This is a genomic window from Serratia sp. LTN-2, from assembly GCF_059740205.1.
Genome location: NZ_JCAXDO010000003.1, coordinates 232,122 through 459,628, shown reverse-complemented (window position 1 = coordinate 459,628; position 227,507 = coordinate 232,122). Strand labels below are relative to the sequence as shown.

The following is a 227,507-nucleotide window of genomic DNA, read 5'->3' as shown; positions in this document are numbered from 1 at the left end:
GTGCGCAGCAGGCAGACTCGAGTGGTGTCGCTTTGCGCCTGCAGCGCCAGCGCTTCCCAACGTTGGCACAATCGGTGGGTGAATTCGTCGTGCGGTGGTTCTTCTTCGGTCACCACCGCCTGCCCCTGATCGCCGTAGTAGCCGACGGCGGAACCAGAAATCAGCACGCCGGGCGGCGTGCTGCTTGCCTTGATAAGCTGCGCCAGGCGTTCGGTCAGATCCCAGCGGCTATGGCACAGCCGCTCCTTTTGCTGCGCGCTCCAGCGCTTGTCGGCAATCGGCTCGCCGGCCAGGTTGATCACCGCGTCGAAGCCATCCAGCGACTGCACGTCGTCCAGCGTTTGCCAATAGCTCGGCTGGTCGCCGAGCCGGGCCCGGGCCCGCCGTTCGTCTCGCGTCAGCACCGTAATGTGGTGAGAAAGCGCCAGCAGCCTGGCCGTCAGGCTGCTGCCTATCAATCCCGTTGCGCCGGTGATCAGGATCCGCATGGTCGACCTCCCTGAGTTAGTCCCGGCGGTAGCTCATGGTCATGGAAACCGAATCGGCATAGCGCAGGGCCAGAAGTTTATCTATCTCCACTTCAGCATAGGTCACCCAGGCGTGATCTTTTACGATATCGAGCACATCCTGCGTTAATTTTTCCAGCAGCGCGAAACGGTTATCTTCCACATGGCGGATGATCGCTTTGGTGATGGTACGGTAGTTGAGCGCATCGGCGATGTCTTCGCTGTTGCGCGCTTTGTCCGCCGGGTAGTGGATCACCACGTTGATCAGCACGTCCTGTCGGTTGTTGATTTCTTCTTCCTTGATACCGATGAACGTGCGCAGCCGCAGGTTTTTGATGCGAATAACGGCGTCGGGTTGACTGAAAGACATCAGAGATTCTCCATAGGTCTGATTATTGACGTTCAGAATACACGGAAAGTAGGGAAATGATAACGCAGGGACGATGCGACTCCCCGTTCGGCGGGGAGTCGGAAGAGCCGCTTAGGCCTGTTCGGCCAGCTTGTAGGCGCGTTCGGTCGCCGGACGGTTGCTGATGCGCTCGAACCAGTTGCGTACCGCCGGGTAATCCGCCAGATCGATGCGTTGGCGCGGATGCGACACCACCCATGGATAGGTGGCGATATCGGCAATGCTGTAGTTGTCGCCGCCCAGATACGGGTGTTTTTGCAGCTCGGCTTCCAGCACGCCATACAGCCGTTTGGTTTCCAACTGGTAACGCTCGATGGCGTAAGGCACCGGCTGCGGCGCGTAGTGATTGAAATGGTGATTCTGCCCGAGCATCGGCCCGAATCCGGCCACTTGCCAGAACAGCCACTGCAGAGTGGCGGCGCGTTCGCGCAGGCCTTTGCTCAGCAGCTTGCCGGTTTTCTCCGCCAGATACAGCAGAATTTCCCCGGACTCGAACAGGCTGATTGGCGCGCCGCCGTCCACCGGTTGCTGATCGACGATCGCCGGGATTTTGTTGTTGGGAGAAATGCTCAGAAAGTCCGGTTTGAACTGCTCGCCGGCGCTGATGTTTACGCGATGGATACGGTAGGGTAAGCCGACCTCTTCCAAAAACAAGGTGATCTTGTGACCATTGGGAGTAGGCGCGTAATACAGGTCAATCATGTTGCCTCCTGCGGTAAGGTGATCTGTAATTCATTACACGTTGCTGCGGTCTTCGCCGCGCACAAAGGTATATCAGAGATCCAACAATAGCAGCTAAGGATAGCAGGCTATGTGGGATTCGTCCGATGCTATCTGCGCGGTTGGATCACAATTATCCACCGGGGCGGGCGGCGGTTTGCCGCACGGCGCCGGCGCGGTAAAATGACGCTTATTTCCCTCTATAGGACAAGGTTATGAAGCTGATGTTCGCCTCGGATATTCACGGTTCGCTGCCTGCTGCCGAACGCGTGCTGGAATTGTTCGAACAAAACCGCGCCGACTGGCTGATTCTTCTGGGTGATTTGCTGAATCACGGCCCGCGCAACGCGCTGCCGGCCGGGTATCAGCCCGCTCAGGTTGCCGAACGATTGAACCGCTATAGCGACAAGATCATCGCCGTTCGCGGCAATTGCGACAGCGAGGTCGATCAGATGCTGCTGACGTTCCCCATCGAAGCGCCCTGGCAACAGGTTTTACTGCAAAAAAGACGATTGTTTTTGACCCACGGTCACCTTTATCATCCCTCGGCACTGCCGCCGTTATCCCGCGGAGACGTCCTGGCCTACGGCCATACGCATCTGCCGCAGGCGGAGCGGCAGGGGGAGATCTACTGCTTCAATCCAGGCTCGGTCAGCATCCCGAAAGGGGGCTTTCCCGCCAGCTACGGCATGTTGGATAGTGGCACTTTGAGCGTGCTGACGCTCGACGACGGCAAGGTCGTCGCGGAGGTGGCGTTAACACGCTAAACGCACTAATTTATACACACACAATAAAAATCTTTGAAAAACACTCATTGATTAACCAGCGCGCGGGATGCATCGCGCCAAAATAGAAGGTTTTAGAGGATGGCGGAACAGGGTCAGGCTGCAGATACCGAATGGGTTGATATCGTCGACGAACAAAACGAGGTGATTGCTCAATCCAGTCGTCAACAGATGCGGGCGGAGCGGCTGCGCCATCGTGCTACCTATATTGTGGTGCATGATGGGATGGGAAAAATTCTGGTGCAGCGTCGCACCGAGATCAAGGATTTCTACCCGGGCTGGCTGGACGCGACGGCGGGCGGCGTAGTGCAAAGCGGTGAAAACGTGCTGGATTCGGCGCGCCGCGAGGCGGAAGAGGAGCTGGGCATCGCCGGCGTGCCTTTCGCCGAGCACGGTCTGTTCTACTTTGAAGAAGAGCAGTGCCGGGTGTGGGGTGCGCTGTTCAGCTGCGTGTCGCACGGCCCGTTCGCGCTGCAGGAAGAAGAAGTGGCCGAAGTGTGCTGGTTGACGCCGGAAGAGATCACCGCGCGCTGCGACGAGTTTACCCCGGATTCGCTGAAGGCGCTGTCGCTGTGGCTGACGCGCAACAACGAGCAGGATTACGGCAAGCCGATCGATAACCACTGAGACGCCAACGCATGAAAGAGCCGGTCATCGACCGGCTTTTTTTATGGTGCGGATTCAGCAGCTGTCGCGGCGGCACAGCGTGGCGGGCAGGGAGCCTTCCGGCAGCCAGGGTTGCTGGTTCAGTCGCGCCAGCAGCGCCTGGCCGGCCTGAATGCCGATGTCGCGATGCGGAATGGTCATGGTGGTCAGCGGCGGCTGACACACCCGGCTGAACTCGCTGTTGCCGAACCCCACCACAGCCAGATTGTCCGGCACCTTGATGCGCCGCCGCTGGCATTCATACAGCGCGCCGCCCGCCAGTTCGTCCGATGCGCACACCAGCGCGTCCAGCTCCGGCCAGGCCAGCAAAAATTCCGGCAGCTGCTGTGCGCCGGTGCTGAAGCTGGCGGGCTGTGCGGCGTTAATCACCCGATGCGGCGACATATGGTTGCGCAGCAGCGCCTTGTGCCAGCCCTGCAGGTGCTGCTGGAAAATCCACTGCTCCTGGTTAGCGCACAGCAGCCCGATATTCTGATAGCCGCTGGCGATCACCGTTTGCGTCAGCTGATACATGGCCGCCACGTAATCGATGCCGATGCTCATGTCGATCGGATCGGCGCGCACGGCGCCGATCTCCACCACCGGGATGTTGGCAGCGATCAACGCGTTGCGGGCGTTCTGCGAATGCTCGACGCTGAGCAGCACCGCCGCTGCCAGGTTGTAAGAGAGCAGGGTCTCCAGCAGCTTCTCTTCGCGTTCGAGGTGATGCTGCGACTCCGCCAGCATGATGTGATAGCCGGCCGGCTGCAGCACTTTCTGCAGGCCGGCGAACATCTCGGCGCAGCCGGACTCGGACAGGCTGGGCACCACCATGGCGATGGTGTAGGACGAGGCCGACGCCAGCGAACTGGCGGCCAGATTGGGCAGATAGCCCAGTTCGCTCACCGCCGCATCGATCTTCTCGCGCAGTTTGTCCGAAACCTGCTCCGGTGTGCGCAGCGCGCGCGAAACCGTCATGGTGCCGACGCCCGCCAGCTGCGCCACGTCAGCCAACGTCACCCTGCCTGTGCTGCGTCGTTTTTTACCGATCGACATGCGTAATCCCGACTGAAATGCGCGCGCGGCGCATAAAAATGGTAGGGGTGGGAAGCCGACGAGGCGGCTTCGACGATCCCCGTATGCGGCACATTCTACCCCGTTAGCCGAAAGAGCGAGAAAAAATTGTGGTTAACGCCATGCCGCGGCGCGGTGTTTTGATAGCGCTATCACAGATCTGCATGATAGCGCTTTGGTAGCGCTATCTTTGTGATGCCAGTCACTGTGCAGCCGAGAGGGGTTGATTAAAGTTTTACCGTCGTCGGTGAATTAATCACCGGCCGAAACCATCAACGCTTGGGAGGGTAATGTGCTGAAAGAGTGGCTGACCGCCGATCATATACAGCTGTGCGAACGGGTGGAGGACTGGCGCCAGGCGGTAACGCTGAGCGCACAACCGCTGCTGGAAGGCGGCGTGATTACGCCGAATTACCTGACGGCCATCTTTCATCAGCAGGAGAAGCTCGGCCCTTACTTCGTCCTGGCGCCGGGCATTGCCATGCCGCACGCCCGGCCGGAGGAAGGCGCCAACGCGCTGGGGTTATCGCTGTTGAAGATCCATCAGGGGGTGAATTTCCACTCTGCGGATAACGATCCGGTTCAGGTGGTGGTGATGCTTTCTGCGCCCGACGGCGACAGCCACATCGAATTGATTTCGCAGCTGGCGGAATTATTTTCAGACAATCAGGCGATGGAGGCGTTATTTCACGCCAAAGATAAACGGCAAATTGAGGATATTATCGCCCGCTATTAACGCTTAATCACCAGGAACACTATTAATGCTAACAACGCCGGGAATATGACCGGCGGCGCTACCCTACACGCTAAATTCAACAGGTGGATATCATGAAAATCATGGCGATTTGCGGTTCCGGTCTCGGCAGCAGTTTTATGGTGGAAATGAACATTAAAAAGGTGCTGAAAAAGATGGGCGTGGAGGCCGAGGTCGAACACTCCGATCTGTCGTCGGCCACTCCCGGCGCGGCCGACGTGTTCGTGATGGCGAAAGACATCGCCGACAGCGCCAGCGTGCCGGCCGATCAGCTGGTGGTGATCAGTAACATCATCGACATCAATGAGCTGGAAGCCAAGCTGCGCGCTTACTTCGAAGCCCACTCAATCCTCTGAATAAAACGATTGGCGAGGTGGATATGTTTATCCAGGAAACGCTCAAGTTTGTGGTGGATATATTAAAGGTGCCTTCGGTGCTGGTCGGGCTTATTGCGCTGATCGGTTTGCTGGCGCAAAAGAAATCCTTTTCCGATGTGGTGAAAGGCACGGTAAAAACCATTCTCGGCTTTATCGTTTTGGGCGGCGGCGCCACGGTATTGGTCGGATCGCTCAATCCGCTGGGCGGCATGTTCGAGCACGCGTTTAATATTCAGGGCATCATTCCGAACAACGAAGCGATCGTCTCTATCGCGCTGGAGAAATACGGTGCCTCCACCGCGTTGATCATGGCGTTCGGCATGGTGGCGAACATCGTGGTGGCGCGCTTCACCCGGCTGAAATACATCTTCCTCACCGGCCACCACACGTTCTACATGGCCTGCATGATCGGCATCATCCTGACGGTGGCGGGCTTTGAGGGCGTGCAGCTGGTGTTCACCGGCGCGCTGACCCTGGGGCTGGTGATGGCGTTCTTCCCGGCGATCGCCCAGCGCTATATGCGGCGTATCACCGGCAACGACGACATCGCCTTCGGCCACTTCGGCACCCTGGGCTACGTGCTGTCCGGCTGGATCGGTTCGAAGGTGGGGAAACACTCGCGCTCGACCGAAGAGATGAACCTGCCGAAAAACCTCAGCTTCCTGCGCGACAGCTCCATTTCGATCTCGATGACCATGATCGTCATCTACCTGATCCTGGCGATCTGTGCCGGGCGGGCCTATGTGGAAAGCGAACTCAGCGGCGGCCAGAACTACCTGGTGTATTCGATAATCCAGGCCATTACCTTCGCCGCCGGGGTGTTCATCATCCTGCAGGGTGTGCGCTTGATTCTGGCGGAAATCGTGCCGGCGTTCACCGGCTTCTCGGAAAAGCTGGTGCCTAACGCGCGGCCGGCGCTGGATTGCCCGGTGGTGTATCCCTATGCCCCCAACGCGGTGCTGATTGGCTTCCTGTTCAGTTTCCTCGGCGGGTTGGCCGGGCTGTTTCTGTTGGGACAGCTGAAGATGGTGCTGATCCTGCCTGGCGTGGTGCCGCACTTCTTCACCGGTGCCACCGCCGGGGTGTTCGGCAATGCCACCGGCGGGCGGCGCGGCGCGATGCTGGGCGCTTTCGCCAACGGCCTGCTGATCACTTTCCTGCCGGTGCTGCTGTTGCCGGTGCTGGGAGCGCTGGGCTTCGCCAACACCACCTTCTCCGACGCCGACTTCGGCGTAGTCGGCATCCTGCTGGGCAATATGGCGCGCTTTATGTCGAAAGAGATGATCATGCTGGCGATCGTCGCCGTGTTCGCGCTGCTGGTGGCGCATAACTTCCTGGGAAAACGCAAAGGCGCACCGGCCGCTGACCGCGTCGAGAAATAACGAGGGCAGACTGATGAATGACACAACGAGCGAAACGGAAATGAGAGAGCTGCGCGCCCTGGCGCGTGCGATCCGTCTGGAAACCTTGAAGGCGCTGACCGGGCTGGGCTTCGGCCACTACGGCGGCTGCATGTCGGTGGTGGAGACGCTGGCGGTGCTGTACGGCGGCGTGATGCGCATCGATCCGGCGGATCCGGACTGGCCGGAGCGCGATGACTTCGTGCTGTCGAAAGGGCACGCCGGCCCGGCGCTGTACAGCACGCTGGCGATCAAGGGCTACTTCCCGCTGGCGGAGCTGAAGACCCTCAACCAGAACGGTACGCGTCTGCCGAGCCACCCGGACCGGCTGCGCACGCGCGGCGTGGACGCGACCACAGGTTCGCTGGGGCAGGGCGTGTCGATCGCCGCCGGCATGGCGTTGTCCCACCGGCTGGCGGGGCGGCGCAACCGGGTGTTCAGCATCCTCGGCGACGGGGAGCTGAACGAAGGGCAGTGCTGGGAGGCGTTCCAGTTTATCGCCCACCACAATCTGAACAACCTGACGCTGTTTATCGATTACAACAAACAGCAGCTGGACGGCGCGCTGGACGAGGTGATCCAACCGTTCGATCTGGCCGCCAAGTTCCGCGCCTTTGGTTTTGAGGTGCAGACCATCAAGGGCGACGACATCGCAGCGCTGCTGGCGGCGGTGGCGCCGGCGCGCGGCGGCGAACAGCGGCCGCTGGCGATCGTGCTCGACAGCATCAAGGGACAGGGCGTGAGCTATCTGGAAAACCTGTCCAACTCACACCATCTGCGCCTGACGCCGGACGTGCAGCTGGAGATCGAAAAAGCCATCGCCGAACTGGAGGCCGCCCATGTTTAACGTAGTGACGCAGTTGGAAAACGACGCCGTCGAAATGCGCAAAGTCTACGCCGGCGCGGTGCGGCGGCAGATTGAAGCGGGCGCGCCGATCATCGCGCTGGAGGCGGATCTGATGAGTTCGATGGCGATGGACGGCGTGCACAAGGATCACCCGCAGCACGTGATTAACTGCGGCATCATGGAGGCCAATGTGATCGGCGTCGCCGCCGGGCTGTCGCTCACCGGCCGGGTGCCGTTCGTGCATACCTTTACCGCCTTCGCCAGCCGCCGCTGCTTCGATCAGCTGTTCATGTCGCTGGATTACCAGCGTAACAACGTCAAGGTGATCGCCTCCGACGCCGGGGTGAGCGCCTGCCACAACGGCGGCACCCACATGTCGTTCGAAGACATGGGCATTGTGCGCGGGCTGGCGCATTCGGTGGTGCTGGAGGTGACTGATGCCACCATGTTCGCCGACATACTGCGTCAGCTGATGGACTTGCGCGGTTTCTACTGGGTGCGCACCATCCGCAAGCAGGCGACGCGCATCTATCAGGAGGGCTCGCGCTTTACCATCGGCAAGGGCAACCTGCTGCGCGACGGCGACGACGTCACGCTGATCGCCAACGGCATCATGGTGGCCGAAGCGCTGAAGGCGGCGCAGATGCTGGCGCAGCGGGGCGTCAGCGCGGCGGTAATCGATATGTTCACCCTCAAGCCTATCGACCGTGAACTGATCAAAACCTACGCGGCCAAGACCGGACGCATCGTCACCTGTGAAAACCACAGCATTCATAACGGGCTGGGGTCGGCGGTGGCGGAGGTGCTGGCGGAGGAGTGCCCGACGCCGATGCGGCGCGTGGGGGTGAAGGAGCGTTACGGCCAGGTGGGCACCCAGGCGTTTTTACAGCAGGAGTATGGCCTGACCGCAGAGCATATTCTGGAGGCCGCCAAGCAGCTGCTGGCGCAGCATTAGAAAAGGCCAAGACGCCGGTCAATGACCGGCGTTGCCTGATGGATAAGGCCATGAAACGTCGCCGAGGCAACGCGCGCCTTAACGCGGAGAATAGGTGTGTCGGTTGTTATATTCGGTATTGGGCGTGACAACGCCGAAAAACGCGTTGTGGACCCACATCTTGCAGTTATTGCAACACGGCGCGATCCTCCCATCCCCGTTGAAAGCAACGCAGTAGTAATGGCGCGGATGCAGGTTGCGAGCATAAAGCTCAAGCCATACATGGGCTTCGGCGCATGCGGTAAAAGGCCGCGCTTCAACTTCCTTTTTACCGCTCCACGGCAGAATCAGCCGCTGGCTTTTTTTCTCTTTCGCCTGCAGTTCTGCAATATATCGGTCAAATAGGGAGGCGTCATGCGTGATGCCTGCGCTGTGGCCCACGAAGCGGGTTAATCCCGATACCTCTCTTTTTCCCCTCGTCAGAGAGAAAGCCAGCGCCAGCATTCTGTTCGTTGTGGGGCCGAGCCGGTCGATCTTCCAGAGGTAGGAATCGTAATTAATGGCATTGTTAATGAGCGTTTTGGCTATTTTCTCAACGGACTGACCAGTGTGTGCCATAGGGTAAACCTTCAGGTTTTTTTATGAGTGTGCATAGTGTCTAGCACAAAACCCAGTCATCAGAATAAGGCGGGCCTTTAATTAAGAGTATTCTTATCTTGCGGCGGAACAGGAGTGTCTCGCTGGCGATATTGCGGCTATTTGTTTGTTTCTACGGAAATTGGTGCGCATTCAGCGTGGGGAAGGCAGCGAGCTTCGCCCGCTTGAGAGAGACATGACCTTCTCTTGAGAATAAAAAAGCACCGCTCAATATGCTTGAGCGGGGCTTTATTGTTTACGCCAATACTCATTATCCACCACCCCGTCCGGGACGGGGCGTTAATGGGCTATCAGGCCTTGGCGGCGGCAGCGTCAGCCTGGGAAGACTGGATCGCCGTCAGTGCGACGGTGTAGACGATATCGTCTACCAGCGCGCCGCGCGACAGGTCGTTCACCGGCTTGCGCATGCCTTGCAGCATCGGCCCGATGGAGACCAGGTCAGCGGAACGCTGCACCGCTTTGTAAGTGGTGTTGCCGGTGTTCAGATCCGGGAAGATGAACACGGTCGCCTGGCCGGCTACCGGTGAGTTCGGCGCCTTGGACTTGGCAACGTCGGCCATGATGGCGGCGTCGTACTGCAGCGGGCCATCGATGATCAGGTCCGGGCGTTTTTCCTGCGCCAGACGGGTCGCTTCGCGCACTTTCTCTACGTCGCTGCCCGCACCGGAGTTGCCGGTGGAGTAGGAGATCATCGCTACGCGCGGCTCGATACCGAAGGCGGCGGCGGAATCTGCAGACTGGATGGCGATTTCAGACAGCTGCTCGGCGGTCGGATCCGGGTTGATCGCGCAGTCGCCGTAGACCAGAACCTGGTCAGGCAGCAGCATGAAGAACACGGAGGACACCAGCGAGCTGCCCGGCGCGGTTTTGATCAGCTGCAACGGCGGACGGATGGTGTTGGCGGTGGTGTGAACCGCACCGGAAACCAGACCGTCGACTTCGCCTTGTTCCAGCATCAGGGTGCCGAGCACCACGTTGTCTTCCAACTGCTCGCGCGCGACCACTTCGGTCATGCCCTTGCTCTTGCGCAGTTCAACCAGACGCGGCACGTAGTTTTCACGCACGGCGACCGGATCGACGATTTCGATGCCTTTGCCCAGCTCAACGCCTTGCGCTGCCGCTACGCGCTGGATCTCGTCCGGGTTGCCGAGCAGCACGCATTCCGCAATACCGCGTTCGGCGCAGATGGCCGCCGCTTTCACGGTGCGCGGCTCGTCGCCTTCCGGCAGCACGATGCGCTTGCCGGCTTTACGCGCCAGCTCGGTCAGCTCGTAACGGAACGCCGGTGGAGACAGGCGGCGTGAACGCTCGGAGGTGGCGGTCAGCGAGTCGATCCACTCGGTGTTGATGTGGCTGGCCACGTAGTTCTGCACTTTCTCGATGCGCTGGTGGTCGTCCGCCGGCACTTCGAGGTTGAAGCTCTGCAGGCTCAGCGAGGTCTGCCAGGTATTGGTGTCGACCATGAACACCGGCAGGCCGGTCTGGAAGGCGCGTTCGCACAGCTTCTTGATCGGCTCGTCGATGGCGTAGCCGCCGGTCAGCAGAATGGCGCCGATTTCCACGCCGTTCATCGCCGCCAGGCAGGCGGAGACCAGCACGTCAGGGCGGTCTGCGGAGGTCACCAGCAGGGAGCCAGGGCGGAAGTGTTCCAGCATGTGCGGAATGCTGCGCGCACAGAAGGTCACGGACTTCACGCGGCGGGTCATGATGTCGCCTTCGTTGACCACGCGGGCCTTCAGGTGGCGAGCCATGTCGATGGCGCGGGTGGCGATCAGATCGAAGCTCCATGGCACGCAGCCCAGAACCGGCAGCGGGCTGTTGGCGAACAGCTGCGCAGGATCGACGTGGGCGATGCTGGCTTTGGTGGAGTCGTCGAAGATTTCGGACAGGTCAGGACGGGTGCGGCCCTGATCGTCGACCGGTGCGTTCAGCTTGTTGATGATAACGCCGGTGATGTTCTTGTTCTTGCTGCCGCCGAAGCTGGTGCGCGCCAGTTCGATGCGCTCTTTCAGCTGCGCCGGGGAGTCGTTGCCCAGCGCCAGCACGAAGACGATCTCGGCGTTCAGGGTTTTGGCGATCTCGTAGTTCAGCGCGTTGGCGAACTGGTGCTTGCGGGTCGGCACCAGGCCTTCGATCAGCACCACTTCCGCGTCTTTGGTGTTCTCGTGGTAGCGCGCCACGATCTCTTCCATCAGCACGTCTTGCTGGTTGGAGCTCAGCAGGCCCTCAACGTAGTCCATGCGCAGCGGTTCGGCCGCCGTAATGGTGGAGTTGCTGCTGCGGATGATGGTGGTGGTCTGGTCGAGCGCATTGTCGCCGGAGCGCGGTTGAGCGATAGGCTTGAACACGCTCAGACGAACGCCTTTTTGCTCCATGGAGCGGATGACACCCAGGCTGACGCTGGTCAGGCCGACGCTGGTGCCGGTGGGGATCAACATAATAGTACGTGACACAGAATAGTCCTCTTCACGATTAACATGAGGCTAAAACAACACCGTCAGCCTGGGCTGACGGTGTTTTGAGAGCATTACGCGGTCAGGCGGGATGCGTCCTGCGCGATGACCAACTCTTCGTTGGTCGGGATCACCAGCGCCAGGCGGCTGCCGTCTTTGGTGATGGCGCCGGATTTGCCGAAGCGAGCGGCCATGTTGCGGTCGTGGTCGATTTCGAAGCCCAGCAGGCCCAGTTTGTTCAGGGTCAGCTCGCGCACCATGCCGGCGTTCTCGCCGATGCCGCCGGTGAAGATCACCGCGTCCAGACGGCCTTCCATCAGCGCGCTGTAGGCGCCGACGTATTTGGCCAGACGGTGGCAGAACACGTCCATTGCACGTTTGGCGTCGGCTTTGCTGTCGTAGTTGTCTTCAACGTAACGGCAGTCGCTGGTGACTTCGGTCAGGCCCAGCAGGCCGGATTCTTTGGTCAGCATTTTGTTGATCTGGTCAACGCTCATGCCCAGAGAATCGTGCAGGTGGAAGATGATAGCCGGATCGATGTCGCCGCTGCGGGTGCCCATCACCAAGCCTTCCAGCGGGGTCAGACCCATGGAGGTGTCAACGCACTGGCCGTTGCGCACTGCGGTGACGGAACCTCCGTTGCCCAGGTGGCAGGTGATCACGTTCACTTCTTCCACCGGCTTGTTCAGCATCTTCGCGGCTTCCTGAGTCACGTAGAAGTGGCTGGTGCCGTGCGCGCCGTAGCGGCGAACGCCGTGGTCGCGGTACAGGCTGTACGGCAGGGCGTACAGGTAGGACTCTTCTGGCATGGTCTGGTGGAACGCGGTGTCGAACACGGCAACGTTCTTGTCAGCCAGGTGAGGGAAGGATTTCAGCGCTTCCGCGATGCCGATCAGGTGAGCCGGGTTGTGCAGTGGTGCAAACGGTACGGAATCTTTGATACCCTGCAGAACTTCGTCGTTGATCACGGCGGAGGCGGTGAACTTCTCGCCGCCGTGCACGATGCGGTGGCCGATAGCGGTCAACTGCGCGGAAAGCTCTGGTTTTTGTGCCAGAATAGTATTAACAATGAAGTTCAGCGCTTCGCTGTGTGCAGCGCCGGCCCCCAGGGCAGCTTCGTGTTTGGCGCCGTCCATTTTCCACTTGATGCGAGCTTCAGGCAGGTGGAAACACTCGGCCAAACCGGAGAGGAATTCGTCGCCGTTAACGGCATCGATGATGGCGAATTTCAGAGAAGAACTGCCGCAGTTAAGAACCAGTACTAGCTTACTCGACATGGAAGTACCTACTTAAATAGTCGTGTTGTTAAAAGAAAATCGAACACACGTGGTGAATTAATCGTCAATCAGACAACAAGCGTAGCGCATAGTGCCGATGACATTTATGATTAACATCATGTGAAGTGCACAAATCACAGGATGATGGAAAAACCGATGATTTCTCTGCGGTTTAAATAATCTTGATTTTTATAGGGCTAAAAGTTGACAAAATTTACGTCATCTTCTACCGGCCACAAGGCCGGCTTAGGATACCGATAGCCCGGTGCAAACACAAAATAAATTTAAAGCTTCAAATTTTTTAGTATTGTCTCTGGCAGCACGCTGTGAGTTTCTTTACGTGACGTTGAGGTACGCAATGACGAGCAAACCGTCCGGTTCCGTAAGCTGGTTTCAGGTCTTCCAGCGCGGGCAGCATTATATGAAAACCTGGCCGTCAGACAAACGTCTGGCACCGGTCTTTCCGGAGAACCGCGTTGCGCGTGCTACCCGTTTCGCCATCCGCTTCATGCCGCCGTTGGCGATTTTCACGCTGACCTGGCAGATCGCGCTCGGCGGCCAGCTCGGCCCAGCGATCGCCACCGCGCTGTTCGCCTGCAGCCTGCCGATGCAGGGGCTGTGGTGGCTGGGGCGCCGTTCGGTCACGCCGCTGCCGCCGACGCTGCTGCAATGGTTCCACGAGGTGCGCAACAAGCTGACGGAAGCGGGGCAGGCGGTGGCGCCGCTCGAAGGGACGCCGACTTATCAGACGTTGGCCGATCTGCTCAAGCGCGCGTTCAAGCAGCTGGACAAAACCTTCCTTGACGATCTGTAACTGAAAAAAGGCCGCGTTGATGCGGCCTTTTTCGTCTAAGCGCCAATAATCCCGGTTTAAATCAAAGAACGGTCGAGTTGTGATTTCCTGCGTTCTTGCGCTGTGCGATGCTCCCGCCATCACACAGAAATGAGGAAATCCTGATGGAAATGACCAACGCCCAGCGGCTGATCCTGTCGAACCAGTACAAGATGATGACCCTGCTCGATCCGGACAACAGCGATCGTTATCGCCGGTTGCAAACCATCGTCGAACGCGGCTTCGGTTTGCAAATGCGCGAGCTGGATCGCGACTTCGGCGAACTGAGCGAAGAGGTGTGCCGCACCATCATCAACGTGATGGAGATGCATCATGCGCTGCAGGTTTCCTGGGGCAACCTGAAAGAGAAACAGGATCTGGACGAACGCCGTCTGGCGTTTCTCGGTTTCGATGCCGCCACCGAGGCGCGCTACCTGAGCTACGTGCGTTTCCTGGTCAGCACCGAGGGGCGTTATACTCACTTCGATTCCGGCAGCCACGGTTTCAACGCCCAGACCAAAATGTGGGAGAAATACCAGCGTATGCTGGCGATCTGGCTGGCCTGCCCGCGCCAGTATCACTTGAGCGCCGTTGAGATAGCGCAAATCATCAATGCTTGATTAAAAAGAGGTTTTCTGTGGAGTGTAAGGGTTTTCTGTTCGATCTTGATGGCACCCTGGTGGATTCGCTGCCGGCGGTAGAGCGCGCCTGGACGCACTGGGCCGAGCGCCGCGGCGTCAACCCGCAAGCCGTGCTGGACTTCATTCACGGTAAACAGGCCATTACTTCTCTGCGCCACTTCATGCCGGGCGAAAGCGAAGCGGAAATTCAGCGCGAGTTCCAACTGCTGGAGCAGAGGGAAGCGCAGGATACCGACGGCGTTCGCGCACTGCCTGGCGCCATTGCATTGCTGGATCGCCTGAACGCGCTCGACATTCCCTGGGCGATCGTCACCTCCGGTTCGGTGCCGGTGGCGGGTGCCCGTCGCCAGGCCGGCGGTTTGCCGCAGCCGGCGGTGTTCATCACCGCCGAGCAGGTTAAACACGGTAAACCGCAGCCCGACGCCTATCTGCTGGGCGCCGAGCGTCTGGGCCTGGCGCCGCACGAGTGCGTGGTGGTCGAAGACGCACCGGCCGGCATTCTTTCCGGTCTGGCGGCGGGCTGCCAGGTGATCGCGGTCAACGCGCCGGCGGATGCGCCGAAGCTGGATCAAGTCGACCTGCGGCTGGGGTCGCTGGAACAGATTGCCGTCGAGAAAACGGCGCACGGGGCGATCGTTCGCCGGCTGGCCTGAGCGGCATTATCTTCACCCTAATTGATTAGACCCCGCCTCGGCGGGGTTTTTTTATGCTATTTTTTAACCCCTTGGACATTTGCCGGATGAGGCCGTTTTGAACAGCGAATTACTGTGGGTGCTGAGTTTACTGCTGATTGCCATTGTGCTGTTTACCACCAACAAGCTGCGCATGGACGTGGTGGCGCTGTTGGTGATCATCGCTTTCGTGCTGAGTGGCACGCTCAGCCTGCAGGAGGCGACGGTCGGTTTCAGCGATCCCAACGTGATTTTGATCGCCGCGCTGTTCGTGATCGGCGAAGGGCTGGTGCGCACCGGCGTGGCCTATCAGGTCGGCGACTGGCTGGTGAAAGTGGCCGGCAGCAGCGAAACCAAAATGTTGATGCTGCTGATGGTGACGGTCGCCGGGCTGGGAGCGTTCATGAGCTCGACCGGCGTGGTGGCGATTTTTATCCCGGTGGTGCTCAGCGTGACGGCCAGAATGAAGATCGCGCCGGGGCGGCTGATGATGCCGCTCAGCTTCGCCGGGCTCATCAGCGGCATGATGACGCTGGTGGCCACGCCGCCCAACATGGTGGTCAACAGCGAACTGGTGCGCGAAGGCATTCATGGTTTCGGCTTCTTCAGCGTGACGCCCATCGGCCTGGCGGTGCTGGCGCTGGGCGTCGGCTACATGCTGATCGCCCGCCGTTGGCTGGGCAGCGGTGAAACGGGCAAAGCCGGCGACGACTGGCGGCGGCGCACCTTCCGCGATCTGATCCGCGACTACAAACTGACCGGCCGCGCGCGGCGGCTGGCTGTCCGTAGCGCTTCGCCGCTGATCGGACGTTCTCTGGATGAGCTGCACCTGCGCGCGCGCTATGGCGCCAACGTGGTGGGCATCGAGCGTTGGAAACGCTTCCGGCGAGTGATGGTCAGCGCTTCCGGCAGCACCGAACTGCGCGAGGGCGATGTCCTGCTGATCGACATGTCGGACAGCCAGGTCGATCTGCGTGAATTCTGCGGCGAGCAGCAGCTGGAGCCGATGGTGCTGCGTGGTGATTATTTCTCTGAACAGTCGCGCAACGTCGGCATGGCGGAGGTCTCGCTGATCCCGGACTCGGCGCTGCTGGGCAAAAGCCTGCGCGAAGCGGCGTTCCGCAGCCGCTACGATCTGAACGTGGTGGGCATCCGGCGCCACGGCGAGACGCTGAGCGGCAAGCTGGTGGACGAACCGCTGGAGCTGGGCGACATTTTGCTGGTGATCGGCGACTGGAAGGCCATCCGTCAGCTGCAGGCCAAAACCCACGACTTTATCGTGCTCAATCTGCCGGCCGAAGTGGATGAAGTGGCGCCGGCCATCACCCAGGCGCCGCACGCGCTGTTTTGTCTGGCGTTGATGGTGGCGATGATGCTGACCGACGAAATCCCCAATCCGATCGCGGCGCTGATCGCCTGCCTGCTGATGGGCAAGTTCCGTTGCATCGACATGGAGAGCGCCTATAAATCGATCCACTGGCCGAGCATCATTTTGATCGTCGGCATGATGCCGTTCGCGCAGGCGCTGCAAAAGACCGGCGGGGTCGATCTGATCGTCCGCGGGCTGATGGACGTCGCCGGCGGCGCGGGGCCGCGCGTGATGCTGTTGTGCCTGTTCGTGCTGTGCGCCACCATCGGCCTGTTTATTTCCAATACCGCGACGGCGGTGCTGATGGCGCCGATCGCCATCGCCGCCGCGCGCGAAATGGGCGTCTCGCCGTACCCGTTCGCGATGATTATCGCTATCGCCGCGTCCGCCGCCTTTATGACGCCGGTCTCTTCGCCGGTCAACACGCTGGTGCTGGGACCGGGCAATTACAAGTTCGGCGATTTCGTGCGTCTTGGCGTGCCGTTCACCCTGTTGGTGATGGCGGTCAGCGTGTTGGTGGTGCCGTGGCTTTACGGATTTTAACGGCGCAGCCTTCGCTGCGCCGGCAGGTTACAGCGAGCTGTCGAGGCTGATTTCGTCCAGCGACAGGCTGAAGCTGGGAATGAACACCTCCATGAAGTAGTCCATTTCCGGGCTGCGGCGCTGCTCCAGCGTTTTATCCAGCCGCGCCTTGGCCAGGGTGAATTCGTTGTTGCCGGCGGACAGCTCCTCCAGGCATTTCAGGTAAGCGCACAGTGCGTCCGCCTGCTTCACCACCTGCTTTTCATCTTCGCTGTAGTAATGCTCATCGAGAATGGTGCGGAAGTCGTTGCGCAGCTCCGCCGGGATCATGTCCAGCAGCTTTTGTTGGGCGATCTTTTCGATCTTCTTGTACTCGTGGGCGATCTGCGGGTTGTAGTACTTGATCGGCGTCGGCATGTCGCCGGTGATCACTTCGCTGGCGTCGTGGTACATCGCCAGCAGCGCAACGCGGTCAGCGTTGAGGTTGCCGTTGAATTTGCGGTTCTTGATCACCGCCAACGCGTGGGCGACAAAAGCCACCTGCAGGCTGTGTTCGGAGACGTTCTCGGTACGCACGTTGCGCATCAGCGGCCAGCGGTTGATCAGTTTCAGGCGGGACAGATGGGCGAAGAAATGGCTCTGGCTCATGGTGCTCTCTTTAACGGCAAGTGAGGGCCCCATTGTGAAGCAGTGACGGCGAATTTTGCAACCGGCCTGTGAGGGAAGGGCGCAGCAAGCCGCTGCGCCCCAGGCGATTACTGGTGGTAGCCTTCCAGGAAGCGGCCCAGCTTGCCGACCGCCATTTCCAGCTCGTCTACGCGCGGCAGGGTGACGATGCGCACGTGATCCGGGTAAGGCCAGTTGAATGCGGAACCCTGCACCAGCAGCACTTTTTCCTGCAGCAACAGATCCAGCACCAGCTTCTGGTCGTCATGGATGTTGAAGCGCTTGGCGTCGATGCGTGGGAACATGTACAGCGCGCCCTGCGGTTTCACGCAAGAGACGCCCGGGATATCGTTGAGCAGTTCCCAGGTGCGGTTGCGCTGCTCATACAGACGCCCGCCGGGCTGAATGAATTCGCTGATGCTCTGATAACCGCCCAGCGCGGTCTGAATGGCGTGCTGCATCGGCACGTTGGCGCACAGGCGCATCGAAGCCAGCATCTCCAGCCCTTCGATATAGCCTTTGGCGTGCTTTTTCGGCCCGTTCAGCACCATCCAGCCCTGGCGGAAGCCGGCCACGCGGTAGGTCTTCGACAGGCCGTTGAAGGTCACTGTCAGCAGATCCGGCGCCAGTGCGGCGATCGAGTGGTGCTCGGCTTCGTCATACAGGATCTTGTCGTAGATCTCGTCGGCGAAGATGATCAGGTTGTGTTGACGGGCGATCTCGACGATCTGCTCCAGCAGCGCTTTGCTGTAAACCGCACCGGTCGGGTTGTTCGGGTTGATGATCACGATGCCGCGGGTGCGCGGAGTGATCTTGCTGATGATGTCGTCCAGATCCGGGAACCAGCCGGCCTGCTCATCGCACAGGTAGTGCACGGCCTTGCCGCCGGACAGCGAGACCGCGGCGGTCCACAGCGGGTAGTCCGGCGCCGGCACCAGCATTTCGTCGCCGCTGTTGAGCAGCGCCTGCATGGATTGGACGATCAGCTCCGAGACGCCGTTGCCAATGTAGATATCCTCAACGGTCACGTCACGCATGTTGCGCGCCTGATAGTGCTGCATGATCGCTTTACGCGCCGAGAAGAGGCCTTTGGAATCGGAGTAACCTTGCGCCGTGGGCAGATTGCGGATCACGTCGACCAGGATTTCGTCCGGGGCGTCGAAGCCGAACGGGGCGGGGTTGCCGATGTTCAGTTTCAGGACTTTGTTGCCTTCTTCTTCAAGACGTTTAGCTTCTTTAAGCACCGGGCCGCGAATGTCATAGCAGACGTTGTCCAGTTTGCTGGATTTCTCAATGGGGGACATAAAAAGTTGAGCCTTTTGCTGGGATAGGGGCGCTCCTACCGTGGAACGCCGCAACCCGCCCAATGTACTCCTGGCGTAGTTGCTTTTGAAGGGTTTTGCACGCCTTTGGTGCAAACGCATGTCGTAACGGGGGATTTTAGTTATGATAAGTAAAGGTAAAGTTATTTTGTGGTTCATAATGTCATGAACTATAATTTTAGTAGGGTTTTGTTCTGAAAAAAATGTGAGCCGGGAAACGCGATGCGCCGGCGAGCGCGGCCGGCGGCAGAGAACTGATAAGCGGGAAGGAAGAATGGGTGTCAATAAACTGTAAAGGAACGATAATACCGGACTTGTCTGATAGCCGGTTGTCGGATGGCGCACCACACTAAGAAAAAGGCATATTTACATTAGCTTTACTTTATATTTTGTCTTAAGCATTGTTAATGTGGGTATGAGATTATTATTTAAAGTAGAAATCTTACTGATTGAATTTATTAAATTCATTGAGTAGGGGTACGAAGCCGGCGCTGTTAATTATTTATCTTTTTTGCTCTGAAATGCTGTCTAAGCCCCCGTTGATAAGGGGTCTCAGTAGCACGAATGGAGTGGAAATCAGGCAGTATGAATGAGTAAAATCTTAGGTTCGGTGGGAATAAGCCCTTTCCATCGGTATTTAACTCCCTGCGTCCTATAAGCATTATCGATAGGTTGCATTTTAAAAAGCGATAGAGGTAACGAAACATAAGTAATTTTTTTGCCCTCCACTTATGAGTGGGGTACTGTCATAACAGGCGCCGCCCTTTTTCAACGGCGTCTGAGAAACACACCAGGGTAGTAGTTCGTAAATTAGAATTTAAAAAAGTGAAGAATACACTATGACAACTGCAAATCGTCCGATACTTAATCTCGACCTCGATCTGCTAAGAACTTTTGTTGCTGTTGCTGATTTGAATACCTTCGCGGCGGCGGCCGTCGCCGTTTGCCGTACTCAATCAGCCGTCAGCCAGCAAATGCAGCGATTAGAGCAACTGGTCGGCAAAGAACTGTTTGCCCGCCATGGGCGTAACAAACTCCTGACTGAGCATGGTATTCAGCTTCTCGGTTATGCCAGGAAGATCCTGCGCTTTAACGATGAAGCCTGTACCTCTCTGATGTACAACAATATTAAAGGTGTTCTGACCATCGGCGCTTCCGACGACACCGCCGATACCATTCTGCCTTTCCTGTTGAACCGCGTGACCGCCATCTATCCCAAGCTGGCTATTGACGTGCGCGTGAAGCGCAGCACGACGATGGTCGACCTGCTGGAAGAAGGGCAGATCGATCTGGCGGTGACCACGGCCGATCCCGAAGGGCATCCGCACATTGTGCTGCGCACGTCGCCGACGCTGTGGTACTGCGCCGCTGATTACCACTACCAGGCCGGCGAGCCGATCCCGTTGGTGGTGATGGACGAGCCAAGCCCGTTCCGCGCGCTGGCGATCAAACAGTTGGACGAAGCCGGTATTCCGTGGCGCATCGCCTACGTCGCCTCTACGCTGTCCGCAGTGCGGGCGGCCTGCAAGGCCGGTCTGGGCGTCACCGCGCGGCCTATCGAGATGATGAGCCCCGACCTGCGGGTGCTGGGCGCGGCGGAAGGGTTGCCGCCGTTGCCGGATACCCAGTATGCGCTGTGCAAAAACGCGCAGTGCAGCAGCGAGCTGGCGATGGCCATCTTCAGCGCGATGCAGGGCGGCAATGACAGCTATGGTTTCAACGGAACGGAAACCGGTCTCCAGGGCGATCAGGATGACGCCAGCCTGGTGGACGAAGAAGAGTAACGCCGCGGCGTGAAATCGGATGAAAAACCTCTGCTTCGGCGGAGGTTTTTTTTGCCTTAATTTTGATGAAAGTGACTGTTATAGGTGGTTAAGTGCAATTTTGTTATTAGATGGCTATTTTGTTGCATTTTAAGCGTCAATGAAAACAGAGTTTGGCCGGGTTTAAGACAGTGAGTTTGTTTTTTGAGCAATAAGATTGAATGGGTTAAAGGCATGGTAATGGTAAGGTTATTTTGTTAGCTTATAGCGGCCGTTTTTGCGGCTTAATTTGAGGAAAATTGTTAAAGGCCCACACTTTTTTTGAGGATTTATGCTGAAAACGTGTCCTGGATCAAAAAAATACCCCTAGGTAGTGAGTGGAAGAACAGGGAATTCCTGAGACAATGGTATAGTAAAACTGAAATGTGCATGTTGGTTTATATCTATCTGTTTCTACACAAAAATTAACTGACACGATTTAGCCTGTCCCTGGCGCATCAAATGTTAATCAAATGATACGTATGTAAACTAGTGTGTAGATACTTTTGTCAAAGTTGACAAAAGGTTATAGAAAGGAGTAAAAAGCCCACAGAAAAACGCTGCCTAACTCGCTGTAAAAGCAGTTTGTTTGTGTGGTTATTTATCCTTCCCTTAAATCGATGTGGCGCACTAACTGCCGGTGACAAGAGCAGTGCGATCGACGCCACTTTTGATGAGTAAGCATAGAGTATGTCAACAACCACTGAAGTTATCGCTCATCACTGGGCGCTCGCCGTATTTCTCGTTGTGGCTATCGGGCTCTGCGGCTTAATGCTGCTGGGTGCGTTCTTCTTGGGCGGGAGAGCCCGGGCGCGCGCCAAACACACCCCGTTTGAATCAGGTATCGACTCCGTCGGCACGGCGCGCATGCGTCTGTCCGCCAAGTTTTACCTGGTGGCCATGTTCTTCGTTATTTTCGACGTTGAAGCCTTATACCTGTACGCCTGGTCGGTCTCGATTCGCGAGAGCGGCTGGGTAGGCTTTATCGAAGCCGCCATTTTCATTTTGGTGCTATTGGCCGGTCTGGTTTATCTGGTGCGCATCGGCGCGTTGGATTGGACTCCGGCGCGTTCCCAACGCCGCAGCAAACCGAGCACGATCACTAACACCAACAGTCATCCGCAGTAACAGCGAGGCATTAAGATGGACTATACGCTCACCCGCATAGACCCGAACGGTGAGAACGACCGTTATCCCCTGCAAAAACAGGAGATCGTCGCCGATCCCCTGGAACAACAGGTCCACCGCACGGTTTACATGGGTAAACTCGAACATGCGCTGCATGACATGGTGAACTGGGGGCGTAAAAACTCTATTTGGCCGTATAACTTCGGCCTTTCGTGCTGTTACGTGGAGATGGTGACGTCGTTTACCGCCGTTCACGACGTGGCGCGTTTCGGTGCGGAAGTGTTGCGCGCCTCCCCGCGTCAGGCTGACCTGATGGTGGTAGCCGGTACCTGTTTCACCAAGATGGCTCCGGTCATCCAACGCCTGTACGAGCAGATGCTGGAACCGAAGTGGGTGATTTCGATGGGCGCCTGCGCCAACTCCGGCGGCATGTACGACATCTATTCCGTGGTGCAGGGTGTGGACAAGTTCCTGCCGGTCGACGTGTATATTCCCGGCTGCCCGCCGCGTCCGGAAGCCTACATGCAAGCGCTGATGCTGCTGCAGGAATCCATCGGCAAAGAACGTCGCCCGCTGTCGTGGGTTGTCGGCGATCAGGGCGTTTACCGCGCCAATATGCAGTCTGAAAGAGAGCGTAAACACGGCGAGCGCATCGCGGTGACCAACCTCCGGACGCCTGACGAGATTTAAGACGTTCATTTAACGTCCATCTTAGTGCGCTATTGGTTAACACAGCGAAAAGTGAAACTTGCGGCGAATAACCCTTTAGTGTGGTGAAAAAAAATTATGACAGATTTGACGACGCACGACGCCTTGCCTGCCTGGCAGACCCGAGATCACCTTGACGACCCGGTGATCGGCGAACTGCGCAACCGTTTTGGGCCGGAAGCCTTTACTGTTCAGGCCACCCGCACCGGCATGCCCGTGGTATGGGTTAAACCTGACCAGTTACTGGAAGTAATGACGTTCCTGAGAAAACAGCCGAAGCCGTATGTCATGCTGTTCGATCTGCATGGCGTAGACGAACGTCTTCGCACCCACCGCGACGGCCTGCCCGCTGCGGATTTCTCCGTTTTCTACCATCTGATTTCCATCGAACGCAACCGCGACATCATGCTGAAGGTAGCGCTGTCTGAAAAAGACCTGCACGTGCCGACGGCGACCAAGGTGTTCCCGAACGCCAACTGGTATGAGCGCGAGACCTGGGAAATGTTCGGCATCACCTTCGACGGCCACCCGCACCTGTCGCGCATCATGATGCCGCAGACCTGGGAAGGGCACCCGCTGCGTAAGGACTACCCGGCGCGCGCCACCGAATTCGATCCTTTCGTGTTGACCAAACAGAAAGAAGATCTGGAGATGGAAGCGCTGACCTTCAAGCCGGAAGACTGGGGCATGAAGCGCGGCACCGAGAACGAAGACTTCATGTTCCTCAACCTCGGCCCGAACCACCCGTCCGCGCACGGTGCGTTCCGCATCATTCTGCAGCTGGACGGCGAAGAGATCGTCGACTGCGTGCCGGATATCGGCTATCACCACCGCGGCGCCGAGAAGATGGGCGAGCGTCAATCCTGGCACAGCTACATTCCGTACACCGACCGCATCGAGTACCTCGGCGGCTGTGTGAACGAAATGCCTTACGTGCTGGCGGTTGAAAAGCTGGCCGGCATCAAGGTGCCGGAGCGCGTAGACACCATTCGCGTGATGCTGTCCGAACTGTTCCGCATCAACAGCCACCTGCTGTACATCTCCACCTTCATTCAGGACGTCGGCGCGATGACCCCGGTGTTCTTCGCCTTTACCGACCGTCAGAAGATCTACGATCTGGTGGAAGCGATTACCGGTTTCCGCATGCACCCGGCCTGGTTCCGCATCGGCGGCGTCGCGCACGATCTGCCGCGCGGTTGGGATCGCCTGCTGCGCGAATTCCTCGACTGGATGCCGAAGCGTCTGGATTCTTACGTGAAGGCGGCGCTGAAGAACAGCATCCTGAAAGGCCGTTCCATCGGCGTGGCGTCCTATAACGCCAAAGAAGCGCTGGAGTGGGGCGTGACCGGTGCCGGTCTGCGCGCGACCGGCGTCGAGTTCGACGTGCGTAAATGGCGTCCGTATTCCGGCTACGAGAACTTCGACTTCGAAGTGCCGGTCGGCGACGGCACCAGCGACTGCTACACCCGCGTGATGCTGAAGGTGGAAGAGCTGCGCCAGAGCCTGCGCATCCTCGAACAGTGCCTGAACAACATGCCGGAAGGCCCGTTCAAGGCCGATCACCCGCTGACCACGCCGCCGCCGAAAGAGCGCACGCTGCAGCACATTGAAACGCTGATCACCCACTTCCTGCAGGTTTCCTGGGGCCCGGTGATGCCAGCCAACGAATCATTCCAGATGATTGAAGCCACCAAAGGGATCAACAGCTACTACCTGACCAGCGACGGCAGCACCATGAGCTACCGCACCCGGGTACGTACGCCAAGCTTTGCGCACCTGCAGCAGATCCCATCGGTCATCCGAGGCAGCCTGGTTTCCGACCTGATCGTCTATCTGGGTAGTATCGATTTTGTAATGTCAGATGTGGACCGCTAACTATGCATGATCAAAAAGACAATCACGCAGTCAATGATGCGCTCGAGCCCATCAACGCAGCCGCTCCTCAGAGCGGCGTTGATGCATTTGTACTGAGCGCGGAAGAACGTGATGCGATCGAGCACGAAAAGCACCATTACGAGGATCCGCGCGCCGCTTCCATCGAAGCACTGAAAATTGTGCAGAAGCAGCGCGGCTGGGTTCCGGACGGTGCGATTTACGCCATCGCGGAAGTGCTGGGCATCCCCGCCAGCGACGTAGAAGGCGTGGCCACGTTCTACAGCCAGATTTTCCGTCAGCCAGTAGGACGTCACGTGATCCGTTATTGTGACAGCGTTGTTTGTCACATCACCGGTTACCAGGGCATTCAGGCCGCTATCGAGAAGAAGCTGAACATCAAACCGGGTCAAACCACCTTTGATGGCCGCTTCACGCTGTTGCCGACCTGCTGTCTGGGCAACTGCGATAAAGGGCCGACCATGATGATTGATGAGGACACTCACAGTCAGCTGAAGCCTGAAGATATCGAGACGCTACTGGAGCAGTATCAATGACCAAGCACATTGTACGCACTCCCGAAACGCATCCGCTGACCTGGCGTCTGCGCGATGACAAGCAGCCGCTGTGGCTGGACGAATACCGCAGCAAAAACGGCTATGCCGGTGCGGAAAAGGCCCTGAAGGGCCTGGCGCCCGACGAAATCGTCAGCCTGGTAAAAGATTCCGGGCTGAAGGGCCGCGGCGGCGCGGGCTTCTCCACCGGTTTGAAGTGGAGCCTGATGCCGAAGGACGAATCCATGAACATCCGTTACCTGCTGTGTAACGCCGATGAGATGGAGCCGGGCACCTATAAAGACCGCCTGCTGATGGAGCAGCTGCCGCACCTGCTGGTGGAAGGCATGCTGATCTCCGCGTTCGCGCTGAAAGCCTACCGTGGGTACATCTTCCTGCGCGGTGAGTACATCGAAGCGGCGGCGCACCTGCGTCGCGCCATCGCGGAAGCCACCGAAGCCGGCTATCTGGGCAAGAACATTCTCGGCACCGGGTTTGATTTCGAGCTGATCGTGCACACCGGCGCCGGCCGTTACATCTGCGGCGAAGAAACCGCGCTGATCAACTCGCTGGAAGGCCGCCGCGCCAACCCGCGCTCCAAGCCGCCATTCCCGGCCAGCGCCGGCGTATGGGGCAAGCCGACCTGCGTCAACAACGTCGAAACGCTGTGCAACGTGCCGGCCATTCTGGCGAACGGCGTGGAGTGGTACACCGGCATCTCCGGCAGTGAAGACAAAGGCACCAAGCTGATGGGCTTCTCCGGCCGGGTGAAAAATCCGGGCGTCTGGGAGCTGCCGTTCGGCACCACAGCGCGTGAAATCCTGGAAGACTACGCCGGCGGCATGCGCGACGGTCTGCGCTTCAAAGCCTGGCAGCCGGGCGGTGCGGGCACCGACTTCCTGACCGCCGATCACCTCGATCTGCCGATGGAATACGGCGCAATCGGCAAAGCCGGCAGCCGTCTCGGCACCGCGCTGGCAATGGCGGTAGACCACGAAATCGGTATGGTGCCGCTGGTGCGCAACCTGGAAGAGTTCTTCGCCCGCGAGTCCTGCGGCTGGTGTACGCCATGCCGTGACGGCCTGCCGTGGAGCGTGAAGATCCTGCGTGCGTTGGAAAACGGCGAAGGGCAGCCGGGGGATATCGAAACCCTCGAACAGCTGTGCCGTTCCCTCGGCCCGGGCAAAACCTTCTGCGCCCACGCGCCAGGTGCCGTAGAGCCACTGCAAAGCGCGATTAAATATTTCCGTGAAGAGTTCGAGGCGGGTATCGCCGTGCAGCACTTCGGCAACGCTCATGCGATTGGCGGCATTCAGCCGAACAACCTGCTGAAGCAGCGCTGGTAAGCCGACTCGCCCGAACACGGCCAGAATTTTTGATTAACGCCTGCCGCAAGGCAGGCCACTTGGAAGCATGCTGACTATGGCTACGATTCATGTAGACGGCAAAGAGTATGAGGTAGACGGAGCGGACAACCTGTTGCAGGCTTGTCTCTCCCTTGGCCTCGATATTCCTTACTTTTGCTGGCATCCGGCGCTGGGAAGCGTCGGCGCTTGCCGCCAATGTGCGGTAAAGCAATACCAAAACGCGGAAGATACGCGCGGCCGTTTGGTGATGTCCTGTATGACCCCGGCATCCGATGGCACCTTCATCTCTATCGATGACGGCGAAGCGAAGCAGTTCCGTGAAAGCGTGGTCGAGTGGTTGATGACCAACCACCCGCACGATTGCCCGGTGTGTGAAGAAGGCGGTAACTGTCACCTGCAGGATATGACGGTAATGACCGGCCACAGCTTCCGTCGCTACCGCTTCACCAAGCGCACCCACAACAACCAGGAACTGGGGCCGTTTATCTCGCACGAGATGAACCGCTGCATCGCCTGCTACCGCTGCGTGCGTTACTACAAAGACTATGCGGACGGCACCGATTTCGGCGTGTACGGCGCACACGACAACGTCTACTTCGGTCGCCCGGAAAGCGGCACGCTGGAAAGCGAGTTCTCCGGCAACCTGGTGGAAGTGTGCCCGACCGGCGTATTTACCGACAAGACGCACTCCGAGCGTTACAACCGTAAATGGGACATGCAGTTCGCGCCGAGCATTTGCCAGCAGTGCAGCATCGGCTGTAACACCAGCCCGGGCGAGCGCTATGGCGAGCTGCGTCGTATCGAAAACCGTTACAACGGCAGCGTGAACCACTACTTCCTGTGCGACCGCGGCCGTTTCGGCTACGGCTACGTCAACCAGAAAGATCGTCCGCGTCAACCGCAGCAGCTGCGCGGCGACGACTGGATCACCCTGAACGCCGAGCAGGCGATGCAGGGTGCGGCGGACATCCTGCGCCAGGCGAAGAAAACCATCGGCATCGGCTCCCCGCGCGCCAGCCTGGAAAGCAACTTCGCACTGCGCGAGCTGGTTGGCGCAGAGAACTACTACACCGGTATCGCTCAGGCGGAACAATCACGTCTGGCGCTGATGCTGAACGTGCTGAAGAACGGCGGCGTTCATACGCCGGCGCTGCGTGAGATCGAAGATTACGACGCGGTGCTGGTGCTGGGCGAAGATCTGACGCAAACCGGCGCGCGCATCGCGCTGTCCGTGCGTCAGGCCGTCAAGGGTAAAGCCCGCGCGATGGCAGCGGCGCAACGCGTGGCCGACTGGCAGATCGCGGCGGTGCAGAATATCGGCCAACACGCCAAGTATCCGTTATTCACCACCAACGTCGATAACACCCGTCTGGATGACATCGCTGCCTGGAACTACCGCGCACCGGTAGACGAGCAGGCGCGCTTCGGCTTCGCCATCGCTCACGCGCTGGATAACGCCGCGCCGGCGGTGAACGATCTGGCTGAAGGCCTGAACAAGAAAGTCGATATCATCGTGCAGGCGCTGACCGGCGCACGCAAACCGCTGATCGTGACCGGCAGCAACGCCGGCAGCGAAGCCATCATCGAAGCGGCGGCCAACATCGCCAAAGCGTTGAAGGGCCGCGGTTCAGATGTCGGCATCACCTTCGTGGCGGGCGCAGCCAACAGCATGGGCCTGGCGATGATCGGCGGCGGTTCGCTCGATCAGGCGCTGGAACAGCTGGCGAGCGGCGCAGCCGACACCGCCATCGTGATGGAAAACGATCTCTATCGCCATGCGCCGGCGGCGCAGGTGGACGCAGCGTTGGCCAAGGTCAATAACCTGATCGTCGCCGACCATCAGCGCACCGCGATCATGGACAAAGCCAACCTGATCCTCTCTTCGGCCAGCTTCGCCGAGAGCGACGGCACGCTGATCAACCAGGAAGGCCGCGCGCAGCGCTTCTTCCAGGTATACGATCCGGCTTACTACGACGACGCCAAGAAGAATCAGTTCACCGTGATGCTGGAAAGCTGGCGCTGGATGCACTCGCTGCACTCCACCTACACCAGCCGCCACGTGGACTGGACTCAGCTCGATGACGTGATCGCCGCTTGCGTCGCCGCGTTGCCGCAGCTGCAGGGCATCGTCGACGCCGCGCCAGACGCGACTTTCCGCATTCGCGGTCAGAAGCTGGCGCGTTCGCCGCACCGTTCCAGCGGCCGTACCGCCATGCGCGCCAACATCAGCGTGCACGAGCCGCGTCAGCCGCAGGATAAAGACACCATGTTCGCCTTCTCGATGGAAGGGAACAACAGCCCGCTGGCCGATCGTCAGCAGATCCCGTTCGCCTGGGCGCCAGGCTGGAACTCACCGCAGGCATGGAACAAATTCCAGGCCGAAGTGGGCGGCAAACTGCGCCACGGCGATCCGGGCGTGCGCCTGATCGAAGCGGGGGAGGGCAGCCTCGGTTACTTCGACCGCGTGCCTGCCGCGTTCAATCCAGTCGACGGCTGGCGTGTCGCGCCTTACTACCACCTGTTCGGCAGCGACGAAATGTCGCAGCGCTCTCACGTGATCCAGCAGCGCATGCCGGAAGCCTACGTGATGGTCAACCCGGCCGATGCGGCGACGCTTGGCGTCAACGCGGGCAGCCTGGTGGAGTTCAGCTGCGCGGGCCAGACTCTGCGTCTGCCGGTGCGTCTGAGTGAAACCCTGACCCAGGGCCAGGTTGGTTTGCCGCTCGGCTTGCCAGGGATCCCGCCGATCTTGGTGGGTGCTAAGGTAGACAATCTGCGGGAGGCGGCACGATGAGCTGGTTTACCCCTGAGGTGATCGACATTCTGATCGCCATTCTTAAAGCGGTCGTGATCCTGTTGGTGGTCGTGGCGTGCGGGGCATTCATGAGCTTCGGCGAACGCCGTCTGCTCGGCCTGTTCCAGAACCGCTACGGACCGAACCGCGTAGGCTGGGGCGGCTCGCTGCAGCTGGTCGCCGACATGATCAAAATGTTCTTCAAGGAAGACTGGGTGCCGAGATTCTCCGACCGGGTGATCTTCACCCTGGCGCCGATGATCGCCTTTACTTCCCTGTTGCTGGCATTTGCCATCGTTCCGGTCAGCCCGACCTGGGCGGTGTCCGATCTCAACATCGGTATTCTGTTCTTCCTGATGATGGCCGGCCTGGCGGTGTACGCCGTGCTGTTTGCCGGATGGTCGAGCAACAACAAATACTCGCTGTTGGGCGCGATGCGCGCCTCCGCGCAAACCCTGAGCTACGAAGTGTTCATCGGCCTGTCGCTGATGGGCGTGGTAATGCAGGCGGATTCGTTCAACATGCAGGCCATCGTTGAATCCCAGGCGCATGTCTGGAACGTCATTCCGCAGTTCTTCGGCTTCGTGACCTTCGCGATCGCCGGCGTGGCGGTGTGTCACCGTCACCCGTTTGACCAGCCGGAAGCCGAGCAGGAACTGGCCGACGGTTACCACATCGAATATTCCGGCATGAAGTTCGGTCTGTTCTTCGTGGGGGAATACATCGGTATCGTTACGGTGTCCGCCCTGATTGTGACGTTGTTCTTCGGCGGTTGGCAGGGTCCGTTCCTGCCGCCATTCATCTGGTTCGCGTTGAAAACGGCCTTCTTCATGATGATGTTCATCTTGATCCGCGCCGCGCTGCCGCGTCCGCGTTATGACCAGGTGATGTCCTTCGGCTGGAAAGTATGTCTGCCGCTGACGCTGCTGAACCTGCTGGCGACCGCCGCGGTCATTTTGTACAACGCTCAATAAGGGGTGAATAAACCATGACATTGAAAGAGTTAGTGGTTGGTTTCGGCACCCAGGTGCGCAGCATTTGGATGATTGGCATGCATGCCTTCGCCAAGCGCGAAACCCAGATGTATCCGGAAGAACCGGTTTACTTGCCGCCACGCTACCGCGGCCGCATCGTGCTGACGCGCGATCCGGACGGCGAAGAGCGCTGCGTTGCCTGTAACCTGTGTGCGGTTGCCTGCCCGGTCGGCTGTATCTCGCTGCAAAAAGCAGAACAGAAAGACGGCCGTTGGTATCCGGAGTTCTTCCGCATCAACTTCTCGCGCTGCATCTTCTGCGGCCTGTGCGAAGAGGCTTGCCCGACCACCGCTATCCAGCTGACGCCGGATTTCGAATTGGGTGAGTACAAGCGTCAGGATCTGGTGTACGAAAAAGAAGATCTGTTGATCTCGGGGCCGGGTAAATATCCGGAATATAACTTCTACCGGATGGCCGGTATGGCGATTGACGGCAAAGCCAAAGGCGAAGCCGAAAACGAAGCCAAACCGATCGACGTCAAAGGTCTGTTGCCCTAAGGAGCCAGCAAGCATGGAAATTGCATTTTACCTGGCAGGTTTGATTGCGGTGGCCGCGACGATTCGCGTGATCACCCATACCAACCCTGTGCATGCGCTGCTGTATCTGATCGTCTCGTTATTGGCGATCTCGGCAGTCTTCTTCTCGCTCGGCGCCTACTTTGCCGCCGCGTTGGAAATCATCGTTTATGCGGGCGCCATCATGGTGCTGTTCGTATTCGTGGTGATGATGCTGAACCTTGGCAACGTGCAGCAGCAAGAGCGCGACTGGATGAAGCCGACGGTGTGGATCGGGCCTGGCCTGTTGTCGCTGGCGTTGCTGGTGGTGCTGATTGTCGCTATTCGCAGCGTATCCGATCAGGGTATCAGCGGTGAGATGGTCGACGCGAAGGCGGTGGGCATCAGCCTGTTCGGTCCTTACGTATTGGCGGTTGAGCTGGCTTCAATGCTGCTGTTGGCGGGGCTGGTTGTCGCCTTCCATATCGGCCGTGAACACAAGCCTGGCGAGGTGCTGAGCAACGCGCCGGCGAGTGGCGAAATGGCGAGAAGAAAATCGGAGGAGCAAGCATGATCCCTCTTCAACACGGCCTGATCCTGGCGGCTATCCTGTTCGTGCTCGGGCTGACCGGGCTGCTGGTGCGCCGCAACCTGCTGTTTATGCTGATCAGCCTGGAAGTGATGATCAACGCTGCGGCGTTGGCGTTTATCGTGGCGGGAAGCTACTGGGGCCAGGCGGACGGGCAGGTGATGTACATCCTGGCGATCAGCCTGGCGGCAGCCGAGGCCAGTATCGGCCTGGCGCTGCTGCTGCAGCTCTACCGTCGTCGTCATACCCTGAATATTGATACTGTCAGTGAGATGCGCGGATGAACCTATTATATTTAACAATTCTGCTACCGCTGATCGGGTTCCTGCTGTTGGCATTTTCCCGCGGTCGTTGGTCTGAGAACACGGCGGCCACCGTCGGCGTGGGCTCTATCGGCCTGGCTGCGCTGGTCACGGTGTATGTGGCGATGGATTTCTTCGCCCAAAAAGCCGCCGGCGTGCAGCTGTTCGAACAAAGCCTGTGGACCTGGATGGCCGTCGGCAACTTCAATATCGGCGTGACCCTGGTGCTGGACGGCCTGTCGCTGACCATGCTGTCGGTGGTTACCGGCGTCGGCTTCTTCATCCACATGTTCGCTTCCTGGTACATGCGCGGTGAAGAGGGCTATTCGCGCTTCTTCGCCTACACCAACCTGTTTATCGCCAGCATGGTGGTCCTGGTGCTGGCGGACAACCTGTTGCTGATGTATCTGGGTTGGGAAGGTGTGGGCCTGTGCAGCTACCTGTTGATCGGTTTCTACTATAAAGATCCGGCCAACGGCGCGGCGGCGATGAAAGCCTTCATCGTCACCCGCGTGGGCGACGTGTTCCTGGCGTTCGCGCTGTTCATCCTCTACAACGAGCTGGGCACGCTGAACATCCGCGAGCTGATGATCCTGGCGCCGCAGAAACTGGCGGTGGGCGATACCGCCATCACCTGGGCGACGCTGATGCTGCTGGGCGGCGCGGTCGGTAAATCGGCGCAGCTGCCGTTGCAAACCTGGCTGGCGGACGCGATGGCGGGCCCAACCCCGGTTTCCGCACTGATCCACGCGGCGACCATGGTGACCGCGGGCGTCTACCTGATCGCCCGCACGCACGGCCTGTTCCTGATGGCGCCGGAAGTGCTGCACCTGGTGGGCATCGTCGGTGCGGTCACTCTGCTGCTGGCCGGCTTCGCTGCGCTGGTGCAGACCGACATCAAGCGCGTGCTCGCTTACTCCACCATGAGCCAAATCGGTTACATGTTCCTGGCGCTGGGTGTGCAGGCATGGGACGCGGCGATCTTCCACCTGATGACCCACGCGTTCTTCAAGGCGCTGCTGTTCCTGTCGTCAGGTTCGGTGATCCTGGCCTGCCACCACGAGCAAAACATCTTCAAGATGGGCGGCCTGCGCAAGAGCATCCCGCTGGTTTACGTCTGCTTCCTGGTGGGTGGCGCGGCGCTGTCTGCGTTGCCGCTGGTCACGGCCGGCTTCTTCAGTAAGGACGAGATCCTGGCGGGCGCGATGGCCAACGGCCACATCAACCTGATGGTTGCCGGCCTGGTCGGTGCGTTCATGACCTCGCTGTACACCTTCCGTATGATTTTCATCGTGTTCCATGGCGAAGAGAAAATCAAAGCGCATGCCGGTAAAGGCATCACTCACCACCTGCCGCTGTTGGTTCTGCTGGTGCTGTCCACCTTCGTCGGCGCGATGATCGTGCCGCCGTTGCAGGGCGTGCTGCCGGATACGACCGAACTGGCGCACGGCAGCGTGCTGACGCTGGAAATCACCTCCGGCGTGGTGGCTATCGTCGGCATTCTGCTGGCGGCCGCGCTGTGGCTGGGCAAACGCAGCCTGGTCAACAGCATCGCCAACAGCGCGCCGGGTCGTTTCTTCTCGACCTGGTGGTTCCATGCCTGGGGCTTCGACTGGCTGTATGACAAAGTGTTCGTCAAGCCGTACCTGGGCATTGCGAAGCTGCTGCAGCGCGATCCGCTGAACTCGCTGATGAACCTGCCGGCCGTCTTCTCCCGTTGGGGGAACCGCGGTCTGACGGTGAGCGAGAACGGCCAGGTGCGTTGGTATATAGCGTCTATGGGTGTGGGTGCAGTGGTCGTATTGGCTCTGTTGATTTTGGTTTAATTGAATAATTTAAACAGACGCATTTTTCGGGCGTAGCGCCGGGCAGGCGCTACGTACAAAGTTTGAAATTATTCGTATAAGGGACACAAAACGCCATGCTATTACCTTGGCTAATTCTTATCCCCTTTATCGGCGGTCTGCTGTGCTGGCAGCTTGAGCGCTTCGGTACTAAGGTGCCGCGCTGGATAGCGCTGATCGCAATGGGGCTGACGTTGGCGCTCTCTCTGCAGCTGTGGATGCAGGGCGGCTATACATTGACCACGCCGAAAGGCATTCCGCAGTGGCAGAGCGAATTCCTGCTGCCGTGGATCCCGCGCTTCGGCATCTCCATCCACCTGGCGCTGGACGGTCTGTCGCTGCTGATGGTGGTGTTGACCGGTCTGCTGGGCGTGCTGGCGATCCTCTGTTCCTGGCGTGAAATCCAGAAGTATCAGGGCTTCTTCCACCTCAACCTGCTGTGGATCCTGGGCGGCGTTATCGGCGTGTTCCTCGCCATCGACATGTTCCTGTTCTTCTTCTTCTGGGAAATGATGTTGGTGCCGATGTACTTCCTGATCGCACTGTGGGGTCACAAGGCGTCGGACGGTAAAACCCGTATCACCGCGGCGACCAAGTTCTTCATCTACACCCAGGCCAGCGGTCTGGTGATGCTGATTGCGATCCTGGGCCTGGTGTTCGTGCACTACAACGCCACCGGCGTGTGGACCTTCGATTACGAAGATCTGCTGCAAACGCCGATGTCCCACAATGTGCAGTATGTGTTGATGCTGGGCTTCTTCATCGCCTTCGCGGTGAAAATGCCGGTGGTGCCACTGCACGGCTGGTTGCCGGACGCGCACAGCCAGGCACCGACCGCAGGTTCCGTCGACCTGGCGGGCATCTTGCTGAAAACCGCGGCCTACGGCCTGCTGCGTTTCAGCCTGCCGCTGTTCCCTGAGGCTTCGCACGAGTTCGCGCCAATCGCCATGTGGCTGGGCGTGGTCGGCATCTTCTACGGTGCCTGGATGGCGTTCGCGCAGACCGACATCAAGCGTCTTATCGCCTACACCTCGGTTTCGCACATGGGCTTCGTGCTGATCGCCATCTACACCGGCAGCCAGCTGGCTTACCAGGGCGCCGTGATCCAGATGATCGCGCACGGTCTGTCTGCCGCCGGTATGTTTATCATCTGCGGCCAGCTGTATGAGCGCCTGCATACCCGTGACATGCGTCAGATGGGCGGCCTGTGGGGGCGTATCAAGTTCATCCCTGCGCTGTCGCTGTTCTTCGCCGTGGCTACGCTGGGGATGCCGGGCACCGGTAACTTCGTCGGCGAATTCATGATTCTGTTCGGCAGCTACCAGGTGGTGCCGGTGATCACCGTGATCTCCACCTTCGGTCTGGTGTTCGCTTCGGTTTACTCGCTGATCATGATGCAGCGCGCTTATTACGGTGCGCCTAAATCTGACCAGCCGCTGCAGGGCATGACCGCGCGCGAGCTGTTCATCATTCTGCTGCTGGTGGTGTTGCTGGTTCTGCTGGGGGTTTACCCGCAGCCGATTCTGGATACTTCCAACGCGGCGATGAGCAACGTGCAACACTGGTTTGGTTCGTCAGTTTCAGCAATTTCAACAACAAGGCCGTAATTCGCCATGACAATAACTCCTCAACAACTGATCGCACTGCTGCCGCTGTTGATCGTCGGATTGACGGTGGTGGTTGTGATGCTAGGCATTGCGTGGCGACGCGACCACTTTATCAACGCCACCCTGACCGTGATCGGTCTCAACCTGGCGCTGCTTTCGCTGTACTTTGTCGGCCAGGCAGGCCCAATGGACGTCACCCCGCTGCTGCGGGTTGACGGTTACTCGATGTTCTACACCGGGCTGGTGCTGCTGGCGAGTCTGGCGACCTGCACCTTCGCCTATCCGTGGCTGGTCGGCTATCCGGATAACCGCGAAGAGTTTTACCTGCTGGTGCTGATCGCCGCCCTGGGCGGCATCCTGCTGGCGAGCGCCAACCACCTGGCTTCGCTGTTCATCGGCATTGAGCTTATCTCACTGCCGCTGTTCGGCCTGGTGGGCTACGCCTATCGCCAGAAGCGCCCGTTGGAAGCCGCCATCAAGTACATGCTGCTGTCCGCCGCCGCGTCGTCGTTCCTGCTGTTCGGCATGGCGCTGCTGTATGCCGAGTCCGGCGATCTGTCGCTGGCCGGCCTCGGCAAGAGCCTGCAGGAAAACATGATGCACCAGCCGCTGATCCTGGCCGGTATGGGCATGATGATCGTCGGTCTGGGCTTCAAGCTGTCGCTGGTGCCGTTCCAACTGTGGACGCCGGACGTGTATCAGGGCGCGCCTGCGCCGGTCTCGACCTTCCTGGCGACCGCCAGCAAGATCGCGATCTTCGCGGTCGTGATGCGTCTGTTCCTGTATGCCCCGGCCGCCGACAACGAAGCGCTGCGCATGGTGCTGTCGATCATCGCGTTCTGCTCTATCTTGTTCGGTAACCTGATGGCTATCAGCCAGACCAACATCAAGCGTCTGCTGGGCTACTCGTCCATCGCTCACCTGGGCTACCTGCTGGTGGCGCTGATTGCGGTGCAAACCCACCAGCTGTCGCTGGAAACCGCCGGCGTTTACCTGGCCGGTTACCTGTTCAGCAGCCTGGGCGCCTTCGGCGTAGTCAGCCTGATGTCCAGCCCGTACCGCGGCCCGGATGCGGATTCGCTGTTCTCTTACCGTGGCCTGTTCTGGCATAAGCCAATCTTGTCCGCGGTGATGACGGTGATGATGCTGTCGCTGGCCGGTATCCCGATGACGCTGGGCTTTATCGGTAAGTTCTTCGTGATCGCGATGGGCGTCAGCGCGCACCTGTGGTGGCTGACCGGCGCAGTTGTGGTAGGCAGCGCCATCGGCCTGTATTACTACCTGCGCGTGACCGTCAGCCTGTTCCTCAGCGCGCCGGAATCACTGCAACGTGATACCCCGAACAACTGGGCGTTGACCGCCGGCGGCGTCGTGGTGCTGATCTCCGCCGCGCTGGTGCTGCTGCTGGGCGTCTACCCGCAGCCGCTGATTTCGCTGGTGCAGATGGCGCAGCCGACGTTCTGATAACGCTTCAGACGGTAAAAAGGTCGCTTCGGCGACCTTTTTTTATGGGGAAACGGCACTCAGCTGTAATGAGCGCTAAACGATGCTTCCAGCGCCTGCACCACCGCGCGCACGCGGGCGGCGCGCTGTATGTCGGGGTGCAGCACCAGCCAGATATCCACCCAGTCTTTGTTTTCCGGGAACAGGCGCACCAGCTCAGGGTCTTTGTCCGCCAGGAACGCGGAGAGCAGGCCGATGCCCAGCCCGCTGCGGGCGGCGGAACGCAACAGCAGCTGCGAATTGCATTGCAGCACCACGTTGGGAGCGTGCAGCGTTTCACCGCAGAAATCGCTCCAGTGGCGCGGCACCAGTTCACGCGGGAACATCAGCAGATCGTGCCCGCGCAGCTGCTCACCTTTGACCGGCATGCCGCGCTGCGCCAGGTAGCGCCGGCTGGCGTACAGCCCCATCTCGATGGTGGCCAGCCGCTTGATGATCAGCTCATCGTCATCGGGGCGGGCACCGCGGATCGCCAGGTCCGCGCCGTGATAAGAGATGTCGGCGATGTTCAGCGCCGTCAACAGCGTGATGGTGATGGCCGGATAGCGTTGCCGCAGATCTTGCAGCGCCGGCATCACGAAGGCTTCGGCCAGGGTATCGGTGGTGGCGATGCGCACGTTGCCGCACAGGCTTTCGTCGCCGCTGGCGGCTTTGCGGCCGATCGCCTGCACCGCATTTTCCATCTTCATCACGTCCGCCAGCATGGATTCGCCCAGCGGGCTGAGGGAGAAGGATTTCGGCGTGCGGATAAACAGCTTCGAACCCAGTGAACTTTCCAGCGCGGAGATGCGGCGGCCTACGGTCGCCTGATCCACCTGCAGCTGATTGGCGGCTTTGCGAAGCGTGCCACAGCGCGCGACGGCCAAAAAGAAGCGCGCGTCGTCCCAATTCATCATGCCATTTCCTTTTCGCGGGTTGGCCGGCGCTGTAAAGCACAGGCCGGGCGAACGATAGTGGTTTCCATCATAAAGCGTTGTCCAGCCTGTAGGGAGAGAAAGACGTTAACGGCTTGCCCATCGGCGGTTATTTCTCCAGTGATGCAAGAATGAATCACCCTGATGCATTCTTGACGATATTTCGGCTGCTGCTGTAACGCTATGATAAGCGCCGTTCCCGGGCTGACCGGGCGATGGCAGGTCGCCGCCTGCCGATTTTGGGAGTTGAAGCATGTCAGAAAATACCGCCCTTCAGGATGCGGCGCCGAAAAATATGCAGACGTCGCACACGGCCATTTTACTGTTCCTGGCGCTGGCGTTGATGTCGGCACTGCTGAACAGCAGCGCGCCAACGCCGCTTTACCCGTTGTATCAGCAGCAACTTGCGCTGAGTTCCGTCAGTCTGACGGTCGTTTACGGCGCCTATGCCGCCGGCGTGTTGATCTCGCTGTTCGGCGTCGGCAATCTGGCCGGCAAGGTGAAGGACTTGCGCAGCATGATCGTGCCGGCATTGCTGGTGGTGTTGAGCGGTGCGTTGCTGTTCGCCTGGGCCGATACCTTCGCCATGATGCTCATGGCGCGGCTGCTGGCCGGGGTAGGCACCGGGGCGCTGACCGGCGCGGCGAACATCGCGCTGGTGCGGTTTGGGCCGCGCGACGGCGGCAAAAACGCGGCTCTGATCGCCACGCTGTCGTTCACTACCGGGTTGGCGCTGGGGCCGATCTTCAGCGGCATCGCCTTGCAAACCGGTTTTCATCCCACGACGCTGCCGTTCGTTCTTATCATGGCCATTGCCGCCATTGCTACGCTGGGCGTAATGCTGTGGTGGCCGCGCGGTGTGGTCGCGGCGCCGGTTCGTTCTGCGTCGGCGGCGGCAGAAAAAGGCGCATTGCTCGCGGGGCTGCGCGCCACCGGCGCTAAATTCTTTGTTTGTGCCGGGGCGCTGTTTATCTGTTGGGCTCTGGCAGCCAGTATTTTAGCGATCGGCCCTGGCGTGGCGGAAACGCTGCTGGGGATGCACCAACGGGGCGTCTTTGGCTATGCGATTGCGGTTTATCTGCTGATTGCCGGCATTAGCCAGATCCTGAGCCGCCGCGTTAACGCTCGTCATTCGCTGCTGTTCGGTTGCCTGGCGCAGGTGCTGGCGGCAGCGGTGTTCGCTATGGCGATTCAGTGGCACTCTCTGGGGCTGGCGGCGGCGGGGCTGGTGGTGGCCGGCTATGCTTACGGCGCCATTTTCGTCGGCAGCGCGACGCTGGTGAACCTGATTTCGCCGCCGGCAAACCATGCGCGTTTGCTTTCTCTGTTTTACGTTATCGCTTATATCGCCAACTGGGTACCGATCTTGTTGGGCGTGGTGGTCGATCGCGTCGATCTGCGTCAGGCAACCCATTTGCTGTTCCTGGGGAGCTCTGTGGTGTGCCTGTTGCTGGCATGGAAGACGACTCGTGTCGGGTTCCCTCGTTAATTGTTTTGTGATTATTGTCTATTTTTAATAATTAACGACTCTTTAATTACATTTATGATGTGATTTATATCGCATAAATTGGCCTGTTTTCGGGTAAACTGCGCGCTTTCTTTTTGCCGCGGGTCACTTTATGAACGTTCTTTTCGCCATTGCCGTCACCACCGGGATCCTTTCCGGCGTGTGGGGATGGGTTGCCGTCAGTCTGGGCTTGATCAGCTGGGCCGGTTTTCTCGGCTGCACGGCGTATTTCGCCTGCCCGCAGGGCGGTCTGAAAGGGCTGTTGATCGGCGCGTTGACCTGCTGCAGCGGCGTCTTTTGGGCGATGATGATCATCCACGGCAGCGAACTGGCGCCGCAGTGGAGTCTGCTGGGGTATCTGCTGACCGGCGTCGTGGCGTTCCTGATGTGCATTCAGGCCAAACAGCAGTGGCTGGGGTTCGTGCCCGGTACCTTTATCGGCGCCTGTGCGACCTTCGCCGGCGGCGGCGATTGGCCGCTGGTGACGCTGTCCCTGCTGGTGGGCCTGCTGTTCGGCTATGCGATGAAAAACAGCGGCCTGTGGTGGGCGGCGCGCAGCGAAAAAGCCCGCGCCAAGCCGTCAATCAGCGCAAATGCCGGCTCAAACGGCGTCGCCGAGTGAGCGGCAGCCGCGCCGCTGTGCAACCGTATCCCCTGATAACAAGAGCGGTAATGTTGTTGAAAATTATCCATTTTCAATTGCACAGGTGTTGATTCCTCCCTCGCGGATTGCGTGAGATCACGTTAAGGGTAACAGGATTTCGTAACATGGTTTTCAGTGATTCCCATCACGTTTTTACCGGTAACAATCGGCTGAGATAGAGGCCTGTCCGATTGGAGGCCTGATGGCCGGGAATCATCATGAGCAATTTGTTTTCACTGGATACCAAGACCGTTTTGATCACCGGCGCTTCACGCGGCATCGGTTTTCTGTTGGCGCGTGGCCTGGCGCAGCAAGGCGCGCATATTCTGATCAACGCCACCACCGAAGCGCATGCCCGCCACGCGGCCGAACGCCTGCGAGACGAAGGGCTGCGCGCTGATGCGGCGGCGTTCGACGTCACCGATTCTCAGGCGGTGCATGCCGCTATCGACCGTATCGAAGCGGACATCGGCGCGATAGACGTATTGATCAACAACGCCGGCATCCAGCGCCGCCACCCATTCACCGAGTTCCCGGAGCAAGACTGGGACGACATCATCGCCGTCAACCAGAAAGCGGTGTTTATCGTGTCGCAGACCGTAGCGCGCTACATGGTGCCGCGTCGACGCGGCAAAATAATCAACATCGGCTCGATGCAGAGCGAACTGGGGCGGGACACCATTACGCCTTATGCGGCGTCCAAGGGCGCGGTGAAAATGCTGACGCGCGGCATGTGCGTGGAACTGGCGCGTTACAATATTCAGGTCAACGGTATCGCCCCCGGCTATTTCAAAACCGAGATGACGCAGGCGCTGGCCGACGATCCGGCCTTTACCGCCTGGCTGACCCAACGTACGCCCGCCGCGCGCTGGGGCGATCCGCAGGAGCTGATCGGCGCGGCGGTATTCCTGGCCGCTGACGCTTCCGCCTTCGTCAATGGGCAGCTGCTGTTTGTCGATGGCGGCATGTCCGCCGCGGTGTAACCTTGTTTCCGTGGAGCCTGAGATGAAAATTCAAACCCAGTCCTGCGTGGTGAACGGCAAACGCGACGTGGCGGTGATTGCGCAAGAGGTGGAGTACCAGGGGGTGGGGACGCTGGTGAAAATCCGTCGCGGCGGCATCTGCGGTTCGGATCTGCATTACTTCCAGGAAGGTAAGGTCGGCAATTTTCAGGTGCGTCAGCCAATGGTGCTGGGCCATGAGGCGATCGGCGAGGTGATCGCCAGCGATTCACCGCAGCTGCCGGTCGGTCAGAAGGTGGCGCTCAATCCCAGTAAGCCCTGCGGGCAGTGCAAATATTGTCTGGCGGAGCAGAGCAATCAATGCGTCGGGATGCGTTTTTTCGGCAGCGCGATGTATTTTCCGCACGTCGACGGCGCTTTTACCCAATATAAAGTGGTGAGCAGCGCGCAGTGCATTCCCTACGGCGCCGATCGCGATGACAGGGTGATGGTGTTCGCCGAACCGTTGGCGGTGGCGATCCACGCAGCGCAACAGCCTGGCGGCGTGGCCGGGAAAAAGGTCTTTGTGTCCGGCGTCGGCCCGATCGGCTGTCTGCTGGTGACGGCGCTGAAGGCGCTGGGCGCCGCCGAGATAGTCTGCGCCGATCTCAGCCCGCGTTGCCTGGCGATTGCCGCTCAAATGGGCGCGGATCGGTGCCTGCATGCCGCGGATGACGATTTCAGCGATTATCTGCGAGACAAAGGCTATTTCGACGTCGCCTTCGAAGTGGCGGGGCATCCGCAGTCGCTGCAGCGCTGCCTGGAGATCACGCGCGCTAAAGGCACCGTGGTGCAGGTGGGCATGGGTGGCAGCTTCCCTGATTTTCCATTGATGTTGTTGATCGCCAAGGAGTTGAACCTGCTCGGTTCGTTCCGTTTCGTGGCGGAGTTCGCGCAGGCGGTGGAGTGGCTGGCCGACGGCGTGGTCGATCCGCTGCCGCTGCTGTCGGCGGAATTCGCCAGCGGGCAGTTGGCGCAGGCGCTGGAGTTTGCCGGCGATAAACGCCAGGCCGCCAAGGTGCAATTGGTGTTTTAGGGTAAAAGTCCGATGGCCGCGTCCGGCGATCCTTGTCTATAGTGTAGGAACGCTTAATTTTTCAACCACGGAGATCTCACTATGGCAAGACATACGGATGCTGAGCAAACTACGCTGGATGACGATCTGAGAATGCTGACCGAGACGCTGGAAGAAGTGCTGCAATACACCGGCGATCGCGCGGATCAGGCTTACGTCGACATCAAGTCGCACGCCGAGCAGGCGCTGAGTGAGGTCAAGGCGCGCTGGGCGAACACCGGCGAATCCTACTATGCGCGGGCCAAAGAGGCGGTACACCGCACCGACGACTACGTGCGGGATAAACCCTGGCACAGCGTGGGCATCGGCGCCACCGTCGGGTTGGTGCTGGGGTTGCTGCTGGCGCGAAAATAAATCCTGTGTGCGGGGCGGCGGTAAGCCGCTTCGTTTTTTTCTTCAGACTGTGTTCTTTCACACGCTTCATCCCGCTGTTTCTCCAATAGCTTTTCCTTATCCCGCCTATACTTCCCGCTAGCCGCCAAAGAGAGGCTATTCCCCTGATTTTTGTATGGATGGATTGAGGCATTGTCGCTGCAAGTGTAAAGTGTCTGTGTCTTTATTGTTTGTTTTTTGTTCTTAATCAAATAATTATCTGATGTAAACACCCAGGGATATACGGCGTTCTTGCGCTGGCGCAAAAGCCGTGAAAATAACACCTCATATAATACAGAGCGTAACTACAGGCGCGGCACCCGTCGGCTGCGCCGGAGACGATCTCTGCTAACTGACTTGTGAGCGAACTATGTCGACAAGTGTTTTTAATCGCCGGTGGGCGGCTGTGCTGCTCGAGGCGTTGGCCCGCCATGGGGTGCGGCATGTTTGTATCGCTCCGGGATCGCGCTCCACGCCGCTGACGCTGGCCGCTGCGGCTAACCCCTCTTTTGTTTGCCACACCCATTTTGATGAGCGCGGGCTCGGCCATCTGGCGCTCGGGCTGGCGAAGGCCGCGCGTGAACCGGTGGCGGTGATCGTCACCTCCGGCACCGCGGCGGCTAACCTTTATCCGGCTTTGATCGAAGCCGGCCTGACCGGTGAGCGGCTGGTGTTTCTCACCGCCGATCGGCCGCCGGAACTGATCGATTGCGGCGCCAATCAGGCGATCCGTCAGAACGGCCTCTACAGCAGCCATCCGACGCTGGCGATTGATTTGCCGCGTCCTACGCCGGATATTCCGGCCGCCTGGCTGGCCTCCAGCGTCGACAGCGCGATGGCGCGCTTGCAGCACGGCGCTTTGCATATCAACTGTCCGTTCGCCGAGCCGCTGTACGGCGGCGATGAGCTTAACCACGCTGACTGGTCCGCCGCATTGGGCGACTGGTGGCAGAGCGATCGGCCATGGCTGCGGGAAAGCGAGGCGCATGCGGCGCCGGCACCGCAGCCGGACTGGTTCTTCTGGCGGCAAAAGCGCGGCGTGGTGTTGGCCGGGCGCATGAGCGCGGAAGAGGGCGCGCGATTGGCCGACTGGGCCGAGACGCTGGGCTGGCCGCTGATCGGCGACGCGTTGTCGCAGACTGGGCAACCGCTGCCCTGCGCCGACTTGTGGCTCGCTCATCCACAGGCCCAACGCATGCTGAAAGACGCGCAGCTGGTGGTGCAGTTCGGCGGCAGCCTGACCGGCAAGCGCGTGCTGCAGTGGCAGGCACAGTGCCGGCCGGAAGAGTATTGGGTGATCGACGAGTTGCCTGGGCGGCTCGATCCGGCCCAGCATCGCGGCCGTCGCCTGCGCGCCAGCGTGGCGCAATGGTTGGCGCAACATCCGGCGCAACCGCGCACGCCGTGGGCCGCCGGGCTGACCGCGTTGGCGAGCCAGGCGCTGGCGGCCGCGTCCGCGCGTTTGCACGATGGCTTTGGCGAGGCGCAACTGGCGCACCGGCTGCCGGAGCTGCTGCCGGAGAATGGCCAGCTGTTCCTCGGCAACAGCCTGGTGGTCCGGCTGATCGACGCGCTAACGCCATTGCCCGCCGCCTATCCGGTGTTCAGCAACCGCGGCGCCAGCGGCATCGATGGTCTGATCTCCACCGCCGCCGGCGTACAGCGCGCCACCGCCAAACCGACACTGGCGGTGGTGGGCGATCTTTCCGCCTTGTATGACCTCAATGCGCTGGCGCTGCTGCGTCAGTGCTCAGCGCCGACGGTGTTGATCGTCGTCAACAATAACGGTGGCCAAATTTTCTCGCTGCTGCCGACGCCGGAAGAGGAACGGCAGCGCTTTTACTGCATGCCGCAAAATGTCGAGTTCAGCCACGCGGCAGCGATGTTCCAGCTGGGGTACGCGCGGCCGGAGAACTGGAGCCAACTGCAACAGGCGGTTGAACAAGGCTGGCGGCGCGGCGGCGCAACGATTATCGAACTGCAGGTGCCGCCGAGCGATGGAGCCGAAAACCTGCAATATCTGGTGCAACAGATGGCGGTGCAATGATGCTGGCGACGCGGGTTTTACAACAGGGCGAAGCGGGCCGGCCTTGGCTGGTGTGGCTGCACGGCCTGCTCGGCAACAGCAATGAGTGGCGGGTGATCGCCGCGCGCTGCCCGGAATGGCCATCGCTGGCTATCGATCTGCCCGGTCACGGCGATTCCGTGGCGGTGAGCTGCCGCGGCTTCGACGACATCAGCGCTCAGATCGCCGCCACGCTGCAGCTGCGCAATATCGAACGCTATTGGCTGGTGGGCTACTCGCTCGGCGGGCGCATCGCCATGTATCACGCCTGCCATGGCCGCCACGACGGTCTGCAAGGCGTGCTGGTCGAGGGCGGCAATCCGGGGCTGGAGGACGTAGAACAGCGCCGCCATCGCTGCGAGCAGGATGCGCTGTGGGCGGCGCGCTTTCGCAGTGAGCCGATCGCCGAAGTTCTGGCGGACTGGTATCAACAGCCGGTGTTCAAAGAGCTTAGCCATGTGCATCGTCAGGCGCTGATCGGCGCGCGCTCGGTCAACAGCGGCCCGGCGATCGCCGATATGCTCGAAGCGACGTCGCTCGGGCGGCAACCTTACCTGGCGCCGCAGCTGAGCCAACTGACCGTACCGCTGCGGGTGCTGTGCGGTGAAAACGATCCCAAATTTCAACGGCTGGCGCGCGACGCCGGGTTGCCGTTGCGCATCGTGCCGCAGGCCGGCCACAACGCGCATCTGGCTAATCCGCAAGATTTCGTCGCCGAGCTGCAGACCTTTCTCGTTAACCCTGGTTAAAGGAACCGAACATGCTTTATCCGAATGAAGAACAGCTGTACGCCGCCATCGCCTGGCAGGATTGCACCGGCGATTTCGAAGACATCCTGTATCACAAGTCCGCCGACGGCATCGCCAAAATCACCATCAACCGGCCGCAGGTGCGCAATGCGTTTCGCCCGCAAACGGTCAAAGAGATGATCGACGCGCTGGCCAACGCCCGTTACGACGACGGCATCGGCGTGATTATTCTCACCGGCGCCGGCGATAAGGCCTTCTGCTCCGGCGGCGATCAGAAAGTGCGCGGCGACTACGGCGGCTATCGCGACGACAGCGGCGTACATCACCTCAACGTGCTGGACTTCCAGCGCCAGATCCGCACCTGCCCGAAACCGGTGGTGGCGATGGTGGCCGGCTACTCGATCGGCGGCGGCCATGTGCTGCACATGATGTGCGATCTGACCATTGCGGCGGATAACGCCATTTTCGGCCAGACCGGCCCGAAAGTCGGCTCGTTCGACGGCGGCTGGGGCGCGTCTTATATGGCGCGCATCGTCGGCCAGAAGAAGGCGCGCGAAATCTGGTTCCTGTGCCGTCAGTACGACGCCGCCGCCGCGCTGGACATGGGGCTGGTCAACACCGTGGTGCCGCTGGCCGAACTGGAGAAAGAGACGGTGCGCTGGTGCCGCGAAATGCTGCAGAACAGCCCGATGGCGCTGCGCTGCCTGAAGGCGGCGCTGAACGCCGACTGCGACGGCCAGGCCGGTTTGCAAGAGCTGGCGGGTAACGCCACCATGCTGTTCTACATGACCGACGAAGGGCAGGAAGGGCGCAACGCATTCAACGAGAAGCGTCAGCCGGACTTCAGCAAATTCAAGCGTAACCCGTAATGAACGGCGCGAACCGCAGCGCGGCGCTTTACCGTTACAGCCTGCCGATGGAGGCGGGCGTGGTGCTGCGCAATCAGCGGTTGAAAACGCGTGACGGATTGGTGGTGCAGCTGCGCCAGGGCGATCGTGAAGGCTGGGGAGAGATCGCGCCGCTGCCGGAGTTCAGCCGGGAAACGCTGGCGCAGGCCGAGCAGGCCGCATTGGAGTGGCTGCAGGCGTGGTTGGCGGGCAACGAACCGGATGACAGCGCGCTGCCCTCGGTGGCCTTTGGGCTCAGCTGCGCGAAGGCCGAGCTGGAACAGCGCTTGCCGACGCAGGCGGATTTCCGCAAGGCGCCGCTGTGCACCGGCGATCCGGACGAGCTGTTCGAAACCTTGAATGCCTTGCCGGGCGAGAAAGTCGCCAAGGTGAAAGTGGGGCTGTATGAGGCGGTGCGCGACGGCATGATCGTCAACGTGCTGCTGGAGGCGCTGCCGGATCTGCGGCTGCGGCTGGACGCCAACCGCAGCTGGAGCCGCGCCAAAGCCGACGGCTTCGCCAGGTACGTCAACCCGGCGTGGCGCGATCGCATCGCCTTCCTGGAGGAGCCCTGCAAGACCCGTGATGAATCGCGCGATTTCGCCCGGGCGACCGGCATCGCCATCGCCTGGGATGAGAGCGTGCGTGAGGCGGACTTTGTGGTGCAGGCCGAGCCGGGCGTGGCGGCCATCGTGATCAAGCCGACGCTGGTCGGCAGCCTGACGCGCTGCCAGACACTGGTGGCGCAGGCGCACGCGGCGGGGCTGACGGCGGTGATCAGTTCCAGCATCGAATCCAGCCTGGGGTTGACCCAGCTGGCGCGCATCGCCCGCTGGCTGACGCCGGACATCGTGCCGGGGTTGGACACGCTGGGGTTAATGCAGGCGCAGGTGCTGCGTCCGTGGCCGGACAGCGCGTTGCCGCTGCTGGAGGTTTCGGCGCTGGAGTGCCTATGGCGCCGTTAAGCGATTGGCCGTGGCGGCACTGGGCGCGCCTTCAGCCGCAGGCGACGGCGCTGCTGCTCGGCGAACGGCCACTGAGCTGGCTGGCGTTGCAAAGCCAGGTGGATGAGCTGGCGGCGGATTTTCAGCACCAGGGCGTGGAGCCGGGGTGCGGCGTGGCGCTGAGCGGCAAAAACAGCTATCCGCTGCTGCTGGCCTATCTGGCGCTGCTGCAATGCGGCGCCCGTCTGCTGCCGCTCAATCCCGCCTTGCCGACGCCGCTGTTGGCGCAGCTACTGCCTGAATTGGATATAACCTTTGCCTTCGGCCCGGATCCTTTGCCGGCGCTGCCGGAGGCGCTGATTCGGTTGACGCCGCCCTCGACCGAGCCGCGCTGGCCGAACCTGCCGGCGTGGGATGCGCAACGTCTGGCGACGCTGACGTTGACCTCCGGCTCCAGCGGTATGCCGAAGGCGGCCGTGCATAGCTACGCCAACCATCTGGCCAGCGCCGACGGGGTGTTGCGGCTGATGGATTTCCAGCGTGAGGATTGCTGGCTGTTGTCATTGCCGCTGTTTCACGTTTCCGGCCAGGGCATCGTCTGGCGCTGGCTGGCAGCGGGTGCCCGGTTGGCGGTGCGCGAGATGCACCCGCTGGCCGAGGCGCTGGCGGGATGTACGCATGCTTCGCTGGTACCGACGCAACTTTGGCGGCTGCTGGCGCAACCGCTGACGGGCGTGACGCTGAAGGCAGTGCTGCTCGGTGGCGCGATGATCCCGGTCGAACTGACCGAACGGGCGGAAGCGGCGGGGATACGCTGCTGGTGCGGTTATGGGTTGACCGAACTCGCCTCCACGGTGTGCGCCAAGCGCGCCGATGCGCGGCCGGGCGTCGGTCTGCCGCTGAGCGGCCGCGAGATCAAACTGGTGGACGAGGAGGTCTGGATCCGCGCCGACAGCCTGGCGCTCGGCTACTGGTGTCATGGCCATGTGCGGCCGCTGGCCGATGAGCAGGGCTGGTTCGCGACCCGCGATCGCGGCGTGATGGCCGAAGGGGAGCTGCGCATTCTCGGCCGGCTGGACAACCTGTTTTTCAGCGGCGGCGAAGGGGTGCAACCGGAAGATATCGAACGCGTGCTGGCGGCGCATCCGCAGATCACGCAGGCGTTTGTGGTGCCGGTGGCGGATGCCGAATTCGGCCAGCGGCCGGTGGCGGTGATCGACGGCGACCTGTCGTTGTCGCTGGCGGCATTGCTCGCCTGGTCGCAGGATAAGCTGGCTAATTTCCAGCGTCCGATGGCGCTGTTTGCCTTGCCCGACGAGCTGAAAAGCGGCGGCATCAAGATTTCGCGCCGTCAGCTGCAGCAGTGGGTAGCGCAGCGTTTCTCTCAGGCATAAAAAAGCCGCCCGACAGGGCGGCTGAGTTGATGACGGCAGGGGGTTACTTCAGCCCCAACGCCTTGGCGACGCCGGCGCCGTAGTCCGGGTGCACCTTGCTGAACAGCTCGACCTGCCGGCGCTGAATCTGTTCCGGCACCTGCGACAGCTCGCCGGCGATGCGGGTGAACATGCGCTGGTGCTCTTCGGCGCTCAGCAGGTTGAACAGCGCGCGCGGCTGGCTGTAGTAATCGTCGTCTTCACGATGATTCCAGTGGTCGGCCGCCCCTTCAATGCTCAACGGCGGTTCGCTGAAGTCCGGCTGCTCCTGGAACAGACCGAAGCTGTTCGGCTCGTAGGTGGCGCCGTTGCCGCTGTTGCCGTCCACGCGCATCGCACCGTCGCGATGATAGTTGTGGAACGGGCATTTGGCGCCGTTCACCGGGATCTGGTGGTGGTTGACGCCCAGGCGATAGCGGTGTGCATCCCCATACGAGAACAGGCGGCCCTGCAGCATTTTATCCGGTGAGAAGCTGATGCCCGGCACCACGTTGGCGGGGTTCATCGCCACCTGCTCGACCTCGGAGAAGTAGTTGTCGGGGTTGCGGTTGAGCTCGAAATAGCCGACGTCGATCAGCGGATAGTCGCCGTGCGGCCATACCTTGGTCAGATCGAACGGGTTATAGGGCGTCTGCGAGGCTTCATGTTCCGGCATGATCTGAATTTGCAGCTTCCAGCGCGGGAAGTCGCCGCGCTTGATCGCTTCGAACAGATCGCGCTGTGAGCTTTCGCGATCCTTGGCGATGATCGCTTCCGCCTCTTCATCCATCAGGTTTTCAATGCCTTGTTCGCAGCGGAAGTGGAATTTCACCCAGAAGCGCTCGTTGGCGGCATTGATAAAACTGAAGGTGTGGCTGCCGAAGCCGTGCATGTGGCGGTAGGACTTCGGAATGCCGCGATCGCTGAAGTCGATGGTCAGCTGATGCAGCGATTCAGGCAGGTGAGAGAAGAAGTCCCATTTGTACACCGGGTTGCGCAGGTTGGTATGCGGATCGCGTTTCACCACGTGGTTGAGATCGGGGAATTTCAGCGGATCGCGCAGATAGAACACCGGCGTATCGTTGCCCACCAAATCCCAGTTGCCTTCTTCGGTATAAAACTTCATGGCGAAGCCGCGAATATCGCGCTCGGCGTCGGCGGCGCCGCGTTCACCGGCGACGGTGGAGAAGCGGATAAACATGTCGGTCTGTTTGCCGACCTCGGAGAAGATCTTGGCGCGGGTGTAGCGGGTAATGTCGTGGGTGACGGTAAAGGTGCCGTAGGCGCCCGATCCCTTGGCGTGCATGCGGCGCTCGGGGATGACCTCGCGGTCGAAGTGGGCCAGTTTTTCCAGGAACCACACGTCCTGCAACAACATCGGGCCGCGTTTGCCTGCGGTGATCACGTTATTGTTATCGACAACCGGGGCGCCGGCTGCGGTGGTCAGTCCTTTCTTGCTCATCACTTGCTCCTTATCGTAGTGCATTTAAGTAAAGACTCGGGCGGTTTAAGCGTTCATCAGCATAGTCCTTTGGCGGGGCTTTTTCCCCTGACCTTGGTCAAAGCCACTACTAGTTGTAGCCCTATTGCCGAGCGGCGGCAAATAGGTCTCGGTTATCGTTGGCATCGCCTTGACGAATATAGAGTGTTGTTTGCAAATATTTACATTTATTTGATTAATGAAGAATTTTTTCGCTTTTATCCCTTAAATCCTCATTGTGCTTTGGTATAGACTCGTGACGTTATTATTATGCGTTGATTCGATCATTCGGTACGGATGACAAACCAGAGGGAAAGATGATGAAAAAGACTTGGGTCGCGTGCGCGGCAGGATTGCTGTTTGTGACCGGCGCAGCGAACGCCATCAGCGTGTCGGGTGAGGCCGGGCAGCACTATACCAACCTGGGCTTCGGCATGAGCACCGGCTCTTCAGGTCTGGGCCTGACCGGCAACTGGGCGCGCAGCGACCACGACGGCAACGTCGGCAGCCTGGGCTTGAACTTCGGCGTGCCGCTGGGGCCGTTGACGGCGACCGTGGGCGGCAAAGCGCTGTACCTCAGCCCGAAAGACGGCAAGAGCGGCGGCGCGTTGGCGCTGGGCGGCGGCCTGGAGTGGGAAATCAACCGTTACTTCAGCCTGCACGGCGAAGGTTACTTTGCTCCTGAATCCTTCACCAGCGGCGTGAAGGCCTATAACGAAGCCAGCGGCGGCCTGCGCTGGAAGTTCCGTCCGTTGAGCGTGGACGTAGGCTACCGCTACATGAAGATGGAAGGCAAAGACGGGCGTCGTGACAACACCCTGGCCGATGGCCCTTATGTCGGTGTTGGTCTGAGCTTCTGACGTTCAGCAAAAAGGGGCCGTTGCGGCCCCTTTCTCTATTATCGCTTTGCTTTTCGTCACTTACCCTACCGCCGGCAGCATGCCGCTGGCGATGCCCAATTGGATGGCGATCACCGTAATCCCGCAGATAAACACCAACGCCAAGGCCGGAGTGCCGCCCCAGACGCGATACTGCGCCTGATGTTTCTGCCGCGTTTTCCACACCAGCAGCGAAGGCAGCAGTAACGCCAGTACCGACAGGGCGATGGCGGCGAACCCCAGCGCCAGCACGAAGCCGCGCGGATAGAACAGCGCGAAGGCCAGCGGCGGCAGGAAGGTGATGGCGCCGGTTTGCAGACGGCCGCGCACGTTGTCTTGCCGTTTGAACAGGTCGGCCAGGAAATCGAACAGCCCGAGCGCCACACCGAGGAACGAGGTCGCCAATGCCAGATCGGCGAACAGGTGCACCGCCAGTTCAACGTGCGGCGAAGCGACCGCATCGCGCACCGCCTGTAACAGACCGTTCAACCCGGCTTGCTGCGCCAGAATGCCGACGAAAGTGTCGGAGCTGATGCTGCCCAGCGTCGCCAACTGCCAGAAGATATAGGCGATCAGCGGAATGGCGCTGCCGATGATGAACACCCAGCGCAGTTTGCGAATGTTGCCGCCCATGTAGTTGACGATGCTCGGCACGCTGCCGTGGAAGCCGAATGAGGTGAAGATCACCGGAATGGCCGACAGCGCCAGGCCTTGCTCCAGCGGCAACGTCAGCAGGTTGGTCTGGTGGATATTCGGCAACATCAGGCCGAGCATCACCACCAGGAACACCACCTTGGCGCTGAACAGGATGCGGTTGAACAAATCGACCGAGTGGGTGCCGATGCACACCACGCCGCCAGCCACCAGGGTGAACAGCAGGACGCCGAGCGACACCGGGAAGTCCTGCGACGTCCATTGACTGATGCTGGTGGCGAGCAGTTCGCCGGCGCCGCTGATATAGGCGGCGGTGAGCGCGTACATCAGGAACATCATGCTGAAGCTGGTCAGCCACTGGCCGCCGCCGCCGAGATAACGTTTGGCGAGCGTGCCGAGACCGGTATCCGCTTGCTCATGCTGGTAAACCTCCACCAGCAACAGCGCGGTGTAACACATCAACAGCCACAGCCCGACCAGTAAGGCCAGCGTGACGCCAAAGCCGACGCCGGCCGCCGCCAGCGGCATCGCCAGCATCCCGGCGCCAATGGTGGTGCCCGCCACGATAAAAACACTGCCAAGAGTGCGATTCTTCACGTTTTTTCTCTACCAGCCGAAAGATTTTGAAAATTATAGGTAACGATTTATGAGGATGGCAGGATAGTGGAAGCCCTAATTTGTGTCAAACCGGCGTTACGCGTGATGTAAATTAATATTTACATCAGGGAGGGCGGCACGGCGCATGAAGAACAGAACGATGGCTGAAATTATCCGCCGACGGTTAGTGAAAAGTTATTTACGGGCTTCTATAGTGGAATGACCAAAAAATGTGGGAGAGATCAATGTTAAGGGTGGAGATGCTCAGCACCGGCGATGAGGTGCTGCACGGGCAAATTATTGATACCAACGCCGCCTGGCTGGCGGACTACCTGTTCCAGCAGGGCGTGCCGATGAGCGGGCGTGAAACGGTAGGGGACAGCCTCTCTGCTTTGATCGAGATCCTGCAGGAACGGAGTCATATCGCCGATGTGCTGATCGTCAATGGTGGCCTGGGGCCGACCAGCGACGATCTCAGCGCGTTGGCCGCCGCGAAAGCCTGTGGCGTAGAACTGGTTGAACGGGCCGACTGGGTGGCGCGCATGGAGGCCTATTTCGCCGGGCGTGGGCGGCCAATGGCCCCTTCCAACCGCAAGCAGGCGCAGATCCCGGCCAATGCGGAAATGTTGGACAATCCGGTGGGTACTGCCTGCGGCTTTGCGCTGCAGCTCAACCAATGTCTGATGTTCTTCACGCCTGGCGTGCCGTCGGAATTCAAAGTGATGGTTGAACAGCAGATCGTGCCGCGCCTGCATCAGCGCTTTACCTTGCCGGCGCCGCCGCTGTGCCTGCGCCTGACCACCTTCGGCACCTCCGAAAGCGATCTGGCCGCCGAGCTGGACGGCATGCCGCTGCCGCCGGACGTGGTGTTGGGTTATCGTTCATCCAGCCCGATCATCGAGTTGAAGTTGACCGGGCCTGAAAGCCGGCGTGCGGAAATGGAACAGGCCTGGCGACGCGTGCGCGAGGTGGCGGGGGACAACTGCATTTTTGAAGGCACCGCCGGTTTGCCGGCGACGCTGACGCAGCGCCTGAATCAGCAAGGATTGACGCTGGCGTTGAGCGAGCAATTCAGCGGCGGGTTGATCAATCTGCAGCTGCAGAGCGAAGGTGCGCCGCTGGCGGGGGGAGAGCTGTTGCCGGCGCATTGCATCGAAACGTTGGAAACAACGCTGGCGCGCGCCCGCTCGCTGGCGGAGTTGACCGGCGCGCCGTTGGCGTTGGCGGTCAGCGCCATGCGCGATGAGCAGGTCAGCATTGCGCTGCACACGCCACGCGGCGGCATTGGCCAGACCGTGCGTTATCGCGCGTCGCGCCACGGCCTGCGGCTGCGTCAGGAGTCGGTGGCGATGTTGGCGTTGGATATGCTGCGTCGTTGGCTGAACGGAGGCCAGGCGTGCGGCCAAAACGCCTGGCTGGAGGTCGTGGAAATTATCGAGTGACGGTCACGGCGAGTTGCCGATTTCGCTGCTTTGCAGCAGCCGCTCGGACGCCAGACGTGACAGACGTATCGCCGCCGCGCCCCGCACTTGCAGCCCCTGGCTATAGTCCCTGAGCGCCTGCGCGGCGCTGTCGGCCTGCGCCAGATGCATCGCCAGGCTGGCGGCGTCCGCCAGCGCGCTGTTGGCGCCGAGCCCACCCGCCGGGCTCATGGCGTGCACGGCGTCGCCGAGAAAGGCGATGCGTTCGCTGTGCCACACCGGTATCGCCTTCGTGACCTGCACCGCCCGCACGCTGAGCGACTGGGGCTCCGTCAGCGCTAACGCCGTTTGCAAGGCGGGCGCCCATCCCTGCGAAATATGCCGTACGCGCGCCTGCAGCGCTGCGGCCCCCTCCGCCCGTGCCGGCCCGCCGAGCCGTTCAGCCGATCCGATACAGGCCCAATAAAGATAGTCGTCGACCGGCGTGAGGCGGCAATCGGGCGCGTAGCCGGCCGCCAGCTGCGCCATGGGTGCCTGAAAGCGCATCGGTTCAATCACCAGCGACAAGCCGTCGGCGAAGACAACCGACACGCCGCGCAACAATTCGGGGGCCAATTGGGCCCGGGTCGCCGCGTCGAGCGGCGTTTTGCCGTAGAGGGTGACCGCGCCGCTGTCTTCGGGCCCCGATTCGGGCAGGCAACGCCGCCGCACCAGCGAGTTGACGCCGTCGGCGGCGATCAGCACATCGACCCGCACTTGCTCGCCGTTGGCGAATTGAAGTTCCACACCCTGTGACGTTTGTGCAAACTCACGCAGGGTATAGCCGAAGCGCACTCGATCTTGCAGACCGGCGAGCAGGATTTCGCGCAGCGTTTGCCGATGAACGCCGAGATCGCCGTTTGGTTCTTGCATGGGCTGCTGGCTGGAAGGCAGCCAGTGTTTGGGGCGGCGATCGTTAAGCGGAGCAAGCTGCGGATCCCACAGATTGCTCTCGCCGCTGTTTTGCGCGCTGCTGGCGCAGAGCAACCGATAGTGCGCCGGCGGCAGGCAGGCGGCCAGCGCCTGCTGGCCCGAAGGATCGATACGCAGCCGGTACCCCTGATCGCGCGCCTGCGGTGTGGTGTCGCGTTCAAACACCGTGGCGTGGATGCCGTAGCGGCGCAGCCCCTGAGCCAGACACAGCCCGCCGGGCCCGGCGCCGATAATGCCAATGTTGAGTGTAGTCATCCTGTTCCCTCGTGAGTCAGTGGCCGTAGACGGTAGCGGCCGGAAGCATTTCATTATGTCGGTGCGGGAAAAGGTTGATATAACGGTATCTGGACTAAAAATAGTGATGAGTGGCCAATATGAACGATAACCCTCATTTTACCGACGCGGACTGCAGCGAATGGCCGGCGGGCCCCTGGCTGATCGCCCTTGGCGGCCGCGATGCGGCGGGCCGGGAGTATCGGTTGGGCACGCGTGAATACGACTGGCATCAGCATGTCCGCGGTCAGCTGCTGTGCGTTGAAAGCGGTTTGCTGCATGTGCGAACGGCGCAAGGCGATTGGGTGCTGCCGCCGGGGCGGGCGGGTTGGATCCCGCCGGCGACGGAGCACCGGGTGCAGGTCTGCGGTGCGCTGAGCGGCTGGAGCCTGTTGCTGGCGCCGGAGGCCTGCACCGATTTGGCGAATAAACCCTGCGTTATCGGCATCAGCGCCGTGCTGCAGGCGCTGGCTCAGCGGGCGGAAGGCTGGGACAAGCGCAGCCTGCTGACCCAGGAGCAGGATCGCATGGCGCAGGTGATGCGGGACGAGATACGTCTGGCGCCGACGGAGCCGCTGCATTTGCCGATGTCGTCTCATCCGCGCCTGGCCGGCGTTCTGCAGGCCTTGCTGGCGCAGCCGGGGAGCGAGCGCACGCTGGAGGCATGGGCCGAATGGGGCGCGATGTCGCCGCGCACCCTGCGGCGGCTGATGATCGGCGAAACGGGATTGAGTTTTGCCCAGTGGCGTCAGCAGGCCCGGTTGTCATATGCATTGGCGAAGCTGGCCGAAGGCGAAACGGTGTTGCAGATCGCGGAAGCGCTGGGGTATGCCTCGCCGAGCAACTTTATCGCCATGTTTCGCAAAGCCTTCGGCGACTCTCCGGCGCGTTATTTTTCCGCATCGGCAGGAAAGAGGCGCTTAGCGGACGCTAGAAGAACAGGAATACCTTGAGGATGGTTATATATCCCTGATTAATCATAATCTTATAGGGGATATTCGCGGTGAGGGAATGCTGTTACTCTCTTGGCGGGTGCTTGAGACTGTTCGTCTTGGGCATTGTGTGACAAGGCGGATAGATGAAAGCCCCAGACTGACTCTCAATCAGAATGGGGCTGCACATACCGCCTAGACACCGGTATGGTAGCCCCTTCGCAGCAAGGAGGCAAGCATGCGCTTAAGGCATATGTTTCACTCGCTAACCGTTGTATGTATTACGGTTTTGTTATTTATCTGGATGATAAGAGACTCGCTGTGCGAGCTGAAAATTTACCAGGAAAATATCACTATCCTGATCAGGTTGGCGTGTGAGGTGAAGCGGTAATCATAGGGCGGGGGCAACCCCGCCTTCTGGTCTCCAGGCGCGGTTTCCGGCACCCGACTTTAAATTTCCAGCTCAATATCCGTCAGCGGCATACAGCAGCAGGGCAGGATCTCGCCGGCGTTGATAAACGCCAACGGCTGCTGGCGGTAGGCCACTTCGCCTTTCACCAGTTTCAGGCGGCAGGCACCGCAATAACCGGAGCGGCATTGGTACTCCACCTGCACGTCGTGCAGTTCCAGCACGTCGAGCAGGCAGTTTTCACTGTTGGGGCAGGAAAGCTGCGTGCCGGCGGCGCGCAGCGTTACGGTTGGCGTCGCCATCGCTTACAGTTCGAAGTCGCTCAGGTCGTCGGCGTTGATCTCCGAGTCGATCTGGCCAACCAGGTAGGAGCTCACTTCCACTTCCTGCGGCGCTACCTGCACGTTGTCGGACACCAACCAGGCATTGATCCACGGGATCGGGTTGGAGCGGGTTTCGAACGGCAGGCCGAGGCCGACCGCCTGCATGCGGATATTGGTGATGTATTCCACATACTGGCACAGGATGTCTTTGTTCAGGCCGATCATCGAGCCGTCGCGGAACAGGTATTCCGCCCACTCTTTCTCCTGCTGGGCAGCCAGCACGAACAGATCGTAGCACTGTTGCTGACATTCCTCGGCGATCTCCGCCATTTCAGGATCGTCGGCGCCGGAACGCATCAGGTTCAGCATGTGCTGGGTGCCGGTCAGGTGCAGCGCTTCGTCGCGGGCGATCAGCTTGATGATTTTGGCGTTGCCTTCCATCAGTTCGCGCTCGGCGAAAGCGAAGGAGCAGGCGAAGCTGACGTAGAAGCGGATCGCTTCCAGCGCGTTCACGCTCATCAGGCACAGGTACAGCTGCTTCTTCAGCGCGCGCAGATTGACGGTGACGGTTTTACCGTTCACCTGATGGGTGCCTTCACCCAGCAGGTGATAGTAGCTGGTCATCTCGATCAGATCGTCGTAGTAACCGGAAATGTCTTTCGCGCGCTTCTTGATCTCTTCGTTGGTGACGATGTCGTCGAACACCAGCGCCGGATCGTTGACGATGTTGCGGATGATGTGAGTGTAGGAGCGCGAGTGGATGGTCTCGGAGAACGACCAGGTTTCCACCCAGGTTTCCAGCTCAGGGATCGAGATCAGCGGCAGCAGGGCGACGTTCGGGCTGCGGCCCTGAATGGAGTCCAGCAGGGTCTGATACTTCAGGTTGCTGATGAAGATGTGCTTCTCGTGCTCCGGCAGCGCCTGGTAATCGATGCGATCGCGCGAGACGTCAACCTCTTCCGGGCGCCAGAAGAAGGAGAGCTGTTTTTCGATCAGTTTTTCGAAGATTTCATGCTTTTGCTGGTCGAAACGCGCAACGTTTACCGACTGGCCGAAGAACATCGGCTCTTGCAGCTGGTCGTTTTTGGTCTGAGAAAAAGTGGTGTAAGCCATAAGCCTGAATCCATCGTAACGTGGCTAAATGAAGGGGCCGGAAAATTCCGGCCCGCTAGGTCAAACTTTAGATCTTGCAGGCGCCGCTTTCGCAGTCGTCATCGCCGGCCTTGGCAGGCTGCAAATCTTCCTGGGCGTCTTCCGCACCGTCGCGGGTGTTCTGGTAGTACAGCGTTTTCACACCGAACTTGTAGGTGGTGAGCAGGTCTTTCAACAGCTGCTTCATCGGCACCTTGCCGCCTGGGAAGCGGGTCGGATCGTAGTTGGTGTTGGCCGAAATCGACTGGTCGATGAATTTCTGCATCAGACCTACCAGCTGCAGGTAGCCGTCGTTGCTCGGCATTTCCCACAGCAGCTCATAGTTGTCTTTCAGACGCTCATACTCCGGCACCACCTGGCGCAGGATGCCGTCTTTCGAGGCCTTGATGCTGATGTGGCCGCGCGGCGGCTCGATGCCGTTGGTGGCGTTGGAAATCTGCGAAGAGGTTTCCGATGGCATCAGGGCGGACAGCGTCGAGTTGCGCAGGCCGGTTTCCTGGATCTCTTTACGCAGGGTTTCCCAGTCGTAATGCAGTGGCTCGTTGCAGACCGCATCCAGGTCTTTCTTGTAGGTGTCGATCGGCAGGATGCCCTGCGAATAGGTGGTCTCTTTGAACCACGGGCAAGCGCCTTGTTCCTGAGCCAGACGGTTGGAGGCTTTCAGCAGGTAGTACTGAATGGCTTCGAACGTTTTGTGGGTCAGGTTGTTGGCGCTGCCGTCGGAGTAGCGCACGCCGTTCTTCGCCAGATAATAGGCGAAGTTGATCACGCCGATGCCCAGGGTGCGGCGACCCATCGCGCCACGGTGCGCTGCCTTGATCGGATAATCCTGGTAATCCAGCAGGGCGTCGAGTGAACGCACCGCCAGGGTCGCCAGCTCTTCCAGATCGTCCAGGCTGTCGATCGCGCCCAGGTTGAAGGCGGACAGGGTGCACAGCGCAATTTCGCCGTTCTCGTCGTTGACGTCTTCCAGCGGCTTGGTCGGCAGGGCGATTTCCAGGCACAGGTTGGACTGACGCACCGGCGCGATCTGCGGATCGAACGGGCTGTGGGTGTTGCAGTGGTCGACGTTCTGAATGTAGATGCGGCCGGTAGAGGCGCGCTCTTGCATCATCAGCGAGAACAGCTCAACCGCTTTCACGCGCTTCTGGCGAATGCTGTCGTCTTTCTCGTACTGGGTGTACAGGCGCTCGAATTCGTCCTGATCGGCGAAGAACGCGTCATACAGCCCCGGCACGTCGGACGGGCTGAACAGGGTGATGTCTTCGCCCTTGATCAGACGCTGGTACATCAGGCGGTTCAGCTGCACGCCGTAGTCCATGTGACGCACGCGGTTGCCTTCAACGCCGCGGTTGTTTTTCAACACCAGCAGGCTTTCCACTTCCAGGTGCCACATCGGGTAGAACAGCGTTGCCGCGCCACCGCGCACGCCGCCCTGCGAGCAGGATTTAACGGCGGTCTGGAAATGTTTGTAGAACGGGATGCAGCCGGTATGGAAGGCTTCACCGCCACGGATCGGGCTACCCAGCGCGCGGATGCGGCCGGCGTTGATGCCGATGCCGGCGCGTTGCGAAACGTATTTCACAATGGCGCTGGAGGTGGCGTTGATGGAATCCAGGCTGTCGCCGCACTCGATCAGCACGCAGGAGCTGAACTGGCGGGTTGGGGTGCGCACGCCGGACATGATCGGCGTAGGCAGCGAAATCTTGAAGGTGGAAATCGCGTCGTAGAAACGTTTGACGTAATCCAGACGGGTTTCACGCGGGTAGTTGGAGAACAGGCAGGCGGACACCAGCATGTACAGGAACTGGGCGCTTTCGTAGATCTCGCCGCTGACGCGGTTCTGCACCAGATACTTGCCTTCCAGCTGCTTGACGGCGGCATAAGAGAAGTTCATGTCGCGCCAGTGATCGATAAAGGAGTCCATCTGCTCGAACTCTTCAGCGCTGTAGTCTTCCAGCAGATGTTTATCGTATTTGCCCATCTCAACCATGCGAATCACGTGAGCGTGCAGCTTCGGCGGCTCGAACTGGCCGTAAGCCTTTTTACGCAGGTGGAAGATCGCCAGGCGAGCGGCCAGATACTGATAGTCCGGCGCATCGCGGGAGATCAGGTCGGCAGCGGCTTTGATGATGGTTTCATGAATGTCGGCGGTTTTGATGCCGTCATAAAACTGAATGTGCGAACGCAACTCTACTTGAGAAACCGAGACGTTGTGCAATCCTTCTGCGGCCCAATCGATGACCCGGTGGATTTTGTCGAGGTTGATGCGCTCTTTACGGCCATCGCGTTTAGTTACAAGCAGACTTTGGTTCATGTGGTGTTTTACCTGTCCGTATGGTGCCCCTAAGCAGAAGTGTAGTCGCTCTGCTCAGTATGTAAACACTATATATAGGGGTTGTATGTCGGTGAGGTAACAAGATAGTGAGAAAAAACGGCCTTTGCAAGTGAACAAAATCGGCCTAATTTGTGGATAACTTGGGGGTGAAATGTAACTTGCCGCGCGAAGCGCGCGCCGTGACTGGCGCGACAAGCTTGTCAATAAGCGTGATCAGATTTTCCTTAAAAACTGAAAAAACCGATCGTTTGACGCTTTATTAAACGTTAGAAAAAAACGGCATATTGATCTGATTTAATATTCTAAAAACCTGTTTACAACGGCGATTTTGATCGAAGTCGTGGAAATTAGGTATTTTTCTTAATACGCCGCTGGCGCCGTACCCCGGTAACGCAGGGCCGGCGCGGCATACGGCGCTCAACCTTCGTGCTGGGTGTGCACCATGTAGTTCACGTCAACGTTGCGGCCAAGCTTGAAATGATCGGTGATCGGGTTGTAATGCAGGCCGATCATATGCTTTTCGCGCAGCGGCGTGCCGTCGACCCAACCGATCAGTTCGGAGGGGCGAATGAACTTCTTATGATCGTGGGTGCCCTGCGGCACCATCTTCAGCACGTACTCTGCGCCGATCACCGCCATCAGCCAGGCTTTGGTGTTGCGGTTGATCGTGGAGAAGAACACGTGGCCGCCCGGTTTCACCAACTGGGCGCAGGCCCGCACTACCGAGGCCGGATCCGGCACGTGCTCCAGCATCTCCATGCAGGTGACCACGTCGTAGCGCTGTGGGTTGACCTGAGCATGGCTTTCCACTGTCTCCTGCACGTAAGTCACGTTTACGCCGCTTTCCAGCGCATGCAGACGAGCGACCTGCAGCGGTTCCGCGCCCATGTCCAGGCCGGTCACCTGCGCGCCTTCGCGCGCCATGCTTTCCGCCAGAATGCCGCCGCCGCAGCCCACGTCGAGCACCTGCTTGTCAAAAATGCCGCCGGCGCGCTGCATGATGTAGTTCAGGCGCAGCGGGTTGATGCGGTGCAGCGGTTTGAACTCGCCTTCCAGATCCCACCAGCGGGAGGCGACGGCCTCGAACTTGGCGATTTCCTGGTGGTCAACGTTTTGCGCGTGGCTGGATGATTCTGCGTTCATGGGCTTGTCTGGCTCCTTGTTCTCGTTGCGCGGATTATACATGTTCCGACGCGGCATCGTCTGCGCCGATGCGTTTTTCGCGCACGAATCTGCACAATTTCCGTGAAACAGCGGCGGTTATTTTCCCGTAAAGCGCGCTTTGTGATATAGTTTTACACCTTTGCCACTATGGCAGCGGGCAGATGAATCATTAGTAGAGGGATAGCAGCTCCATGAGCGACCTTGCCAGAGAAATCACACCGGTAAACATCGAAGACGAGTTGAAAAACTCGTATCTGGACTACGCGATGTCCGTTATTGTCGGACGCGCGCTGCCAGATGTTCGTGATGGTCTGAAGCCGGTTCACCGCCGCGTTCTGTACGCGATGAGCGTACTGGGTAACGACTGGAATAAACCATACAAGAAATCGGCCCGTGTCGTCGGGGACGTGATCGGTAAATATCACCCACACGGTGACAGCGCGGTTTACGACACTATCGTGCGTATGGCTCAGCCGTTTTCACTGCGCTACATGCTGGTGGACGGTCAGGGTAACTTCGGTTCCGTCGACGGCGACTCCGCCGCGGCGATGCGTTATACCGAAGTGCGCATGTCCAAGATTGCTCACGAACTGTTGGCGGATCTGGAAAAAGAAACCGTCGACTTCGTGCCTAACTATGATGGCACCGAGCAGATCCCGGCCGTCATGCCGACCAAGATCCCGAACCTGCTGGTCAACGGCTCGTCGGGCATCGCCGTGGGTATGGCCACCAATATTCCACCGCACAACCTGACTGAAGTCGTCAACGGCTGCCTGGCCTATATCGATGATGAAAACATCAGCATCGAAGGGCTGATGGAACACATTCCGGGGCCGGACTTCCCGACGGCGGCGATTATCAACGGCCGTCGCGGCATTGAAGAGGCCTACCGCACCGGGCGCGGCAAAGTCTACCTGCGCGCGCGCGCGGAAGTGGAAGCCGACGCCAAGACCGGCCGCGAAACCATCATCGTTCATGAGATCCCGTATCAGGTGAACAAGGCGCGTCTGATCGAGAAGATCGCCGAGCTGGTGAAAGAGAAACGCGTCGAAGGCATCAGCGCGCTGCGCGACGAGTCCGATAAAGACGGCATGCGTATCGTGATCGAAGTCAAACGCGACGCGGTCGGCGAAGTGGTGCTGAACAACCTGTATGCGCTGACGCAACTGCAGGTTACCTTCGGCATCAACATGGTGGCATTGCATCAGGGCCAGCCTAAGCTGCTGAACCTGAAAGACATCCTCGAAGCCTTCGTGCGCCATCGCCGCGAAGTGGTCACCCGCCGCACCATCTTCGAACTGCGTAAGGCCCGCGACCGCGCCCATATCCTGGAAGCGCTGGCCATCGCGTTGGCCAACATCGATCCGATCATCGAGTTGATTCGCCGTGCGCCGACGCCGGCGGAAGCAAAAGCCGCGTTGGTGGCGCAGCCGTGGGATCTGGGCAACGTCAGCGCCATGCTGGAGCGCGCCGGTGACGACGCCGCCCGCCCTGAGTGGCTGGAGCCGGAGTTCGGTATCCGCGACGGCAAGTACTACCTGACCGAGCAGCAGGCTCAGGCGATTCTGGATCTGCGTCTGCAGAAACTGACCGGTCTGGAGCATGAAAAGCTGCTGGACGAATACAAAGAGCTGCTCAACTTTATCGCCGAGCTGATCTTCATTCTGGAAAGCCCAGAACGTCTGATGGAAGTGATCCGCGAAGAGCTGGTGGCGGTCAAAGAGCTGTACAACGACGGCCGTCGCACCGAGATCACCGCCAATACTTCCGACATCAACATCGAAGACCTGATCAACCAGGAAGATGTGGTGGTGACCCTGTCTCACCAGGGGTACGTGAAGTATCAGCCGCTGTCCGACTATGAAGCTCAGCGCCGCGGCGGCAAAGGCAAGTCCGCCGCGCGTATTAAAGAAGAAGACTTTATCGATCGCCTGCTGGTGGCCAACACCCACGATACGATCCTGTGCTTCTCCAGCCGTGGCCGCCTGTACTGGATGAAGGTGTATCAACTGCCTGAAGCCAGCCGTGGCGCGCGCGGTCGCCCAATCGTCAACCTGCTGCCGCTGGAAGCCGATGAGCGTATCACCGCCATCCTGCCGGTGCGCGAGTATGAAGAAGGGCGTCACGTGTTCATGGCTACCGCCAGCGGTACCGTGAAGAAAACCGCGCTGACCGAGTTCAGCCGTCCGCGCAGCGCCGGCATCATCGCCGTCAACCTCAACGAGGGCGACGAGCTGATCGGTGTCGATCTGACCGACGGCAGCAACGAAGTGATGCTGTTCTCCGCCAACGGTAAAGTGGTGCGCTTCCCGGAAACGCAGGTGCGTTCGATGGGCCGTACCGCCACCGGCGTGCGCGGCATCAACCTCGGCGAAGGCGACAGTGTGATCTCCCTGATCGTGCCGCGCGGCGAAGGCGATATCCTGACCGTCACGCAAAACGGCTTCGGTAAACGTACCGCCGTGACCGAATACCCGACCAAGTCACGCGCCACCCAGGGGGTTATCTCCATCAAGGTGAGCGAGCGTAATGGCCAGGTGGTCGGCGCCGTGCAGGTGGAAACCAGCGACCAGATCATGATGATCACCGATGCCGGCACGCTGGTGCGTACCCGCGTTTCGGAAGTCAGCGTGGTGGGCCGTAACACCCAGGGCGTGACGCTGATCCGCACGGCGGAAGACGAAAACGTCGTCGGCCTGCAGCGCGTGGCCGAGCCGGTGGAAGACGAAGAGCTGGACAGCCTGGAGCCGGGCGCGGAAGCGGTGGAAGAAGACAGCACGCCGCTGGACGATGGCGACGACGCGGCTGAGCCGATGGACGACGACAACGTTTAAGCAAGGTGAAGGCGTCGGCATGCCGACACCGTAATGCACTAAGACAAAAGGGCCTGGCAGCGATGCTAGGCCCTTTTTCAGTTATATGGTTTAATTGGGCACCGAGCCGCCGGCCGCCGCGCCGGCGACAACGCGCGCCCTCACTGACTTTCGTATGGTACCCGATTGAAATACTTAGCCTCTTTTCGAACTACGCTGAAGATATCCCGCTATCTGTTTCGGGTGCTGGCGATTTTGCTGTGGTCGTTGGGAGCGCTGCTCACCACCTTTTATATTCTGAATATTCTGCATCAGAAAGAGTCGGACATCCGGCAGGAATACAACCTCAATTTCGATCAGGCGCAGGGCTACATCCGCCATTCCGCCGATATCATCCGCGACATCAAGTATATGGCGGAGAACCGCCTCAACGGTTCGGTCAGCAGCCTGGACATGTTCAGCGGGGTGTTTCCCGGCAAGGGCAGCCCACCGCAATTCTTCCCGCTGTACCCGGAGTCCAACTGCGCGCTGAGCACCACCTACCGCAGTTCGCTCGATTCGCTGAGCGGCCTGATCCAGTATTGGAAAGAGAACTTCGTGGCGGCCTACGATCTTAACCGGGTGTTCTTCATCGGCGGCGACAGCCTGTGCATGGCGGAGTTCGGCGGCGGCAATGCGGTCGCCAACCGGGAAAACGTGCTCAAGTCGCTGCATGAGCGCATTCTAAAATACCGCAACGCCAAGAATCTGGACAAAGACAACAACCTGTATTGGATCAGCCCCAGCGCGCAGCGGCCGGACGTCGGTTATCTGTATGTGTTGACGCCGATTTATATCGGCAACAAGCTGGAAGCGCTGCTGGGCATCGAGCAAACCGTTCGACTGGAGGACTTCGTCACCGCCGGCAACCTGCCGATCGGCGTCACGCTGCTGGATGAGAACAACGAGCCGGTGCTGCGCCTGGCGGATGGCGATCGCTATGCCGCTTCGCTCAACAGCTATCCCGCAGAGCACGCCTACTTTGGCTATGTCGACAATTACCGCGACCTGATCCTGAAGAAAGCGCTGCCGCCTTCTTCGCTGAGCATCGTCTATGCGCTGCCGGTGAAAAGCGTGGTGGAACGCTTCAAGATGCTGATCCTCAACGCGTTGCTGCTGAACCTGCTGTCGGCCATCGTGCTGTTCACGCTGGCGTGGCTGTTTGAGCGCAAGATGTTCCTGCCGGCGGAGGACAACGCCTTCCGGTTGGAAGAACACGAACAGTTCAACCGTAAGATCGTCGCCTCAGCGCCGGTGGGCATCTGTATCCTGCGCATCAGCGATGGCACCAATATCCTGAGCAACGAGCTGGCGCACAACTACATCAATCTGTTGACCCACGAAGATCGCGATCGCATTACGCGCATCATTTGCGAACAGCAGGCGAATTTCGTCGATGTGATGACCAGCAACAACAACAACCTGCAGATCAGCTTTGTTCACTCGCGTTACCGTAATGAAGAGGTGGCGATCTGCGTGCTGGTGGACGTCAGCGCGCGCGTGAAGATGGAAGAGTCGCTGCAGGAGATGGCGGCGGCGGCGGAGCAGGCCAGCCAGTCGAAATCGATGTTCCTGGCCACCGTCAGCCATGAGCTGCGCACGCCGCTGTACGGCATTATCGGTAACCTCGATCTGTTGCAAACCAAGGCGTTGCCGCAAGGGGTAGACCGGCTGGTCAACGCGATGAACAATTCGTCCGGCCTGCTGCTGAAGATCATCAGCGATATCCTAGACTTCTCCAAGATCGAGTCCGAACAGCTGAAGATCGAGCCGCGCGAGTTCTCCTGTCTGGAGGTGATCACTCATATCGCCGGCAACTACTTGCCGCTGGTGGTGAAAAAACGTCTGGGGCTGTACTGCTTTATCGAACAGAACGTGCCGGAGCGCATCTTCGGCGATCCGGTGCGCTTGCAGCAGGTGCTGTCCAACCTGGTGAACAACGCCATCAAGTTCACCGATACCGGCTGCATCGTGCTGCAGGTCTGCACTCGCGGCAGCTATCTGGAGTTCAGCGTGCGCGATACCGGCGTCGGCATCCCGGAGAAGGAAATCTCGCGCTTGTTCGATCCGTTCTTCCAGGTCGGCACCGGCGTGCAGCGCCATTTCCAGGGAACCGGTCTGGGGTTGGCGATCTGTGAAAAACTGATCAACCTGATGGACGGCGATATCGCCGTCGAGTCCGAACCGGGGCTGGGCAGTCTGTTCAGCATCCGCATTCCGCTGTTCAACGCCCAGTTCCCCATCCCGCAGGCCAGTGATACCTGGCAAGGCCGTCGGCTGTGGCTGGATATCCGCAATCAGCGGCTGGAAAGCTACCTGATGGCGATCCTGGGCGGGTACGGCGCCGATATCCAGCGCTATGACGGCCAGGAGACCGCCGCCGGCGAGGTGATGCTCAGCGATCATCCGCTGATGCTGGATACACCGCTGCTGGCTCAGATCCAGTTCTCTACCGAGCATATCGGCCCATCGCTGGAAACCCGACCAGGCTATTGGATGCACAGTACGTCCACGCCGCGCGAAACGCTGACCTTGCTCAACCGGTTGTTCGGCGTCGGCGTCGGCGGCGGCGCGGCAGAGGGGCTGGTGCAGCTGCCGGTGCCCGCCAAGGCCAGCGCGGCGGACAACGGCGATATTCATCTGCTGGTGGTCGATGATCATCCGATCAACCGTCGCCTGCTGTCCGATCAGCTGGGATCGCTGGGATATCAGGTGGTGACCGCCAACGACGGCGTGGATGCGCTCGGCGTACTGAAACAGCACCGCGTCGATATTGTGCTGACCGACGTCAATATGCCGAATATGGACGGCTATCGCCTGACGCAAGAGCTACGGCAGATGCAGTTCAGCGCGCCGGTGATCGGCGTGACGGCGAACGCGCTGGCGGAAGAGAGGCAGCGCTGCCTCGAGGCGGGCATGGATAATTGCCTGTCGAAACCGGTCACGCTGGAGACGCTGGAGCAGACGCTGGCGTATTACAGCCAACAGGTACGCTACAACCGCAGCGAGGCCTGAAAAGCAAACAGGCACGGCGAATGCCGTGCCTGTTTGGCGTTAACCTGCCGTGAGGCGAGGGTTACTCTTTGTCCAGCGGCGTCATGCTGACGGAGGAGAGGTAGTTGAGCAGGGCGATGTCGTTTTCGACGCCCAGCTTCATCATCGCCGATTTCTTCTGGCTGCTGATGGTTTTGATGCTGCGGTTGAGTTTCTTGGCGATTTCGGTCACCAGGAAACCTTCGGCGAACAGACGCAACACTTCGCTCTCTTTCGGCGACAGACGTTTGTCGCCATAGCCGCTGGCGCTGATTTTCTCCAGCAGTTTAGAGACGCTTTCCGGCGTGAATTTCTTGCCTTTCTGCAGGGCGGCCAGCGCCTTCGGCAGATCGGTCGGCGCGCCTTGTTTCAGCACGATGCCTTCGATATCCAGATCCAGTACCGCGCTCAGGATCGCTGGGTTGTTGTTCATGGTCAGTACGATGATCGACAACTGCGGATAGTGGCGCTTGATGTACTTAATCAGCGTGATGCCGTCGCCATACTTGTCACCCGGCATCGACAGATCGGTGATCAGCACGTTGGCGTCCAGCTTGGACAGATTGTTGATCAGTGCGGTTGAGTCTTCGAACTCCCCAACGACATTCACCCATTCAATTTGCTCAAGCGACTTCCGGATGCCAAACAGTACGATAGGATGGTCATCAGCAATAATTACGTTCAGGTTATTCATGTTGTTGGCTACCTTGCTTCAGCAGTCTGCTGACGAAAAAATCAATCTGACTGATGTTATTCTCGATCTCGGGCGCATCACCTTCTGCGATGCGCTGTTCTAACGATTCGCACAGCTGCTTGCCGGGAAGCAGATTTAACATGGCAAACACGCCTTTCAGGCGGTGTGCGGTTTGTGACAGCGCATTGAAATCACTGCTGCCCGCCTCAGTATACAGTTTTTTGACATCGTCGGGTACTGTATCGACAAACAGCCCATAGTAATCACTTGATTTCAATTGTTTTTCATAGAGTTGGATATCTTCTGAGCTCAATGACAGCGGACTTTCTTCCTGCTCCAGCGCGGCCATTTGCTGTTCGATCAGCATCAGCACGGCGTCGATTAAAGCGCCGTTCAGGTTGTAGTTCACCCGAATGTAGCGCTTGTCCAATGCTTGCCAGCCCGGTTCATCGCTCGCCAGCAACAGCGTGTAATCATCGGCGCGCTGCGGGTTATCGGTCAGTAATACGTCATAATCGCGATTGACCGCCCGATCTTCGGCGACGATACAGTCGGCGCCGTAGGCTTGCAGCAAGCGGGTCACGATGCCGCGCACTTCATCCGACGTGACGTCCAGCAGGGCGGTGACGCCGTCGAGCAGCTTTTCCTGATCCTGCGGCTCTTTTTTCTCCATCTCCATAGCGACGCGAATGGTATAGCGGGTGCCGATATCCACTTTGCTGCGAATGTCCAACTGGCCGTTAAGCTTCTTGCACAGCTGATTGCACAAGAAGAAGGTGAGACCGGAACCGTGATTGAAGCGGTCCACCAGCGTCTGGCTGAGGAACGGGTAGTTGAGGTTGCTGATCTCTTCGTTGGAGATGCCGGAGCCGGTGTCGTTGATCTGAAAAATCAGGCGGTCCGGGTGTTCGGGCTCATGGTCGACCACCAGGGAAATCTTGCCGCAGGCGGTGGTGATAATGGCGTATTGCACCAGCAGCGAGATCACTTTGCGCAACGCGTTGGCGTCGCCGATGTAGTTTTGTTCGACGTCCAGCTGGAAATGCTTGAACAGCGCCAATCCCTTCTGGTTGAGGGCGGGCAGGGCCTCCAGCAGCAGCTCATCGACCATTGCCGCAGGGGAGAACGGTTCGCGCGTGGGTTGCCAGTCCTGGGTTTCCAGCCGGGTCAGCAGGGTGATGTTATCGATCAATCCCAGCACCGAAGCCGACTCCGCCGCCAGCTGGCCCAACAGTGCCTGCTGTTGATCTTCACCCGACGAGATGCGCAGGCGATCGACCAGATCGTGCATCTGGCGCACCGGCTGGTTCAGCTCGATGCCCAGGTTGTGCAACATCAGCTTACGCGCCTGAACGTTCTTGTCGTATTCGCGCCGCGCCTGCTGCAGCCGCTTGTTCACCATCACCTCTTTATCCTGATCGTGCATCAGGAACAGGTAAGTGTCCGGCGATAGCTGGCTGCGGAAAATGCGAATTTCATACACCTCGTTGTTGACCGTAGCCTGGATCACCCCGTGATGCTGTTCGGCCATGTGGGCGATTTTTTGCAGGCTGAGGTGCGGCAGCAGATGTTCGGCGATTTTGTTGCTGGCGATCACCGTATTGTTGGCGAAGCTGTAAACCAGCAGGCCGGAGGGCAGGCTGGCGATGATCTCTTGATTCAGCGCGCGCTCGGCCTCAAGCTCCACCGCCATATTTTCGCTCGGACGAATGTACTGGCGGCGGATAAAGTAGATGCTCAACATCGACAGCCCCAGCAGCAACAGATTGACCGCGATCAGCCAGATGTTGTTGCGCAGCAGATCGATGGCCAGATTGATGGCCGAAACGCGATACACCACCTTCAGCGGCGCATTGGGCAAGGCGGCGCTGAACTCGACCCAGCCACCGCTCATCGTCGTATGGGAGCCGAGTGCGGTTTCCGTCGGAATCGCGTTGTCGTCAAGATCGGCATTGTCTGGCAGCAACAGGAAATTGGCGCGGGCCAGATTGGCAGGAATGATATCGTTGATCGGCATATCGAAGGCGATCACCGTCGCCAGATGTCCCGGCTGATTGAACGTGGTGCGAATCGAGAACGAATAGGCGTTCTGGAAGCGTTGCTTGCGCAGATCGGAAAAGCTCTCGCGTTCGTCGAGCATATTGGCCTGCTGCAGCATCTCGGCGCGGCGTTCGTCCGCAGAGGTGGTCAGGTAGCTTTCCCGAAAGCGCGAAGCCAGCTCTTTGAGCGGCTGGGTGGTGATCAGACTGAGGCTGTTGTCCTGGCCATTGAGATAATACATGGCGTAGTTCTCGGTCTTGGCGCCCCAGCGGGTGTCGAGGTAGTCCGAGATATTGGCGATCATCGCCAGCGTGTTCTCGTCATGACTGCCGAAGATCACCGCATCGGTTTTCTTATGCTGCTTTTCCACATAATAAACGTCGGGCCGCAGGCGCGTCTCCTGCAAGCCGGGATCGGCATTCTGCGCCGGCGCATTGCCGAATTTGTCGTAGACCTGGTAAGTCATGTAACGGTAGGTGTCGATGCGTTTTTGCAGCGAACCGGCGATGCTGTTCAGCGTGTATTTCTTTTCCGCCAACCAGGCGTTGGTGTAGTTGTAGCCATACAGACCGATGCCGATCGTCAGCAGCACGATAAACAGCAGGAAGCAGCGGGTGATATTGCTGGAGCTAATGGTCAGTTGCTTATTTTGCATAGTGGCTGCGCATTCCTGAATCAGCGAGTGACGGCCCTGGCGCTGGCGGTGACCGCCAACAGCAGAACGGCTACGCAGGCGAAAGCCGCCGTCAGGCTGGAAAACTGAGCGATAAAACCGATCAGCGCCGGGCCGGCCAGAATACCGGCATAGCCGACGGTGGTGACGGAGGCGATCGCCAGATTGGCCGGCATGTCGCGCTGGTTGCCTGCGGCACTGAACAGGATCGGCACGACGTTCGAGGCGCCCAGGCCGACCAGCATGAAGCCGACCAGCGAAACGGTGGCGTGATTGAAGGCGATGGCCAGGCTCAGACCGAGAGCGGCGCACAGGCTGCCCAGCAGCAGCACCCGGTAGCGGCCTAGCGAGTTCACCACCCGATCGCCATTGAGCCGGCCGAGCGTCATGGTGATGGAGAACAGCGCATAGCCCAGGCCGGCCTGACTGTGTTCGACGCCGCGCAAGGTGGTGAGAAACAGCGCGCTCCAGTCGAGCATCGACCCTTCCGCCAGAAACATGATAAAGCACAAAATGCCGATAAACATCACCCAGCCGCGCGGCAAGACGAACATCGGCCCGCCGTCGTCGGCGCCGCTCTCACGCAGCAGATGGCGGCTGGCGAACGCCAGCAGCACTATCACCGCCAGCACGGTGAGCAGGGTGGATTGCAGCGGCGTCAGCCCCAGCCACAGCAGCGCGCTGACGCCGCCGGCGCCGGCAATGCCGCCGATGCTGAAAAAGCCGTGAAAGCCGGACATCATCGCTTTGCCGCTGGCGCGCTCGACGATCACCGCCTGTACGTTCATCGCCACGTCGATCATGCCGATCGCCGCACCGAACAGCAGCAGCGCCACGGCCATGCCGCCGAGGGAATCCATCAGCGCCAGCAACGGCAGATCGATGCACAGCCCCAGCCCCGCCATCAGGATCACCGCGCGGCAGCCCAATTTTCCGGTCAGGAAGCCGGTCAGCGGCATCGCCAGCATGGAGCCGGCGCCGATGCACAACAGCAACAGGCCGAGCGAACCGTCATCGATGCCGATACGTGCTTTGGCGAAGGGCACCAGCGGCGCCCAGGCGGCCATGCCGAGGCCGGCGACGAAAAAGGCCAGGCGGGTGGCGATCTGTTGAGGAACGCCGGGCGTTTGCTGTTCATTACACAAGGTGGCTGTCATGTAAGCGTCAGGATCTTGGATCAAAAGAGTGGCGAAAGTTACTGACAGTTTTTATCACAATCCGCGATCCGGGTCGAAAAGATTCGCGTCTGGCTCCTCTCTGGCGCCGCCGCTGCGCACCAGCCACAGCGCGATCGCCTGGACAATATAGTCTTTTTGCCGATCGTCCAGTGCGACGCCCTGCGGTATGCCGTGCCATTTTTCCAGACAGCCGCGGCAGCAGGTGGCGGTGGCGTGTTGGGCGACGAACACCGGATGGCCGCGCATCGGCGTCTGCCTGCCATCGTTTTTGGGGTGAGAGGCGGCCAGGCGGCGATCGATAAAATCACGGGCATGGCTGAGGATCAGCGGCAAGCCTTTGTCATCGAGATAGGCTTGATCCTTGGTATTTAAACGGAAGCGGGCGCGGAAAGACGAGCTTTGCAGCCGTCGCCACAGCGCGTCGGGTTGAAATGGCTTCATTATCTATATCTATTTGCTCGCAGCAAGGGCGGTTTTTTCAGGCTACCAGAAGTGAAACTCCGCGGCTAATTATGCCTGCGGTGGAAAATAATGGGCGGGATAAGGCACGAAATGAAAAGCAAGTTCAATTTGTAGACTAAAATAAGGAAAAAGATTAGCAATTAGTGCGGAAGTAAATTAGTGAAACTATATCATGGGGTTATTTATTTGCTTGCTATTTGTGCGGATCGAAATTGTGAGGAGAGTGTGAAGAAAAATAAAAAACCGGCCAGAAGCCGGTTAAAGGAATGCAGAAATTATCTTCGGGTAATGAAGGTAATAATGAAAATAATGATGATAGCGAGGTGATTATAGCGGCTGCGTGCGGACAGCGTTTTGGCACAATGTGCTTATTGCCCGGTTCAATTGTATGGTTGGCTTTTTTTTCTTAAAGATATGTATAACTACATGATTTTTTATCAATTAATCTATTCTTTGTCTTTAAGTGCTTTATTTTGTTTGTCTGTAAGGTTTTGTGAAAGTTCGCGCGTATTTACATTTTGAAACCTTTATTAATTACAATGAAACACTATCGGATACTTGGTATCATTTTCTTTCTGGATTAATATAACCCTTGTTACCAGAATGGTAATGCACAGTCGTGCTAATAATGCTCGAAAAGGGCAGTGGCCGTAGCTCGACATAATTAACGAGGATAATAACGATGAAACTTCGAGTACTCTCTCTGATGGTACCCGCACTGCTGGTTGCAGGCACAGCAGGCGCGGCGGAAATCTACAACAAAGACGGTAATAAACTGGATTTGTACGGTAAAGTCGACGGTCTTCACTATTTCTCCAGCAACAACGGTGCGGACGGCGATCAGTCTTATATGCGTTTTGGCCTGCGCGGCGAAACGCAGATCAGCGATCAGCTGACCGGTTACGGCCAGTGGGAATATCAGGCCAACCTGAACCACGCTGAAAACCAGGACAACAAGAACTTCACCCGTTACGGCTTCGCCGGTCTGAAATTCGGCGACTACGGCTCCTTCGACTACGGCCGTAACACCGGCGTGCTGTACGACGTGGCGGCTTACACCGATTTGCAGCCTGAGTTCGACGGCTCGACCTACGGCGCCGACCAGTTCATGTTCCAACGCTCCAGCGGCCTGGCGACCTACCGTAACAACGGCTTCTTCGGTTTGGTTGACGGCCTGAACTTCGCCCTGCAGTACCAGGGTAAAAACGGCAGCGCTGAAGAGACCAACAACGGTCGTGACGTTCTGGGTCAGAACGGCGAAGGCTACGGCATGTCCATGAGCTATGACATGGGCTACGGCATCAGTGCTGCCGGTGCCTTCTTCAACTCCCGTCGTACCAGCGAGCAGAACGGCGGTGGCAACTACCAGAACATCATGGGCCGCGGCGATAAAGCAGAAGGGTATTCCGGCGGTCTGAAATATGACGCCAACGATACCTACCTGGCTGTGATGTTCACCCAGTCTTACAACGCGGCGCGTTTCGGTAGCTCTACCAGCGATGCTTTCGGTTACGCCAACAAGGCGCAGAGCTTCGAAGCCTACGCACACTACCAGTTCGACTTCGGTCTGCGTCCGTTCGTGGGCTATAACCAGACCAAAGGTAAAGACCTGGGCCGCGCCGGCAACGGCAAGGACTACGGTGATGAAGATCTGGTCAAATTCGTCGACCTGGGCGCGACCTACTTCTTCAACAAAAACATGTCCACCTATGTTGACTACAAAATCAACCTGTTGGACAACAACGACTTCACCCAAGCTGCCGGTATCAACACCGACAACGTGGTTGCCGTGGGCCTGGTTTACCAGTTCTAAGCCTCTGCATGTGAATGTCATCGCGCGGCCTTCGGGCCGCGCTTTTTTTTGCCTGTGAAGAAGCACGGATTGATCCGTGAGCGGCACGGGAAGCGCTTTGGGTTTCCGCCACTCGGCCTACGCTGTGAATACAGCAAACAGAGCGGAGGTGATATGGAGCTCAAGATCGATAAAGTGATCGAGACGGTGTTGTACGTTAGCGATATTGAGCGCGCGGACGCTTTCTATCGAGAGGTGCTGCAGCTGCCGGTGATGGTCGCCAACGAGCGATTTTGCGCCTATAACGTCGGCGATCGGAGCGTATTGCTGCTGTTTGTCGAGGGCGACTCGCTGCGCGGGGCGCAGTATCCGACCGGCTTTATTCCCGCTCACGATGGCGTGGGGCCGGCGCATATCGGGCTGGCGGTGGCGAAAGAACAGCTGCTGCATTGGGAACGGCATCTGATGGCCAACGGCGTGGAGATTGAGGGACGAATGCGTTGGGAGCAGGGCGGCGAGAGCATTTATTTTCGCGATCCCGACGCCCACCTGTTGGAGCTGGTGACGCCGGGCATCTGGGCCAATTACTGATCGAAGCCGCCTTGCGCCAGTATTGTCAGCGTGGCATCCAGCACCTGCAGCGCTGCCTGTGGTTGCCGCTCTATCTGCACCCTGACAATGGCGCCGTCGATCAACATCGCCAGCATCGCTGCGTGCTGTTCCCGCTGTGGGCCGGCGGGCAGGTGGCGCGCCAACTCATCCGTCATCTGCCGCTTATGCTGGCTGGCGATGTGCAGGCTTTCCGGCAGCAGGTCGGCGATCTCCACCGCCGTATTGATAAATGCGCAGCCGCGAAAGCGCGGATCGTCGAACCATTCCGCCAGGCAGGGGGCCAGCGCCGGCAGCAGCCCGCCGGCCTGCGCCACATGGCGCGCCAACGATGCGCTGAACCAGTCCAGCCACTGCTGATGGCGATAGGCCAAAAACGCCGTAATCAGGTCGTTCTTGCTGGGAAAGTGGCGGTAGAACGTCACCTTGGTCACCCCTGATTCCTTGATGATGCGATCGATGCCGGTGGCGCGGATCCCCTCCTGATAAAACAGATCGTGCGCCGTCAGCAAAATGCGCTGGCGGGCGGGCAAGGCGTTGAGATCGGCGGTCATCATTTTCTCCCGGGCTATTTTCGGGTGATTGTAGACAACTCTGTCTACATGCGCTAGCGTAATGTTGTAGACAGAGTTGTCTACATACCTTCACCCAGGAGATGAACATGAGCATTAAACCCCCATTGCCGCCTTTTACCCGCGGCTCGGCCATCGAAAAAGTGCGGCTGGCGGAGGATGCGTGGAACAGCCGCGAGCCTGAGCGGGTGTCGCAGGTATATTCGCTCGATACCCACTGGCGGAATCGCGCGGAATTTGTCGACGGCCGCGCGGCGGTGGTCGGTTTTTTGCAACGCAAGTGGGCGAAAGAGCTGGAGTATCGGCTGATTAAGGAACTGTGGGCGTTTGACGGCGCGCGCATTGCGGTGCGTTTCGCTTATGAATGGCGCGATGATTCCGGCAACTGGTATCGCAGCTTCGGTAACGAAAACTGGGAGTTCAATCAGGATGGGTTAATGATCAATCGTCATGCCTGCATTAACGACATGCCGATCCGCGAGCAGGATCGGCGTTTCCATTGGCCGCTCGGCCGGCGCCCGGACGATGTCCCGGCGCTGAGCGATTTCGGTTTTTGAGCCCGATTACTGGTAATAATGGCGCAGCCCGGCGTGAATGGCGGAAATCAGCCGTTTTCGCCACTCAGGCTCGCCTTTTCGGTATTGAGAAAACAAGTGGCCAATTGCCAGGTTGTCGCCGATAGGCAGGGCGTTTAACCCTTGCTTGTCGGGCTGGGCAGTGAACCACGGCTGCGGCACAACCGCCAGCAACGGCGCCCGGCGCAGCACCGGCGGCAGCTGCGCGTAGTCGGCGCAGCTCAGGGCGATGCGGCGCTGCAATCCCTGACGTTCGAGCTGACGATCCAGCTCGTTTTCCGCCTGCGGCCACGGATGGCAATAATAGTGCGGATAATCCGCCAGTTCGCTGAAAGCCAGCTCGCGCTTGTCGTGCAGCGCATGCTGCAGCGGCGGGCCATACAGCGCGATCAGGCGCGTACGGCCAATCGATTCATAATGCAGCGCGCTGGTGCGTTGTTGATGATCGCCCACCGCCAGCACCAGATCGACGCTGCCCTCCAGAAGCTCATCGCGCCAGGCTCGGCGCTCAAAGTTTTGGCAATGAATCTCGGCCTGGCTGGCGGTGCCTTTTTCCGCCAGCAGCGGCAGCAGAATGGGATGCAGAGCGGGGGGCGCCACTAACGAGAAGCGGCGCGGCGCCTGCGGTTGCTGACCGAACATTTCGCTGTCCAGCGATGAAAACAGCGGCGTTAGCTTGTCTTTCAGCGACAGTGCGAACAGGGTGGGCACCTGGCGATGCCCTTCGCGGCGAAACAGCGGCTCATCCAGTACTTCTCGCAGGCGGGCCAACGCATGGCTGACGGCGGAGGTGCTGATGCCCAACCGGTCTGCGGTTTTACGGCTGGATCCCGTTACCATCAGCAGGTACAGCACTTTCAGCAGGTTCATGTCCATTTGTAGAATATTCATCAAATTCCCTTTATTTAATTGAACACTGCTCAATATTGCGCCGAGTATACTCCAGTCCGGTTTCCTCTGACAGACGAGAATAATGAAAAAAAGCATGTGTTATCTGATGGCTATGGCCTTTTCCCTGAGTTTCTCCTCGCAGGCGCAGTTAGATCCGGCACAGCCATTGTCCAGTGCGCCGCCATACTCGCTGTTTGAAGAGTGGGCCCGGCCGATGACGCCGTTCCCGATCTTCCCGCAGGTGTATTACGTCGGCATGAGCAATCTGTCCTCGATCTTGCTGAGCACGCCGCAGGGATTGATCCTGATCGATGCGGGGCTGGACGCCAGCGCGCCGATCATCAAAGCGAATATTGAACGGCTGGGATTCAACATGAGGGATCTGAAATTCATCCTGAACAGCCATGCACGGCTCGACCAGGCCGGCGGCATCGCGCGGCTCAAACGCTGGAGCGGCGCCAAAGTGGTGGCCAGTGCGGCCAATGCGCGCCAGCTGGCGCTGGGTGGGCGGCAGGACTTTGCGCTGGGGGATGCGCTCAGCTTCCCTGCGGTGCAAACGGATATCGTGGTTGGCGATGGCGACAGCATCATGCTAGGTGGCCTGACGCTGACCGCCATGATGACGCCCGGTCATTTACCGGGCGCCACATCATGGCTGACCACGCTGCAACATAAGGGTAAACCTTACCGCTTCATCTACGCCGACAGCCTGGCTACGCCGGATTATTACCTGCTCGGCAACAAGAATTACCCTCAGCTGGTCGAGGATATTCGCGGCAGTTTCGCCCGTCTGGCGCGGGTACAGGCAGATATTTTTATCGCCAATAAAGGCACACGCTTTGATCTGACCGCGAAATGGCGGCGTTTACAGGCCGGCGACACGCAGGCGTTTATCGATCCTGCCGGGTTGCAGCGTTATGTACAGGAGTCGCAGCAGGGATTCGAAGAACAGCTGAAGCGGCAGCAGTAGGCCAAACGATGAGCGGTTAATGAAAAGCGCACCGATCGACAAAGGGGAATTTGTAGAAAAGCCTTTCCGCTTCTAGACTTAGGGGACAACAAACGCACTCCAAGAGGACAAGCTATGACGAAGAAGTTGGTGTTGGCCGTCGGCACTGCGGCGGTATTTTCCATTCTTGCCGGCTGTACCGCCTATGACCGGGCGACCAGTTATGTCAACGAGCCGGTGGTCAGCGATGTCAAAGTAGGGATGACCAAGCAGCAGGTGCGGGCGATTGCCGGTCCGCCGTCGACGACCGCCACGTTGGTTCACGCGCAGGGTACCTGCGACACTTATGCGGTGGCGCCGCGCGACGGCAAGGTGCAGACGTATTTTGTCAGCTACAACGATACGGGCCACGTTATGAACAAAGGCTATCAAACCTGTTCAGACTACGATTCGCAGCCGAAATAACCGCGTTTCTGCCGAACAAAAAAGCCTCGTTTTCACGAGGCTTTTCATTTTTTAAGCGTTTAAGGCCTGAAGTTTAGGCAACTGTACCGCCGATACGATTTTTTTGCATGAAAACGATAGACATTTCATAACGGTATCGCTAATATCAGCGCCCATTGGAAGGATGGCCGAGTGGTTTAAGGCAACGGTCTTGAAAACCGTCGAGTGTAACAGCTCCCAGAGTTCGAATCTCTGTCCTTCCGCCAAATTCAGCCGGCTTAGCTCAGTAGGTAGAGCAACTGACTTGTAATCAGTAGGTCACCAGTTCGATTCCGGTAGCCGGCACCATGACAGAAGCCCCAGCAGCGATGCTGGGGCTTTTTGTTGCATGCTTATCTCCGGGGGAGAACGGAACTGTTCCTATAATGGGACGATAGTACGCAGTAAATTCATGTGAAAACTCTCTGCCAGACACCTGCGATGATGCAAAAATACCGTAAGGTTTTTGCTTGGTAATGTAACCAAGATCAGCATTAAGAGATGGCGTGAAATGTTTTAGCCCTTTTGAGTGAGCTGTGTTAAAGCCACCCGCTTAGCAGGTGGCTTTTTGGTATGACTTTGGTTCTGAGAGTGCCACGGGAATGAACTCCTCACATGGCGTAAAAGCACATCGATAAACTGTCGTCGGAATCCGTGTCAACAGACAATTACGGCTGAACGATGGCTTTCGTTTGGCTGCGACTGATAAGCATTTTGCCGAACTTAATGCCCGGTTTCTCAATAAAGTGATACAGCAACGTTGCGATACCATAGGTGATCGGGATAATAATCCCTGATGCGATAATAAACCGCATTACTGAAGTAAGCTCGGCAAAGGATGTGTTTGAAAGCAAATAAGCGACCACTGGTAGAACTATCAATAGGTGGAGCAGATAGACTGAGTATGAGACATCACCAAGGAATACGCTGAGACGGTTTGTCAGGAACCAACGCGGCATGCGCAACGCGCGTGCCCATTTGCTATCTTCACTACGCGTCCAAAGTATCGTGACCAGCATTAAGATCAGGCCAACCTGAGCGAGCAGGTGGTATTTATTAAATTCATTTGGTAAATACATGCTACCCAATACAGTCAGCAAAGCAAAACCTACATATAGAACGCTCTTTCTACGGATTGACTCAGCTATCAACATACCTGCGATAAATAAGTTTAGTTTTATTAGGATCATGGAGGGCATGGGGAACGCAGAAAAGTAGCCAGGTACTAAAAATTTGGCGAGTCCACACAGCAGAACAGCGGCGAGACAAGTTCGGGCAAAGCCCAGTTTCAAAACGGCCAACATAATGAATGGGAAAAGAAAATAGAACTGCATTTCCAATCCAATGCTCCAGTCGGGTAAAACTGTATTGAATGAAAAATCAGGCAGGAAGCCAAACATAAAGGTGACGTGTGTAAATACGTTTGTAAATGAATGGTCGCTATAGCGCGAGCTGTTGGTTTGCGTTTCGCTGTAGAAGTGGCCGATGATGTCTCTAGCCTCACCAAAGTAGTTACCGAATACGATCGCTAAAACCAATAAGACATAGTAAAGCGGTGCGATGCGAAAGAATCGACGAGTCCAAAATTTTTTAAAAGTCGAAGAATCGGTCCAAGGTTCTTGTTCCTTGCGTTCAACATAATTTTTGGCCATCAGGTAGCCAGAAAGCAGGATAAACAGATCTACCCCGACTGCTGGATCAGAAAGAATGGGGGGGCGGAAACGAGTTAAAATGCAGATATGGCCTAAAACAACCCAGAGTGATGCCAGGCCGCGTAATCCTTCGAGTTCCTGTGACCACTTTTTAGCAGGTTGCATAAGGAGAAACCCCTAAATAAATTTTCATCAATAATTCCAATGAGTTGATAGGGTTTTCGTCATTATAGCATGAGATATGTTGTGAGGTTAGCTGGCAAATTCTGAATATAAACCACACTGAGCATAGGTTTGGAAATTCTTCAATTATGCGAGCGAAAGCCGACGGCGGCATAATGATAATTGTGTATACGGTTGTAAGCCGTGATTTTAGAAAGTCGTTATTTCTAGAGGGAGCCGACAGGTAAGATGTTGGCCTGCTGCCTGCTCATATAAAAATTCTGCTGGTGCCAGACTCAGGTTTGATTATTCTTAGGAGCCAACGGTTGATGCTGCTTGTTAACTATCCATAACCAGCCACTGATCCGCTTCTTCGAACATCTCTTCCAACATCCGGTTCAGCTTTTCGCGATCGCTTTTGCTGGCGTCGGAGTTCAGGCCGTTGGCCTGCATCGGCTTCACGCGCACTTCCGCTTCCGGGAACAGCGCATGCACGCGTTTCTCCAGTTCGCTGCGAATAATCTCGGCGGCGTTGGGCAGCCCAGCGACGTTGCGTTTGTCGTACACCAATTCTACAAACATGACCCACCTGTAAATACTGATTTAATGTACAGTATTTTGGCCTGAGGAGTGCGAGTTGGCAAGAGGGGATGCGGAATTTTGCATGGGCATTCATCTTTACATGCCGGGCGGCAGAATTTGCCGTTGAGCCGGCCAGGCCGATGGTCCGCATTTTTCCCCACCCGTAATCGCCTGTCGAATCTTCAGAAGATTATCGCCATTACCCGCTGAGCGCATTTCTCTCTCATTCAATACATAAGGTGGTGGCGTCGGACTGGCGCTCCCTGGTGTTGGAGGCCCGACGCCACCTTTCTGGTCGCCGTTTTTGGTGTTTCCCTCGTCTGCCGTGGCGTAAATACGGTGAAGAGGCTTCTTGCGTTTTAACAGCACTGCTAATGTTTGATGCGTTGGTATGTGAGTTATTGGCGTCACGCTTGCAAAACGCTCGTCGCAGTATGGGATGCAGACTAGATAAAGCGGTTACATAAGGAATTTGAATTATTGTTGTGGTGGCCTATCTTGCTTCTGTAAGAACGCTTATTTAATAAATGATTTACATTACAAATAATTATTTTTTAATTTGCATGTAATTCGACCTGTACCATTGTCATCACGTCCCTTGGAGTGGTTTAATATTTTAAATTAACTTTAACAACGCTAAAGTATAGGTTTAAAACATTATAATGCAACAAAACAACATTAAAATATCAGAAGAAAGTGGTATGTCATTGAAAATGATAGGGGAAAACCTAACTTATCTCATGCGCATGCATGGGATTGACGCCAGCAGACTGAGTATCGAAACAGGGATCGGTATTGCCACTATCAACAACCTGAGAAAGGGCATCGGGAATCCGACGATCTCTACGCTCTCGTCAATTGGTGAATTTTTCAGCGTGAAAGTTGGGGAGCTGACTGACAAGGACTTACGAGTCTCGGGAGAGGCCAATCACAACGTTAGATCGCTACCGCTCATTAGCTACAGCGATATAGAGCGTTTCCTGGATCAGGCGATAACAACATCAGATACCTACACGACAGAAGTGGATGACATTACGGACGATTCGCTGTTTGTGGTGGAGATAACGAATAACTCGTTGTCACCTGAATGGGATCGTGGAACCTATTGTGTCATCTCCCTTCAGGAACCATTTTGTGATGGGGATATCGTCCTGGTTAAGCTAAAAAACTACCCAATATGCTTAAGAAGGGTCTTTGTTTCTCATGACGACTTGCAGTTTACAAACATCTCATTAGATTCAGACAGCAGTGTGAAGTCCTACAGCGATTACGCGATTATCGGTGTTTTATTGAAAACGATAAAGAGGCTGAAATAAATGGATTTGTTTAAAATAGTCCGCAAGTTAAGGAGAATATACTCTCCCAGTTATCTGTACACTTTAGATCGCAGCGTGACGCGAACCGCCGAGGGGTATTGGCTTTTCAAAGAGTTTGGCACCCATACCTTCGTGAAAAAAAACTGGGGGCAGCTTGTTGAGGGCGACTTTCTAAGGCATGTTAACCCTAAAGACATTGCTTTCATCGCCGAAACGGAGTCTAAAATAAAAATTGCCTCAGCCAAACTGTCGATTCATGAAGAGAAAAGGAACTGTATGTGGACGTTGAAAAACGGTGCTGATTCAATATCCATATCAGGAAAGGATTTTTTAAGAAATCGTGAGCTGGTCGATAAAACCGAGTCTTTAGATGCGACAAAAATAGCATTTTATGCCGGAGTGAAAGAAGGCAGAGAAATCTCCGCCTCCTTGCAAAACGCAAAGCAAAGTGACAAGCCTAAAAAAACGATACTGACGTTGATTAAATGAACCATGGCTCGACGTGAATATGCTCATCGAACGTAATCACGCTGAAAGCCGTATTGTCTATGCTGCTGACTTCGCTTGTGCCGTTTTTCCATTGCGAGCAAATTGCAGGGGAAACCGAGACCAGGGTGTCTCCCATTTTCCGTTGAAATAGCGTATGCGCATGGCCTGAACCAATAAATTTAACGTTTAATCGATGGCAGAGGCTCAAAAGTTCGCCGGCATTGTTTAACATACAACTATCGACAATGGGGGTGCCGACAGGAAGCGGGTGATGGTGCAAGAAAATAGCTATCTTTTTATTTTTACTGGATATTATGGCTTCTTCAAGCGTTTCTAACGCTTGTTTCGACACCCAGCCAAAATCTTCATTGTCAACAACCGAGTCGATGCTAAGCATGCGCCACTCGTCATCTTCAAAAGAATTTATATCATAGTTACCGCCCTGTTGGCGGGCTACATCACTCAGATTTTTTTTACTGTCGTGGTTGCCTGGGAATAAATAAAAAGGTAATGAAACGCGGCTCATTACGTTAAAGAAACGCTCATATGAGGGAATGTCACCATCATGAGAGATATCACCTGTTACAATGATCAAGTCTGCCTTTATTTGATCGGCATTGGCATTAATAAAATCAATGGCCTTTTCGAAATTAGCCAGGTGCTTAGAGGCCAGCGCGCTTTCATTAGGCATAATGTGTATGTCACTAATCTGAATTACTTTCATGCTCTACCTTACTGAAATTATTTAAAAGGATTGTATGATGCGCCCCAATCATAATGATCGGTGTTTTCTATTTTCTTAACCCATTCTACCAGGATGATAGCGAGCGGCAGCAATACAATGGAGACGACCACCTTATAAGACCAGGTGGTGCTTATGATATTAACCAGTTCCATAAAGGTGTATTTGCCCGAAAGACTAATCGGATAGGCCGTCAGCAACAGCGCGGCCTGCGTAGACATGGAGCCTGCAATGTAGCGAATGAAGAAGTATTTGCCGGAGAAGATAATTTTCATCTTTGAAATGATGAAGCCATTAACAAAATATGAGACGGGAACGGATACCCAGGTGCCTATCATGACGCGCCAAAATTCATGGTATAAAGCGTTATAGTGAGTCGCTATAGCGTTATTTTCTGGCTGGACGACAGCGGAGAGGTTAAGTATGATGACATATAAACTTTGGCAGAACACCATGATCCATATTGCTCTTACCGATAATTTATAGCCGTAAACCTCGGTAAGCAACGTAGATATCAGAAAACACAGGGAGAATACAATGCCGCTAGCGGTTATTTTAAAACCATAGATATCAAAAACTTTATAAACCAGGGTGTCGCAGGTGATCATTATGGTTACGGTCAGGCCCACAAAAAGACCATAGAGTTTGAGATTTCCTTGCATCTTTGTTCCTTATTCAGTCCATATTTTTTGTTATTAACTATCCATACTGGTTGCCGCGTACACGAGCCGACCCGACAGTGGCGTCATCGGTACAGGCGATGTCATATGCCCGCATTTCTCTTCATTCGAAATATAAAACGTCCTCTTTACCTCTCAGGTTCCCAGAAGGCAAAAGCGCCACGCGGGGGTTGTGCAGGGGCATTGATGGCCCGTTCGTCGGACTGGGGCGATCTGGCTACAATTCATTAATTATCTTAATGAATATATTGCCTGGCTCGCGCTGTGTCAATCAGGTGCGGAGGGACTCAGGGCTAGTTTTATGCGGGGCTTCTGCGTTTATTCTTGAATCGTGAGCGGTAAAGTTTGCAGCTGAATCACCAATTCTGCCAGGCTGGCTGCCTGCATTTTCTCCATCACTTTTGCGCGATGGACCTCCACGGTGCGCAGCGCGATATTCAGCTGTTCCGCCATTTCCCGGTTCATCATGCCGCGCACCACCAGATGCGCGATCTCACGCTCTTTCGGCGTGAGCGTGCGGTAGCGGCCAAAAGTTTCATGGCGCTGTTGGGTTTCGGCGGAGACCTGCTGCGCCCGTGCTAGGGCGGCGATCAACGGCTCTGCGGCGATCGGTTTTTGCAGGAAGTCCACTGCGCCGTACTTCATCTGTTCTACCGCCATCGGTACGTCGCCATGGCCGGACAGGAACACCACCGCCAGCGTGCTGCCGCGGCGGCGCAGTTCAGCGTAGGTCTGGTGACCGTCGAGCTTCGGCATTCGCATATCCAGCAACACGATTCCGGTCTGCAACAGGTCAGCCTGCGCCAAAAAGTCGGTGCTGTCATTCCAGCAGTGGACGCAATGGCCGAGGTTGGTCAATAAAAAATGGCAGGCGTCGGTGACGGCGACGTCATCATCTACCAGATGAATTAGCGACATGGTTTTCCTCATCGTTAAATAGGAAATGCAGGGTGACGCACAGCCCATTGCGGCTGTCGGGAGCGGGGCGGTTAGCTAACAGGATCTCGCCGCCGCCATAGCGGGCCAGGCGGCGGCAAATAGCCAGCCCCAGCCCCATGCCGCCGGCTTTGGTGGTGTTGAAGGGCCGGAAAGCCTGCTCCAGCCCGGCTGCGCTCATCCCGCCCGCGTTGTCCTGCAAATGCAAATCGAGCGCCTGGTCGTTCTCGTCGGCGGAAAGCCAGATGGCGTTGGCGCCGGCCTGCGCCGCATTCAGCAGCAGGTTCGCCAGCAGCTGTTCCAGTAGCGCCGGCGGCAGAGTTAGCGTCAGCGAAGGCGCCACGTTAATGAACAACTTCAGGTCGGGATAGCGCTGCGTCAGGCGCAGCAGCGCCCACACCCGCTCGGCGGTTTCATTCACCGCGATGGGGCGCCAGTTCGCCTTGTCTGCCGTCTCGGTGGGGGGCTGCACCCACTGGCGCAGGTTATGGATCGTTTCGCCACCGCGCTGCGCCTGCCGGTCGATATTTTCCAGCGGTGCCAGCAGCGGATGGCCGGCGTCCGTTTTGCGCAGTTGGATGAGGCAGCCCTGCGCATAGTGGCGAATGGCCGCCAGCGGCTGGTTGAGCTCATGCGCAAAGCCGGAGGCCATCTCCCCCAGCACGTTCAGCTGTCTGGCATGTTCCAGTGCCTGTTCCTGTCGGCGCAGTTGCTCTCCGGCATGAAGCAATTGTCGCCCGCGGCGGCGTACCAGCAGCGCTATCCAGATATGGTTGACGATCAATAGTGCCAGCACCGTGAGCGACAGGCCGACGGCCGTCTGATGCTGGATCAGCCAGCTCTTGATATCCAGCCACAGCCGCCGCTGTTCCGGGTGTTGATTGACGGCGCGCAACAAGGCTTCCACCTCGCTGGTCGAGGCCGGCGCCCCCCACAGGAAGGGAGACTGCGGCGGCGCGGTCAGCAAGGCTCTCGCCACCGCATCCACCAGCGGGTTATCCAGGCTGGGCAGGGCGGCGAACGACCAGTTGGGGTAAAGCGGCGTGCTGGTGACGCAGTGAACTGACGTGGCCTGTTGCAGCAGCGGGCGAAAATCCGCCAGGTTGAGCAGGCCTTCCCGATCCATTTTCTCCAGCAGGCAAACCGGAACGATGGCGGCCTGAATGGCGCGTTCGCGCAGCAGATAGAGCAGGGCATCGGCAGGGAAGCCGGTAAAACGCAGGTGGAAATCGCGCTCGGGCCGCATGCCGGCATCGCTGAGCGCCTTATAACCGGTCAGATAGCCGCCGAAGGCCTGCGGATCGATGGCGCCCACCGTTTTGCCCATCAGCGCCTGCGGCGTCGTGACGTCACTGTCGCGCCGCACCAGAATCACGCTGCCGATGATGTTGCCCGTTTCCCGATCGCCGTTGGCGGCGCGCAACGACGCCAGCCAGCGCAGATGATAGTGGCTGTTCAATTGCACGAACTGCGCCGGATTGGTGACCACGAACTGCACGCTGCCCTGATTGACCGCCTCGCGCATCTGCGCCAGATCGAGCGGCTGCAGGCGGAAGCGCTCACCGCTGACGCTGTCGTTGAGCTGGTCGATCAGCGGTTGCCAGTCGCGCACGGTCGCCGCATCGCCTCGCATCGCCAGCACGCCGACCGACCATTCCTTCGCCTGCGCCGCTGCCCCCCAGACGAGACAAAACAGCAATAATAACACGACCCTCACGGCCCCTCCTGATGGCGATTTATCTGCCGCCACTTGTTTTAGATCAACGTTGGGTCCGGTATGTGGTTAACCACAATAGAGCGCCTTCGATGCCATTTTTACACTGTAAATCATCGACATTGTTTATTCATCTAACGGGCGTCAATAGCGTGATCGGGGTGACGCCCTGGGCGTGGGAGAAACGGATGGACTTCAGTAAACGGCAGTTTTTGCAACGGCTGGGCGTATATTGACGGCGGGGGCTTCGCTGGTCCCCGTGGCGGAGGCCGGGCTGACGTTGGCGCCGACGCGGCGCGAGGGGGATGCTCGCCGCCGCTACGCGATGCTGATCGATCTGCGGCGCTGCGTCGGGTGCCAGGCCTGTACCGTCAGCTGCGCCATTGAAAACCAGACGCCGCACGGCGAGTTCCGCACCACGGTAAACCAGTACCAGGTCAGCCTCGAAGGGGAAGAAGTGGCGACCAACGTGCTGCTGCCCAGGCTGTGCAACCACTGCGACAACCCGCCCTGCGTGCCGGTATGCCCGGTACAGGCCACCTTCCAGCGCGAGGACGGGATCGTGGTTGTCGACAACACACGCTGCGTGGGATGCGCCTATTGCGTGCAGGCCTGTCCGTACGACGCCCGCTTTATCAATCACGCCACCCAAACGGCGGACAAATGTACCTTCTGCGTGCACCGGCTGGAGGCGGGATTGTTGCCGGCGTGCGTGGAGTCATGCGTGGGGGGCGCGCGGATCATCGGCGACATGCACGATCCGCACAGCACGTTGAGCAAGATGCTGCGGCGCCATGAGGCCGAGATCAAAGTTCTCAAACCGGAAAACCACACCGCGCCCCACGTGTTTTATCTGGGGCTGGATGAAGCCTTCGTTACGCCGCTGCCGGGGCGGGCGCAGGTCGCCTTATGGGGAGAGAGACGATGAGTCGCCAACTGACGATCGCAGAAGTGTTGAGCCAACCGCAGGCGGTTAGCTGGCTGCCGTGGGCCGTGCAATATTTCTTCTTTATCGGCATCGCCGCCTGCGCCGCGCTGCTGGCCTGCGCATGGCGCTGGCGCGGTGGAGAGAACGCCGCACACCTGGAGCGCGTGGCGCTGTTTATCGGGCTGACGTGCGCCATCACCGCGCCGTTGGCGCTGACCGCAGACCTGCATCAAACCGCCCGCTTCTGGCATTTCTATGCCTATCCGACGCCCTGGTCGTGGATGCCGTGGGGCGCGCTGTTTTTGCCGCTGTTTACCCTGCTGATCGGCCTGTGGTTTCTCGCGCTCGAATTCACGCGGCTGACGGGCCGACCGGTTGCGCTGCTGCGCGGGATTGCGCCCGCCTGCGCGCTGGTGGCTATCGGCCTGCTGCTGTACACCGGGCGAGAGGTTTCCGTCGTGCGCGCCCGCCCGATCTGGTTCAGCTACGGATTTCCTATCGTCATGTTGCTCAGTGCGCTGCAGGCGCTCTTGGCCTTGTTGTTGCTGGCGATACGCGAACGGCCCGGTCTGCAGGCGCCGCTGGCGCGCGGAATGCTGCTGACGCTGTTGCTGCTCGGCGGGGCGATTCTGTTGTGGGTGTGCGGCGATACGTTATCCGGCGCGGCGGTACGTCATTGGCTGCGGACGCAGGCGATAGCGCGCCATTATGCCGCTGGATGGATCGCGTTATGGGGGCTGACGCTGGCGTGCGCCGCCTGGGGCGCCTATCGGCGCTTGCCGCGCGGCGGTGCGCCGCTGCTGGTGGCCGGTGCTCTGGGGCTGAGTTGGCTGATGCGCTGGACGCTGTTGATCGAGGTGCAAACCATCCCGAAATACAACGCGTCTTCTTCCCCCTACAGCCTGCCGCTGGGCACCGATGGCTTGCTGGCGATCGTCGGCACCTTTGGGTTGTGGCTGGCGTTAATGATCATGGTGCGTGAAGCACAGGCGTTTTTACTGCGGAGAAAACAACATGGCTAAACTCACCCGGCGTCAGTGGTTGAAAGTGGGCCTGGCCTTCGGCGGGTTGTCCGCCTTTGGCTTGAGCTATCGCGAGGTCGCCAAACGGGCGATCGACGGCTTGATCCACGGCACCTCTGGGCGCGTGACGCGGGATCGCATCAACGGCAACTCTCTGCCGCCCGAAGGGCGGGCGGCGCCGGAATGGCAAAGCAATCCGCAGCAGGTCATCTCGATGACCCAATGTTTCGGCTGCTGGACGCAGTGCGGCGTGCGGGCGAGGGTGGATCGGCAGACCGACCGGGTGCTGCGCATTGCCGGCAACCCTTATCATCCGCTGTCTCAGGAGCGGCACGTCGATTCCGTCTTGCCGCTGCAGGAAGCGCTGGCGCAGCTGGGTGGCGAAAGCGGTCTCGATGCCCGTTCCACCGCCTGTGCGCGCGGAGCCACGCTGCTGGAGGGCCTTTACAGCCCGCTGCGCGTACTGGAGCCGATGAAGCGCGTCGGCAAACGCGGCGAAGGCAAGTGGCAGCGCATCAGTTTTGAGCAGCTGATCGAGGAAGTGGTGGAGGGCGGCGATCTGTTCGGCGAAGGACCGGTGGACGGTCTGCGGGCGATCCGCGATCTGGAAACGCCGATCGACGCCCGGCAGCCGGGGCTGGGGCCGAAAGCCAATCAGCTGCTGGTGACCAACGCCGGTGACGACGGGCGCGACAGCTTCCTGCGGCGCTTCGCCCTGAACAGTTTCGGCAGCAAGAATTTCGGCGCGCACGGCGCTTACTGCGGGCTGGCCTACCGCGCCGGCTCCGGTGCGTTGATGAACGATCTGGATAAGAACCCGCACGTGAAACCAGACTGGGAACAGGTCGAATTCGCGTTGTTTATGGGCACCTCACCGGCGCAGTCCGGCAACCCTTTCAAGCGGCAGGCCCGACAACTGGCTAGCGCCAGGCTGCGCAGCGAGTTCCGCTATGCGGTGGTGGCGCCGGCGCTGCCGCTGACCACTACGTTGGCGGACGATCATGGTCATTGGATCCCGGTGTTGCCGGGCACCGACTCGGCGCTGGCGATGGCGATGATCCGTTGGATCCTCGATAACCGGCGCTATCAAGCCGACTATCTCGCCATCCCGTCAGAGGCTGCCATGCAACGGGCCGGCGAGAAGAGCTGGACCAACGCCACGCATCTGGTGATCGCCGAGAGCGAGCACCCGTTGGCGGGCCAACATCTGACGCTCGCCCATCTGAACGGCGCAGGGTCGGCATCGCCGCTGGTGGTCAACGGTGCGGGCGAGCTGGTGGCGGCCGAGACGTGCGACAGCGCCGAGCTGTGGGTCACGCGCAGGGTGACGCTGCACGACGGTGCGCAGGTGGCGGTGAAGAGCGGCTTTCAGTGTTTGAAAGAGGCTGCCGACAAGCTTTCGCCAGAGGCGTACAGCCGAGAATGCGGCGTGCCGGTGGCGCGCATTGCGGCGCTGGCCGAGGCTTTTACCGCCCATGGGCGCAAGGCGGCGGTGATCGCTCATGGCGGGATGATGGCGGCAAACGGGTTTTATAATACCTGGTCGGTGATGATGCTCAATGTGCTGATCGGCAATCTGAGCCTGGCGGGCGGGGTGTTCGTCGGCGGCGGTAAATTTAACGGCTTCGCCGAAGGGCCACGCTATAACCTGGCTGAGTTTCCCGGTCTGGTGAAACCAAAGGGGCTGAATATCGCGCGCAGCAAGGCTGCCTATGAAGCCTCGGACGAATACCGCGAAAAAGTGGCGGCGGGCATTTCGCCCTGGCCGGCCAAAGCGCCCTGGTATCCGTTCGTCGCCGGGCAGTTGACCGAGCTGCTGACCTCGGCGTTGGCGGGGTATCCCTACGGGCTGAAAGCCTGGATCTCGAACATGACCAATCCCTTGTACGGTATCGCCGGTTTGCGCGGCGTGGCGGAGGAACGGCTCAAAGATCCGGCGCGTTTGCCGCTGTTTATCGCTATCGATGCGTTTATCAATGAAACGACGGCGTTGGCCGACTATATCATCCCGGATACCCATAACTTTGAGAGTTGGGGATTTAGCGCTCCCTGGGGCGGCGTCGCCAGCAAGGCCACCACCGCGCGCTGGCCGATAGTGACGCCGGCGACCGCTAAAACGGCGCAAGGGCAACCGATCTCCATGGAGGCGTTTTGCATCGCCGTCGCCAAACGCCTGGCGTTGCCGGGCTTCGGCGATCGGGCGATCGGCGACGGCCAGGGGGGGCTGCTGCCGCTCAACCGCACCGAGGATTATTATCTGCGCGCCGCCGCCAACGTCGCGTTTGCCGGCAAGGCGCCGGTGCCGGCTGCGAGGGCGGAAGAGCTGGCGCTAAGCGGCGTCGATCGCTTGTTGCCGCAGCTGGCGCAGACGCTGCGCCCCGATGAAATCGACCGCGTAGCGTTTATCTACAGCCGCGGCGGCCGGTTCGCCGCTCATGACAGCGGCCGCCGCGACGGCAGCGTGGGCAATCGCTGGGAGAAACCGCTGCAGATCTGGAACGCGGAAGTGGCGAAGCACCGGCATGCGATCACCGGCGAACGTTTCAGCGGTTGCCCAACCTGCTATCCGGCGCGTTTGTCGGATGGCCGCGCTGTGGAAGAACTCTACCCGCAACGGCAGTGGCCGCTGCGCCTGATGTCCTTCAAATCCAATGTGATGAGCAGCTCCACTGCGGTGATCCGGCGCCTGCACGACGTGAAACCGGTGAACCTGGTGGCGTTAAACCCGGCGGATGGGGCGCGTTTCGGCATTCAACACGGCGACCGGGTGCGCATCAGCACGCCGGGCGGCAGCCGGGAGGCGCAGATCAGTTTACTGGCGGGCGTGATGCCCGGCGTGATTGCGGTGGAACACGGCTACGGCCACCGCGAGATGGGGGCCAGCCAGCACTATCTGGACGGTGAGCCGCTGGCGATGGATGAGCGCATCGCCGCCGGCATCAACCTCAACGATCTGGGGTTTGCCGATCCGACGCGCGAAGTGCCGAACACCTGGCTGGATTGGGTGACCGGCGCGGCGGTGCGGCAGGGCATCCCGGCGGCGATCGTTAAACTGCCCGCGTAAACGGCAGGCGAAAAACTGAATTAGCGAGGGTTAATTTATAGTTAATTCTATTCTTTAACCCAAAACTGAACGTCATGCCTGTGTTATGGCTTTTTTATGGGGTTTGTTTTTTAAGTTTTCTATAAATACTTAATGCGGCGTAAACAAAGGAGCAGTAGGTGACAACGATAATCACAAGTTTTGACAAATTCTCGGGTGCAGAAAACCACGGTTGGTAACCTATTACCCCAGCGCCACTCAGAAAAAAAGAACCGGCCAGGATGGATAAAAAGACAATTAATGAACTGATAATCTTTGTCACCGTTTTAGTCCTGTCTGATATTGTAATGTTATGCTCTTGAAGGTAAAGTCAAACCTTACAAGAACCGCCTATTGAATTCTTGCAGTTTTTTACTGCCAGAATGACTATTCTACCTGTCGTTGTCAACACGGCTGCCGCCATTATTGCCACGGCCACCAGCAATGTAATCCAGCATTGAAGAATCAATGGTTTTCATAAATAACTCCTTTTGATTATTTGATTGATACTATGTAAGCCTTCGTAAGGCTCTTTATAATTAGCTCTTTTCCACAATCGAATCAATGTTTATATTAATGACTGTTTACTCTGTTATGTGACATATTAAAATGTTTTGGAATAGGGACATCCCATGAAGAAAACTTTTTGGATAAAAGCTTGGTTCTCTGGGGCTACGACTTACACATGCCTCGATCTCAGCAAGCATATAGGGGACGATTTCCTTTGTGGCGCAATTTGGCCGTAGTTGGTAGGTATTGTATTCATATTTATCATTTGCTTCAGCGCGCGTACAAAAATGAATGAATCAAGTTAGGCAACCGCCTTAAAGGGAGGCTTAAAAGTAACAAAAGGGAATTCGCACTCATTATGCTACGGAGGGGCCTCGCGCTCTGTCTACGCTCGGCTCAAACCTCCTTCGGAGATTCTCATCCTCTCAGCGTGCAGACGAAAAAAAACCTGCTGTAACAGCAGGTTTTCTTGAATTTGGTCGGCATGAGAGGATTATGCGCATCTTCGATGCTTGCCCTGCGGGCCGTTGCTAAAGCAACGTGGTCTCACTACGCTCGGCTCAAACCTCCTTCGGAGATTCTCATCCTCTCAATTCGCAGGCGAAAAAAAACCTGCTGTAACAGCAGGTTTTCTTAAATTTGGTCGGCATGAGAGGATTCGAACCTCCGACCCCCGACACCCCATGACGGTGCGCTACCAGGCTGCGCTACATGCCGACGCTATGAAAAATCATACTACCGATTCCCGATGTTAATGCAAGCGCCTCGCCACTTGATTGCTTTAGTTTTAAGCAGTTAGTTGGCGATAAAGCGTTTTACATCGGTCAGCACCTGCAGCAGCAGAGCAAGCTGCGGTTTCTCGTCTTTTATTTCCTCGCCGTTCTGATCGTAGACGCGATAGTTGCCGCTGTTGTCCAGCATCAGCGTCTGCGTCGGCGTGGTGATCACCAGCTGGTTGTTGTCACCGGTGGCAATCCAGTTGTTGCGGCGCTGGGCGGTGAACAGATCCTCGCCCTGCGAATAGTCTTTTGGCGTGGTCTTCACGTGCAGCAACCGTTGCATCAGGGTACGCATCACGTCGTTATGGCCGGTCAGCTTGTTGATTGTCTGCGCCGGCGTACCCGGCCAGTGGATCACCAGCGGCACCTGCAGCTGCGCTTGATTGAAGGCGGTGCCGGCGCCCCATTGCCCTTTGCCGCTGTCGTTGAACTCGACGCCGTGCTCGGCGGTGATCACCACCACGGTTTTATCCAGCAGGCCGCGTTGTTTCAGGGTGTCCAGAACCTGGGCTATCTGAGCGTCCACGTCTTGCGCGCCGGTGCGATAGCGCTGGATAAAGTCGGCCGGCGCCGGAGTTTTGTCGCCTTCGGCCGGCTCAGCGCCGCTGAAGTTGATATAAGAGAACCATGGCTCTTTATCGCCCTGATCCGTCAGCCAACGTTGCCACTGCTGCGTGGTCTGCGCGTCGCTTTGCGGCGCCGGCGTCGGCAGCGAGAAGTCGGTCAACAGAGCCTGACGGTACAGGCTGGCGTTGAAGCCGTCGGACGAGAACAGCCCCAGTTGGTAGCCCTGATCGCCGAGCGCGTTGATCAGCGCCGACGGTTTGCGGCCGGCGAGCACGCTGTCCAGATAGGTCGGAGAAATGCCGTAGAACAGGCCGAACAGCCCGGTGTCGGCGTGGTTGCCCGAGCTATAGTGATCGCTGAAACGCACGTTTTCCTGGGCGAAACGCGTCAACGTTGGCATGTCCTGCGCCACGTCTTTGGCGCGAATGCCGTCCACCACGATCATCAGCAGGTTATAGCCGCTGCCCTTATCGCTGTAGCTGAGATCGCTGAGCGGATACTCGACCGCCACCGCTTCCGGATTGCCCTGTTGCACCAGGCGGCGCTCATATTCTTGCTGGTCGAGCAGGCCGTGTTTCTCGAGGAATTTGCGCGCGGTCATCGGGTACGAGAGCGGCAGGTTGGCCCGCTGCATGGTGATCGGGCGATAGAAGTTGGCGTCGGCCCAGATGTAAATCAGGTGCGAAGCGAAAAAGGCGCTGATAAACAGCGCCGCCAGCGGCTTGCCGAATCGGCGTCGGTTCAGGCTGCGCAGCTTCTGCCAGCTCCAGGTGCCGAACAGCATCTCCACCAGGAAGATCACCGGCACGCAGATAAACATCAGCTGCCAATCGCGCGACAGCTCGCTTTGGTCCGGGTTGACCACCAGATCCCACACCACCGGATTGAGGTGCAGGTGGAAATGAGAGAACACCTCGCTGTCGACCAGCAACAGCGTGAGCCCGGCGGTGGCCAACGCGGCGGAAATAAATCGCAACAGCCGCTGCGACATCACCACGAAGGTGAGCGGGAAGATCACCAGCAAATAGCCGGCGAACACGATAAAGCTGAAATGCCCCAGCAGGCTGACCAGAGCATAGACCCGGCCCAGCAGGGAAGCGGGCCAGTCGGTGACAAACAGGTAGCGGCTGCCCAACCCAAGGGCGAGCAGGATGTTGAATAAGGCGAACCAGTGCCCCCAGCTGATCATCTGGGAGACTTTTTCACGATAACGCTGACGGTTTGTCACCATAAGTCAATATTAATGCGCTTTATCTTCACGGACAGAAGCCTGCAGGGCTTCCGCGAACGATCTCGCCAGGGTTTTCCGCTGCGCGGGGGCAACGCTGGTGTTGATCAAATTAGTGACCATGTTGCCCAGCACCATCAGGGAAAGATCGGTGGGGGTATGGTGTTTTTCCAGAACATTGACCAGCTCTGAGAGCAGTTGTTCAACGTGTTCGTCACTGTAACGGGATGATTGTGGCATAAAATTGCGCTTAGTAATCTGCAAAGTGCTCTATCTTACCGTATAGGACAGTGATTTTCCGCTCTTTTATCACTTCCTGTCATTCGGATCCGCGATAGTCGGCGGCGAGGCGGCCCATCGCCGCGCCTTTCCGGTTTGCCGCGGTTTTTAGTATTGCAGGGCGGGGCCTTCAGTGTTTGAATACGCGCCTAAAGAACAGGAGGATTTACCATGAGTCTGGATATCGACCAGATCGCTCTGCATCAATTGGTGAAACGCGACGAGCAAACGCTGGACGTGGTGCTGCGCGATTCCTTGCTGCCCAACAACGCGGCGGTGGAAGAAATGATGGCGGAACTGCATCGCGTTTACAGCGCCAAGAGCAAGGCTTTAGGCCTGTTCAACGAAGGCAGCGAGCTGGCGGAGGCGCTGCGCACCTGCCGCAAGGACGATAAGGACTTTCTGGCCTTCAGCCGTGCGGCAACCGGTCGCCTGCGCGACGAACTGGCGAAGTATCCGTTCGCTGAAGGCGGCGTGGTGCTGTTCGGTCAATACCGTTATCTGGCGGTGGAGTATCTGCTGATCGCGGTGCTGAACAGCCGCAACAGCATGCGCGTCAACGAAGAGCTGGATATCAACACCACGCACTATCTGGATATCAACAACGCCGATATCGTCGCGCGCATCGATCTGACCGAGTGGGAAACCAACCCGGAATCGACCCGCTATCTGACCTTCCTGCGCGGGCGCGTGGGCCGCAAGGTCGCCGACTTCTTTATGGATTTCCTGGCGGCGTCCGAAGGGTTGGACACCAAGGCGCAAAACCGCGGGCTGCTGCAGGCGGTAGACGACTACTGCGCCGATGCGCAACTGGACAAGAATGAGCGCCAGTCGGTGCGCCAGCAAGTTTACAGCTACTGCAACGAACAGCTGCAGGCGGGCGAAGAGATCGAACTGCAGGCGCTGTCGCAGGAACTGTCGCCGGTCGGCGAGAAAGACTTCATGCAGTTCTCCAGCGAGCAAGGGTATGAGCTGGAAGAGAGCTTCCCGGCGGATCGCGGCACTTTGCGTCAGCTGACCAAATTCGCCGGCAGCGGCGGCGGCATCAGCCTGAACTTCGACGCCATGCTGCTTGGCGAGCGCATTTTCTGGGATGCGGCTACCGACACGCTGACCATCAAAGGCACGCCGCCGAACCTGCGCGATCAGCTGCAGCGCCGGACCGGCAGCGGCAAGTAAGCTTGCCGAATCGCAGACAATAAAAAACGCCGCAATTGCGGCGTTCTTTATTTCGGCGTCCCGAAAGGTTCGAAAACGTAGCGATTAAACGCGAACGAAGTCGATGTGAGCCAGTTTTGGCTTGAACGGGTGACGCTGTACAGCCTGAACCTTAACTTTGGTTTCTTTACCGTCGATAACCAGAGTTACTGCTTCGCTGTAGAATTCTGGTTTAGCTTCCATGTTCTTAACGGAATCATGGTCCAATTCGATGGAAACTGCAGCTTCTTTGCCACCGTAAACGATAGCTGGGAATTTGTTTGCTGCACGCAGGCGGCGGCTCGCACCTTTACCCTGGTCTTTACGTACTTCTGCATTGATAGTGAACATTGTTTTTTCTCTTAAAAGAAAATTTACCCTGCTACAGGCGACCCAAGTAGCAAGTTCGGAAACCCGCTTTAACGCTGGGCAGGCCCAGGTAAAGCGCGCGGCATTTTAACGGAAAGCCATCCGCAGGGCAATGAAAACCTGCCCAGATTGAGGGCCGTTCGCTCAGGCCAATTGATTGGCGCGGCGAAAACGGCCTTGATAATCGAACACTTTCTCGCGCACCTGCCAAAACTGCCCGCGTTTGCGCGCCACCACGAAATCCGGATGGCGCAGCGCCTGTTGTTGCGCCAGCACGTCGGCGGCGGTGTGCCAGGCGAACGGCACGCCCGGCGCGCGCTGGTGCGGGCGCAGGAACAGCATCTCGAACGCTTTGCGCTGCGCCGGCGTCTGCAGGCGGAAGCGCTCGCTGGTGCTGGTGCCGTCCTCATCGTAATAGGTGGCCTTCAGCCATTCGCCCTTGTCGTCGCGGCCGCTCTGTAGCTCCATACCGCCGCAGCGCAGCACCAGCGCGTCTTTCAGCTTCAGCGCCGCTTTCAGCATATCGTCGGGATCGACCAACACTTCCTGGCACTGATGGCAGCGGCGCGCGGCGATGTCGTTCTCCGCGCCGCAGTGCGGGCAGCTCTTGAACCGAAAGCGGTAGTCGCACTGCTCGCGGCGGCCGTCGTCGTCCTCCAGCCAGCCCTGACAGCGGCGGCCGTAGTGCTCGATGATGTCGCCGTTTTCGGTGCACTTGCCCCAGAACAGGTTGGCGAAGCCGCAGGCCGGGCAGAACACCTGCACCGGTTGGCTGTCGCCGTGCGGCTTGCTGACGCCGACCTCCGGCGTGAACAGGTCGTGCGGGTTGCCGGCATAGTCGAGGATCAGACAATCCTCTTTGCCGGGCGCCAAACGCAGCCCGCGTCCGACGATCTGCTGGTACAGGCTGACGGACTCGGTCGGGCGCAGGATGGCGATCAGATCGACGTGCGGCGCATCGAAGCCGGTGGTCAACACCGCCACGTTGACCAGGTAGCGCAGCTGCTGCTGTTTGAACGCCTCGATCAGCGCATCGCGCTCGGCGGGCGGCGTTTCGGCGCTGACCAGCGCGGCTTCGCCGTTCGGCAACAGGCCGTGGATCTCGCGGGCGTGCTCGACGGTGGCGGCGAAGATCATCACCCCTTTACGATCTTCGGCGTACTCCACGATCTGGCTGATGATGTGCGGCGTGACGCGGTTTTGCCGCTTCAACTCGCGGTTCAGGTCCGCTTCGCTGAACAGGCCGTTGCTCCTGGCCTCCAGCCGGCTGAAATCGTACTGCACGATCGGCATGTCCAGCCGCTCCGGCGGCACCAGAAAGCCGTGTTTAATCATATAGCGCAGCGGCAGCTCGTAGATGCAGTCGCGAAACAGGCTGGCGCCGTCGCCGCGGGTGAAACCGTGGTAGTGATATTGGTAAATCCAGCCCTTGCCCAGCCGGTAGGGGGTGGCGGTCAGCCCCAGCAACCGCAATTGCGGGTTGGTTTTCTGCAAGTGCTGAATGATTTGCTGGTACTGGCTGTCGTCGTCGTCGCTGATGCGATGGCATTCATCGACAATCAGCAGCGAAAAGGCGCCGTCGAACAACGGCAGGTTGCGCGCCACCGACTGCACGCTGCCGAACACCACCTTGCCGGCGCTCTCTTTTTGCTGCAGGCCGGCGGCGAAGATGTCCGCCTCCAGGCCGTAGGCGCAGTATTTGGCGTGGTTTTGCGCCACCAGCTCCTTGACGTGCGCCAACACCAGCACCCGCCCGCGGGCGCGCTTCGCCAGCTCGGCGATCACCAGGCTTTTGCCGGCGCCGGTCGGCAGCACGATCAGCGCCGGTTCGGGATGCCGCCGGAAATGGTTAATGGTGGCTTCGACCGCTTCCAGTTGGTAGGGGCGTAGGGTAAAGGCCATAAATGAACGCCGTAGGTTGGAATGGGCCGCCGGGTGCCGGTTTTGTCACCGCTGTTCCCACAGAAATCGTGACATTTTACGCGCTGGGCGGCCGAAAAATTTCTATTATTATGCCTTCCCGGCGCGCGCGGTGCGAGAGGCGTGAAAATTACCCCTGTCGGGCAACGCGTTGTGTCGCTATACTCGTGCGACAGCAATCGCTGTTCCCCCACGCGATTTCCCCCTTGAACCTGCCATTTGCACCCGGTGCAACGGCGGGGGCGTCATATTTTGGCAATACGATCAATGCGATCATAACAACGACAGGCAAAGCAGATCCCATGCGACTGGACAAGTTTTTATCTCAGCAGTTAGGCATCAGCCGTGCGCTGGTAGCGCGCGAACTTCGGGCTAAACGCGTTACCGTGGACGGTGAAATAGCGAAGAGCGGGGCGCTCAAACTGACCCCGGAGCAAGAGGTGGCGTTCGATGGCAACCCGCTGCAGCAGCAGAACGGCCCGCGCTATTTCATGCTCAACAAACCGCAGGGCTACGTTTGCTCCACCGACGATCCCGATCATCCGACGGTGCTGTACTTCCTCGATGAGCCGGTCGCGTACAAACTGCACGCCGCCGGGCGGCTGGACATCGATACCACCGGGCTGGTGCTGATGACCGACGACGGCCAGTGGTCGCACCGCGTCACGTCGCCGCGTCACCACTGCGAGAAAACCTATCTGGTGACGCTGGAGCACCCGCTGGCGGAAGACACCGCGCAACGTTTCGCCGAAGGGGTGCAACTGCACAACGAGAAAGATCTGACGCGGCCGGCGACGCTGGAGCAGGTTGACGAGCATGTGGTGCGTCTGATCATCAGTGAAGGGCGCTACCATCAGGTGAAGCGGATGTTCGCCGCCGTCGGCAACCGGGTGATCGAGTTGCACCGCGAGCGCATCGGCGGCATCGTGCTGGATGACGACCTGGCGCCGGGGGAATACCGCCCTCTGACCGAAGAAGAGATCGCCAGCGTGGGCGCGCCGCACCTGCAGGGCGGATAAACGATCATTGATTGCGGCCGATTAAGGAGTCGTAGAACGTGCAACAGAACCGAACCTCTCATCTCGGTTTGATTTTCATTCTGGGCCTGTTGTCCATGTTGATGCCGTTGGCCATCGACATGTACCTGCCCAGTATGCCGGTGATCGCCGCCCAGTTTGGCGTCGAGTCTGGCAGCGTGCAGATGACGCTCAGCGCTTATATGCTCGGCTTCGCCTTCGGTCAGCTGTTCTATGGGCCGATGTCGGACAGCATCGGCCGCAAACCGGTGATCCTGTGGGGGACGCTGATCTTCGCCATCGCCGGTTGCGCCTGCGCCATGGCGCAGTCGATCGATCAGCTGATCGGGCTGCGTTTCCTGCACGGCCTGGCCGCCGCCGCCGCCAGCGTGGTGATCAACGCCTTGATGCGCGACATGTTCACCAAGGACGAGTTTTCGCGCATGATGTCGTTCGTCATTCTGGTGATGACCATCGCGCCGCTGCTGGCACCGATGATCGGTGGTGCGCTGCTGCTGTGGTTCAGCTGGCACGCCATCTTCTGGACCATGGGCGCCGCGGCGTTGATCGGTTCACTGCTGGTGGCCTTGTTCATCAAGGAGACGTTGCCGAAAGAGCGGCGACAGCGCTTCCACCTGCGCACCACGCTGGGCAACTTCGGTTCGCTGTTCCGGCACAAGCGGGTGCTGAGCTACATGCTGGCCAGCGCCTTCTCGTTCGCCGGCATGTTCTCGTTCCTCAGCGCCGGGCCGTTCGTCTACATTGAACTGAACCACGTTTCGCCGCAGCACTTCGGTTACTACTTTGCGCTGAACATCGTCTTCCTGTTCCTGACGACGCTGATCAACAGCCGCAACGTGCGGCGATTCGGCGCGGTCAAGATGTTCAAACTGGGGCTGTTGGTGCAGCTGGCGATGGGGCTGTGGCTGCTGGCGGTGAGCGCCATCGGGCTGGGTTTCTGGGCGCTGGTGATCGGCGTTGCGGTCTATCTGGGGTGCATCGCGATGATCTCGTCCAACGCCATGGCGGTGATCCTGGACGATTTTCCGCATATGGCGGGCACCGCCTCTTCCCTGGCCGGCACGCTGCGTTTCAGCATCGGCGCGCTGGTGGGCGCGGTGCTGTCGATGGCGCCAGGCAAAAGCGCCTGGCCTATGGTCACTTCGATGGCGCTGTGCAGCATTGTGGCGGTGCTGTTCTACCTGTACGCCAGCCGGCCGCGCGATCGCGCGGTCTGACGTTCTCCGGGAGCGGGGCGCGCAGCCCCGTTTCATCATGAGGTTGCGCCCTGCCATTTCATCGTGCAACCGGCAATGAAAATTTTGTTGCTAAATATACGCTCGCTAATCAATTGGCCATTTTCTCACCTGTGTGCTTTTTGTTAAAAATAACCGCTGCCGCGCCGCCCGATATCGGCCGGGCGGCGCGGCGTTCTACCGGCTGGCTGAAGTGGGTGATTTGTATTAGGAGCAATGTAAATCAACCTATTAGCGCCATGGCGTGCGCTAATTAGACAGGGGAAATGTTTCCTCAATGTAAAAATATGGCGACGAAAAAGTAGTCGCATTGCAAGAAAAAAGAGTTGAGATCGCGGCGGGAAAGGGTTACATATAACGCAAAAATGCGAGCTGAGTCGCAAAATGCCGTGAAATAACACCGCACGGCGCGCCAGAAAATGGAACGGCATCGGCTCGCACGGGGTAATGTTAATGGCTTGCGTCAAAATTTACATTTAAATAACATTTGTGCGCGGCAGAGTCGGGAGTCAACGGCTATAACTTAGTTACCCTGTCAGGTAAACGTGTTTCACCTTTTCAAACTAGGGATTTCATGTGGAGAGTATCCAACTTTCGGTAGTGCATCGCTTGCCGCAAAGTTATCGTTGGCTATCCGGTTTCACCGGCGTGAAGGTCGAACCGCTTCCGTTTAACGGAATAGACGAGGATAACAACCTGATTGGGCTGAAGTTGCTCAGCCATGAAGGCGCCGAGGCCTGGCAGGTGATGCAACAGCTTAATCTGTCGTTGCAGGAGATTCAGGTCGACTGCGCGATCGTCGAATGGGAAGGGGAACCTTGCCTGTTCGTACAGCGCAGCGACGAGAGCGCGACGATGTGCCGCCTGAAAAACGTCGGCGCCGCCATCGCCGAACCGCTTAGCGCACAATACCCCTTCTGACTTCGCCGCTAATCCGCCAACTGCAGCAGTTGTCGGGTATAGTCGGCTGCAGGCGCCGCGAAAATGGCCCGGCAGTCCCCTTGCTCAACCACTTCCCCCTGTCGCAGCACGATGACCTGGTGGCACAGCGAACGCACCACCTGCAGGTCATGGCTGATGAACAGATAAGCCAGCCGGTGGCGTTGCTGCAGCGATTTCAGCAGCGTCAGGATCTGCGCCTGCACCGATTTATCCAGTGAAGAGGTCGGCTCGTCGAGGATCAGCAGCTGCGGCTGCAGGATCAGCGCGCGCGCGATGGCGATACGCTGGCGCTGACCGCCGGAAAACTCGGTAGGGTAACGATGGCGCAGCTGCGGATCCAGGCCGACCTCCTGCAACACCTCGATCACGCGCTGCTCCCGCTGCTCGGCGCTAAGCCGCTGGTGCACTTCCAACCCTTCGGCGATGATCTGCTGCACGTTCAGGCGCGGGTTCAGGGCGGAGTAGGGATCCTGGAAGACGATTTGCATCCGGCTGCGGTAGGGCAGCATCTGCTTCATCGTGAGCGGGTGCAACGGTTCGCCGTCGAACCAGATGGCGCCCTGCGAGGCCAGCAGACGCAATAGCGCCAACCCGGTGGTGCTTTTACCCGATCCTGATTCCCCCACCAGCCCCACGCTTTCCCCGGCGCGCAACTCGAAGCTCAACGATTTCAGCGCATAGTGATAATCCACCGTGCGGCGCAGCAGGCCGCGCCGGATGGGGAAGCGTACCTGCAGACCTTCCACCTTGAGCAGCGGCCGCTCGTCGCCGGGGCGCGCGGTGGGCAGCAGCAGCGGTTCGCCGACGTCTTCGGCGGCCAGCAGCTGCTGCGTGTAGGGATGCTGCGGCCGGCTGAACAGCTGTGCGCGGCCGTTTTGCTCCACGCAGCGCCCCTGGCGCATCACCGCTACGTTGTCCGCCAGGCGGCGCACGATATTCAGGTTATGAGTGATGAACAGCAGCCCCATGCCCATCTCTTGTTTCAATTCTTGCAGCAGCGTCAGGATCTGCGCCTGGATAGTCACGTCGAGCGCGGTGGTGGGCTCGTCGGCAATCAGCAGTTTCGGGCGGGTCAATACCGCCATGGCGATCATCACCCGCTGGCGTTCGCCGCCGGACAGCTGATGCGGGTAGTCCTGCAACCGGCTCTTGGCCTGGCGGATGCCGACGCGCTCCAGACACTCGACGATCTCGGCGCGCGCGGCTTCGCGCCGCAGGCCGCGGTGCAGCATCAGCACTTCCGCGAGTTGTTTTTCGATGGTGTGCAGCGGGTTGAGCGACACCATCGGCTCCTGAAAGATCATCGCGATCTGGTTGCCGCGTACCTTGCGCAGCGCCGCTTCCGGCGCATGCAGCAACGAGTCGCCGTTAAACAGGATATCGCCGGCAGGATAGACCACCGGCGGCGCGGGCAGCAGGCGCAGTATCGACAGGGCGGTGACGCTTTTGCCGGAGCCGGATTCTCCCACCAACGCCAGCGTTTCCGCCGGCGCTATTTGCAGCGACAGTTCATTGACTACCGGCGTGACGCTGTCGCCCTGGCGGAAGGCGATGCTGAGATCCTGGATAGCGAGCAGAGGAGTGGCCATATCAATGCGCCTTGCTGGGGTCAAAGGCGTCGCGCACCGCTTCGCCGATAAAGATTAATAACGACAGCAGTACCGCCAATACCAGGAAGGCGGTGATGCCGAGCCACGGCGCCTGCAGATTGTTTTTGCCTTGCAGCAGCAGTTCGCCGAGCGACGGCGAACCTATCGGCAGGCCGAAGCCGAGAAAATCGAGCGACGTCAGGGTGGTGATCGAGCCGCAGAGGATAAACGGCAGGAAGGTCAGCGTTGCCACCATGGCGTTGGGCAGCATATGGCGGGACATGATGACCCGATCCGGCACGCCCATGGCGCGCGCGGCGCGGATATAGTCATAGTTGCGGGTGCGCAGAAACTCGGCGCGCACCACGCCCACCAGGCTCATCCAGCCGAACAGGATAGTGATGCCGAGCAGCCACCAGAAATTGGGCTGAACGATGCTCGACAGCAGAATGATCAGAAACAGCGTCGGCATGCCCGACCACACTTCGATAAAGCGTTGCCCCCACAGATCGAAGCGCCCGCCGTAATATCCCTGCGTCGCGCCGACGCACACGCCGATCAGGCTGGAAAACAGCGTCAGCGCCAGGCCGAACAGCATCGAAATGCGAAAACCGTACAGCACACGAGCGAGCACGTCGCCGCCGTTGCTGTCGGTGCCGAGCAGATTGTGGCGCGAAGGCGGCGAGGGGAAGGGCACCTCGGTGGCGAAATTGATGGTGTCGTAACTGAAGCGGATCGGAGCCCAAACCGCCCAGCCGTGCCGTTCGATCTGCCGCTGCACGAACGGATCCTGATAGTCGGCTTCGGTACTCAGCTCGCCGCCGAACGCGGTTTCGCTGTAGTTGATCATAAACGGCAGATACAGCCGGCCTTCATAACGCACCAACAGCGGTTTGTCGTTGGCGATCAGATCGGCGGCCAGGCTGAGGGTGAACAGCACCAAGAAGATCCACAGCGACCAGTAACCGCGGCGGTTGCGGCGAAAACGCGCCCAGCGTGCCTGGTTGATCGGGCTAAGGCGGCTCATTGGCGGGCCTCGAAGTCAATGCGCGGATCGACCAGGGTGTAGGTGATATCGCTGAGGATATTCAACAGCAGGCCGATCAGGGTGAAGATATACAGCGTGCCGAACATCACCGGGTAGTCGCGCTGCAGTGTGGCATCGTAGCCCAGCAGCCCCAGGCCGTTGAGCGAGAACATCACTTCGATCAGCAGCGAGCCGGTGAAGAACATGCTGATAAAGGTGGCCGGAAAACCGGCGATCACCAGCAGCATGGCGTTGCGGAACACGTGGCGGTAGAGGATTTTTTTCTCGTCCAGCCCCTTGGCACGGGCGGTGGTGACGTATTGTTTACGGATCTCGTCGAGGAATGAGTTCTTGGTCAGCATGGTCAGGGTGGCGAAACCGCCGATCACCGTCGCCAGCACCGGCAGCGTGATGTGCCACAGGTAGTCGGCGATCTTCGCCGGCCACGAGAGGGTGTCGAAGTTGCTCGACACCAGGCCGCGCAGCGGGAACCAGTCCAGGTAGCTGCCGCCGGCGAACAGCACGATCATCAGAATGGCGAACAGAAAAGCCGGAATGGCGTAGCCGATGATAATCAGCGTGCTGCTCCAGGTATCGAACGCGCTGCCGTTGTGGACGGCCTTGCGGATGCCGAGCGGGATCGACACCAGATAGATGATCAGCGTGCTCCACAGGCCCAGCGTGATGGAGACCGGCAGGCTCTGGCCGATCAATTGCATCACCGAAGCGCCGCGAAACAGGCTGTCGCCGAAGTCGAAGCGCATATAGTTCCACAGCATGGTGAAGTAGCGCTCGTGCAGCGGTTTGTCGAAGCCGTAACGCTTAGTGATCTCGGCGATCACCTCCGGATCCAAGCCGCGCGAACCGCGATATTGGCCTTCAGTTGCGGCGGGAACGCCGGCCCGAGCATGGCCCAGGCCTTCATTCACGCCGCCGCTGCCAAAACCGCTGCCCTGACCCAGTTCGATGGCGGCGATGGCCTGATCGACCGGGCCGCCGGGGGCGATTTGCACGATAAAAAAGTTGATGGTGATGATCGCCCACAGCGTGGGGATCACCAGTAACAGTCTGCGTATCAGATAGGCTGCCATTCCGACTCCTTATTGCCGTTGAGCCGGTAAACGTGCCGCCTTGTTGACGTCGTACCACCAGTTGTCGAATCCGATCGCATAGGCCGGGCGGATCGGCGGCGTGGAGAACTTGTCCCAATAGGCGTAGCGATCGTGGCTGGAGTACCACATTGGCAGCATATAGCGATTCCAGGTCAGCACCCGATCCAGCGCGCGACCGAGCGGCAGCAGGGCTTTTTCGTCGCCCTGATGGGCGGCGATTTGCCTGACCAGGCTGTCGACCGCCGGATCCTTGACGCCGGGACTGTTGTAACTTGAGTTGACGTACTCTGAGTCCCAAATGATGCGCAAGTCGGCAGTGGGGAACGGCATCGCCTGATACACCGTCGGCATCATGTCGAAATCGCGCTCGCGCATGCGGCGGGTGTACTGCGAAGCGTCGATTTCGCGGATTTGCATCTCGATGCCCAGCCGCTGCAAGTTATGGCGGAACGGCAGCACGTACTGGAAGTTGCTGCCGCTCAGCAGCATCAGTTCAAAGGTGAACGGCTGGCCGGTTTTGACGTTGACCAGCTTTTGATTTTTGACCACCCAGCCGGCCTCTTTCAGCAGTTGGGTCGCCTTCAGCAGATTTTGCCGGTCGTTACCGCTGCCGTCGGAAGAGGGCGGTTGGTAGATGTTGGTAAACACTTCCGGCGGCACCTGGCCCTTAAGCGGCGCCAGCAAGGCCAATTCGTCGGCGTCCGGATAGCCGCGGGCGGCGTAGGCAGTGTTTTGGAAATAGCTGTCGGTGCGCTGATAGGCGTTGTAATACAGCGCCTTGTTCATCCAGCTAAAGTCGAAAGCCAGAGTGATCGCTTCACGCACGCGCGGATCGGCGAACAGCGGCTTTTGGACGTTGAACGCCAGCCAGCGGGTATTCTGCGCCGCCTGATTCACTTCATCCTGCTTGATGATGTAGTTGCGTGCAAAGTTGCCGCCCTGATATTGGGTGGCCCAGCTCTTGGGCGACGGCTCGATGCGGAAATCGTAAGCGCCGGCCTTGAAGGCTTCCAGCGCCACTTTATCGTCCAGATAATAATCGTAGCGAATGCTGTCGAAGTTGTAACGGCCACGGTTCACCGGCAGATTAGCGGCCCAGTAGTCGCGCACCCGTTGGTAGGTGATGTACTGGCCGAGGCGGTAATCGCTGATTTTATACGGGCCGCTGGCGAGTGGCGGGGTGTTGAGCGGTTCATTGAGCTTATGCTGTTGCCAAAAGGCCGCCGGCAGGATCGGCAGACTGCCGAATAGCGACAGCATCGCCTCTTTGTTCGGCTGTGGGAACTCCATGCGCACCGTCAAGCGCGAGATGGCCTTGACCGTGACGCCTTTGTAGAAAGCACGAAACTGGGGTACACCCTCGGTCATGAATTTGTTGAAGGTGAAGGCCACGTCGGCGGCGGTGATCGGGCTGCCGTCGTGGAAACGGGCGCGGGCGTTGATATCCACTTCGACCCAGCGCAGATCGCCGGGATAACGGGCCGATTCGGCAATCAACGGGTAATAGCTGCCGGGTTCGTCGTCGGACGTTGCGAACAGGGTATCGTAGAGTTGGTCGGTACGCGCACCGGGCACGCCGCGGGTGGCGAAGCGGTTGAAATTGTCGTAGGTGCCGATGGCCGCCAGCCGCACGTCGCCGCCTTTGGGCGCTGCCGGATTGACGTAGTCGAAATGGCTGAAGTCGGTGGCGTATTTCGGTTCACCGAGAAGGGCGAAAGCGTAGCTTTCATTGAGGGCCTCGGCCTGCAGACCGAAGCTCAGTGTCGAAAGCACCAAAGCTGCGAAAATGCGCACGGACATCAGACGGTAAGCTCCTGCTGTGGAATGAAGTACAACCTGCGCCCAGCATAACATTCTTCGGGGAGGCGCAGGGTAAAGATGCTTAAAGATTAACTATTTTTTTCCTGATAATCAAAGACCTGATGCGCCTTACAGTAAGCGACGAAATTGTCGAGGCTCAAGGGCCTGCTGAAGTAATAACCCTGCATGAAGTTGACGCCGTGTTCCTGCAGGAACTGCATTTGCTCGGCGGTTTCCACGCCTTCGGCCACCGTCAGCATTTTCAGCTTTCTCGCCAGCGAAATCACGGCATCCAGCACCGGTGCAGTGACCGTATCCTGGCCGATGGTATTGACGAAGCCGCGATCGATCTTTAGGTAATCCATGGTGAAACGTTCAAGATAAATAAGCGCGCTGTGGCCGGTGCCGAAGTCGTCTACCGCGATCTCGATGCCCTGCTTATGCAACCAGTCGAATTCCGCCAGCGCACTCTCTTCTTCCACCATGCCGCGTTCGGTAATTTCAAACACCAGCGTAAAGTAGTTGCACGGCAACTGCGCCAGCAGTTCATACACGTCCTGGTGGAAGGATGGCGCGCTGAGGTGGGAAGGGGAGATATTGAGGCCGAGCTTGCCGCCTTGCGGTAAGGCTTTGGCCAGCTGCGGCGCATCTTCGGCGATCAGTCTGAACAGGTGGCGGGTGAGCGGCACGATCAGCCCGTTGCTTTCGGCATAAGGGATAAAGATATCCGGCGGAATGCGCCCTTCGATAGGATGCTGCCAGCGAATCAGCGCTTCCAGCCCGCCGATGCTGTTGCTGCCGGTATGAAACACCGGCTGGTATTCGACAAAGAACTCATTGCGCTTGATGCCGCGCAGCAGCGCGCGCTCCGGGCTTTGCCGCAGCAGCAGCATGTAATAGCAGAGCACGCCGATCATCAGCGACAGCACCAGGCTGCCCAGCAGCGTCAGGCGGATGTCGTTAGGCGTCAATTTTTCGTTGTAGAACATAATGGTCAGCGGCAGATTGGGCAGCGTCAGGTAATCCGCCTTGCCTTTCGGCAGCTGATCGACCGGCATCAGGTTCGGGCTGAAAGTGGTCAGGGCGCGCTGGCCCATCACGATGGCGATGCCCGGCGCCTGTTCGTCATGCGAGGTGAACAGCAGATAAGGCATCAGATCGATGTCCAGCGTCGCGAGAATACCGGTAGCCGGCTCGCCGGGATGCCGCAGCCAAACCGCCACCGCCGGTTTGTTCGGCACAATCGGCGTGCCCTGCTGCAATTTCATATCCAGAGGCAGAGTCCAGTCGATATCCTGATACAGGTTTTTCATCGGCAACATCATGTCGCCGGTGGCGGATGAGCAATAGGCGTAACCTTCCTTTACTAACAGGAAGGTGCGCACGCCGCTGGTGAAGGCCGCCTGATAGGTAATGTCCGACTGGCTGGAGAGGCAAGGCTTGTCCAGCAGCGGCATCATTTTTTGCATGACCGCCGTCAGGTGCGAAATATAATCCAGCGAGAACTGCCTGGTGCGAGCTTCAACCTTATGCTGATATTGCGTGCGTTGGTGGTTGATCAAAGAAAGCGTGACCGCGGTAAATAGCGTAAAAAAGACCAGGGCGGCGACGCAGCTCTTAGCCAGACTGCGCTGCCGAAGCGACACGCTGCGGGCGAAAGCCCTTTTCAAGCCCATAATCGAGTCCTCTGCATCAGGGCGTCAGGGTTATTGCGCAGCCATTTAATGGATTGTGCCAACGGCTTTTTTTTCATTTTTGCCTTTCTATCCTGTACCCAGCCGACGGCGCCGTTTAAATGCGAAGCGTCGCTGATAAATATATTGCGCATATTTTAAGCGGTAACGTTTTAAATAACGCCGGGGCGCCGTTGCCGTCATCTGACGATAATAGGCGAGTTTCTCCTCGCCGGCGCGATTTCCTGCCAACAGTTTATCAAAATAATGGTGGGTGGCGGCGGCTTGGCGGGGAAGGTAACGATAATACCCGGCCAAACCCCGGTGATTCGGCGGTTCGACAGCCAATAAAAACGCCGCCCGTAGGCGGCGCTTATCGCTCGTTTGGTCTTCAGAAACTTCAAGGCATGGCGCCGTCAGCCGCTGGTCAGCACCCGACGCGCTTCTCGATAACGTTTGTCCCAGTAGTTATCGGTCAGCTTGGAAATCATGACACCACTGCTGGTGGAGGCGTGAACGAACTGGTCGTTGCCTAAATAGATGCCGACATGGCGCCCGGTGGAACCGGCGCGGAACAGCACCAAATCGCCGGCGCGCAGCTTGGTGCGCTGGATTTTCTTGCCGAGATCTTCCTGTTCATAGGTCGAACGCGGTAAATCCATGCCGAACTGTTCGCGGAAGGTGCGCTGTACAAACGCCGAGCAATCGATGCCGCGCTTGGTGTCACCGCCTAAGCGGTAGCGAACGCCTTTCCAGTCCGCGTACTGATCCATAATCTTTGACTTGACGTCAACGTTGCGGACCATCGCTTCGAATTCATCCTGAGAGGCTTGCAGTAAAAGACCGTCTTTGTCATTAACTGCACGCATCTCAGTTTGTGCGTTATTCAAGTTCGAAGTGTGAGTCGAGCTGCACGCTGATAGCATAACCGCAGCGGCAATTGCAGGGATCGCCCGCAAAAAATATCTCAGAAACGGTTGAGATTTGACCATTGTTGTTGTTTTCCCTTGAAGTCCTTAACGACGAAAGTCGCTACCTGAAAAATGCCAAACGGAACGAGCCTAATCTGCACCTGCTGCATCGACAATCAGTTACCGCTGAAAACGTGCGGGAACGCACATTTTTACCGGATTCCATACTGATTCAACTTAAACCAGGCACAAACGCATCCGAGATTACCGGAACAGATAGGGGATTGCGAGCCTTTTTCCCGTCTTTTTTATATGAATTTGTGATGTAACATAATGTAAATCTTCATATAAAAAACGCCAATTGTCCGATGTATGAATCTGGCGTGAAATCAGGTTGCAAAAGCGTTAACGGGCGGCGGTGAAATTTTGCGCGCTGCGCGGGGGGAGAGCACGGGAGGCGTGGGCCTCCCGGCATGAGTCATAGACGCAAGTTATGGTTGGCCGGGGCGGTGTTTGCCGGGCAACAGGCGATTTAACCGATCGATAATCCAGTCGCTGCAAGGCGTCATCAACACCCAGCTGGCGCCAACCAGCACCACGGAGAGCGAACCGACGGCGATGTCGGTAAACCAGTGGGCGCCAATCATCACGCGCGGCAATGAAAAGACCAGCGTAATCAGCAAGGCGATGGCAAAGGCGCTGCGGCCGAAATAGCGCAGTATAAAGCAGGAAAAAATAATCAGCATCATGCCGTGGTCGCCGGGGAAACTGTCGCCGGAAGCGTCCTTGGTGGGGATACCGGTCAGCTCGCTAACGCGATTGATATTGTCGAAGGTCAGGGTTGGGCTCGGATGTTTCACCGGCAGCAGGTGACCCAGTTGGTTCAGCACCACGGCGGTCAGCAGCATCACCACGCCGGTGATCACCAGGCGGCGGCGGCCGGCGGCGTCCTGCTTCAGGTAGAAGTACAGGTACAGCAGGCCCATGGCGAGCAGCGAAATCACATCGAACGCCCGGTTATTGGTGATGGCGACCAAGTGCAAAAATGACGGGTCGGTGGCCAGATGGCGGTTAAAGAAGAAGAAGATCGCCGAGTCCAGGGTAAACCAGCTGCCGTGGTTGGCCGGCAGGAACCAGGACAGAAACAGCGCAACGCCCAGTAAGTTGAAGAAGAGAATGAAGGGTAAATTGCGGCGTGTCATGACATAACCTGTTGAAAAAATGAAAATGAAACAAAACCCGGCTGCCCTGCGACAACCGGGGGGCAACGGTACGAGATTTAACTTAAACGAATCTTAAACAAGGCGGATTGCAGGGCGTTCCAATCGGCATTTTCGCTGTGGATCAGCTCAATGCGGCTATCGAGCGGGGCGGCCGGACGAGTTTCGATGTTGAGATCCTGGCCCTGGCGGTTGATCAACAGTGTGCCTTCGGGGATGCGCACCACGCCTTTGGCGCGTTCGACCGGCGCCAGCCGCACCCACTCCATAAAACCGACGGTGTCGAACCGGGTTTCGCCGTCAAAAATCCAGCCGCAGCTGGTGAAGCCTTGCCCTTCGTTCAACGCCCGCCGCCAGCGGGCGTTTTCCGGTAGCCGCAGCGCCGCCAATCCCTGCGTTTTCGCCTGCCCATGATGATGCTGCGCGTCCGGCAATTCTGTACGATTCGTGCGCGGAAGTGACAACAGCGCGACATCCGCCTCGCCTTGCGCGATAGCGTAGCAGGGCCGCTGCAGCGGATCCTGCGCCGTCCAGGCTGTTAGCGCCAGCCGATCTTCTGCCTGATAGGTATCGCTTTTGCTGGCCAAAATAATGTCGGCTGCGGCCAGCTGATCGCGGAAGTTTTCGTTGTCGCGGTAGCGCGGTTGGCTGAGCTGGCGCGCGTCCAGCAGGCACAGCGTCGCCTGCAGATCGATCCAGCCGGCATAGCTCTCCTGGGTCAGCAGCGACAGGATTTGTTTCGGATGCCCAAGCCCGGTTGGCTCGATCAGCAGCCGGTCCGGTTTGGCCTGCTGCAACAACATATTCAAACCCACCTGCATCGGCAGGCCGTTGACGCAGCACATACAGCCGCCGGGGATCTCTTTGAGCACCGCGCCGCTGTCCGCCAGCAGCGCGCCGTCGATGCCGATTTCGCCGAATTCATTGACCAATACCGCCCAGCGCTCATGCTCGGGTTTATGAGCCAGCAAATGGCGGATGGTGGTGGTTTTACCGCTGCCGAGGAAGCCGGTAATCAGATTGGTTTTGGTCATTAATAATTCCAGGTGCAAAAATTAACTTGCTTAATAAATGAGTTACGCTGCCGGATTGGCAAGGCCGCTGCGATTTAATTTGTGCTCTATCTCTCAAATTTTGCACGTCACCCTGCGCTTTTCAACCGACAAAATCCACTTTTCAGAACAAGAAAGTTCTTAGATAAAACCCTGTATTAGATGCGGTTAACTTTTGTTAGTAGCTTGTTTTTACATTGTTAATGACGCGATTAACGATCAAATCCTGCCCCTTTCCTTGCGATTATTCCTAACAAGATCCTCTATGGTTAAATTGGCTTAACTAGAAATGAGGTTGCCATGAATATCTTTCGGTTATTTTTGATCGTAGGAATGTTGTTTTCATGGACGGCAGTGAGTCATGCAGGAGTGGCCGGCGGGGTAATTCGCTTCGTCGGTTCTATCGTTGAAAGTCCTTGCACGGTCAATATTGCAGATTCTAAGGCGAATACGCAATGTTACCGCAACGGCCAGCATTATCAGGCCCAGCAAGCGTTGTCAGGTTTTGATACTACACGCAAAGAACTTCCGCTAAATCTAGGCACAACCGAAATGAAGTGGGTAGACCAACAGAAGAAACTCGCTGTTATGACGGTCGTTTATCGTTAAGTCGTTCCGCCATGCCGGCGTAACGTTACGCCGGCATGGTTATTCTCGGCTCTGCAGGCTCCTCACCGCATCACCCACTCCTTCACCGTTTCACGCGCACCGCGATCGCGCAGCGATAAATAGGCTTGCGTCACCGCTTCGCTAAACGCCGCATGCGCCGCCAGCGTTTCGCCGAATACCGATTTCAACGCCAACAGCGCCGCTACGCGCCGTCGATCGTCCGGCGTTGCGGCAACCGTCTGCAGCAGCATGTCTGCCAGCGGATCGCGAATGTCGATCGGCTCACCGGCGTCATCGACGCCGCCGACGTAACGCATCCAGCCCGCCACGCCCAACGCCAGCCCGCTATAGTCGCCGCCGTGCCGCAGATGCCAGCGCACGGCATCCAGCAGGCGCTGCGGCAGCTTCTGCGTGCCGTCCATGGCGATCTGCCAGGTGAGGTGTTGCAGCGCCGGATTGCTGAAACGCGCGATAAGCTGTGCGGCATAGTCGGGCAGGCTGATGCCGGTGACGCTCAGCGTTGGCGCCTGTTCATCCAGCATCAACCGCAGGGCGGCGCGGCGGTAGTGCTCATCCGCCATGCACTCGTTGATATAGCGATAGCCGCCCAGGTAGCCTAGGTAAGCCAGGAACGAGTGGCTGCCGTTCAGCATGCGCAGCTTCATGTGTTCAAACGGCAGCACATCGCTGACCAACTGGGCGCCGGCCAACTCCCACGCCGGGCGTCCGGCGGCGAAGTGGTCTTCCACCACCCATTGAATGAAGGGCTCGCAGGCGATGGCGCATTCGTCGCGCACGCCGCCCAGCGCGGCGGCGATCTCATCCAGCGTGGTCGGCGTGGCGGCCGGCACGATGCGATCCACCATGGTGCAGGGGAAGGTAGCGGCGCTGGCGATCCAATCGGCGAGCGACGGATCCCGCGCCTGCGCCAGATCGAGCACCGCCCGGCGCAGCACATGGCCGTTCTCCGGAATATTGTCGCAGGAGAGCAGGGAGAAGGCGGGCAGGCCGCGTTCGCGCCGCAGCCGCAGCGCTTCCACCAAAATGCCGGGCACGGTCTGCGGCTGATGCGGCCACGCCAGATCGGCGACGATCCCCGGATGCTGTCGATCCAGTCGCCCGCTGCCGGGTTCGATGCAGTAGCCTTTTTCGGTAATGGTCATCGAGACGATCGCCACCTGCGGTTCGGCCAGCTTCTCCAGCACCGCGGCGATGCCCTCCAGCTTGCGGTGCAGGCTCTCACGCACCGCGCCGATCACGATGGCCTGATGGCCGTCCGCGCCTTTCTCCAGCACGCTGTACAGATGATCCTGCTGTCGCAGCGCCTCAAACAGCGGCACGCCGCCGGACAGACTGATCTCGCAAATGCCCCAGTCACCGCCTTGGGCGTTCAGCACCCGATCGGTCAGCAGCGCCTGATGCGCGCGGTGGAACGCACCGAAACCAAGGTGCACGATGCGGCTGCGCAGGGCTCGGCGGTCATAGCTCGGTTGCCGGACGGCGCCCGGCAGCGGGGTGTTGGCGATCGTTTTCATCTCATCTCCAAAGCCTGTAAGACAGCTGGTTGGCCCCTTGCGTCAAGTTAGCGGACCAGTTTGTCGCCCTATCAACAAGGGCGCGCTGACGATATAAAACTGCGGCCAGTGTAGAGCTGTCAGCCAGTCAAATAAATTGGCCTGTCCAAAATAAGCCAGATTCGTGAAGTGGATCAACCAATCAAGGGTTCGGTTTTGACAGTGGAGGGCGAAAGAGTAAGGTAAAGATAGCTGACATCTAAATTAAACTGGTATAACAGCATTGCGGTGCGAGACAGGCATAAGGATAAAACATGGAACAAACATGGCGTTGGTATGGCCCGAACGATCCGGTCTCTTTGGACGACGTACGTCAGGCCGGGGCGACCGGGGTGGTGACGGCGCTGCACCATATCGCGAACGGCGAGGTCTGGCCGATCGACGAGATCCGCGCGCGGCAGGCGCTGCTGGCGGAAAAGGGGCTGGTGTGGTCGGTGGTGGAAAGCGTACCGGTGCATGAGGAGATCAAAACCCACAGCGGCGACTGGCGGCGGCATATCGCCAACTATCAACAGACGCTGCGCAACCTGGCGGCCTGCGGCATCGACACCGTCTGCTACAACTTCATGCCGATCCTCGACTGGACGCGCACCGATCTGGCCTATCCGCTGCCGGACGGTTCCAAAGCGCTGCGTTTCGATCAGACCGCCTTCGCCGCGTTCGAGCTGCATATCCTGCAGCGCACCGGCGCCGAGGCGGACTATACGTCAGAGGAGCGCAGTCAGGCGGCGGCCTATTTCGCCGCCATGAGCGAGGAGGAAAAAAACCGGCTGACCGGCAACATTATCGCCGGGCTGCCGGGAGCGGAAGAAGGTTATACGTTGGAGCAGTTTCGCCGGCGGTTGGCGGAATATGACGGCATCGACAAGGCGCGGCTGCGCGAGAACATGGCGGTCTTTCTGCGCGCCATCGTGCCGGTGGCGGAAGAGGCCGGCATCCGGCTGGCGGTGCACCCCGACGATCCGCCGCGGCCGATCCTCGGCCTGCCGCGCATCGTTTCCACCCTAGAAGACATGCAGTGGCTGAAACAGACCGTCGACAGCCTTCATAACGGTTTCACGATGTGCACCGGTTCATACGGCGTGCGCGCCGACAACGATCTGGTGCGGATGATTGAAACCTTCGGCGATCGCATTCATTTCACCCATCTGCGCGCCACCTGCCGCGAGGAAAACCCGAAAAGCTTCCATGAAGGGGCGCACCTGCAGGGCGATGTGGACATGGTGGCGGTGATCGAAGCGATCCTGACCGAAGAGTTGCGGCGGCAACGGGCGGGCGATCGGCGGCCGATCCCGATGCGCCCCGATCATGGGCATCAGATGCTGGACGATTTGAAAAAGAAAACCAATCCGGGCTATTCGGCCATCGGGCGGTTGAAAGGGCTGGCGGAGCTGCGCGGCGTCGAGCTGGCGCTCAAGCGGCGCTTTTTCCCGGAATTGCCGTAGCGGAAAGTGACACGGGGCCGAGCATCGGCCCCGTAGGCGCGACTAGTCGGCGCGGCTCATATAGCGGCGTTCGGCGATATGAATGCGGATCTTGTCGCCGGCGCTGAGGTATTCCGGCACGTGGATCACCAGACCGGTCGCCATGGTGGCCGGTTTGTTGCGGGCGCTGGCGGAGGCGCCTTTGATGCCCGGCGCGGTCTCGACAATTTCCATATCCACGGTTTGCGGCAGCTCCAGCGCCAGCACCTGGCCATCCAGCGTCAGCACCTGCATGCCCGGCAGGCCGCCTTCCGGAATGAACAGCAGTTCATCTTCGATCTGGTCTTTCTTGAAGATGTACGGCGTGTAATCTTCGTCGTCCATGAACACGTATTCTTCACCGTCGATATAGGAGAAGTTCACCTTGCGGCGCGACAGGGAAATGGTGTCCAGGATATCGTCGCCCTTGAAGCGTTCTTCCACTTTCAGGCCGGTGCGCACGTCGGAGAAGCGCATTTTGTACAGGGTGCTGGCGCCGCGGGCGCTCGGGCTCTGCACGTCGATATCTTTTACCAGCAGCAGTTTGCCGTTGTAGCTGATCGCCATGCCGCGCTTAATTTCGTTAGCTCTTGCCATTTCAATTCATCCGCAATGAAGAGTATTAGAGAAGTTGCGACAAGGTACTCGCGCCGCCGATTTCAGGCAAGAGCCCGGCGTAAAAACAGTGCAGGAAAGGGAGAGCAGGCGCTCTCCCTTCAAGGATTACTGGAAGACCGGCAGCAGGCCGAACAGCGACAGGATATGCGCGGCGGCGTTGATCAGCCCGAACAGGATGACGAACAGAATCACGGCGCGGCCGCCCGGTGCGCGGTAACCCGCCTGCGGGTAGCGGCGGCGGCTGGCGCGCGCCATCAGCGCCGGCACGATCACCGCCCAGATGGTGGCCGCCAGCCCGGCGAAGCCGATGGCGTACAGGAAGCCGTTCGGGAACAGCAGCGCGGCCAGGGTCGGCGGCACGAAGGTCACCAGGGCGGTCTTGCTGCGCCCGACGGCGTCGTCCTTGAACTTGCAGAAGTCCGCCAGATAATCGAACAGGCCCAGCGACACGCCGAGGAACGAGCTGGCCAGCGCCATATAGGAGAAGGCGTTCAGCAGTTGACTGACGGTCTGGCTGCTGGAGACGTTGCCCATTTGCTTGAGCAGGCTGCCGATATTGCCGCCTTCGGCGATCACTTGTTTAAAGGCGTCGCGCGCGATATTGCCCTGAATCACATACTGCCACAGGATGTAGATAGCCAATGCCAGCAGGGTGCCGTACACCAGGCTGCGCACCACGGAGCCGCTGTCCTTGTGGTAGTACTTCACCAGCCCGGGAATGTTGCCGTGGTAGCCGAACGAGGTCAGCAGGTAAGGCAACGCCGCCAGGGCATAAGGCAGGTAGCTGGCCCGATCGTCGCCGCTGTTGAACAGCACCGCAGGCTGCACGTGGGTGAACATGTCGCCCACCGACATCACGAAGGTGATCACCATGCCGCCGATCAGAATGGTGCTGAGGCGATCGACCGCGCGGGTGGAGAGCCAGACGATAAATGCCACCACCAGTGCGAACACCAGGCCGGCGGTAGTCTGGCCGACGCCGACGATGCCTTCCAGCGTGTGGGCGATGATCGAGCCGCCGGCGGAGATATAGGCGTAGGTCAGGATGTACAGCACGAATGCCACCGACAGGCCATTCACGGCGTTCCAGCCTTTACCCAGCAGATCCTTGACCATGGTGTTGAAGCTGGCGCCGCTCGGGTAGTGCAGCGTGGCTTCGAGGATCATCAGGCCGGACAGCAACATGCAGGCCCAGGTATACACCAGCAGCGCGACGGAGCCGCTGAACCAGACACCGGAAGTGACGATCGGAATGGAAAACATGCCGGCGCCAACGGCGGTACCGGCAATGATCATCGCGCCGCCGAGGACGGAAGGGCGGGCCAGCTTCTGGATGGTGTCCGTAGACATGTGTGCTCCTGAAAGAGGTTCTTTTGTACTAGCTCAATGGTACATGGGTGTATGACGCATGTAAAGCAGGGGGATTGCACGTTTCACGCGTTTTTATCTTTAAAATGAGATGTTTTGGGCGTTTATTCGCCACGTGGCTAAATAAACCGGCGCCAAGCCGCCGCGAGAAGTGTGTAAAGATCGCCGAGCCGCAGGGATTCTGCTGGCAGCCGCCGCGCGCGGCTGCTATTGTCGCGCTTCTTTTCCCCAGCCCACCAGGAGTAGCGCTGATGGACTGTCGCAGCGACTGCGGCGCCTGCTGTATCGCGCCGTCAATATCCAGCCCGATCCCCGGCATGCCGAACGGCAAGCCCGCCAATACCCGCTGCATTCATTTGGATGAACAGCTGCGCTGCGGCCTGTTTCACTCGCCGCTGCGGCCGAAGGTGTGCGGCAGCCTGCAGCCGAGCCGCGACATGTGCCACGATCACCGCGATCAGGCGTTGATCTATCTCGCCAGGCTGGAAGCGGACACTGCGCCCTAAGCCTCCTTCAGCTTCCACAGACACAGCGTCGCCCCTGCCGCCATCGCCAGCGCGGCGTAAAACACCGCATGATAGCGCCAGATTTCCGCCACCGCGCCGGCGAGGGCGCCGGCAATGATCCAGCCCACCCGGATGGTATTGGTGAACAACGTGGTGGCGGTGCCGGCCTGACCGGGCATCAAATCCTGGAAATAGAGCATGCCGATCCCCGCCAGCACGCCGATAAACGCCGCATTCAGCAGCTGCAGAGCGATCAGTTGCCCGCTGCCGGTGATAAACAGCAGGCCAGCGTAGAACAGCACGCCGGCGACCACCGCCACGCGCATCAGGAAACGCTTGCCGCAGCGTTTCGCCGCCAGCCCGGCGAGCAGCATGATGGGGATCTCCAGCCCGGCGGCGGCGCCCATCAGTATCCCGGCCAGCCGTTCCGGCAGCCGCAATTCGTGCACCACATACAGCGGCATCGTGATCAGGTACATGCTGTTGGCGGTCCACATCAGGGTGCAGGCGGCGAACAGCAGCAGCGAATCGCGGCGATGTTGGCGCGGCGCGGCCAGCGGGGCGCCCGCCGCCACGGCCTTCGGCATCGAAGGCAACCGCTGCCACACCAGCAGGCCACACAGTACAAAGACCGCCGCGCCCGCCAGATACAGGGTTTTGAAGCCGAATCCCAGCGCCAGCGCAAAGGCGATCGGCGGACCGATCACCCAGGCGAGGGAGACCTGGGCGCGCATGATGGAGGTGAACATCACCGCCTCGCGTCCGGAGCGATCGGCGTGCTCGCGCGCCAGCGCAAACATCTGCGGGTTAGCGGTGGAACCGAAGCTGGTGAGCAGTACGCCGACGAGCAGCAGCAGGTAATAGTTGCGGCTCCAGGCGAACAGCGTGAACCCCAGCGCGCCCAGCATGCAGCAGAGGAAAATCAGTGATTTGCGGTCGCCTTTTTTATCCGAACGGCCGGCGAGAAACTGGCTGACCAAAATGCCGATCACCGCGCTTCCGGTAAAGAACAGCCCGACCAGCGCCGGCCGCACCTTAACCTCGGTTTCCAGAAACAGACTCAGCGTCGGGGTTTGCAAAGCGCCGGCGATGCCGGTCAGGAACGCCACCGCCAAAAAGGCCAGCGAAGTGAGGTCGGGCGCGCGTCGCGTTACTGCGGATGAAGTCGGCATGGCGGTTGAGAATTCGTCGAAAAAGGGAGGTCGCGCGCATCATACGCCCGTTGAAAAGAAACGCAAACCGCTATCCAGCGGCGTAGGGTAAGCGAATATTTCGCGCGGCGACGAGAAAAAAGGGGCGCACCGCGCCCCGGATACTTGCCGATAAATCAGGCGCCTTGTGGCACCGCGTGCGCGGTGTTTTTCAGCGCCGGCCCCTGATACTTCTCGATCTGCAGCTGTGCCATCTGCCCGCAGTTGCCCTGCGCCAGGCTGGAAGAGCCGATGTCGAAGGTCAGGCAGTTGACGTTGCCGTTCTTGCACAGCGAGCCGGGCTGCGCCGGATCGGCCGGATCGAACCAGGCGCCTTCGCTGATGCGCACCACGCCGGGCCGCACGTCTTCACTGACCACCGCGCCCACCAGGATCTGGCCGCGATCGTTGAACGCCCGCACCAGATCGCCGCCGCTGATGCCGCGCGGCTGCGCGTCCTGCGGGTGGATCAGGATCGCTTCACGGTCCGCCACCGCGTATTTCTCGCGCAGTGGCGTGTTGTCGAGCTGGGAATGCAGCCGGTTGGTCGGGTGCGCGGTATTGAGCGACAGCGGATATTTGGCCGCTTCCGGCCCGCGGTACCACTCGTGCGGCGGCATCCAGGTCGGGATGCCGGGGCAATCCGCATAATGCATTTTGGCGATGGCGTCGGAGTAGATCTCGATCTTGCCCGACGGCGTGCCCAGCGGGTTCAGCAACGGGTTGTCGCGATAGTCGGCAAAGCGCACCCACTGCGTGTTGGCCTCCGGCACCGGGAAACGCACGTAGTTATTGGATTGCCAGAACATGTCGAACGGCGGCAGCGCCACCCGCGCGGCGCGCGCCTGGTTCTTCATGTCGTCGTACATGCCTTTCAGCCACTGGGTTTCATCCTTGCCCTCGGTGAAGGCATCCTGCACGCCCAGCCTGGCCGCCATCGCCGAGAAGATGTCGAAGTCGCTGCGCGACTCGTGCTGCGGCGGCACGCATTGATGCATCGGGAACACGTAGAGCTGCGAATAGTCGCCGCCCATCTCCAGATCGTTGCGCTCGTAGCTGGTGGTGGCCGGCAGCACGATGTCGGCATGCTTGGCGGTGGCGGTCCAGTAAGGCTCGTTGACCACGATGGTGTCCGGCCGCTGCCAGGCTTTGACCAGGTTATTGGTGTCCTGATGCTGGTGGAAGGTGTTGCCGCCCGCCACATACACCATTTTCACCTCGGGGTAGGTGACCTTGGCGCCGTTGAAGTCGATGGTTTTGCCCGGATTGCTCAGGCATTCGGCGATGCGCGCCACCGGGATCGGCGCCGGCGAGTTCTTCGGCGCGTTGCCGGCGGAGATGCCGGCGATGATGCCGCCTTTGGCGGTCGGGCTGCCGCCGGAGGAATAGTGGTAGCTGAAGCCGAAGCCGCCGCCCGGCAGGCCGATCTGGCCGAGCATCGCCGCCACCGTCACCAGCAGCCAGTGCTGCTGTTCGCCGTGGTGCTGGCGCTGAATGCCCCAGCCGCCCATGATCATGGTGCGGTGTTTCGCCATCTCGCGCGCCAGTCCGCGCAGCGTATCGGCATCGACGCCGCTGATGTCGGCCGCCCATTCGGCGGTTTTCGCTACGCCGTCGCTCTCGCCCAGCAGGTAGGCCTGGAACTTGTCGAAGCCGACGGTGTAGGTTTTCAAGAAGTCCGGGTTATGCAGCTTCTCGGTCAGCAGCGTGTGGGCGATGCCGATCAGCATCGCGCCGTCGGTATAAGGACGCGGGGCGATCCACTGTGCATTGACGAACTTGGCGCTGTCGCTGTGCACCGGATCGATGCTGATCACCCGGGTGCCTTTCTTCTTCAGCGCCTCGAAGCCGGTCTGGCCGACGTGATCCGGCACGTTCCAGCTGTTTTTCAGCGTGACCATCGGGTTGCAGCCCCACAGGATCACCAGCTCGCTGTTCTCGATCACGTTCGGCCAGGCGGTCTGCTGCTCGTAGACCTCCATCGAACCGACCACGTGCGACATGATCACCTGCGCCGCGCCGGTGGAGTAGTCGCCGGCGTAGCCGAGGAAACCGCCGGTCAGGTTCATCAGGCGCTGCAGCAGCGTGCGGCTGTTGTGCAGCATGCCGACGCTTTTCCAGCCGTAGGAACCGGCGTAGATCGACTGCGGCCCGTGATCTTTTTGCAGGCGAACGATCTCATTGCACACCAGCTCGGTCGCTTTGTCCCAGCTGACGCGCACCCACTCGTCGCGGCCGCGCAGTTCGGTGCGGCTGCCGGGGCCGCCCTCCAGCCAGCTTTTGCGCACCATCGGGTATTTGATGCGGTTCTCGGCGTGCACCTGATAAGGCGCCATGGTGATCAGCTCATTCGGATACGGATCGTCCTGCACCGGCTGTACGCCGACCATCTTACCGTCTTGCACGATGGCTTCAAACGCGCCCCAGTGAGCGCCGGTCAGAATGCCTTTCTGCGCCTGACGCAAGACGATGAACTGCGGCAGCGCTTCGCTGATGGCCTGCGCCAGCGCCGCTTTGGGCCATAAGCCCGCCAGCAGCGGGGCGGTGGCCAGCGCGGCGGCGCCGGTCAGGAAGCGGCGGCGGCTCATGGTTAACGGTTGTTGGTTGCTCATTGCGCTTCTCCCTTAAAGCTTGGCCGGTGCGGCAGGTGGCATGTCGCTGGCGTGTTTTTGTACGTATTGCGTCAGCACGCGCAGCTGTTCCTGCGTCAGCGAAGTGCGCGGTGCCATGCCTTTGATGACGCCGATCCATTGGTTGGCGTTGAAGCGATCGAGCGCGGTCAGCCCGTGGCAGCCGGTGCAGTTGGCCGACATCATGTCTGCGGCGTAGCGCCAGATTTTTTGCTGATCGTCAATCAATTGTTTGCGTGGCAGCCACACCTGCAGAGAAACCTGATGCCAGACCAGGCCGGTTTCCGCATCGGTCTGGGTGGCGGCGGTCTTCAGCTGTTGGCGTGCTTCCTCCCCCAGCAGCACGCTGAGGATGCGTTTGCCCTGCGCGGCGTAGAACACTTCGCTGACCCCGTCCTGCTGCCAGCCGCTGACGGTGGCCAGCACTTTGTCGCCATCCTGCTTGACCACCTGCACTTCGGTGGACGGCATCAGGTTGCCGGCGTTATGGCTGTCGTCCGCGCTGAGGAAGAACGGCTCGGTGGCGATGGTGTAGAGGGTGGTGGCGTCCGGAGCGGTCAACGCCGCGGCCTTCGCCAGCTCGGCGGCGCCGGCCTGGGTTTCGCCGCTCATGTCCGGCAGGATATGCGCCACGCCCTTGTGGCAATCGATGCAGGTTTCGCCCTGTTTGATCGCCACCGGGTGCTGCAGGCGCGCTTCAGGGCGCTGGGCGGTGATATCCATGGCGTCGTAGCTGTGGCAGGAGCGGCAGGTGGCCGAGTCGTTCTCTTTCAGCGTTTTCCAGACTGACTGCGCCATCGCCAGCTTGTGCGCTTCGTATTTCTCCGGCGTATCGATGGTGCCGACCATCTCGCCGTAAATGTCTTTCACCGCGCGGATTTTGGTCCACAGATAATCGATCGGCTGGTGCGGCACGTGGCAGTCGGCGCACTCGGCGCGGATGCCCTTGGTGTTCTGGAAGTGGACGCTGCCCTGATATTCGGCCAACGGTTGTTGCATGGTGTGGCAGGAAACGCAGAAGGCGGTATCGCTGGTTTTATGGAATACGGTGGCGGTCCCGGCCAACAGCGCCGCGCCGAGGATAATCCCCAGCAGCAAAAGCCATAGCCATCCCCACCGACGCTTTTTTTCAAAGCCAGTCAGTTTTTTGCTCATGGTAAACCCGCTTATAATTATGAATTTAAAATAAAATCTTGCCAAAAGGCCGCCGACCGGAGGTCAGAATGCCACGTCGATTGCAGGGATAATGATAGAAGAGGGTTAACCCCATAGGGTTATCCGTAGTCAAAAAAATGGCGTATATCGCAAAAAATAGCGTTATATTCTAATTTATATAACGGTGGGGCGATGCGGCAGGGGAAGCGAGCGCAGCACGCGCTCGCATTGGATCAGACCGCTGGCAGGTAGGCCTGGCCGCTCAGCCACAGGCGGATAGCGGTGCGGCTGGCTTCGAAATGGGGTTCCGGCAGGGCGTCAGGCGCGCACCAGCGCCACTCGGCGCATTTCTCGGGTTCTTTCAGTTCGGCTGCGCCGCCGGGGTGGGCCACCTGCAGGCAGATAGACACCGTGTGTTTGCCTTCGGCGCACCAGGTCTGCAGATTGTTGCTGACGCCCACGAAGCGCGGCGGATCGATGAGCAAGCCGGTCTCTTCGGCGATTTCGCGCTGGGCGCACTGCTCGAAGGTCTCCCCGGCCTCCAGATGGCCGCCGGGAATCGACCAAAAGGGCGCGTGGGAACCGCAGCGTTTGCCCAACAAAATCTCGCCTTGCGGGTTGACGATGATCACCCCGACGCCCGTCACTACGTTCATGCTTTTCTCCGTCAGCAAAGTTTCAGCACCAGTATGTCATTTTGCCCCGGCGCTGACCAATGCGCCGGCGAAAGTGTGCGTAAGCTCAAAAATCTGCAATGGCGAAAGGGAGAAAACTTGCTTTCGCCTTGCGCTGCTCACACACTCCTTGAAACGTTTCAGCGTTATCCCGCCGCTTGTGGTCAGCGGATAGCGCTCCTTTTTCTCAATGAAGCTGAAACGATTCAATTCAGCAGGAGAGGAGAATCATGTTCCAGTTGTCACCGCAAGACATTCATCTGGGCGCTGCGGCTGCCGGTAAGCAGGAGGCCATCCGTCAGGTGGCCGCCGCCCTGACCGAAGCCGGCTGCGTCAGCGCCGGCTATGTAGACGGCATGCTGCAGCGCGAACTGCAGACGTCCACCTATCTGGGCAACGGCATCGCCATTCCGCACGGCACCACCGATACCCGCGATCTGGTGTTGAAAACCGGCGTGCAGGTGTTTCAGTTCCCGCAAGGCATCGCCTGGGGAGAAGGCCAGACCGCCTATGTGGCGATCGGCATCGCCGCCCGTTCCGACGAGCATTTGGCGCTGCTGCGTCAACTCACCCACGTGCTGAGCGATGACAGCGTAGCGGAGCGGTTGGCGAAAACCACCTCTGCGGAAGAGCTGCGCAGCCTGTTGATGGGCGAGCAGCAGAGCGCCGAATTCCAGTTCGACGTCTCGCTGATTGCGCTCGACGTCGCGGCCGACAGCCTGATGACGCTGCAGGCGCTGAACGCCGGTCGGCTGCAAAAGGTCGGTGCGGTCAATGCGCAGTTCGTCAGCGATGTCATCACCCGCAGGCCGCTGAACCTGGGGCAGGGTATCTGGCTGAGCGACAGCGTTGAAGGCAACCTGGCCAGCGCGGCCACCGTCAGCCGACCGGCGCAGGCTTTCGTGGAAGACGGCGAGCCGGTGGCGCTGCTGCTGACGGTGTCGGTCGCCGACGCGCAGCCGCTGGCGGTGCTCAATTACCTCAGCGATCTGCTGCTGGCCAATAAAGCTGAACGCTTGCTGAAGGCGGATGCCGCTGGCGTGCTGGCGCTGCTGACCAGTGAAGTGGCCGAGGAGAGCAGCGTGCTGAGCGCCGAGTTCGTGATCCGCAACGAGCACGGTCTGCACGCGCGGCCGGGCACGGCGCTGGTTAACGTGATCAAAAGTTTCAACAGTGACATCACCGTCACCAACCTGGACGGCAGCGGCAAGCCGGCCAACGGGCGCAGCCTGATGAAGGTGGTGGCACTGGGCGTGAAGAAAGGGCACCACCTGCGCTTTACCGCCAATGGAGAAGATGCTGAAGCCGCGCTGAAGGCGATCGGCGAAGCGATTAATGAAGGACTGGGCGAGGGCGCAGCATGAGCAGAAGGGTAGCAACGATCACCTTGAACCCGGCGTACGATCTGGTGGGTTTCTGCCCGCAGATCGAGCGCGGGGAAGTCAACCGGGTAAAAACCGCCGGCCTGCACGCTGCCGGTAAGGGCATCAACGTCGCCAAGGTGTTGAAGGATTTAGGCATCGACGTCACCGTCGGCGGCTTCCTGGGCAAAGACAATCAGGACGGTTTCCAGCTGCTGTTCAGCGATCTGGGGATCGCCAACCGCTTCCAGGTGGTGCCGGGCCGCACCCGCATCAACGTCAAGCTGACGGAAAAAGACGGCGAAGTGACCGACTTTAACTTCTCCGGCTTCGAAGTGACGCCGCAGGACTGGGATCGCTTCGTCAGCGACTCGCTGAGCTGGCTGGGCCAGTTCGATATGGTGGCGGTGAGCGGCAGCCTGCCGGCCGGCGTCGATCCCGATGCGTTTACCGACTGGATGACCCAGCTGCGCGCCAAGTGTCCGTGCATCATTTTCGACAGCAGCCGCGAAGCGCTGGTCGCCGGGCTGAAGGCCTCGCCGTGGTTGGTCAAACCGAACCGCCGCGAGCTGGAAATCTGGGCCGGCCGCCCGCTGCCGGCGCTGGCGGACGTGGTTGAGGCCGCGCATGCGCTGCGCGAGCAGGGCATCGCCCACGTGGTGATCTCCCTCGGTGCGGAAGGCGCGCTGTGGGTTAACGCTTCCGGCGCCTGGATCGCCAAACCGCCGTCCTGTGAGGTGGTCAGCACCGTGGGTGCCGGCGATTCGATGGTCGGCGGCCTGATTTACGGCCTGTTGATGCGCGAATCCAGCGAACACACCCTGCGTTTGGCCACGGCGGTAGCGGCGCTGGCGGTCAGCCAGAGCAACGTCGGCGTGACCGATCGTCCCCAGTTGGCCGCGATGATGGCGCGCGTCGATCTGAAACCTTTCAATCAATAGCAGGAGGCAGAATGAAAACGCTGCTGATGGTAGACAGTTCGTTGGGGCAGGCCCGTGGCCACCTGGCGAAACGCATGCTGGAGGCTGCCGCGGCCAAAACCGGCCTGACGCTGGTCGAGTCGCTGCAGGATGCCGAACTGGTGGTGGTGGCAGGGCAGACTGCGCCTGCTGACGCCGGGCTGAACGGCAAATTGGTGTATGTGGGTGAGGTAGAGCAGGCGGTGCGTGAACCGGAGGCTTTTCTGGCACGGGCCAAGGCCGAAGCTGAAACCTATCAGGCGCCGCAGGCGGCGGCGGTGAAAGCCGCCGGGCAAAAACGCATCGTGGCGATCACTGCCTGCCCGACCGGCGTGGCGCACACCTTTATGGCCGCCGAAGCCATTGAAAGCGAAGCGAAGAAGCGCGGCTGGTGGGTGAAGGTGGAAACGCGCGGCTCCGTGGGCGCCGGCAACGCTATCACTCCGGAAGAAGTGGCGGCGGCGGATTTGGTGATCGTCGCGGCGGACATCGAAGTGGATCTGGACAAATTTGCCGGTAAGCCGATGTATCGCACTTCGACCGGCCTGGCGCTGAAGAAAACCGCCCAGGAGTTGGACAAGGCGCAGGCCGAGGCGGAAGTGTTTCAGCCGCAGCAGCGCGGCAACGCGGCGCCGGCGGCGAAAAAGAAAGAGGGCAACGGCCCGTATCGCCACCTGCTGACTGGCGTGTCTTACATGCTGCCGATGGTGGTGGCAGGCGGGTTGTGCATCGCGCTGTCGTTCGTGTTCGGCATCAAGGCGTTTGAAGTCAAAGGCACGCTGGCGGCGGCGCTGATGCAGATCGGCGGCGGCTCCGCCTTCGCGCTGATGGTGCCGGTATTGGCCGGTTTCATCGCCTTTTCCATCGCGGATCGTCCGGGGCTGACGCCGGGCCTGATCGGCGGCATGCTGGCGGTGAGCACCGGCGCCGGTTTCCTCGGCGGTATCATCGCCGGCTTCCTGGCGGGTTACGTCGCCAAGGCGATCAGCAGCAAGCTGCGCCTGCCGCAAAGCATGGAAGCGTTGAAGCCGATCCTGATCATTCCGCTGGTTGCCAGCCTGATCACCGGCCTTATCATGATTTACGTGGTCGGCACGCCGGTGGCGAAGATCATGGAAGGCCTGACCCATTGGCTGCAATCGCTGGGCACCGCCAACGCAGTGCTGCTGGGCGCAATCCTCGGCGGCATGATGTGCACCGACATGGGCGGCCCGGTGAACAAAGCGGCCTACGCGTTCGGCGTCGCGCTGCTCAGCTCCTCGGTGTATGCGCCGATGGCGGCGATCATGGCGGCGGGCATGGTACCGCCGCTGGCTATGGGGCTGGCGACGCTGCTGGCGCGCCGCAAGTTCCCGAAATCTGAACAGGAAGGCGGCAAGGCGGCGTTGGTGCTGGGGCTGTGCTTTATTACCGAAGGGGCGATTCCATTCGCCGCCCGCGATCCGATGCGCGTGCTGCCGTGCTGCATTGCCGGCGGGGCACTGACCGGCGCGCTGTCGATGGCCTTCGGCGCCAAATTGATGGCGCCGCACGGTGGGCTGTTCGTGCTGCTGATCCCGGGCGCGATTTCGCCGGTGCTGTTGTACCTGGTGGCGATCGCTGCAGGCACGCTGCTGGCGGGGGTGGCGTACGCCCTGCTGAAACGTGCTGAAGCGCCGGTAGCCGCCGCGGCGTAAGCCTTGCCGATACCGCAAAACGCGCAGCCTCGAGCTGCGCGTTTTTGTTTGTGCCTTAGTCGGTTAGCACGATTTACCCCTGGTCAAAAATCACAATGCTTTCTACGCTGATAGCGCGACTTTGTTCCTGCGAACAAGGAATGACTCAAGGAGATTCATCAGTGGCTAAAAAAGTGGCGATCGTACTGACATCCGGTTTCGCCGATTGGGAATACGCGCTTATCGCCGGCGTTGGCGGGCCGTTTTATGGCTTGGAGGTGGCGTTTTTTGCGCCGCAGGCCGGAAAGCTTCGCTCACAGGGCGGGTTGACGGTAGAGGTGGCTCGCGGCGTTGCCGAATTGGCGGATTGGTGCCCCGAGGTGCTGGTGGTGGTTGGCGGCACCCTGTGGGAAACCGAACGGGCGCCGGACATCAGCGCGCTGCTCAACGAGCAGCTGCAACGCGGTGCGACTGTGGCGGGCATTTGCGGCGGGACGCTGGCGTTGGCGCGGGCCGGCCTGTTGAACGGCAGGGCGCACACCTCCAACGATGCCGAGTTTTTGACGCGTCATGTGGCGGGCTATACCGGGCAGCGCCGTTTCGTTGCGAGCGCCGCCGCCGTGGCGGATGACCGAGTCATTACGGCGCCGGGATCGGCGCCGGTCAGCTTTACCACCGCGGTGTTCAGGGCTGCGGGCCTGGATGAAGAAACGCTGCGTCAGTTCAGCGCCATGCTGGCGGCGGAGCACGCGGTGAAGGAAACCGCCCGCGCTTAGGCGAGCGGCCAGGGGAGGGTTACTGCTGCGCCTTCAGCCAGGCGATCTCTTCGGCCCAGATATCCGGGTTTACGGTTTCCAGAATCAACGGAATATTGTCGAAACGCGGATCGCGCATGATGTAGCTGAACACCGTTTTGCCGATGTTGCCTTCCCCCAGGCTGTGGTGGCGATCGACGCGGCTGTTGAACTCGCTCTTGGCGTCGTTCAGGTGCATGCCGCGCAGGTAGTTGAAACCGACGATGTCGCCAAGCTGCTTAAAGGTACGCTCGCACTCTTCTTCGGTGCGCAGATCGTAGCCGGCGGCGAAGGCGTGGCAGGTATCGATGCAGACGCCGACGCGGCTTTTGTCTTCCACGCCGTCGATGATCGCCGCCAGGTGTTCGAATTTGAAGCCCAGATTGCTGCCCTGGCCGGCGGTGTTCTCGATCACGGCCGTCACGCCGGCGGTTTTATCCAGCGCGATGTTGATCGATTCGGCGATGCGCGCCAGGCACTTGTCTTCATCGATTTGCAGCAGGTGGCTGCCTGGGTGGAAGTTCAGCAGCGTCAGCCCCAGCTGTTCGCAACGCTGCAGCTCGTCGATAAACGCTTCGCGCGATTTTTCCAACGCGTCGGCCACCGGGTGCCCAAGGTTGATCAGGTAGCTGTCGTGCGGCAGGATCTGCCCCGGCCCGAAGCCGTACTGGGCGCAGGCGCTCTTGAACTTATCGATCACGTCGGCGGCCAGCGGCGCGGCCTTCCATTGACGCTGATTTTTTGTGAACAGGGCGAACGCGGTCGCCTCCAATTCGTGCGCGCGGATAACCGCTTGATCCACGCCGCCTGACGCGCTGACATGTGCACCGACAAACTTCATCTTCATTCTCCTGTGTTATCGGTGACATTATGGCATTGATGGCGGGCGGAATAAATGCGGCCCGCCGAAGCGGGCCGCAGAAGGGGAGATTAGAACCAGTGTTGCACCAGCTGATTTATCGCGGCGCCGCCGACCAGCAGCCAGACGAACAGTAGCGTAGCCAACAGAATCGGTTTCATCCCGGCCTGGCGCACGGCGCTGATGTGGGTGGTCAGCCCCAGCGCCGCCATCGCCATCGCCAGCATCCAAGTGTCGGCGGTGATCAGGTGACGCACCAGCGTGGCCGGCAGCAGGTTGAAGGAGTTCAACCCGGCGACGGCGATAAACAGCACGGCGAACCACGGAATGGTGATGGCGGATTTTTCCGCCTTGCCTTCGCCGCCGCGGCTGATGTAGCCCGACAGCAGCAGCAGGAACGGTGCCAGCATCATCACGCGAATCATCTTGGCGATCACCGCCGCGTTTTCGGCGTCAGGCCCGATGGCGTGCCCGGCGGCGACCACCTGAGCCACTTCGTGAATGGTGGAGCCGGCGTAGATGCCGAAGGTTTCCTGGCTGAACGGCAGCCACTGGAAGTGTTCGTTCAACTGGTACAGCCACGGGTAGGCGAAGATCGCCAGGGTGCCGAACACCACCACGGTCGAGACCGCCACCGCCACTTTGCTGGAGTCGGCCTTCAGCACCGGCTCGGTGGCCATCACCGCCGCCGCGCCGCAAATGCTGCTGCCGGCGCCGATCAGTATCGCGGTCTGGCTGTCGATGCCGAACACTTTTTTGCCGAGCCAACAGGCCAGCAGGAAGGTGGTGGTCAGGGTCAGCGCGTCGATGATGATGCCGCTGGCGCCCACGTCGGCGATCTGCTGAAAGGTCAGCCGGAAGCCGTAAAGGATAATACCCAAACGCAGCAGACGCTGTTTAGCCAGCTGTACGCCGCTATGGCAAGCGGTTTGCCAGCGCGGATACAACGTGTTGCCCACCAGAATGCCGAGCAGGATCGCCAGCGTCAGCGCCCCCAGCCCCAGCTCCGCCACCCAGGGAATATCGCCGGCCCAGACGGCCAGCGCGGTGAGCGCGCCGGTCAGCAGCAGCCCTGGCACCAGCCGCGGCAGGCCGAACAGCGGAAAGCGTCGCTCGGGATAAGTGTGAGTGGTATCAGTCGCCATAAAAGTCAGTCCTTCAGTCTGTTTCTTGCCGCTAAGAGTACGTTTGGGCTGAATAAAAGAGAAATTGATTATATATTTATAACCTATCTGAATAAGTGGTATGTGTTCAGACATTGGCATAAAGCCGCATTGCGGCTAGGGTGAGGGAGGCGCGGCGAGCCGCCGTCAATTTTCCAACTGAACAGGAGCAGGCGATGGATATCGACGATCAACGCAGAGAGCAGATAGACCTGGAAGTGGGCCGCGCGGTGCGGCGTTTGATTGAAGAGAACAAAGCGGTCGATCGCGATCGCCTGGTGGCGATGCTGCAATTAATACAGCGGGACGAAACCGGCACGCCGCGCGAGGCGGTGCTGGCCGCCGCGGCGCAGCTGGTCGCTTTGGGCAAGTAACGCCGATCGGGCCGTAAACCGGGTGGCCTGATCGGGTCGCCCACATCATGTCGACATCATATTTTGGTTCTCTGACGGAACCTTCTTTCAATACCGGGACAGCTATGCATATCACGTTGCGTCAACTGGAAGTCTTCACCGAAGTGCTGAAAAGCGGTTCGACCACTCAGGCCTCGGTGGTGCTGGCGCTGTCGCAGTCGGCGGTCAGCGCGGCACTGGCGGATCTGGAGGGGCAGCTGGGCGTGCAGCTGTTCGATCGCGTCGGCAAACGGCTGGTGATCAACGAACATGGCCGGTTGCTGTATCCCAAGGCGCTGGCGTTGTTGGAACAGGCGGGGGAGATCGAGCAGCTGTTTCGCCATGACGGCGGGGCGCTGCGCATCGCCGCCAGCAGCACCATCGGCAACTACATGCTGCCGGAGATGATCGCCCGTTACCGCCGGGATTTTCCGGCCGCGCCGCTGGAGCTGAATGTCGGCAACAGCCAGGACGTGATCGTGGCGGTGGCGGATTTTCGCGTCGATCTGGGATTGATCGAGGGGCCTTGCCATATGCCGGAGCTGGTGACGCAGCCGTGGCTGGAGGACGAGCTGGTGGTGTTCGCCGCGCCGGATAACCCGCTGACCCGTGAGCCGCCGACGCTGGAGGCGTTGGCCAATGCGCCCTGGATCCTGCGCGAGCGCGGTTCGGGCACTCGCGAGGTGCTGGATCATCTGCTGTTGGCGCATCTGCCGCATTTCCAGCTGGTGATGGAGCTGGGCAATTCCGAGGCGATCAAGCACGCGGTACGGCACGGTATCGGCATCAGCTGCCTGTCGCGGCGGGTGGTGGCCGAACAGCTGGCCAGCGGCGCGCTGGTGGAACTGCCGCTTCCGCTGCCGCCGCTGCGTCGCACCCTGTACCTGATTCGCCATCGGCAAAAGCACATCTCCAACGCGTTGCAGCGTTTTCTCAGCTATTGCGCGCTGTAATCGGCAGCGCGTCACGCCTTCTATCGCCGCGCAGGCCTGAAAAAGCATAAAAATCTGCGCGCGCTCACATTAATGAGAGTAAGTAAGGCCATAAGGGCCGCGGCTAATAATTGCCTCTGAATTATGAAGCTATCTTATATCAGTGCAATGTTGCTAGTTCACCGGCGGGTATTTGTTACAATCCGCCCTCATTTTTCGAAGAGCAGATAGATAGGGAACGAATGGCTCAGCAGGATATAAAAACATCGGGGCAGCAAGCACCCGGATTGCGCCGCGAGCTGAAAGCCCGGCATTTGACCATGATCGCCATCGGCGGCTCCATCGGCACCGGTCTGTTCGTCGCCTCGGGCGCCACGGTTTCTCAGGCAGGCCCCGGCGGGGCACTGTTGTCTTACGCTCTGATCGGTTTGATGGTGTATTTCCTGATGACCAGCCTGGGCGAACTGGCGGCCTTTATGCCGGTCTCCGGTTCATTCTCCACCTACGGCGCCAAATACGTGGAAGAAGGCTTCGGCTTCGCGCTGGGCTGGAACTACTGGTACAACTGGGCGGTGACCATCGCGGTTGACCTGGTGGCCTCGCAGTTGGTGATGAGTTACTGGTTCCCGGACACGCCGGGTTGGATCTGGAGCGCGCTGTTCCTCGGCCTGATGTTCCTGCTGAACTACATTTCGGTGAAAGGGTTCGGCGAGGCGGAATACTGGTTTGCGCTGATCAAGGTCAGCACCGTGATTATCTTCATCGCCGTCGGCGTGCTGATGATCGTCGGCATTCTGAAGGGCGGCGAACACGCCGGCTGGCTGAATTGGACGATAGGAGACGCGCCGTTCGCCGGCGGCTTCTCGGCGATGATCGGCGTGGCGATGATCGTCGGCTTCTCGTTCCAGGGCACCGAACTTATCGGCATCGCGGCCGGCGAGTCGGAAAACCCGGGCAAAAACATCCCGCGCGCGGTGCGTCAGGTGTTCTGGCGTATCCTGCTGTTCTATATCTTCGCCATTCTGATCATCAGCCTGATCATTCCGTACACCGATCCGAGCCTGCTGCGCAATGACGTGAAAGACATCAGCGTCAGCCCGTTCACCCTGGTGTTCCAGCATGCCGGCCTGCTGTCGGCGGCGGCGGTGATGAACGCGGTGATCCTGACGGCGGTGCTGTCCGCCGGTAACTCGGGTATGTACGCGTCTACCCGCATGCTGTTCACTCTGGCCTCGGAAGGCAAGGCGCCGCGCATCTTCGCCAAGCTGTCGAAAGGCGGCGTGCCGCGCAACGCGCTGTATGCGACCTGCGTGGTGGCCGGCCTGTGCTTCCTGACGTCGATGTTTGGCAACCAGTCGGTTTATCTGTGGCTGCTGAATACTTCGGGCATGACCGGCTTCATCGCCTGGTTGGGCATCGCCATCAGCCACTACCGCTTCCGTCGCGGTTACATGCTGCAGGGGCGCGATCTGAACGACTTGCCGTACCGTTCCGGGTTCTTCCCGCTGGGGCCGATCTTCGCCTTCGTGCTGTGCCTGATCATCACCCTGGGCCAGAACTATCAGGCCTTCCTGCAAGACAAGATCGACTGGTACGGCGTGACCGCGACCTACATCGGCATCCCGCTGTTCCTGCTGATCTGGTTCGGCTACAAGCTGTCGCGCGGCACCCGTGTGGTGAAGTACAGCGAAATGGAATTCCCGAAGATGGACGTGAAGTAATTTTCGGTGAGTGATACGCGGCGGGGGCTCCCGCCGCGTTTTATGTTACTTTTTCCCGCCTTTGGCTTCCGCCAGCGCCTGCTGTGCCGAGCTCATCAAACTGTCCACCGTCGCGTAATCCTGCGTCAACGCCAGAATGCCGGCGCTAAGCTGCATGTTCACCTCGCCGAACGCGCCAAAATCGTAGGGCGCCTCCAGTGGCGGCACAATGCGCGCCAGGAACTCGCTTTCCGCCCCGTAGGGCAGATCGTGCACCAGAATCAAAAACAGACCGCCGGTATAGCGGCAGACGTAGTCGCTGGGGCGGATCAGCGTCTTGAGGCGTTCGCCGACGGTGCGCAGTACGTCGTCGCCGATCTGGACGCCGTGGCTTTGGTAGAGCGCTGCCAGCGGGCCGAATTCAAGAATGAACAGGTGGGAGATCGGCTGCGTCGAACCGGGGCGGCAGATGCTGCGCATCACCGCTTCGCCCCCCGCGCGGTTGAGGAAGCCGGTCAGGCGATCGCGGTGTGACGCCAGCTGCTTTTCCCACGCCAGCGTGACGCGCTGCACCAATTGGCGGTGATAGCGAGCGATCATGCCATGGGCCAGCACCAGCCACAGCGGGGCGAGATCCGCCAGGATAAACAGGTTTTGCACCCGTGACAGCGGGGCCGCCAGCAGATAGGGCAGCGTCAGTACGATCACTTCAAGCAGCGCGAAGCGCGGGGCGGCGGCGTGACGCTGCATCAGCCAGCAGGCCAGGGCGGTGATCGTCAGACCGGCGAACAGGATCAGCACGAAGCGGCCCGACAGCATCGCCAGGGCCGCGCTGGCGCCGACCAGCAGCGCCCACAGCAGCACCGTCACCAGCATGGCGTTCGGCCAGGCAGGCTGACGTCGGCGCGCCAGCCAGGCGCGCCCGGCGGTCAACAGCAGCAACAGCAGCAGCAAGCCGATGCCGATCGGCCGCTGGCTCAGCCAGGCGTACCCCACCAGCAGCGCGGCCGGCCCCGCGGCATTCAGCCAAGGGGTGAGAGGAGAGGGCGTCAACGTGAGCCGCAGCTGGCGTTGAAACGGCTCGTCATCGGCGTGCAGCGGGCTGTATAACAGCCAGTTCAGCAGCGCAGGACGTTTGGGCGTTACCGCCGGAGATGGACTTCTCATTACTGCCTCGTCAATAAGGCCGCTCTTGCGGCAGCCTGAAGTTTTTTGCACGCGCGGTGCCGTGGTTCTGGATTCTATGTGGTTTTTTCGTGTTTTGTCAGAGTCTGGTCGGATCAGGAATAATTTTCAGAATAATTAACCTAATGGCGGTGAAGGGAGGAAACGCGAGGGGTTGAAAAATGGCGAGTAAAAACAAATTATTACATTTCGACAACGCCGTTTTCACCTATTGATATGATTGATAAGTATTATCGTTTGTTTTATTGTTAACGGCTGCGCGCGGGCGGTCTGCGCGCAATTTCCGGTTCACGGCGGCCGCTTTCGCGCCGCTGTCATCATGGTTGCAACAGGTATCTTAACTAATGAGCGTATCCACCGATCCCATGACTGAAGCCAAGGGGCAACCCGACGCCGGCGTGATGGGGCGTTATCAGCATATTCTTCGCCATCGCCTGTTGATGATGGGCGTGTTGGCACTGGCGATCCTGGGCTCGCTGCTGCTGGATTTCACCATGGGGCCGTCCGGCCTGTCGCTGGCATCCTTATGGCAAACGCTGCTTGACCCCGCCGCGGCCGACGCCGGTACGCGGGTGATCGTCTGGGATATCCGCTTGCCGTATGCGCTGATGGCGGTGGTGGTGGGCTTTGCGCTCGGCCTGGCCGGGGCGGAAATGCAGACCATCCTGAATAACCCGCTGGCCAGTCCCTTTACTCTCGGCGTGTCTTCCGCCGCGGCCTTTGGCGCCGCGCTGGCGATCGTGCTCGGCATCGGCATTCCGGGGATTCCCGATCAGTGGTTCATCTCCGCCAACGCCTTTATCTTTGCGCTGTTCGCCGCGTTGATGCTCGACGGCATCACGCGCTGGACGCGGGTCGCCACCTCCGGCGTGGTGCTGTTCGGCATCGCGCTGGTGTTTACCTTCAACGCGCTGGTTTCGATGATGCAGTTCATCGCCAGCGAGGACACGCTGCAGGGGCTGGTGTTCTGGACCATGGGTAGCCTGGCGCGCGCTTCATGGGACAAGCTGGGCATTCTGTTCGGCGTGTTCGCCGTGCTGCTGCCGCTGTCGATGATGAGCTCGTGGAAACTGACGGCGCTGCGCCTGGGTGAAGACCGGGCGGTGAGCTTCGGCATCGACGTGCGTCGTCTGCGGCTGACCACGCTGCTGCGCATCAGCATTCTCTCGGCGCTGGCGGTGGCCTTTGTCGGGCCTATCGGCTTTATCGGCCTGGTGGCGCCGCATATCGCCCGCATGATCTTCGGCGAAGATCACCGCTTCTATCTGCCAGCCAGCGCGCTGATCGGCGCTCTGGTGCTGTCGATGGCCTCGGTGGCGTCGAAAAACCTGGTGCCTGGGGTGATCATTCCGGTGGGTATCGTGACGTCGCTGGTCGGGGTGCCGTTCTTCCTGAGCATTATTCTGCGCCACCGGGGGAACGTATGAACCAGGGCTTGCGGATAGAAAACTTCTCGGCGGGCTACCCGAAACGCCAGGTGATTGACGATCTCTCGGTGCCGATGCTGCCGCGTGGGCAAATCACCGTGCTGCTGGGGCCGAACGGCAGCGGCAAATCGACGCTGCTGCGTTCACTGGCCGGGCTGAACCCGGCGCAGGGCAAGCTGTGGCTGGACGACGGCGATCTGATGCAGATGCCGTTCGCCCGTCGGGCGGAGAAGGTGGTGTACCTGCCGCAGTCGCTGCCCGCCGGGGTGCATCTGCACGTGCTGGAGTCGATCATCGTGGCGCAGCGCGCCTCGGGCGGCCGCAGCAACGCCGGCAGCGAAGCGGAAGTGATGGCTTTGCTGGAACAGCTGGGCATCGCCCACCTGGCGCTGAGCTATCTCGATCAGCTGTCCGGCGGCCAGAAACAGCTGGTGGGGTTGGCGCAGTCGCTGATCCGCCAGCCTTCTCTGCTGTTGCTGGATGAGCCGCTGAGCGCGCTCGATCTCAACTATCAGTTCCACGTGATGGATTTGGTGCGCCGCGAAACCCGCAAGCGCAACATCGTGACGGTGGTGGTGGTGCATGACATCAATATCGCACTGCGTCACGGCGACCACGTGCTGATGCTGCAGGATGGCGATCTGATCGCCGACGGCGCGCCGGATCAGGTGATTACGCCGCAGAGCCTGGCGCGGGTCTACGGCGTGCGCGGGCGTATCGAACGCTGCTCGCAGGGCACGCCGCAGGTGCTGATAGACGGCTTGGTAAATCAGCCGACGATTTAATCCAGAAAAAAGCCCGGCATCGCCGGGCTTTCTTTATCGTGCAGTGTGATTGAGCGCCTCGCTCACGCGTTCAACAACGTGCTGGGCGGTGACGATGCCGCCGGACAGATAGACCTCGGCCGCCGGCAGGTAAACCACCTGGCCTTTTTTCACCGCCGTGGTTTTCTTCAGCGCGGTGCCGGTAAGGATCTTCTGCGGCGCCACCGCGTTCGGCCGCCCGGTCGCGGCGTCTCTGTCGATAACGAACAGCCAGTCCGGATTCAGTTTGGCCACCTGCTCAGGCGTCAGTTTGTTGCCGCGCACGTCTTTCTCGTCGGACTGCAACGCAGACGAGAAGCCGAGGACGTCATAGACGAAGCTGAAACGGCTCTTGGGGGCGTAAGCACTGATCTTGCCGCCGGAGAACAGCACCACCAGTCCGTGCCCGGCCTGGGCGGCCTGCGGTTTGACCGCGGCGATCTGCGCATCCAGCTTATCGACCGCCGCCTGCGCCTGCTGCTGCTTATCGAACAGCTCACCCAGCTGCAGCGTGCGCTGTTTCAGGCTGCCCAACTGATCCTGCGGATCGACGGACATGTTCAACGTCGGCGCCAGCGCGTTCAGCTCGTCATAGGCCTTGGACGCCCGGCCGGCGATCAGGATCAGATCCGGTTTGGCGGCGCGCAGCACGGCCATATCCGGCTCGAACAGGGTACCGGCATTGAGGTATTTGTCGTCCTGATAGCGCTTCAGGTTATCCGGCAAGTTCTTGCGGTTGCCGGGCAGCGCCAGCGGCTCGACGCCCAGCAGCTGCAGCGTTTCCAGCGAGGCGTAATCCAGCACCACGATGCGCTGTGGGTGTTTTTTCACCTCGGTGCTGCCGTTCAGGTGCTGGACATTGACGGTGGCCGGGGCCGCCGGCGCGTCGGTTTTGCTGTGGCAACCCGCCAGCGCCATCGTGGCCAGCAGGGCGATCATCAGGGGGGAGCGGCGTAATTTCATGGGGCTTCCTCACGGTGATGGAATGAAAAGGGCGCGCAGCGCGCGCCCGGGGGCATCAGAAGTTGTAGGTCATGCCGACGGTGTAACGGCGGCCGTCCAGCGTGGTGTTGTAGTGGTCGTAATCCACGGTCTTGTCGAGGATGTTGTAGACCCCGCCGGTCAGCTGCAGGTTTTTCGCCGCCTGATAGCTCAGGCCTGCATCGACGAAGGTGTAAGACGGCGTGCTCTTGGCCATCGAGGTGCGGCTCAGGTATTCCGACGTCTTGCTGCGGAAGTTAACGCGTGACCACAGGCTGAGGTCTTGCGTGGCGCGCCAGTCCAGCACTGTGTTGACCATGTGCTTCGGCATCTGGTTGAGCGCCTTGCCCTGGAACTCGCCGCTCTTCTGCTCGGAAGAGGTGTAGGTGTAGTTGGTGTTCCACTTCCAGTCTTTGTTGATCTGCCAGCCGAAGGTGGCTTCTACGCCGCGCATATTGGCTTTGTCGACGTTGACGCGATCGCTGATAAAGTCATAGACATCGTTGCCGATCTTACAGTCCGGCGTGTCTTCGCAGCGGCGCACTTCGGTGATCTTGTTCTTGAAGTCGGTATTGAAGACCGTAACCCCGGCGTTGATGCCTTTCAGGCTATCCCACATCAGGCCGATCTCTTCGCTCAGGCTTTTCTCCGGCTGCAGATCCGGATTGCCGACGATGATGCCTTTACGCACGCCGCCGCCGGTGACCTGGCCCCAGTTGGCGGAGGATTGGCGCAGGTCCGGCGATTTGTAACCGGCGGAGACGCCGCCTTTCAGCGTCCACTGTTCGGTCAGATGCCAGACGCCGTACATGCGCGGTGTCCAGTGGCTGCCGAAGTTTTCGTCCTGATCCATGCGGATGCCGGTCGTCAGACTGAAGTCGTTGGTCAATGCCCACTCGTCTTCGGCGAACAGCGCCCAGCTCCAGCGCGTTAACTGGTTAACGTCTTTTGCAGATTCAAGCTGGTTGCCGCCGTCGCTCAGTTTTTCATAGCGATACTGTCCGCCGAGGTTCAGCATATGGGAGCCCAGCTCGAACTGGTTCTGGGTGTTGAAGATGGTGTTGTACATCTTCATATTGCGGCCAGGGTTGTTGGTCTCTTCCCGCTGAACGTAGCTGGTGGAGTTGCCGAAGTCGTAATAGCCGTTGTGGGTCAGCGCGTAGTTGGTGCGCGTATACAGGCTTTCGCTGCGCGACGCTGGCGTGCATTTGCCTTTGCTGCAGCGTTCCGCCACCACCGATTTGCCCGGCGTGCTGTTGCGATCCTGCAGCGAGCGGCCGACTTCGAAGTCGAATTCGTTTTTCTCGTCCGGCGTCAGGGTGAACACCGCAGTGCCGCTGCGCATGCGCTGTTCGTTGTAACCGTTGACGATTTTATCTTCCGCGCGGCGCGACAGCAGGCCGTTGACCCGCAGGCCCAGCAGGCCTTCAATCAGCGGGCCGGAGGCGTAGGCGTTGGTCTGGAACAGATCGCCGGAATCGCGGTTTTCCTGAAGGGTAGCGTCGCCGTGCAGCGAGCCTTTCCACTCGGTGCGGGAGGTCTTGCGGGTGATGACGTTGATCACGCCGCCCATGGCGTCGGAGCCGTACAGCGAAGACATTGGCCCGCGCACCACTTCGATGCGCTCGATGGTTTCCATCGGCGGCAGCCAGCCCTGTTCGATACCGGCGTTGTCGCTGTTCGGCCGGGTACCGCGGGTGTCGACGCGCTTGCCGTCCACCAGGATCAGCGTGTACTTGGAGGACATGCCGCGAATGCTGATGTCGCTGCTGCTGGCGCCGCCGGTGACCACTACGCCCGGCACGTCTTTCAGCGCGTCGGTCACGTCGCGATAGGCCTTATCTTCGATCTGCTGGCGCGGGATCACCGAGATGGAGGCGGCGGAGTCCTGAATTTTTTGCTGGAAGCCGGAGGCGGTGACGACCATGGTGTCTTGGGTATCGTCCTGCGGCGCGGCCAGTGCGGCGGTGGCGCTGAGTGAGGCGATCACCAGAGCGGCGAGCTTGCTGTAACGTGGCGTTTCCATGAGGTAAACCTTTCCTGGATTGAAGTGAAAGTAATTAACCAATTGAATTTCTAATGAAATAATTCATCGTTCGCTGAGAAATCCGTCGCTTCGTCAGCGTTGCGTGAGGCCATTGTAAGGATTTTTTACTGAATGTAAACGCTAATGATAATTCATATCATTTGTATGCTTGTTATTCTGACGGGAAAGAGTAACCGGATGAATTAAAGGGAAAAGCGGCGCAGCGGACGTGCGCCGGAGAGGATCAGCGTTTCTGGATATAGGTGATGGCCAGCGCCAGCGCCAACACCAGGCCTTTGATAATGTCCATGGCGTAGTAGGGCACCGAGAGCATCACCAGGCCGTTTTGCAGCACGCCGAGGATCACCGCGCCGATCAGGGTGCCGAGCGCATTGGGTTTGCCGGAGCCGGCCAGCGAGAAGCCGATGTAGGCCGCCGCCACCGCATCCATCAGATAGCCGCCGCCGGCGTTGACCTGCGAAGAACCAATACGTGACGCCAACAGGATGCCGCCAAGCGCCGCCAGCCAAGAAGAAATGACGTAAGCGGCCACCCTGTAACGTACGGTGCGAATGCCCGACAGGCGCGCGGCCTCGGGATTGCCGCCGATGGCGTACATGCGGCGGCCGTGCTTGGTCAGCGACAGGAACAGTTGCACCGCCACGGTGACCGCCAGCATGATCAACACGATCACCGGCACCTGACCGAGGGCGGAAAACATCTCCGGGATCAGGCCTTCCGCCATGTCGCCGTTCGGCAGCACCATGTTTTGGGTGATGGAGCCGCCGTAGCTGTAGGTCATCGCCACGCCCTGGATCACGAACAGGCTGGCCAGCGTCGCCAGCATATCGGGAATTCTGAACACCACGATCAGCAGGGCGTTGAACAGGCCGACCAGCGTGCACAGCAACAGCGTCACCACAATGGCGCCGGTGGTGCCGAACCCGTGCCAGACGAACAGCGAAATCACCAGCGCGTTGGCCAACGAGGCGGTCGAACCGACCGACAGATCGAAACCGCCGACCGACAGCGAGATAGAGACGCCGATGGCGATCACCGTCACGATGGCGATCGAACGCAGGATATTGATGATGTTGTTGGCGTCGAGAAAGTTGTCCGACGCCAGGCCAAACAGGGCGATCAGCGCCGCGACGGTCAGCAGCATGCCCCATTTGTAGAGGAAATCGAACAGCTGTTGACGCCAGGGCAGCGCTGGCCGCAGGGCAAATTCTTTACTCACGCAGGGGTTCCTCCGGTGGAATAGAGCAATAAGGTTTCTTCGTCGATGTCGGCGGCGTGCAGCTCCGCCACGATGCGGCCGTCCCACAGCACGCAGATGCGATCGCACAGGCCAACCAGTTCGGCAAACTCGCCGGAGGCGTAAATCACGCCTTTGCCGGCGCGCGCCAGGCCGTCGATCAGGCTGAACAGTTCCCGCTTGGCCTTGATGTCTACGCCCTTGGTCGGCTCATCGAAGATCAGCACCTCGGCGTCGCCGCGTAGCCATTTGCCGATCGCCACTTTTTGTTGATTGCCGCCGGACAGGCGCGCCAGCCGCTGTTGCGGGCCGGAGGCGCGAATGTTCAGGCGCTGCATGATCTCGCGCGCCCAGCGCAGTTCCTGTCGCCGGCTGAACAGGCTCCAGCGCGAGAAGCTGTCGTCGGCGCTGACGCTCAGGTTCATCGGGATCGCCTCATCGATAAAAATGCCTTCTTTGCGGCGCTCTTCCGGCACCAGCGCCAATCCCTGTTCGACCGACAGATGCGGCGCGCGCGGCGCCCAGGGTTGCCCGCGCAGTTCGCCGCGCTCGAGCTGCACCGCGCTGGCGCCGAACAGCGCTTTGCACAGCTCGGTTTTGCCCGCCCCGGCCAGCCCGGCGATGCCGAGGATCTCGCCTTCATGCAGCCGCAGCGAAACGTCGCGCAGCTTGTGGCGATCGCGTAAGCCTTGCACCTGCAGCAGCGTTCGCTCAGGGTGCGGCGGGCGCGGCGGCGGGAAAATGTCGTCCAGCCGATGACCGAGCATCTTTTCGACGATCTGTTCGCCGCTCAGCCCGCGCATGGCGTCTTCGCTGACGCGGCGGCCGTCGCGCAGCACCGTCAGCCGATCGCAAATGTCGCTCAGTTCGTGGATGCGGTGGGAAATAAATACGATGCCGATGCCTTCGGATTGCAGGCGGCGCACCACGTTAAACAGGCGCTCGCTCTCGGCGCGATCGAGCGGCGCGGTCGGCTCGTCGAGCACCAGAAAACGGCAGCGGTGCGACAGCGCGCGCGCCAGCAGCACCTGCTGTTTTTCCGCCAGCGTACAGTCTGCCAGGCGTTTGCGCGGGTTGAGCGGCAGCGCCCATTGCTGCAACAGCTGGGCGGCTCGGCGGTGCAGCTCCGCCCAGTTCAGCCAATGCCCCGGCTCGTTCAGCCAGTCCAGCATGATGTTCTCCGCCACCGACAGCGTGGGGATCAGCGCGACGTCGACCTCTTGCTGCACCACGTGAATGCCGTGGCGGCGCGCCTGCAACGGGGAGTGGATCGCCACCGCCTGGCCGTCGATCAGGATTTCGCCGCGATAATGATCGTGGGCGCCGGAGAGGATTGCCATCAGCGTCGACTTGCCTGCGCCGTTGGCGCCGACCAGCGCATGGATTGAGCTGCCCTGCAGCGTGAAGTCCACGTCTTGCAGCGCGTTGAAGCCGGCGAAGGCGATCGAGATATTGCGCATCTCGAGGCGTGAAGGCGTTGCGGTTGACATAGGGTATTAAGGCCGTTTAGATGTTTAGATGGCTGTTTTGCTCTGTTGTAACACAGATTGCGCCGTTGGCAACCAACAAAATGGCATAGCGGAGATGAAAAAAGCGTTGGCGGGCAGGGGCGCAACCCGCGTCAGGCTGCGCCGGTGCGAGAAGCGGTCAGAAGGTGGTGGGGGTGTGTGCGCTGACGATGCGGCAGATACGCGCCGACGTATTGCTGAAGCTGTGCGGGATGCCGGTGTTGATGGCGTAACTCTGGCCAGCGCTCAGGCAGTAGCTCTGGCCGTTGATGGTCAGCACGATTTCGCCTTCCAGCAGGGTGCCGATCTCTTCCCCCTGATGCTTGATCTTTTCGCCGGTGGTGGTGCCGGGCTGGTAGGTTTCCAGCATCATCGCCAGGTTGCGCGTCGGGCTGCCGTTATGCACCAGTTTCATCGACACCCCCTGGCTGCCGATCTCAATCAGATCCTCGGCGTCGATCACCACGCGCGGCTCGTCGGCGGCTTCCGGTTCGGCAAAGAATTCCGACAGCGACAGACCATAGACCTTCAGCAGCTTTTGCAGCGTGCTGATGGCCGGGCTGACCTTGTCCTGTTCGATGGTGCTGATCGCACTGTGGGTTAACCCGGACAGTTCGGCGACCCGGCGCTGCGACAAACCCAATTGCTGACGGATCTGCGACAGGCGCTTGCCCGGTGCCAAGCTGGCTTCGCTCATAGCGGTACTTCCTTCTGGTAGGGGCGACAGGCAGAAATGAATATCGGTATCGGGCGCCTGTCTGGGCGATAACGATGCTGCATGATATCGGTAGTTAGGGCGAGTTTGGAAAATATATTGCCCATGCTCACCTTCAGCGCGGCGGACAAAATAGTTGACGTGAAAATGGCGGCAAGGCCTTTTCGGTCAATATTTTATCAATTTAGCAGCCGGCGGCGAATAATCAAACAGGATTGTAACATTTGCAAACCAATTCTGTTAAGGCTATGTTTCATATTGTGGATGTTATTTTGAGCGCCCAGCAGCGGCGCGGCCTGGCGAGAAATCCTATCATGTGTTGAATCGAACGGCGGACGGGCGCCAGCGCGCCTTCAGAGCATAATGGCGGGTGACGTATGCAAACCAATAGCGCAGCAGTTGAACATTTTGCACAGCATCATGAAGAGAGGCGAAGTAGCGCGTTCCAAAATGAGGTCGCTCATTATTTGGAACGCCATCCCGCCACGCAGTATGTCGATATCCTTCTCACCGATCTTAATGGTTCCTTCCGCGGCAAACGCATACCCGTCTCAGGGTTGAAAAAACTGGAAAAAGGCAGCTACTTCCCCGCGTCGGTGTTCGCTATGGACATCCTCGGCAACGTGGTGGAGGAGACCGGTCTTGGGCAGGAGCTCGGCGAACCGGACCGCGTGTGCCTGCCGGTGCCGGGCTCGCTGACCCCCTCGGCCGCCGATCCGGAACATATCGGCCAGGTGCTGCTGACCATGCTGGACGAAGATGGCACTCCCTTTGACGTTGAACCCCGCAATGTGCTGAATCGCGTGTGGCAGGCGCTGCGACAGCGCGGCTTGTTCCCGGTGGCAGCGGTAGAGCTGGAGTTTTATCTCATCGATCGGCAGCGGGACGCGGAAGGCGATCTGCAGCCGCCGTGCGCGCCCGGCACCCAGGAGCGCAACACCCAAAGCCAGGTGTATTCCGTCGATAACCTCAACCATTTCGCCGAGGTGCTGAACGATATCGACGCGCTGGCGAAGCTGCAGGGGCTGCCGGCGGACGGCGCGGTGGCGGAGGCCTCACCGGGGCAGTTTGAGGTCAACCTGCGCCATACCGACGATATCTTGCTGGCCTGCGACCATGCGCTGGCGCTGAAACGGCTGGTGCGGCTGGTGGCCGAGAATCACGGCATGCACGCCACCTTTATGGCCAAACCCTATGAGGATTACGCCGGCAGCGGCATGCATGTGCATGTCAGCATGCAGGACGGCGCCGGCAATAACCTGTTCGCCGACGCCGAAGGCGAGGATTCGCCGCTGTTGGAGCAGACGCTGGCCGGGATGATCGCCCTGATGCCGGCGTCGATGGCGCTGCTGGCGCCGAACGTCAACGCCTACCGGCGCTTCCAGCCGGGGATGTATGTGCCTATCCAGGCTTCCTGGGGCCACAACAACCGTACCGTGGCGCTGCGCATTCCCTGCGGTGAGGCGGAGAACCGCCGGGTGGAGTATCGCGTGGCGGGCGCCGACGCCAATCCGTATCTGGTAATGGCGGCGATCCTGGCCGGCATGCTGTATGGGCTGGACACCGCGTTACCGTTGCCTGCACCGGTAACCGGCAACGGGCTGGAGCAAGAGGGGCTGCCGCTGCCGATACGCCAGAGCGACGCGCTGTACGAGTTTGAACACCAGCGCGCGCTGACGCACTATCTCGGCGAGCGCTTCACCCACGTCTACCACGCGTGCAAGACCGACGAGCTGCTGCAGTTTGAACGGCGAGTGACGGAGACCGAGATCGACTGGATGTTGAAAAATGCCTGAATAGGCGTATAAAGTAAGAGGTATGTGCGGGCGACCAGCCTGCCGGTAGCGGATTAATTCGCCAGCCGGGCTGGTTTTCCGTTCGATCGACAAAAAGAATTTGTATTTGAGGGTTTCCGGATCTTGTCATCCGGAGGCATTCTGGTGCAAAATATCTCAAATGCAGATAGCCGACGTTTTGAAAGCGTCGGTTATTTTTTTTGCATTAAGTTTTACCAACGTAGCGTTTCATACACCAAGCGAGGCCGGACACCGATCCGGATAGATAAATAGTTTCGTGCACGATCAAACAAAACTTTATGGTCGTGACTCATGAGGATTAGAAAGATGGGGCAATTTTTCACTTTAGCACCGGTGCCCGCCGGTTTCCGCTGTGGCCGCAGCGACTATGGAGCAGCCGAGGTTACCTCGACCCGTTATCCAGCTTACAATCCCCTTCTTTTAGAATTAAGTCGCTCGTTGCGAAGTTTCCCCGCAACCTTAAGTCTTGGCGTGTCCGCCATCCGCAAGGCTCAAGGTAAGGGGGGGCTGACCAATGTCCGATAACACCATCAACGCCGCTCCGGCTCAGCGCACTCAGCTGCGTAAAACCCTGACTTTAGTTCCGGTAGTGATGATGGGCCTGGCTTATCTGCAGCCAATGACCATTTTCGATACCTTCGGCATCGTATCCGGCCTGACCGATGGTCACGTCGCGACCGCGTACGCCTTCGCTCTGCTGGCGATCCTGTTTACCGCCCTGAGCTACGGCAAACTGGTGAAGAAATTCCCTTCCGCCGGTTCTGCCTACACCTACGCCCAGAAAGCCATCAGCCCGCACGTCGGCTTTATGGTGGGCTGGTCATCGCTGCTGGACTACCTGTTCATGCCGATGATCAACATTTTGCTGGCCAAGATTTACCTGGAAGCGATCTTCCCGGGCGTTCCGTCCTGGATCTTCGTGGCGGTGCTGGTCGGGTTGATGACGATTTTCAACCTGCGCGGCATCAAGCTGGTGGCCAACCTGAACTCCATCATCGTGGTGGTGCAGGTGGCGATCATGATCGTGTTCCTCGGCCTGGTGATCAACGGCATCTACCACGGCGAAGGCGCCGGTACGCTGGTCAGCAGCCGTCCGTTCTGGTCCGATAACGCACACGTGGTGCCGATGATTACCGGCGCGACCATCCTGTGCTTCTCGTTCCTGGGCTTCGACGGCATCAGCTCGCTGTCCGAAGAGACCAAAGACGCGGAAAAAGTGATCCCGAAAGCCATCTTCCTGACGGCGCTGATCGGTGGCATCATCTTTATCGTGGTGTCTTACTTCGTGCAGCTGTACTTCCCGGACATCTCGCGCTTCAAGGATCCTGACGCGTCGCAGCCTGAAATCATGCTGTACGTGGCGGGCAAGTTCTTCCAGTCGGTGATCCTGGTGTTCTCCTGCGTGACGGTATTGGCGTCAGGCATGGCGGCGCACGCGGGCGTTTCGCGTCTGATGTACGTGATGGGCCGCGACGGCGTGTTCCCGACCCGCTTCTTCGGCTATGTGCATCCGAAGTGGCGTACCCCGGCGCTGAACGTGCTGCTGGTTGGCGCCATCGCGCTGTCCGCGGTGTCGTTTGACCTGGTGACCGCGACCGCGCTGATCAACTTCGGTGCGCTGGTGGCCTTCACCTTCGTCAACCTGTCGGTGATCTCGCAGTTCTATATTCGCGACAAGATGAACCGCACCGTGAAGGACACGTTCAACTACCTGATCCTGCCGGTGATGGGCGCACTGACCGTCGGCGCGCTGTGGATCAACCTGGAAGCCAGCTCGATGACGCTGGGCCTGGTTTGGGCGACCATCGGTCTGATCTACCTGGCCGTCGTTACCCGCAGCTTCCGCCTGCCGGTGCCGCAAGCGAGCGAAGACGCCGCCTAAGCGCGAGCCGTTTCCTCAGCCACAAAAAAGGCCGCATTCGCGGCCTTTTTCTTTTCTGCTGCTGCGGGGTTACCCCACCAATTCTTTGCCGTAATCAAACAGCGCTTTCAGCAGGGCGGTTTTCTCTTTGTCGCCTTCGTGCAGGTTATACAGCGATTCCAACTGCAGCAGGTAACTTTGCACGCGCTCCGCGCTCAAGGCTTCCTGACGGTGCTGCAGCCAGCGGCGCTGTTCGGCGTCGTCCAGCGTATTCGGGTAGTTGCGCGCGCGGAAACGGAACAGCAGCTCTTTCATGCGGCCGTCGTTGAAGGCCAAATCCAGCGCCGGCAGGTTTTGCGGTTTGGTCTGCTGGATAATCTTCATTGCCGCCTTGTCGGCGTCGCTGAAGAAACCGTCGTACAACCGGGCGTCGACGTCGTCGGAGCCCTTGAACGGCTCGGCTTCGGCGAACAGCGCCACCACTTTCTCGCGCACTTCCGGGTGCTGTTTCAGCAGCTGCAGGTTTTGCAGGCAGGCCTGGCGATCGATACCCAGCCGCTCGGCGTTCTCCGGCAGCAGGGTTTTGGCCGGCGCCAGCACCGGGCATTTGTTGATGTGCACCAGCTTGATCGGCACCGGCGCCTGATCCGGCGCCAGGTCGTCGCGGCGGGTATACAGGCGTTCACGTAGCTGCTCGGCGCTCAGCGTCAGCAGCGGCGTCATATCGCCGGCGAGATCGCACATGATCACCGCGTTCTTGTTGTCCGGGTGCCAGGCCAGCGGCGACACCCAGCTGGTGTTGCCGCGCGCCGCGCCGAACATACCGGAGACATGCACCAGCGGCGTCATGTCGGCAACGTCGATCAGAGCGTTCAGCTTGTGCTTGTTGCGGTGCTGCAACAGGAAATCGAACAGCCGCGGCTGCGCCTGCTTGACCAGCTTGGCCATGGCGATGGTGGCGTAAACGTCCGACATCGCGTCGTGAGCCTGCGTGTGCTCGACGCCGTTGGCGCGCGTCAGGTGTTCGAGGCGGAAGCTGGGGAAGCCGTCTTCGTTTTCCGGCCAGACGATGCCGTCCGGGCGCAGGGCGTAGCAGGCGCGCATCACATCCAGCAGATCCCAGCGCGAGTTGCCGTTTTGCCAGCTGTAGGCATAGGGATCGTAGAAGTTGCGGTAGAAGATATTGCGGCTGACTTCGTCATCGAAGCGGATGTTGTTGTAACCGAGAATACAGGTGCCGGCCACGCTGAAGGCCTGATGAATTTGACGGGTGAACTCGGCCTCGTTAACGCCTTTGGCGCGCGCCACCTGCGGGGTGATGCCGGTGATCATCACCGCCTCGGGTTCCGGCAGGTAGTCGTCGGCCGGGGCGCAGTAGATGACCAGCGGCTCTTCGATAATGTTGAAATCCATATCGGTGCGCACGCCGGCGAACTGCGCCGGGCGGTCCAGCGACGGGCTCTTGCCGAAGGTTTCGTAATCGTGAATGTAAAATGTGGCCGTTGCCTTGCTGCTCAAAATCGCGTCTCTTCAGTGGCGGATACAATATGCTCCTATTGTAACGGCGTGGGGAGCGATGCCAAGCGGCGGTTAGCGAAATGCGCGCAATTACGCACGACGATAGTAATCCAGCCGTTGATGAAAGTAGGGGAGCAGGTGGTCGGGGATCTGTTGTTCGGTTTCCGCCTGGGTCGAAGCGATGCCGTAGCGTTCGTTGTAGATCACGCTGATGGCCAGCAAATCGGTTTCTATCTGTTCACGTTGCGCTTGCGGTAAGCTATCCAGCTTTCGAGCCATCGTTATCTCCCTGTTAACCTTAGGGCATAATAGGATCGTTAGCGGATATTGTCCCTACCCATTCCGGGGGGCGGTCAGCGCCTGGGCGTTGGGTTGCTGGCAAGGGGCCACGCTGTGGCGAGCGGCGAACTCGCTCTCCGGGTGGTGCGCGCCGAGCCGCTCAGTCCGGTTATACAGCGAACAGGCGCCGCCGATCACCGCCACCCAAAACAGGGTGCACAGCAGTAAAACCCCCAACCAGGCTTTTTGGTTATAGGTCATAAGTCCTCCACGGACGAGAAGAGAAATAACATTGACCGTTAAATTAAATCAGGGGCTGCATCAATGGTATTTAAACAGTAGGGATTAATCGCAATGGTTGCCCGACTCTTTTGTTACTAAATCCATGACGGATGTTTCAAAAGATTCCTTAAGATAATATTAAGAAGAGTGAGTCAGGGTGCCGTAATTCTATTTAATATTTGTTTAATTATCCGCAGATACAATCTTCCACATTCAATACCAATGTGGGTGACAATTATGAAAACGCTACTGTTGACCGGCGCTACCGGCTTTCTCGGTGGTGCAGTTCTCGAAAAATTATTGATTGAAAATCAGTCTATTAATTATCTTTTACTGGTGCGCGCCGAGGATGCGCAGCAAGGGCTGGCCCGTATTCGCGCGAATATGGAAAAGTTTAATATCGACGCGAACCTGCTTTCTAAAATCACGATAGAAAATATATTGTTGGGCGATCTTTCCGAGCCGGCCGAGTTTTTAACTGACGCACGCATTAACAATGTCACGCACGTTATTAACTGTGCGGCCGTTGCATCATTTGGTAATAACCCGCTCATTTGGAAGGTAAACGTGGAAGGCACCCTGGCCTTTGCCGAAAGAATGGCGCAGGTGCCGGGGTTAAAACGTTTCCTGCATGTCGGCACCGCCATGTCCTGTTCGCCGGAACCGGGTTCGCTGGTGGCGGAGAGCGGCGAGTTTGAGGAAGACGCCGAGCACCTGGTGGAATATACGCGTTCCAAATCCACCATCGAACAGCTGATGCGCCAACGCTGCCCGCAAATGCCGCTGACCATCGCGCGTCCGTCGATCGTGGTGGGGCACACTCGCCTGGGCTGTCAGCCTTCCAGCAGCATTTTCTGGGTATTCGGCATGGCGCTGATGCTGCGCAAGTTCATGTGCTCGCTGCAGGACAATATCGACGTGATCCCGGCGGACTACTGTGCGGATGCGCTGGTGATGCTGATGAACAGCGAAACGCTGGAGAACGATGTTTATCACATCTCCGCCGGCGTAGAGAGCAGCGTCAGCTTTGCCGAAATTGACAACGCCATGGCGGCGGCGCTGGAAAAAGCGCCGGTGGGCGATGAGTATGCGCAAGTAACCTACGACGCGCTGGTGAAAATGCGCCGGCAGTTGAAAGACATTTTCGGCCCGTGCAACGAGCGGCTGATGCTGAAGGCGATGCGCCTGTACGGATCGTTCGCCATGCTCAACGTGCGTTTCAGCAACGAGAAGATCCTCAAGCTGGGCATGCCGAAACCGCCGCGTTTCACCGACTACATCGCCGGTTGTGTGCAGTCGACCCGCGGATTGTCTATCCAGCAGCAGATGGTGGTGGACTTCAAGTAACCGCCGGGCGCAACGGGCGCCCGACGTTGTCGTCCGTTACCAGGACGAAGACGACCAGAAGACGCGGCCGAGCACCACCAGTTGCTCTTTGCGCTGCTGATAGCTGAGATGCTCGTCCTGGTACTCTTCCCGGTTGAGGGAGCGGATGATGACGCCGCCGTCCGGCTGTTCGATCAGCACCTTCACCCGCAGCAAATTGCCGTGGCGGATGGCGTAGGTCTTGCCTTCGCGAATGCGCGTGTCGTCGGTGTTGATGCCGACCACGTCGCCATCCTGCAGGCGCGGCTCCATGCTGGAGCCGGAGATGCGGATGATGCGCGCGGCGTTGACCGCCACCCCCATCTTGTGCAGATAGTAACGGCGAAAGATCAGCGAAAACTCCTCGCGATCGACGATTTCGTAGCAGCCGTCGCCGGCGGAAAAATCGATATCCAGCAGCGGGATCTCCACAAACTCTTCCTTGTCTTGTTCGGTATCTTCCCATACCACCGGTTTCAAACGGGCGGGTTGGAAGTCCGACTCCGCCGCCACGTTGTCAAACGGGCGCACCAGCTGCTTTTCATGAAATACGTCGAACCAGCCTTTAGGCAAATTCAGCCTGGCCTCGATCCGCCTGGCCAGATTGTCGCCAAGATTGCGGGAGGATTTTTCCCCGATGATTTGGCTCAGCGTTGGCGCGGAAGATTCAACCAGCGTGGCGAACTCATTCTGGTTGACACCTTGCCGGGCGTAGCGGGCCATCAATTCGCGCAGATTGTTGCGTCTGATTTCTTTAGTTTCCATCGTTTGATGATCGCACTCTTTAGCAAAAAGGTAAATAACGGTTTTGCTAAAAAACACTTGCGCATGATTTAGCAATTAGCTAAAACAGAAAAGGTGAGCCGAAGGTTCACCTGTGCGGGGCGGTCTGTCATGATGAGGGGCCGCTCAGTGAAATCAAACGAGAGAGGGACTTTACGATGTACAAGATTGATTACAATAGCTACCGATCGGTCGCCAGCTTCGGCCACCGCGTGCGCTTTCTGGTGCTGCACTACACGGCGCAAAACTTCGCCGACTCGGTGAAGTCGTTGACCGGAAAATCGGTCAGCGCGCACTATCTGGTGCCGGATCCGACCGAGGCCACTTATCAGGCCGCCGGCTTCAGCGGCGTGCGCATTTTCAACCTGGTGGACGAGAACGAACGCGCCTGGCATGCGGGTACCAGCCAGTGGGGCACCCGCAGCAACATCAACGACACCTCGATCGGCATCGAGATCGTTAACCTGGCGAGCGGCGACGGTGGGAACATCACCTTCCCGCCGTTCAACCCGCAGCAGATCGAGGCGGTCACCCAGCTAGCGCAGAACATCCTGCAGCGTTATCCAGACATCTCGCCGGTGAACGTGGTGGCGCACTCCGACATCGCGCCGGGCCGCAAGAGCGATCCGGGCCCGCAGTTCCCGTGGCAGCAGCTGTATCAGGCCGGCGTCGGCGCCTGGTATGACGAAGCGACCAAGCAGCAGCGCCAGCAGGAATATTGCAGCCAGGGGCTGCCGGCGCAGGCCGAGCTGTTGAAACTGTTCGCCCAATACGGCTACGACACCTCGGCGGCGAACACCGCAGAAGGCTATCGCCAGCTGGTGCGCGCGTTCCAGCTGCACTTCCGTCAGCAGAAGTATGACGGCGTGATGGATGTTGAGACCGCCGCCGTTCTGCGCGCGCTGGTCGACAAATACGTCGCCTGAGCCTGAGTGCGAATGGGGGACGCCTCATTCGCCTTTTCCTTGTCGCGCTTCCTCCGTTAAAATAGCGGCCTGGCTGGTACTTATCGGAGGCATCGTGCGCCTCGATCGAAAAATCTCTTCCCTTGAGCTGCTGACCTATCGCCATTATCGCGTCGTCCACGGCGTGCGCATCGGGCTGGCGTTTATCCTGACTTTTCTGCTGATCCGCCTGCTGGCGGTGCCTGAAGGCACCTGGCCGTTGATCACCCTGGTGGTGGTGATGGGGCCGATCTCGTTTTGGGGCAACGTGCTGCAGCGGGCGCTGCAACGTATCGCTGGTACGGTGTTCGGCGCCGTTTCCGGCCTGATCGCCCTGTACCTCGAGCTCTATTCGCTGCCGCTGATGCTGGCATGGTGCGGCGTGGTGATGTTCGTCTGCGGTTACCTGACGCTCGGCAAACGGCCCTATATGGCGCTGCTGGTGGGGATCACGCTGGCGGTGGTGTGCGGCGCGGGCGCCGGCGACATGCACACCGCGCTGTGGCGCAGCGGCGATGTGATTTTCGGTTCGCTGCTGGCGCTGCTGTTTACCAGCATCTACCCGCAACGCGCCTACATTCTGTGGCGCATGCAAATGGCGGACTGCCTGCAAACCGCCGCCCGCATCTACGGCGCCTATTTTTCACCGAACGTCATTGAGCGGCCGCGGCTGGAGCCGCAGCTCAAGGATTTGTTGAATCAGGTGGTGAAGCTGCGCAGCCTGATCGTGCCCGCCAGCAAGGAGACCCGTATTCCCAAAACGGTGTTCGAAGCGGTGCAAACCCTCAGCCGCAATCTGGTGTGCACGCTAGAGCTGATGGCCGACGCCTACTGGGCCTCGCGCGAAACGCACTTCATCATGCTGAACGCCCGCACGCTGCGCAGCACCCAATTGCTGACGTTGAGCTCGCTGGAATCGCTGGCGCTGCTGATGCGCGAAGGGCCTCAGGCGCAGCGGCAGGCGGCGGCGGGGCAGTTGGCGGAGATCGCCGGCGAGCTGAAAACGCTGATGCAGGAGGTTAGCCTCGGCCAGCACGGCGAAGCGCCGATTTACGGCTATGTCTGGCTCAGCATGGAGCTGGCGCAACAGCTGGAAGAGTTAGGGGATCTGCTCCAGGTTTGCACCGCCGCCGGGCGTGAATAAGGGGTCAGATCATGAAGGTGGCGCTTTGGGTTTTGGCCGCCGGGGCAAAGTGGGTAAGATAAGGCAATCACTGTTGTGCCGGACCGCCACAAACCTGTATCTTGGTGCCATGTGGCCGTAAGCAAATGAATCTGTGTATTACTAAAGCAAGGGTATAAAGATGGATAATGCAAATAAGCCGAGTTTCCAGGACGTGCTGGAGTTTGTGCGTATGTTCCGCCGCAAAAACAAACTGCAACGCGAGATCGTCGACAACGAAAAGAAAATTCGTGATAACCAGAAGCGCGTGCTGCTGCTCGACAACCTGAGTGAGTACATCAAGCCCGGCATGAGCATTGAAGACATTCAGGGCATCATCGCCAACATGCGCAGCGACTACGAAGATCGCGTTGATGACTACATCATCAAAAATGCCGATCTGTCCAAAGAACGCCGCGAGCTCTCCAAAAAGCTGAAGGCGATGGGCGAAGTGAAGTAAATCGCCTTATCGGGCCGGGCGTCCTGCCTGGCCCGTATTGCTATCCCACCTGCTAACACTGCCGTTTTCGTTGGGGCGTTCCCCGACGGCCGAAGGCGCCTCCCCATCCTGCCCGATCGGCAGGTGACCGCAAGGGAACGTTTGTTACTACTCCGCGCCGTACATGTCGAAGTCGAAATACTTGTCATTGATTTTCTTGTAAGTGCCATTGGCGCGGATCGCCTGCAGCGCGTCGTTGAAGGCGTTCAGCAGTGCGGTATCCTCTTTGCGCACCCCGATGCCGTCGCCGACGCCGAAGTATTTGCTGTCGGTCAGCTCGGCGCCGATAAAGGCGAAGTCTTTGCCGCCGGGCGTTTTGAAGAATTCGCTGGCGCTGACGCTGGCCAGCAGCGACGCATCCAGGCGGCCGTTGGCCAGATCTTCGTTCACCTCCTGCTGGCTTTGGTAGGCGACCACGTTGACGCCGGCCGGGCGCCACAGCGCGTTGGCGTAGGCCTCCTGACTGGAGCCTTGCTGCACGCCGACGGATTTGCCCTTCAGCGAGGCGGCGGTCGGCTGCAGGTTGCTGCCCTTATGCGCCACCAGCCGCGCCGGAGCGTTGGAGACTTTGCTGGAGAACGCGATCTGCTGCCGGCGCTGCGGCGTGATGGTCATCGACGAGGCGATAGCGTCGAACTTCTTTGCCTGCAGGCCGGGGATCATGCCGTCCCAGCTGCTTTCCACCCACACGCACCTGGCCTGCATCTGGTCGCACAGCGCCTGGGCGATATCGACGCCGAAGCCGGTCAGCTTGCCCTGCGGGTTTTTATATTCCAGCGGCGGGAAGGTGGGATCGATGCCCAACTTGATCACTTTGCCGCTGAATTCACCGCTCAGCGCGGGAAAATTCGCGGCCAGCGGCAGCAACAACAACAGCCCTTTGATGGTTTTCATGTCATTTCCTCAGCGTTGGCGATTAAACCGCAGGGCGAGCCAATAAGCGCTCGACCAATTTGACCCAGTAGGTGGCGCCCAGCGACAGACTGTCGTCATTGAAGTCATAGCCGGGGTTGTGCAGGGCATTGCCCGGCGTGGCGGGGCCGTTGCCGATCGAGATGTAGCTGCCCGGGCACTTCTCCAGCATAAAGGCGAAATCTTCGCTGGCGGTGAACGGCCGCAGCGCGGGGATCACCCGGCTCTCTCCGGCCCACTCCAGCGCCACGGCGCGCGCCAGCTCGGTTTCTGCCGGGTGGTTCACCAGCACCGGATAGCCGTGTTGGTAGTCGATCTCCGCGCGGGCGCCGAAGCTGGCGGCCTGCGCCGTGACCAGCTCGGTGATGCGCTGCTCCAGCCGCGCGCGCACCGCCGCCGTCAGCGCGCGCACGCTGAGCGTCAGGGTGGCGGTCGCCGGGATCACGTTGGCGGCCTGACCGGCCTGCATCGCCCCCACGGTGACGATCGCCGTTTCCTGCGGATCGATATTGCGCGCCACGATGGTTTGCAGGCTCATGACGATGGCCGCGCAGGCCACCACTGGATCGACGGTGCTCTGCGGCACCGCGCCGTGGCCGCCGTGGCCGTGCAGGGTGATGTGCACCGTGTCGGCCGAGCACATCAAGGGGCCGCTGGCGAAGCCCAGGTGACCGGTGGGGAAGCCGGGCACGTTGTGCATGGCGAACACCGCGTCGCAGGGGAAGCGCTCAAACAGGCCGTCTTCGATCATCACTCTGGCGCCGCCGCCGCCTTCTTCCGCCGGCTGGAAAATCAGGTGCAGGGTGCCGCAAAAGTTCGGCTGCTGCGCCAGATAGCGCGCTGCCGCCAGCAGCATGGCGGTGTGCCCGTCGTGGCCGCAGGCGTGCATCACCCCGGAATGGGTGCTGGCGTAAGGCAGCTCGGTGGTTTCGGCGATCGGCAGGGCGTCCATGTCGGCGCGAATGCCGAGCGATTTTCCCGGCCCGCGCTGCAGTGTGGCGACAACGCCAGTTTGTCCTACGCCGCGCGTGACGCGGTAACCCCATTCCGCCAGCCGCCGTGCCACCAGATCCGAAGTGGCGAACTCCTGGAATCCCAATTCCGGGTGGGCGTGAAGGTGGCGGCGAAGGGCGACCATCTCATCATGAACGGCGGCGATATCAGGCAGTACCAGTGAATGCATCATCACGATCTCCGGCAAAGGGCCCCGGCTAACGGGCGGTAAACGGGGCAGAGAGGTTGGTATCGAGACTAGCAAACTCCGTTTTTGTCGGGTAGCCGCCATTCGGTTATGCTGACAACCTGTGATTGTCAGGAGGTGAACATGAAACTGCATCAACTGCAGGCGCTGGTGGCCAGCGCCGACAGCGGCAGCATTCGCGCGGCGGCGCGGCATCTGGGGCTGTCGCAGGCGGCGGTGACCCGCGCGCTGCGCGAACTGGAACAGGAGCAGGCGCTGCCGCTGCTGATCCGCACGCCGACCGGGCTGGGCTTCACCCCTTACGGCAAAACCTTGCTGGCGCACGCGCGGCTGGTGCTCAACCAGCTGGAGCAGGCGCAGGGCGAAATGGCGGCGCTGCGCGGCAGTGCGGCGGATCTGGTCAAGGCGGCGATCACTCCCTGGCTGATGCTGACGGTGCTGCCGCCGGCGGTGATGGCGTTTCGCGGCAAGGTGCCGGCGGTGCGGCTGGAATTGTCGGAAAGCCTGATGGCCAACGCTCAGTCGCAGCTGCGCGAGGGCACGATGGATTTCGCCATCACGCCGCTGCCGGCGTCGTCGGCACCGCAGGAGTTTCATTGCGAGCCGCTGCTGGAGTATGAAACGGCGTACATGGTGCGGCGCGGCCACCCGCTGGCGCACAGCACCTCGCTGCATCAGCTGCTGGAGCAGGATTGGGTGATGAGCTATACCCAGGAGAGTTTCGATGCGCTGCTCGACGAGGTGTTCCACCGCCACGGCGTGCGCCTGCCGCGCCAGCGCATTATCCAGGCGCATTCGTTCGGCATGCTGCAGGCGCTGGTGGAGTCCGCCGAGATGTGTACCTGGTGCCCGCGGCCGATCGCCGCGCTGCCGCAGTTTGCCTCACGCGTGCAGCCGCTGGCGCTGCGGGAGAGCTGCCAACCGGCGCAGCTGAATATCGTCACCCGGCGCAACAGCATTCTGAGCGCTGCCGCCCATGCGTTTATCGACACGCTGGTGCGCACCCTGCGTCAGCAGGTGCGATCGTCGCGGCCGGAGGATCGCCAGATCTACGATCGCGTGCGCCTGCTGATTTAGCGGATCTGCCTGGATCGCCGATCCGGTAAATGGGATCGCGATCCGCATTTGTAGCATTTTTAGCCGCAATGTTAACGATATGTGATTTTGCTCAAATAATTATTTTTGCAGCTTTGGTTATATGTCGCTCTATGTTCACGTTGTCATTTTGAGTTTTCCTGGGTATTTGATGATTAATCAATTGAAATTTATCACTTTATAGCGTTTGTTGTTTTTTGTTAGATAAAAATGACAACGTCAACATTTATATTTTTCAAGCATTTAATGAGTGTATTGGAGGAGTGGATGAGTCAGTTGCCGGAAAAAATGCGCGCGGTCGTTTGCCACGGCCCGCAGGATTATCGTTTCGAACAGGTGCCCACGCCGCTGCCGAAGGCGCGTGAGCTGGTGATCAAGGTGGAAGGCTGCGGCATCTGCGCCGGCGACTGCAAGTGCAAGAACGGCGCGCAGATGTTTTGGGGAGAGAACCCGTGGGTCAAACCGCCGGTGGTGCCGGGGCACGAGTTCTACGGCCGCATCGCCGCGCTGGGCGAGGGCGCGGAAGGCAAATACCGGATCGGCGAGCGGGTGATCGCTGAGCAGATCGTACCGTGCTGGGAGTGCCGTTACTGCAAATCCGGCAGCTACTGGATGTGTGAGACGCACAACATTTACGGCTTCCAGAAAGACGTGGCGGAAGGCGGTATGGCGGAATACATGCGCTTTTCCGAGAACGCCATCGTGCACAAGATCCCGGAAAGCCTGAGCCATGAAGACGCGGTATTGATCGAACCGATGGCCTGCGCCATCCACACCGTGGCGCGCGGCGACATTCAGCTGGACGACGTGGTGGTGCTGGCCGGCGCCGGGCCGCTTGGGCTGTGCATGGTGCAGGTGGCACGCCTGAAGACGCCGAAGAAACTGATCGTGATCGACGCCATCGACGAGCGGCTGGCGCTGGCGAAGGAGTTTGGCGCCGACGTGGTGATCAACCCGCTGAAGGAAGACGCCGACCAGATCGTCAAGTCGCTGACCGGTGGCTACGGCTGCGACGTCTACATCGAGGCCACCGGCGCGCCGATCGGCGTCACCCAGGGGCTGCAGATGATCCGCAAGCTGGGCCGCTTCGTGGAGTTCAGCGTGTTCGGCAAGGAAACCACCGTCGACTGGTCCATCATCGGCGATCGCAAGGAGCTGGACATTCGCGGTGCGCACCTGGCGCCCTACAGCTATGAAATCGCCATCGATCTGTTCGAGCGCGGGCTGGTGACCTCAAACGGCGTGGTCACCCACAGCTATTCATTGAACGACTGGGACGAAGCCTTCGCCCTGGCGGACTCGACCGACTCCATCAAGGTGATCCTGGTTCCCTGACCCTCCCGCCGTACCGCTGTTGCAGTCACGATCGCCGGCCCGCTCGCAATGGGGGGCCGGCCGGTCGGCCAAACGTAAAGACATGCTGTTGCTCTGATAACCACAACAAGAAGCTTCCCTACAGGAGAATTGGCTATGTTTTCATTATTCAAAAAGACCCTGCCTTTTATCGTTGCCGGTGGAATGTTGGCGGCCAGCCATGGGGCGCTGGCCAAGCAAATCACTATCGGTATGTCGTTCCAGGAAATGAACAACGACTACTTCGTCACCATGAAACAGGCGCTGGATCAGGCGGCGGCCGATATCGGCGCCAAGGTTTACGTGGCCGATGCGCGCCATGACGTCGCCAAACAGATCGGCGACGTGGAAGACATGCTGCAGAAGAAGGTGGATATCCTGCTGATCAACCCGACCGACTCGGTGGGGGTGCAGTCGGCGGTGATCTCCGCCCATAAGGCCGGCGCGGTGGTGGTGGCGATCGACGCGCAGGCGGAAGGGCCGCTGGACTCGTTCGTCGGCTCGGAAAACTACGACGCCGGCTTCCAGGCGGGCGAGTACCTGGCGAAAGCGCTGGGCGGCAAAGGCAAGGTGGCGATCCTCGACGGCATCCCGGTGGTGCCGATCCTGGAGCGCGTGCGCGGCTTTGAGGCGGCGATGAAGAAATACCCCGACATCAAGATTGTCACCAAACAAAACGGCAAGCAGGAACGCGACACCGCGCTGACCGTCACCGAAAACATGCTGCAGTCGGCGCCGGATCTGGCGGGCATCTTCAGCGTCAACGACGTCGGCGCGCTCGGCGCCCTGGCGGCGATCGAAAGCAACGGCGCCAAGGTCAAGCTGGTGAGCGTCGACGGCCAGCCGGAAGCCATCAAAGAGATCCTCAAGCCGAATTCACCGTTCATCGCCACTTCGGCGCAGTTCCCGCGCGACCAGCTGCGCATCGCGCTCGGCATTGCGCTGGCCCGCTACTGGGGCGCCACGGTGCCGAAAACCGTGCCGGTCAAAGTGAAGCTGATCGACCGCAGCAATGCGGCCGGCTTTAGCTGGTAACAGCGGCCGGGTTCGCCCCGCTGCTGCGGGGCGTTCGGCGCGGAGGGCAATGCGGTGACACCTTTACTGGAACTGAAGCGAATAAAAAAGAGCTTTCCCGGCGTGAAGGCGCTGGACGGTATCGACCTGGCCATTCAACGCGGCGAGGTGCACGCCCTGCTGGGCGAAAACGGCGCCGGCAAATCGACGCTGGTGAAAATCATGTGCGGCATCCACCAGCCGGACGAAGGGGATATTTTTATCGACGGCGAGCAACGCCGCTTTAACAACTATCGCCAGGCGATCGAGGCCGGGGTCGGCATTATTTTTCAGGAATTCTCGTTGATTCCCTATATGAGCGCCATCGACAACATCTTCCTCAACCGGGAGATCAGGAACCGCTGGGGCCTGCTGGATCGGCGGGCGATGCGGCGCAAGGCCGAGGCCATTTTCAAGCGGCTGACGGTGGCTATCGATCTCGATTGCCCGGTGGAGCAGCTGAGCGTAGCGCAACAGCAGTTCGTTGAGATCGCCAAGGCGCTGTCGCTGGAGGCGCGGGTGCTGGTGCTGGATGAACCGACCGCCACGCTGACGCCGGGCGAGGCCGAGCACCTGTTCAGCGTGATGAACGATCTGCGGCTGTTGGGCGTCGGCATGGTGTTTATCTCGCACCACCTGGACGAGATCTTCACCATCTGCGATCGCATCACCGTGCTGCGCGACGGCAGCTACATCGAAACGCTGGCCACCGGCGACACCAACGTGGAAGAGCTGGTGCGGCTGATGGTCGGGCGCAAAATCGAGAACGCCTTCCCGGTGAAACAGCACCCGGTCGATACCGCAACGGTGCTGCTGGAGGCGGAGATCCAGCGCGAGAAGCACGGCGCGACCGACCGTTTCCGGCTGCACAAGGGCGAGATCCTCGGCTTCGCCGGGCTGGTGGGCTCCGGGCGCACCGAGACCGTCTCGGCGCTGATCGGTGCCAGCCGCTGCCACCGCAAACGCGTCAGCCTCGGCGGCCAACCGGCGGCGCTGCGTTCCCCGGCGCAGGCGCTGGCGCAGGGCATCGGCCTGTTGCCGGAGAGCCGCAAAACCGAGGGCCTGGTGCTGCCGTTCTCGGTGGCGCAGAACATCACTCTCAACCGGCACCACCGGCGCGGCAAGATCTTCGTCAGCGCCCGCAAGGATCGCGACGTGGTGCAGCGGCTGATCCGTGCCGTGGGGGTGAAAACCCCGGACGCCGAGACCGCCGTCAGCACCCTGAGCGGCGGCAACCAGCAGAAGGTGGTGATCGCCCGCTGGCTCAACAACGACTGCAACATTCTGATCTTCGACGAGCCGACGCGCGGCATCGACGTGGGCGCCAAGGCCGAGATTTACCAGCTGATGCAGCAACTGACCCAGCAGGGCATCTCCATCATCATGATTTCCTCCGAACTGCCGGAGATCATCGGCGTGTGCGACCGCGTGCTGGTGTTTCGCGGCGGCCACATCGTTGCCGAGCTGACCGGCGACGACATCGAATCCAACCACATCATGCTTCACGCGACCGGGAGTGCCTTATGATCGGAATTGAACAACCCGCCGTGGCGCGCCGCGCCGCCGGCCCCAGCCTCGGCAAGCGCTGGGAAAAACTGCTGCATCACCCGGCGGTCTTGCCGTTCATCGGCTTCGCTGTCTTGTTCGTGCTGATGAGCCTGCTGAACGACAGCTTCCTCAGCGTCAACAACCTGACCAACGTGGCGCGCCAGGTGTCGATCAACGCCATCATCGCGGTGGGCATGACCTGCGCCATCCTGACCGGCGGCATCGATCTCTCGGTGGGGCCGGTGATGGCGCTGGCCGGCTCGGTCGCCGCCGGGCTGATGCTGGCGGCGGTGCCCATCCCACTGGCGATGGTAGCGGCGCTGGCGCTCGGCGCGCTGTTCGGCCTGGCCAACGGTGCCTGCATCGCCTACCTGCGCATGCCGCCGATCATCGTCACCCTGGCGTCGATGGGCATCGCCCGCGGCCTGGCGCTGCTCTATACCGGCGGCTACCCGATCTCCGGCCTGCCCGACGTCTTCTCCTTCTTTGGCCGCGGCACGGTGCTGGGCATCCAGGTGCCGATCCTGATCATGCTCGGCGTGTATGTGCTGGCTTGGCTGATGCTCAACCAGCTGCCGTTCGGCCGCTACGTCTACGCGATGGGCGGCAATGAAGAGGCGGCGCGCCTGAGCGGCATCCGCGTGCCGCGCTACAAGATGCTGGTCTACGTGATCAGCGGCCTGACCGCCGCGCTGGCCGGGTTGGTGCTGACCTCGCGCCTGATGAGCGGGCAGCCCAACGCCGGCGAAGGCTTCGAGCTGGACGCCATCGCCGCGGTAGTGCTGGGCGGGGCGGCGATCTCCGGCGGGCGCGGCGCCATCGTCGGCACGCTGGTGGGGGCGATGATGCTCGGGGTGCTCAACAACGGCCTCAATCTGATGAACGTGTCGCCGTATATCCAGAACGTGGTGAAGGGCGGCATCATCCTGGCCGCCATCTACCTCAGCTCCGTGCGGCGCAAATAGGAGGCTCGATGTCAGTCTTTCTTGGCATAGACGTCGGCGGCACGGTGATCAAGGCCGGGCTGTACCGGGCAAGCGGCGAAGAGCTGGCGATCGCCGAGCGCGACGGCGCGGTGATTGCCGCCCAGCCGGGCTTCAGCGAACGCAATATGGACGCGCTGTGGGATGACGTTTGCGCGGCGATCCGCCAGGCGCTGCACGTGGCGGGGCTGGCGGCCGGGCAGGTGCGCGGCGTCAGCTTCTCGGCGCACGGCAAAGGGCTGTACGCCATCGATCGCCACGGCAAGCCGGTCGGCAACGGCATCCTCTCTTCGGACAACCGCGCGGCGGCAACAGTGGCTGAGCTGCGCCGCGCCGGCGTGGACGCGCAGAGCTATTCGCGCAGCCTGCAGCCGCTGTGGCCCAGCCACCCGGCGCTGCTGCTGCGCTGGCTGAAACAGCGGCAACCGGCGCAGTACGCCGCCGTCGATCGCATCCTGATGGCGCACGACTACCTGCGCTTTCGCCTCACCGGTGAGGCGGCGGCCGAGGTGACCAACATCTCCGGCAGCAACCTGTTTAACCAGCACAGCGGCGCTTACGATCCGGCGCTGATAGCGGCCTTCGGCATCGAAGAGGTGCAGGAGAAGACCGCGCCGGTGATCGGCTCGGCGCAGCTGGCCGGGCGGGTGACGGCCGCGGCGGCGGCGCAGTGTGGCCTGCGAACGGGCACCGCGGTGTACGGCGGTTTGTTCGACGTGGTGGGCGCGGCGCTCAGCTCCGGCGTGGCCGACGATCGCACGCTCAGCGCGGTGGCGGGCACCTGGTCGATCGCCACCTGCGTGACCGATCGCATCATTCACGCCGACTATCCCTACGCCTGGGGGCGCTACTGCATCGACGGCCGCTATTTCGTGCACGAAGGCAGCCCGACCTCGGCCGGCAATCTGGCCTGGTTTCTGCGCCAGTTCTGCGCCGACGACCGGCAGCGCTACGCCCAGTTCAACGCCTGGGTGGCCGAGCGCCGCGAGCAGCCCAGCGGGCTGCTGTTCCTGCCATATCTGTACGGTTCCAACCTCGGCGGTAACACGCCGGGCGGCCTGATCGGCCTGAGTGCCCACCACGAGATGGCGGACGTGGTGCAGGCGATCTACCAGGGCATTGTGTTCTCGCACCTGATTCATCAGGAGCGCATGGTGCAGCTGAACCCGCGCATCGAGCGGGTGCGCATGACCGGCGGGCCGACGCAGTCCGAGGTGTGGATGCAGATGTACGCCGACGCCGGCAACCTGCCGCTCGAGGTGGTGGAAACGCGCCAGAGCGGCTGCCGCGCCGCCGCCTTGTGCGCCGCCGTCGGCGCCGGGGAGTACGCCGGGTTCGCCGAGGCGATCGCCGCCGCGCCGCCCAAACTGCGTTGTTATTATCCCGCGACCGCCGCCCACCGGCGCCTGCGCGCCCAGCAGGCGCGCTATCTGGCGGTCGCCCAGGCTTTGAGTGAGGTGACTGATGCAAACGACTAACGCCGCCTGTCTGGGGCTGTATGAAAAGGCGCTGCCCGCCGATCTGGACTGGCCGCAGCGGCTGGCCACCGCCGCCGAGCTGGGCTTTGAGTTCGTGGAGATGTCGATCGACGAACAGCCGGCGCGCCAACAGCGGCTGGACTGGGATCGCCGCCAGCGGCTGGCGTTTATCCAGGCGCGGCTCGACAGCGGGGTGACGGTACCGAGCCTGTGCCTGTCGGCGCACCGGCGCGATCCGTTCGGCAGCCATGACGCCGCCACCCGCGAGCGGGCGCGGGTGCTGATGAGCAAGGCGCTGGAACTGGCGACGGATCTTGGCATCCGCAACATCCAGCTGGCGGGCTATGACGTCTATTACGAACCGGCCGATCGCCACAGCCGCGAGCGCTTTATCGAGGGCATGCAGTGGGCGGCGGCGCAGGCCGCCAGGGCGCAGGTGATGCTGTCGGTGGAGGTGATGGATACGCCGTTCATCAACAGCATCAGCAAATGGCGCGACATCGCCCGCCACGTCAACAGCCCGTGGTTCACGGTGTATCCCGATCTCGGCAACCTCAGCGCCTGGGGTAACGACGTCGCCGCCGAGCTGGCGCTGGGCATCGGCAGCATCACCGCCGTGCACCTCAAAGATACCGTGGCGGTGGGGCCGGGCAGCGCCGAGCTGGCGCTGGGCATCGGCAGCATCACCGCCGTGCACCTCAAAGATACCGTGGCGGTGGGGCCGGGCAGCGCCGGGCAGTTCCGCGACGTGCCGTTCGGCGAAGGCTGCGTGGATTTCACCCACGCCTTTTCTGTGCTCAACGCGCTCGGCTATCGCGGCCCCTACCTGTTGGAGATGTGGGCGCGCGAAGACGGGCAGGATAAGCAACGCATCGCCCAGGCCAAGGCCTGGATCGAACAACAAATGAATGAGGGAGGCATCGCATGCTGAACGAACTCAAGCGGCAGGTGCTGGCCGCCAACCTCAGCCTGCCGGCATACGGGCTGGTGACCTTTACCTGGGGCAACGTCTCGGCGATCGACCGCCAAAGCGGGCTGGTGGTGATCAAGCCTTCGGGCATCGCCTACGAGGCGATGACGCTGGCGGATCTGGTGGTGGTGGATCTGGAGGGCCAGGTGCGCGAAGGGCACCGCAAGCCCTCATCCGACACCGCCACCCACCTGGCGCTGTACCGCGCCTTCGCCGATATCGGCGGCGTGGTGCACACCCACAGCCGCAACGCCACCATCTGGGCGCAGGCCGGGCAGCCGATCCCGGCGCTGGGCACCACCCACGCCGACTACTTTTACGGCGACATTCCCTGCACCCGGCCGATGAGCGAGGCGGAGATCGCCGGGGATTACGAGGGGGAAACCGGCAAGGTGATTATCGAGACCTTCAATCAGGCGGGGCGCGATCCGCAGCAGGTGCCGGGGGTGCTGGTTTACTCCCACGGCCCGTTTGCCTGGGGCAAGGACGCGGCGGATGCGGTGCACAACGCGGTGGTGCTGGAAGAGGTAGCGATCATGGCGATGGCGACGCGCCAGCTGGCACCGGCCATCGCCCCGATGCAGCCGGAGCTATTGGACAAACATTTCCTGCGCAAGCACGGCAAACACGCCTACTACGGGCAATAGCGCCCGTCAGCGATTCAACAGCGAGCCGGTGAAGAACTCTCTGCGCACCGGCAGCTCGCCGCGCGGGCTGTTAATGGCGCTGAACAGCAGCTCCGCAGCGATCTCCCCCAGTTTCTGCGTATCGTGATACACCCCCGGAATGTGCAGGCCGTAAGCGCCGGCGCGCGGCGGTTCGTCTATCGAGAAGAACTTCACCTGCTGATAAAGCCCCATCTCGTGGCAGATGGCGATGGCGCCCAGCGTGATGATGCCGTTCAGGCCGATGATGTAATCCGGGCGGTTCTCCGGCTGTACCAGATAAGCGCGCACCTCGCTCTCTTGCGAGGTGAAATCATAGTCGCCGTTGATGATATGAATCTCACGGCCGCTGCCCTGCAATGCCGCGACGATGCCGGCGGTGCGCGTTAGCGTAATCTCCGAATCCGCCGGGCCGCCGATAATCAAAAGCTTCTGCTCCGGCTGCTCCGCCAGATAGCGCCCGGCCAGCACGCCGATCTCGCGGTTATCGAGGAATACGCCGCTCAGCTGCTGATTGTAAAGATCGCGGTCGATCAGGATCAGCGGCACGCCGTACACCTCGGCCAGCTCGAGATAGGCGGGGCGGTAACGCTTGTCGTCGCGCACCGCCGACAGCAGGATGCCGCGTGCCTTGTAGCCGAACAGCGCCTGAATGGCGCGCATTTCCGCCTCTTCGCTGCCGTCGGTGTCGAACAGCATGATCTGGTAGCCCTGCTGACGCGCAATGCGCGACACGGTCTTGATCAGGCCGGAATAGAACGGGTTGTACATGCTGCTGGTGACGATGCCGATAATCTGGCTGCTGCTGCTTTTCAGCCCCTGCGCGAAGGCGTTGGGCACATAGTTCAGCTCTTTGGCGATGGCGTGAATGCGCTCGCGGGTTTCCGGCTTGACCAGCTCGGGCTTATTGAAGGCGCGGGAAACGGTGATATTGGTCACCCTGGCGCGGCGGGCGATATCCACGATAGTGGCATTGGGATTGGCTTTCGACACCGTCTTTCCTTGCGTTATGCCTCAACAGATCCCTTATTGTAGGGAAAGGGCGGGGGCGGTGCTAGGGGGGAGTTGGGGGATGGGCTGGAGTAGGGAGGGGAAATAACGAAACTCAGCCGTTAGGCACGATGTGCATTCATTTTATTTAATGCCTTTGGTAGCACCCTTTGACAACGCTTGGAGATTGAGGATGGTTAATGGGACAAAGTCGCCCTTTCCGAACGTTAAGATGGTTGATTAGTATTATTCCGCAAGTGGGATAAGCTTTTTACCCGTGTCCTCAAAGAATGAAAATGACGTCCAGCGATATGTATATAACAAAGCAACCTTGCCGGCATGCTTCTCAATAGCTTCTTTTAAATATGACTTGCTTTTTTTGCTATTGGGGAAATGGGCCGAAAAGGTCACTATTGCTCTTGATGCGAGTCCTCCACCATTTCGCATAAAGAGAATAAAATCGTTCCCTCTAAGCACGTTGAACTCCGCACAATTTGTAACATCATTATCAAATTTAGCAACTACGCTTTTTATTTTGTCATACAGAATAACCATATCCCGAAAGATTTTTTTGTTTGCTAGCTCAATGTTTCTTTTGTTTAACTCACCTATATACTTATCATCATCAACTTTAACAATCGGGTATCGTGCCTGAAGCACTATATCTTGTGACGCAATTTTTAATAGCTTCAGCTCGTCAGAGGTTAATGACAACTCTAAATCGATAGCCATCTTATCAAGCTTATGCCCATAATCGCGAAATTTAAGGTCTATAGTGTCTTTCTGAGCACCAAGGTTCATTAACAGGACAGCAGACTTTAATAGCATTTCGAATGCATAACCCAACATAAGTCTGCTGGTTTTATCAGTTGCAGACGCGACATTAATATATTCATGAATGACAGGATTTTTATTATTTTCATGGATCATTTTTTTATTTCTATCGCCTTCAATTCTCAAGATCTTTGCTGATAAATACAGTTTTTTAGATTCGGCTAACCAAGCCTTGCGATCGAAGATACCTTTTCCATTTTTCTGTGTTATTATTTCATTCTGCATTTAACAGCTCCCATGTTAAAAGTATTAAACCCGCAACTAATCAGGAGCCAATCCCATAGCAGTAATAGCCGACCACTTTCAGTAAAGGTTCAAATTCAATTGCGCTGATATCTTCAACACGTTGCCAGTCTCGTTCAACCTCATCTGGGTTAAGTCCACCCAAGGTGAAAGCATTAGTAACAATGAGTCCGGTGTGTTCATCCTGTAAGCCGTTGATATCTTCGATGGATAAATGACCGAGATAAAGGTGTTGTTTAACAAAAAGTCGTAGAGTTAAAGTAACTTCCACCTTGTCACCGTATCCATTATCAATTTGAGTTTTAGCTCCATCAAATATCAGCAACTCCACATGCTCCCCAGGTTCACTCGGTAAGTCACCATTATTCCACCGAGTCTGGGCCATTTCTAACGAAGTACCTAATAGCTTGTTTTCCGCGCTGTAGACAGGCAAATTGTAAAACTCATTTGGAATCAGCAGGGGTTTGGGGGCGGAACATCTAATTCCAAAACTCATGAAGCTATTTCTGAAATCACATAATACAGGGGCTGCCACCTTTGCCCGCCATTTATGGTCGCCTGTAGAAACTGGGCGGTAAAGTGCAATCTGTAATTTCTGTGCACGCCGTAACGCTGCTTTGGTAAAACCAGCGGGGCAGACTAAAGCCCCTTGATGTGCGCATACGTCCTGTACTAATCCGTGAAATTCTTCAACCCCTTTGACATCTACCGGATTAGCATAGTCCTTACAATCAATAACAATACGCATCTTGTACTGACCAATGGACTGCTCCACCAGAACATCCACCTGTCTTTTGGTTTCGCTCTGGACACCATCAAGCATCACATTGTGTTGCACTACAGCATCAGGAGATAGTTGTCTTTGTATCATGGCAACAAGTTGCTCGAGAGCTTTCCAATCGGGAATCTTACTTTTATCTTGATCAGCCATTGCGCCGCTCCGTTTGAGTCTTATATGTGAAGATACCATTAGAGTAACTTGAAGGAGAAATTGTTGGTTGCCCAGCATAGTGGACGACTCTTTTCAGTAATCTTCAAGAGGGCAGATTAGTTTACCTTTAAAGCGAACTTTCGCTCTTTGCCCAAAGCCGACCCTTAAATACCGCCTCTCAAAGCAATAAACCAGCACTAGTAGTACTGATGCAAAGGCGGTGAAGGGCCCACTGGGGCGAAAACAGCGATCCCCGCTTAAGAACGTTCGGTTAAACAACGCAGATGATGAGCCCTAAGTCCGTCTTCCGGTAACAACACCGCTAATCTAGCAGCAACTTTTCACCCCCCAACTTTCCGCCACAACCCCGGCAACAGCGCCAACGTCTCATCAATCAGCGCCCGCCGGTCATTGCCCGGTTTCCAGATGGTCACCATGGTTTGGCTGATCCCCTGGCTGCCCACTTCGGTGCGCAGCGTGTTGACGTTTTTCCACTGTTCGGCATGCATATGCGTCGGCAGGAATCCCCAGCCGCAGCCTTGTTCGAGCAGGGCGCGCAGCATCTCCAGCTCGTTAGTAAATATTGTGTGCCCGGAAATTTGCAGGCGGCGCGCCACCGGTTCGTCAGAGTCTGGGTGCATGATTACCTGCGGCGTGAGCGAGAGCTCCAGCAGCGAAAGCGGCTGTTCCGCGCCGGGGAAAAGCGTTTTAGCGGCGTAAAAATCCATCTCTATCGCCCCTAGGGCGCGCCACTCCATGGCGTCGCCCACGCTGCGATGGCGCGCCTGGCAGATGCCCAGATCGGCCTGGCCGCTTGCCAGCAGCCTTTCAGCCTCGTCGCGTGAGGCGTTAATCAGGCTCAGGCGCGTGTTGCGTTGGGCCATGGCGGTAATCAGCGCCTGCAGCAATGCGCGGGGCGTAAAGGGATCGTAGACCAGTGAGATTTCCTGCACCGCGCTCTTCGGCACGTCTTTGGCAAACGCCTCAAACGCTTTCACCTGGCGCATCAGCAGGTGCGCCTGGCGTTGCAGCTGTTCGCCCTCCGGCGTCAGGTGCAGGCTGCGCCCCTCGCGCAGGAACAGCGCATAGCCCAAGCCATCCTCGAGAAAATCAATCAAATCGCGCAGCGTCGTGCGGTCTTTGCCCAGCTTGAGCGCGGCTTTCGCCAGGCTGCCGTGCTCGGCCACGGCGGTGAAGGCTTCCAGTTGGGCAAAGGAATAAATCAGGTTCGGCACGCGGTTCTCCCGTCGATTTTGCGGGGGATTTTCCCCCATCAGGCGTTTTTTATTATAGGCCGCGTTTTTTTAAGCTGAACGCCTTCCTGAGCTAAGCGAGAAAAAATATGAAAAGCAAAGTGTTTAACCGCAGCCTGCTGGCGGGCGTTGTCATCAGTCTCTGCAGCGGCCTGCTGGCGCCCGCCGCGCTGGCCGCCTGTGCGGGCACCGAACTCAGCGCCTGTCCCGCACCTTTCGATGCGCAATTGCCGGATACGCACAAGATGCTCACCTGGAGCCAGAGCGACCGGGCGATCGGTTTTCGTAACGACTACCGCAACTATGCGGGGGATGTATTTCACCATGGCAACGCCACGCCGCTGCTTACTGCCGCTAAACCGCTAACGGACGCCAGTTATCGGGTGAATGGCAAAACCTACCACCTGCAGGATTACCTGCAGCGCCAGAATGTCAGCGGCATGCTGGTATTGAAAGACGGCAAAATTGCCTGGAAATATCTGGGGCAGGGCAATACCGACGCCACGCTGTGGACGTCGCGCTCGGTGGGCAAATCCGTGGTCGCCACGCTGGTGGGCGTGGCGATTAAACAGGGCAAGATCCGCTCGCTCGACGATCTCATCACGCAATATGAACCCGATCTGAAAGGCACCGCGTGGGACGGTGTGACCCTCAGGCAGCTGATCACCCACACCTCCGGCGTGGCGTGGAATGAGGATTACACCAACCCGAAATCGGACTTCGCGCAGCTGACCGAGTGTGAAGCCAAGTCCGGCACCTATGCCTGCGTGCGCAAGCTGGTGGCCGGTCTGCAGCGTGCGCATCCGGCCGGGCAGAACTGGTCTTACTCCTCCGGTGGCGCCTGGTTGCTGGGCGATGTGCTGGAGCGCGCCACCGGCATGCCGCTGGCGGCCTATCTGCAGCAAAGCATCTGGCAGCCGTACGGCATGGCGAGCGATGGCGTGTGGCATGCCTACGCGAAAGGCAAGCACGACGTGGGCGCGCACGGCTTTAACGCCACGCTGGAAGACTGGGGGCGTTTCGGCGAATTCATTCTGCATAACGGGAGGTTGCCGAACGGCAAACAGATCTTGCCGGCCGATTGGGTAGCCCAGTCGTCCAACTGGACGCGGGCGGCGGGCTCGGTGTCGGCGGCGCATCCTAACGGCATCTACGGCTTCCAATGGTGGAACAACGAAGTGCCAGCCAATGCGGCCAACGTGGAACCCGCCCCGCAGGCCTCCCTGAAACATTCCCTGTGGGCGCTGGGGATTTTCGGCCAGATGATTATGGTCAATCAGGCGGAGAATCTGGTGATCGTCCAGTGGTCCACCTGGCCGCAGGCGGAACCTTCTTTCAGCGCCCAACCGCTGGAGGCGTCGCTGATGTTTAGCGCGATAGCGAAGGAGTTGCGTTAACGTCGGCTGGGCAAGCAGGGGCTGGATGGCGGTTGCCATTCAGCCCCTGAGTGGCATGTTACATGTCTTCGACGTCGACCTATCCATGCCGTAGGGGAGGGGTGTATCAATTCTCTATAGGTAGTGGAGGCCAGTCTCCCCCGTTCTTAATTAACAATTCTTTTATCTTGTTGATTTTTTCTTTATCCTCGGTGTCGCCTACACCTCTATCTATAAAGCGCTGAAGCTGATTGCCCATAGTCCAACCAAACTTCCCTTTGATTTTACTATCCGCACCTCTCTCTAACAAAATAATCGTATGATCAAACGAATGAGAATCCAATGAGCTTATTAACAAGGTGTTTCCCAATGAGTCTTTTGTATTTATATCTGCGCCATAATCCAGCATCACCTTTAACGTTTCAGGGTTTTTGGCTTTGATTGTTTGGAATATAATGGGTTGATTGAATACTTTGTCTTTTACGTTTGGCGGTAAACCGCCATCGAGCATGGCTTTGACCCAAATCCCCTTGTCGGCTTTCATGACGAATTCCGCTGGGCTGCTTCCTCCTTCTGGTCTGGGTTGCAGCGGGTCTGCGCCCGCTTTTACCAGGTCGGTTATTATTTTCAGCCTTTCCGGCGTGTTTTTATCATAGATTGAGTTCAACACCGACCAAAACAGCAGGGTCATGTCCGCCTTAACCGGTCGATTCAGTTCTTCCTTGCTTATAGAAGGAAGCTCCTCTTTCAGTTTCACTTCATCGCCATCATAAATCAGCTGTGCGATGTCCAGCTGCCGGCCTTCAAAAAAATCCTGTGGCTCATATTCCATGCTTTTGTTGCATCCTTGCACCATGAGAACAGTGAACAGCAGCGCTATTGCCATTATCAATTTGCTCATGTTTTCCCCTGAGAATAAATAGTGACATCCTCGTCTCTTCAATCAGTTTTATTGTGTGGTCTATAGCGTGTTTAGCTAAAGCCAGATGCCATCTGACAGCCTCAGTATAAATAACCGGCAGCTGTCAGATCTGCGTTGATGAAATTACTGCGTTTCCTTTGCCCCTTTCAAAAGCATGAGCTCGAGTATTTTCTTACACTGTTCATTGTATTCTGAGCCATCTTGGCTGTCTTTTATTTGCCGATTCACTGCTGTTAACAGCGAAAGATTGTTTATATTTACTGGGTTAGGATTCGCACCCCGATTGAGCAGTAGGGTCATGTGCTCAAAGGCTGAGCTAAAAAAAGCATCCATTAATAAGGTTTGTTGCAAGGAGTCTCTGATATTTATGTCCGCTCCGTACTCCAGCATCACCTTTAACGTTTCAGTGTTTTTTGCTTTGATTGTTTGGAATACAATGGGTTCATTGAATACCTTATCTTTTGCGTTTGGCGGTAAACCGCCGTCGAGCATGGCTTTGACCCAAATCCCCTTGTCGGCTTTCATGACGAATTCCGCTGGGCTGCTTCCTCCTTCTGGTCTGGGTTGCAGCGGGTCTGCGCCCGCTTTTACCAGGTCGGTTATTATTTTCAGCCTTTCCGGCGTGTTTTTATCATAGATTGAGTTCAACACCGACCAAAACAGCAGGGTCATGTCTGCCTTAACCGGACGATTCAGTTCTTCCTTGCTGAAAGAGGGAAGTTTCTCTTTCAGTTTCACTTCATCGCCATCATAAATCAGCTGTGCTATATCCAGTTGACGGCCTTCAAAAAAATCCTGTGGCTCATATTCCATGTTTTTTTTGCATCCTTGCATCATGAGAACGGTAAACAGTAACGCCATTGCCATTATCAACTTGCTCATATTCTCCCCCTGATAGTGGCGACATCCTCGTCTTTCTGATCTTCAATCAACTTTATAGTCTGGTCTATACCGTGTTTATCGAGCAGGGTTCCTGTCCCACCGGCAAGCGTGTGCGGTATGCCGGCAGCATCAGGCATCGCCAGCGATGACCACTCTTTCAAGGTGAAAGGCAATGCTACGCCCCAGGGTTTTTGCAAAGAGTCGGGCAGGGCATTTTTTATAAGCTCATAATCACTTTCGTTATTAACCTCCTGCAACGTTGTTAACAGCTCACCTTCCACTCGATAGGCCTGTATGTTCTTGGCTGAACCAATCATCTCAGCTCCGTATTTCCCTACAGTTCCATGATGGAGTCCGGCTGCATTAAACGTCCAGGCGGGTTTCCCACTGGTCATTGATGCAGCTGAGGCCATTCCCCCGCCCAATGAATGACCAGAAATATCGACGCCGGAGGAGTGCTTTACTTGTAATCCTATTTTAACCGCCTGCTTATAATAATCAGAGCTCGCCCCCATCCCCTGAGCACCATTATTTATCCAGTCATTCACATTTTTAATTCCTGATAAATCGCCCTTAATGGCCTTCTTGGCGGCGCTGCCGATTCCCTCAGGGAACTCTGGCGCTCTTGATCCTCTGAACACGACCGTTGGGTTCATCTCTTTACCAAAAACAGTGCTGTCAGGTTGATATACCCTTGCCAAAAAATCCGGAGATTCATCTCTGTCGAAGAGCATATTTCTATTTAGCCCAATTTTACTCAGGGCCGCATTATCGTTACTGATATCTTTCCAGCCCTCAGGAACGCCGGGAGTATCCTTTAGCGGATTCGTGGTCTTGTAGATATTCTCCGCCAGCTTTGCCTTCTCGACGGCGACATTGTTCGCCGCCAGGCGTTCCGAGGCGATTCGGGCGTCGGGGTAGATACTCCGTTGCCCGCGGCCAATGAGGTACTTTCGCTCCTGCCAGCGTTGTGCCTTGGTCAAGGGCCCAGACAGGACCTGCTGTGCAGCTCTTCCGCCTTGCGCCGGGTTATCCGGGCCAAGAGCCGGTTTGGCCCGTGTGACTTGTGCGGGGAAGACGGACGGGCGCGCCCGGCGGCCGCCATAAGACTTCACGGCCTCTTCGTACCGCCTCACTATCCTGTCCACCGGGTAGTTGGGCTCTTGTCGCCCCTGCGGTATCAGGTAGCCGTCGATGTCGGCGTAAAATGGCCCCATTGTCGCCAACACGCCGGGCCGGGTTTCGACCGCTACGACAACGCCGCTCATCAGGTCGCTCTGCACTCTTGCGCGCAAGTTAGAGCTTATTCCGTTTTGCGTAACGCCAACTTCACGGCGGATCCGTTCACCACCGCGAAAACCAGAAAAAAGCGACAGAATGTCTTTGTCCGGCATGTATGAAAGGCCGTGACAGGCGCGGGAAGGGCTGACTATACGAGGGAATTCATCAGGTGAAATAATATCATCGGTGATATACAGCAGTTTCAAACTGGAAAACATAGCGTGTCTCTTCCTTTGCTTGCTGCGTCTTGGCCTGTTCAGGCGGGCGCTCGCACTCCTTGCACTCGATGGCGCCCTGAGGGGGCATGTTATCGAACGGCAGTCAGCGGTAGCTAACGGCGCATAGGACACCAGATAAGGGATGATAACGGCTCAAGCCAATTTGTAAAGCCGGCCAAATGTTAACCGGAAAGTTCTTGTTTTCCAAAGGCTGCTGTGGGTTTTTAACCTCGCCGATCAAACCGATAAACCAGCGCCAACGCCAGTGCCAGGATCAAAAGTGGCGGAGCGAGGGCGGTGAAAGGCGCATTGAGGGCGAACAGCAACCCCAGGTTGAGAACGATTTGGTAAGCGATGTAGGTCAGCAACCCGACGATCACGCCGAGCGCTAACCGGCTGCCCATGCCGGGGGCGCGCGGGGCGGTAAAGGTAAACGGGATGGCCAGCAGAATCATCGCCAGCACCAGCAGGGGCTGGCCGAGTTTTTTCCACAGCGCCAGGCGGTATTCGGTGCTGGGTTGCCCAGAGCCCTGCAGATAATTGATATAGCGATCCAACTGTTGGAGCGAGAAACTGCCCGCCGGCAGGGTCAGCTCTTTCAGGCTCGGCACGGCGAACAGCGAGCGCCACGGCAGGCTGTTTAGCCGCGCAATCGTCTCCTTTCTGCCTTGCCAGCTTTTCTGCATCACGTTGTGCAGCAGCCAGTTGCCGTCGGCGGCGGTGCTGGCGCTGTCAGCGTAAATGTAAGATTCCAGCGCGCGGTTGGCCTGATAACGGAAGATCTCAATGCCGTGCGGCTGGTCGTTCTCATCGACGGTTTTTACCGTCACAAACTCGTTGCCGCGCCGCGCCCACAGCGGGTTCACGGTCACGTCGTTATCGTTCGACTGCGCTAGGGCGTTGTTCTTCATCTGCAGCGCGCGCTGCTGCAGCGGCGAGGCCGCCCATTCATCGAGAGCGCCGAGCGAGAGGTTCATCAACAGCCCGGCGGCGAGCATCACCAGCGCAATGCGGAATATCGACATCCCGGCGGAGCGGATCGCCGTCAGCTCCAGGGTTTTAGACAGCTGCCCCAGCCCGACGATGCCGCCGAGCAGCGCGATAAACGGCCCCAGATCGACCAGGCTGCGCGGCAGGGTCATCACGGTCACCAGCAGCGCCTGCTGCCAGCGGTAGCCGCCCGGGGTCACGTCCTCCAGCTCGTTGATCAGCGTGAAGGTGGTGAACAGCGGGATCAGCAGCCCGGCCGCGGCGGCGAAGCCGATGAACACGTTGCGGATCAGGTAGCGGCTAAAAATAGTCATCGGGCAGTTTTCCGCAGCAGGGATAGGTCGCGCGCCAGCAGCAGGGCGATGCCGACAGCCATCGCTATCGGCACCAGCCAGACGCCGGGGATCGTCGGCAGAGAGCCGTTGGCCACCAGCGTGCGGCAAATGTTGCCGCCATAGAAAATCACGGTAAACAGCACCGTCAGGGGCAGCAGCGCGGCGTAGCGCCCCTGTCGCGGCTTGATGCGGCTAAAGGGGATCGCCAGCAGCACCATCAGCACGGTGGTCAACCCGCGGCTCTCACGCCATTGCAGTTCGGCGGCGTCACCCGGATCGGCGGAGCGCGCCAGCTCCGCCGGCGAGGCCGACTTATGCCGGCTCTCGGCGCTGGGCACGAACGGTTTGAGCGCGATGTCGAAGTTGTCGTAGTTCTGCCCGTTGTCGTCGGTGCCCTGGCGATCCAGCGCGTAGGCGGTGCCGGTTTTCAGACGCACGGCGGGGCTGGCGGGGGAGGCGTCGAGCACCTCCACCGACTGCGCGCGATACAGGTTGGTGTGATGGGCGCCGCGCACGTAAATCAGGGCGTCGGTCAGGTGGTTGGCCGTTTTATCGACGTGATTGGCGAGGATCATGCGGCCGTTGCCGCTGACGTTGAATTTGTCGGCTTGCAGGTGGCTCACGTCCAGCACCGACTGCGACTGTTGCTGCAGCTGATAAATATTGGCGTACGCCCAGGGTCTGCCATACAGCGACAGCAGCGTGACCGCGATCGCCAGCGGCACGGCCAGTATCAGCACCGCCTTGTACAGCCGCAGCGGGCTGGCGCCGGCGGCCAGCATGGCGGTGATCTCCGCATCGCTGTACAGCTGGCTCAGCGCCACCGCCACCGAGACATACAGCGCGACGGGCAATATCATCTCCAGCGCGATCAGCGACTTATAGAAAACCACGTCGGCCACCACCCGCAGCGCCAGCGTGCCGTTGGCGGCGTCGGTCAGGTAGCGCTGGGCGGAGTAGCTGGCGAACATGAAGATCAGAAACCCGGCGATTATCATCACCAGGCGGCGGATCTCAACCGTGATATAGCGTTCAATCAAAGACATGCGTTATCGGCTCCCGGCGGCGTGCGCGTCATGGCGTCTTTTGGTCGATCAGGGCGCGCAGCAGGGCGATCACCTGATCAACTTCCTGCGGCGTGAGTGCGCCGTCCTTCGCCCACTGCACGCGCCCGGTCTTGTCCAGCACCACGATGGTGGAACTCTCCTCCGGCAGCCGCCAGGCCATGCGCCCCAGCCCGTCGCTGTCGACGATGAACTGCGCCCAGGGGTAATGCCGCTTGTTTTTCTCTATCTTGCCGCGCACGAAGAAGCCGGAGCCCGGTATCGCGTCGTCGGTGTTGACGATGGTGGTGGGCTGGAAGCGATCGCCCGGCAGGTTCGCCTCCTTGACGGCGTTGATCAGCAGCGAGTTCTTCTTTTTGGCCGAGGTGCGCCCGGCGATGTACTGGATCACCCGCACCTTGCCCGCCAGTTTGGCGCTGTTCCACGGCCGGTAGTGGAAATCGCCGTCGCGCAGCAGCAGCTCGCCGCGATCGGCGATGGCGATCGGCGCCACCGGCTTGCCATGCACGAAGTTATGCGCAGGCGCCGCCAGCGGCGTCAGCAGCAGGGCGAGGGGCAGCAAGCGGCGTAGCGTCATCATGGCTCTGAGCAACGCGCTTATCTGCCCGCCGCGATGGCCGGCTGGGAAAACGACAGCGGAAAGCGCGCCAGCAGCAGCTCCAGGCGCTGGCGGATGTCGATGTCCAGCGTCGCCGGCCGGTCATAGATATCGCCGCCGGCCAGCTTGTCCGCCACCATCACGTCATGCCGGTCGCCCATCAGGCCGTTAATCGCCGCCAGGAAGCGCGAGATCTGCCGGGCTTCGCGGTTGTCGGGATCGATCGATCTCAGCGTGTCGTAAAACGACACCTGCCGGCTGACGATTTTGCGCACGTCGTGGAACTGATGCCCGGTCAGCGCCGGGCTGGCGATCAGCGTTTGCAGGGAGCGCATCTGTTCCTGGCGGTAGGTGATAAAGCCTCGCGGGCTTTCCAGCCGGGTGTGGCGCAGCGCATAGCGCACGTAAGACCACACCGGCTTGCTGAGCAGCAGCCGCAGCAGGTTGCCGTACAGCGTCAGGTTCTTCTGGTTGCCGTTGCGAAATGCGTCCTGAAAATGGCCGAGCACCACGGTGGTGGTGTGGAACAGGCGGTTGGCGCGATGAGAGGCGCCGTACAACTGCTGGGCGAAGCGCAGGTGCTTATAGCGGGCGCGAATATATTTGTAGCGCATGCGGGTGGCCGCCGCCAATTGCGGGTCTTGCAGGAAACCGTTCACCAGTTGCAGCAGCTCGCGGCGGGAAAAACCGTCTTCCCAAAACTGCAGGCACAGCGCGTAGTTGTCCCGGATGCTCTCGGGGGAACAGTGCAAATCAATCTGCTGCGGCAGGCTGATATTCGCCTCGACCAGATCGTCCTCTTCCACCGCGACAAACAGCGCCTGGGTGGTTTCGGCGGAGAACTTCTTCCAATTCGTGTTAACGGTCATTGATTACTCTCTTTGGGCACATTCAGCCCCAACATAAAGCGATTGCGGTAGGCGCCGATCGTCGGTATCAGGGATAACAGAACGTCTAAACATTGCCCAAGTAAATAAGCGAAGGCGGCGCCCTGCACGCCGAAGGCGTACGCCATCGACACCAGCAGCGCAATATAGGTCGCCGAGGCCGTCGCCTGCGCGATCAGGAAGGCGCGCTGCTTGCCCGCCATAAACAGTAAGGATTCCTGCGGGAAGCCCATCATCGAGACGATGATCGCGCCCAGCATGATTTGAATCAGGTCATAGGCTTCCAGGTATTGTTGCCCGAACACCGTGGAGATAAGCGGCTTGCCCACCAGCAGCATCAACACCGCCACGGCCAGGCCGATGCCGCCGGCCAGCAGCGAGGAGCGCAGGCCCAGCAGCCACGGCGTTTTGGTACGCGGATCCAGGCGCATGATCTCCGGATAGAAGCTTTTCTCCAGCAGCTTGGCCGGGGTACCCGTCGCATCGAAGAAGGTCATGGCGATCTTGAACAGCCCGGCGGCGGCCGGCCCGAGCACCACGCCCACCAGCACCGTGGTACAGGAGTTGCGCGCAGCCCAGATGGTATGGGCGATGTTGGTGGTCCAGACGAAGTTCCAGGCGCCCTCGATGCGGCGCGCGACGTCGAACAGCCGCGGCCGCAGCGCGCCGTGGATATCGCGGCGGCGCAGTTCGCGCGCGGTGAACCACCAAAACAGCGTGCCGCCGATCAGGTTAGAGGCGTACCAGGTGACGATAAAGCCCGGGAACCCCAGATCGAAATAGTAGGAGATGACGCTGCCCACCGCCTGCAGGAACGGCTTGATCGCCTGCTGGATGGCGATTAAGTCGAAGCGGTTGAAGGCGCGCAGCACGCCGGTCGGCGTGGATGAGGTCATCGACGGGATCAGCGTGCAATACAGCATGGCGAGCCAGAAGCTCTCGCTGTCCAGCCCCAGGGCGTGAGACAGGAACGGCAGCATGACCATGCCGCCCAGCACGGCGATGACGCCGCTGGCGATATCCAGCCCGAAGGAGAAGGCGACGACGTCGCGAAAGCGGCCGGTATTTTGATGCTCCAGCGCCGGGGTGCCGAATTGCACCACAAACTGCCAGGTCTGGAATTTGATGAAATCGCTGACCGCTTTGGTATAGGCCTGGATCACCACCAGCACGCCGAACATTTCAGGCGACATGCCTTTACCGGCGCAGGAGAGCGCCAGCAGGCCGAGCAGCGCGCTGGCCACGCTGCCGGAACCTAAATAGGCGGCGTTACGTAAAATGGAGCGAAACGCGCCATCGGAAAACCACCGTTTCATAACCCAAACCAACCGTTATCGTTATTTTTCTGCATTTTGTGTCCCGCAGTCATGCGCTTGCCCTGTATGCATTTAATAAACCTGAGTTTCTTTGCCGGCGCTTTCGCCGGATTGCCCGATGTCGCTCTGTGGGCGCTGCGCGGCGTTCACCACGGCGGAAATGGCGTTGAGCGCGTTGCTCAATACCTCGTCGTAAGGGGCTCGGGCGTCCAGTTCGATGATGCGCGCGCCGTTGTATTGCAGGCGCACCATGGCGGCAATCTTGTCTTTCAGCTCGTCATAGCTGTGATCGGGCTTGCGGGAAAACGCCGTATCGACATCGATATCCAGGCGAATGATCAGCTCCGGCCGATAGACGGCCATCTGCTGATACAACCGGCGTTCGCGCGCCGCCAGGCGGCTCAATAAACCGCCTTTTGCGCGTTCCACGCCGATACCGGGCCCATCGTAGTAAAAACCCGATATTTCCGCCTGTGGATAGCGATCGCTAATCACCAGCACGCCGCTCTGCGCCAGCCGCCGCACCTTGCGCAGGTTGGCGGCGCGCCACAGCGAAAAGCCGTACATGATCAGCGCCGCCCACAGCGCCGGCGGCTTGTTGCTCATGCGCTGAGTTTTATCGGATTTGGCCGCCAGGCGCCGTTCCAGCCATACGCCGATGAACGGCAATTTCTTGATTTTGTCGCCGTCTTCGCCGGAGATCAGCCCCAAGTAGCGCCGTTCCGTGGAGCGATGCCGCTGCAGGTTTTTCACCAGATCGGCGGTCAGCGTGGACTTGCCGGTGCCGTCGCTGCCCACTACGGCAATCAGCCCGGTAATGCAGGTGGCGGAGGCGTGCGGCTCGGCGGTAAGTTTATTTTTATTCATCTGTTTCGGTACGAAAAGGTTATTTGGCGGCTAGGCATTGGCGGCCCTCAGCGATATTTGAGCGGCGCGCAGCGACTCGTCGAAAATACGGTTGGCCGGCTCGCGGCCGTCTAAATCCAGTATGTTGGCGCCGTTAAACGTCAGGTGTGGGATAACGGCGATCTTTTCACGCAACGCCGCCAGCGAGTGATCGGGTTTGCGTGAATAGGCCGTTTGCTCGTCAATATCCAGCCGAATTAATAATAACGGCCGATAAGACGCCATCCATTGGTACAGGTTTTGCTCGCGTGTTCTCAGCCAGCGGATCCAGCGGTTGCCGCCGGCGGTTTTCGCCAGCTGCGGGCCATCGAAACGAAAACCCGCCACTTCCGCCTGCGGATAACGATCGGTAATCAGCAATGCGCCCCGGCGACTTTTCGCCAACATGCGGCGAAATTTATAAACGCGCCAATAGGAAAGTAAAAAAATAACCAGTGCCGTGGCATTATCCGGCGGCGTAGAAGGGCGATCGTGCACGCGCTGCGATTTCTTCAGCAAATAACGGCCGAAGGGCGCGCCAATAATCGGCAGCGAACTTATCCATTCGCCGATGCGCCCGGAAGACTGGCCGAGATACAGCAGTTCTGCCGGCTCCTGCGCCGATAAGGCGCCGACCAAACGGGCGGCTAACGTGGATTTTCCCGAGCCGTCACAGCCGGTTATCGCTATTACGCGCACGGGCGAGCGATCAGATGAAGGTCTTATCTGCTGACTCACAATAATTGATCCAATGCGAAAAAAACTATTGTATTCCAATACGCCTTGGGTTCAAGATATTTATTGTGCTTTGCTGCGATAAAATAATGAGATCTGTATTTTTGTTCGTTATTTGAATTGATATTTGTGGCGTTGGTTCTTGTTATTTTGTGCTAATTATCCGTGCGTGGGTCGGTTTCGCTTTTTATGTTAACTTCCGGCCTGACCCATGGCAGAAAACGAGCAGAGGTTTTTTATTTTCGCTTAATCTTTTGTGCTGTTTGGCGCCGCGTGAAGAAGGTTTCTTGCGCGCTGCCGCCACGGCCGTGAGTGATATTTCGCTTCAAATAAGGCGCGCCGTTTCGGCGTATTGAAAGAGAGTTTGATTATGAGTGCAAAATTTCCGCCGTTGATTGCGGTTATTGGCAGCGACGGTTCAGGTAAGTCCACCGTTTGCGAACATTTGATCGAGTATGTGAAACATTATGGCCCGGCGGTGCAGGTGCATCTGGGCAAACAGGCGGGCAACGTCGGGCGCGCGGCGGCGAAATTGCCGCTGCTGGGGCGCTCGGTGGGCAAGGCTATCGAGAGCAATACCAAAAAAGTCAAAACGAAAAAATCCCGCATCGGTCTGTTGCCGTCTGCGGTGATCATCGCTTTCGTGGGGCGGCGGCTGCTGCGGTTTCGCCGCATGCTGGCGTTTCGCCGGCAGGGATTCATCGTGTTGACCGACCGTTTTCCACAGGCGCAGATCCCCGGCGCGTATGACGGCACGGTATTTCCCGTCGATGTGGAAGGCAGCCGTTTTGTCCGTTGGCTGGCGGCGCGCGAGCGGGCGGCGTTCCAATGGATGGCGGGGCAAAAACCGGATCTGGTCCTCAAGCTGAATGTCAGTCTGGACGTGGCCTGCGCGCGCAAGCCCGATCATCGCAAAGCGGCGCTGGAGAAGAAGATCGCCGTCACGCCGTTATTGACGTTCGAAGGCGCCGATATCGTGGATCTCGACGCCGATCGGCCGATCGAAGAGGTGCTTTCGGCGGCGGAACAGGCCATCGCGGAATTTATGGCGGCGCAGGGATATCGCTATTCGGCTGATGGAGTGTCAACGGCTGCGCACTGAGGTGCGCATCGGTTCGGCAGGGCGGCGATGACGTTTCCGGCACCGCCGCCGCGGCCGACAGGGAAAGGCTTTATTTTTTCAGCGCGGCAAAGGCGCGCACGATGGCATCGATCTCTTCATCGCTGTGCGCGGCATTGACGCTGCAGCGCAGCAGGGTGACGCCCGCCGGCGCGGCCGGCGGCAGCACCAGATTCACATACACGCCGTGGGCGATCAGCTCGCGCCAGAAACGCAGCCCGTCTTCCTTCGACCCGATCATCACCGGCACCACCGGGCTGATGCGCGGCCCCAGGGTATACCCCAGTTCGGCGAGGCCGTGGTACAGGCGGTGCGCGTTGCTCCACAGTTTTTCCCGCAGCTCGGGATGGCGCGCGATTTTTTGCAGCGCCGTGCGCACCGAGGCGATGCTGGAAGGCGACGGCGACGCGGTAAAGATATACGGCCGGCTGCTGTAGCGCAGCACGTCCATCCCCTTGCCGCCGACGGCGAATCCGCCGATCGAAGCCAGGCTTTTGCTGAAGGTGCCCAGGATGATATCCACGTCTTGCTCGACGCCCAGCGCTTCGGCCAGGCCGCGGCCATGCTCGCCCATCACACCGAAGGAGTGCGCTTCGTCCACCAGCAGATAGCCGCCCAGCCGCCGCTTGATATCGACGATTTCCACCAGCGGGGCGACGTCGCCCAGCATGCTGTAGATGCCTTCGACGATGATGATCGCCTCGCGGGCGCGCTCGCCCAGGCGCAGCATGCGGCGCTCCAGATCGGCGGCGTCATTGTGGCGGAAGCGAATGATCTCCGCGCCGCCGAGGGCGCAGGCGTCGTAAATGCTCGCGTGGCTGTCCGCATCGATCAACACTACGGATCCCGGCCCCGCCAGCGTGCTGATGACGCCGAGGTTGGCGGTATAGCCGGTGGAGAACACGATGGCGCTGGGGCGATCGAAGAATTCCGCCAATTCCCGCTCCAGCGTCAGGTGCGATCCGTAGCTGCCGTTCGCCATGCGCGAGCCGGTAGTGCCGGTGCCGAGCGCGGCCAGGGCCGCCTGGCCGGCGGCGATCGCCTGCGCGTCGAACGTCAGGCCGAGGTAGTTATTGGTGCCGGCGAGGACAATCTTTTGATCGCCGATGCGCCCCTGGGTGGCGGAATAGACTTCGTCGATGCAGGTGCCGAACGGGTTCAGGCCGGACGTTTGAAATTGTTCACGCTCGCCCGCGAGCCGCGAAAATTTATCATACAGTCCCATGGCTTTTCTCCAGATAAGGGCGCAGCGCGTCAAGCAGTTGCTCTGGCGTTCTGACATCAAGCAATATATTGATCGGGATGGAGATATCTAATTCATCTTCCAGCATCATCAGCAGATCCAATACCCTGATGGATTCCAGGCCAAGATCATTGACGAGATCGCTATCAGGCTTTATTTCGACTCCGCCTTCGACGATACCTTGCAAACACGTCAGGATATAATCCATTACAGCATCGCGATTTAGCATAAGAACGTTGACACACCTCTAATTGGAATAATTAAAACAGCCCTTCACGCAGCGCGCGCTCCAAACTCACCTGTGGAAACCAATTAATCTGCTGCGACAGCGCATGATTGTTGGCGGACCAGTCGCGATGGGTTAATTCGCGTATTTTGCTGCGCGTCAGCATCGGCTCCCGTTTAATCAGGCGGTTCCACAATCCGCCGATATCCGCCATGGCTTTCAGCAGCGGCAGCGGAATACCCACCAGGCGCACCGGGCCCTGGCGCACCGCGGCGCCGATGTCCCGCAGGCGCAGCCAGTTATAGCCTTCGGCCACGCCGTCGCACAGTTCGTAAATATTCGGCTGCGCGGGCTGCGCCAATAACCATTGGGCGACCGCCTGCGCCAAATCGCTCACGTGCAGAAAAGAGAGTTTGGCGTCAGGCGCGCCCAGCCGGGGCAGCACGCCGCGCAGCAGGCCGTTGAACAGCGGTTTCAGCTCTTTATCGCCCGGGCCGTAAACCGCCGTCGGGCGGAAAATTCCCAGCGCGATATCGCCCGAGGCGGCAATCAATTGCTGTTCGGCGGCCTGTTTTGAATGGGCGTACCAGGACAGCGCCGGATGGCGGGCCGCCAGCGACGACATGAACAGGAAGCGATTGCAGCGGCCGTTCTGCCTGGCCGCCTGCATCAGGTTCAGGCTGCCGGTCACGTTGCAGCGGGTGAACACCGCTTCCGCATGCCCACGCACCTGGCCGGCGCAGTGCACCACGCACTCCGCACCGCGCACCAGTTCGGTGAGCGAGGGCCGATCTTCCAGCGCGCCGGGGATCCACTGCAGGTTGTCGGTGGTGGCTTTTCCGGCTTGCCGCGTCAGGGCGCGCACGCTAAACCCTTGCGCCAGCAGTTCCTGGACGATATGCCGGCCGATAAAGCCGGTCGCGCCCGTCACCGCGACGGTGCCGCTCATTGCGCGAAACCGGCCAACTGCGGCAGTTGCGGATATAGCGAGGCGCTCAGCCAGCGTTTTTTGGCTTCGGCGCGGGCGGGTTTGCCCGACGACGTGCGGGGAATGCTGTGCGGCGGCAGCAGCTCAATGTCCACCGCGATGCCGAATTCGCTTTGAATGCGCGCGCTCAGCGAATGGACGATTTGTTCCCGACGTTCTTCCGAGCTGACCCGGCACTGGATCTGCAAAATAATTCTGGCCGCTTCGTCGTGTTCTTCGGTCACGAAGGCAATCGCATCGCCGGAGCGGATTTCCGGTTCGGATTCCGCGACGTACTCGATATCCTGCGGCCAGATATTGCGGCCGCGAATGATGATCAAATCCTTCTTGCGGCCGGTGACGTACAGATAGCCGTCCAGCAGGTAGCCCAGATCGCCGGTATCCATCCAACCGGTCACCTGAATTTGCTGCTGGGACTCATCGTCGCAGAAGTAACCGTTCATCAGGCTGGGACCGGAAATCGTGATATGGCCGACCTGGCGTTCCGGCAGCGGTTGCCCGGTTTCGCTGCGGATCTCGATGCGATGCCCGGGCAGCGCCCGGCCGCAGTTGACGAAGGTCGAAACGGCGCGGGTCTTCTTGCCGGGCGCGACCGCTTTACCCTGGTACTCCAAAATATCGCGGTCGACCGCGTTGGTTTGCGGGCCGGAGCAAGGATCGGAAAAGCTGACCGCCAGCGTGTTCTCCGCCAGGCCGTAACAAGGCATGAAGGCTTTGCTGTCGAAGTTGATGCTGCTGAAGTGTTCGCCAAATTGGCTGAGCAGCTCGGCCGGAATAGGTTCGGCGCCGACGCCGGCGACCCGCCAGCTGGAGAGATCCAGATCGGCCAGCTCTTTGGCGTTGCTGCGGCGCAGGCACAGATCGTAGCCGAACGGCGGGGCGACGGACACCGTGCCGCGGTTCTTGGCGATCAGTTTCAGCCACTGCATCGGGCGCATGGCGAAATCTTGCGTGCGCAGGTAGTCGACGGACAGCTGGGTCGCCACCGGGGTCAGCAGGAAACCGACCAGGCCCATATCGTGATAGAAGGGCAGCCAGGAGACGCAGCGGTCGCCGGCGCGCAGCTTGATGCCGTCGCGGCTGATCGCGTTCAGGTTCGCCATCGCCGCCCGCTGGGTGATGATCACGCCGCGCGGAAAACGCGTGCTGCCCGAGGTGTATTGGAGATAGGCGATATCGTCGGGCGAGGGCGCCGGCAGCGCGATCGCCGGCTCTGGCAGCGCGTTGAAGTCCGCGTCGCTGAGAATGTGCAGCGACGGCGCGCGCTCCGTGGCGGAGGCGATCAGCGGCGTCCACTCTTCGCTGCTGATGATCGCCGCAGGATTACAGCTGGCGATCAGCCCTTTCAGTTTGGCGGTGTAGGAATCGCGCTGGCCGACGCCCATGGGGATCGCCAGCGGCACCGCCACCAGGCCGGCATATTGGCAGGCGAAAAAGGCTTCGACGAATCCCGCGCTAGTTTCGGCGATAAGCGCCACGCGATCGCCTTTCTTGAGTTTCAGCGACAATAAACGCCGCGCGCCCGAGATCGCTTTTTGCTGCAGCGTGCGATATTCGAGAACGGTCACGAGTTGATTGCGACGGTCGTAAAAATTCATTCCCGTATTACCGAGCGCCGCGTAATCCAACGCGTCCACTAAAGTGGGGAAGTCCGCATAGCGCATAGGAAGAGAATGAACAGAACTTGTTTCAGACATAGACAAACTTAGCCATAGATTAAAAATCACCAAAAGAGATACATCACTCTTGGCGAGGTAATTGATATTTTACTATGAATAGGATTTGAATAAGTTTGTTATTCAACCATCTTCATTCCGCGAACAGCGTATATTGCCGAGCTTGAGTCGCGCGTCAGTTATTAACCCGGTAACCCGTGAGCAACTTGCGTCATCAGCCTTGAGCGGCGCGTTGGGGATATACGGGGAGATAGTGTAATATCCTGGCTTTGCCGTTCTTTAGTTTGTATCTGTCGGGCAGGGAATAACTGTCGCCTCATAGGTTATGACCTCATGCATGGCTATCTTAGAACTTAAACACTTCCTAAACAGTATGCCGTAAGAAATCAAAAAGTGAATGCCTGATTTAGCCTGAATCTTAAAAACAGCATTAAGTGATAAAAATGACGGTGCCCCTCATGATTAAAGTCGGCACACTAAAAACGGGCGGGATTCTTTTGCCGAGACAGCACTAAATAATAAAAGAGCACCAATAGCGTAGCATGCCTGCGCCGCTTTGGGCTTTCCTTTTTTGCACCATCAACCGCGTTTACGGGTGAATGACAGGCAATTAATGCGCTGATTCACCGGGGGTAATATTCGGTTTTTCTTATCGTTTAGCCGGAGGCAAGACACAATTCAATAAAAGAGAACAGCATAAAAAATGCTAAAGGCGTTGTCGCGCTCATATTTGATTATTTTATTAAAACCTAAGGCTATTTATGATCCGTATTGAGAAAGTTCTGGATAAACCCGAACTTAAAGAGTTTATTGCTTTCCCCTCGTTACTGTTTCGCGATGATCCGAACTGGATTGAGCCGCTGTATTTAGAGCGTGAAGAACACCTGTCAAAGAAAAATCCCGGCACCGACCATATCGAATGGCAGGCGTGGGTGGCCAAAAAGCAGGGGAAGGTCGTCGGGCGCATCACCGCACAAATTGACTCCCTGCATCGCGAGCTGCATGGGCAAGATACCGGCCACTTCGGCATGATTGATGCCGTCGACGATCCCGCCGTTTTCAGCGCGCTATTCTCGGCGGCGGAAGAGTGGCTGAGATCGAAGGGCGCGCGCAAGATCACCGGGCCGTTCAGCCTCAACATCAATCAGGAGAGCGGCCTGTTGGTCGAGGGATTTGACACCCCGCCGTCGGCCATGATGACACATGGCAAACCCTACTATGCGACCCAGATAGCGCAGCAGGGTTACAGCGAAGGGATTGATCTGCTTGCCTATTGGATGAAAAGAACCGACCTGCATTTCTCGCCGTCGCTCAGCCGGATGATGGACCAGGTGCGCAAAAAGGTGACCGTTCGTCGCCTCAACCGTAAGCGCTTTCGGGAAGAGATGCAGGTGTTGCGGGAGGTGTTCAATTCCGGATGGCAGCATAACTGGGGATTTGTCCCGTTCACCGAACACGAGTTCGCCACCATGGGGGAGCAGCTGAAGTTCCTGGTGCCCGACGATATGATCCATATCGCCGAGGTGGACGGTGCGCCCTGCGCCTTTATCGTCGGGCTGCCGAACATTAACGAGGCCATTGCCGATCTGCAGGGGCGGTTATTGCCTTTCGGCTGGGCCAAATTGCTGTGGCGCCTGAAAGTCAGCGGCGTGCGCACGGCACGGGTGCCATTGATGGGCGTGCGTCAGGAATATCAATTCAGCCGCATCGGGCCGATTATTGCGCTGCTGCTGATTGAGGCGCTGCGCGAGCCCTTCGCCAAGCGCAATATCGACGCGCTGGAAATGTCGTGGATCCTGGAAACCAATACCGGCATGCGGACGATTTTAGAACGCATCGGCGCGGTGCCTTATAAGCGCTACCGATTGTACGAAAAAACACTTTAACCGATTGATCGCGAATCGCCTTTTAACGTCCCCAGGATAATTGCCGCATCAGGGTGCTTTTCGTGCGGTGCGGTTCCAGTCGTGGACGGTAAAACCTGAGTGAGTGGATGATCCCCAGAGGGGATAGATTAAAGTCTTTAACTAATAAACCACGGACAAATTCACGGCGTGTGACTTATTTTCGCCTGGTCGCCGTGATGTGGATGAGAGCAGAATAGATGCCTGTGAAAAAGAAAAAAGGAATAAACCGATTAACCTACAGCATAAGGAATTCATGGGCCGGCTTTATTGATGCCATGTTGACCGAGGATGCATTCCGTCAATTATTGGTTATTAACGCCATTTTACTGGTTGTTACATTTACTTTAGATATTACAAAAATGGAACGGCTGTTATTAATCGCCTGCAGTTTCCTGCTGTTGGTGGTTGAGCTGCTTAATACGGCGATTGAGACCGTGGTCGACCGTATTTCATTGGCGCTGCATCCGTTATCCAAACGTGCCAAAGATCTGGGCGGCGCGGCGCAATTGGTGGCGGTGCTGATGACCATCGTTGTTTGGGCAACGGTGCTGCTGGGGCGCTAAGAGCGAGGCTCACCCAGGCGTTAAACCGGTGTCACGCGGCGTGCAGCCGCATGCCGTGCGCCACCGTGGTACCGGGCGCCGAGAACGTTATGCGCATTTTGTGACAGGGTTAATGGCGGGGCGGGGAACTGCCCCGTGCCGATTGTTCGGCACAGCGCGTAAAAAGGTGAATACCTACATGGCATTTGCATCAATGCCCGAACGTACGTTCCACATTACAGCAAAGGTTTATGTTGCTTCATGTCATCCCCGCACCTCTCTGTTATAGCTTTACATCTATATAGCAATTAACCTATATTGCAGGGAGGCCCCGTGTGGGAAATTAAAACAACGGATGTGTTTGATAACTGGTTTAGCTCTCTCAACGATGCCGAGCGAGCCGCAGTGCTTGCCGCATTGATGGTTCTGCGGGAAAAAGGGCCCGGCTTGCCCAGGCCCTATGCCGATACGGTTAAAGGCTCGTGTTACTGCAACATGAAAGAGCTGCGTATTCAGCGCCGTGGCGAACCGTTGCGGGCATTCTTCGCCTTCGATCCGTACCGTGTCGGCATGGTGCTTTGTGCGGGCAATAAAGCGGGCAATGAAAAACGTTTTTACGATCGAATGCTGCAGATTGCCGATCGGGAATTCACGAATTGGCTGAACACACTAAAAGAGAAGGAGTGACGCGATGGGCAGAACGTTGGAACAGCTTATTGCGGATGAAAAGCCCGAGGTCGTGGCCGAAGCGCAGGCAATGGCGGCGGAGATTATGCTGAACATCCATCTTGCCGAGCTGCGCGAGAAGGTGCAGAAAACCCAGGTTGAAATGGCGCAGGCGCTGGGCATCAGGCAACCGACCGTCGCCGTGATGGAAAAACCGGGCCGCGATCTGAAGCTTTCCTCGCTCAAACGCTATGTTGAGGCGGCGGGCGGCAAACTGCGCCTGGATGTCGAACTGCCGGACGGTTCGCACTACGAATTTGTGCTGTAAGCGCCGTTGTCAGCTGGCGGCAGCACGTTATTTGGGCTTCTGTGCGTCGTTAAACCTAAGCACATCGATAAGCAAAGAAAAGGCCGATCCTGGGTGCTTGCGGTGCGGGTAGTAAAGATGATACCCCGGCAGGTCCGGGGTGAACTTGTCCAGCACGCGAACGAGTTTTTTCTCGTCAAGGGCGCTCTGCACCTGATCGCAAGGCAGGTAGGCCAGGCCGTGCCCGTCGAGAGCGGCATCCAGGATCAGGTCGATGGTGTTTAACAACAGTTGGCCTTCCATGCGAACCCGAACTTCACGTCCGCCGCGCATAAGCCGCCAGCGGTTGGCGGTGCCCGATGTGGGAAGATAGAGGTTAATCGCCTGATGATCGACCAGCTGCGCCACCGAAGTCGGGGTGCCTCGCCGGGCAAGATAATCCGGCGCGCCAACGATCGCCATCGGAATATCAGCCCCAATCCGCACGGCAATCATATCCTTATCCATCTCTCCCCCCAGACGGACGCCGGCATCGAAACGCTCGGCGACCACATCGCTAAGACCATAATCGATCAGAAGCTGCACGTTTATTTCTGGGTGAGATTTCAGCAGCGTGCGCATGGCGGGCAGCAACAGGGTTTTTGCCGCATGCTCCACCGTGGTGATGCGTATGGTGCCGGAAGGGCGGTTGCGCAGCTCGCCCAGTGACGTCATGACGGAATCCAGGTCTTGCAGCATGGGGCCAAGGGTCGACAAGAGCTGCTCCCCGGCCTCGGTGGGCACTACGCTGCGCGTGGTGCGCGTCAGCAGACGAAACCCCAGCCGTTCTTCGATACGGCGGACGATCTGGCTTAACGCCGACTGCGCCATGCCCAGGCGGGCCGCGGCCCGGGTGAAGCTGCGCTCCTCGGCGACCACCACAAATGCCACCAAATCGGCTATCTCATCACGTTTCATCTCTGTTTTCCGTTCGGCTGATTAATCATTTAAGTGATAGGTCCAATCATTATTTTGGGTCTAATCATCTTAATGTTCAATGTCTATAGTGAGAATCAGAAACGATGTAGTTAACCGACCACCCTGATGAGGAACCGGATGATGAACCAGAAAATCAGCTTCACGAATAGCAATAACCCAACCATCGATCTTTCCGCAGTGCTCTACTTCCCACCGGCGTTCGACGCGGGCCGTCAGTATCCGGCCATCGTCGTTTCTCACCCGGGGGGCGGCGTGAAAGAGCAAACCGCCGGCACCTATGCCGCAAAACTGGCGGAGCAGGGATTTGTGACCGTGGCTTACGATGCCTCTTATCAGGGGGAAAGCGGTGGCGAACCCCGTCAGTTGGAAAACCCTTATATCCGCACCGAAGACGTCAGCGCGGTGATTGATTACCTGACCACGCTGCCTTATGTCGACAACGAGCGCATAGGCGCGATGGGCATTTGCGCCGGCGCGGGCTATACCGCCAACGCTGCGATCCAGGATCGCCGCATCAAGGCGATCGGCACCGTCAGCGCCGTCAATATCGGCTCGATGTTCCGCAACGGGTGGGAAAACAATGTGAAGTCCATTGATGCGCTGCCGTATGTTGAGGCGGGTTCCAACGCCCGTACCGGCGATATCAGCAGCGGTGAACATGCCACCATGCCGCTGGCGCCGCTGAAAGAATCCGATGCGCCGAACGAAGAGCTGCGCCAGGCCTGGGAGTATTACCATACCCCGCGCGCGCAATATCCGACGGCGCCCGGCTATGCGACGCTGCGCAGCCTCAACCAGATCATTACCTACGACGCCTACCACATGGCTGAAGTGTATCTGACCCAGCCGATGCAGATCGTGGCGGGCAGCATGGCGGGCAGTAAATGGATGAGTGACGATTTATACGATCGCGCCGCGAGCAGCGACAAGCGTTACCACATCGTCGAAGGCGCGAATCATATGGAATTGTATGACGGCAAAGCCTATGTCGCCGAAGCCGTTTCCGTCCTGGCGCCGTTCTTTGAGGAGACGCTGTAATGAAAAATATCCGCATCCAAAACGCCGATATGGCCTGGCACATCGCCGCCCACATTCAGCTGCCGCCGGGGTTCGATGAATCCAAGCGCTACCCGACGGTGGTCAGCGTCCATCCTTTCGGCAGCTGCAAGGAACAAACCTCCGGCAATGTTTACGGTAAGGCGTTGGCGGAGCAGGGGTACGTCGTTATCGCCTATGACGCCAGTTTTCAGGGGGAGTCGGGCGGGGCGCCGCGCTGGATAGAAGATCCGACCCAGCGGGTGGAAGACATCAGCCGCGTCATCGACTATGCCGTCACCTTGCCGTATGTCGATGCGGAGCGTATCGGCGTGCTGGGCATTTGCGGCGGCGGCGGCTATGCCGTCAATGCCACGCTGACAGAGAAACGCATCAAAGCCGTGGTGAGCATCACCGGCGTTAATATTGGGCGACTCTTCCGCGAAGGCTTCAGCGGCTACGATCCGCTGGGTGCGCTGAATGCGATGGCTGCGCAGCGCACCCGGGAAGCGCGGGGTGGAGAGCTTCAGGTCAATGAACTGCTGCCCGCCAGTCCTCAAGAGGCAACGGCCCATGGGCTCACCGAACGCGACGTTTTCGAAGCGACAGACTATTACAAGACCGCGCGCGGTCAACAGCCGGGTGGCGCGACGCGCATGTTGTTCTCGCATGCGCAAAAAACGCTGGCCTGGGATGCCTTCGCCTTTACCGAGGTGCTGCTGACTCAGCCGGTGATGGTGGTGGTGGGCGAGAAAGTCGGTGCCTTTGGCGCCTATCGCGATGGCATGGAAGTCTATGGGCGCGCAACGGCTTCAGCGCACCGCGAGCTGGTCTCGTTAGCAGACTTTTCACATTACGAGCTGTATGACAAACCGGAAGCCGTTCGCGCAGCGATGGACAAGGTGCTGCCGTTTTTAGCCGCGCACCTGGGCGAATAACCGATGGAGAACACCACGAAAAATGTATTGATCCTTGGCGCCGGCGGCCAAATCGCCCGTCATGTTATCGACCGATTGGCGGATGAACCGTCGCTTGTGCAAACGTTGTTCGCTCGCCAGCCGGAAAAAATCCGGTCGCGCCCGGCCAACGGCCGGATCCTTATCGGCGATGTGTTGAATCCGTCCGCATTGAAACAAGCGATGCAGGGCCAGGATCTGGTGTACGCCAACCTGACGGGGGAGGATCTGGATGTGCAGGCTGAGGCGGTGATTGCCGCCATGCAGGCCAGCGGCGTCAAACGCCTGATCTTCGTTCTTTCGCTGGGGATTTATGATGAGGTCCCGGGAAAATTCGGTGAATGGAACAACGGGATCATCGGTGAGCCCCTCAAGCCATTTCGTCGGGCGGCTGACGCGATTGAAGCCTCTGGGCTGGACTACACCATTCTGCGCCCGGCCTGGTTAACGGACGAAGACCAGGTTGACTATGAGCTTACCGCCCGCGATACGCCGTTCAAAGGAACCATCGTATCGCGCAAGAGCGTCGCCGCTTTAATTGCCGACATCATCGAGCAACCGAAAAAACATCTGGGTGAGAACATCGGCGTCAACCAGCCGGGCACTGACGGTGACAAGCCGTATTTTATGTAAACACCCGCCATAAAATTTATCTATAGAGGCAGGACGATGGAGATGAACAGTCTCAGCGGCAAAGTCGCTGTTATCACCGGGGCTTCAAGCGGTATTGGTGAAGCTGCCGCCCGCCGATTGGTTGCGGAAGGCATTTCGGTCGTGCTGGTAGCAAGACGCAAAGAGCGAATCGAAAGTCTGGCTGCCGAACTGGGCGGAGCCGCCGTCGCCTTTGACGCTGACGTTGCTGATTTAGCTCAGGTCCGGTCACTTTTTAATAGGGTGAAGAGCCGCTTCGGCGGTGTGGATCTGCTTTTCAACAACGCGGGCATGGGGATTTTCGGTCGGTTCGAGGAGAGCTCACCCGAGGGCTGGCAGGAGCAGATCAACGCGAATATGTACGGCGTGTTGAACTGTTCCTACGAAGCTATCCCTCTGATGAAAAATCGCCCCGGCGCAATGATCTCCACGGTATCCAGCGTCGGGGGGAAAAGCAGTGCGCCTAACTGGGCCGTGTATTGCGCCACCAAATTTGCCGTCAGGGGGTTCTGTGACGGCTTGCGGCAGGAGCTGGCTGAAGCAGGCATACGCGTGTCATTGATTCATCCGGGGGCGGTGCATACGGAATGGGGACACAATGTTTCTGCGGACATGATGCGCGAACGTCGTGATGCCATTCAGGCTCTCATGCCGGATGATGTGGCCCGTGCATTGGTCTATTCATTTGCTCAACCGTCCGGTGTATTACTCGATGACATCGTGATACGCCCTAGTTTGCAATTGACGCTTTAGTTCCTCGACACCTCGTACTGCGATGAGGCAGTACGAGTTTTTAAACCGATTAAGGTGAACAGATATGAATCGCATTTGGTTTGTCACCGGCGCCGCGCGCGGCATGGGCGCCCATATTGTCAGGGCTGCGTTGCAACAGGGAGAATGTGTGGTTGCAACGGGGCGGGATAGGGAAAAATTGCGCCGGACATTCAGCGATGTTGCAGCGGAAAAGATTGAGCTGCTGGAGCTTGATGTTCGTGATGAACATCAGGCGCTGGCTGCTGCAGATGCGGCCGTGAGCCGTTTTGGCCGCATTGATGTATTAGTGAATAATGCCGGGTTCTGTCTGTTGGGGCGTTTTGAAGAAGCGACAGCCGAACAGATAGAGCAGCAATTTTCAACCAACGTTTTCGGCATGGCCAATGTATTGCGCGCGGTGCTGCCGGTGATGCGGCGCCAGCGGGGCGGGCGCATTATCAACACCTCTTCCATCGCCGGCGTGAAAGCCGTCGCGAACGCCACATTTTATTCCGCGTCGAAGTTTGCCGTGGAAGGTATGACCCTGGCGCTGGCCGATGAGGTCGCGCCTCTTGGAATTACCGTCACCGCCGTTGAGCCCGGCTTTTTCCGCACCGAATTCCTCAATGACAGTTCTGCTCGGTACGGGGAAAGAAGCATTGCCGATTATGCCGCTTTTGGCAGCGCGCGCGAGCTACTGGCATCCGCCGATGGTCAGCAACAGGGCGATCCTGCCAAACTTGCGCAGGTGATTTGCCGGTTGGTGGAAATGGACACGCCTCCGCGCCAGCTATTAATCGGTAATGATGCTCTCGATTTCGTCATGCCGACCTTGCAGTCCCGCATCGCAGAAACGTGGGAGTTTGAGGCGCTCAGCAAGACGACCGATTTTGATTAATGGCATCAAGGCGCTTACCTATGTATGGAACCCTCATCGGTTTGACGGTCGTTTTGCTGGCTATTTTGGGCGTATTGGCCTCTGTCACGCTGATTGAAAATCGACAAGCCGCCCAGTTAGCCAAGATACAGCCTCATGCGCATTCAGAAGAAAACGCATCGCGTACCGCCGTCGTTTATTTTTCTCGTTCAGGGAGTACGGCGCTGGCCGCTCGGCATATCGCTAACCGCCTGGATGCACAGCTCTTCAGGCTTGATGCACCGAACTATGCCCCTGGCTTGCCAGGGCTGGCGTATGCGCTGAAAGACGCCACTTTGCTGAAAGAGCGGCAGGATGCGTTGCCCGAGATAACGCCGGCCAAGATTGACTTTATGCCGTTTGACACCCTCTGGTTGGGCTCGCCGATCTGGCTATACAGCCCGGCACCGCCGATTTGGGCTTTTATCGAGAACAGCGATTTCAGCGGTAAACGGGTCATCCTGTTTAATACCCACAACAGCCACTTCTCGGACGAGCATATCGCGCGTTTTAAAGCACAGGTGCTTGCACGGGGAGCCGTCACTTTCGAGCATCGCACGGTGCTGCGAGGGCGAATGACGCAGCAAATCACACCGGAACAGATGCTGCAATTTATCGATGCTCGCTGGCTGGGAACCCCGCTGGCGAAGTGATTTTTTATAGTTTTTGGTTTTAGATCAAAATATTAAATGTTGAGAGAATCATGAAAGATCCATTAATGCAGCCATTTTTATTTAAAAACGGCCTTGAGATGCGTAATCGCATCGTGATGGCCCCAATGACCACCTGGTCAGCCAATGATGATGAAACTATCTCTGATGCGGAGTTAGCCTATTATCGGGCACGCGCGAACGGTGTTGGGTTGGTGCTGACAGGCTGTTCCCATGTACAACGAAATGGCATCGGGTTTACTCATGAGTTCGCGGCCTATGACGATCGCTTTATCCCGAGCCTGAAACGGCTGGCGGATGCCGCTAAAAGCGGCGGCGCGCCGGCGATCCTGCAACTCTTTCACGCGGGAAATAAAGCCGTTCCGGCCTTGATCCCCGATGGCGAGCTCGTTAGCGCCAGTGCGCTAGCCGCACCGGCAGGCCCGTTTAACGATGGCAAAAAAGCCGGCCGCGCGTTAAGCCATGACGAAATTCTGACTGTGATCCGCGATTTTGGCGAAGCCACTCGCCGCGCGATTGAGGCGGGGTTCGATGGCGTGGAATTGCATGGCGCCCATGGTTTCCTGCTCCAAAACTTTTTCTCCCCGTATTTCAATCAGCGCACGGATGAATGGGGCGGTTCTCTGGAGAATCGCATGCGTTTCCCCTTGGAAGTGGCGCGCGAAGTTCGGCGAATTATCGAACGCCATGCTACGCAGCCTTTCTTATTGGGGTATCGGTTGTCTCCGGAAGAATCCGGCGAAAAGGGACTGCGTATAGATGATTCTCTGGCGTTGGCGAACCAATTGACGGAAGAGGCGCTTATCGATTATTTGCACATCTCGCTGCACCATGTACTGACGGACACCCCTCGGGATGACGATGATGAAAAGAGTACGCTGGCAAGGTTCATTGAGCTGAATAACGGCCGTTTGCCGATACTGGCCGCCGGAAAAATCACGTCGTCGGACGTGGCACGGCAAGCGCTGGATACCGGATTGTCCATGGTCGCTTTGGGACGCGCGATGGTTATGAATCCCCAATGGGTGGAGAGAGTACAATCAGGTCATGAAGGAAGCATGAACGTCAAACTCAACGCGTCGCAAGATCCGGATGAATTACAGATCCCACATAAACTGTGGCAAGCGATTCAAAATACCCCAGGCTGGTTCCCGAGCTGAAGACCGCCATTGTCATGTTGTCCCTGGGTCGGTGATGATGTGCTGACATGCACCATGAACCCTATTGAAACACCGGTTAGCGATCCAGATAGCCGGTGGTCATTCCTGGATGAATGAACCCTCTCTTGCAGCGAGTTATAACCCGAAAAGCAAAAAGCCCGCTTAAGTTTCCTTAAGCGGGCTTCTCTAAATATGGCTCCTCTGACTGGACTCGAACCAGTGACATACGGATTAACAGTCCGCCGTTCTACCGACTGAACTACAGAGGAATCGTGTGAACGGGGCGAATAATAGCGGGGCACCTGGGGTTTGTCAAAGCGCTAAACTGCAAAAAAAGCGCGTTTGCTGGCGGAATGAACATCTTGCGCTGTTTTTCGGCATTTTCCATCGCTGTGCGGTGATTTTGTGGCCCACAACGATTGCACAAGCCTTTGCACGGCGATGGTGCAAGGCCGTTCTCCCTCTCACGCTAGCCGCACTGCCCAGACTCTCGGTTATCCCCGCCACACGCTGCGCTGCAACTGATATGTAGGATGAATAAGCAAACAATATGTATTCGTCGTCACAATGGCTGGATTTTTGCTTACCCATTTTTGGGGAATGCGACTGCGCTCTCAAGAAAATTATTTTCCCCGTCTACACATAAAGTGAAAGTTCCGCGCCCCCGGGCGTTCCGCTATACCCGTCATACTTGACGCTGCCTCGGTGTTGGCTGCGAGCATTTACCCCGGTCACTGACCTTGAGTCAGCTCTCGGGGCTCATGCTCTTGCCGCCTGGATGCAACGCCAATTATCTAGGGTATGAAAACAGTGCTGAGGAAGATAACAATGTCATCGAAATTGATAAAAAGTCCGCTCGCTGCTTTGCTCATCGGTTGTTTAGGCACGGCCTTTTCTGCGCAGGCCGATATCGTCATCGGCGTCGCCGGGCCGTTCTCCGGGCCGAACGCCACCTATGGCGATCAGTATTGGCGCGGCGCTTCGCAGGCGGCGGCGGACATCAACGCCGCCGGCGGCATCAAAGGGGAAAAAATCAAGCTGGTGCAGGGGGATGACGCCTGCGAACCGAAACAGGCGGTCGCGGTTGCCAACCGGCTGGTGGATCAGGACAAGGTCTCGGCGGTGGTCGGCCATTTCTGCTCCTCTTCCACCATGCCCGCCTCCGAGGTGTATGACGAAGCCGGCATCATCGCCATCACCCCTGGCTCCACCAACCCGCAGATCACCGAGCGCGGCATGAAGACCATGTTCCGCATGTGCGGGCGCGACGATCAGCAGGGCGCGATCGCCACCAACTACATGCTGGATACGCTGAAGGCCAAACGCATCGCGGTGATCCACGATAAAGACACCTACGGCCAGGGGCTGGCGGACGCCGCCAAGGCGGCGATGAACAAGCGCGGCGTCACAGAGGTGCTGTATGAGGGGCTGTCGCGCGGCGAAAAAGACTTCAACGCGCTGGTGACCAAGATCGCCTCGGTCAAGCCGGACGTGGTTTACTTCGGCGGCTGTCATCCGGAAGCCGGGCCGCTGGTGCGCCAGATGCGCGAGCAGGGCGTGACCGCCAAGTTCTTCTCCGGCGACTGCGTGGTGACCGAAGAGCTGGTGACCGCCGCCGGCGGGCCGCAGTACACCAACGGCGTGCTGATGACCTTCGGCAACGATCCGCGCCTGATCCCGGAAGGCAAGGCGGTGATCGCCAAGTTCCGCGCCAGCGGCTTTGAGCCGGAAGGCTACACCCTCTATTCCTATGCCTCGATCCAGGCGATCGCCGCCGCCTTCAACGCCACCGGCGGCAAAGACAGCGCCAAGGCCGCCGAATGGCTGAAATCGCACGACGTGGACACCGTGATGGGCAAGAAAGCCTGGGACCAGAAGGGCGACCTGAAGGTTTCGGACTACGTGGTCTATCAGTGGGATGACAAGGGCAAATATCACCAGCTTTGAACAACCCAATACTGAAGTTGTGACCCCATGACAGACGGGCCCGCCGCTGTGGCGCGCCCGTTCCGCGATGACTTTTGGGCCGCGTCGGACTGCGTTGGCGGCCTTACCAGGCGAGACTGCTCATTATGGATGTATTCTTTCTGCAACAGCTGATCAACGGCCTGACCCTCGGTGCGGTGTATGGCCTGATCGCCATCGGCTACACCATGGTTTACGGCATCATCGGCATGATCAACTTCGCCCACGGCGAGGTGTACATGATCTCCGCCTATCTCTGCGCCATCGGTTTGGCGCTGCTGTCGTTCTTCGGACTGCACTCGTTCCCGCTGCTGATCCTCGGCACGCTGGTGTTCACCATTGTCATCACCGGGGTGTACGGCTGGGTGATCGAGCGCATCGCCTACAAGCCGCTGCGCAACTCCACCCGCCTGGCGCCGCTGATCTCCGCCATCGGCATGTCGTTAATCCTGCAAAACTACGCGCAGATTAGCCAGGGACCGCGCCAGCAGGGCATCCCTACGCTGCTGAGCGGCGTGTTCCGCCTGGAGTTCGACGGCGGCGTGCTGCAGATCACCTACACCAAGGTGTTTATCCTGGTGGCGTCGCTGCTCGGCATGGCTATCCTCACCTACATCATTCAGCGCACCCGGCTGGGGCGCATCTGCCGCGCCACCCAGCAGGATCGCAAAATGGCCTCGATCCTCGGCATCAATACCGATCGGGTGATCTCGCTGGTGTTCGTGATCGGCGCTGCCATGGCCGGGCTGGCCGGCGTGCTGATCACCATGAACTACGGCACCTTCGATTTTTACGTCGGTTTTATCATCGGCATCAAGGCCTTTACCGCCGCAGTGCTGGGCGGCATCGGTTCGCTGCCGGGCGCGATGCTGGGCGGGCTGTTGCTCGGGGTGGCGGAGGCGCAGTTTGCCGGCATGGTGAACTCGGATTATAAGGACGTGTTCTCCTTCGGGTTGCTGGTGGCGATCCTGATCTTCCGGCCGCAGGGCCTGCTCGGCCGGCCGCTGGTCGCCAAGGTTTAAGGAGAACGCCATGTCGCAATCCGTGATCAACGGCGGGCTGGACGTTAAACGCAGCCTGCTGGACGCCGTCTTGGCCGGGCTGATCGCTCTGATCGTGTTCGGGCCGATCGTCGGCATCGTGCTGAACGGCTACAGCTTCAACTTCGAGCCGCACCGGCTGGTGTGGATCATCGTCGCGGTGATGGCCGGGCGGCTGCTGCTGAGCCTGTTCCTGCAAACTGCGCCGGGGCGTAAGGTGTTGGCGCGCTTCGACGGCGGCAACGACGGCGTCTACGTGCGGCCGCTGGGCTATAAATCCAACCTGCGCTGGATCCTGCCGCTGATGGCGGCGATCGCGTTGCTGTTCCCGTTCGTCGCCACCAAATACCTGCTGACGGTGGCGATCCTCGGCCTGATCTACGTGCTGCTCGGCCTGGGGCTGAACATCGTGGTCGGGTTGGCGGGGCTGCTCGATCTGGGGTACGTGGCGTTTTACGCCATCGGCGCCTACGGGCTGGCGCTGGGCTACCAGTATCTCGGGCTGGGGTTCTGGGCGATGCTGCCGCTGGGCGCGCTGATGGCGGCGCTGGCCGGCGCATTGCTGGGCTTCCCGGTGCTGCGCATGCACGGCGACTACCTGGCGATCGTTACGCTGGGGTTCGGCGAGATCATCCGGCTGGTGCTGAACAACTGGATGTCGCTCACCGGTGGCCCGAACGGCGTCTCGGTGCCGGCGCCGACGGTGTTCGGCCTCGAGTTCGGCCGGCGGGCCAAAGACGGCGGGGTGCCGATCCACGAGTTTCTCGGCATCGATTACAACCCCAATCTCAAGTTCATTTTCATCTACGCTGTGCTGTTTTTGGTGGTGCTGCTGGTGCTGTATATCAAGCATCGGCTGACGCGCATGCCGATCGGCCGCGCCTGGGAGGCGCTGCGCGAGGATGAGATCGCCTGCCGCTCCCTCGGGCTGAACCACGTGCTGGTGAAGCTGTCGGCCTTTATGCTGGGCGCCTCCACCGCCGGGCTGGCGGGGGTGTTTTTCGCCACTTATCAGGGCTTCGTCAACCCGACTTCGTTCACCTTCTTCGAGTCGGCGCTGATCCTGGCGATCGTGGTGCTGGGCGGCATGGGTTCCACCCTCGGTGTGGTGCTGGCGGCCTTCGTGCTGACGGTGGCGCCGGAGTTGCTGCGCAGCTTCGCCGAATACCGGGTGCTGCTGTTCGGCGTGCTGATGGTGGCGATGATGATCTGGCGGCCGCGTGGGCTGGTGCGCATCAGCCGATCCAGCTTCGCTGAGCGCAAGGGGGTGGCGCCATGAGCGATGCCATTTTGCGGGTGGAGCACCTGATGATGCGCTTTGGCGGCATCAAGGCGCTGAACGACGTCAATCTGGAGGTGGAGCGCGGCTCGATCACCGCGCTGATCGGCCCCAACGGCGCCGGCAAGACCACGGTATTCAACTGCCTGACCGGATTCTACCGCGCCACCGGCGGCGCGATCCTGCTCAATACCCACAAGCGGCCGACCGACGTGATCCAGGTGCTGGGGCAGAAGTTCCGCGCCGGCGACTGGATACGCCCGAAGCGGCTCGGTTCGCGTCTCTACTATAAAATGTTCGGCGGCACGCACCTGGTGAACCGCGCCGGGCTGGCGCGCACCTTCCAGAACATCCGCCTGTTTCGTGAAATGTCGGTGGTGGAGAACCTGCTGGTGGCGCAGCACATGCAGAGCAACCGCAACCTGATCGCCGGCGTACTGAATACGCCGGGCTATCGTCGGGCGGAGAACGCCGCGCTGGATCGCGCCTTCTACTGGCTGGAGGTGGTGGATCTGGTGGACTGCGCCAACCGGCTGGCGGGGGAGATGTCCTACGGCCAGCAGCGGCGGCTGGAGATCGCGCGCGCCATGTGCACCGCGCCGGAGATGATCTGCCTCGACGAGCCGGCCGCCGGGCTGAACCCGGTGGAGACGGCCACGCTGAGCCGCATCATCCGTTTTCTGCGCCAGCATCACGGCATCACGGTGCTGTTGATCGAGCATGACATGGGCATGGTGATGGAGATCTCCGATCGGGTGATCGTGCTCGATCACGGCGACGTGATCGCCCGCGGCACGCCGCAGGAGATCCAGCACAACGACGCGGTGATCGCCGCCTACCTGGGCGCGGACGAAGAGGAGCTGGCGGGATGAGCGAAGCGATGCTGGAATTTCGCGAGGTGGACGTGTTTTACGGGCCGATCCAGGCGCTGCGTAAGGTGTCGCTGCAGGTCAACGCCGGCGAGACGGTGGCGCTGATCGGCGCCAACGGCGCGGGCAAATCCACGCTGTTGATGTCGATCTTCGGCCAGCCGCGCATCGCCGGCGGGCAGATCTTGTTCGGCGGTGAGGACATCAGCCGCCGCTCCACGCACTACGTGGCAGCCGGCGGCATCGCGCAGGCGCCGGAAGGGCGGCGCATCTTCCCGGACATGAGCGTGGAGGAGAACCTGCTGATGGGCACCATCACCGTCGGCAATCGCTATCTGGCGGAGGATTTACAGCACATGTTCGAGCTGTTTCCGCGCCTCAGGGAGCGGCGCAATCAGCGGGCGATGACCCTATCGGGCGGCGAACAGCAGATGCTGGCGATCGCCCGCGCGCTGATGAGCCGGCCGAAGCTGCTGCTGTTGGACGAGCCGAGCCTCGGGCTGGCGCCGATCGTGGTGCGGCAGATCTTCGGCGTGCTGCGCGAGCTGACCCGCAGCGGCATGACGCTGTTTCTGGTGGAGCAGAACGCCAACCACGCGCTGAAGCTGTCCGATCGCGGCTATGTGATGGTCAACGGCCAGATCCGCCTCACCGGCAGCGGACAGGAACTGTTGAACGATCCTGAGGTGAGAAAGGCCTATCTGGGCGGCGGCTGAGTGCCGCCCAAGGGCAGGGAAGCCCGCGTTCATTCCTCGGCGGCGTTGCGCTGTTGGTCATCGTAGTGCGAGCGGGCCGTCCTGAAAGCGTCGGCGGAGGAGATAATCCACGACCAGAGCGGCAGCATGTTGAGCAGCATCGTTTCCCCCGCTTCGGTGATGGCGTACACCACGCGGGGCAGCTTTTCCTGATAATCGCAGCGCGATATCAGCCCGTCCCGCTCGAGATGGCGCAGCGTCCGCGTCAGCATTCTCTGCGTCACGCCCGCCAGCTGGCGGCTTATCTCGCCGTGGCGCAGCGGCCCGTGAGTGCCCAGGATATGCAATACCCCCAGCGACCAACGGTTGCCCGCATGCGCGAGGATCTCACGCTTCAACCCTTCATCGTCGTTGCTCAGTTCTTCACAGAACGCCTGCGAAAATTGCAGCAGCGCTGCGCGATCGCTCGTCATATTCCTCTCCGGTATCACGGGTGTACCTAATTGAACCCGTTTTTGTCAGCTGTCAGGATGACGCAATGTTAAGACAGGAGGCAAGAATGAAATCCACAAATCCATCTATCAATACCGTGCTCATACTCGGCGCCGGTGAACTGGGGCTGCCGGTATTGCGTGCGATGAGCCGGCAGGCTCAGCGGCATGCGAATGTCACCATCAGCGTGCTGCTCCGGCCGGAGGCCGCCCGCGCCGTCAGCGGTCCGCATCGGGCGCGGCGGGATGAGCTGACGCGGCTCGGCATCGCCGTGGTGGAAGGCGATCTGCAGCAAAACGGCGTGGAGGCGCTGAGTGCGCTATTCCGTTCCTTCGACGCAGTGATCAACTGCAGCGGCTTTGTCGGCGGGGCGGGCACGCAGATAAAGATCACCCAGGCCGTCTTGCAGGCGGGCGTGGCGCGTTATTTCCCGTGGCAGTTCGGCGTAGATTACGATGTCGTGGGTAAAGGCAGCGGGCAGCAGGTGTGGGATGAACAGCTCGAGGTGCGCCACCTGCTGCGTGCGCAGCGTGCGACGGAGTGGGTGATTGTTTCCACGGGCATTTTCACCAGCTACCTGTTTGACCCCGGCTTTGGCGTGGTGGATGCGGCAAGCAAAACGGTGTGCGCGCTGGGCGATTGGCGCTATGCGGTGACGCTGACCACCCCTGAGGACATTGGCCGGCTGACGGCCGAGATTTTTTTCCATCGGCCCGCGTTTCGCAACCAGGTGGTTTATATCGCCGGCGACACGTTGACCTACCGCGAGCTTGCCGATCTCCTGCAGGCGCACTGGGGCGTCGAGGTCAACAGAACCTTGCTCGACTCCGCACGGCTGCAGGAGGCGGTGCGGAACCATCCGCATGACGTCGGCGCCAAATACCGGCTGGCTTTCGCCCGGCCCGACGGCGTAGCCTGGGACAAGGCGGCAACCTTCAATGCGCGTCAGGGCCTGCTCACCACCACTGCCGGCCAGTGGCTGGCGCGGTATTGGCCGGTCGCTCACGACGGTTGATCGTCTGAGCGCTTCAGAACTGGCGCTGCATCCAGCGCACGTTCAGCCGCACCAGCGCGATGATGGCGCTGGAGAGCAGCCGCAGCCCGCCGGGCATGTCGCGACGGCGGATATCCAGCAGCAGTACGGTGCGCACCTGCGCGCTGTCGTTCCACACCTCGTGTTCGAAAGTGTCGTCCCACAGCATGAATTCCCCCTCGTGCAGACGGTATTCGCGGCCGTCCACTTTCAGCACCGCCGCCGGTACGCCGTCGGCGCGCTTGGGCATGTCCAGCACCAGATAGCCGCGCAGAATGCCGCGGAACGGGCCGCGGTGGGGCGGCACCTGCTTGCCGGGCGCCAGGAAGGAGAGCGAGGCGGACAGCACGTCCGGCGAGGAGGCGATCAATGCCGCCAGCGCAGGGCAGCGCGCCAGGTTGCGGGCGATCGGCTGGCCGTAGGCCTTCATGATGAACATGCGCCAGTCGCGTGCGTCGTTGGCGGAGATAGACTCCTGTTGGATCATGATCTCGTGAAAGCGTGGGATATTGTGCAGATCGTGGGCGACGGTCAGCGCCTCTTCGCGGATCTGCCGCCATTGGGCGGTGAAACGTTCCGCATCGGGGAACAGCGCGGCGCTGTCGAGCACCGGTTGGCCCTGAATTCGGCGATCGTAAACATTGCGCAATGCGAGCACGGACCAATCATAAATCGCGGACATAATGACCTCGCCTCAGGAAACGCCAAATGGACACTGCGCGCGGTTCTTCGGCGCGGCGCGTCGTCTGCGGCGGCCGAAGGAAGAGCGGCAGGAAAAATTGGTACGCTTCAAGAGATTAGCACAGCATTTGTGCAACCGTGTGTCTGCGAGTGTGTCGAAATGCGGCGAAAAAAACCACACAATTAAAGTGTGACGCGTATCGCATTTAGCGCGACGGTTGGTTAAAATATCGCTACTTGCCCGCACCTGTCCGGATTTTGTTTACCATGGAACACGCACCCGTTTCGCGCTCAACCGCCTGGTTGCGCGTGGTTATCCTCGCCGTCTCGGCCTTTATCTTCAACACCACCGAATTTATTCCGGTCGGGCTGTTGAGCGATATCGCCGCCAGCTTCTCGATGCAAACCGAACAGGTCGGCCTGATCATCACCATTTACGCCTGGATCGTCGCCGCCGCCTCGCTGGCGTGCATGCTGCTGACCAGCAAGATCGAGCGCCGCAAGCTGCTGATCGGCGTGTTCATCCTGTTTATCGCCAGCCATGTGCTGACTGCCGTGGCCTGGAACTTCACCACGCTGGTGATTTCACGCGCCGGCGTGGCGCTGGCGCACTCGGTGTTCTGGTCGATCACCGCCTCGCTGGCGATCCGCGTGGCGCCGCCGGGCAAGAAAGCGCAGGCGTTGAGCCTGCTGGCGGGCGGCACCGCGCTGGCGATGGTGCTCGGGCTGCCGCTCGGGCGGGTGGTCGGGCAGCTGCTCGGCTGGCGCATGACCTTTATCGGCATCGCGGTGTGCGCCACTCTGGCGCTGGTGCTGCTGTGGCGCCTGCTGCCGGTGCTGAAAAGCGAGCACTCCGGTTCGCTGGCCAGCGTGCCGCTGTTGTTCAAACGCCCGGCGCTGGTGGCGCTGTACATGCTGACCATCATCGTGGTGACGGCGCACTTCACCGCCTACAGCTACATCGAGCCGTTTATCCAGACCGTGGCCGGGCTGTCGGAAAACTTCACCACGCTGATGCTGCTGCTGTTCGGCGCCGCCGGCATCGTCGGCAGCCTGCTGTTCAGCCGCTACAGCGAGCGGTTTCCTTCCGGCTTCTTTATCGGCGCCATCGCGCTGCTGGCCCTGAGCCTGCTGCTGCTGTTGCCGGCCGCCGGCAGCGAAAGCCACCTGACGGTGCTGTGCATTTTCTGGGGCATGGCGATCATGGCCATCGGCCTGTCGATGCAGGCCAAGGTGCTGAGCCTGGCGCCGGACGCCACCGATGTGGCGATGGCGATCTTCTCCGGCCTGTACAACTTCGGCATCGGCAGCGGCGCGCTGTTGGGCAATCAGGTGAGCCTGCATCTGGGGATGGGCAACATCGGTTTCGTCGCCGCGCCGCTGGCGCTGATCGCCCTCGGCTGGTGCCTGCTGAGCTTTTACCGCAGCGAACGGTTGCAGCAGCACCACAGCCGTTAATCCACCGATTCGGGATGCCGGCCGGCATCCCGCGCTACATTTTCTCGCTATAAAACAGGCCGCTGCAGCGTTTTATGCTTAACTTTTTTTCATAGTCTGCTAATTAAAAATTTAACTCCGGCGTCGCTTCGCTAGCATAGAAAGTCATCAAAAATGTTAATGCGAGGTTAACGGTGAGTGACTCTGTAGCGGCGTCGCCGATCCATGCGCGGGATTTGGCGGCCAGAATCGACGCCTTGCCCGCGTCGGCCGGCCTGTGGCGCTTTATCATTCTGCTGTCGCTGGGCGGCTTTTTCGAACTCTACGATCTGTTCCAGACCGGCTATATCAGCACTGGCCTTATCGCCGACGGCATTTTCCACACCGGGGCGCTGGGCGTCTTCGGCGTGTCGGATCAGGCGGCCTTCGCCGCCGCCACCTTTCTCGGTCTGTTCGTCGGCGCCAGCCTGCTGAGCCCTTACGCTGACCGCTTCGGCCGCCGCGCCACCTTTATGTTTGCCCTGATCTGGTATGGCGCCTTCTCGCTGTTGCTGGCGTTTCAACAGCAGGCGGAATGGGTGATCTTTCTGCGCTTTTTGGTGGGAGTGGGGCTCGGCATCGAGCTGGTGACCATCGACACCTACCTGACGGAGTGGGTGCCCGCGCACTTGCGCACCCGGGCTTTCGCCTTCGCGTTCTTCGTGCAGTTCCTGTCGGTGCCGGCGGTGGCGCTGATGTCCTGGTGGCTGGTGCCGCAGACGATTTGGGGGCTGAGCGGCTGGCGTTACGTGGTGATCGCCGGCGCGCTGGCCTCGCTGGTGATCTGGCTGGTGCGCAAGGGGCTGCCGGAGTCGCCGCGCTGGCTGGTGCAGCAACGGCGCTATGCGCAGGTGCGGCAGGTGATGCGGGACATGGAACGGCGCTGCGGCGTGGCGCCCGCGGAGTTTCCGTTGCGCCCGGCTGAAGAGGCCGACGGCGCGCCGCAGCGCGGCCGCTTTCGCGACATCTGGGTGCCGCAGTATCGCGATCGCACGCTGATGCTGGTGGTGATGAACTTCTTTCAGGCCATCGGCTTCTTCGGCTTCGGCAACTGGCTGCCGGCGCTGCTGTCGGGCAAGGGCGCGTCGGTCACGCACAGCCTGCTGTACGCTTTCTTCATCACGCTGGCCTATCCGCTGGGCTCGCTGCTGTGCAGTTTTTACGCTGACAAGATGGAAAACAAGTGGCAGATCGTGTTGTCTTGCCTGGTGACGGTGATCTTCGGCTCGCTGTTCGCGCTGCAGAACAATCCGCTGTGGCTGATCCTGTGCGGTTTCTTCATCACTTGGTCCAACGCTTGGCTGACCTACAGCTACCACTCGTATCAATCCGAGATCTTCCCGACCCACATCCGCGCCCGCGCAGTCGGTTTTTGCTACTCCTTCAGCCGCCTGTCGACGGTGTTCAGCAGCATCATCATCGGCATTATCTTGCAGTACGGCGGCTCGCTGGGGGTGATCGCGTTTATCGTCGCCAGCATGCTGATCGTGATGCTGGTGATCGGGCTGTTTGGCCCGAAAACGCGCGGCATCGATCTGGAAAACATCTGACGTTATGCGCCGGCGGCTACGCCGGCCTCTTCAGCAAAAAAACTCGCGATCATGCGAAAATTATTCCGTTATCACTGCCTTTACGACTGCCGTACTGTTAACCCGTACAAAATCCAATTCGATACCGAACGGGGAGCACGTCATGAGCACTCTTACCGCGCCCGATGGCGCACGCATTTTCTATAAGGATTGGGGACGCGGCCAGCCGATCCTGTTCTCCCACGGTTGGCCGCTGTCCGCCGACGCCTGGGACAACCAGATGCTGTTTTTCGGCCAGAGCGGATTCCGCGTGATCGCTCACGATCGCCGCAGCCATGGCCGTTCGGATCAAACCTGGTACGGCAACGACATCAATCAATACGCCGACGATCTGGCTTTGCTGATAGAAACGCTGGATCTGCGCGATCTGATCCTGGTCGGCCATTCCACCGGCGGCGGCGAAGTGGCGCGCTATATCGGCCGTCACGGCAGCAGTCGGGTGGCGAAGGTGGTGCTGGTGGGGGCGCCGGCGCCGCTGATGCTGCAGACGCCGGCCAACCCCGAGGGCTCGCCGATGGCGGCGTTCGACGGCATTCGCAGCGGCGTGGCGGGCAACCGCTCGCAGTTCTTCAAAGATTTGGCGGTGCCGTTCTACGGCCTCCACTGCGATGAGATCGAGAGCAACGCGGGGCTTATCGACAGCTTTTGGTTGATGGGCATGCAGGGCGGCGTGAAAGGCCAGTACGACGGCGTGCGCGAGTTCTCCGAAGTGGATTACACCGCCGATCTGCTGGCGATCGACAAGCCGACGCTGCTGGTGCACGGCGACGCCGATCAGATCGTGCCGTTCGAAGCCTCGGCGCAGAAAGCCGCTAAGCTTATGCAACAGGCGGAGCTGAATGTTTACGCTGGCGGCTCACACGGTTTGGCGCAGACCGATCCCGATCGCTTCAACGCCGATCTGCTGGCCTTTATCCAGAATTCGCCATTCTAAGGGGGCGCGATGAATATTACCGATATCGCCGCCCGCTGCGCTCAGCGGCTGCATGCGCCCGCTGTGCGCTGGCTGCTGCTGCTCGCGATTTGCGCCGCCTACATTCAGGGCGGGCTGGTCAAGGCGTTGAATGTCGAGGGCGCGGTCGCCGAGATGACCCACTTCGGCCTGCAGCCGGCGGCGCTGTTCGCCGTGCTGGTGACGCTGTTTGAACTGGCGGCGTCGGCGCTGATCCTGAGCGGTTTTTACCGCTGGCTCGGCGCGTTGGCGCTGGCCGGTTTTACCCTGATGGCGACGCTGATGGCCAATCCGTTCTGGCAGTTCGACGGCGCGGAACGCGGCCAGATGATGAACGGATTTTTTGAACACCTCGGGCTGGCCGGCGCGCTGTTGCTGGTGGCATTTAACGATTTGAAGGAGCGAACGGATGGCTGAACAGACGGAAAACAAGGCGGCGGCGGGCGGCTTCGCGCCGCTGAAAATCCCATTATTTGCGGTGCTGTGGGGCGCGACGGTGCTCGGCAACGTCGGCAGCTTTATGCGCGACGTCGCCAGCTCGTGGCTGATCACCGACCTGTCGAGCAACCCCTCGGCGGTGGCGCTGATGCAAACCGCCGCCACGCTGCCGGTGTTCCTGCTGGCGATCCCGGCCGGGGTATTGTCGGACATTCTCGATCGGCGGCGCTTTCTGATCTTCGTGCAAATCCTGCTGGCCTGCGTCAGCGGCAGCCTGCTGGTGCTGTCGCAGACCGGTGCGCTGACGGTGGAATACCTGCTGGCGCTGACTTTTGTCGGCGGCATCGGCGCGGCGCTGATGGGGCCGACCTGGCAGGCGATCGTGCCGGAACTGGTGCCGCGCGCCGAGCTGAAAAACGCCGTGGCGCTGAACTCGCTGGGCATCAACATCGCCCGCTCCATCGGCCCGGCGGCCGGCGGCCTGCTGCTGGCCAGCTTCGGCGCCGGCGCGGCCTACGGCGCGGACGTGATGAGCTATGTGCTGGTGATCGCGGCGCTGCTGTGGTGGAAGCGGCCGAAGGCCGAAGACAGCGGCTTGTCGGAGCATTTCTTCGGCGCCTTCCGCGCCGGTCTGCGCTATGCGCGTTCCAGCCGTGAGCTGCACGTGGTGCTGCTGCGGGCGGCGGTGTTTTTCGCCTTCTCCAGCTCGGTCTGGGCGCTGCTGCCGCTGGTGGCGCGCCGCATGCTGGGCGGCAGCGCCGGTTTTTACGGCGTTCTGTTGGGGGCGGTGGGCGCCGGGGCGATCCTCGGGGCTATTGTGCTGCCGCGTCTGCGCCAGCGGCTCAACGCCGACGGGCTGGTGCTGCTGGCGGCGGTGCTCACCGCCGTGGTGATGGCGGCCCTGTCGCTGGCGCCGCCGCAGTGGCTGGCGGTGGTGCTGCTGTTGGTGCTGGGCGCCGGCTGGATCATCGCGCTGACCACGCTCAACGGCGCGGCGCAGGGCGTGCTGCCTAACTGGGTGCGCGGCCGCGGCCTGGCCATCTACCTGATGGTGTTCAACGGCGCGATGGCGGCGGGCAGCCTGCTGTGGGGGCTGGTGGCGCAGGAGCTGGGCGTCGCCGCCACGCTGCTGGTCGGTGGCGTCGGCCTGTTGGCGGCGGGGCTGCTGTTCCACCGTCTGCGTCTGCCGACCGGCGAAGCCGATCTGCAGCCGTCGAACCATTGGCCGGAACCGTTGGTCAACACGCCGGTCGAGAACGATCGCGGGCCGGTGATGATTCAGGTGGAATACCGCATCCGCGAACAGGATCGCCCGCAGTTCTTGCGCACTTTGCTGATGCTGGAGCGGGCGCGCCGTCGCGACGGCGCTTACGCCTGGGGCATCACCGAGCATACCGGCGATCCGGAATGCATCATGGAGTGGTTCCTGGTGGAGTCCTGGGCGGAGCATCTGCGCCAGCATCAGCGGGTGTCGCACGCCGACGCCGATTTGCAGCAGGAGGCGCTGGGCTTCCATATCGGCCCGGACAAGCCGGTGGTGCACCACTTCCTGTCGCTGGACCGGCGTCAGGTGAAGCATTAACTGCACGGTCAGACGGTGAGAAGGTGCTATGCTTTTGGTCGGTTCGGCGGCGCGGCCGCCGTAAGACGAATGTAGTCCACACAGGGAGACACATTGATGACGGCACCTTCTGCTTTTGCCCGCGAGCTTGGGTTGCGCTATCCGATCGTTCAGGGGCCGATGAACGGCGCATCGCCGCCGGCGTTGGCGGTGGCGGTGAGCAACGCCGGGGCGCTGGGATCGTGCGCGGCGGCGCTGTTCTCGCCGGAGGTGATCCTCGAGCGCGTGCAGCAGATCCGCGCGCAGACCGCCGCGCCGTTTAACATCAACCTGTTTCTGCTCGATGAACAGCACCCGGATCTCGCCGAGCTGAAGCGCGCCCAGCACCTGCTGCGGCCGTTCCGCGAAGCGCTGGGGCTGAGCGAGCCGCCGATCCCCGCCAAATTTGCCGAAAACAACCGCGACCAGATCGCGGCCTTGCTGGAGGCCGCGCCGCCGGTGGCCAGCTTCACCTTCGGCGTGCTGCCGCGCGCGACGGTCACGCACTTCAAGCAGGCCGGCTCGCGGGTGATAGGCACCGCCACCACGGTGGCGGAAGCCCGCGCCTGGGAAGAGGCGGGCGCCGATTTTGTCTGCGTTTCGGGCGCGGAGGCGGGCGGTCATCGTCCGACGTTCCTCGGCGATATCGAGCAATCCTGCGTCGGCCTGATGGCCCTGTTGCCGCAGGTGGTGGCGGCGGTGAAGATCCCGGTGATCGCCGCAGGCGGCATCATGAACGGTCGCGGCATCGCGGCGGCGCAATTGCTGGGCGCGCAGGCGGCGCAGCTCGGCACCGCGTTTCTGTGCAGCCCGGAATCGGGTATCGCCGACGCCTGGCGAGCGGCATTGCGCAACGCCGGTGATGACAGTACGCGCCTGACACGCGCCTTCAGCGGCCGCCCGGCGCGCGGCATCGTCAATGATTTCATGCGCCAGATGCGCGCGGAGGAGGGACAGATCCTGCCTTATCCGGTGCAGAACGCGCTCACCGGCGATATCCGCCAGGCGGCGGCCAAGGCCGGGCGCGCGGAGTTCATGTCGCTGTGGGCCGGGCAGGGCGTAGGCCTGGCGCGGCCGATGCCGGCGGCGCAGCTGGTCGCCACCCTGGCGGCGGAGTTGGCTGCGCTGTAAGACAGACGGGGCGCCTGGTTCGGCGCCCTTTTTATTGACGTCAGAAGCTGTAGGTGCCCTGCGCCAGGACGAAGTTCATGTCTTTCAGTCCGGCATGTTGCTGCAGGCTGTGGCCGACGTCGAAGTAGACATAGGCCACCTTGAACTGGAGATCGCTTCTCGGCGTCCAGGTGGTTTCGACCTGATACTGATTGCCGATAAAGCGCGAGCCCTGCTCGCTGCCTTTCACCGGGCGCATCGGCCCGAGATAGAAGGCGTCCTCGCGGCGTTGCCGCCATAACGCGTCCCAGCTGAAGTCGATGGCCAGGGTTTGCCACGGCGTGATGGTGACCGAAGGGTGGATGGCGATCAGGTTAGCCGGCGCCACCAGCCCGTTCTCGGTCAGATAGGGCAGCTTGGGGTACATGGCGTTGAAGGTATTGAGCTGCCCGTCATGGCCGTTTTTATCGCCGCTGGCGATGCCAATCTTGCCGCCGAAGCGCGGCTGCCAGCGCCAGTCGCTCACCGTATAGCCGGCGTGCGCCGACGCTGACCAGGCGCGGATGTCGCGCTGTTCTGCGCTGCCGAACTGCCAGGCGGCCTCATTGTCCCAGTCGAACCCCTGTGCCGCGCCGAAAATGCGCGCGCCGACGGTATAGCGCCGCTCTTGCCCGTTGAGCTGTGCGTAATGGGCGTCGTTATCTTCAAAGCCAAAGGTGTAGAGATCGAGCGAAGAAGCCAGCGGCGTCAGCGGCGTGGTGCCGTAGAGCCCCCAAACTTTTTGGCTGTTGTCGGTATCGTCGTCGAAACTGCCGGTTTTAAGGGTGACGGGATGGCCGATAAAGGCGTCGAGGCGGTTTTTATCCTTGGCCCAGCTGGCGCGGATGGCGTCGAAAGAACGGCGCACGTTGGGGCCGTCGCGGGTGCCCATCAGGTGCAGCGAACCCAGCGCAATCTCCTGGCGGCCGACCCGCAGGGTGCCGAGGCCGTAGGCGGTGGGCAGTTTCATATCCACATAGCCCTGGCCGAGATAGGCGCGATCTTCATCGGTCGGCTTGCGCCCATGGTCGCGCATCGTCGCCAGCGAAGATCCCAGCTGGACGTAGGCGCCAAAATAGTCGCCGTAGTCGAGGCGTGCGCCGATCAGCAGGCGCTGCATCAAGGTGTCGTCGCGCCCGCCGCTCAGATCGCGTTGATCCGTCCATTCATAGCGCTCGCGCAGTGAACCGTCGAAAGACAAGGTGGCCGCATCGCCCAACGGGATGTTTTTCCAGGGCGCCGCAGTGGGCTCCGCCGCCAAAGCGGGCAGCGCGGAGAACAGCAAAAGTGCGGGAAGCGTGCGTTTCATCATGGATATCCGAAGAAAAAAGCGCGCCGCAGCGCGCCTTGGGTTTATTTAGCCGTCTGGTGAATTTCGGCGATATAGCCGCCGGGGAAACGCACCAGCGCCGAGGCGCGGCTTTCCGCCGCCGTCGAGCGCCACAGCACCTGCGCGCCGCTGGCCGTCGCTTTGGCCAGCGTGGCCTGCAGATCCTCGACGCCATAGCCGGTGCGCTCATGGCCGAACGGATAAGGCAGGTGCCCGTCGGTGACGAAAATGCGCGTTTTGCCAAAGCGCGAGTCCAGTTCGATTTGGCGGATCTTGCCGTTATCGTTGCGGCCGATCGCTGCATCGCTGACCTGCTCGTCGCGCACGACCTTGCCGTGCGAGAACGCCTGATAGCTTTTCAGGAAGTCATCTACGCGGTAGGCGGAGAGATACAGACGGTTTTCCGGCACGCTCAGCAGCGGCCGGTAGTTGGGCGCTTTGGTGTGCCAATAGAGCTGCATATTGACGCCGCCGGGCCATTGGATCACCGCGTCGCGGCCGATCGGATCGTCGAAAGGCTCAACCTGCACATCGGCGCCGGCGGCCTTGGCTTGTTGAATGGCGGCATCCATATCCCTGACCAGAAAACCGTTGCGCTCGGTGCCGAACGGGTGCGGGATCGGCGTTTTGAAATCGAACACCGAGAAGCTGCCGGCCGGCGTCAGTATCAGCTGGGAATAGGTTTCGCTCGGCGTGGGCGTGACGTTGACCAGCACGCGTTCGGTGCTGGTGCCGCCGAAGGTTTTCAGGATGCTGTCGACAAAGGCATCCATTTTGCCGCGTTCCACATAGACATGCGTGGTGTCGTATTGCGGCCCCACGGCGACAGACGCCGTATCGGCCGCCCATGACATTGCAGGGAGTAGCAGCGCAAGGGCCGATATCCTCAGCCGACGAGAAGAAATACCGATAATGTGTTGCATGATGACCTCCAGGTTGCGGTTATTTTCCTGAGTGCAGCGTAATTTCCTATGGGCTTTCCCGTCGGCTGAAAATAAAAAACCAAAAACGCAACGTGCGTGATGAAACGCTAAGCAGGGGCGAAGTTCTGACGCCCCGGCGAATATGGCGCAGGTGCAGAACATTTATTCTTATTGGCGTAAAAGGTGAGACGCTAGGCCAACAGGCCTGCTGTCGCTAAGGGACGGCGCTGATAATACGGCCCGCCTCGTCGCGTGTTGAAATGAATCGAGGATAATCCATAACGGTCTTCTCCTTGCTGGGATATATCGTATTGGCACGCTGAATTTACGTTCTTCATTGCCCTCTAAATATAAATACAGCATTAAGAGAATTGCCGCCCATCAAATTTTTATATGACTTGTTGAGTAAATACGAATAAGCGAGGAGATGAAATATAACGACGGGCGCTACGGCTGGCGCTGAGCGGAAGCAGTGTTGATCTCGGGAAAAAAACGGCCTGCCGAAGCAGGCCGTTGCGGGGGAGTTTACGCCAGATCGAAACGATCGAGGTTCATCACTTTGTTCCAGGCGGCAACGAAGTCATGGGCAAACTTCTCTTGCGCGTCGGCGCTGCCGTAGACTTCGGCCAGCGCGCGCAGCTGCGCGTGCGAACCGAACACCAGATCGACGCGGGTGCCGGTCCACTTGACCGCGCCGCTGCGGCGATCGCGGCCTTCGAACAGGCCGTCCTCGCCCACCGGGTGCCAGGTGGTGCCCATATCAAGCAGGTTGACGAAGAAGTCGTTGGTCAGCGCCTGCGGCCGCTGGGTGAACACGCCATGCTGCGCGCCGCCGACGTTGGCGCCGAGCACCCGCAGCCCGCCGACCAGCACCGTCATTTCCGGCGCGGTCAGGGTCAGCAGCTGCGCCTTATCGACCAACAACGCTTCGGCCGGCACGCGGTATTTGCCCTTCAGGAAGTTGCGGAAGCCGTCGGCGAGCGGCTCCATCGCCTCGAAAGAGTCCACGTCGGTCTGTTCCTGCGAAGCGTCGGTGCGGCCCGGTGCGAACGGCACCGTCAGGGTCAAGCCGGCGTTCTTCGCCGCCTGTTCCACGCCCGCCGCGCCGGCCAGCACGATCAGATCCGCCAGTGAGACGCGCTTGCCGCCGGTTTGCGCATCGTTGAAGGCGCGCTGGATGCCTTCCAGCGTGGCCAGCGTCGCGGCGAGCTGCGCAGGCTGGTTGACCGCCCAGTCCTTCTGCGGCGCCAGGCGAATGCGCGCGCCGTTGGCGCCGCCGCGCTTGTCGGAACCGCGGAAGCTCGAGGCCGACGCCCAGGCGGTGGAAACCAGTGTTGAGACCGGCAGGCCGGAAGCCAGCACCTTGCTTTTCAGCGCGGCGACGTCCTGCTCGTCGATCAGCGGATGATCGACCGCCGGAACCGGATCTTGCCAGATCAGTTCTTCCTGCGGCACTTCCGGGCCGAGGTAGCGCGCGCGCGGCCCCATGTCGCGGTGGGTCAGCTTGAACCAGGCGCGGGCGAAGGCGTCGGCCAGCTCTTCCGGGTGTTCATAGAAGCGGCGCGAAATCTTCTCGTAGGCCGGATCGAAACGCAGCGACAGGTCGGTGGTCAGCATGGTGGGACGGCGTTTCTTGTTCGGGTCGAAGGCGTCGGGGATGGTTTCGCCGATGTCTTTCGCCACCCACTGGTGCGCGCCGGCCGGGCTTTGGCTCAGCTCCCATTCGTATTCGAACAGGTGGCGGAAGAAGTCGTGGTTCCACTGGGTCGGGGTGGTGGTCCAGGTGACTTCCAGCCCGCTGGTGATGGCGTCTTTGCCGACGCCGGTGCCGAAGGTGCTGTGCCAGCCGAGGCCTTGCTGTTCCAGCCCGGCGGCTTCCGGATCGGCGCCGACGTTAGACGCCGGGCCGGCGCCGTGGGTTTTGCCGAAGGTGTGGCCGCCGGCGATCAGCGCCACGGTCTCTTCGTCATTCATCGCCATGCGGGCGAAGGTTTCACGGATGTCGCGCGCGGCGGCCACCGGATCGGGGTTGCCGTCCGGCCCTTCCGGGTTGACGTAGATCAGGCCCATCTGCACCGCCGCCAGCGGGTCTTCCAGGTCGCGGTCGCCCGAGTAGCGGCTGTTCGGCCCGCCGCTTAACTCCAGCCAGATCTTCTCAGATCCCCAGTAGACGTCGTCCGGCTCCCAGGTGTCGGCGCGGCCGCCGGCGTAGCCGAAGGTTTTGAAGCCCATCGATTCGAGCGCCACGTTGCCGGTCAGGATCAGCAGGTCGGCCCAGGAGATGTTGCGGCCGTATTTTTGCTTGATCGGCCACAGCAGGCGGCGCGCCTTGTCGAGGCTGACGTTGTCCGGCCAGCTGTTGAGCGGAGCGAAGCGCTGCTGGCCTTCGCCCGCGCCGCCGCGGCCGTCGCCGATACGGTAGGTGCCGGCGCTGTGCCAGGCCATGCGGATGAACAGGCCGCCGTAGTGGCCGAAGTCCGCCGGCCACCATTCCTGTGAGTCGGTCATCAGGGCGTGCAGATCCTGTTTGACCGCCGCCAGATCGAGGCTGTTGAAGGCGTCGGCGTAGTTGAAGTCTTTATCCATCGGATCGGACAGGGGGGAGTGTTGATGCAGCGGTTTCAGGCTGAGCTGATTAGGCCACCAATCCTGATTGGTGGTGCCGTCCTGCGGTGCGGGCTGTTTGCCGCCCGAAAACGGGCATTTGCTTTCAGTTGTCATAATGCGCTCTCTGCTTCCGTATTGGGCTCCAGGCGTGGAGCGGTTAACAAGACATGCGGGTAAGGCTTGCGTCGGGTGTTGCGCTAAATAACTGAACTCAATCGATCCACATCGCCCCGGCCGCTAACGGGCAAAGGGCGACTCATGGCTAAGCTTAGTCAGCGGCGGCGGAGAGATAAAATAGGAATGATTGAATACTGTGATAGTTTTCAGCGATTCAAGGCCTTGCCGTTGATAGGCAACGCGGCGCCTTATCGGCGCCGCAGCATGATCTTGAGCACCGCGTCCGCCAGTTTGCCGAACGGGGCGCGCAGCAGATCGGTAAAGTGCCAGCGGCTCTGGATGAAGACGCCTTTGGCGTGGCTCAGCGCCCGGAACCCTTCGATGCCGTGACAGGCTCCCATGCCGCTGGGGCCGATGCCGCCGAACGGCAGATCGTCCTGGGCGAAGTGCAGCAGGGTGGTGTTGACGCTGACGTTGCCGGAGGTGGTGCGCGCCAGCAGCCGTTCCCGCTCTGCGCCGGCCGGCCCGAAGTAGTACAGCGCCAGCGGGCGCGGCCCGGCGTTGATAAGCTCGATCGCCTCATCAATAGCAGCGTAGGTGCGCACCGGCAGCAGCGGCCCGAAGATCTCCTCTTGCATGATCCGGCTGTCGTCGGGTGCGCCGACGATCAGCGTGGGGGCCAGGGTTTTTGGCCGTTCAGACGCAGATTCCGGGCGATGGCCCACCGGAACGATCCGGGCGCCCCGCGCTTGCGCGTCGGCCAGCAGGTCTTGCAAACGCTGATAATGCCTGTCGCTGATGATAGCACCGTAGTCGCTGCCCGTCGGCCCTGTGGGGTAAAACGCTTTGACCGCCGCGTCGTAGAGCGCAATGAAGTTCTCCACATCGTTCTGATGGATCAGCAGGTAATCGGGCGCGATGCAGGTTTGGCCCGCGTTCGACAGCTTGCCGAACGCCAGGCTGTTGACGTCTCTGGCGGTGAGCGCACCGCGCCCCATGACTGCAGGGCTCTTGCCGCCCAACTCGAGCGTCAGCGGCACCAGATTTTTAGCGGCCGCCTGCATGACCTGGCGGCCGATCGCCGTGCTGCCGGTGAACACCAGGTGATCGAACGCCAGTTCGCTGAACCTGGCCCCGATCTCCGGCCCGCCGGTCACCACGGCGACCTCGTCGGCGGGAAACTGCGCCGCCAGCATCGTCTCGATGAGTTGGCTGGTGTGCGGCGTGAGTTCCGAAGGTTTCAGCATCGCGCGATTGCCGGCGGCCAGGGCGGTGGCCAGCGGGATGAGCGTCAAGGATAACGGGTAGTTCCACGGTGCCATGACGCCGACCACGCCCTTGGGTTGGTATTGCACATAGGCGCGCCCGGCCTGGTATGGCAGGGCGACGTGGCGGCGCTCCGGCTGCATAAAGCGCTTCAGGTTGCGCAGCAGATAATCGATCGCCTGCACGGTGACCAGAATTTCCAGAATGTCGGTTTCGTAAGGCGAGCGGTGGCCGAAATCCGCGCTGACGGCCGCCGTCAGTGCGCTGCGCTGGGCCAAAATGGCGCTGCGCAGGCGGCGCAGGGCGGCCTTGCGTTGAGCGATCGTCGGCGCGCCGTCGCGCAGGAAGGCACGGCGTTGGGCGGCAAGCCGTTGCTCCATCGTCATGGCGGCGTCATCTCCTGGCACTTGAATACTCCTGATACCGAGCTTGTTGGGTGGGGGTACACCGTCTGCAGAACTGCATTTGACCTTAAAGTAAGGTTTAAACCTATACTCGTTAAGCGATCAACGCAAGATCGCCGGCCAACCGGGATGAGGGAGCTTGCCATACCGGCGTCGTGAGCACTATCCGTCTTATTTTCTGACAATGTGTAAATGGGAGAAACGACATGGGTTACGTAACGACCAGCGATGGCGTCGAGATTTTCTACAAGGATTGGGGCCCCAAAAACGGCAAGGTTATCTACTTCCACCACGGCTGGCCGCTGTCCAGCGATGACTGGGATGCCCAGATGCTGTTCTTCGTGAACCAAGGGTTCCGCGTGGTTGCGCACGATCGCCGCGGCCACGGCCGCTCCAGCCAGGTGTGGGAAGGGCACGACATGGATCACTACGCCGATGACGTCGCTGCGGTGGTGAAACACCTCGGCGTACAGGGCGCCATGCACGTGGGCCACTCGACGGGCGGCGGTGAGGTGGTGCGCTATATCGTGCGCCACGGCGAGGATAAGGTGTCCAAGGCCGTGCTGATCAGCGCGGTGCCGCCGCTGATGGTGAAAACCGACGCCAATCCGCAGGGCACGCCCAAAGCGGTGTTCGATGATTTCCAGGCGCAGCTGGCCGCCAATCGGGCGCAGTTCTACTATGACGTGCCCGCCGGCCCGTTCTACGGCTATAACCGCCCGGGCGCCAAACCCTCTGAGGCGATTATCTGGAACTGGTGGCGGCAGGGCATGATGGGCGGCGCCAAGGCGCATTATGACGGCATCGTCGCCTTCTCGCAGACCGATTTCACCGAGGATCTCAAGAAGATTGCCATTCCGGTGCTGGTGATCCACGGCGACGACGATCAGGTGGTGCCTTATCAGGATTCCGGCGTGCTGTCGGCCAAGTTGGTCAAAAATGGCAAGCTGCATACCTACAAGGGCGCGCCGCACGGCATCCCGACCACCCACGCCGATCAGGTCAATGCCGATCTGCTGGCGTTCGTGAACAGCTAAGAACAGCGCCCAGGGGGACGCTCCGCCGCCTGGGCGCTGCTTGAGGGATATCCCTCATTGCGGCCCCGCCGGCGGTTATTTAAGCTGAACGGGCAATGCAACGGTGAATATGGAGATAATCATGACTGATTCAGTGTCCAACGATCGTAATCCCACCCCGGATGTGGCGGAAGACAACGCGTTCTTCCCATCACCTTACTCCCTCAGCCAGTACACCTCGTCCAAGACTGACTTCGCGGGCGCCAGCTACCCGAACGCCTATCGCGGCGGCAAGTGGAAGGTGCTGATGATCGCCTCGCAGGAGCGCTATCTGCTGATGCAAAACGGCAAATTCTTCTCTACCGGCAACCACCCGGTCGAGATGCTGCTGCCGATGTACCACCTGGATCTGGCCGGTTTCGAGATCGATATCGCCACACCGTCCGGCGATCCGGTGAAGCTGGAGATGTGGGCGTTCCCGCATGAGGATGAAGCGGTCAAGGCCACCTACGAGAAGTACCGCAGCCAACTCAAGCAGCCGAAAAAGCTGACGGAGGTGGTGAAGGATCTGGATGGCGGCAATTACCTCGGCGTTTTCATTCCCGGCGGCCACGGTGTGCTGAATGATATCCCGTTCAGCGAAGAGGTGAAAAAGACGCTGCACTGGGCGCATGACCACGATCGCTACGTGATCTCGCTGTGCCACGGGCCGGCGGGTCTGCTGGCGGCGGGCATCGGCGAGCGCAAAGAGGATTTCCTTTATCGCGGCTATGAGATGTGCGTGTTCCCGGACTCGCTCGATACCGGCGCCAACATCGACATCGGCTATATTCCCGGCCCGATGCCCTGGCTGGTGGGCGAACGCCTGCGCGATCTGGGCGTCAAGATCGTCAACGCCGACATCACCGGCAAGGTGCATAAAGATCGGCGCCTGCTGACCGGCGACAGCCCGCTGGCTTCCAACAACCTCGGCAAACTGGCGGCGGAGACGCTGCTGGCCGACGTCGCCGCGCGATGAGCGACGAGCTCGCGCAGCGCGCTTTCCAGACGGCGTTGGCGATGGAGTATGAGCGAACCCTGTCCGCCATTCAGGGGCGGGTTCGCACCTTCGCCGCACCGTTCGGCTTCGACCGCTTTGTGCTGTTCTCCGCCTCCGCTGCGGCGGAAGCGGGGATAGAGCATATCTATTGGGTCGAGGGCGACTGGTTCGGCGACGGTGAGGCGGTCGATGCGCTGACCTACGTGCGGCACTGCCCGGTGACCCGGCACATGCTGCGGGCCAGCGAACCGTTCTTCTGGACCAAAACCCGGGCGGAGCAGGGAGAGCGCTACCGGATTGTGCGCACGCCGCGCGGCGCGGGGCTGCACGGCGTGCAGATCCCGGTGTTCGGCCCCGCCGGCCTGGAGGGGGCTGTCAGCCTGGGGGGCGAGCGCATCGACACCTCGCCGCCGGTGCGGTTGGCGCTGTCGCTCGTGGGCACGGCGGCCTTTCTGGCGGCGCGGCGGCTGTTCGAGCCGGCGGCCGTGCAGGAGAGGGGGCGTCTGTCGGCGCGCGAGCGCGAGGTGCTGAGCTGGACCGCCATCGGCCGGCGCCAGGCGGATATCGCCGCGATGCTCGGCCTGTCTGAACGCACGGTAGAAAACCATCTGCGGCGCATTCGCCAACGGCTCGGCGCCGCCACCACCGCGCAGGCGATCGGCGTGGCGATCCGCCTGGGGGAAATCGCCCCCGAGCGCCGTTAGCCCGCCGCCATTTGCCGCAACAACCACTCGCGCAGCGCAATGATATCGGAGCGCTGCGCGGTCTCTTCGGTGGCCACCAAATAGTAGTTGGCGCCGGGCAATGACATCTCGAACGGCGCGTCCAACACGCCGCGCTGCAACAAATCGCGCGCCAGCAGCCGGCTGGCGATCACCACCCCCTGACCTGCCACCGCCGCCTGCAGCGCATGGGTTTCGTCGCTGAAGGTCAGCCCGGCTGCCACGTTCAACCCCTCCGGCCCGTAGCGCCGCCGCCAGTTTTCCCAGGTCGGCGCGTCGGCGGGCACCTGCCGATGTTCCACGTGAAACAGCGTCACCCGCTGCAAATCCTCGCTGCGCTCCAGCGCCAGCGCCGGGCTGGCCACCACGATAAAGCGATCCTCATGCAGCAGGGTGCAGTGAAGATCGGTTTCCGGCGTTTCGCGGTAGCGGATAGCGACGTCCACGGTGCGCTGGTTGAGATCGACGCGCTCGACGCTGGTGTGCAGGCGCAGATCGATGGTGGGAAACTCCGCCTTGAAATCCGCCAGACGCGGCACCAGCCAGTGGGTGAGAAAATTGGAGGTGGTGGTGACGGTCAGCGCCGGCGGCAGCTGAACGCGGGTGATTTGGGCGACGGACTGCTCCAGCGCGGCGAAGGCGCGCTGGGTGCCGGCATACAAGATCTCGCCGGTCTCGGTCAGGCTGACGCCCTGCGCGCTGCGCTCGCACACCCGGCATGCCAGCACCGACTCCAGCAGCTTGATCTGATGGCTGACCGCCGTCGCGCTGACGCCCAGCTCCTCGGCGGCCAGCTTGAAGCTGAGACAGCCGGCCACGGCGTGGAAGGCGCGCAGCGCGCCCAGCGGCGGCAAACGGGTTTTTCTCATGGCTGAGTTATTCTCATCTAAGGCTGAAAACTATGAGTTTGTCTGACCGAGTATACAAGAGATAGGCTACCGACATGTGAACAGGGAAATGAATTTATTTCATCATTTCCACCTTATCGGGAGTGAACGATGAGCCTCTATATCAACAACGGCGCCCTGGGCGCCATGGAACATACGGGAACGGCGGCGAGCGCCCTGGCGCTCAGCGTGCCGGTGGCGGCGGGCGCCTTGCTGCTGAAGATGGAAAGCCTGCTGGGCATCGGCGCCACCCTGACGCTGCTAACGGCCTTGGCGCTGGCGTTTCTTGGCGGCGGCGCGCTGGCCCGCTGGCGGACGCTGCGCAATGGCCCGGCGTTGATCGTTCTCCGCTACGGCTTTTTGCTGGCGGCGGCGGGGTGGTTATTCACGCTGCTGATGCTGTTCGGTGGCCATGACTGGCTGGCCCTGCTGCCGGGCATCGCCCTCGGCGGCCTGGGCCAGGGCGTGGCCTATCGCACGGCGGTGGGGGAGAAAGGCGCGCTCGCCGTGGCGTACCGTTTGACGACGATAGTGACCATCACGGTGGTGGTGGTGGCCGCTTTGCTGGTGCAGACCTATGCCGCGCCGGAGATAAAGGGAGCCTGTTTCGCGCTGGCGCTGCTGGTCGATTTGGCGCTGCTGGGGGCGCTGATGGCGCAGGTTGCGGAGCGGGATGGGGAGTGAGCCACCGCGTTGAAGGTAAACAGCCCGCCGGGGGAAACGGGCGGGCTTTATTTAGGCGGCCGCCAGCTCTTGCGGCGTAACGGTTTGCAAACCGACAAGCTGGATGGCCGGTTGCTCCAGCGTGATGCCAAAGTCACCCTGGCCCCAATTGTAGATATTGACGACGTGCTGATTGAGCGCGCTTGTGCCCTGCATGAATATCGACAGATCCTGCGTATGCGTTTGCGCGTTGTAGTTCAGCGAGAAGCTGCTGTTTGATCCTTCGGCGCCGAAGGCCAGCAGGTGGTTATCGATAGACAGGGAAGAGGCCTGTAAAAAGCCCAGCTCAAAGCTGTCGTCGATATAGATATTGTGAGTCTGCTTCACCGGAATATTCAGCAGGCTGTTGGGAAAAGGCACATCGTTGGACAGCATGCTCAGGTTTACGCCGAGATAATCCTGCGGCGCACTCCCACCCGGCACAGTGGTATAGCCGTGCTCGAAGCGAATTTCGCTGGAGCCTTTGCCCAGGTTAACCTCCAGGCCGTTGGCCGGCGTCAGCACCCGATCGTTAAAGGTGACGTTATCCTTAAAGTCCGTCAACTTCACCGCCTCGATGTTGTACAGCCCGTCCTTGAAGCCATACAGCCCGATGCCGTTTTTCTCGATCACCCCGCGCCCGCCGTAGCTGCCCTGAGCGTCAAACTTCAGGTTTACCCCGTGCGACAGGCTGGAATAATCGACCGTATCATGGCCGCTGCCGCCGTCGATGACCGTCCAGCCGTAGTTGCCGGCGTTGTTTTGCCAGCCGCGCGGCACGCTGATGGTGTCGTCGCCGCTGCCGGTGTTAACGGCGATATTGCCGAACGCCAACGTGAAATCATCGTCATGCAGCGTACCGACGCGGTACAGATTCGGCGTGGACAGCACGTCGGCAATGTCGTTGAAAATCGCCGAGCCTATATCCAGCTTGCCGGGAATAATGCTGCCACCGCCGGTCACGCTGCTGCCGTAGGATTCGGTGTAGAAATCACGCGCCGCCTCGGCGGCCAGGCGGATGGTCTCGTGGCCAATGCCCAGGGTGGTCAAATAGGTGGGCACTTCGCCCGCCAGCAGCGTTTCAACCACGTAACTGAGGTTTTTCATCTGCATGGAGACCTGCGCCGCCGCAATCAGATCGTAGGTGCCGCCTTCCACCTTAAAGGCCGAGGTGTCGTTGGTCGCCACCCATTCGGTAAAGAACGAAGTGTCGCCTAAATAGGAGAACAGCGTGGTGCCGGCCCAGGGGGAATAGTTGGGGGCACCGGTCGAGGAGGCGTCGGTGAACACTTCGGATGCCGCCGCACCGGCGTCGATCAGACCAACCTCGTGAATATCCGGCACTTTGGCGCTGGTGGGCGGGGCATCCGGCAGCGGCGCGTTAGGATCGCTGCTCAGATCGACGCCAAACAGCGTTTTGGCGAAGTTTTTGGCGATGTTGTCGGAGGCGTTCTGAATGCGCGTCTCCCAGTCATCGGGGACATGCCCGGTGCGCAGCTCATACTGCAGCTTGGTTTGGTCGCGAATGTAATGGGCAAACGCCCCCTGATTTGAGTTCACGCCATAGGCGCCTTTAATCCAGGTATAGACCGCGATATCCACGCCCTGAATAGGCTGGTTGGCATGGTTGGGATCGGTGAGCGCATCGACGGAGGCGGCATACACGGCCGGCCAGTCGCCGGCTTTGGCAGCCTCCCAAATCGCTTGCAGTTTTTCTCGGTCGGTAATGACGTAAGCCATATAAACACTCCTTGTTGCTGAGAGATTGCTTAGAAATTCAACATGATGAATGGAGGTGCGCGATGGAATAAACCGAAACCCGTACAGCCAGAAACGCGCATGCCGCGAGCCGCAGCGAACGATGGGCAGCAGGCACCCATAGCGAAAGGATAGACGCAACTTGCCGAGCGCGAGAAATTCGCTTATCGATTGTTTTTACAGGATTATTGCTGTAAATCGGCGGGTTAACCCGCGTATTGGCGTCAGGAAGGAATATCCGTCAGCTGAGTTAGGAATCTTCTTAGATAAAAGAGTGGGTTTCGCTGGTGGGGGTTGGCCAAACGTTGGCGTTATGGCGGGGGAGGCGGTGAGATGTTGGCCTGGTTTTGTTGCCGGGCATCATCCTTACAGCCTGAGCCTACCGTGCCTCTAAGGATGGCTTACAGGCAGACGAGGGGCAAGGGGAATAAATATCGCGGTTGTTGCGGTATCTGCTTTGCTGATTCAAGCCTATGTCATGCAGGGCGTGAGAGGGATCTGTTTCGTCCTGGCACTGTTGGTTGATTTGGCTCTGTTGGGGGGGGGGGGGGGGGCAATTGAGCGGGTTGGGGCCTGAGCTGTCATGCTGAAGGTAAATGAGAGGATGTATAGAGGCGATGATGGTGGTATTGCTTTACTGCTGGATATTGTTTTTGACAGGCTAGGATGTATCGCTCTATGGCGATAAATGAAAGAGGTATTCGCTGTTGTTACCAAGATGATTACGATAACTTTTTTGTTTTTGTTGATTAGGGAACATTGGGAGGGAAGATGAATGCCGACTTTTTTCATTAAACATTTCTGCGTGGTATTTTCTAGATGGTTAGTCTGCGGGCCTATTTTTCGTCATAGACAGGCCTTGAGAAAATAAAAGTATAATACCGTGAGATTAGTATAGATTGCTAAATTAATCAGCATGCTATGCTTGTTAATGACAAAGTCATGACTGTTTGAATAAAAATTAAATATGATGGTATGTAAGAATATTGAAATTAAAGCTCGGGGGGCATGTACAGATTATGCTAGCAAAAACTGATGCTATGTAATTGGTAGTGTGAGAGACCAAGAAACATCGCACTCTGGATGCGCTCCTGCATAAAGAACAACAATATAGTTAATGTCATCGTGCTGAATAAAATGATAATAAATTCGGACTGCAGCAGCACTGCTCGTATTATCACCTTTTTTAAGGTGCATTTCCGAAGAGTATTTTTCTCTCGATGTGACGCTGGCAACCTCAAGGTGGGTCATGATCCCCCCGGTTTGAGCATGTTCAATACCCCTGTCACGAAAGAAAACGTCGATTCTGCACCCGAGGGGATGTTGTAATAATTCAGACAAGGCATCCGCAGCATTTTTCATAAACGATTTTCTATGCGAAGCGACTGCATCACATTTCTGGTAGACATGAGGGGAGAAAACAACTCTTGGGTTCGCTACTGCTATTTGTTTGTAATAATCTGAGATGCTTACCTCTGGTTCGTTTATAGCAGGTAGTAGGTCAGTTATCTTCTTAAAGAAACTATTGAAAAAATTTGTATCGGGCTTTTTTTTACGCGATATATAATCAGGCCAACCATTAGTACCGGCTTCTGGAACTATGAGTTTTGCACCGAGCTCGACAGCAGCATTAAGTTCACTCCCCATTTCATCAGTAATTTCGCAATAAGGTAATTGGATGATATGAAGATTCTCGTATTCTTCATCTTCAACTTTTAACCATTCACGAAATGCAAGAAGCGCATCATGTGGAGTTGGAACAATCCCCAAATTACCCTGTTTTCCTACATCAGCTAGCACCTGGTAACAGCGAATTCTCCGTCTGTTACACTCAGAAGAAAAACGTTTCGCTTGAGATTTAAACATTCCGATAACAAAAATTGTTTCCATATTTAAATCTCACCTGTTACTGCCGGGATTTAAATAATAATGTATTCATAATCGTTGGAAGAACCATTTGCGAAATATCGCACTCAGTCATCAGATCAAGCAATTTGTGTGCTAATTGTCTAGGGGGGAGGGCCTCCATCGGAATAAAGCTATCTGCAAACATGTTGCTAATAGAGTTGTTTTCTTTTACATGAGATGAGTGTGACGCACTGGAGATGCAGAGCTCATCGAATGGAATATGATTTTTCTCCGCCCAAATATTTATATCGTTTATGATACGAGGGATACGATAATTACGCCACAACGTTCCATGTGCTCCAAGCGACTTCATAAATGTAGCATTAAGTACACTTGAATATTTATCACCGATCTGAGCTGAAATAACTTGTTTTTCAGATTCGCCAAGTGGGGCATCTTTCAAAAAGTCACGCATCCAACTTAACTGAACTGACTCAGGAATTGGAGTTATTTCCACAAAGGAACTGGGATTGGACTTTACTTCTATCTCTTCATTTGTATGTTGAGAGGAAATAAAATGTACGACATGTTTTGAATGTTTATTAAAAAAACGCTTTCTTAAAATATCGGGATTTAGAAACGCTTGCCAGACATCACTACGAATAACAACATTTTGATGTGCTGTCTCGGAAACTAACGGTTGCTGGACAAATGATGAGCTAATCTTCTTATAAACATGGACATCGCTCTCACCTGGAATCCGAACAACTTTAACAATATCTCCATGTAGCCTTTCAAGGTATACGGAGAATTTCGGATATCCTTCTTTCTGTGGATCGAACTTTGTTAGGCCTCGGGACGCAAAAATGGTTTGCAGGCGTTGCATGAGGCGTGCGCCAAGTTCATAACTTTGTTCAGGAATGAGTGTAGGAAGGGCTTCAGCTACAGTTGTATGTTGTTCTACCATGGATTCTCCTTAAAGTTCGATGCGATGCATCTGGAAATACTGTCACAGAGTGTGACAAGCATCTCCAGATAAGAAAATATTAGCATCGAGTTCCTTACTATAAGCCACGTCGGCCAGTGGGCAGAACCCGGCACCCCACGACACATTGGCGCTGCTTAAGCTCCTGAGAAGATTGAAAATAAGTAGTTTCGATACGTTTCTCAGAATAGCTCTCAAATTCGAGCGTGATGAAAGCATACGCTTTTATAGGGGAAAGTCAAATCGTCTAAGCGTACCTAGGGGCACTTTCCCTGGAACTTCTCACAGTTTAGAAATCTCAACTTGTTTGAACTACTGTGACATAAGACAGATTTTCCCTAAAAAAATCACAAAAAGCCCGCTCAGGTTTCCCTGAGCGGGCTTCTCTAAATATGGCTCCTCTGACTGGACTCGAACCAGTGACATACGGATTAACAGTCCGCCGTTCTACCGACTGAACTACAGAGGAATCGTGTGAACGGGGCGAATAATAGCGAGGCGCCGCAGGCATGTCAAAGGCGGATTACACATTCTGTGACTGTTTGCTTACAGAATGCGCAACCCGTTGAGTTTTTTGGCAGATTTAGCCCTCGATCGCCCGCTGCAGGCGCAGCTGATAGCGGTAAATGCCGGCGGTGAGCAGGTAATCCCGGTGCACGCT

202 protein-coding genes, 5 tRNA genes, 1 other RNA gene and 1 pseudogene (1 of these 209 only partly in view) are annotated in these 227,507 nt (G+C 59.4%); 112 read left to right on the top strand and 97 right to left on the bottom strand.

Translation table 11 applies throughout. The annotated features are described in order from the left end of the window. The 3 genes from AC6BYQ_RS09315 to yfcG all read right to left on the bottom strand — a co-directional run. Positions 1-488: the 5' portion of a TIGR01777 family oxidoreductase gene (locus AC6BYQ_RS09315; RefSeq protein ID WP_498056762.1), read on the bottom strand. 427 nt of this gene lie to the left of the window's left edge; the window shows 488 of its 915 coding nt (coding positions 1-488); it begins with the start codon at positions 486-488; its stop codon lies beyond the left edge, outside the window. A 16-nt stretch (positions 489-504) separates the two neighbouring features. After that, complete coding sequence (folX, locus tag AC6BYQ_RS09310) at positions 505-876, bottom strand: dihydroneopterin triphosphate 2'-epimerase (protein WP_019453735.1); 372 nt, start codon at positions 874-876, stop codon at positions 505-507. A 111-nt stretch (positions 877-987) separates the two neighbouring features. After that, a complete protein-coding gene (gene yfcG / locus AC6BYQ_RS09305; RefSeq protein WP_063919785.1) occupies positions 988-1,617 on the bottom strand; it encodes a GSH-dependent disulfide bond oxidoreductase in 630 nt (209 codons plus the stop codon). A 233-nt stretch (positions 1,618-1,850) separates the two neighbouring features. Between yfcG and yfcE the strand changes: the two genes are divergently transcribed. After that, positions 1,851-2,402, top strand: coding sequence for a phosphodiesterase (gene yfcE / locus AC6BYQ_RS09300; protein WP_154746569.1), 552 nt, complete (start codon positions 1,851-1,853; stop codon positions 2,400-2,402). A 99-nt stretch (positions 2,403-2,501) separates the two neighbouring features. Beyond that, positions 2,502-3,047 carry an NUDIX hydrolase YfcD gene (yfcD, locus tag AC6BYQ_RS09295; RefSeq protein ID WP_019453732.1) on the top strand — a complete coding sequence of 182 codons (546 nt, stop codon included), beginning with the start codon at positions 2,502-2,504 and terminating at the stop codon, positions 3,045-3,047. A 54-nt stretch (positions 3,048-3,101) separates the two neighbouring features. On the opposite strand, the gene AC6BYQ_RS09290 is transcribed toward yfcD, so the two are convergent. Continuing rightward, entirely contained in the window at positions 3,102-4,121 is a 1,020-nt protein-coding gene (locus AC6BYQ_RS09290) for a LacI family DNA-binding transcriptional regulator (RefSeq protein WP_025160165.1), read from the bottom strand. A 310-nt stretch (positions 4,122-4,431) separates the two neighbouring features. Between AC6BYQ_RS09290 and AC6BYQ_RS09285 the strand changes: the two genes are divergently transcribed. The 5 genes from AC6BYQ_RS09285 (at position 4,432) to AC6BYQ_RS09265 (ending at position 8,472) form a co-directional block, all read left to right on the top strand. Next, positions 4,432-4,875, top strand: coding sequence for a PTS sugar transporter subunit IIA (locus tag AC6BYQ_RS09285; RefSeq protein WP_498056761.1), 444 nt, complete (start codon positions 4,432-4,434; stop codon positions 4,873-4,875). Between the two features lie 92 nt (positions 4,876-4,967). After that, positions 4,968-5,249, top strand: coding sequence for a PTS sugar transporter subunit IIB (locus AC6BYQ_RS09280; protein WP_019453729.1), 282 nt, complete (start codon positions 4,968-4,970; stop codon positions 5,247-5,249). 23 nt (positions 5,250-5,272) lie between these two features. After that, the gene (locus tag AC6BYQ_RS09275) at positions 5,273-6,652 is read left to right on the top strand and encodes a PTS ascorbate transporter subunit IIC (RefSeq protein ID WP_019453728.1); all 1,380 of its coding nucleotides are present in this window, start codon (positions 5,273-5,275) and stop codon (positions 6,650-6,652) included. A 13-nt stretch (positions 6,653-6,665) separates the two neighbouring features. Further along, positions 6,666-7,517 carry a transketolase gene (locus AC6BYQ_RS09270; protein ID WP_198636296.1) on the top strand — a complete coding sequence of 284 codons (852 nt, stop codon included), beginning with the start codon at positions 6,666-6,668 and terminating at the stop codon, positions 7,515-7,517. Next, the gene (locus AC6BYQ_RS09265) at positions 7,510-8,472 is read left to right on the top strand and encodes a transketolase family protein (protein ID WP_498056760.1); all 963 of its coding nucleotides are present in this window, start codon (positions 7,510-7,512) and stop codon (positions 8,470-8,472) included. Before AC6BYQ_RS09270 ends, AC6BYQ_RS09265 begins: the two co-directional genes overlap by 8 nt. 78 nt (positions 8,473-8,550) lie before the next feature. Here the strand turns inward: AC6BYQ_RS09265 and AC6BYQ_RS09260 are convergent, their stop codons facing one another. The 3 genes from AC6BYQ_RS09260 to ackA all read right to left on the bottom strand — a co-directional run bounded on the left by AC6BYQ_RS09260 (position 8,551) and on the right by ackA (position 12,838). Then, positions 8,551-9,069 carry a hypothetical protein gene (locus tag AC6BYQ_RS09260; protein WP_019453725.1) on the bottom strand — a complete coding sequence of 173 codons (519 nt, stop codon included), beginning with the start codon at positions 9,067-9,069 and terminating at the stop codon, positions 8,551-8,553. A 329-nt stretch (positions 9,070-9,398) separates the two neighbouring features. After that, positions 9,399-11,561: a phosphate acetyltransferase gene (gene pta / locus AC6BYQ_RS09255; protein ID WP_025160167.1), complete on the bottom strand. Its 2,163-nt coding sequence runs from the start codon at positions 11,559-11,561 to the stop codon at positions 9,399-9,401. A gap of 74 nt (positions 11,562-11,635) precedes the next feature. Continuing rightward, on the bottom strand, positions 11,636-12,838 hold the full coding sequence (ackA, locus tag AC6BYQ_RS09250; RefSeq protein WP_004936063.1) for an acetate kinase: 1,203 nt from the start codon (positions 12,836-12,838) through the stop codon (positions 11,636-11,638). Between the two features lie 358 nt (positions 12,839-13,196). Here ackA and yfbV point away from each other — a divergent pair, with 358 nt between their 5' ends. From yfbV to AC6BYQ_RS09230, 4 genes are all read left to right on the top strand, one after another. After that, entirely contained in the window at positions 13,197-13,652 is a 456-nt protein-coding gene (gene yfbV, locus AC6BYQ_RS09245; RefSeq protein ID WP_004936061.1) for a terminus macrodomain insulation protein YfbV, read from the top strand. Positions 13,653-13,795: 143 nt separating this feature from the next. Next, entirely contained in the window at positions 13,796-14,290 is a 495-nt protein-coding gene (locus tag AC6BYQ_RS09240; RefSeq protein WP_019453723.1) for a YfbU family protein, read from the top strand. A 17-nt stretch (positions 14,291-14,307) separates the two neighbouring features. Beyond that, positions 14,308-14,964: a sugar phosphatase gene (locus AC6BYQ_RS09235; RefSeq protein WP_063919782.1), complete on the top strand. Its 657-nt coding sequence runs from the start codon at positions 14,308-14,310 to the stop codon at positions 14,962-14,964. 79 nt (positions 14,965-15,043) lie between these two features. Then, positions 15,044-16,894 (top strand): SLC13 family permease, encoded by a 1,851-nt coding sequence (locus AC6BYQ_RS09230; protein ID WP_071532826.1) that lies wholly within the window; start codon positions 15,044-15,046, stop codon positions 16,892-16,894. A 27-nt stretch (positions 16,895-16,921) separates the two neighbouring features. Here AC6BYQ_RS09230 and yfbR read toward each other — a convergent pair whose 3' ends face one another. Together yfbR and AC6BYQ_RS09220 are read right to left on the bottom strand one after the other, a co-directional pair. Next, the gene (yfbR, locus tag AC6BYQ_RS09225; protein WP_015378582.1) at positions 16,922-17,521 is read right to left on the bottom strand and encodes a 5'-deoxynucleotidase; all 600 of its coding nucleotides are present in this window, start codon (positions 17,519-17,521) and stop codon (positions 16,922-16,924) included. 107 nt (positions 17,522-17,628) lie between these two features. Continuing rightward, positions 17,629-18,843: a pyridoxal phosphate-dependent aminotransferase gene (locus tag AC6BYQ_RS09220; protein WP_019453720.1), complete on the bottom strand. Its 1,215-nt coding sequence runs from the start codon at positions 18,841-18,843 to the stop codon at positions 17,629-17,631. Positions 18,844-19,700: 857 nt separating this feature from the next. Between AC6BYQ_RS09220 and lrhA the strand changes: the two genes are divergently transcribed. The 14 genes from lrhA to nuoN all read left to right on the top strand — a co-directional run bounded on the left by lrhA (position 19,701) and on the right by nuoN (position 36,420). Next, on the top strand, positions 19,701-20,645 hold the full coding sequence (lrhA, locus tag AC6BYQ_RS09215; protein ID WP_025160168.1) for a transcriptional regulator LrhA: 945 nt from the start codon (positions 19,701-19,703) through the stop codon (positions 20,643-20,645). Positions 20,646-21,353: 708 nt separating this feature from the next. Then, positions 21,354-21,791: an NADH-quinone oxidoreductase subunit NuoA gene (gene nuoA / locus AC6BYQ_RS09210; protein ID WP_004936040.1), complete on the top strand. Its 438-nt coding sequence runs from the start codon at positions 21,354-21,356 to the stop codon at positions 21,789-21,791. 15 nt (positions 21,792-21,806) lie between these two features. Next, the gene (locus AC6BYQ_RS09205) at positions 21,807-22,481 is read left to right on the top strand and encodes a NuoB/complex I 20 kDa subunit family protein (RefSeq protein ID WP_004936039.1); all 675 of its coding nucleotides are present in this window, start codon (positions 21,807-21,809) and stop codon (positions 22,479-22,481) included. 96 nt (positions 22,482-22,577) lie between these two features. Next, positions 22,578-24,374, top strand: coding sequence for an NADH-quinone oxidoreductase subunit C/D (nuoC, locus tag AC6BYQ_RS09200; protein WP_004936036.1), 1,797 nt, complete (start codon positions 22,578-22,580; stop codon positions 24,372-24,374). Between the two features lie 2 nt (positions 24,375-24,376). Next, positions 24,377-24,928 carry an NADH-quinone oxidoreductase subunit NuoE gene (gene nuoE, locus AC6BYQ_RS09195; RefSeq protein ID WP_004936034.1) on the top strand — a complete coding sequence of 184 codons (552 nt, stop codon included), beginning with the start codon at positions 24,377-24,379 and terminating at the stop codon, positions 24,926-24,928. Further along, positions 24,925-26,271 carry an NADH-quinone oxidoreductase subunit NuoF gene (gene nuoF / locus AC6BYQ_RS09190; RefSeq protein WP_004936030.1) on the top strand — a complete coding sequence of 449 codons (1,347 nt, stop codon included), beginning with the start codon at positions 24,925-24,927 and terminating at the stop codon, positions 26,269-26,271. The genes nuoE and nuoF overlap by 4 nt, the downstream gene beginning before the upstream one ends. A gap of 76 nt (positions 26,272-26,347) precedes the next feature. Next, positions 26,348-29,086 (top strand): NADH-quinone oxidoreductase subunit NuoG, encoded by a 2,739-nt coding sequence (gene nuoG / locus AC6BYQ_RS09185; RefSeq protein WP_025921001.1) that lies wholly within the window; start codon positions 26,348-26,350, stop codon positions 29,084-29,086. Further along, on the top strand, positions 29,083-30,060 hold the full coding sequence (gene nuoH / locus AC6BYQ_RS09180; RefSeq protein WP_004936022.1) for an NADH-quinone oxidoreductase subunit NuoH: 978 nt from the start codon (positions 29,083-29,085) through the stop codon (positions 30,058-30,060). The genes nuoG and nuoH overlap by 4 nt, the downstream gene beginning before the upstream one ends. A 14-nt stretch (positions 30,061-30,074) precedes the next feature. Continuing rightward, positions 30,075-30,617 (top strand): NADH-quinone oxidoreductase subunit NuoI, encoded by a 543-nt coding sequence (nuoI, locus tag AC6BYQ_RS09175; RefSeq protein WP_025160170.1) that lies wholly within the window; start codon positions 30,075-30,077, stop codon positions 30,615-30,617. A 13-nt stretch (positions 30,618-30,630) separates the two neighbouring features. Further along, the gene (nuoJ, locus tag AC6BYQ_RS09170; protein ID WP_019453717.1) at positions 30,631-31,188 is read left to right on the top strand and encodes an NADH-quinone oxidoreductase subunit J; all 558 of its coding nucleotides are present in this window, start codon (positions 30,631-30,633) and stop codon (positions 31,186-31,188) included. Then, positions 31,185-31,487 (top strand): NADH-quinone oxidoreductase subunit NuoK, encoded by a 303-nt coding sequence (gene nuoK, locus AC6BYQ_RS09165; protein ID WP_004936014.1) that lies wholly within the window; start codon positions 31,185-31,187, stop codon positions 31,485-31,487. Before nuoJ ends, nuoK begins: the two co-directional genes overlap by 4 nt. Then, the gene (gene nuoL / locus AC6BYQ_RS09160; protein WP_019453716.1) at positions 31,484-33,331 is read left to right on the top strand and encodes an NADH-quinone oxidoreductase subunit L; all 1,848 of its coding nucleotides are present in this window, start codon (positions 31,484-31,486) and stop codon (positions 33,329-33,331) included. The genes nuoK and nuoL overlap by 4 nt, the downstream gene beginning before the upstream one ends. 95 nt (positions 33,332-33,426) lie before the next feature. Continuing rightward, positions 33,427-34,956, top strand: coding sequence for an NADH-quinone oxidoreductase subunit M (nuoM, locus tag AC6BYQ_RS09155; RefSeq protein ID WP_025160171.1), 1,530 nt, complete (start codon positions 33,427-33,429; stop codon positions 34,954-34,956). Between the two features lie 6 nt (positions 34,957-34,962). Continuing rightward, positions 34,963-36,420, top strand: a complete 1,458-nt coding sequence (nuoN, locus tag AC6BYQ_RS09150) for an NADH-quinone oxidoreductase subunit NuoN (RefSeq protein ID WP_004936000.1) — start codon at positions 34,963-34,965, stop codon at positions 36,418-36,420. Between the two features lie 59 nt (positions 36,421-36,479). On the opposite strand, the gene AC6BYQ_RS09145 is transcribed toward nuoN, so the two are convergent. Then, entirely contained in the window at positions 36,480-37,355 is an 876-nt protein-coding gene (locus AC6BYQ_RS09145; protein WP_498056759.1) for a LysR family transcriptional regulator, read from the bottom strand. A 271-nt stretch (positions 37,356-37,626) separates the two neighbouring features. On the opposite strand from AC6BYQ_RS09145, the gene AC6BYQ_RS09140 reads away from it, so the two are divergent. The 10 genes from AC6BYQ_RS09140 (at position 37,627) to menE (ending at position 48,010) form a co-directional block, all read left to right on the top strand. Further along, positions 37,627-38,862 carry an MFS transporter gene (locus AC6BYQ_RS09140; protein WP_498056758.1) on the top strand — a complete coding sequence of 412 codons (1,236 nt, stop codon included), beginning with the start codon at positions 37,627-37,629 and terminating at the stop codon, positions 38,860-38,862. Positions 38,863-38,992: 130 nt separating this feature from the next. Beyond that, on the top strand, positions 38,993-39,502 hold the full coding sequence (locus AC6BYQ_RS09135; protein ID WP_019453712.1) for a DUF1097 domain-containing protein: 510 nt from the start codon (positions 38,993-38,995) through the stop codon (positions 39,500-39,502). A 239-nt stretch (positions 39,503-39,741) separates the two neighbouring features. Continuing rightward, the gene (gene idnO / locus AC6BYQ_RS09130) at positions 39,742-40,506 is read left to right on the top strand and encodes a gluconate 5-dehydrogenase (protein WP_498056757.1); all 765 of its coding nucleotides are present in this window, start codon (positions 39,742-39,744) and stop codon (positions 40,504-40,506) included. A 22-nt stretch (positions 40,507-40,528) separates the two neighbouring features. Next, positions 40,529-41,560 carry an L-idonate 5-dehydrogenase gene (idnD, locus tag AC6BYQ_RS09125; RefSeq protein ID WP_198636303.1) on the top strand — a complete coding sequence of 344 codons (1,032 nt, stop codon included), beginning with the start codon at positions 40,529-40,531 and terminating at the stop codon, positions 41,558-41,560. Positions 41,561-41,641: 81 nt separating this feature from the next. Then, complete coding sequence (elaB, locus tag AC6BYQ_RS09120) at positions 41,642-41,953, top strand: stress response protein ElaB (RefSeq protein WP_025160172.1); 312 nt, start codon at positions 41,642-41,644, stop codon at positions 41,951-41,953. 388 nt (positions 41,954-42,341) lie between these two features. Next, positions 42,342-44,018 carry a 2-succinyl-5-enolpyruvyl-6-hydroxy-3-cyclohexene-1-carboxylic-acid synthase gene (menD, locus tag AC6BYQ_RS09115; protein WP_498056756.1) on the top strand — a complete coding sequence of 559 codons (1,677 nt, stop codon included), beginning with the start codon at positions 42,342-42,344 and terminating at the stop codon, positions 44,016-44,018. Then, complete coding sequence (gene menH, locus AC6BYQ_RS09110; protein ID WP_019453707.1) at positions 44,015-44,785, top strand: 2-succinyl-6-hydroxy-2,4-cyclohexadiene-1-carboxylate synthase; 771 nt, start codon at positions 44,015-44,017, stop codon at positions 44,783-44,785. Before menD ends, menH begins: the two co-directional genes overlap by 4 nt. An 11-nt stretch (positions 44,786-44,796) precedes the next feature. Beyond that, complete coding sequence (gene menB / locus AC6BYQ_RS09105; RefSeq protein ID WP_019453706.1) at positions 44,797-45,654, top strand: 1,4-dihydroxy-2-naphthoyl-CoA synthase; 858 nt, start codon at positions 44,797-44,799, stop codon at positions 45,652-45,654. Then, complete coding sequence (gene menC, locus AC6BYQ_RS09100; protein ID WP_498056755.1) at positions 45,654-46,637, top strand: o-succinylbenzoate synthase; 984 nt, start codon at positions 45,654-45,656, stop codon at positions 46,635-46,637. Before menB ends, menC begins: the two co-directional genes overlap by 1 nt. Then, a complete protein-coding gene (menE, locus tag AC6BYQ_RS09095) occupies positions 46,625-48,010 on the top strand; it encodes an o-succinylbenzoate--CoA ligase (protein ID WP_498056754.1) in 1,386 nt (461 codons plus the stop codon). The genes menC and menE overlap by 13 nt, the downstream gene beginning before the upstream one ends. A 43-nt stretch (positions 48,011-48,053) precedes the next feature. Here menE and katA read toward each other — a convergent pair whose 3' ends face one another. Then, a complete protein-coding gene (katA, locus tag AC6BYQ_RS09090; RefSeq protein ID WP_019453703.1) occupies positions 48,054-49,490 on the bottom strand; it encodes a catalase KatA in 1,437 nt (478 codons plus the stop codon). Positions 49,491-49,828: 338 nt separating this feature from the next. Here katA and AC6BYQ_RS09085 point away from each other — a divergent pair, with 338 nt between their 5' ends. Then, positions 49,829-50,368 (top strand): YfaZ family outer membrane protein, encoded by a 540-nt coding sequence (locus tag AC6BYQ_RS09085; RefSeq protein ID WP_019453702.1) that lies wholly within the window; start codon positions 49,829-49,831, stop codon positions 50,366-50,368. 60 nt (positions 50,369-50,428) lie between these two features. On the opposite strand, the gene tyrP is transcribed toward AC6BYQ_RS09085, so the two are convergent. Then, on the bottom strand, positions 50,429-51,637 hold the full coding sequence (gene tyrP, locus AC6BYQ_RS09080) for a tyrosine transporter TyrP (protein WP_063919773.1): 1,209 nt from the start codon (positions 51,635-51,637) through the stop codon (positions 50,429-50,431). A 245-nt stretch (positions 51,638-51,882) separates the two neighbouring features. Between tyrP and AC6BYQ_RS09075 the strand changes: the two genes are divergently transcribed. Further along, positions 51,883-53,079, top strand: a complete 1,197-nt coding sequence (locus tag AC6BYQ_RS09075; RefSeq protein WP_498056753.1) for a nicotinamide mononucleotide deamidase-related protein YfaY — start codon at positions 51,883-51,885, stop codon at positions 53,077-53,079. A 3-nt stretch (positions 53,080-53,082) separates the two neighbouring features. Here AC6BYQ_RS09075 and AC6BYQ_RS09070 read toward each other — a convergent pair whose 3' ends face one another. After that, on the bottom strand, positions 53,083-54,285 hold the full coding sequence (locus AC6BYQ_RS09070) for an FAD-dependent oxidoreductase (RefSeq protein ID WP_498056752.1): 1,203 nt from the start codon (positions 54,283-54,285) through the stop codon (positions 53,083-53,085). 119 nt (positions 54,286-54,404) lie between these two features. Here AC6BYQ_RS09070 and AC6BYQ_RS09065 point away from each other — a divergent pair, with 119 nt between their 5' ends. Both AC6BYQ_RS09065 and AC6BYQ_RS09060 read left to right on the top strand, forming a co-directional pair. Further along, entirely contained in the window at positions 54,405-55,256 is an 852-nt protein-coding gene (locus tag AC6BYQ_RS09065) for an AraC family transcriptional regulator (RefSeq protein WP_498056751.1), read from the top strand. Between the two features lie 217 nt (positions 55,257-55,473). Beyond that, positions 55,474-55,626 (top strand): Hok/Gef family protein, encoded by a 153-nt coding sequence (locus tag AC6BYQ_RS09060; RefSeq protein ID WP_497008351.1) that lies wholly within the window; start codon positions 55,474-55,476, stop codon positions 55,624-55,626. 59 nt (positions 55,627-55,685) lie between these two features. Here AC6BYQ_RS09060 and yfaE read toward each other — a convergent pair whose 3' ends face one another. The 4 genes from yfaE to ubiG all read right to left on the bottom strand — a co-directional run bounded on the left by yfaE (position 55,686) and on the right by ubiG (position 60,600). Continuing rightward, positions 55,686-55,946: a class I ribonucleotide reductase maintenance protein YfaE gene (yfaE, locus tag AC6BYQ_RS09055; RefSeq protein WP_019453695.1), complete on the bottom strand. Its 261-nt coding sequence runs from the start codon at positions 55,944-55,946 to the stop codon at positions 55,686-55,688. Positions 55,947-55,949: 3 nt separating this feature from the next. Then, positions 55,950-57,080 (bottom strand): class Ia ribonucleoside-diphosphate reductase subunit beta, encoded by a 1,131-nt coding sequence (gene nrdB, locus AC6BYQ_RS09050; RefSeq protein ID WP_019453694.1) that lies wholly within the window; start codon positions 57,078-57,080, stop codon positions 55,950-55,952. A 67-nt stretch (positions 57,081-57,147) separates the two neighbouring features. After that, positions 57,148-59,436 (bottom strand): class 1a ribonucleoside-diphosphate reductase subunit alpha, encoded by a 2,289-nt coding sequence (gene nrdA, locus AC6BYQ_RS09045; RefSeq protein ID WP_019453693.1) that lies wholly within the window; start codon positions 59,434-59,436, stop codon positions 57,148-57,150. A 438-nt stretch (positions 59,437-59,874) separates the two neighbouring features. Continuing rightward, entirely contained in the window at positions 59,875-60,600 is a 726-nt protein-coding gene (ubiG, locus tag AC6BYQ_RS09040) for a bifunctional 2-polyprenyl-6-hydroxyphenol methylase/3-demethylubiquinol 3-O-methyltransferase UbiG (protein WP_019453692.1), read from the bottom strand. A 212-nt stretch (positions 60,601-60,812) separates the two neighbouring features. Here ubiG and gyrA point away from each other — a divergent pair, with 212 nt between their 5' ends. After that, positions 60,813-63,455, top strand: coding sequence for a DNA topoisomerase (ATP-hydrolyzing) subunit A (gyrA, locus tag AC6BYQ_RS09035; RefSeq protein ID WP_498056750.1), 2,643 nt, complete (start codon positions 60,813-60,815; stop codon positions 63,453-63,455). Between the two features lie 165 nt (positions 63,456-63,620). After that, on the top strand, positions 63,621-66,488 hold the full coding sequence (rcsC, locus tag AC6BYQ_RS09030) for a two-component system sensor histidine kinase RcsC (RefSeq protein WP_498056749.1): 2,868 nt from the start codon (positions 63,621-63,623) through the stop codon (positions 66,486-66,488). A 61-nt stretch (positions 66,489-66,549) separates the two neighbouring features. On the opposite strand, the gene rcsB is transcribed toward rcsC, so the two are convergent. Genes rcsB through AC6BYQ_RS09010 form a run of 4 tightly spaced genes read right to left on the bottom strand, consistent with a single transcriptional unit; the run spans position 66,550 to position 71,532 of the window. Then, positions 66,550-67,200, bottom strand: a complete 651-nt coding sequence (gene rcsB, locus AC6BYQ_RS09025) for a response regulator transcription factor RcsB (RefSeq protein WP_019453689.1) — start codon at positions 67,198-67,200, stop codon at positions 66,550-66,552. Then, positions 67,193-69,895: a phosphotransferase RcsD gene (gene rcsD / locus AC6BYQ_RS09020; protein ID WP_019453688.1), complete on the bottom strand. Its 2,703-nt coding sequence runs from the start codon at positions 69,893-69,895 to the stop codon at positions 67,193-67,195. The genes rcsB and rcsD overlap by 8 nt, the downstream gene beginning before the upstream one ends. A 20-nt stretch (positions 69,896-69,915) precedes the next feature. Further along, positions 69,916-71,070 carry an MFS transporter gene (locus AC6BYQ_RS09015; RefSeq protein WP_063919770.1) on the bottom strand — a complete coding sequence of 385 codons (1,155 nt, stop codon included), beginning with the start codon at positions 71,068-71,070 and terminating at the stop codon, positions 69,916-69,918. A 54-nt stretch (positions 71,071-71,124) separates the two neighbouring features. Beyond that, complete coding sequence (locus AC6BYQ_RS09010; RefSeq protein WP_498056748.1) at positions 71,125-71,532, bottom strand: DUF4186 domain-containing protein; 408 nt, start codon at positions 71,530-71,532, stop codon at positions 71,125-71,127. A 703-nt stretch (positions 71,533-72,235) separates the two neighbouring features. On the opposite strand from AC6BYQ_RS09010, the gene ompC reads away from it, so the two are divergent. After that, complete coding sequence (gene ompC / locus AC6BYQ_RS09005; RefSeq protein WP_498056747.1) at positions 72,236-73,366, top strand: porin OmpC; 1,131 nt, start codon at positions 72,236-72,238, stop codon at positions 73,364-73,366. A 153-nt stretch (positions 73,367-73,519) separates the two neighbouring features. Further along, positions 73,520-73,936 (top strand): VOC family protein, encoded by a 417-nt coding sequence (locus tag AC6BYQ_RS09000; RefSeq protein WP_432524673.1) that lies wholly within the window; start codon positions 73,520-73,522, stop codon positions 73,934-73,936. On the opposite strand, the gene AC6BYQ_RS08995 is transcribed toward AC6BYQ_RS09000, so the two are convergent. Continuing rightward, the gene (locus AC6BYQ_RS08995) at positions 73,930-74,508 is read right to left on the bottom strand and encodes a TetR/AcrR family transcriptional regulator (protein ID WP_442532701.1); all 579 of its coding nucleotides are present in this window, start codon (positions 74,506-74,508) and stop codon (positions 73,930-73,932) included. The genes AC6BYQ_RS09000 and AC6BYQ_RS08995 overlap by 7 nt on opposite strands. A gap of 107 nt (positions 74,509-74,615) precedes the next feature. On the opposite strand from AC6BYQ_RS08995, the gene AC6BYQ_RS08990 reads away from it, so the two are divergent. Next, complete coding sequence (locus AC6BYQ_RS08990) at positions 74,616-75,083, top strand: nuclear transport factor 2 family protein (RefSeq protein ID WP_498056746.1); 468 nt, start codon at positions 74,616-74,618, stop codon at positions 75,081-75,083. Positions 75,084-75,089: 6 nt separating this feature from the next. On the opposite strand, the gene AC6BYQ_RS08985 is transcribed toward AC6BYQ_RS08990, so the two are convergent. Next, positions 75,090-75,992: a LysR family transcriptional regulator gene (locus AC6BYQ_RS08985; protein WP_498056745.1), complete on the bottom strand. Its 903-nt coding sequence runs from the start codon at positions 75,990-75,992 to the stop codon at positions 75,090-75,092. Positions 75,993-76,074: 82 nt separating this feature from the next. On the opposite strand from AC6BYQ_RS08985, the gene blaSPR reads away from it, so the two are divergent. From blaSPR to AC6BYQ_RS08965, 4 genes are all read left to right on the top strand, one after another. Next, positions 76,075-76,962, top strand: a complete 888-nt coding sequence (gene blaSPR / locus AC6BYQ_RS08980) for an SPR family subclass B3 metallo-beta-lactamase (RefSeq protein ID WP_498056744.1) — start codon at positions 76,075-76,077, stop codon at positions 76,960-76,962. Positions 76,963-77,076: 114 nt separating this feature from the next. Continuing rightward, on the top strand, positions 77,077-77,406 hold the full coding sequence (gene osmE / locus AC6BYQ_RS08975) for an osmotically-inducible lipoprotein OsmE (RefSeq protein ID WP_019453681.1): 330 nt from the start codon (positions 77,077-77,079) through the stop codon (positions 77,404-77,406). A 157-nt stretch (positions 77,407-77,563) separates the two neighbouring features. Continuing rightward, positions 77,564-77,651 (top strand) — tRNA-Ser (locus tag AC6BYQ_RS08970). A gap of 6 nt (positions 77,652-77,657) precedes the next feature. Further along, a tRNA-Thr gene (locus AC6BYQ_RS08965) sits at positions 77,658-77,733 on the top strand. Positions 77,734-78,092: 359 nt separating this feature from the next. Here AC6BYQ_RS08965 and AC6BYQ_RS08960 read toward each other — a convergent pair. Continuing rightward, a complete protein-coding gene (locus AC6BYQ_RS08960) occupies positions 78,093-79,241 on the bottom strand; it encodes an acyltransferase family protein (protein WP_498056743.1) in 1,149 nt (382 codons plus the stop codon). A gap of 336 nt (positions 79,242-79,577) precedes the next feature. Next, entirely contained in the window at positions 79,578-79,820 is a 243-nt protein-coding gene (locus AC6BYQ_RS08955) for a DinI family protein (protein ID WP_498056742.1), read from the bottom strand. A 662-nt stretch (positions 79,821-80,482) separates the two neighbouring features. Between AC6BYQ_RS08955 and AC6BYQ_RS08950 the strand changes: the two genes are divergently transcribed. Together AC6BYQ_RS08950 and AC6BYQ_RS08945 are read left to right on the top strand one after the other, a co-directional pair. Further along, on the top strand, positions 80,483-81,136 hold the full coding sequence (locus tag AC6BYQ_RS08950; RefSeq protein ID WP_498056741.1) for a helix-turn-helix domain-containing protein: 654 nt from the start codon (positions 80,483-80,485) through the stop codon (positions 81,134-81,136). Then, positions 81,137-81,625 carry a hypothetical protein gene (locus tag AC6BYQ_RS08945; RefSeq protein ID WP_063919757.1) on the top strand — a complete coding sequence of 163 codons (489 nt, stop codon included), beginning with the start codon at positions 81,137-81,139 and terminating at the stop codon, positions 81,623-81,625. Here AC6BYQ_RS08945 and AC6BYQ_RS08940 read toward each other — a convergent pair. From AC6BYQ_RS08940 to ttrS, 4 genes are all read right to left on the bottom strand, one after another. Continuing rightward, positions 81,618-82,349 (bottom strand): metallophosphoesterase family protein, encoded by a 732-nt coding sequence (locus AC6BYQ_RS08940; RefSeq protein WP_498056740.1) that lies wholly within the window; start codon positions 82,347-82,349, stop codon positions 81,618-81,620. The two genes, AC6BYQ_RS08945 and AC6BYQ_RS08940, sit on opposite strands and share 8 nt — an antisense overlap. A gap of 17 nt (positions 82,350-82,366) precedes the next feature. After that, positions 82,367-83,029, bottom strand: a complete 663-nt coding sequence (locus AC6BYQ_RS08935) for a VUT family protein (RefSeq protein WP_498056739.1) — start codon at positions 83,027-83,029, stop codon at positions 82,367-82,369. Between the two features lie 336 nt (positions 83,030-83,365). Next, positions 83,366-83,965, bottom strand: coding sequence for a tetrathionate respiration response regulator TtrR (gene ttrR / locus AC6BYQ_RS08930; RefSeq protein WP_498056738.1), 600 nt, complete (start codon positions 83,963-83,965; stop codon positions 83,366-83,368). Next, entirely contained in the window at positions 83,940-85,691 is a 1,752-nt protein-coding gene (gene ttrS, locus AC6BYQ_RS08925) for a tetrathionate respiration histidine kinase TtrS (RefSeq protein ID WP_498056797.1), read from the bottom strand. The genes ttrR and ttrS overlap by 26 nt, the downstream gene beginning before the upstream one ends. 194 nt (positions 85,692-85,885) lie before the next feature. On the opposite strand from ttrS, the pseudogene ttrB reads away from it, so the two are divergent. The 3 genes and pseudogenes from ttrB to ttrA all read left to right on the top strand — a co-directional run bounded on the left by ttrB (position 85,886) and on the right by ttrA (position 90,711). Continuing rightward, positions 85,886-86,625 (top strand): annotated as a pseudogene (ttrB, locus tag AC6BYQ_RS08920) (tetrathionate reductase subunit TtrB). Then, on the top strand, positions 86,622-87,647 hold the full coding sequence (ttrC, locus tag AC6BYQ_RS08915; protein ID WP_498056737.1) for a tetrathionate reductase subunit TtrC: 1,026 nt from the start codon (positions 86,622-86,624) through the stop codon (positions 87,645-87,647). The pseudogene ttrB and the gene ttrC overlap by 4 nt, the downstream one beginning before the upstream one ends. Next, positions 87,640-90,711 carry a tetrathionate reductase subunit TtrA gene (gene ttrA / locus AC6BYQ_RS08910; RefSeq protein ID WP_498056736.1) on the top strand — a complete coding sequence of 1,024 codons (3,072 nt, stop codon included), beginning with the start codon at positions 87,640-87,642 and terminating at the stop codon, positions 90,709-90,711. Before ttrC ends, ttrA begins: the two co-directional genes overlap by 8 nt. A 94-nt stretch (positions 90,712-90,805) precedes the next feature. Here ttrA and AC6BYQ_RS08905 read toward each other — a convergent pair whose 3' ends face one another. The 5 genes from AC6BYQ_RS08905 to AC6BYQ_RS08885 form a co-directional block, all read right to left on the bottom strand. Then, positions 90,806-91,012, bottom strand: a complete 207-nt coding sequence (locus AC6BYQ_RS08905) for a hypothetical protein (RefSeq protein WP_498056735.1) — start codon at positions 91,010-91,012, stop codon at positions 90,806-90,808. A 703-nt stretch (positions 91,013-91,715) separates the two neighbouring features. Further along, positions 91,716-91,845: non-coding RNA, RtT sRNA (locus AC6BYQ_RS08900), on the bottom strand. 34 nt (positions 91,846-91,879) lie between these two features. Next, positions 91,880-91,956: transfer RNA gene (locus tag AC6BYQ_RS08895), tRNA-Pro, on the bottom strand. A gap of 78 nt (positions 91,957-92,034) precedes the next feature. Next, complete coding sequence (gene yejM / locus AC6BYQ_RS08890; protein ID WP_498056734.1) at positions 92,035-93,816, bottom strand: DUF3413 domain-containing protein; 1,782 nt, start codon at positions 93,814-93,816, stop codon at positions 92,035-92,037. 9 nt (positions 93,817-93,825) lie between these two features. Continuing rightward, a complete protein-coding gene (locus AC6BYQ_RS08885) occupies positions 93,826-94,053 on the bottom strand; it encodes a YejL family protein (protein WP_004935782.1) in 228 nt (75 codons plus the stop codon). Between the two features lie 210 nt (positions 94,054-94,263). Here AC6BYQ_RS08885 and yejK point away from each other — a divergent pair, with 210 nt between their 5' ends. Further along, positions 94,264-95,271, top strand: coding sequence for a nucleoid-associated protein YejK (gene yejK / locus AC6BYQ_RS08880; RefSeq protein WP_019453646.1), 1,008 nt, complete (start codon positions 94,264-94,266; stop codon positions 95,269-95,271). 84 nt (positions 95,272-95,355) lie between these two features. Here yejK and rplY read toward each other — a convergent pair whose 3' ends face one another. Together rplY and radD are read right to left on the bottom strand one after the other, a co-directional pair. After that, entirely contained in the window at positions 95,356-95,640 is a 285-nt protein-coding gene (rplY, locus tag AC6BYQ_RS08875) for a 50S ribosomal protein L25 (protein WP_004935776.1), read from the bottom strand. A gap of 162 nt (positions 95,641-95,802) precedes the next feature. After that, positions 95,803-97,560 (bottom strand): DNA repair helicase RadD, encoded by a 1,758-nt coding sequence (gene radD, locus AC6BYQ_RS08870; RefSeq protein ID WP_211130252.1) that lies wholly within the window; start codon positions 97,558-97,560, stop codon positions 95,803-95,805. Between the two features lie 320 nt (positions 97,561-97,880). Between radD and rsuA the strand changes: the two genes are divergently transcribed. The 3 genes from rsuA to AC6BYQ_RS08855 all read left to right on the top strand — a co-directional run bounded on the left by rsuA (position 97,881) and on the right by AC6BYQ_RS08855 (position 100,771). Next, a complete protein-coding gene (gene rsuA, locus AC6BYQ_RS08865; RefSeq protein WP_498056733.1) occupies positions 97,881-98,597 on the top strand; it encodes a 16S rRNA pseudouridine(516) synthase RsuA in 717 nt (238 codons plus the stop codon). 38 nt (positions 98,598-98,635) lie between these two features. After that, complete coding sequence (locus tag AC6BYQ_RS08860) at positions 98,636-99,832, top strand: Bcr/CflA family multidrug efflux MFS transporter (RefSeq protein ID WP_019453642.1); 1,197 nt, start codon at positions 98,636-98,638, stop codon at positions 99,830-99,832. Between the two features lie 594 nt (positions 99,833-100,426). Next, positions 100,427-100,771, top strand: coding sequence for a YejG family protein (locus AC6BYQ_RS08855; protein ID WP_025160182.1), 345 nt, complete (start codon positions 100,427-100,429; stop codon positions 100,769-100,771). An 8-nt stretch (positions 100,772-100,779) separates the two neighbouring features. On the opposite strand, the gene yejF is transcribed toward AC6BYQ_RS08855, so the two are convergent. From yejF to AC6BYQ_RS08810, 9 genes are all read right to left on the bottom strand, one after another. Further along, positions 100,780-102,381 carry a microcin C ABC transporter ATP-binding protein YejF gene (gene yejF / locus AC6BYQ_RS08850; RefSeq protein WP_498056732.1) on the bottom strand — a complete coding sequence of 534 codons (1,602 nt, stop codon included), beginning with the start codon at positions 102,379-102,381 and terminating at the stop codon, positions 100,780-100,782. 1 nt (position 102,382) lies between these two features. Continuing rightward, positions 102,383-103,408: an ABC transporter permease gene (locus AC6BYQ_RS08845; protein WP_198636332.1), complete on the bottom strand. Its 1,026-nt coding sequence runs from the start codon at positions 103,406-103,408 to the stop codon at positions 102,383-102,385. Next, on the bottom strand, positions 103,405-104,499 hold the full coding sequence (locus tag AC6BYQ_RS08840; protein ID WP_063919745.1) for a microcin C ABC transporter permease YejB: 1,095 nt from the start codon (positions 104,497-104,499) through the stop codon (positions 103,405-103,407). Before AC6BYQ_RS08840 ends, AC6BYQ_RS08845 begins: the two co-directional genes overlap by 4 nt. Positions 104,500-104,508: 9 nt before the next feature. Then, positions 104,509-106,320 (bottom strand): extracellular solute-binding protein, encoded by a 1,812-nt coding sequence (locus tag AC6BYQ_RS08835; RefSeq protein ID WP_498056731.1) that lies wholly within the window; start codon positions 106,318-106,320, stop codon positions 104,509-104,511. Between the two features lie 89 nt (positions 106,321-106,409). Beyond that, on the bottom strand, positions 106,410-107,996 hold the full coding sequence (gene pdeN / locus AC6BYQ_RS08830; RefSeq protein WP_019453636.1) for a cyclic di-3',5'-guanosine monophosphate phosphodiesterase PdeN: 1,587 nt from the start codon (positions 107,994-107,996) through the stop codon (positions 106,410-106,412). 87 nt (positions 107,997-108,083) lie between these two features. Further along, positions 108,084-108,341, bottom strand: coding sequence for a hypothetical protein (locus AC6BYQ_RS08825; RefSeq protein WP_198636336.1), 258 nt, complete (start codon positions 108,339-108,341; stop codon positions 108,084-108,086). A gap of 68 nt (positions 108,342-108,409) precedes the next feature. Beyond that, entirely contained in the window at positions 108,410-108,985 is a 576-nt protein-coding gene (gene mepS, locus AC6BYQ_RS08820; protein ID WP_025160183.1) for a bifunctional murein DD-endopeptidase/murein LD-carboxypeptidase, read from the bottom strand. 410 nt (positions 108,986-109,395) lie between these two features. Beyond that, the gene (locus tag AC6BYQ_RS08815; protein WP_498056730.1) at positions 109,396-110,106 is read right to left on the bottom strand and encodes a phosphatase PAP2 family protein; all 711 of its coding nucleotides are present in this window, start codon (positions 110,104-110,106) and stop codon (positions 109,396-109,398) included. Between the two features lie 77 nt (positions 110,107-110,183). Next, positions 110,184-111,158: a CobW family GTP-binding protein gene (locus AC6BYQ_RS08810; protein ID WP_154746537.1), complete on the bottom strand. Its 975-nt coding sequence runs from the start codon at positions 111,156-111,158 to the stop codon at positions 110,184-110,186. A gap of 318 nt (positions 111,159-111,476) precedes the next feature. Here AC6BYQ_RS08810 and AC6BYQ_RS08805 point away from each other — a divergent pair, with 318 nt between their 5' ends. Beyond that, the gene (locus tag AC6BYQ_RS08805; RefSeq protein ID WP_019453631.1) at positions 111,477-111,785 is read left to right on the top strand and encodes a YmdA family protein; all 309 of its coding nucleotides are present in this window, start codon (positions 111,477-111,479) and stop codon (positions 111,783-111,785) included. 62 nt (positions 111,786-111,847) lie between these two features. On the opposite strand, the gene AC6BYQ_RS08800 is transcribed toward AC6BYQ_RS08805, so the two are convergent. Next, complete coding sequence (locus tag AC6BYQ_RS08800) at positions 111,848-113,320, bottom strand: mannitol dehydrogenase family protein (RefSeq protein WP_498056729.1); 1,473 nt, start codon at positions 113,318-113,320, stop codon at positions 111,848-111,850. A gap of 293 nt (positions 113,321-113,613) precedes the next feature. Here AC6BYQ_RS08800 and uxuA point away from each other — a divergent pair, with 293 nt between their 5' ends. Next, positions 113,614-114,804, top strand: a complete 1,191-nt coding sequence (uxuA, locus tag AC6BYQ_RS08795) for a mannonate dehydratase (protein WP_498056728.1) — start codon at positions 113,614-113,616, stop codon at positions 114,802-114,804. A 42-nt stretch (positions 114,805-114,846) separates the two neighbouring features. Here uxuA and yeiP read toward each other — a convergent pair whose 3' ends face one another. Together yeiP and mtr are read right to left on the bottom strand one after the other, a co-directional pair. Next, the gene (gene yeiP / locus AC6BYQ_RS08790; protein ID WP_004935725.1) at positions 114,847-115,419 is read right to left on the bottom strand and encodes an elongation factor P-like protein YeiP; all 573 of its coding nucleotides are present in this window, start codon (positions 115,417-115,419) and stop codon (positions 114,847-114,849) included. A gap of 126 nt (positions 115,420-115,545) precedes the next feature. Beyond that, entirely contained in the window at positions 115,546-116,790 is a 1,245-nt protein-coding gene (gene mtr, locus AC6BYQ_RS08785) for a tryptophan permease (RefSeq protein ID WP_019453628.1), read from the bottom strand. Positions 116,791-117,059: 269 nt separating this feature from the next. Here mtr and AC6BYQ_RS08780 point away from each other — a divergent pair, with 269 nt between their 5' ends. Further along, complete coding sequence (locus AC6BYQ_RS08780) at positions 117,060-117,314, top strand: YkgJ family cysteine cluster protein (RefSeq protein WP_019453627.1); 255 nt, start codon at positions 117,060-117,062, stop codon at positions 117,312-117,314. Here the strand turns inward: AC6BYQ_RS08780 and AC6BYQ_RS08775 are convergent. The 4 genes from AC6BYQ_RS08775 to AC6BYQ_RS08760 all read right to left on the bottom strand — a co-directional run bounded on the left by AC6BYQ_RS08775 (position 117,311) and on the right by AC6BYQ_RS08760 (position 122,945). Then, positions 117,311-118,486, bottom strand: coding sequence for a sugar efflux transporter (locus AC6BYQ_RS08775; RefSeq protein WP_498056727.1), 1,176 nt, complete (start codon positions 118,484-118,486; stop codon positions 117,311-117,313). The two genes, AC6BYQ_RS08780 and AC6BYQ_RS08775, sit on opposite strands and share 4 nt — an antisense overlap. A gap of 155 nt (positions 118,487-118,641) precedes the next feature. Then, positions 118,642-121,116 (bottom strand): trimethylamine-N-oxide reductase TorA, encoded by a 2,475-nt coding sequence (torA, locus tag AC6BYQ_RS08770; protein ID WP_197668051.1) that lies wholly within the window; start codon positions 121,114-121,116, stop codon positions 118,642-118,644. Positions 121,117-121,128: 12 nt separating this feature from the next. Continuing rightward, complete coding sequence (locus AC6BYQ_RS08765; RefSeq protein WP_025160185.1) at positions 121,129-122,289, bottom strand: NapC/NirT family cytochrome c; 1,161 nt, start codon at positions 122,287-122,289, stop codon at positions 121,129-121,131. 233 nt (positions 122,290-122,522) lie between these two features. Next, the gene (locus tag AC6BYQ_RS08760; protein ID WP_498056726.1) at positions 122,523-122,945 is read right to left on the bottom strand and encodes a nucleotide triphosphate diphosphatase NUDT15; all 423 of its coding nucleotides are present in this window, start codon (positions 122,943-122,945) and stop codon (positions 122,523-122,525) included. Between the two features lie 248 nt (positions 122,946-123,193). On the opposite strand from AC6BYQ_RS08760, the gene fruB reads away from it, so the two are divergent. The 4 genes from fruB to AC6BYQ_RS08740 all read left to right on the top strand — a co-directional run bounded on the left by fruB (position 123,194) and on the right by AC6BYQ_RS08740 (position 127,714). Next, the gene (fruB, locus tag AC6BYQ_RS08755) at positions 123,194-124,327 is read left to right on the top strand and encodes a fused PTS fructose transporter subunit IIA/HPr protein (protein WP_435980805.1); all 1,134 of its coding nucleotides are present in this window, start codon (positions 123,194-123,196) and stop codon (positions 124,325-124,327) included. Beyond that, on the top strand, positions 124,324-125,265 hold the full coding sequence (gene fruK / locus AC6BYQ_RS08750; RefSeq protein ID WP_004935702.1) for a 1-phosphofructokinase: 942 nt from the start codon (positions 124,324-124,326) through the stop codon (positions 125,263-125,265). Before fruB ends, fruK begins: the two co-directional genes overlap by 4 nt. An 11-nt stretch (positions 125,266-125,276) precedes the next feature. After that, entirely contained in the window at positions 125,277-126,959 is a 1,683-nt protein-coding gene (gene fruA, locus AC6BYQ_RS08745) for a PTS fructose transporter subunit IIBC (RefSeq protein WP_019453619.1), read from the top strand. A gap of 161 nt (positions 126,960-127,120) precedes the next feature. Continuing rightward, a complete protein-coding gene (locus AC6BYQ_RS08740) occupies positions 127,121-127,714 on the top strand; it encodes a DJ-1/PfpI family protein (protein WP_498056725.1) in 594 nt (197 codons plus the stop codon). A 19-nt stretch (positions 127,715-127,733) separates the two neighbouring features. Here the strand turns inward: AC6BYQ_RS08740 and nfo are convergent, their stop codons facing one another. After that, positions 127,734-128,573, bottom strand: coding sequence for a deoxyribonuclease IV (gene nfo, locus AC6BYQ_RS08735; protein ID WP_019453617.1), 840 nt, complete (start codon positions 128,571-128,573; stop codon positions 127,734-127,736). Positions 128,574-128,662: 89 nt separating this feature from the next. Then, positions 128,663-129,736, bottom strand: coding sequence for a YeiH family putative sulfate export transporter (locus AC6BYQ_RS08730; protein ID WP_154746531.1), 1,074 nt, complete (start codon positions 129,734-129,736; stop codon positions 128,663-128,665). Between the two features lie 194 nt (positions 129,737-129,930). Here AC6BYQ_RS08730 and AC6BYQ_RS08725 point away from each other — a divergent pair, with 194 nt between their 5' ends. The 3 genes from AC6BYQ_RS08725 to AC6BYQ_RS08715 all read left to right on the top strand — a co-directional run bounded on the left by AC6BYQ_RS08725 (position 129,931) and on the right by AC6BYQ_RS08715 (position 132,799). Further along, entirely contained in the window at positions 129,931-130,128 is a 198-nt protein-coding gene (locus AC6BYQ_RS08725) for a hypothetical protein (protein WP_019453615.1), read from the top strand. A 104-nt stretch (positions 130,129-130,232) separates the two neighbouring features. Further along, entirely contained in the window at positions 130,233-131,099 is an 867-nt protein-coding gene (gene yieE, locus AC6BYQ_RS08720; RefSeq protein ID WP_063919734.1) for a DNA-binding transcriptional regulator YeiE, read from the top strand. Between the two features lie 221 nt (positions 131,100-131,320). Then, entirely contained in the window at positions 131,321-132,799 is a 1,479-nt protein-coding gene (locus tag AC6BYQ_RS08715) for an amino acid permease (RefSeq protein ID WP_498056724.1), read from the top strand. A gap of 45 nt (positions 132,800-132,844) precedes the next feature. On the opposite strand, the gene AC6BYQ_RS08710 is transcribed toward AC6BYQ_RS08715, so the two are convergent. Then, complete coding sequence (locus AC6BYQ_RS08710) at positions 132,845-133,945, bottom strand: GGDEF domain-containing protein (RefSeq protein ID WP_063919733.1); 1,101 nt, start codon at positions 133,943-133,945, stop codon at positions 132,845-132,847. Positions 133,946-134,307: 362 nt separating this feature from the next. Here AC6BYQ_RS08710 and AC6BYQ_RS08705 point away from each other — a divergent pair, with 362 nt between their 5' ends. Together AC6BYQ_RS08705 and AC6BYQ_RS08700 are read left to right on the top strand one after the other, a co-directional pair. Then, positions 134,308-135,390 carry a FecCD family ABC transporter permease gene (locus tag AC6BYQ_RS08705; protein WP_025160187.1) on the top strand — a complete coding sequence of 361 codons (1,083 nt, stop codon included), beginning with the start codon at positions 134,308-134,310 and terminating at the stop codon, positions 135,388-135,390. Beyond that, positions 135,387-136,175 (top strand): ABC transporter ATP-binding protein, encoded by a 789-nt coding sequence (locus AC6BYQ_RS08700; RefSeq protein WP_019453610.1) that lies wholly within the window; start codon positions 135,387-135,389, stop codon positions 136,173-136,175. The genes AC6BYQ_RS08705 and AC6BYQ_RS08700 overlap by 4 nt, the downstream gene beginning before the upstream one ends. A 33-nt stretch (positions 136,176-136,208) precedes the next feature. Here the strand turns inward: AC6BYQ_RS08700 and AC6BYQ_RS08695 are convergent, their stop codons facing one another. The 5 genes from AC6BYQ_RS08695 to puuR form a co-directional block, all read right to left on the bottom strand. Continuing rightward, positions 136,209-137,156, bottom strand: coding sequence for a siderophore ABC transporter substrate-binding protein (locus AC6BYQ_RS08695; RefSeq protein WP_498056723.1), 948 nt, complete (start codon positions 137,154-137,156; stop codon positions 136,209-136,211). A gap of 55 nt (positions 137,157-137,211) precedes the next feature. Beyond that, positions 137,212-139,200: a ligand-gated channel protein gene (locus AC6BYQ_RS08690; protein ID WP_498056722.1), complete on the bottom strand. Its 1,989-nt coding sequence runs from the start codon at positions 139,198-139,200 to the stop codon at positions 137,212-137,214. A 244-nt stretch (positions 139,201-139,444) separates the two neighbouring features. Then, positions 139,445-140,440, bottom strand: coding sequence for an ABC transporter permease (locus tag AC6BYQ_RS08685; RefSeq protein ID WP_033639854.1), 996 nt, complete (start codon positions 140,438-140,440; stop codon positions 139,445-139,447). Next, the gene (locus AC6BYQ_RS08680) at positions 140,437-141,948 is read right to left on the bottom strand and encodes a sugar ABC transporter ATP-binding protein (protein ID WP_498056721.1); all 1,512 of its coding nucleotides are present in this window, start codon (positions 141,946-141,948) and stop codon (positions 140,437-140,439) included. The genes AC6BYQ_RS08685 and AC6BYQ_RS08680 overlap by 4 nt, the downstream gene beginning before the upstream one ends. Positions 141,949-142,105: 157 nt before the next feature. Beyond that, complete coding sequence (gene puuR, locus AC6BYQ_RS08675; protein ID WP_055317221.1) at positions 142,106-142,663, bottom strand: HTH-type transcriptional regulator PuuR; 558 nt, start codon at positions 142,661-142,663, stop codon at positions 142,106-142,108. Positions 142,664-143,058: 395 nt separating this feature from the next. Here puuR and AC6BYQ_RS08670 point away from each other — a divergent pair, with 395 nt between their 5' ends. After that, a complete protein-coding gene (locus tag AC6BYQ_RS08670; RefSeq protein WP_498056720.1) occupies positions 143,059-144,477 on the top strand; it encodes a glutamine synthetase family protein in 1,419 nt (472 codons plus the stop codon). A 535-nt stretch (positions 144,478-145,012) separates the two neighbouring features. Beyond that, positions 145,013-146,380, top strand: a complete 1,368-nt coding sequence (locus AC6BYQ_RS08665) for an APC family permease (RefSeq protein ID WP_019453602.1) — start codon at positions 145,013-145,015, stop codon at positions 146,378-146,380. Positions 146,381-146,449: 69 nt separating this feature from the next. On the opposite strand, the gene sbcB is transcribed toward AC6BYQ_RS08665, so the two are convergent. From sbcB to AC6BYQ_RS08650, 3 genes are all read right to left on the bottom strand, one after another. Continuing rightward, complete coding sequence (gene sbcB, locus AC6BYQ_RS08660) at positions 146,450-147,877, bottom strand: exodeoxyribonuclease I (RefSeq protein WP_019453601.1); 1,428 nt, start codon at positions 147,875-147,877, stop codon at positions 146,450-146,452. A 90-nt stretch (positions 147,878-147,967) separates the two neighbouring features. Then, positions 147,968-148,156 (bottom strand): DNA polymerase III subunit theta, encoded by a 189-nt coding sequence (locus AC6BYQ_RS08655; protein ID WP_019453600.1) that lies wholly within the window; start codon positions 148,154-148,156, stop codon positions 147,968-147,970. Between the two features lie 54 nt (positions 148,157-148,210). Next, on the bottom strand, positions 148,211-148,417 hold the full coding sequence (locus AC6BYQ_RS08650) for a hypothetical protein (RefSeq protein ID WP_019453599.1): 207 nt from the start codon (positions 148,415-148,417) through the stop codon (positions 148,211-148,213). 258 nt (positions 148,418-148,675) lie between these two features. On the opposite strand from AC6BYQ_RS08650, the gene AC6BYQ_RS08645 reads away from it, so the two are divergent. Next, complete coding sequence (locus tag AC6BYQ_RS08645; RefSeq protein ID WP_025160190.1) at positions 148,676-149,785, top strand: SDR family oxidoreductase; 1,110 nt, start codon at positions 148,676-148,678, stop codon at positions 149,783-149,785. Between the two features lie 36 nt (positions 149,786-149,821). On the opposite strand, the gene AC6BYQ_RS08640 is transcribed toward AC6BYQ_RS08645, so the two are convergent. Further along, positions 149,822-150,568 carry a S24 family peptidase gene (locus AC6BYQ_RS08640; RefSeq protein WP_019453597.1) on the bottom strand — a complete coding sequence of 249 codons (747 nt, stop codon included), beginning with the start codon at positions 150,566-150,568 and terminating at the stop codon, positions 149,822-149,824. Positions 150,569-150,744: 176 nt separating this feature from the next. On the opposite strand from AC6BYQ_RS08640, the gene AC6BYQ_RS08635 reads away from it, so the two are divergent. From AC6BYQ_RS08635 to tmaR, 3 genes are all read left to right on the top strand, one after another. Beyond that, complete coding sequence (locus AC6BYQ_RS08635; RefSeq protein WP_498056719.1) at positions 150,745-151,512, top strand: N-acetylmuramoyl-L-alanine amidase; 768 nt, start codon at positions 150,745-150,747, stop codon at positions 151,510-151,512. Positions 151,513-151,606: 94 nt separating this feature from the next. Next, positions 151,607-152,674: an FUSC family protein gene (locus tag AC6BYQ_RS08630; protein WP_019453595.1), complete on the top strand. Its 1,068-nt coding sequence runs from the start codon at positions 151,607-151,609 to the stop codon at positions 152,672-152,674. 160 nt (positions 152,675-152,834) lie between these two features. Then, entirely contained in the window at positions 152,835-153,152 is a 318-nt protein-coding gene (gene tmaR / locus AC6BYQ_RS08625) for a PTS system regulator TmaR (RefSeq protein WP_004935612.1), read from the top strand. Positions 153,153-153,299: 147 nt separating this feature from the next. Here the strand turns inward: tmaR and AC6BYQ_RS08620 are convergent, their stop codons facing one another. Both AC6BYQ_RS08620 and AC6BYQ_RS08615 read right to left on the bottom strand, forming a co-directional pair. Beyond that, entirely contained in the window at positions 153,300-154,085 is a 786-nt protein-coding gene (locus AC6BYQ_RS08620) for an ABC transporter substrate-binding protein (protein ID WP_498056718.1), read from the bottom strand. Between the two features lie 22 nt (positions 154,086-154,107). Next, positions 154,108-155,289 carry a M20 aminoacylase family protein gene (locus tag AC6BYQ_RS08615; RefSeq protein ID WP_498056717.1) on the bottom strand — a complete coding sequence of 394 codons (1,182 nt, stop codon included), beginning with the start codon at positions 155,287-155,289 and terminating at the stop codon, positions 154,108-154,110. A gap of 138 nt (positions 155,290-155,427) precedes the next feature. Between AC6BYQ_RS08615 and AC6BYQ_RS08610 the strand changes: the two genes are divergently transcribed. The 8 genes from AC6BYQ_RS08610 (at position 155,428) to araD (ending at position 164,431) form a co-directional block, all read left to right on the top strand. Beyond that, positions 155,428-156,381: a LysR family transcriptional regulator gene (locus AC6BYQ_RS08610; RefSeq protein WP_019453592.1), complete on the top strand. Its 954-nt coding sequence runs from the start codon at positions 155,428-155,430 to the stop codon at positions 156,379-156,381. Between the two features lie 285 nt (positions 156,382-156,666). Continuing rightward, the gene (locus AC6BYQ_RS08605; protein WP_016927009.1) at positions 156,667-157,734 is read left to right on the top strand and encodes an erythritol/L-threitol dehydrogenase; all 1,068 of its coding nucleotides are present in this window, start codon (positions 156,667-156,669) and stop codon (positions 157,732-157,734) included. A gap of 135 nt (positions 157,735-157,869) precedes the next feature. Then, a complete protein-coding gene (locus AC6BYQ_RS08600; protein ID WP_015378502.1) occupies positions 157,870-158,787 on the top strand; it encodes an ABC transporter substrate-binding protein in 918 nt (305 codons plus the stop codon). 54 nt (positions 158,788-158,841) lie between these two features. Further along, complete coding sequence (locus tag AC6BYQ_RS08595) at positions 158,842-160,332, top strand: sugar ABC transporter ATP-binding protein (RefSeq protein WP_498056716.1); 1,491 nt, start codon at positions 158,842-158,844, stop codon at positions 160,330-160,332. Next, positions 160,329-161,318 carry an ABC transporter permease gene (locus AC6BYQ_RS08590; protein WP_004935592.1) on the top strand — a complete coding sequence of 330 codons (990 nt, stop codon included), beginning with the start codon at positions 160,329-160,331 and terminating at the stop codon, positions 161,316-161,318. Before AC6BYQ_RS08595 ends, AC6BYQ_RS08590 begins: the two co-directional genes overlap by 4 nt. An 8-nt stretch (positions 161,319-161,326) precedes the next feature. Beyond that, positions 161,327-162,814 carry an FGGY-family carbohydrate kinase gene (locus tag AC6BYQ_RS08585; RefSeq protein ID WP_498056715.1) on the top strand — a complete coding sequence of 496 codons (1,488 nt, stop codon included), beginning with the start codon at positions 161,327-161,329 and terminating at the stop codon, positions 162,812-162,814. After that, complete coding sequence (locus tag AC6BYQ_RS08580) at positions 162,801-163,745, top strand: L-ribulose-5-phosphate 3-epimerase (RefSeq protein WP_498056714.1); 945 nt, start codon at positions 162,801-162,803, stop codon at positions 163,743-163,745. Before AC6BYQ_RS08585 ends, AC6BYQ_RS08580 begins: the two co-directional genes overlap by 14 nt. Then, a complete protein-coding gene (gene araD / locus AC6BYQ_RS08575; RefSeq protein ID WP_498056713.1) occupies positions 163,739-164,431 on the top strand; it encodes an L-ribulose-5-phosphate 4-epimerase in 693 nt (230 codons plus the stop codon). Before AC6BYQ_RS08580 ends, araD begins: the two co-directional genes overlap by 7 nt. 6 nt (positions 164,432-164,437) lie before the next feature. Here the strand turns inward: araD and AC6BYQ_RS08570 are convergent, their stop codons facing one another. From AC6BYQ_RS08570 to AC6BYQ_RS08555, 4 genes are all read right to left on the bottom strand, one after another. Further along, positions 164,438-165,442, bottom strand: coding sequence for a LacI family DNA-binding transcriptional regulator (locus tag AC6BYQ_RS08570; protein WP_498056712.1), 1,005 nt, complete (start codon positions 165,440-165,442; stop codon positions 164,438-164,440). A 243-nt stretch (positions 165,443-165,685) separates the two neighbouring features. Next, positions 165,686-166,498 carry a hypothetical protein gene (locus tag AC6BYQ_RS08565; RefSeq protein ID WP_498056711.1) on the bottom strand — a complete coding sequence of 271 codons (813 nt, stop codon included), beginning with the start codon at positions 166,496-166,498 and terminating at the stop codon, positions 165,686-165,688. Positions 166,499-166,538: 40 nt separating this feature from the next. Next, complete coding sequence (locus tag AC6BYQ_RS08560; RefSeq protein ID WP_498056710.1) at positions 166,539-167,447, bottom strand: restriction endonuclease; 909 nt, start codon at positions 167,445-167,447, stop codon at positions 166,539-166,541. A 341-nt stretch (positions 167,448-167,788) separates the two neighbouring features. Beyond that, positions 167,789-168,682, bottom strand: a complete 894-nt coding sequence (locus AC6BYQ_RS08555; protein WP_498056709.1) for a LysR family transcriptional regulator — start codon at positions 168,680-168,682, stop codon at positions 167,789-167,791. 107 nt (positions 168,683-168,789) lie between these two features. Between AC6BYQ_RS08555 and AC6BYQ_RS08550 the strand changes: the two genes are divergently transcribed. Then, positions 168,790-170,097, top strand: coding sequence for a serine hydrolase domain-containing protein (locus tag AC6BYQ_RS08550; RefSeq protein WP_498056708.1), 1,308 nt, complete (start codon positions 168,790-168,792; stop codon positions 170,095-170,097). A gap of 106 nt (positions 170,098-170,203) precedes the next feature. Here the strand turns inward: AC6BYQ_RS08550 and AC6BYQ_RS08545 are convergent, their stop codons facing one another. From AC6BYQ_RS08545 to AC6BYQ_RS08500, 10 genes are all read right to left on the bottom strand, one after another. After that, positions 170,204-170,977 (bottom strand): ankyrin repeat domain-containing protein, encoded by a 774-nt coding sequence (locus AC6BYQ_RS08545; protein WP_498056707.1) that lies wholly within the window; start codon positions 170,975-170,977, stop codon positions 170,204-170,206. 144 nt (positions 170,978-171,121) lie between these two features. Further along, complete coding sequence (locus AC6BYQ_RS08540) at positions 171,122-171,880, bottom strand: ankyrin repeat domain-containing protein (protein ID WP_498056706.1); 759 nt, start codon at positions 171,878-171,880, stop codon at positions 171,122-171,124. Further along, positions 171,877-173,379, bottom strand: coding sequence for a Tle-like phospholipase domain-containing protein (locus AC6BYQ_RS08535; RefSeq protein WP_498056705.1), 1,503 nt, complete (start codon positions 173,377-173,379; stop codon positions 171,877-171,879). Before AC6BYQ_RS08535 ends, AC6BYQ_RS08540 begins: the two co-directional genes overlap by 4 nt. Positions 173,380-173,603: 224 nt before the next feature. After that, positions 173,604-174,683, bottom strand: a complete 1,080-nt coding sequence (gene lptG, locus AC6BYQ_RS08530) for an LPS export ABC transporter permease LptG (RefSeq protein WP_498056704.1) — start codon at positions 174,681-174,683, stop codon at positions 173,604-173,606. Continuing rightward, the gene (lptF, locus tag AC6BYQ_RS08525) at positions 174,680-175,750 is read right to left on the bottom strand and encodes an LPS export ABC transporter permease LptF (protein ID WP_498056703.1); all 1,071 of its coding nucleotides are present in this window, start codon (positions 175,748-175,750) and stop codon (positions 174,680-174,682) included. The genes lptG and lptF overlap by 4 nt, the downstream gene beginning before the upstream one ends. A gap of 28 nt (positions 175,751-175,778) precedes the next feature. Continuing rightward, positions 175,779-176,345: a YtfJ family protein gene (locus AC6BYQ_RS08520; RefSeq protein ID WP_498056796.1), complete on the bottom strand. Its 567-nt coding sequence runs from the start codon at positions 176,343-176,345 to the stop codon at positions 175,779-175,781. Positions 176,346-176,365: 20 nt separating this feature from the next. Continuing rightward, positions 176,366-177,235, bottom strand: a complete 870-nt coding sequence (locus AC6BYQ_RS08515) for a hypothetical protein (RefSeq protein WP_498056702.1) — start codon at positions 177,233-177,235, stop codon at positions 176,366-176,368. Continuing rightward, positions 177,232-178,569 carry a lipopolysaccharide biosynthesis protein gene (locus AC6BYQ_RS08510; protein WP_498056701.1) on the bottom strand — a complete coding sequence of 446 codons (1,338 nt, stop codon included), beginning with the start codon at positions 178,567-178,569 and terminating at the stop codon, positions 177,232-177,234. The genes AC6BYQ_RS08515 and AC6BYQ_RS08510 overlap by 4 nt, the downstream gene beginning before the upstream one ends. Positions 178,570-178,641: 72 nt before the next feature. Then, entirely contained in the window at positions 178,642-179,436 is a 795-nt protein-coding gene (locus tag AC6BYQ_RS08505) for a nucleoside/nucleotide kinase family protein (RefSeq protein ID WP_498056700.1), read from the bottom strand. 30 nt (positions 179,437-179,466) lie between these two features. Continuing rightward, entirely contained in the window at positions 179,467-180,192 is a 726-nt protein-coding gene (locus AC6BYQ_RS08500; RefSeq protein WP_074053685.1) for a nucleoside/nucleotide kinase family protein, read from the bottom strand. A 367-nt stretch (positions 180,193-180,559) separates the two neighbouring features. On the opposite strand from AC6BYQ_RS08500, the gene AC6BYQ_RS08495 reads away from it, so the two are divergent. Next, on the top strand, positions 180,560-181,291 hold the full coding sequence (locus AC6BYQ_RS08495; protein WP_019453573.1) for a nucleoside/nucleotide kinase family protein: 732 nt from the start codon (positions 180,560-180,562) through the stop codon (positions 181,289-181,291). A gap of 70 nt (positions 181,292-181,361) precedes the next feature. Here AC6BYQ_RS08495 and spt read toward each other — a convergent pair whose 3' ends face one another. From spt to AC6BYQ_RS08475, 4 genes are read right to left on the bottom strand one after another with little or no spacing between them, the layout of a single operon-like run. Then, positions 181,362-182,534 (bottom strand): serine palmitoyltransferase, encoded by a 1,173-nt coding sequence (gene spt / locus AC6BYQ_RS08490; protein ID WP_063919708.1) that lies wholly within the window; start codon positions 182,532-182,534, stop codon positions 181,362-181,364. Then, the gene (locus AC6BYQ_RS08485; protein WP_019453571.1) at positions 182,521-182,781 is read right to left on the bottom strand and encodes an acyl carrier protein; all 261 of its coding nucleotides are present in this window, start codon (positions 182,779-182,781) and stop codon (positions 182,521-182,523) included. The genes spt and AC6BYQ_RS08485 overlap by 14 nt, the downstream gene beginning before the upstream one ends. 31 nt (positions 182,782-182,812) lie before the next feature. Further along, complete coding sequence (locus AC6BYQ_RS08480) at positions 182,813-183,727, bottom strand: NAD-dependent epimerase/dehydratase family protein (RefSeq protein ID WP_498056699.1); 915 nt, start codon at positions 183,725-183,727, stop codon at positions 182,813-182,815. Further along, positions 183,724-185,463, bottom strand: coding sequence for a fatty acyl-AMP ligase (locus tag AC6BYQ_RS08475; RefSeq protein ID WP_071892015.1), 1,740 nt, complete (start codon positions 185,461-185,463; stop codon positions 183,724-183,726). The genes AC6BYQ_RS08480 and AC6BYQ_RS08475 overlap by 4 nt, the downstream gene beginning before the upstream one ends. Before the next feature lie 740 nt (positions 185,464-186,203). On the opposite strand from AC6BYQ_RS08475, the gene AC6BYQ_RS08470 reads away from it, so the two are divergent. From AC6BYQ_RS08470 to proR, 4 genes are all read left to right on the top strand, one after another. Then, entirely contained in the window at positions 186,204-187,328 is a 1,125-nt protein-coding gene (locus AC6BYQ_RS08470; RefSeq protein WP_498056698.1) for a GNAT family N-acetyltransferase, read from the top strand. A gap of 218 nt (positions 187,329-187,546) precedes the next feature. Beyond that, positions 187,547-187,912, top strand: coding sequence for a diacylglycerol kinase (locus tag AC6BYQ_RS08465; RefSeq protein WP_063919704.1), 366 nt, complete (start codon positions 187,547-187,549; stop codon positions 187,910-187,912). A gap of 312 nt (positions 187,913-188,224) precedes the next feature. Then, on the top strand, positions 188,225-188,578 hold the full coding sequence (locus AC6BYQ_RS08460; RefSeq protein WP_025160199.1) for a type II toxin-antitoxin system RelE/ParE family toxin: 354 nt from the start codon (positions 188,225-188,227) through the stop codon (positions 188,576-188,578). Between the two features lie 4 nt (positions 188,579-188,582). Then, complete coding sequence (gene proR, locus AC6BYQ_RS08455; RefSeq protein WP_498056697.1) at positions 188,583-188,885, top strand: transcriptional regulator ProR; 303 nt, start codon at positions 188,583-188,585, stop codon at positions 188,883-188,885. 27 nt (positions 188,886-188,912) lie between these two features. Here proR and AC6BYQ_RS08450 read toward each other — a convergent pair whose 3' ends face one another. Further along, positions 188,913-189,821 carry a LysR family transcriptional regulator gene (locus tag AC6BYQ_RS08450; RefSeq protein WP_498056696.1) on the bottom strand — a complete coding sequence of 303 codons (909 nt, stop codon included), beginning with the start codon at positions 189,819-189,821 and terminating at the stop codon, positions 188,913-188,915. Positions 189,822-189,959: 138 nt separating this feature from the next. Here AC6BYQ_RS08450 and AC6BYQ_RS08445 point away from each other — a divergent pair, with 138 nt between their 5' ends. From AC6BYQ_RS08445 to AC6BYQ_RS08415, 7 genes are all read left to right on the top strand, one after another. Further along, positions 189,960-190,880 (top strand): alpha/beta hydrolase, encoded by a 921-nt coding sequence (locus AC6BYQ_RS08445; protein ID WP_498056695.1) that lies wholly within the window; start codon positions 189,960-189,962, stop codon positions 190,878-190,880. Then, complete coding sequence (locus AC6BYQ_RS08440) at positions 190,880-191,815, top strand: alpha/beta hydrolase (RefSeq protein WP_261438698.1); 936 nt, start codon at positions 190,880-190,882, stop codon at positions 191,813-191,815. The genes AC6BYQ_RS08445 and AC6BYQ_RS08440 overlap by 1 nt, the downstream gene beginning before the upstream one ends. A gap of 3 nt (positions 191,816-191,818) precedes the next feature. Continuing rightward, complete coding sequence (locus AC6BYQ_RS08435; RefSeq protein WP_498056694.1) at positions 191,819-192,466, top strand: SDR family oxidoreductase; 648 nt, start codon at positions 191,819-191,821, stop codon at positions 192,464-192,466. 42 nt (positions 192,467-192,508) lie between these two features. Next, positions 192,509-193,237 carry an SDR family oxidoreductase gene (locus tag AC6BYQ_RS08430; RefSeq protein ID WP_498056693.1) on the top strand — a complete coding sequence of 243 codons (729 nt, stop codon included), beginning with the start codon at positions 192,509-192,511 and terminating at the stop codon, positions 193,235-193,237. A gap of 64 nt (positions 193,238-193,301) precedes the next feature. Beyond that, on the top strand, positions 193,302-194,135 hold the full coding sequence (locus tag AC6BYQ_RS08425; RefSeq protein ID WP_498056692.1) for an SDR family NAD(P)-dependent oxidoreductase: 834 nt from the start codon (positions 193,302-193,304) through the stop codon (positions 194,133-194,135). 20 nt (positions 194,136-194,155) lie between these two features. Beyond that, positions 194,156-194,806, top strand: coding sequence for a flavodoxin family protein (locus tag AC6BYQ_RS08420; protein WP_498056691.1), 651 nt, complete (start codon positions 194,156-194,158; stop codon positions 194,804-194,806). 50 nt (positions 194,807-194,856) lie between these two features. Continuing rightward, positions 194,857-195,984, top strand: coding sequence for an NADH-dependent flavin oxidoreductase (locus AC6BYQ_RS08415; protein ID WP_498056690.1), 1,128 nt, complete (start codon positions 194,857-194,859; stop codon positions 195,982-195,984). 193 nt (positions 195,985-196,177) lie between these two features. Here AC6BYQ_RS08415 and AC6BYQ_RS08410 read toward each other — a convergent pair. Next, a tRNA-Asn gene (locus AC6BYQ_RS08410) sits at positions 196,178-196,253 on the bottom strand. Positions 196,254-196,812: 559 nt separating this feature from the next. Here AC6BYQ_RS08410 and AC6BYQ_RS08405 point away from each other — a divergent pair. From AC6BYQ_RS08405 to AC6BYQ_RS08385, 5 genes are all read left to right on the top strand, one after another. Further along, positions 196,813-197,931 (top strand): branched-chain amino acid ABC transporter substrate-binding protein, encoded by a 1,119-nt coding sequence (locus AC6BYQ_RS08405; RefSeq protein WP_019452435.1) that lies wholly within the window; start codon positions 196,813-196,815, stop codon positions 197,929-197,931. 125 nt (positions 197,932-198,056) lie between these two features. Beyond that, positions 198,057-198,971, top strand: coding sequence for an ABC transporter permease subunit (locus tag AC6BYQ_RS08400; RefSeq protein ID WP_019452436.1), 915 nt, complete (start codon positions 198,057-198,059; stop codon positions 198,969-198,971). Positions 198,972-198,981: 10 nt separating this feature from the next. Further along, positions 198,982-200,268, top strand: a complete 1,287-nt coding sequence (livM, locus tag AC6BYQ_RS08395) for a high-affinity branched-chain amino acid ABC transporter permease LivM (protein ID WP_019452437.1) — start codon at positions 198,982-198,984, stop codon at positions 200,266-200,268. Continuing rightward, positions 200,265-201,140, top strand: a complete 876-nt coding sequence (locus AC6BYQ_RS08390) for an ABC transporter ATP-binding protein (protein WP_019452438.1) — start codon at positions 200,265-200,267, stop codon at positions 201,138-201,140. The genes livM and AC6BYQ_RS08390 overlap by 4 nt, the downstream gene beginning before the upstream one ends. Next, a complete protein-coding gene (locus AC6BYQ_RS08385) occupies positions 201,137-201,853 on the top strand; it encodes an ABC transporter ATP-binding protein (RefSeq protein WP_198636376.1) in 717 nt (238 codons plus the stop codon). The genes AC6BYQ_RS08390 and AC6BYQ_RS08385 overlap by 4 nt, the downstream gene beginning before the upstream one ends. 29 nt (positions 201,854-201,882) lie before the next feature. On the opposite strand, the gene AC6BYQ_RS08380 is transcribed toward AC6BYQ_RS08385, so the two are convergent. Further along, a complete protein-coding gene (locus AC6BYQ_RS08380) occupies positions 201,883-202,305 on the bottom strand; it encodes a winged helix-turn-helix transcriptional regulator (protein WP_019452440.1) in 423 nt (140 codons plus the stop codon). An 86-nt stretch (positions 202,306-202,391) separates the two neighbouring features. On the opposite strand from AC6BYQ_RS08380, the gene AC6BYQ_RS08375 reads away from it, so the two are divergent. After that, complete coding sequence (locus AC6BYQ_RS08375) at positions 202,392-203,339, top strand: aromatic alcohol reductase (protein WP_498056689.1); 948 nt, start codon at positions 202,392-202,394, stop codon at positions 203,337-203,339. A gap of 13 nt (positions 203,340-203,352) precedes the next feature. Here the strand turns inward: AC6BYQ_RS08375 and AC6BYQ_RS08370 are convergent, their stop codons facing one another. Next, positions 203,353-204,039: an aspartyl/asparaginyl beta-hydroxylase domain-containing protein gene (locus tag AC6BYQ_RS08370; protein ID WP_019452443.1), complete on the bottom strand. Its 687-nt coding sequence runs from the start codon at positions 204,037-204,039 to the stop codon at positions 203,353-203,355. 266 nt (positions 204,040-204,305) lie between these two features. On the opposite strand from AC6BYQ_RS08370, the gene AC6BYQ_RS08365 reads away from it, so the two are divergent. The 6 genes from AC6BYQ_RS08365 to AC6BYQ_RS08340 all read left to right on the top strand — a co-directional run bounded on the left by AC6BYQ_RS08365 (position 204,306) and on the right by AC6BYQ_RS08340 (position 211,224). Beyond that, positions 204,306-205,496 (top strand): sugar transporter, encoded by a 1,191-nt coding sequence (locus AC6BYQ_RS08365; RefSeq protein ID WP_019452444.1) that lies wholly within the window; start codon positions 204,306-204,308, stop codon positions 205,494-205,496. A gap of 173 nt (positions 205,497-205,669) precedes the next feature. Beyond that, entirely contained in the window at positions 205,670-207,064 is a 1,395-nt protein-coding gene (locus AC6BYQ_RS08360) for an MFS transporter (RefSeq protein WP_498056688.1), read from the top strand. 142 nt (positions 207,065-207,206) lie between these two features. Continuing rightward, positions 207,207-208,037, top strand: coding sequence for an alpha/beta fold hydrolase (locus AC6BYQ_RS08355; protein ID WP_498056687.1), 831 nt, complete (start codon positions 207,207-207,209; stop codon positions 208,035-208,037). A gap of 9 nt (positions 208,038-208,046) precedes the next feature. After that, entirely contained in the window at positions 208,047-208,472 is a 426-nt protein-coding gene (locus AC6BYQ_RS08350) for a DoxX family protein (protein WP_019452447.1), read from the top strand. Beyond that, positions 208,465-210,075: an MFS transporter gene (locus AC6BYQ_RS08345; protein ID WP_019452448.1), complete on the top strand. Its 1,611-nt coding sequence runs from the start codon at positions 208,465-208,467 to the stop codon at positions 210,073-210,075. Before AC6BYQ_RS08350 ends, AC6BYQ_RS08345 begins: the two co-directional genes overlap by 8 nt. Before the next feature lie 96 nt (positions 210,076-210,171). After that, positions 210,172-211,224: an NAD(P)H-dependent flavin oxidoreductase gene (locus tag AC6BYQ_RS08340; protein ID WP_498056686.1), complete on the top strand. Its 1,053-nt coding sequence runs from the start codon at positions 210,172-210,174 to the stop codon at positions 211,222-211,224. A 40-nt stretch (positions 211,225-211,264) separates the two neighbouring features. Here AC6BYQ_RS08340 and AC6BYQ_RS08335 read toward each other — a convergent pair whose 3' ends face one another. The 4 genes from AC6BYQ_RS08335 to AC6BYQ_RS08320 form a co-directional block, all read right to left on the bottom strand. Continuing rightward, positions 211,265-212,554, bottom strand: a complete 1,290-nt coding sequence (locus AC6BYQ_RS08335) for an alginate export family protein (RefSeq protein ID WP_435980824.1) — start codon at positions 212,552-212,554, stop codon at positions 211,265-211,267. Positions 212,555-212,595: 41 nt separating this feature from the next. Beyond that, positions 212,596-213,495 carry a VOC family protein gene (locus AC6BYQ_RS08330; RefSeq protein WP_025160326.1) on the bottom strand — a complete coding sequence of 300 codons (900 nt, stop codon included), beginning with the start codon at positions 213,493-213,495 and terminating at the stop codon, positions 212,596-212,598. Between the two features lie 525 nt (positions 213,496-214,020). Beyond that, positions 214,021-216,216, bottom strand: a complete 2,196-nt coding sequence (gene katG / locus AC6BYQ_RS08325; RefSeq protein WP_019452452.1) for a catalase/peroxidase HPI — start codon at positions 216,214-216,216, stop codon at positions 214,021-214,023. Between the two features lie 251 nt (positions 216,217-216,467). Then, positions 216,468-217,892 carry a coniferyl aldehyde dehydrogenase gene (locus tag AC6BYQ_RS08320; RefSeq protein WP_498056685.1) on the bottom strand — a complete coding sequence of 475 codons (1,425 nt, stop codon included), beginning with the start codon at positions 217,890-217,892 and terminating at the stop codon, positions 216,468-216,470. A gap of 203 nt (positions 217,893-218,095) precedes the next feature. On the opposite strand from AC6BYQ_RS08320, the gene AC6BYQ_RS08315 reads away from it, so the two are divergent. The 3 genes from AC6BYQ_RS08315 (at position 218,096) to AC6BYQ_RS08305 (ending at position 220,648) form a co-directional block, all read left to right on the top strand. Next, entirely contained in the window at positions 218,096-218,926 is an 831-nt protein-coding gene (locus AC6BYQ_RS08315) for an alpha/beta fold hydrolase (protein WP_019452454.1), read from the top strand. Positions 218,927-219,047: 121 nt separating this feature from the next. Beyond that, positions 219,048-219,923 carry a glyoxalase III HchA gene (gene hchA, locus AC6BYQ_RS08310; RefSeq protein ID WP_019452455.1) on the top strand — a complete coding sequence of 292 codons (876 nt, stop codon included), beginning with the start codon at positions 219,048-219,050 and terminating at the stop codon, positions 219,921-219,923. After that, complete coding sequence (locus tag AC6BYQ_RS08305) at positions 219,920-220,648, top strand: PA1136 family autoinducer-binding transcriptional regulator (RefSeq protein ID WP_019452456.1); 729 nt, start codon at positions 219,920-219,922, stop codon at positions 220,646-220,648. The genes hchA and AC6BYQ_RS08305 overlap by 4 nt, the downstream gene beginning before the upstream one ends. Here AC6BYQ_RS08305 and AC6BYQ_RS08300 read toward each other — a convergent pair. After that, positions 220,645-221,535, bottom strand: a complete 891-nt coding sequence (locus tag AC6BYQ_RS08300; protein WP_498056684.1) for a LysR substrate-binding domain-containing protein — start codon at positions 221,533-221,535, stop codon at positions 220,645-220,647. The two genes, AC6BYQ_RS08305 and AC6BYQ_RS08300, sit on opposite strands and share 4 nt — an antisense overlap. Before the next feature lie 129 nt (positions 221,536-221,664). Between AC6BYQ_RS08300 and AC6BYQ_RS08295 the strand changes: the two genes are divergently transcribed. Beyond that, complete coding sequence (locus AC6BYQ_RS08295) at positions 221,665-222,237, top strand: hypothetical protein (protein ID WP_498056683.1); 573 nt, start codon at positions 221,665-221,667, stop codon at positions 222,235-222,237. Between the two features lie 51 nt (positions 222,238-222,288). Here the strand turns inward: AC6BYQ_RS08295 and AC6BYQ_RS08290 are convergent, their stop codons facing one another. The 4 genes from AC6BYQ_RS08290 to AC6BYQ_RS08275 all read right to left on the bottom strand — a co-directional run bounded on the left by AC6BYQ_RS08290 (position 222,289) and on the right by AC6BYQ_RS08275 (position 227,315). Continuing rightward, complete coding sequence (locus AC6BYQ_RS08290) at positions 222,289-223,995, bottom strand: hemolysin (RefSeq protein WP_498056682.1); 1,707 nt, start codon at positions 223,993-223,995, stop codon at positions 222,289-222,291. A 1,056-nt stretch (positions 223,996-225,051) separates the two neighbouring features. Then, entirely contained in the window at positions 225,052-225,903 is an 852-nt protein-coding gene (locus AC6BYQ_RS08285) for a hypothetical protein (RefSeq protein WP_498056681.1), read from the bottom strand. Positions 225,904-225,919: 16 nt separating this feature from the next. Next, positions 225,920-226,828, bottom strand: coding sequence for a hypothetical protein (locus AC6BYQ_RS08280; RefSeq protein WP_498056680.1), 909 nt, complete (start codon positions 226,826-226,828; stop codon positions 225,920-225,922). A 411-nt stretch (positions 226,829-227,239) separates the two neighbouring features. Continuing rightward, a tRNA-Asn gene (locus tag AC6BYQ_RS08275) sits at positions 227,240-227,315 on the bottom strand. Between the last annotated feature and the right edge of the window lie 192 nt (positions 227,316-227,507).

What these genes read in the sequence shown, in the direction of transcription:
- AC6BYQ_RS08655 (WP_019453600.1), bottom strand. Translation starts at nt 148,156, where the DNA reads ATGGCTCGAAAGCTGGATAGCTTACCGCAAGCGCAACGTGAACAGATA.
- AC6BYQ_RS08305 (WP_019452456.1), top strand. Translation starts at nt 219,920, where the DNA reads ATGAGCGACGAGCTCGCGCAGCGCGCTTTCCAGACGGCGTTGGCGATG.
- AC6BYQ_RS08635 (WP_498056719.1), top strand. Translation starts at nt 150,745, where the DNA reads ATGTACAAGATTGATTACAATAGCTACCGATCGGTCGCCAGCTTCGGC.
- AC6BYQ_RS09010 (WP_498056748.1), bottom strand. Translation starts at nt 71,532, where the DNA reads ATGAAGCCATTTCAACCCGACGCGCTGTGGCGACGGCTGCAAAGCTCG.
- AC6BYQ_RS08835 (WP_498056731.1), bottom strand. Translation starts at nt 106,320, where the DNA reads ATGTCCGTGCGCATTTTCGCAGCTTTGGTGCTTTCGACACTGAGCTTC.
- AC6BYQ_RS08385 (WP_198636376.1), top strand. Translation starts at nt 201,137, where the DNA reads ATGAGCGAAGCGATGCTGGAATTTCGCGAGGTGGACGTGTTTTACGGG.
- torA (WP_197668051.1), bottom strand. Translation starts at nt 121,116, where the DNA reads ATGAGCAACCAACAACCGTTAACCATGAGCCGCCGCCGCTTCCTGACC.
- AC6BYQ_RS08605 (WP_016927009.1), top strand. Translation starts at nt 156,667, where the DNA reads ATGAGTCAGTTGCCGGAAAAAATGCGCGCGGTCGTTTGCCACGGCCCG.
- AC6BYQ_RS08475 (WP_071892015.1), bottom strand. Translation starts at nt 185,463, where the DNA reads ATGTCTGAAACAAGTTCTGTTCATTCTCTTCCTATGCGCTATGCGGAC.
- nuoH (WP_004936022.1), top strand. Translation starts at nt 29,083, where the DNA reads ATGAGCTGGTTTACCCCTGAGGTGATCGACATTCTGATCGCCATTCTT.
- AC6BYQ_RS08330 (WP_025160326.1), bottom strand. Translation starts at nt 213,495, where the DNA reads ATGCAACACATTATCGGTATTTCTTCTCGTCGGCTGAGGATATCGGCC.
- yfaE (WP_019453695.1), bottom strand. Translation starts at nt 55,946, where the DNA reads ATGGCGACGCCAACCGTAACGCTGCGCGCCGCCGGCACGCAGCTTTCC.
- pdeN (WP_019453636.1), bottom strand. Translation starts at nt 107,996, where the DNA reads ATGGGCTTGAAAAGGGCTTTCGCCCGCAGCGTGTCGCTTCGGCAGCGC.
- mepS (WP_025160183.1), bottom strand. Translation starts at nt 108,985, where the DNA reads ATGGTCAAATCTCAACCGTTTCTGAGATATTTTTTGCGGGCGATCCCT.
- yfbR (WP_015378582.1), bottom strand. Translation starts at nt 17,521, where the DNA reads ATGAGCCAGAGCCATTTCTTCGCCCATCTGTCCCGCCTGAAACTGATC.
- rplY (WP_004935776.1), bottom strand. Translation starts at nt 95,640, where the DNA reads ATGTTCACTATCAATGCAGAAGTACGTAAAGACCAGGGTAAAGGTGCG.
- AC6BYQ_RS08420 (WP_498056691.1), top strand. Translation starts at nt 194,156, where the DNA reads ATGTATGGAACCCTCATCGGTTTGACGGTCGTTTTGCTGGCTATTTTG.
- AC6BYQ_RS08510 (WP_498056701.1), bottom strand. Translation starts at nt 178,569, where the DNA reads ATGAAACGGTGGTTTTCCGATGGCGCGTTTCGCTCCATTTTACGTAAC.
- livM (WP_019452437.1), top strand. Translation starts at nt 198,982, where the DNA reads ATGTCGCAATCCGTGATCAACGGCGGGCTGGACGTTAAACGCAGCCTG.
- AC6BYQ_RS08800 (WP_498056729.1), bottom strand. Translation starts at nt 113,320, where the DNA reads ATGAAAACGATCGCCAACACCCCGCTGCCGGGCGCCGTCCGGCAACCG.
- AC6BYQ_RS08950 (WP_498056741.1), top strand. Translation starts at nt 80,483, where the DNA reads ATGCAACAAAACAACATTAAAATATCAGAAGAAAGTGGTATGTCATTG.
- nuoF (WP_004936030.1), top strand. Translation starts at nt 24,925, where the DNA reads ATGACCAAGCACATTGTACGCACTCCCGAAACGCATCCGCTGACCTGG.
- AC6BYQ_RS08985 (WP_498056745.1), bottom strand. Translation starts at nt 75,992, where the DNA reads ATGAATATTCTACAAATGGACATGAACCTGCTGAAAGTGCTGTACCTG.
- AC6BYQ_RS08940 (WP_498056740.1), bottom strand. Translation starts at nt 82,349, where the DNA reads ATGAAAGTAATTCAGATTAGTGACATACACATTATGCCTAATGAAAGC.
- gyrA (WP_498056750.1), top strand. Translation starts at nt 60,813, where the DNA reads ATGAGCGACCTTGCCAGAGAAATCACACCGGTAAACATCGAAGACGAG.
- AC6BYQ_RS08445 (WP_498056695.1), top strand. Translation starts at nt 189,960, where the DNA reads ATGATGAACCAGAAAATCAGCTTCACGAATAGCAATAACCCAACCATC.
- AC6BYQ_RS08370 (WP_019452443.1), bottom strand. Translation starts at nt 204,039, where the DNA reads ATGTCCGCGATTTATGATTGGTCCGTGCTCGCATTGCGCAATGTTTAC.
- AC6BYQ_RS08585 (WP_498056715.1), top strand. Translation starts at nt 161,327, where the DNA reads ATGTCAGTCTTTCTTGGCATAGACGTCGGCGGCACGGTGATCAAGGCC.
- AC6BYQ_RS08670 (WP_498056720.1), top strand. Translation starts at nt 143,059, where the DNA reads ATGCAAACCAATAGCGCAGCAGTTGAACATTTTGCACAGCATCATGAA.
- menB (WP_019453706.1), top strand. Translation starts at nt 44,797, where the DNA reads ATGCTTTATCCGAATGAAGAACAGCTGTACGCCGCCATCGCCTGGCAG.
- AC6BYQ_RS08815 (WP_498056730.1), bottom strand. Translation starts at nt 110,106, where the DNA reads ATGACACGCCGCAATTTACCCTTCATTCTCTTCTTCAACTTACTGGGC.
- AC6BYQ_RS08840 (WP_063919745.1), bottom strand. Translation starts at nt 104,499, where the DNA reads ATGGCAGCCTATCTGATACGCAGACTGTTACTGGTGATCCCCACGCTG.
- AC6BYQ_RS09265 (WP_498056760.1), top strand. Translation starts at nt 7,510, where the DNA reads ATGTTTAACGTAGTGACGCAGTTGGAAAACGACGCCGTCGAAATGCGC.
- menE (WP_498056754.1), top strand. Translation starts at nt 46,625, where the DNA reads ATGGCGCCGTTAAGCGATTGGCCGTGGCGGCACTGGGCGCGCCTTCAG.
- ttrA (WP_498056736.1), top strand. Translation starts at nt 87,640, where the DNA reads ATGGCTAAACTCACCCGGCGTCAGTGGTTGAAAGTGGGCCTGGCCTTC.
- menH (WP_019453707.1), top strand. Translation starts at nt 44,015, where the DNA reads ATGATGCTGGCGACGCGGGTTTTACAACAGGGCGAAGCGGGCCGGCCT.
- fruK (WP_004935702.1), top strand. Translation starts at nt 124,324, where the DNA reads ATGAGCAGAAGGGTAGCAACGATCACCTTGAACCCGGCGTACGATCTG.
- lrhA (WP_025160168.1), top strand. Translation starts at nt 19,701, where the DNA reads ATGACAACTGCAAATCGTCCGATACTTAATCTCGACCTCGATCTGCTA.
- yfcG (WP_063919785.1), bottom strand. Translation starts at nt 1,617, where the DNA reads ATGATTGACCTGTATTACGCGCCTACTCCCAATGGTCACAAGATCACC.
- AC6BYQ_RS08550 (WP_498056708.1), top strand. Translation starts at nt 168,790, where the DNA reads ATGAAAAGCAAAGTGTTTAACCGCAGCCTGCTGGCGGGCGTTGTCATC.
- ubiG (WP_019453692.1), bottom strand. Translation starts at nt 60,600, where the DNA reads ATGAACGCAGAATCATCCAGCCACGCGCAAAACGTTGACCACCAGGAA.
- rcsB (WP_019453689.1), bottom strand. Translation starts at nt 67,200, where the DNA reads ATGAATAACCTGAACGTAATTATTGCTGATGACCATCCTATCGTACTG.
- AC6BYQ_RS08515 (WP_498056702.1), bottom strand. Translation starts at nt 177,235, where the DNA reads ATGACCGTTAACACGAATTGGAAGAAGTTCTCCGCCGAAACCACCCAG.
- yeiP (WP_004935725.1), bottom strand. Translation starts at nt 115,419, where the DNA reads ATGGCAAGAGCTAACGAAATTAAGCGCGGCATGGCGATCAGCTACAAC.
- AC6BYQ_RS09140 (WP_498056758.1), top strand. Translation starts at nt 37,627, where the DNA reads ATGTCAGAAAATACCGCCCTTCAGGATGCGGCGCCGAAAAATATGCAG.
- AC6BYQ_RS08995 (WP_442532701.1), bottom strand. Translation starts at nt 74,508, where the DNA reads ATGACCGCCGATCTCAACGCCTTGCCCGCCCGCCAGCGCATTTTGCTG.
- elaB (WP_025160172.1), top strand. Translation starts at nt 41,642, where the DNA reads ATGGCAAGACATACGGATGCTGAGCAAACTACGCTGGATGACGATCTG.
- AC6BYQ_RS08935 (WP_498056739.1), bottom strand. Translation starts at nt 83,029, where the DNA reads ATGCAAGGAAATCTCAAACTCTATGGTCTTTTTGTGGGCCTGACCGTA.
- nuoN (WP_004936000.1), top strand. Translation starts at nt 34,963, where the DNA reads ATGACAATAACTCCTCAACAACTGATCGCACTGCTGCCGCTGTTGATC.
- AC6BYQ_RS08765 (WP_025160185.1), bottom strand. Translation starts at nt 122,289, where the DNA reads ATGAGCAAAAAACTGACTGGCTTTGAAAAAAAGCGTCGGTGGGGATGG.
- nrdB (WP_019453694.1), bottom strand. Translation starts at nt 57,080, where the DNA reads ATGGCTTACACCACTTTTTCTCAGACCAAAAACGACCAGCTGCAAGAG.
- katG (WP_019452452.1), bottom strand. Translation starts at nt 216,216, where the DNA reads ATGACAACTGAAAGCAAATGCCCGTTTTCGGGCGGCAAACAGCCCGCA.
- AC6BYQ_RS08435 (WP_498056694.1), top strand. Translation starts at nt 191,819, where the DNA reads ATGGAGAACACCACGAAAAATGTATTGATCCTTGGCGCCGGCGGCCAA.
- AC6BYQ_RS08400 (WP_019452436.1), top strand. Translation starts at nt 198,057, where the DNA reads ATGGATGTATTCTTTCTGCAACAGCTGATCAACGGCCTGACCCTCGGT.
- AC6BYQ_RS08390 (WP_019452438.1), top strand. Translation starts at nt 200,265, where the DNA reads ATGAGCGATGCCATTTTGCGGGTGGAGCACCTGATGATGCGCTTTGGC.
- nfo (WP_019453617.1), bottom strand. Translation starts at nt 128,573, where the DNA reads ATGAAGTTTGTCGGTGCACATGTCAGCGCGTCAGGCGGCGTGGATCAA.
- AC6BYQ_RS09075 (WP_498056753.1), top strand. Translation starts at nt 51,883, where the DNA reads ATGTTAAGGGTGGAGATGCTCAGCACCGGCGATGAGGTGCTGCACGGG.
- AC6BYQ_RS08775 (WP_498056727.1), bottom strand. Translation starts at nt 118,486, where the DNA reads ATGCCGACTTCATCCGCAGTAACGCGACGCGCGCCCGACCTCACTTCG.
- AC6BYQ_RS08600 (WP_015378502.1), top strand. Translation starts at nt 157,870, where the DNA reads ATGTTTTCATTATTCAAAAAGACCCTGCCTTTTATCGTTGCCGGTGGA.
- AC6BYQ_RS09280 (WP_019453729.1), top strand. Translation starts at nt 4,968, where the DNA reads ATGAAAATCATGGCGATTTGCGGTTCCGGTCTCGGCAGCAGTTTTATG.
- ompC (WP_498056747.1), top strand. Translation starts at nt 72,236, where the DNA reads ATGAAACTTCGAGTACTCTCTCTGATGGTACCCGCACTGCTGGTTGCA.
- AC6BYQ_RS08375 (WP_498056689.1), top strand. Translation starts at nt 202,392, where the DNA reads ATGAAATCCACAAATCCATCTATCAATACCGTGCTCATACTCGGCGCC.
- AC6BYQ_RS08710 (WP_063919733.1), bottom strand. Translation starts at nt 133,945, where the DNA reads ATGAGAAGTCCATCTCCGGCGGTAACGCCCAAACGTCCTGCGCTGCTG.
- AC6BYQ_RS08700 (WP_019453610.1), top strand. Translation starts at nt 135,387, where the DNA reads ATGAACCAGGGCTTGCGGATAGAAAACTTCTCGGCGGGCTACCCGAAA.
- AC6BYQ_RS09205 (WP_004936039.1), top strand. Translation starts at nt 21,807, where the DNA reads ATGGACTATACGCTCACCCGCATAGACCCGAACGGTGAGAACGACCGT.
- rcsD (WP_019453688.1), bottom strand. Translation starts at nt 69,895, where the DNA reads ATGCAAAATAAGCAACTGACCATTAGCTCCAGCAATATCACCCGCTGC.
- AC6BYQ_RS08300 (WP_498056684.1), bottom strand. Translation starts at nt 221,535, where the DNA reads ATGAGAAAAACCCGTTTGCCGCCGCTGGGCGCGCTGCGCGCCTTCCAC.
- AC6BYQ_RS08355 (WP_498056687.1), top strand. Translation starts at nt 207,207, where the DNA reads ATGAGCACTCTTACCGCGCCCGATGGCGCACGCATTTTCTATAAGGAT.
- yfbV (WP_004936061.1), top strand. Translation starts at nt 13,197, where the DNA reads ATGACGAGCAAACCGTCCGGTTCCGTAAGCTGGTTTCAGGTCTTCCAG.
- AC6BYQ_RS08990 (WP_498056746.1), top strand. Translation starts at nt 74,616, where the DNA reads ATGAGCATTAAACCCCCATTGCCGCCTTTTACCCGCGGCTCGGCCATC.
- tmaR (WP_004935612.1), top strand. Translation starts at nt 152,835, where the DNA reads ATGGATAATGCAAATAAGCCGAGTTTCCAGGACGTGCTGGAGTTTGTG.
- AC6BYQ_RS08845 (WP_198636332.1), bottom strand. Translation starts at nt 103,408, where the DNA reads ATGAGCCGCCTTAGCCCGATCAACCAGGCACGCTGGGCGCGTTTTCGC.
- AC6BYQ_RS08695 (WP_498056723.1), bottom strand. Translation starts at nt 137,156, where the DNA reads ATGAAATTACGCCGCTCCCCCCTGATGATCGCCCTGCTGGCCACGATG.
- AC6BYQ_RS08615 (WP_498056717.1), bottom strand. Translation starts at nt 155,289, where the DNA reads ATGATGCATTCACTGGTACTGCCTGATATCGCCGCCGTTCATGATGAG.
- AC6BYQ_RS08760 (WP_498056726.1), bottom strand. Translation starts at nt 122,945, where the DNA reads ATGAACGTAGTGACGGGCGTCGGGGTGATCATCGTCAACCCGCAAGGC.
- AC6BYQ_RS08885 (WP_004935782.1), bottom strand. Translation starts at nt 94,053, where the DNA reads ATGCCACAATCATCCCGTTACAGTGACGAACACGTTGAACAACTGCTC.
- AC6BYQ_RS08690 (WP_498056722.1), bottom strand. Translation starts at nt 139,200, where the DNA reads ATGGAAACGCCACGTTACAGCAAGCTCGCCGCTCTGGTGATCGCCTCA.
- blaSPR (WP_498056744.1), top strand. Translation starts at nt 76,075, where the DNA reads ATGAAAAAAAGCATGTGTTATCTGATGGCTATGGCCTTTTCCCTGAGT.
- ttrC (WP_498056737.1), top strand. Translation starts at nt 86,622, where the DNA reads ATGAGTCGCCAACTGACGATCGCAGAAGTGTTGAGCCAACCGCAGGCG.
- AC6BYQ_RS08945 (WP_063919757.1), top strand. Translation starts at nt 81,137, where the DNA reads ATGGATTTGTTTAAAATAGTCCGCAAGTTAAGGAGAATATACTCTCCC.
- hchA (WP_019452455.1), top strand. Translation starts at nt 219,048, where the DNA reads ATGACTGATTCAGTGTCCAACGATCGTAATCCCACCCCGGATGTGGCG.
- nuoG (WP_025921001.1), top strand. Translation starts at nt 26,348, where the DNA reads ATGGCTACGATTCATGTAGACGGCAAAGAGTATGAGGTAGACGGAGCG.
- AC6BYQ_RS08290 (WP_498056682.1), bottom strand. Translation starts at nt 223,995, where the DNA reads ATGGCTTACGTCATTACCGACCGAGAAAAACTGCAAGCGATTTGGGAG.
- AC6BYQ_RS09240 (WP_019453723.1), top strand. Translation starts at nt 13,796, where the DNA reads ATGGAAATGACCAACGCCCAGCGGCTGATCCTGTCGAACCAGTACAAG.
- AC6BYQ_RS09065 (WP_498056751.1), top strand. Translation starts at nt 54,405, where the DNA reads ATGAACGATAACCCTCATTTTACCGACGCGGACTGCAGCGAATGGCCG.
- AC6BYQ_RS08415 (WP_498056690.1), top strand. Translation starts at nt 194,857, where the DNA reads ATGAAAGATCCATTAATGCAGCCATTTTTATTTAAAAACGGCCTTGAG.
- AC6BYQ_RS08520 (WP_498056796.1), bottom strand. Translation starts at nt 176,345, where the DNA reads ATGACGCTACGCCGCTTGCTGCCCCTCGCCCTGCTGCTGACGCCGCTG.
- katA (WP_019453703.1), bottom strand. Translation starts at nt 49,490, where the DNA reads ATGAGCAAGAAAGGACTGACCACCGCAGCCGGCGCCCCGGTTGTCGAT.
- nuoI (WP_025160170.1), top strand. Translation starts at nt 30,075, where the DNA reads ATGACATTGAAAGAGTTAGTGGTTGGTTTCGGCACCCAGGTGCGCAGC.
- AC6BYQ_RS08620 (WP_498056718.1), bottom strand. Translation starts at nt 154,085, where the DNA reads ATGAAAACCATCAAAGGGCTGTTGTTGTTGCTGCCGCTGGCCGCGAAT.
- spt (WP_063919708.1), bottom strand. Translation starts at nt 182,534, where the DNA reads ATGGGACTGTATGATAAATTTTCGCGGCTCGCGGGCGAGCGTGAACAA.
- AC6BYQ_RS08280 (WP_498056680.1), bottom strand. Translation starts at nt 226,828, where the DNA reads ATGGTAGAACAACATACAACTGTAGCTGAAGCCCTTCCTACACTCATT.
- AC6BYQ_RS08680 (WP_498056721.1), bottom strand. Translation starts at nt 141,948, where the DNA reads ATGTCAACCGCAACGCCTTCACGCCTCGAGATGCGCAATATCTCGATC.
- AC6BYQ_RS09260 (WP_019453725.1), bottom strand. Translation starts at nt 9,069, where the DNA reads ATGGCACACACTGGTCAGTCCGTTGAGAAAATAGCCAAAACGCTCATT.
- AC6BYQ_RS08340 (WP_498056686.1), top strand. Translation starts at nt 210,172, where the DNA reads ATGACGGCACCTTCTGCTTTTGCCCGCGAGCTTGGGTTGCGCTATCCG.
- nuoE (WP_004936034.1), top strand. Translation starts at nt 24,377, where the DNA reads ATGCATGATCAAAAAGACAATCACGCAGTCAATGATGCGCTCGAGCCC.
- AC6BYQ_RS08610 (WP_019453592.1), top strand. Translation starts at nt 155,428, where the DNA reads ATGAAACTGCATCAACTGCAGGCGCTGGTGGCCAGCGCCGACAGCGGC.
- yejF (WP_498056732.1), bottom strand. Translation starts at nt 102,381, where the DNA reads ATGGCCACTCCTCTGCTCGCTATCCAGGATCTCAGCATCGCCTTCCGC.
- AC6BYQ_RS08505 (WP_498056700.1), bottom strand. Translation starts at nt 179,436, where the DNA reads ATGAATAAAAATAAACTTACCGCCGAGCCGCACGCCTCCGCCACCTGC.
- AC6BYQ_RS08640 (WP_019453597.1), bottom strand. Translation starts at nt 150,568, where the DNA reads ATGGAAACTAAAGAAATCAGACGCAACAATCTGCGCGAATTGATGGCC.
- AC6BYQ_RS08380 (WP_019452440.1), bottom strand. Translation starts at nt 202,305, where the DNA reads ATGACGAGCGATCGCGCAGCGCTGCTGCAATTTTCGCAGGCGTTCTGT.
- folX (WP_019453735.1), bottom strand. Translation starts at nt 876, where the DNA reads ATGTCTTTCAGTCAACCCGACGCCGTTATTCGCATCAAAAACCTGCGG.
- fruA (WP_019453619.1), top strand. Translation starts at nt 125,277, where the DNA reads ATGAAAACGCTGCTGATGGTAGACAGTTCGTTGGGGCAGGCCCGTGGC.
- uxuA (WP_498056728.1), top strand. Translation starts at nt 113,614, where the DNA reads ATGGAACAAACATGGCGTTGGTATGGCCCGAACGATCCGGTCTCTTTG.
- AC6BYQ_RS08780 (WP_019453627.1), top strand. Translation starts at nt 117,060, where the DNA reads ATGGACTGTCGCAGCGACTGCGGCGCCTGCTGTATCGCGCCGTCAATA.
- AC6BYQ_RS08645 (WP_025160190.1), top strand. Translation starts at nt 148,676, where the DNA reads ATGAAAACGCTACTGTTGACCGGCGCTACCGGCTTTCTCGGTGGTGCA.
- AC6BYQ_RS08705 (WP_025160187.1), top strand. Translation starts at nt 134,308, where the DNA reads ATGAGCGTATCCACCGATCCCATGACTGAAGCCAAGGGGCAACCCGAC.
- AC6BYQ_RS08725 (WP_019453615.1), top strand. Translation starts at nt 129,931, where the DNA reads ATGGATATCGACGATCAACGCAGAGAGCAGATAGACCTGGAAGTGGGC.
- AC6BYQ_RS08805 (WP_019453631.1), top strand. Translation starts at nt 111,477, where the DNA reads ATGAATATCTTTCGGTTATTTTTGATCGTAGGAATGTTGTTTTCATGG.
- nrdA (WP_019453693.1), bottom strand. Translation starts at nt 59,436, where the DNA reads ATGAACCAAAGTCTGCTTGTAACTAAACGCGATGGCCGTAAAGAGCGC.
- AC6BYQ_RS08495 (WP_019453573.1), top strand. Translation starts at nt 180,560, where the DNA reads ATGAGTGCAAAATTTCCGCCGTTGATTGCGGTTATTGGCAGCGACGGT.
- AC6BYQ_RS08560 (WP_498056710.1), bottom strand. Translation starts at nt 167,447, where the DNA reads ATGGCTGATCAAGATAAAAGTAAGATTCCCGATTGGAAAGCTCTCGAG.
- lptF (WP_498056703.1), bottom strand. Translation starts at nt 175,750, where the DNA reads ATGTCTTTGATTGAACGCTATATCACGGTTGAGATCCGCCGCCTGGTG.
- AC6BYQ_RS08540 (WP_498056706.1), bottom strand. Translation starts at nt 171,880, where the DNA reads ATGAGCAAGTTGATAATGGCAATGGCGTTACTGTTTACCGTTCTCATG.
- mtr (WP_019453628.1), bottom strand. Translation starts at nt 116,790, where the DNA reads ATGTCTACGGACACCATCCAGAAGCTGGCCCGCCCTTCCGTCCTCGGC.
- araD (WP_498056713.1), top strand. Translation starts at nt 163,739, where the DNA reads ATGCTGAACGAACTCAAGCGGCAGGTGCTGGCCGCCAACCTCAGCCTG.
- AC6BYQ_RS08485 (WP_019453571.1), bottom strand. Translation starts at nt 182,781, where the DNA reads ATGCTAAATCGCGATGCTGTAATGGATTATATCCTGACGTGTTTGCAA.
- AC6BYQ_RS08430 (WP_498056693.1), top strand. Translation starts at nt 192,509, where the DNA reads ATGAACAGTCTCAGCGGCAAAGTCGCTGTTATCACCGGGGCTTCAAGC.
- idnD (WP_198636303.1), top strand. Translation starts at nt 40,529, where the DNA reads ATGAAAATTCAAACCCAGTCCTGCGTGGTGAACGGCAAACGCGACGTG.
- AC6BYQ_RS08450 (WP_498056696.1), bottom strand. Translation starts at nt 189,821, where the DNA reads ATGAAACGTGATGAGATAGCCGATTTGGTGGCATTTGTGGTGGTCGCC.
- AC6BYQ_RS08465 (WP_063919704.1), top strand. Translation starts at nt 187,547, where the DNA reads ATGCCTGTGAAAAAGAAAAAAGGAATAAACCGATTAACCTACAGCATA.
- AC6BYQ_RS08480 (WP_498056699.1), bottom strand. Translation starts at nt 183,727, where the DNA reads ATGAGCGGCACCGTCGCGGTGACGGGCGCGACCGGCTTTATCGGCCGG.
- osmE (WP_019453681.1), top strand. Translation starts at nt 77,077, where the DNA reads ATGACGAAGAAGTTGGTGTTGGCCGTCGGCACTGCGGCGGTATTTTCC.
- AC6BYQ_RS08650 (WP_019453599.1), bottom strand. Translation starts at nt 148,417, where the DNA reads ATGACCTATAACCAAAAAGCCTGGTTGGGGGTTTTACTGCTGTGCACC.
- idnO (WP_498056757.1), top strand. Translation starts at nt 39,742, where the DNA reads ATGAGCAATTTGTTTTCACTGGATACCAAGACCGTTTTGATCACCGGC.
- nuoM (WP_025160171.1), top strand. Translation starts at nt 33,427, where the DNA reads ATGCTATTACCTTGGCTAATTCTTATCCCCTTTATCGGCGGTCTGCTG.
- menC (WP_498056755.1), top strand. Translation starts at nt 45,654, where the DNA reads ATGAACGGCGCGAACCGCAGCGCGGCGCTTTACCGTTACAGCCTGCCG.
- fruB (WP_435980805.1), top strand. Translation starts at nt 123,194, where the DNA reads ATGTTCCAGTTGTCACCGCAAGACATTCATCTGGGCGCTGCGGCTGCC.
- AC6BYQ_RS08350 (WP_019452447.1), top strand. Translation starts at nt 208,047, where the DNA reads ATGAATATTACCGATATCGCCGCCCGCTGCGCTCAGCGGCTGCATGCG.
- AC6BYQ_RS08470 (WP_498056698.1), top strand. Translation starts at nt 186,204, where the DNA reads ATGATCCGTATTGAGAAAGTTCTGGATAAACCCGAACTTAAAGAGTTT.
- yfcE (WP_154746569.1), top strand. Translation starts at nt 1,851, where the DNA reads ATGAAGCTGATGTTCGCCTCGGATATTCACGGTTCGCTGCCTGCTGCC.
- lptG (WP_498056704.1), bottom strand. Translation starts at nt 174,683, where the DNA reads ATGACTATTTTTAGCCGCTACCTGATCCGCAACGTGTTCATCGGCTTC.
- ttrR (WP_498056738.1), bottom strand. Translation starts at nt 83,965, where the DNA reads ATGTCGCTAATTCATCTGGTAGATGATGACGTCGCCGTCACCGACGCC.
- AC6BYQ_RS08580 (WP_498056714.1), top strand. Translation starts at nt 162,801, where the DNA reads ATGCAAACGACTAACGCCGCCTGTCTGGGGCTGTATGAAAAGGCGCTG.
- AC6BYQ_RS08365 (WP_019452444.1), top strand. Translation starts at nt 204,306, where the DNA reads ATGGAACACGCACCCGTTTCGCGCTCAACCGCCTGGTTGCGCGTGGTT.
- AC6BYQ_RS08345 (WP_019452448.1), top strand. Translation starts at nt 208,465, where the DNA reads ATGGCTGAACAGACGGAAAACAAGGCGGCGGCGGGCGGCTTCGCGCCG.
- yejM (WP_498056734.1), bottom strand. Translation starts at nt 93,816, where the DNA reads ATGGTGACAAACCGTCAGCGTTATCGTGAAAAAGTCTCCCAGATGATC.
- yieE (WP_063919734.1), top strand. Translation starts at nt 130,233, where the DNA reads ATGCATATCACGTTGCGTCAACTGGAAGTCTTCACCGAAGTGCTGAAA.
- nuoL (WP_019453716.1), top strand. Translation starts at nt 31,484, where the DNA reads ATGAACCTATTATATTTAACAATTCTGCTACCGCTGATCGGGTTCCTG.
- AC6BYQ_RS08295 (WP_498056683.1), top strand. Translation starts at nt 221,665, where the DNA reads ATGAGCCTCTATATCAACAACGGCGCCCTGGGCGCCATGGAACATACG.
- AC6BYQ_RS08425 (WP_498056692.1), top strand. Translation starts at nt 193,302, where the DNA reads ATGAATCGCATTTGGTTTGTCACCGGCGCCGCGCGCGGCATGGGCGCC.
- AC6BYQ_RS08565 (WP_498056711.1), bottom strand. Translation starts at nt 166,498, where the DNA reads ATGCAGAATGAAATAATAACACAGAAAAATGGAAAAGGTATCTTCGAT.
- yfcD (WP_019453732.1), top strand. Translation starts at nt 2,502, where the DNA reads ATGGCGGAACAGGGTCAGGCTGCAGATACCGAATGGGTTGATATCGTC.
- AC6BYQ_RS08665 (WP_019453602.1), top strand. Translation starts at nt 145,013, where the DNA reads ATGTCCGATAACACCATCAACGCCGCTCCGGCTCAGCGCACTCAGCTG.
- AC6BYQ_RS08960 (WP_498056743.1), bottom strand. Translation starts at nt 79,241, where the DNA reads ATGCAACCTGCTAAAAAGTGGTCACAGGAACTCGAAGGATTACGCGGC.
- proR (WP_498056697.1), top strand. Translation starts at nt 188,583, where the DNA reads ATGGGCAGAACGTTGGAACAGCTTATTGCGGATGAAAAGCCCGAGGTC.
- AC6BYQ_RS09015 (WP_063919770.1), bottom strand. Translation starts at nt 71,070, where the DNA reads ATGACAGCCACCTTGTGTAATGAACAGCAAACGCCCGGCGTTCCTCAA.
- AC6BYQ_RS09220 (WP_019453720.1), bottom strand. Translation starts at nt 18,843, where the DNA reads ATGTCCCCCATTGAGAAATCCAGCAAACTGGACAACGTCTGCTATGAC.
- AC6BYQ_RS08315 (WP_019452454.1), top strand. Translation starts at nt 218,096, where the DNA reads ATGGGTTACGTAACGACCAGCGATGGCGTCGAGATTTTCTACAAGGAT.
- nuoA (WP_004936040.1), top strand. Translation starts at nt 21,354, where the DNA reads ATGTCAACAACCACTGAAGTTATCGCTCATCACTGGGCGCTCGCCGTA.
- nuoC (WP_004936036.1), top strand. Translation starts at nt 22,578, where the DNA reads ATGACAGATTTGACGACGCACGACGCCTTGCCTGCCTGGCAGACCCGA.
- AC6BYQ_RS08440 (WP_261438698.1), top strand. Translation starts at nt 190,880, where the DNA reads ATGAAAAATATCCGCATCCAAAACGCCGATATGGCCTGGCACATCGCC.
- AC6BYQ_RS08535 (WP_498056705.1), bottom strand. Translation starts at nt 173,379, where the DNA reads ATGTTTTCCAGTTTGAAACTGCTGTATATCACCGATGATATTATTTCA.
- puuR (WP_055317221.1), bottom strand. Translation starts at nt 142,663, where the DNA reads ATGAGCGAAGCCAGCTTGGCACCGGGCAAGCGCCTGTCGCAGATCCGT.
- AC6BYQ_RS08405 (WP_019452435.1), top strand. Translation starts at nt 196,813, where the DNA reads ATGTCATCGAAATTGATAAAAAGTCCGCTCGCTGCTTTGCTCATCGGT.
- nuoK (WP_004936014.1), top strand. Translation starts at nt 31,185, where the DNA reads ATGATCCCTCTTCAACACGGCCTGATCCTGGCGGCTATCCTGTTCGTG.
- menD (WP_498056756.1), top strand. Translation starts at nt 42,342, where the DNA reads ATGTCGACAAGTGTTTTTAATCGCCGGTGGGCGGCTGTGCTGCTCGAG.
- AC6BYQ_RS08730 (WP_154746531.1), bottom strand. Translation starts at nt 129,736, where the DNA reads ATGGCGACTGATACCACTCACACTTATCCCGAGCGACGCTTTCCGCTG.
- AC6BYQ_RS09145 (WP_498056759.1), bottom strand. Translation starts at nt 37,355, where the DNA reads ATGATGAATTGGGACGACGCGCGCTTCTTTTTGGCCGTCGCGCGCTGT.
- AC6BYQ_RS09070 (WP_498056752.1), bottom strand. Translation starts at nt 54,285, where the DNA reads ATGACTACACTCAACATTGGCATTATCGGCGCCGGGCCCGGCGGGCTG.
- AC6BYQ_RS08955 (WP_498056742.1), bottom strand. Translation starts at nt 79,820, where the DNA reads ATGTTTGTAGAATTGGTGTACGACAAACGCAACGTCGCTGGGCTGCCC.
- AC6BYQ_RS09060 (WP_497008351.1), top strand. Translation starts at nt 55,474, where the DNA reads ATGCGCTTAAGGCATATGTTTCACTCGCTAACCGTTGTATGTATTACG.
- AC6BYQ_RS09275 (WP_019453728.1), top strand. Translation starts at nt 5,273, where the DNA reads ATGTTTATCCAGGAAACGCTCAAGTTTGTGGTGGATATATTAAAGGTG.
- AC6BYQ_RS09085 (WP_019453702.1), top strand. Translation starts at nt 49,829, where the DNA reads ATGAAAAAGACTTGGGTCGCGTGCGCGGCAGGATTGCTGTTTGTGACC.
- AC6BYQ_RS09290 (WP_025160165.1), bottom strand. Translation starts at nt 4,121, where the DNA reads ATGTCGATCGGTAAAAAACGACGCAGCACAGGCAGGGTGACGTTGGCT.
- AC6BYQ_RS09135 (WP_019453712.1), top strand. Translation starts at nt 38,993, where the DNA reads ATGAACGTTCTTTTCGCCATTGCCGTCACCACCGGGATCCTTTCCGGC.
- ackA (WP_004936063.1), bottom strand. Translation starts at nt 12,838, where the DNA reads ATGTCGAGTAAGCTAGTACTGGTTCTTAACTGCGGCAGTTCTTCTCTG.
- AC6BYQ_RS08545 (WP_498056707.1), bottom strand. Translation starts at nt 170,977, where the DNA reads ATGAGCAAATTGATAATGGCAATAGCGCTGCTGTTCACTGTTCTCATG.
- nuoJ (WP_019453717.1), top strand. Translation starts at nt 30,631, where the DNA reads ATGGAAATTGCATTTTACCTGGCAGGTTTGATTGCGGTGGCCGCGACG.
- radD (WP_211130252.1), bottom strand. Translation starts at nt 97,560, where the DNA reads ATGGCCTTTACCCTACGCCCCTACCAACTGGAAGCGGTCGAAGCCACC.
- AC6BYQ_RS08715 (WP_498056724.1), top strand. Translation starts at nt 131,321, where the DNA reads ATGGCTCAGCAGGATATAAAAACATCGGGGCAGCAAGCACCCGGATTG.
- AC6BYQ_RS08590 (WP_004935592.1), top strand. Translation starts at nt 160,329, where the DNA reads ATGATCGGAATTGAACAACCCGCCGTGGCGCGCCGCGCCGCCGGCCCC.
- AC6BYQ_RS08810 (WP_154746537.1), bottom strand. Translation starts at nt 111,158, where the DNA reads ATGACCAAAACCAATCTGATTACCGGCTTCCTCGGCAGCGGTAAAACC.
- AC6BYQ_RS09270 (WP_198636296.1), top strand. Translation starts at nt 6,666, where the DNA reads ATGAATGACACAACGAGCGAAACGGAAATGAGAGAGCTGCGCGCCCTG.
- AC6BYQ_RS08285 (WP_498056681.1), bottom strand. Translation starts at nt 225,903, where the DNA reads ATGGAAACAATTTTTGTTATCGGAATGTTTAAATCTCAAGCGAAACGT.
- AC6BYQ_RS08335 (WP_435980824.1), bottom strand. Translation starts at nt 212,554, where the DNA reads ATGATGAAACGCACGCTTCCCGCACTTTTGCTGTTCTCCGCGCTGCCC.
- AC6BYQ_RS09000 (WP_432524673.1), top strand. Translation starts at nt 73,520, where the DNA reads ATGGAGCTCAAGATCGATAAAGTGATCGAGACGGTGTTGTACGTTAGC.
- yejK (WP_019453646.1), top strand. Translation starts at nt 94,264, where the DNA reads ATGAGTCTGGATATCGACCAGATCGCTCTGCATCAATTGGTGAAACGC.
- rsuA (WP_498056733.1), top strand. Translation starts at nt 97,881, where the DNA reads ATGCGACTGGACAAGTTTTTATCTCAGCAGTTAGGCATCAGCCGTGCG.